The organism is Gordonia sp. L191 (assembly GCF_030077625.1).
Taxonomy (GTDB): domain Bacteria; phylum Actinomycetota; class Actinomycetes; order Mycobacteriales; family Mycobacteriaceae; genus Gordonia; species Gordonia polyisoprenivorans_A.
Genome location: NZ_CP125996.1, coordinates 2298887 through 2529572 on the forward strand (window position 1 = coordinate 2298887; position 230686 = coordinate 2529572).

176 protein-coding genes, 1 tRNA gene and 1 riboswitch (2 of these 178 cut by a window edge) are annotated in these 230686 nt (G+C 67.8%); of the genes, 74 read left to right on the plus strand and 103 right to left on the minus strand.

Annotation, left to right across the window (positions count from 1 at the left end; translation table 11 throughout):
• Positions 1 to 33 carry the start of a hypothetical protein gene (locus QNM97_RS10410; RefSeq protein WP_283822653.1) on the minus strand. It extends 354 nt beyond the left edge of the window, so the window shows 33 of its 387 coding nt (coding positions 1-33); it begins with the start codon at positions 31 to 33; its stop codon lies beyond the left edge, outside the window.
• A gap of 379 nt (positions 34 to 412) precedes the next feature.
• Between QNM97_RS10410 and QNM97_RS10415 the strand changes: the two genes are divergently transcribed.
• Complete coding sequence (locus tag QNM97_RS10415) at positions 413 to 610, plus strand: hypothetical protein (protein ID WP_283822654.1); 198 nt, start codon at positions 413 to 415, stop codon at positions 608 to 610.
• Between the two features lie 101 nt (positions 611 to 711).
• On the opposite strand, the gene QNM97_RS10420 is transcribed toward QNM97_RS10415, so the two are convergent.
• From QNM97_RS10420 to QNM97_RS10445, 6 genes are all read right to left on the minus strand, one after another.
• Complete coding sequence (locus QNM97_RS10420; protein WP_283823161.1) at positions 712 to 1329, minus strand: MspA family porin; 618 nt, start codon at positions 1327 to 1329, stop codon at positions 712 to 714.
• A gap of 1293 nt (positions 1330 to 2622) precedes the next feature.
• On the minus strand, positions 2623 to 3162 hold the full coding sequence (locus tag QNM97_RS10425) for a hypothetical protein (protein ID WP_283822655.1): 540 nt from the start codon (positions 3160 to 3162) through the stop codon (positions 2623 to 2625).
• A gap of 231 nt (positions 3163 to 3393) precedes the next feature.
• A complete protein-coding gene (locus tag QNM97_RS10430) occupies positions 3394 to 5874 on the minus strand; it encodes a hypothetical protein (RefSeq protein WP_283822656.1) in 2481 nt (826 codons plus the stop codon).
• A gap of 47 nt (positions 5875 to 5921) precedes the next feature.
• On the minus strand, positions 5922 to 6287 hold the full coding sequence (locus QNM97_RS10435; RefSeq protein ID WP_283822657.1) for a hypothetical protein: 366 nt from the start codon (positions 6285 to 6287) through the stop codon (positions 5922 to 5924).
• A 40-nt stretch (positions 6288 to 6327) separates the two neighbouring features.
• Positions 6328 to 7005: an MspA family porin gene (locus tag QNM97_RS10440; RefSeq protein ID WP_283822658.1), complete on the minus strand. Its 678-nt coding sequence runs from the start codon at positions 7003 to 7005 to the stop codon at positions 6328 to 6330.
• A 55-nt stretch (positions 7006 to 7060) separates the two neighbouring features.
• Positions 7061 to 7405, minus strand: coding sequence for a hypothetical protein (locus QNM97_RS10445; protein WP_283822659.1), 345 nt, complete (start codon positions 7403 to 7405; stop codon positions 7061 to 7063).
• A 702-nt stretch (positions 7406 to 8107) separates the two neighbouring features.
• Between QNM97_RS10445 and QNM97_RS10450 the strand changes: the two genes are divergently transcribed.
• Positions 8108 to 8689, plus strand: coding sequence for a hypothetical protein (locus tag QNM97_RS10450; protein WP_283822660.1), 582 nt, complete (start codon positions 8108 to 8110; stop codon positions 8687 to 8689).
• A 72-nt stretch (positions 8690 to 8761) separates the two neighbouring features.
• Positions 8762 to 9592, plus strand: a complete 831-nt coding sequence (locus QNM97_RS10455; RefSeq protein WP_283822661.1) for a class I SAM-dependent methyltransferase — start codon at positions 8762 to 8764, stop codon at positions 9590 to 9592.
• 78 nt (positions 9593 to 9670) lie between these two features.
• Here QNM97_RS10455 and QNM97_RS10460 read toward each other — a convergent pair whose 3' ends face one another.
• Positions 9671 to 10558 carry a fructose bisphosphate aldolase gene (locus QNM97_RS10460; protein WP_283822662.1) on the minus strand — a complete coding sequence of 296 codons (888 nt, stop codon included), beginning with the start codon at positions 10556 to 10558 and terminating at the stop codon, positions 9671 to 9673.
• A 216-nt stretch (positions 10559 to 10774) separates the two neighbouring features.
• Between QNM97_RS10460 and QNM97_RS10465 the strand changes: the two genes are divergently transcribed.
• The 3 genes from QNM97_RS10465 (at position 10775) to QNM97_RS10475 (ending at position 13777) form a co-directional block, all read left to right on the plus strand.
• Positions 10775 to 11365: a magnesium chelatase ATPase subunit I gene (locus tag QNM97_RS10465; protein ID WP_283822663.1), complete on the plus strand. Its 591-nt coding sequence runs from the start codon at positions 10775 to 10777 to the stop codon at positions 11363 to 11365.
• Positions 11366 to 12766 (plus strand): VWA domain-containing protein, encoded by a 1401-nt coding sequence (locus tag QNM97_RS10470; protein WP_283822664.1) that lies wholly within the window; start codon positions 11366 to 11368, stop codon positions 12764 to 12766.
• A 393-nt stretch (positions 12767 to 13159) separates the two neighbouring features.
• The gene (locus QNM97_RS10475) at positions 13160 to 13777 is read left to right on the plus strand and encodes a GyrI-like domain-containing protein (protein WP_283822665.1); all 618 of its coding nucleotides are present in this window, start codon (positions 13160 to 13162) and stop codon (positions 13775 to 13777) included.
• A gap of 180 nt (positions 13778 to 13957) precedes the next feature.
• Here the strand turns inward: QNM97_RS10475 and QNM97_RS10480 are convergent, their stop codons facing one another.
• Positions 13958 to 14623 carry an HAD family hydrolase gene (locus QNM97_RS10480; RefSeq protein ID WP_283822666.1) on the minus strand — a complete coding sequence of 222 codons (666 nt, stop codon included), beginning with the start codon at positions 14621 to 14623 and terminating at the stop codon, positions 13958 to 13960.
• Between the two features lie 249 nt (positions 14624 to 14872).
• Positions 14873 to 15313, minus strand: a complete 441-nt coding sequence (locus QNM97_RS10485) for an anthrone oxygenase family protein (protein WP_283822667.1) — start codon at positions 15311 to 15313, stop codon at positions 14873 to 14875.
• Between the two features lie 81 nt (positions 15314 to 15394).
• Between QNM97_RS10485 and QNM97_RS10490 the strand changes: the two genes are divergently transcribed.
• Complete coding sequence (locus tag QNM97_RS10490) at positions 15395 to 16315, plus strand: AraC family transcriptional regulator (RefSeq protein WP_283822668.1); 921 nt, start codon at positions 15395 to 15397, stop codon at positions 16313 to 16315.
• Positions 16316 to 16373: 58 nt separating this feature from the next.
• Here QNM97_RS10490 and QNM97_RS10495 read toward each other — a convergent pair whose 3' ends face one another.
• The gene (locus tag QNM97_RS10495; RefSeq protein WP_283822669.1) at positions 16374 to 17885 is read right to left on the minus strand and encodes a class I adenylate-forming enzyme family protein; all 1512 of its coding nucleotides are present in this window, start codon (positions 17883 to 17885) and stop codon (positions 16374 to 16376) included.
• Between the two features lie 332 nt (positions 17886 to 18217).
• Between QNM97_RS10495 and QNM97_RS10500 the strand changes: the two genes are divergently transcribed.
• Complete coding sequence (locus tag QNM97_RS10500) at positions 18218 to 18991, plus strand: acyl-CoA thioesterase (RefSeq protein WP_502875024.1); 774 nt, start codon at positions 18218 to 18220, stop codon at positions 18989 to 18991.
• Here the strand turns inward: QNM97_RS10500 and QNM97_RS10505 are convergent.
• Positions 18925 to 19422 carry a hypothetical protein gene (locus tag QNM97_RS10505; protein WP_283822670.1) on the minus strand — a complete coding sequence of 166 codons (498 nt, stop codon included), beginning with the start codon at positions 19420 to 19422 and terminating at the stop codon, positions 18925 to 18927. The genes QNM97_RS10500 and QNM97_RS10505 overlap by 67 nt on opposite strands.
• Positions 19423 to 19585: 163 nt before the next feature.
• Between QNM97_RS10505 and QNM97_RS10510 the strand changes: the two genes are divergently transcribed.
• Together QNM97_RS10510 and QNM97_RS10515 are read left to right on the plus strand one after the other, a co-directional pair.
• Positions 19586 to 20416: an SDR family NAD(P)-dependent oxidoreductase gene (locus QNM97_RS10510; protein WP_283822671.1), complete on the plus strand. Its 831-nt coding sequence runs from the start codon at positions 19586 to 19588 to the stop codon at positions 20414 to 20416.
• Positions 20417 to 20428: 12 nt separating this feature from the next.
• Positions 20429 to 20968 (plus strand): tetratricopeptide repeat protein, encoded by a 540-nt coding sequence (locus QNM97_RS10515; RefSeq protein ID WP_283822672.1) that lies wholly within the window; start codon positions 20429 to 20431, stop codon positions 20966 to 20968.
• 6 nt (positions 20969 to 20974) lie between these two features.
• On the opposite strand, the gene QNM97_RS10520 is transcribed toward QNM97_RS10515, so the two are convergent.
• Positions 20975 to 21748 carry a DUF6319 family protein gene (locus QNM97_RS10520; protein WP_283822673.1) on the minus strand — a complete coding sequence of 258 codons (774 nt, stop codon included), beginning with the start codon at positions 21746 to 21748 and terminating at the stop codon, positions 20975 to 20977.
• Positions 21749 to 21864: 116 nt separating this feature from the next.
• On the opposite strand from QNM97_RS10520, the gene QNM97_RS10525 reads away from it, so the two are divergent.
• From QNM97_RS10525 to QNM97_RS10545, 5 genes are all read left to right on the plus strand, one after another.
• Positions 21865 to 22203: an ArsR/SmtB family transcription factor gene (locus QNM97_RS10525; RefSeq protein WP_283822674.1), complete on the plus strand. Its 339-nt coding sequence runs from the start codon at positions 21865 to 21867 to the stop codon at positions 22201 to 22203.
• 1 nt (position 22204) lies between these two features.
• Positions 22205 to 22852, plus strand: a complete 648-nt coding sequence (locus QNM97_RS10530) for a dihydrofolate reductase family protein (RefSeq protein ID WP_283822675.1) — start codon at positions 22205 to 22207, stop codon at positions 22850 to 22852.
• A gap of 7 nt (positions 22853 to 22859) precedes the next feature.
• Complete coding sequence (locus QNM97_RS10535; RefSeq protein WP_283822676.1) at positions 22860 to 23321, plus strand: SRPBCC domain-containing protein; 462 nt, start codon at positions 22860 to 22862, stop codon at positions 23319 to 23321.
• 81 nt (positions 23322 to 23402) lie between these two features.
• Positions 23403 to 24020, plus strand: a complete 618-nt coding sequence (locus tag QNM97_RS10540) for a dihydrofolate reductase family protein (protein ID WP_283822677.1) — start codon at positions 23403 to 23405, stop codon at positions 24018 to 24020.
• A 154-nt stretch (positions 24021 to 24174) separates the two neighbouring features.
• Positions 24175 to 26556 (plus strand): lysylphosphatidylglycerol synthase transmembrane domain-containing protein, encoded by a 2382-nt coding sequence (locus QNM97_RS10545; RefSeq protein WP_283822678.1) that lies wholly within the window; start codon positions 24175 to 24177, stop codon positions 26554 to 26556.
• 59 nt (positions 26557 to 26615) lie between these two features.
• Here QNM97_RS10545 and QNM97_RS10550 read toward each other — a convergent pair whose 3' ends face one another.
• Positions 26616 to 28070 carry an MFS transporter gene (locus QNM97_RS10550; RefSeq protein WP_283822679.1) on the minus strand — a complete coding sequence of 485 codons (1455 nt, stop codon included), beginning with the start codon at positions 28068 to 28070 and terminating at the stop codon, positions 26616 to 26618.
• Positions 28071 to 28267: 197 nt separating this feature from the next.
• Here QNM97_RS10550 and QNM97_RS10555 point away from each other — a divergent pair, with 197 nt between their 5' ends.
• Together QNM97_RS10555 and QNM97_RS10560 are read left to right on the plus strand one after the other, a co-directional pair.
• Positions 28268 to 28579: a hypothetical protein gene (locus QNM97_RS10555; protein ID WP_283823162.1), complete on the plus strand. Its 312-nt coding sequence runs from the start codon at positions 28268 to 28270 to the stop codon at positions 28577 to 28579.
• Between the two features lie 68 nt (positions 28580 to 28647).
• On the plus strand, positions 28648 to 29112 hold the full coding sequence (locus QNM97_RS10560; RefSeq protein WP_283822680.1) for an SRPBCC family protein: 465 nt from the start codon (positions 28648 to 28650) through the stop codon (positions 29110 to 29112).
• Between the two features lie 26 nt (positions 29113 to 29138).
• Here the strand turns inward: QNM97_RS10560 and QNM97_RS10565 are convergent, their stop codons facing one another.
• Positions 29139 to 29528 carry a hypothetical protein gene (locus QNM97_RS10565; protein ID WP_283822681.1) on the minus strand — a complete coding sequence of 130 codons (390 nt, stop codon included), beginning with the start codon at positions 29526 to 29528 and terminating at the stop codon, positions 29139 to 29141.
• Between the two features lie 19 nt (positions 29529 to 29547).
• Between QNM97_RS10565 and ilvD the strand changes: the two genes are divergently transcribed.
• From ilvD to QNM97_RS10580, 3 genes are all read left to right on the plus strand, one after another.
• Positions 29548 to 31263, plus strand: a complete 1716-nt coding sequence (gene ilvD, locus QNM97_RS10570; RefSeq protein ID WP_283822682.1) for a dihydroxy-acid dehydratase — start codon at positions 29548 to 29550, stop codon at positions 31261 to 31263.
• A 63-nt stretch (positions 31264 to 31326) separates the two neighbouring features.
• Positions 31327 to 33009: an ABC-F family ATP-binding cassette domain-containing protein gene (locus QNM97_RS10575; RefSeq protein ID WP_283822683.1), complete on the plus strand. Its 1683-nt coding sequence runs from the start codon at positions 31327 to 31329 to the stop codon at positions 33007 to 33009.
• A 110-nt stretch (positions 33010 to 33119) separates the two neighbouring features.
• Positions 33120 to 34421, plus strand: a complete 1302-nt coding sequence (locus QNM97_RS10580) for an ammonium transporter (RefSeq protein WP_208791297.1) — start codon at positions 33120 to 33122, stop codon at positions 34419 to 34421.
• Positions 34422 to 34430: 9 nt separating this feature from the next.
• Here QNM97_RS10580 and QNM97_RS10585 read toward each other — a convergent pair whose 3' ends face one another.
• A complete protein-coding gene (locus QNM97_RS10585; protein ID WP_283822684.1) occupies positions 34431 to 35471 on the minus strand; it encodes a DUF8017 domain-containing protein in 1041 nt (346 codons plus the stop codon).
• Between the two features lie 53 nt (positions 35472 to 35524).
• Entirely contained in the window at positions 35525 to 36169 is a 645-nt protein-coding gene (locus tag QNM97_RS10590) for a pentapeptide repeat-containing protein (RefSeq protein ID WP_283822685.1), read from the minus strand.
• Between the two features lie 216 nt (positions 36170 to 36385).
• Between QNM97_RS10590 and QNM97_RS10595 the strand changes: the two genes are divergently transcribed.
• From QNM97_RS10595 to QNM97_RS10605, 3 genes are all read left to right on the plus strand, one after another.
• Positions 36386 to 37009 (plus strand): LGFP repeat-containing protein, encoded by a 624-nt coding sequence (locus QNM97_RS10595; protein ID WP_283822686.1) that lies wholly within the window; start codon positions 36386 to 36388, stop codon positions 37007 to 37009.
• Between the two features lie 125 nt (positions 37010 to 37134).
• Entirely contained in the window at positions 37135 to 38007 is an 873-nt protein-coding gene (locus QNM97_RS10600; RefSeq protein WP_283822687.1) for a Cof-type HAD-IIB family hydrolase, read from the plus strand.
• A gap of 88 nt (positions 38008 to 38095) precedes the next feature.
• Complete coding sequence (locus QNM97_RS10605; protein WP_283822688.1) at positions 38096 to 38788, plus strand: phosphoribosyltransferase; 693 nt, start codon at positions 38096 to 38098, stop codon at positions 38786 to 38788.
• Here the strand turns inward: QNM97_RS10605 and QNM97_RS10610 are convergent.
• Together QNM97_RS10610 and QNM97_RS10615 are read right to left on the minus strand one after the other, a co-directional pair.
• The gene (locus QNM97_RS10610) at positions 38754 to 39242 is read right to left on the minus strand and encodes an SRPBCC family protein (protein ID WP_208791292.1); all 489 of its coding nucleotides are present in this window, start codon (positions 39240 to 39242) and stop codon (positions 38754 to 38756) included. The two genes, QNM97_RS10605 and QNM97_RS10610, sit on opposite strands and share 35 nt — an antisense overlap.
• A gap of 3 nt (positions 39243 to 39245) precedes the next feature.
• Entirely contained in the window at positions 39246 to 39626 is a 381-nt protein-coding gene (locus QNM97_RS10615) for an ArsR/SmtB family transcription factor (RefSeq protein ID WP_283822689.1), read from the minus strand.
• Positions 39627 to 39802: 176 nt separating this feature from the next.
• Here QNM97_RS10615 and QNM97_RS10620 point away from each other — a divergent pair, with 176 nt between their 5' ends.
• Entirely contained in the window at positions 39803 to 40855 is a 1053-nt protein-coding gene (locus QNM97_RS10620) for a YihY/virulence factor BrkB family protein (RefSeq protein WP_208791290.1), read from the plus strand.
• 74 nt (positions 40856 to 40929) lie between these two features.
• Here QNM97_RS10620 and QNM97_RS10625 read toward each other — a convergent pair whose 3' ends face one another.
• Together QNM97_RS10625 and QNM97_RS10630 are read right to left on the minus strand one after the other, a co-directional pair.
• Positions 40930 to 42294 carry a hydroxysqualene dehydroxylase gene (locus tag QNM97_RS10625; protein ID WP_283822690.1) on the minus strand — a complete coding sequence of 455 codons (1365 nt, stop codon included), beginning with the start codon at positions 42292 to 42294 and terminating at the stop codon, positions 40930 to 40932.
• A 68-nt stretch (positions 42295 to 42362) separates the two neighbouring features.
• Complete coding sequence (locus QNM97_RS10630; RefSeq protein ID WP_283822691.1) at positions 42363 to 43154, minus strand: PfkB family carbohydrate kinase; 792 nt, start codon at positions 43152 to 43154, stop codon at positions 42363 to 42365.
• Between the two features lie 152 nt (positions 43155 to 43306).
• Here QNM97_RS10630 and QNM97_RS10635 point away from each other — a divergent pair, with 152 nt between their 5' ends.
• Positions 43307 to 44158: a 3-hydroxybutyryl-CoA dehydrogenase gene (locus tag QNM97_RS10635; protein ID WP_283822692.1), complete on the plus strand. Its 852-nt coding sequence runs from the start codon at positions 43307 to 43309 to the stop codon at positions 44156 to 44158.
• 55 nt (positions 44159 to 44213) lie between these two features.
• On the opposite strand, the gene fadD5 is transcribed toward QNM97_RS10635, so the two are convergent.
• On the minus strand, positions 44214 to 45818 hold the full coding sequence (fadD5, locus tag QNM97_RS10640) for a fatty-acid--CoA ligase FadD5 (protein WP_283822693.1): 1605 nt from the start codon (positions 45816 to 45818) through the stop codon (positions 44214 to 44216).
• A 280-nt stretch (positions 45819 to 46098) separates the two neighbouring features.
• Here fadD5 and QNM97_RS10645 point away from each other — a divergent pair, with 280 nt between their 5' ends.
• Positions 46099 to 47292, plus strand: coding sequence for a methyltransferase domain-containing protein (locus QNM97_RS10645; protein WP_283822694.1), 1194 nt, complete (start codon positions 46099 to 46101; stop codon positions 47290 to 47292).
• Positions 47279 to 48310 carry a polysaccharide deacetylase family protein gene (locus QNM97_RS10650; protein WP_283822695.1) on the plus strand — a complete coding sequence of 344 codons (1032 nt, stop codon included), beginning with the start codon at positions 47279 to 47281 and terminating at the stop codon, positions 48308 to 48310. The genes QNM97_RS10645 and QNM97_RS10650 overlap by 14 nt, the downstream gene beginning before the upstream one ends.
• A 21-nt stretch (positions 48311 to 48331) precedes the next feature.
• Here the strand turns inward: QNM97_RS10650 and QNM97_RS10655 are convergent, their stop codons facing one another.
• Positions 48332 to 49411, minus strand: a complete 1080-nt coding sequence (locus QNM97_RS10655; protein ID WP_283822696.1) for an NADH:flavin oxidoreductase — start codon at positions 49409 to 49411, stop codon at positions 48332 to 48334.
• 115 nt (positions 49412 to 49526) lie between these two features.
• Between QNM97_RS10655 and QNM97_RS10660 the strand changes: the two genes are divergently transcribed.
• Both QNM97_RS10660 and QNM97_RS10665 read left to right on the plus strand, forming a co-directional pair.
• Positions 49527 to 49742, plus strand: a complete 216-nt coding sequence (locus QNM97_RS10660; protein WP_208791284.1) for a dodecin — start codon at positions 49527 to 49529, stop codon at positions 49740 to 49742.
• Between the two features lie 16 nt (positions 49743 to 49758).
• Entirely contained in the window at positions 49759 to 50859 is a 1101-nt protein-coding gene (locus QNM97_RS10665) for an NAD(P)/FAD-dependent oxidoreductase (RefSeq protein ID WP_283822697.1), read from the plus strand.
• Positions 50860 to 50906: 47 nt separating this feature from the next.
• Here QNM97_RS10665 and QNM97_RS10670 read toward each other — a convergent pair whose 3' ends face one another.
• Positions 50907 to 51719 carry a methyltransferase domain-containing protein gene (locus QNM97_RS10670; RefSeq protein ID WP_283822698.1) on the minus strand — a complete coding sequence of 271 codons (813 nt, stop codon included), beginning with the start codon at positions 51717 to 51719 and terminating at the stop codon, positions 50907 to 50909.
• 246 nt (positions 51720 to 51965) lie between these two features.
• On the opposite strand from QNM97_RS10670, the gene QNM97_RS10675 reads away from it, so the two are divergent.
• Positions 51966 to 54203 (plus strand): NADP-dependent isocitrate dehydrogenase, encoded by a 2238-nt coding sequence (locus QNM97_RS10675; protein WP_208791281.1) that lies wholly within the window; start codon positions 51966 to 51968, stop codon positions 54201 to 54203.
• Positions 54204 to 54349: 146 nt separating this feature from the next.
• On the opposite strand, the gene QNM97_RS10680 is transcribed toward QNM97_RS10675, so the two are convergent.
• Both QNM97_RS10680 and QNM97_RS10685 read right to left on the minus strand, forming a co-directional pair.
• Entirely contained in the window at positions 54350 to 54904 is a 555-nt protein-coding gene (locus QNM97_RS10680; RefSeq protein WP_006372752.1) for a hypothetical protein, read from the minus strand.
• A 44-nt stretch (positions 54905 to 54948) separates the two neighbouring features.
• On the minus strand, positions 54949 to 55395 hold the full coding sequence (locus QNM97_RS10685) for a M15 family metallopeptidase (protein ID WP_283823163.1): 447 nt from the start codon (positions 55393 to 55395) through the stop codon (positions 54949 to 54951).
• A gap of 165 nt (positions 55396 to 55560) precedes the next feature.
• Between QNM97_RS10685 and QNM97_RS10690 the strand changes: the two genes are divergently transcribed.
• The 5 genes from QNM97_RS10690 (at position 55561) to QNM97_RS10710 (ending at position 58635) form a co-directional block, all read left to right on the plus strand.
• Entirely contained in the window at positions 55561 to 56796 is a 1236-nt protein-coding gene (locus tag QNM97_RS10690) for a multidrug effflux MFS transporter (protein WP_283822700.1), read from the plus strand.
• A 46-nt stretch (positions 56797 to 56842) separates the two neighbouring features.
• Positions 56843 to 56907, plus strand: a riboswitch (guanidine-III (ykkC-III) riboswitch).
• Between the two features lie 17 nt (positions 56908 to 56924).
• Entirely contained in the window at positions 56925 to 57239 is a 315-nt protein-coding gene (locus QNM97_RS10695; protein WP_283822701.1) for a DMT family transporter, read from the plus strand.
• Between the two features lies 1 nt (position 57240).
• Positions 57241 to 57600: a DMT family transporter gene (locus tag QNM97_RS10700; protein WP_208791277.1), complete on the plus strand. Its 360-nt coding sequence runs from the start codon at positions 57241 to 57243 to the stop codon at positions 57598 to 57600.
• Positions 57601 to 57627: 27 nt separating this feature from the next.
• Complete coding sequence (locus QNM97_RS10705; RefSeq protein WP_208791276.1) at positions 57628 to 57981, plus strand: VOC family protein; 354 nt, start codon at positions 57628 to 57630, stop codon at positions 57979 to 57981.
• Between the two features lie 198 nt (positions 57982 to 58179).
• A complete protein-coding gene (locus tag QNM97_RS10710) occupies positions 58180 to 58635 on the plus strand; it encodes a DUF5313 domain-containing protein (RefSeq protein ID WP_283822702.1) in 456 nt (151 codons plus the stop codon).
• Positions 58636 to 58866: 231 nt separating this feature from the next.
• On the opposite strand, the gene QNM97_RS10715 is transcribed toward QNM97_RS10710, so the two are convergent.
• Genes QNM97_RS10715 through QNM97_RS10725 form a run of 3 tightly spaced genes read right to left on the minus strand, consistent with a single transcriptional unit; the run spans position 58867 to position 64525 of the window.
• Positions 58867 to 62211: an ATP-binding protein gene (locus tag QNM97_RS10715; protein WP_283822703.1), complete on the minus strand. Its 3345-nt coding sequence runs from the start codon at positions 62209 to 62211 to the stop codon at positions 58867 to 58869.
• Positions 62208 to 63065 carry a DUF4194 domain-containing protein gene (locus QNM97_RS10720; protein WP_283822704.1) on the minus strand — a complete coding sequence of 286 codons (858 nt, stop codon included), beginning with the start codon at positions 63063 to 63065 and terminating at the stop codon, positions 62208 to 62210. Before QNM97_RS10720 ends, QNM97_RS10715 begins: the two co-directional genes overlap by 4 nt.
• Entirely contained in the window at positions 63062 to 64525 is a 1464-nt protein-coding gene (locus QNM97_RS10725) for a DUF3375 domain-containing protein (protein ID WP_283822705.1), read from the minus strand. Before QNM97_RS10725 ends, QNM97_RS10720 begins: the two co-directional genes overlap by 4 nt.
• Positions 64526 to 64791: 266 nt before the next feature.
• Between QNM97_RS10725 and QNM97_RS10730 the strand changes: the two genes are divergently transcribed.
• A complete protein-coding gene (locus tag QNM97_RS10730; protein ID WP_283822706.1) occupies positions 64792 to 66264 on the plus strand; it encodes a cryptochrome/photolyase family protein in 1473 nt (490 codons plus the stop codon).
• A gap of 58 nt (positions 66265 to 66322) precedes the next feature.
• Positions 66323 to 67315, plus strand: coding sequence for an isopenicillin N synthase family dioxygenase (locus tag QNM97_RS10735; RefSeq protein ID WP_283822707.1), 993 nt, complete (start codon positions 66323 to 66325; stop codon positions 67313 to 67315).
• 14 nt (positions 67316 to 67329) lie between these two features.
• Here QNM97_RS10735 and QNM97_RS10740 read toward each other — a convergent pair whose 3' ends face one another.
• Positions 67330 to 68832 carry a CoA transferase gene (locus tag QNM97_RS10740; RefSeq protein WP_283822708.1) on the minus strand — a complete coding sequence of 501 codons (1503 nt, stop codon included), beginning with the start codon at positions 68830 to 68832 and terminating at the stop codon, positions 67330 to 67332.
• Entirely contained in the window at positions 68829 to 70646 is a 1818-nt protein-coding gene (locus tag QNM97_RS10745) for an acyclic terpene utilization AtuA family protein (RefSeq protein ID WP_283822709.1), read from the minus strand. The genes QNM97_RS10740 and QNM97_RS10745 overlap by 4 nt, the downstream gene beginning before the upstream one ends.
• Before the next feature lie 193 nt (positions 70647 to 70839).
• Between QNM97_RS10745 and QNM97_RS10750 the strand changes: the two genes are divergently transcribed.
• Positions 70840 to 71736, plus strand: coding sequence for a LysR family transcriptional regulator (locus QNM97_RS10750; RefSeq protein WP_283822710.1), 897 nt, complete (start codon positions 70840 to 70842; stop codon positions 71734 to 71736).
• A gap of 22 nt (positions 71737 to 71758) precedes the next feature.
• On the opposite strand, the gene QNM97_RS10755 is transcribed toward QNM97_RS10750, so the two are convergent.
• Positions 71759 to 72427, minus strand: a complete 669-nt coding sequence (locus QNM97_RS10755) for a response regulator (protein WP_283822711.1) — start codon at positions 72425 to 72427, stop codon at positions 71759 to 71761.
• Positions 72424 to 73566: a sensor histidine kinase gene (locus QNM97_RS10760; RefSeq protein WP_283822713.1), complete on the minus strand. Its 1143-nt coding sequence runs from the start codon at positions 73564 to 73566 to the stop codon at positions 72424 to 72426. Before QNM97_RS10760 ends, QNM97_RS10755 begins: the two co-directional genes overlap by 4 nt.
• Before the next feature lie 153 nt (positions 73567 to 73719).
• On the opposite strand from QNM97_RS10760, the gene QNM97_RS10765 reads away from it, so the two are divergent.
• Genes QNM97_RS10765 through QNM97_RS10775 form a run of 3 tightly spaced genes read left to right on the plus strand, consistent with a single transcriptional unit; the run spans position 73720 to position 76001 of the window.
• Positions 73720 to 74760, plus strand: coding sequence for an ABC transporter permease (locus QNM97_RS10765; protein ID WP_283823164.1), 1041 nt, complete (start codon positions 73720 to 73722; stop codon positions 74758 to 74760).
• Positions 74757 to 75560, plus strand: coding sequence for an ABC transporter ATP-binding protein (locus QNM97_RS10770; protein ID WP_283822714.1), 804 nt, complete (start codon positions 74757 to 74759; stop codon positions 75558 to 75560). The genes QNM97_RS10765 and QNM97_RS10770 overlap by 4 nt, the downstream gene beginning before the upstream one ends.
• A 30-nt stretch (positions 75561 to 75590) precedes the next feature.
• On the plus strand, positions 75591 to 76001 hold the full coding sequence (locus tag QNM97_RS10775) for a nuclear transport factor 2 family protein (protein ID WP_283822715.1): 411 nt from the start codon (positions 75591 to 75593) through the stop codon (positions 75999 to 76001).
• Between the two features lie 11 nt (positions 76002 to 76012).
• Here QNM97_RS10775 and QNM97_RS10780 read toward each other — a convergent pair whose 3' ends face one another.
• A complete protein-coding gene (locus QNM97_RS10780) occupies positions 76013 to 76585 on the minus strand; it encodes a PadR family transcriptional regulator (RefSeq protein ID WP_283822716.1) in 573 nt (190 codons plus the stop codon).
• Between the two features lie 124 nt (positions 76586 to 76709).
• On the opposite strand from QNM97_RS10780, the gene QNM97_RS10785 reads away from it, so the two are divergent.
• Together QNM97_RS10785 and QNM97_RS10790 are read left to right on the plus strand one after the other, a co-directional pair.
• Positions 76710 to 77753: an LLM class F420-dependent oxidoreductase gene (locus QNM97_RS10785; protein ID WP_283822717.1), complete on the plus strand. Its 1044-nt coding sequence runs from the start codon at positions 76710 to 76712 to the stop codon at positions 77751 to 77753.
• A gap of 18 nt (positions 77754 to 77771) precedes the next feature.
• On the plus strand, positions 77772 to 78287 hold the full coding sequence (locus QNM97_RS10790; RefSeq protein WP_502875025.1) for an FKBP-type peptidyl-prolyl cis-trans isomerase: 516 nt from the start codon (positions 77772 to 77774) through the stop codon (positions 78285 to 78287).
• A 4-nt stretch (positions 78288 to 78291) separates the two neighbouring features.
• On the opposite strand, the gene QNM97_RS10795 is transcribed toward QNM97_RS10790, so the two are convergent.
• From QNM97_RS10795 to QNM97_RS10810, 4 genes are all read right to left on the minus strand, one after another.
• Entirely contained in the window at positions 78292 to 80679 is a 2388-nt protein-coding gene (locus QNM97_RS10795; protein ID WP_283822718.1) for an ATP-binding cassette domain-containing protein, read from the minus strand.
• Positions 80680 to 80750: 71 nt separating this feature from the next.
• Complete coding sequence (locus QNM97_RS10800) at positions 80751 to 81164, minus strand: VOC family protein (protein ID WP_208791258.1); 414 nt, start codon at positions 81162 to 81164, stop codon at positions 80751 to 80753.
• Positions 81165 to 81174: 10 nt separating this feature from the next.
• Complete coding sequence (locus tag QNM97_RS10805; protein WP_283822719.1) at positions 81175 to 81618, minus strand: helix-turn-helix transcriptional regulator; 444 nt, start codon at positions 81616 to 81618, stop codon at positions 81175 to 81177.
• Between the two features lie 37 nt (positions 81619 to 81655).
• Complete coding sequence (locus tag QNM97_RS10810) at positions 81656 to 82204, minus strand: MaoC/PaaZ C-terminal domain-containing protein (protein WP_502875053.1); 549 nt, start codon at positions 82202 to 82204, stop codon at positions 81656 to 81658.
• Positions 82205 to 82409: 205 nt separating this feature from the next.
• Here QNM97_RS10810 and QNM97_RS10815 point away from each other — a divergent pair, with 205 nt between their 5' ends.
• The 5 genes from QNM97_RS10815 to QNM97_RS10835 all read left to right on the plus strand — a co-directional run bounded on the left by QNM97_RS10815 (position 82410) and on the right by QNM97_RS10835 (position 89422).
• A complete protein-coding gene (locus tag QNM97_RS10815) occupies positions 82410 to 83117 on the plus strand; it encodes an acetoacetate decarboxylase family protein (RefSeq protein WP_283822721.1) in 708 nt (235 codons plus the stop codon).
• Between the two features lie 162 nt (positions 83118 to 83279).
• Positions 83280 to 84752: a class I adenylate-forming enzyme family protein gene (locus tag QNM97_RS10820; RefSeq protein WP_283822722.1), complete on the plus strand. Its 1473-nt coding sequence runs from the start codon at positions 83280 to 83282 to the stop codon at positions 84750 to 84752.
• Positions 84753 to 84870: 118 nt separating this feature from the next.
• Positions 84871 to 86709: a DUF3556 domain-containing protein gene (locus tag QNM97_RS10825; protein WP_283822723.1), complete on the plus strand. Its 1839-nt coding sequence runs from the start codon at positions 84871 to 84873 to the stop codon at positions 86707 to 86709.
• A complete protein-coding gene (locus tag QNM97_RS10830) occupies positions 86706 to 88127 on the plus strand; it encodes a phytoene desaturase family protein (RefSeq protein WP_283822724.1) in 1422 nt (473 codons plus the stop codon). The genes QNM97_RS10825 and QNM97_RS10830 overlap by 4 nt, the downstream gene beginning before the upstream one ends.
• Complete coding sequence (locus tag QNM97_RS10835; protein WP_283822725.1) at positions 88124 to 89422, plus strand: PucR family transcriptional regulator; 1299 nt, start codon at positions 88124 to 88126, stop codon at positions 89420 to 89422. The genes QNM97_RS10830 and QNM97_RS10835 overlap by 4 nt, the downstream gene beginning before the upstream one ends.
• On the opposite strand, the gene QNM97_RS10840 is transcribed toward QNM97_RS10835, so the two are convergent.
• Positions 89403 to 89729, minus strand: coding sequence for a hypothetical protein (locus QNM97_RS10840; protein ID WP_283823167.1), 327 nt, complete (start codon positions 89727 to 89729; stop codon positions 89403 to 89405). The two genes, QNM97_RS10835 and QNM97_RS10840, sit on opposite strands and share 20 nt — an antisense overlap.
• 108 nt (positions 89730 to 89837) lie before the next feature.
• On the opposite strand from QNM97_RS10840, the gene QNM97_RS10845 reads away from it, so the two are divergent.
• From QNM97_RS10845 to QNM97_RS10855, 3 genes are all read left to right on the plus strand, one after another.
• Positions 89838 to 91082, plus strand: a complete 1245-nt coding sequence (locus QNM97_RS10845) for an esterase/lipase family protein (RefSeq protein ID WP_502875026.1) — start codon at positions 89838 to 89840, stop codon at positions 91080 to 91082.
• Positions 91083 to 91214: 132 nt separating this feature from the next.
• Positions 91215 to 92357, plus strand: coding sequence for an HNH endonuclease signature motif containing protein (locus tag QNM97_RS10850; protein ID WP_283822727.1), 1143 nt, complete (start codon positions 91215 to 91217; stop codon positions 92355 to 92357).
• Positions 92358 to 92521: 164 nt separating this feature from the next.
• Positions 92522 to 93643 (plus strand): DNA polymerase III subunit beta family protein, encoded by a 1122-nt coding sequence (locus QNM97_RS10855; protein WP_283822728.1) that lies wholly within the window; start codon positions 92522 to 92524, stop codon positions 93641 to 93643.
• A gap of 34 nt (positions 93644 to 93677) precedes the next feature.
• Here QNM97_RS10855 and QNM97_RS10860 read toward each other — a convergent pair whose 3' ends face one another.
• The 6 genes from QNM97_RS10860 to QNM97_RS10885 form a co-directional block, all read right to left on the minus strand.
• Entirely contained in the window at positions 93678 to 94052 is a 375-nt protein-coding gene (locus QNM97_RS10860) for a hypothetical protein (protein WP_283822729.1), read from the minus strand.
• On the minus strand, positions 94049 to 94885 hold the full coding sequence (locus QNM97_RS10865; RefSeq protein ID WP_283822730.1) for a VOC family protein: 837 nt from the start codon (positions 94883 to 94885) through the stop codon (positions 94049 to 94051). The genes QNM97_RS10860 and QNM97_RS10865 overlap by 4 nt, the downstream gene beginning before the upstream one ends.
• Positions 94886 to 94899: 14 nt before the next feature.
• Positions 94900 to 95208, minus strand: a complete 309-nt coding sequence (locus QNM97_RS10870; protein ID WP_283822731.1) for a hypothetical protein — start codon at positions 95206 to 95208, stop codon at positions 94900 to 94902.
• A 155-nt stretch (positions 95209 to 95363) separates the two neighbouring features.
• Positions 95364 to 95585: a DUF3263 domain-containing protein gene (locus QNM97_RS10875; RefSeq protein WP_026920127.1), complete on the minus strand. Its 222-nt coding sequence runs from the start codon at positions 95583 to 95585 to the stop codon at positions 95364 to 95366.
• 324 nt (positions 95586 to 95909) lie between these two features.
• Positions 95910 to 96707 carry an adenylate/guanylate cyclase domain-containing protein gene (locus tag QNM97_RS10880; RefSeq protein ID WP_283822732.1) on the minus strand — a complete coding sequence of 266 codons (798 nt, stop codon included), beginning with the start codon at positions 96705 to 96707 and terminating at the stop codon, positions 95910 to 95912.
• Complete coding sequence (locus tag QNM97_RS10885) at positions 96704 to 97069, minus strand: hypothetical protein (protein ID WP_208791244.1); 366 nt, start codon at positions 97067 to 97069, stop codon at positions 96704 to 96706. The genes QNM97_RS10880 and QNM97_RS10885 overlap by 4 nt, the downstream gene beginning before the upstream one ends.
• A 119-nt stretch (positions 97070 to 97188) precedes the next feature.
• Here QNM97_RS10885 and QNM97_RS10890 point away from each other — a divergent pair, with 119 nt between their 5' ends.
• The gene (locus QNM97_RS10890) at positions 97189 to 97533 is read left to right on the plus strand and encodes an RNA polymerase-binding protein RbpA (protein ID WP_006372801.1); all 345 of its coding nucleotides are present in this window, start codon (positions 97189 to 97191) and stop codon (positions 97531 to 97533) included.
• A gap of 143 nt (positions 97534 to 97676) precedes the next feature.
• Here QNM97_RS10890 and QNM97_RS10895 read toward each other — a convergent pair whose 3' ends face one another.
• From QNM97_RS10895 to cobN, 5 genes are all read right to left on the minus strand, one after another.
• On the minus strand, positions 97677 to 98477 hold the full coding sequence (locus QNM97_RS10895; protein ID WP_208791243.1) for a polyprenol monophosphomannose synthase: 801 nt from the start codon (positions 98475 to 98477) through the stop codon (positions 97677 to 97679).
• Positions 98464 to 100239 (minus strand): apolipoprotein N-acyltransferase, encoded by a 1776-nt coding sequence (lnt, locus tag QNM97_RS10900; protein ID WP_283822733.1) that lies wholly within the window; start codon positions 100237 to 100239, stop codon positions 98464 to 98466. The genes QNM97_RS10895 and lnt overlap by 14 nt, the downstream gene beginning before the upstream one ends.
• On the minus strand, positions 100236 to 101864 hold the full coding sequence (locus QNM97_RS10905) for an amidohydrolase (protein WP_283822734.1): 1629 nt from the start codon (positions 101862 to 101864) through the stop codon (positions 100236 to 100238). Before QNM97_RS10905 ends, lnt begins: the two co-directional genes overlap by 4 nt.
• An 88-nt stretch (positions 101865 to 101952) precedes the next feature.
• Complete coding sequence (locus tag QNM97_RS10910) at positions 101953 to 102459, minus strand: FxsA family protein (RefSeq protein ID WP_283822735.1); 507 nt, start codon at positions 102457 to 102459, stop codon at positions 101953 to 101955.
• A gap of 104 nt (positions 102460 to 102563) precedes the next feature.
• Positions 102564 to 106211 carry a cobaltochelatase subunit CobN gene (gene cobN / locus QNM97_RS10915; RefSeq protein WP_283822736.1) on the minus strand — a complete coding sequence of 1216 codons (3648 nt, stop codon included), beginning with the start codon at positions 106209 to 106211 and terminating at the stop codon, positions 102564 to 102566.
• Between the two features lie 203 nt (positions 106212 to 106414).
• Between cobN and cobG the strand changes: the two genes are divergently transcribed.
• Complete coding sequence (cobG, locus tag QNM97_RS10920; protein ID WP_283822737.1) at positions 106415 to 107608, plus strand: precorrin-3B synthase; 1194 nt, start codon at positions 106415 to 106417, stop codon at positions 107606 to 107608.
• Here cobG and QNM97_RS10925 read toward each other — a convergent pair.
• Positions 107593 to 109125: a flavin-containing monooxygenase gene (locus QNM97_RS10925; RefSeq protein ID WP_283822738.1), complete on the minus strand. Its 1533-nt coding sequence runs from the start codon at positions 109123 to 109125 to the stop codon at positions 107593 to 107595. The genes cobG and QNM97_RS10925 overlap by 16 nt on opposite strands.
• A gap of 57 nt (positions 109126 to 109182) precedes the next feature.
• Between QNM97_RS10925 and QNM97_RS10930 the strand changes: the two genes are divergently transcribed.
• Positions 109183 to 109971, plus strand: a complete 789-nt coding sequence (locus QNM97_RS10930) for an SDR family oxidoreductase (RefSeq protein WP_283822739.1) — start codon at positions 109183 to 109185, stop codon at positions 109969 to 109971.
• 4 nt (positions 109972 to 109975) lie between these two features.
• Here the strand turns inward: QNM97_RS10930 and QNM97_RS10935 are convergent, their stop codons facing one another.
• From QNM97_RS10935 to QNM97_RS10950, 4 genes are all read right to left on the minus strand, one after another.
• The gene (locus QNM97_RS10935) at positions 109976 to 111733 is read right to left on the minus strand and encodes a hypothetical protein (protein WP_283822740.1); all 1758 of its coding nucleotides are present in this window, start codon (positions 111731 to 111733) and stop codon (positions 109976 to 109978) included.
• A 426-nt stretch (positions 111734 to 112159) separates the two neighbouring features.
• A complete protein-coding gene (locus QNM97_RS10940) occupies positions 112160 to 112951 on the minus strand; it encodes a nitroreductase family protein (protein WP_283822741.1) in 792 nt (263 codons plus the stop codon).
• On the minus strand, positions 112944 to 113456 hold the full coding sequence (locus QNM97_RS10945; RefSeq protein ID WP_283822742.1) for a DUF2505 domain-containing protein: 513 nt from the start codon (positions 113454 to 113456) through the stop codon (positions 112944 to 112946). Before QNM97_RS10945 ends, QNM97_RS10940 begins: the two co-directional genes overlap by 8 nt.
• A complete protein-coding gene (locus tag QNM97_RS10950) occupies positions 113456 to 114148 on the minus strand; it encodes a flavodoxin family protein (protein WP_283822743.1) in 693 nt (230 codons plus the stop codon). The genes QNM97_RS10945 and QNM97_RS10950 overlap by 1 nt, the downstream gene beginning before the upstream one ends.
• An 82-nt stretch (positions 114149 to 114230) precedes the next feature.
• Between QNM97_RS10950 and QNM97_RS10955 the strand changes: the two genes are divergently transcribed.
• Positions 114231 to 115049, plus strand: a complete 819-nt coding sequence (locus tag QNM97_RS10955; RefSeq protein ID WP_283822744.1) for a class I SAM-dependent methyltransferase — start codon at positions 114231 to 114233, stop codon at positions 115047 to 115049.
• Positions 115050 to 115057: 8 nt separating this feature from the next.
• On the opposite strand, the gene QNM97_RS10960 is transcribed toward QNM97_RS10955, so the two are convergent.
• The 11 genes from QNM97_RS10960 to QNM97_RS11010 all read right to left on the minus strand — a co-directional run bounded on the left by QNM97_RS10960 (position 115058) and on the right by QNM97_RS11010 (position 147995).
• Complete coding sequence (locus QNM97_RS10960) at positions 115058 to 116329, minus strand: phthiocerol/phthiodiolone dimycocerosyl transferase family protein (protein ID WP_283822745.1); 1272 nt, start codon at positions 116327 to 116329, stop codon at positions 115058 to 115060.
• 45 nt (positions 116330 to 116374) lie between these two features.
• Positions 116375 to 117223: an ABC transporter permease gene (locus QNM97_RS10965; protein ID WP_283822746.1), complete on the minus strand. Its 849-nt coding sequence runs from the start codon at positions 117221 to 117223 to the stop codon at positions 116375 to 116377.
• Positions 117224 to 117227: 4 nt separating this feature from the next.
• The gene (locus QNM97_RS10970; RefSeq protein WP_283822747.1) at positions 117228 to 118070 is read right to left on the minus strand and encodes an ABC transporter permease; all 843 of its coding nucleotides are present in this window, start codon (positions 118068 to 118070) and stop codon (positions 117228 to 117230) included.
• Entirely contained in the window at positions 118067 to 119110 is a 1044-nt protein-coding gene (locus tag QNM97_RS10975) for an ATP-binding cassette domain-containing protein (protein ID WP_283822748.1), read from the minus strand. Before QNM97_RS10975 ends, QNM97_RS10970 begins: the two co-directional genes overlap by 4 nt.
• Positions 119097 to 123494, minus strand: coding sequence for a type I polyketide synthase (locus QNM97_RS10980; RefSeq protein ID WP_283822749.1), 4398 nt, complete (start codon positions 123492 to 123494; stop codon positions 119097 to 119099). The genes QNM97_RS10975 and QNM97_RS10980 overlap by 14 nt, the downstream gene beginning before the upstream one ends.
• Positions 123495 to 123505: 11 nt before the next feature.
• On the minus strand, positions 123506 to 128974 hold the full coding sequence (locus QNM97_RS10985; RefSeq protein ID WP_283822750.1) for a type I polyketide synthase: 5469 nt from the start codon (positions 128972 to 128974) through the stop codon (positions 123506 to 123508).
• The gene (locus QNM97_RS10990) at positions 128971 to 134520 is read right to left on the minus strand and encodes an SDR family NAD(P)-dependent oxidoreductase (protein ID WP_283822751.1); all 5550 of its coding nucleotides are present in this window, start codon (positions 134518 to 134520) and stop codon (positions 128971 to 128973) included. The genes QNM97_RS10985 and QNM97_RS10990 overlap by 4 nt, the downstream gene beginning before the upstream one ends.
• A 4-nt stretch (positions 134521 to 134524) precedes the next feature.
• Positions 134525 to 139348, minus strand: coding sequence for an SDR family NAD(P)-dependent oxidoreductase (locus QNM97_RS10995; RefSeq protein WP_283822752.1), 4824 nt, complete (start codon positions 139346 to 139348; stop codon positions 134525 to 134527).
• Positions 139345 to 145005 (minus strand): type I polyketide synthase, encoded by a 5661-nt coding sequence (locus tag QNM97_RS11000; protein ID WP_283822753.1) that lies wholly within the window; start codon positions 145003 to 145005, stop codon positions 139345 to 139347. The genes QNM97_RS10995 and QNM97_RS11000 overlap by 4 nt, the downstream gene beginning before the upstream one ends.
• On the minus strand, positions 145002 to 146762 hold the full coding sequence (locus QNM97_RS11005; protein ID WP_283822754.1) for a fatty-acid--AMP ligase: 1761 nt from the start codon (positions 146760 to 146762) through the stop codon (positions 145002 to 145004). Before QNM97_RS11005 ends, QNM97_RS11000 begins: the two co-directional genes overlap by 4 nt.
• A gap of 534 nt (positions 146763 to 147296) precedes the next feature.
• Positions 147297 to 147995, minus strand: a complete 699-nt coding sequence (locus QNM97_RS11010) for a thioesterase II family protein (RefSeq protein ID WP_283822755.1) — start codon at positions 147993 to 147995, stop codon at positions 147297 to 147299.
• Positions 147996 to 148115: 120 nt separating this feature from the next.
• On the opposite strand from QNM97_RS11010, the gene QNM97_RS11015 reads away from it, so the two are divergent.
• The gene (locus QNM97_RS11015) at positions 148116 to 148739 is read left to right on the plus strand and encodes a precorrin-8X methylmutase (RefSeq protein WP_283822756.1); all 624 of its coding nucleotides are present in this window, start codon (positions 148116 to 148118) and stop codon (positions 148737 to 148739) included.
• Between the two features lie 10 nt (positions 148740 to 148749).
• Entirely contained in the window at positions 148750 to 150303 is a 1554-nt protein-coding gene (gene cobJ / locus QNM97_RS11020) for a precorrin-3B C(17)-methyltransferase (protein WP_283822757.1), read from the plus strand.
• A 52-nt stretch (positions 150304 to 150355) separates the two neighbouring features.
• Here the strand turns inward: cobJ and QNM97_RS11025 are convergent, their stop codons facing one another.
• From QNM97_RS11025 to dprE2, 4 genes are read right to left on the minus strand one after another with little or no spacing between them, the layout of a single operon-like run.
• Entirely contained in the window at positions 150356 to 151123 is a 768-nt protein-coding gene (locus QNM97_RS11025) for a cobalt-precorrin-6A reductase (RefSeq protein ID WP_502875027.1), read from the minus strand.
• Entirely contained in the window at positions 151113 to 151910 is a 798-nt protein-coding gene (locus QNM97_RS11030; protein ID WP_283822759.1) for a cobalt-precorrin-4/precorrin-4 C(11)-methyltransferase, read from the minus strand. The genes QNM97_RS11025 and QNM97_RS11030 overlap by 11 nt, the downstream gene beginning before the upstream one ends.
• Entirely contained in the window at positions 151907 to 153190 is a 1284-nt protein-coding gene (gene cbiE, locus QNM97_RS11035; protein WP_283822760.1) for a precorrin-6y C5,15-methyltransferase (decarboxylating) subunit CbiE, read from the minus strand. The genes QNM97_RS11030 and cbiE overlap by 4 nt, the downstream gene beginning before the upstream one ends.
• The gene (gene dprE2, locus QNM97_RS11040) at positions 153187 to 153963 is read right to left on the minus strand and encodes a decaprenylphospho-beta-D-erythro-pentofuranosid-2-ulose 2-reductase (RefSeq protein WP_283822761.1); all 777 of its coding nucleotides are present in this window, start codon (positions 153961 to 153963) and stop codon (positions 153187 to 153189) included. Before dprE2 ends, cbiE begins: the two co-directional genes overlap by 4 nt.
• 85 nt (positions 153964 to 154048) lie before the next feature.
• On the opposite strand from dprE2, the gene QNM97_RS11045 reads away from it, so the two are divergent.
• Entirely contained in the window at positions 154049 to 154465 is a 417-nt protein-coding gene (locus tag QNM97_RS11045) for a pyridoxamine 5'-phosphate oxidase family protein (protein WP_283822762.1), read from the plus strand.
• 16 nt (positions 154466 to 154481) lie between these two features.
• Here the strand turns inward: QNM97_RS11045 and QNM97_RS11050 are convergent, their stop codons facing one another.
• Positions 154482 to 155600 carry a M24 family metallopeptidase gene (locus QNM97_RS11050; RefSeq protein WP_283822763.1) on the minus strand — a complete coding sequence of 373 codons (1119 nt, stop codon included), beginning with the start codon at positions 155598 to 155600 and terminating at the stop codon, positions 154482 to 154484.
• 134 nt (positions 155601 to 155734) lie between these two features.
• On the opposite strand from QNM97_RS11050, the gene QNM97_RS11055 reads away from it, so the two are divergent.
• A complete protein-coding gene (locus tag QNM97_RS11055) occupies positions 155735 to 156700 on the plus strand; it encodes a 5'-3' exonuclease (protein ID WP_283823168.1) in 966 nt (321 codons plus the stop codon).
• Between the two features lie 46 nt (positions 156701 to 156746).
• Here QNM97_RS11055 and QNM97_RS11060 read toward each other — a convergent pair whose 3' ends face one another.
• The 11 genes from QNM97_RS11060 to dop form a co-directional block, all read right to left on the minus strand.
• Positions 156747 to 157721 carry a DUF4333 domain-containing protein gene (locus tag QNM97_RS11060; RefSeq protein ID WP_283822764.1) on the minus strand — a complete coding sequence of 325 codons (975 nt, stop codon included), beginning with the start codon at positions 157719 to 157721 and terminating at the stop codon, positions 156747 to 156749.
• Between the two features lie 233 nt (positions 157722 to 157954).
• Positions 157955 to 160795 carry a DEAD/DEAH box helicase gene (locus tag QNM97_RS11065; protein WP_283822765.1) on the minus strand — a complete coding sequence of 947 codons (2841 nt, stop codon included), beginning with the start codon at positions 160793 to 160795 and terminating at the stop codon, positions 157955 to 157957.
• Between the two features lie 91 nt (positions 160796 to 160886).
• On the minus strand, positions 160887 to 161882 hold the full coding sequence (gene tatC / locus QNM97_RS11070; protein ID WP_283822766.1) for a twin-arginine translocase subunit TatC: 996 nt from the start codon (positions 161880 to 161882) through the stop codon (positions 160887 to 160889).
• Between the two features lie 11 nt (positions 161883 to 161893).
• The gene (gene tatA, locus QNM97_RS11075; RefSeq protein ID WP_208791227.1) at positions 161894 to 162166 is read right to left on the minus strand and encodes a Sec-independent protein translocase subunit TatA; all 273 of its coding nucleotides are present in this window, start codon (positions 162164 to 162166) and stop codon (positions 161894 to 161896) included.
• A gap of 90 nt (positions 162167 to 162256) precedes the next feature.
• Entirely contained in the window at positions 162257 to 163264 is a 1008-nt protein-coding gene (locus QNM97_RS11080; RefSeq protein WP_283822768.1) for a helix-turn-helix transcriptional regulator, read from the minus strand.
• Positions 163264 to 164265 (minus strand): helix-turn-helix transcriptional regulator, encoded by a 1002-nt coding sequence (locus QNM97_RS11085; RefSeq protein ID WP_283822769.1) that lies wholly within the window; start codon positions 164263 to 164265, stop codon positions 163264 to 163266. Before QNM97_RS11085 ends, QNM97_RS11080 begins: the two co-directional genes overlap by 1 nt.
• A gap of 16 nt (positions 164266 to 164281) precedes the next feature.
• Positions 164282 to 165640 carry a Pup--protein ligase gene (gene pafA, locus QNM97_RS11090; protein WP_014360026.1) on the minus strand — a complete coding sequence of 453 codons (1359 nt, stop codon included), beginning with the start codon at positions 165638 to 165640 and terminating at the stop codon, positions 164282 to 164284.
• An 84-nt stretch (positions 165641 to 165724) separates the two neighbouring features.
• Entirely contained in the window at positions 165725 to 166540 is an 816-nt protein-coding gene (gene prcA / locus QNM97_RS11095; protein ID WP_283822770.1) for a proteasome subunit alpha, read from the minus strand.
• A complete protein-coding gene (gene prcB / locus QNM97_RS11100; protein ID WP_208791223.1) occupies positions 166537 to 167406 on the minus strand; it encodes a proteasome subunit beta in 870 nt (289 codons plus the stop codon). The genes prcA and prcB overlap by 4 nt, the downstream gene beginning before the upstream one ends.
• Complete coding sequence (locus QNM97_RS11105; RefSeq protein WP_006370159.1) at positions 167403 to 167594, minus strand: ubiquitin-like protein Pup; 192 nt, start codon at positions 167592 to 167594, stop codon at positions 167403 to 167405. The genes prcB and QNM97_RS11105 overlap by 4 nt, the downstream gene beginning before the upstream one ends.
• Positions 167595 to 167852: 258 nt before the next feature.
• Positions 167853 to 169352, minus strand: coding sequence for a depupylase/deamidase Dop (gene dop, locus QNM97_RS11110; RefSeq protein WP_283822771.1), 1500 nt, complete (start codon positions 169350 to 169352; stop codon positions 167853 to 167855).
• 158 nt (positions 169353 to 169510) lie between these two features.
• On the opposite strand from dop, the gene glgP reads away from it, so the two are divergent.
• Positions 169511 to 172066, plus strand: coding sequence for an alpha-glucan family phosphorylase (gene glgP, locus QNM97_RS11115; protein WP_283823169.1), 2556 nt, complete (start codon positions 169511 to 169513; stop codon positions 172064 to 172066).
• A gap of 33 nt (positions 172067 to 172099) precedes the next feature.
• Here the strand turns inward: glgP and QNM97_RS11120 are convergent, their stop codons facing one another.
• From QNM97_RS11120 to QNM97_RS11130, 3 genes are all read right to left on the minus strand, one after another.
• On the minus strand, positions 172100 to 174649 hold the full coding sequence (locus tag QNM97_RS11120; protein WP_283823170.1) for an FHA domain-containing protein: 2550 nt from the start codon (positions 174647 to 174649) through the stop codon (positions 172100 to 172102).
• 192 nt (positions 174650 to 174841) lie between these two features.
• A complete protein-coding gene (gene arc, locus QNM97_RS11125; RefSeq protein WP_283822772.1) occupies positions 174842 to 176659 on the minus strand; it encodes a proteasome ATPase in 1818 nt (605 codons plus the stop codon).
• 173 nt (positions 176660 to 176832) lie between these two features.
• Complete coding sequence (locus tag QNM97_RS11130; protein ID WP_283822773.1) at positions 176833 to 177663, minus strand: tRNA (adenine-N1)-methyltransferase; 831 nt, start codon at positions 177661 to 177663, stop codon at positions 176833 to 176835.
• 193 nt (positions 177664 to 177856) lie between these two features.
• On the opposite strand from QNM97_RS11130, the gene QNM97_RS11135 reads away from it, so the two are divergent.
• Positions 177857 to 178771, plus strand: a complete 915-nt coding sequence (locus QNM97_RS11135; RefSeq protein WP_283822774.1) for a RecB family exonuclease — start codon at positions 177857 to 177859, stop codon at positions 178769 to 178771.
• Positions 178772 to 178799: 28 nt separating this feature from the next.
• Here the strand turns inward: QNM97_RS11135 and QNM97_RS11140 are convergent, their stop codons facing one another.
• Positions 178800 to 180425: an alpha/beta hydrolase family protein gene (locus QNM97_RS11140; RefSeq protein ID WP_283822775.1), complete on the minus strand. Its 1626-nt coding sequence runs from the start codon at positions 180423 to 180425 to the stop codon at positions 178800 to 178802.
• Between the two features lie 264 nt (positions 180426 to 180689).
• On the opposite strand from QNM97_RS11140, the gene QNM97_RS11145 reads away from it, so the two are divergent.
• Positions 180690 to 181523 (plus strand): thioesterase family protein, encoded by an 834-nt coding sequence (locus QNM97_RS11145; RefSeq protein WP_283823171.1) that lies wholly within the window; start codon positions 180690 to 180692, stop codon positions 181521 to 181523.
• 48 nt (positions 181524 to 181571) lie between these two features.
• Here the strand turns inward: QNM97_RS11145 and hisG are convergent, their stop codons facing one another.
• The 4 genes from hisG to QNM97_RS11165 form a co-directional block, all read right to left on the minus strand.
• On the minus strand, positions 181572 to 182417 hold the full coding sequence (hisG, locus tag QNM97_RS11150; protein WP_283822776.1) for an ATP phosphoribosyltransferase: 846 nt from the start codon (positions 182415 to 182417) through the stop codon (positions 181572 to 181574).
• Positions 182418 to 182486: 69 nt separating this feature from the next.
• Positions 182487 to 182750 (minus strand): phosphoribosyl-ATP diphosphatase, encoded by a 264-nt coding sequence (locus QNM97_RS11155; protein ID WP_006370149.1) that lies wholly within the window; start codon positions 182748 to 182750, stop codon positions 182487 to 182489.
• A gap of 6 nt (positions 182751 to 182756) precedes the next feature.
• Positions 182757 to 183440 carry an HAD family hydrolase gene (locus QNM97_RS11160; protein WP_208791218.1) on the minus strand — a complete coding sequence of 228 codons (684 nt, stop codon included), beginning with the start codon at positions 183438 to 183440 and terminating at the stop codon, positions 182757 to 182759.
• A gap of 51 nt (positions 183441 to 183491) precedes the next feature.
• Positions 183492 to 184994, minus strand: a complete 1503-nt coding sequence (locus tag QNM97_RS11165; RefSeq protein ID WP_283822777.1) for a putative hexosyltransferase — start codon at positions 184992 to 184994, stop codon at positions 183492 to 183494.
• A 130-nt stretch (positions 184995 to 185124) separates the two neighbouring features.
• On the opposite strand from QNM97_RS11165, the gene QNM97_RS11170 reads away from it, so the two are divergent.
• Positions 185125 to 186048 carry a manganese-dependent inorganic pyrophosphatase gene (locus tag QNM97_RS11170; RefSeq protein WP_208791217.1) on the plus strand — a complete coding sequence of 308 codons (924 nt, stop codon included), beginning with the start codon at positions 185125 to 185127 and terminating at the stop codon, positions 186046 to 186048.
• Between the two features lie 29 nt (positions 186049 to 186077).
• Here the strand turns inward: QNM97_RS11170 and metH are convergent, their stop codons facing one another.
• Complete coding sequence (gene metH / locus QNM97_RS11175; protein WP_283822778.1) at positions 186078 to 189689, minus strand: methionine synthase; 3612 nt, start codon at positions 189687 to 189689, stop codon at positions 186078 to 186080.
• A gap of 50 nt (positions 189690 to 189739) precedes the next feature.
• Between metH and QNM97_RS11180 the strand changes: the two genes are divergently transcribed.
• Positions 189740 to 190621 (plus strand): PAC2 family protein, encoded by an 882-nt coding sequence (locus tag QNM97_RS11180; RefSeq protein WP_208791215.1) that lies wholly within the window; start codon positions 189740 to 189742, stop codon positions 190619 to 190621.
• Positions 190622 to 190624: 3 nt separating this feature from the next.
• On the opposite strand, the gene QNM97_RS11185 is transcribed toward QNM97_RS11180, so the two are convergent.
• The 6 genes from QNM97_RS11185 to QNM97_RS11210 form a co-directional block, all read right to left on the minus strand.
• Positions 190625 to 190933 carry a hypothetical protein gene (locus tag QNM97_RS11185; protein ID WP_006370142.1) on the minus strand — a complete coding sequence of 103 codons (309 nt, stop codon included), beginning with the start codon at positions 190931 to 190933 and terminating at the stop codon, positions 190625 to 190627.
• A 70-nt stretch (positions 190934 to 191003) separates the two neighbouring features.
• On the minus strand, positions 191004 to 192245 hold the full coding sequence (mshC, locus tag QNM97_RS11190; RefSeq protein WP_208791214.1) for a cysteine--1-D-myo-inosityl 2-amino-2-deoxy-alpha-D-glucopyranoside ligase: 1242 nt from the start codon (positions 192243 to 192245) through the stop codon (positions 191004 to 191006).
• A gap of 109 nt (positions 192246 to 192354) precedes the next feature.
• Entirely contained in the window at positions 192355 to 193248 is an 894-nt protein-coding gene (locus tag QNM97_RS11195) for an SCO1664 family protein (RefSeq protein WP_283822779.1), read from the minus strand.
• A 57-nt stretch (positions 193249 to 193305) separates the two neighbouring features.
• Positions 193306 to 194019: a DUF3090 domain-containing protein gene (locus tag QNM97_RS11200; RefSeq protein WP_208791212.1), complete on the minus strand. Its 714-nt coding sequence runs from the start codon at positions 194017 to 194019 to the stop codon at positions 193306 to 193308.
• Between the two features lie 27 nt (positions 194020 to 194046).
• The gene (locus tag QNM97_RS11205) at positions 194047 to 194799 is read right to left on the minus strand and encodes an MSMEG_4193 family putative phosphomutase (protein ID WP_283822780.1); all 753 of its coding nucleotides are present in this window, start codon (positions 194797 to 194799) and stop codon (positions 194047 to 194049) included.
• 68 nt (positions 194800 to 194867) lie between these two features.
• Entirely contained in the window at positions 194868 to 195710 is an 843-nt protein-coding gene (locus tag QNM97_RS11210; RefSeq protein WP_283822781.1) for an undecaprenyl-diphosphate phosphatase, read from the minus strand.
• Positions 195711 to 195821: 111 nt separating this feature from the next.
• Between QNM97_RS11210 and QNM97_RS11215 the strand changes: the two genes are divergently transcribed.
• The 3 genes from QNM97_RS11215 to QNM97_RS11225 are packed head-to-tail and all read left to right on the plus strand — an operon-like array spanning position 195822 to position 198438.
• Positions 195822 to 196982, plus strand: coding sequence for a YncE family protein (locus QNM97_RS11215; protein WP_283822782.1), 1161 nt, complete (start codon positions 195822 to 195824; stop codon positions 196980 to 196982).
• Positions 196979 to 197341 carry a DUF5703 family protein gene (locus QNM97_RS11220; RefSeq protein WP_283822783.1) on the plus strand — a complete coding sequence of 121 codons (363 nt, stop codon included), beginning with the start codon at positions 196979 to 196981 and terminating at the stop codon, positions 197339 to 197341. Before QNM97_RS11215 ends, QNM97_RS11220 begins: the two co-directional genes overlap by 4 nt.
• Positions 197335 to 198438 (plus strand): quinone-dependent dihydroorotate dehydrogenase, encoded by a 1104-nt coding sequence (locus QNM97_RS11225; protein ID WP_283822784.1) that lies wholly within the window; start codon positions 197335 to 197337, stop codon positions 198436 to 198438. The genes QNM97_RS11220 and QNM97_RS11225 overlap by 7 nt, the downstream gene beginning before the upstream one ends.
• Positions 198439 to 198459: 21 nt before the next feature.
• Here QNM97_RS11225 and QNM97_RS11230 read toward each other — a convergent pair whose 3' ends face one another.
• On the minus strand, positions 198460 to 199005 hold the full coding sequence (locus QNM97_RS11230; protein WP_283822785.1) for a YbhB/YbcL family Raf kinase inhibitor-like protein: 546 nt from the start codon (positions 199003 to 199005) through the stop codon (positions 198460 to 198462).
• Positions 199006 to 199061: 56 nt separating this feature from the next.
• The gene (locus QNM97_RS11235; RefSeq protein WP_006370132.1) at positions 199062 to 200408 is read right to left on the minus strand and encodes a M20/M25/M40 family metallo-hydrolase; all 1347 of its coding nucleotides are present in this window, start codon (positions 200406 to 200408) and stop codon (positions 199062 to 199064) included.
• 97 nt (positions 200409 to 200505) lie between these two features.
• On the opposite strand from QNM97_RS11235, the gene QNM97_RS11240 reads away from it, so the two are divergent.
• Positions 200506 to 200591, plus strand: a tRNA-Leu gene (locus QNM97_RS11240).
• Between the two features lie 63 nt (positions 200592 to 200654).
• Here the strand turns inward: QNM97_RS11240 and QNM97_RS11245 are convergent.
• On the minus strand, positions 200655 to 201635 hold the full coding sequence (locus QNM97_RS11245; RefSeq protein ID WP_283822786.1) for a mechanosensitive ion channel family protein: 981 nt from the start codon (positions 201633 to 201635) through the stop codon (positions 200655 to 200657).
• Positions 201636 to 201739: 104 nt separating this feature from the next.
• Between QNM97_RS11245 and QNM97_RS11250 the strand changes: the two genes are divergently transcribed.
• On the plus strand, positions 201740 to 202783 hold the full coding sequence (locus QNM97_RS11250) for a nucleoside hydrolase (RefSeq protein WP_283822787.1): 1044 nt from the start codon (positions 201740 to 201742) through the stop codon (positions 202781 to 202783).
• A 10-nt stretch (positions 202784 to 202793) separates the two neighbouring features.
• Positions 202794 to 203747, plus strand: a complete 954-nt coding sequence (locus QNM97_RS11255) for an LLM class F420-dependent oxidoreductase (protein WP_283822788.1) — start codon at positions 202794 to 202796, stop codon at positions 203745 to 203747.
• Between the two features lie 27 nt (positions 203748 to 203774).
• Here the strand turns inward: QNM97_RS11255 and QNM97_RS11260 are convergent, their stop codons facing one another.
• Entirely contained in the window at positions 203775 to 205061 is a 1287-nt protein-coding gene (locus QNM97_RS11260; protein ID WP_283822789.1) for a lysine N(6)-hydroxylase/L-ornithine N(5)-oxygenase family protein, read from the minus strand.
• A gap of 210 nt (positions 205062 to 205271) precedes the next feature.
• Here QNM97_RS11260 and QNM97_RS11265 point away from each other — a divergent pair, with 210 nt between their 5' ends.
• Positions 205272 to 206468, plus strand: coding sequence for an isochorismate synthase (locus QNM97_RS11265; RefSeq protein WP_283822790.1), 1197 nt, complete (start codon positions 205272 to 205274; stop codon positions 206466 to 206468).
• A gap of 25 nt (positions 206469 to 206493) precedes the next feature.
• Here QNM97_RS11265 and QNM97_RS11270 read toward each other — a convergent pair whose 3' ends face one another.
• Both QNM97_RS11270 and QNM97_RS11275 read right to left on the minus strand, forming a co-directional pair.
• Positions 206494 to 208005, minus strand: a complete 1512-nt coding sequence (locus QNM97_RS11270) for a tryptophan 7-halogenase (protein WP_283822791.1) — start codon at positions 208003 to 208005, stop codon at positions 206494 to 206496.
• Complete coding sequence (locus QNM97_RS11275; protein WP_283822792.1) at positions 208002 to 208253, minus strand: phosphopantetheine-binding protein; 252 nt, start codon at positions 208251 to 208253, stop codon at positions 208002 to 208004. The genes QNM97_RS11270 and QNM97_RS11275 overlap by 4 nt, the downstream gene beginning before the upstream one ends.
• Positions 208254 to 208429: 176 nt before the next feature.
• On the opposite strand from QNM97_RS11275, the gene QNM97_RS11280 reads away from it, so the two are divergent.
• The 3 genes in view from QNM97_RS11280 to QNM97_RS11290 are tightly spaced (each overlapping or abutting the next) and all read left to right on the plus strand, a layout consistent with a single transcriptional unit that may run on beyond the window.
• Positions 208430 to 211645 carry a non-ribosomal peptide synthetase gene (locus tag QNM97_RS11280; protein WP_283822793.1) on the plus strand — a complete coding sequence of 1072 codons (3216 nt, stop codon included), beginning with the start codon at positions 208430 to 208432 and terminating at the stop codon, positions 211643 to 211645.
• Positions 211642 to 219333: a non-ribosomal peptide synthetase gene (locus QNM97_RS11285; protein ID WP_283822794.1), complete on the plus strand. Its 7692-nt coding sequence runs from the start codon at positions 211642 to 211644 to the stop codon at positions 219331 to 219333. The genes QNM97_RS11280 and QNM97_RS11285 overlap by 4 nt, the downstream gene beginning before the upstream one ends.
• On the plus strand, positions 219330 to 230686 hold the 5' portion of the coding sequence (locus tag QNM97_RS11290) for a non-ribosomal peptide synthetase (protein ID WP_283822795.1). The gene runs 2110 nt beyond the window's last position; only the first 11357 of its 13467 coding nucleotides appear in the window; its start codon is at positions 219330 to 219332; its stop codon lies beyond the right edge, outside the window. The genes QNM97_RS11285 and QNM97_RS11290 overlap by 4 nt, the downstream gene beginning before the upstream one ends.

Sequence of the window (230686 nt, forward strand, 5' to 3'; positions counted from 1 at the left end):
AGGGTTGGGATTCTTCTCGATCTTCTCGATCATGTCGGCGATCCGATGTGCCCAACCTGGCTTCAGTCTGGCAATTTGTTCTAGAATTTTCGGTATCCGAGCCACCTTGAGGAACGGGACGATAAGTGAAGCAATGGAAGCAACACACACAGTGCCCTGCCACAAGTTCCCCCAGAACCCAACGGGGATAGCTGATGCTGCTGCCTCGTTATATGGATACTGGATCGAGGGGTCCGGGAAAAGGTTCTGAGGGGATTGTGGAGCGGTTTCGGGGCCGATTGATGGCACGGGGGTATTGGAGGGTGACTGCGCTGCCTGATTAGTAGGTATTGACGGGACTCCTCCGATAGGTGTTGACGGAGAAGGCGTCTTCCCTGGAATGGGAACGATGGGGCTGTCGCCTGGTGCAGGAATGTCGGTGGCCCCGTGGGCGCTCATGTTCGGCCCGCCACTACTGCCGGATGTGGTGGTCGTCGGTATCGACGGCGCGGTCACCGACGGTGGGGTGGTGGTCGTTGGCGTTTGCGTGGTCGGATCCTGGCAGACATCGGATGGCCTTGTCTGGGGCGTCGATTCGAACATGCGGGCGCTCGGCCCGCGGTTGATGTGATAAGAGCGATCATGGTGAGTAGCTTGACGGTGTGTCGGTCACGCATTTCTGGCCAGGCAGAGGGTGGGATCATTTGAATTCTTTCCTCGCCGCAGGGTGGATCACAGCCAGGTGCGGGCGCTGTACACGTTGAGTGTGTCGTCGGCGGTGGGGGTGGATACCGAGAAGCGGGCGATCACCCGGACGGTGGTGGGTCCGAGGCAGCCGTCGACGGAGACGTGGGCGCGTTTGATGCGGATGGACGCGTGGTCGGTGGTGAGTGTCTTTTTCCCCAACGAGATTTCGGTGATTTTGCCGGGCGCGATCTTCGCCGAGATCGACGGCGACACCGATGCTGAGGCACCAATATTCGCGCTGGGAACTCCGCTGATGGTGACGCCGACGTTGGGGCCGGCGGAGAACCCGAGTCCCAGGGTGGCGCCGTCGGAGACGTCGACTTGGCAGCCGACGACCAGGAATTGTTCGAGGACACCAGAAGTCACGGGTTGGTTCCCGGTGCCGGAGATCTTCGCACCGACCCGCGCCGAGATCCAGCCTTCCCGGCTGGTGGCGGCGTTGGCGATGTTGCTCATCGGGTTCACCACCAACTGGTTGGCCCGCAACTCGAGGTTCCAGCCGTCATCAGTGGTGGTGTGATCGTAGGTCGAGGCCAACGGCGTCGGTGTCGCGTGCGCTGCACCACCACCACCAACGCACAGTGCTGATACCACTGCGCACACCGCGGCGCCCTGAAACAGGCTGCGCGACAAGCGGTGACGCGACCGACGGCGAACCAACAAACCTTGACCACCCATGATGACCCCCAAGTCACTGTGTGTCGACGAGCACGAGAGCCACTCCACGTATTGGTGAACGTGATCCCCGACTTCACTACCGCAAGGATTAAAACAGAGAACCAGACACGTGACAACCTGAACACCGGTGGTTGGTGACACGTCGCGCCAAGATTCCCCAGAAACGGGGACACCCAGCCGGGCGGGCACCACCCGGCAAACATCAAGGGAAGTCGCCGTCATCCGACCCACGTCGAGGCCGGGCCGCGGGCTTGCGGCCAGTCTCAGCAGCACGATGTGACAGTTACGTGGGAGTGCCTGACCTGCGATTATCTATACGCTGACGAACCGGTTGGTCCCCGTGATTGTGTTGGTCCCAGTGATTGTGAGATGCTCAGGCGATCTGGGCGACGCGCCGAGCCGACGGGGAACCCACGGCCCGCAGTCGCGATCTAGCTTTGCGTAATATTGGTTATCGGCCAAATAGATTGGCGCGCAATCCGTTTCGTCACCAGTGACGAAACGTTGCCGGTCTCACACGGTGCGCAGGCCGGAGCTTCTGGCGGTACGTCCCGTCAGTGTGCGTCGCCGCGGGCTGTCCAGGTCCAGCTAATGTCGATGCATGGCAAGTGCTAATCGTGGTCGACGACGGATTCAGCCAGACTCGACCTATGCCGTCCCCGGAGTGACGCTGCTGGTTGGTTCTGCTATCGCGAGTTATGAATCGATCCCCCGCGCGCCGCGTTTGCTGGCAGCAGCAGGAGTTGAGCCATATGAAAGTCTGCGGCGCGGATGTTCGGCAACTCTTCTCTGAGGCGGAGAACCCTCGCTATTTTCTGATGGCCTGGTACGAACGCCCCGACGAGTACGAACCGCCCGGCGGGTTAGCTGCCGGGATTGCCCTCGCAGGCTTCGAGCGAACGTGGTCTGTTGAGGACGCCGCAGACGTGTGGGAAGTGCTGAACTGGATGAGTGACAACCCTCCACCGCAACGTGAAGGATGGGTAGTCCAGTGCAGAAAACTCTTCGTACTGAAGCCGAGGCTTCCTTTGGAAAAGGGCGAATCAGACGCCGTCCTTTTGTGGAAACAATCGTTCGAGCGTCGGTAAGTAGGCAACACCAAACACCGTGGTGGCGCTAGATCTGCACTATCAGAGAAACAGCACTCCGATCAATAGGCCGCCAACGAAACCAAGGGCCGGGTAGACGATTAGCCAGCCTATCCATCCAGTGAGGGCTCTACGGAGTGGTGACACTACCCCAGCGTCCTTTGCGGGACAGCACATTCAATTCGATCGTGCTGATATCTGGTTCAAGCGCCTTCCATTCCTTTATCGGGGCTGTTGAAGTGATTACAGTCAACCCCGATCTGCTCGCGCTTTGCAGGGGATACGTATGATGGACCCTGCGGACTGCCAGTGTGAGGCCTTCGTGATTGAATGCCCCTTCATCGACGCTGAGTAGGCCGTCGTCAGATACATGGTGGCCAAAGACAACGCTGCGATACAGTGACGCAATATCTTTGTCGGTCGCAATTGACGACAAGCTCAGGGTTTCATGCGAATCGAAGTCAAAGTACTGGATAACTATATTCGGAACAAACTCACCCTTCGGCGCGGGGTGAAGAAATATCGTACTCGCCATCACAGAATGCGCCTCAGAGGAGCCCGCTTCACGCCACTCTGTAGGAACGGCAACCTTGGCCGTCTCGGACGGAGCGCGAAGCCTAGCTACACTTCGCGACCCGCGAATCACCTGCTCTACGGCTATAAGGCTCATACGAACTCCTGTGACAATGACCTAGTGAAGAGAACTACCGATAATGAGACCAGCCATAACGGCGGCAACGGTAGGGGCTGAGTACAGCTGAAGTACCCAAACATTAGTGGATGGCCGAAAGAATTCTGAGAACGTGTACAGCGGCTGCACGGATGACCGATGTGACGTGGGCTTTTTCCTATTTCGTTGCCGGTGTCGAATCATCCGATGCACTAGGTTCTCCTCTTACTGTTAGTCAAACAGTCCCTTGATCCACCGGGCAGCGTCCGCGCCGGCCTGACTTCCGACCGCAGCACCGATACCTGCACCAACAGCTGTGCCGATGGGGCCAGCGAAGGTTCCGATCGCCGCTCCGGCCGCCGCGCCGCCCAGCGTACCCCCGACAACCGCGCCTACTGCACCGGCTGCTGCGTCACCGCCGTCTTCCTCGCCGCGGGAGTATTTGCCCCACTCATCAGCGACGGTGAGCGCGGTTCCCAGTACGAAGGAACCTCGGCCAAGCACCTTACCAGCGGCCCCGATACGCGCGATATCGTCGCCGCCGAGTCCCGCTGTGTTAATGGAATGCGACCGCCCCGGCTGCCGGAATGCGTCCGCAAGATCGTTGCCCCGTTGCTGGGCGGCGCCAATGGCTGCGGTGACTGCTGGGCCGTTGAGATCCAGTGGTTCTCCGGTGGCCGGATTGGTGAACAATGACGAAGCGCCGCCCTCGTCACCGGTGGCGGATTGTTCGGTCCCTGCGATGTTGATGGTGTAGGTGGTGCCGTCGGGGTTGGTGCCGGTGTATTGGGTTTGTCCGGTGAGGGGGTTGGTGATGGTGGTGGCGGGTTGTCCGGTGACGGGGTCGGTGCCGGTGTTGACGATGAGTCCTTGTTCGCGCAGTCCGGTACGGGTTTGCGCGCCTTGTGCGGTTTGTTGCGCTTCGGGGCTGGTGTAGGGACCCATGCTGGTGGCGGCAGTGAGTTGATCGGTGAACGCCTGGGCTGGATCGTTACCGGTGGCCCGCACACTGAACTGAGCACCGGTGGTGGGGTCGGTGTAGACGTTGATCGGATTGCCGTCATCATCGACGGTGGCCGTGACCGCATAGCCCTGCTCGCGTGCACTGATGCGTTGCTGAGCGCCAGCGACGACTGGATTGGTGGTGGCATCGGCCGATCCCTGACTGGCAACGATCTGCCGGTCGGCGGCGTCTTGGCCTTGCGAGTCCGACACCGCCTGCTGGGTGGCTGGCGACATCCCGGTCGGTACCTGTGCGGTATCTCCGGTGGCGGGGTCGGTGACGTTGGCGACCGGGGTGCCGTCATCGGTGACGCCTGAGGTGACCGCCAACCCTTGGTCGCGGAGGGCTTGGCGTTGCTGGGCGGCGTCGCGACCGGAGACTTCGGGGCCTTGGGTGTTGGCGGTCATCTGGTCCCACTGGCTCTGCGAGTTCGACGCCGCCACCGCTTGCTGGGTTTGCGGGGATTGACCGGTGGCGACCTGCCCACTTTCTCCGGTAACCGGATCAGTGACGTTGGCGACCGGGGTTCCGTTCGAGGAGGTCCCCGAGGTCACATCCAAGCCTTCTTGCCGCAATGCTTGGCGTTGCTGGGCGTCGTCACGTCCTTGTACCGCGGGGCCTTGGGTGTTGGCGGTGAGCGCGTCGAAACCTGCCTGGGCTTCCGACTGCTCGTGAGTCGGGTCAGCGATGATCGGGTACACCGCATCCGGTGAGGGCTGGACGTGTTGGACGAGGTTCCCGTTCTCGTCGACGGTGTACCACGTTTTCTGTGGTCGCCCGAGGGCGTCGTAGGCCCATGGTCTCGCGATCTGACGCACGGGGTTACCACTGGCGTCGTAGATGGTGGCTGATCCGTCTGGGTTCACCCCGATACGTCCACCGGGCGGGACGTCCTCGTCGAAGACGTAGGAGCGTGGGCTGGTCGGATCGTTGATCAGCACCAGTTGCGAGGGACCTATTGTCGCGCGTTCGGATCCGCCGCGTGGCAGCAACGACCAGCCGCGCGAACCACCACTCGTGGATCGGGTGCCCAGGGCTGCGCGTCGTACCCGCGGGTTCGCGGCGGCGAAAGCTGCCGCACCGGCGACGACCCACGCGGCCAGGGGGATCTCCGGCTGTGTGGAGTTCGAGCCCGTGTCCAGTGCGTGGGGCGAGTCACCGGCTGGTGCGTTCGTGATGCTCGCTCCCGGTGCCGTTGTCGCCGCAGGGGCAGCGGTGGACGGTGCTACCGGTATCTGCCCAGTGGGCTCGCCCGACGGTGCCGGTTGCGGTGCTGTCGGCCTGGCGCCGCCAGTGTTCGGGTTGGCCGGTCCGGCACCGCCGTTACCGTCGCCACCCGCGGCAGGTTGCGGGGCAGCCTGTCCGGGGACGGTGACGATCGGTGTGCCGTTGCCTTCTCCTGGGCCGGGCCCGATGTTGGAACCGACTTGCGGGCCACCCGATCCCGCACCATTGCCCCCGGTCGTGGGTGCCGGGGTGTTTGTGGTGGGTTGGAAGGTGTTGGTAGGAAACGAGATACACGGCCAGTTCGACCCGTATTGGGCGCGCATCTGATCACACAACGCATCCGCGTGCGCGGGCGCCGGCTCACTACCGAACGCGGCTACGGTGACACCACCGCCGATCGCGAGGACAGATGCGGCCAGCAGTCCGGCGCCGATCCGGCGGCGCGGGAGCCGGTGACGCCCCCGACGAGGGTGCGACGTCACCGACTCTTCCTTCGAGTGATCTGCGTGTTGCCGGATACTGCTGCGGGTCATCTGGTTTTGCCCCACATCAGGGCACCCAGGATGGCGTCCGCGCCGGTCCAGAACCAGCGTCCGGCGATCGACATCACCAGGAAGAACGCGAGGAACACCGGGATCACTCCCCACCGGTCCGACCACTGACCGAGATTCGACAGGTTCGCTGCCGCCAGCACCAGCAACACACACCCGACGAGGAACAACACCACCTTCACCACCGGCACCCCACCACTGGGGGTGTCCTCCGACAGGTCAGGGTCCCTGCTGACCGGCGCGCTCGTCGTTGCCGTCGACGACGTGGAGTGTTCGGCGGTCACCGCGTCAGCGTCGCTGCGGTGCGCCCCGCCCGCGGTGGCAGAAATCGTTGGAGCGGTCATCAGAACTCACGGTCCTTTCCGGTCACAGATAGAGGAGTGGTCACAGGTAGTGCGGTTGTCCGTAGACGTTGATGGTGTTGTCGTTGAGTGCGGTGGAGATGGCGACGGTGACGTAGGCGCGCACCGCGACCGGTCCCAGGCAGCCGTCGACTTTGACGTGCACGCCGTCGGCGGTGATGCCGGCTTTCCCGGTCTGCAACTTTTTGGACCCGAACGGGATGTCGGCGATCGTGCCCGGCCGCAGGGTGGTCGCGATGTTCGGGGTGACCGTCGCCCCGATCGTGACTGCCGGCGGGTAGGACACGTTGAGGTTGGCTGACGGGCCACCGGAGACTCCGATGGTGGCTCCGGAGGTGACGTCGGTGTTGCAGCCGATCTGAAACCCGGTCGCAAGGGTCCCGGACTGGATCGGCACAGAACCGGTACCGGCGATCACCGCTTCGCCCTTCAAGGACAGGAATCCCTCACGCGTCCAGCTGGATTGATTGAGCGGCGGAACGCTGCGCACCTGTTCCTGCGATTTGATCGCGGTCACCCGCCAGCCGTCATCGGTGACCTTGGAGACCTGTCGATCAGCAAAAGTGGCCGCGTGCGACGATCCCGCCCCGAGCATGCTGGCCGAAAGCGCCATCACTGCGGCGAGCACAGCCAGCACCCCGGGCGCCAGGTCGGTACGCCGGCGTGCTGTCCTGGCCAGTGCCGTCGACCTGATCATCATCTTCGCTACTCCCCCTGCAACTCTCGGCTCTTACGGTTCGTGTTCCGGGTGCCCTCTAGCGGTTGGCGGTGTAGATCATGCTGTTGCCGCCCGGCAGGGTGCGGTAGCTGATGTAGAGCGACTGGTTGTTCTGCGCGGCGATCCCGGACCGGTACTCGATGGCCTGGCCGACCGTGCGTCCGTACTGGCTTCGCCCGTACTGCGGCAATGCCGCATCGACCACCCCGCCGATGTGCGCGTCATGAACCACCCGCGCCTCACCGGAATTCAACTCCACCGCCCCACCACCGGGTACCGGGCTGACAGTGAACGCCGAGGCCGCCGGGGCCACCGCAACCGCGCCCGCAGCCGACAACAGCAGACCAGCACCCACAACCACCAACCGACGCTTCGCATTCACCACAACAGCACTCCTCTGAGATAGACGCTCGACCCGCAACCCCGGGACGATCTGATGCGACGCAAACTATCACATCATGCGCTACATGCAACCCGAGATGTGGTGAGCTAAACACAAGAGATGGGGATGCAGCCACCCCGCGCCTCACCGCAACCCCACCCCGCGACGACGAGCCCCGGAGTCCGACCTACGGGGGCGCCGAACACCCAAATAGGTGTCATCAAGTCCCAGTTACGTTGTCATCCGACGCTGCGTCGAGTCGACTGGGAACGACGGCGCGTAGTCGCCGTGCTTTAGCTTTGCGTAATATTAGTTTTCGGCGAAATACATTGGTGCGCAATATATTTCGACGAAACGTCACGGGTGTCACAGTCGGCACCGTGGGTCAGCCGAGGCCCGGGTGTTGGGTGACAGTAGACCTGCGACAAGTGACAGGCAGATGAGACTTCTGACCAGGCACAATCCTCGGGTGACAGTCACGGCCTGATCACAAGGCGCCGGTCTAAATCTTGAATAAACGCGATGGCGCTCTCAACGAATCTTTCGAGAGTTGCTGTTTCTAGAACTAGCCGATTGCCCTGAAATCTAACGCCGAATTCCCCCATTTTTCGCCTAGTTTTCGCGTTCTGCTGTCGTGGCGCAGGTGGCCGAGGCCGTGAGCTATACTATTTCGTCGTGTCTCTTCTCGCTGCTGGTGCTCTCATGACCGACCTCGCTGTGTCCCGATGTGTGTGGTGCTCGTCCCTTGAAGATGTTGCGGTGTATCGCCATGAACCGCGGTGCGGGCGGTGCCGCGCCGCGGAACAAACTGTTGCCGAGGCCCGCCACTTCATCCGCGTGTACGGTCTGCGCCCCCTGGGTGCGTCCCTGGAGTCCGAGGACGACGAAGAGCGGGAGCATCGGGTCGCTTTCCGCGAGGCGTCCGCAGAGCTGAGGCGGAGCCGGACAGAGACTCCGAACACGCGTAAACCTTCCGTGGTGCGGCGAGCCGGCGGCACCACGTCCCCGCCCGTCGCCGTGAAAGCGAATGGTAAGGCCACCAGCACAGCGCGGAAGGTCGGTTCCGGGGACGACTCGACCGGCATTTCCCGGCCTGGCGCCACTGAACTCATGAGTCGGGCCGAGGGCCTCTTGGCGCAGCTCGCCGAGATCGAGGGCCGTCTCGAGGTCGCGCTGGAAGACACCGGTCTGAGCGGTAAGGCCAAGGCATCTGACCTGACAGCAAAGCGGGATTCTGTGCTGCGTATGCTCGCCGCGTTGGAGAAGGCCAAGCGTGCGATGTAGGACTCGGAGCCTTGGGCATTCGCCATACTCTCGCTATCGATAACGGTTGCCATCCCGGTTAGGCTGGGTGTCATGACAGGGCCCTCCATCGCGCAGATCTTCAACTCGGCCAGTGCGGATTTCGATCTGGTGACTCCCCTTGTCTGGGGCCCGGCGGGGGAAGCCCTGGTGGCAAGGGCGGGAATGTCGCTGGGCGACAAGGTGCTCGACATCTGCTCGGGCACCGGGGCGAGCGCGCTGGCCGCCGCTCGGGCCGTCGGGCCCGACGGGCACGTCACCGCGGTCGACTTCGCGACCGACCTGGTCGACCGCGCCCGGGCCAACGCCGACGCGGCGGGCTTGCGCAACATCGACTTCCGCGTCGACGACGTCACTACTCTCCCTGGCCGTTTGTCGCCCGAATACGACGTCCTCACTTGCGGTTTCGGTGTCTTCTTTCTGCCGAATATGGACGACTCCGTGCGGCAACTCCTGACCCTGCTGCGCCCGGGCGGCCGACTCGCCGTCGCGGTCTGGCACGACGACGCGCTGCGCGACTTCACCAATGCTTACTTTGCCGAGGTCGCGCGGGTCAAAGGTGACCCACCGCCTCCCGGCCCTCGTGCCCCGTCCGATGGACCGCCGCACCCCATCACCCGGATCGACACCCAGGAGAAGATCGTGGGATGGCTCGAATCGCTTGGTGCGGTGGATGGTTCGGCGTCAGTACTCGAACTGCGAGTCCCACGCACGGACGAGTTCTCCTGGTCGATGGTTTTGGGTAGCGGACTGCGGGGCGCTCTGTCGGGGATGGACGCCGAAACCGTCGCCGCCGTCCGGGCAGGTTTCCTGCGGCGACTGGCAGGCGATGGGATCACCGAAGTCGACTGCGACACCTTGATTGCTGTCGCTCGGACACCATGATCGCTGTTGCGGACTGGCCCCAGCGCCAGCGCTTCCTCGGGTCGCCCAGGAGCTGCAGTGGAGCCGATTGCCGATCCCCTACACGATCGAGGCGCGGTAGATGATCTCGATGGAATCGCCAAGAGCGCGATCGAACTCGGCGTCGTCCTGCTGATCGGTCAGCCCGTCGAGCAGAGCCCGGCTGAAGCTTGCGATGAGGCCAGGGTTTCGCTTCAGTCTCGCGCACGCGTCATCCCGTGTGTACCCGCCCGACAGCGCCACAACCCGAGCGACCCTCGGATGCGAGATGAGATCGGAGTAGAAGCCGTCGTCGGTGGGGATCGTCACCTTGATCGCCACCTGCGCATCGCCGATGCCCTCCAGGCCTTTCACGAGCTCGTCCTTCAGCATGACCTCGGCGTCGCGCTTGTCCGGGGCATCGATGCTGACCTCCGGTTCGAGGATGGGGACGAGATCGGCGGCGAGCACCTCGGCGGCGACCTCGAACTGCTGTGCCACGACTCGCCGGATCCCCTCGGCGTCGGCTTCGTGGATGACCGACCGCTCCTTTGTTCCGAAAACCCCACGCGCCCGGGCATCGTCAAGTGTGCGAGCGAGGTCCGGGATGTCTTTCATCAGCTGGACGCCGTGCTTGGGGTCCTGAAGACCCTTGTCGATCTTGAGCAAAGGCACGATGCCCTTGGTGGACCAGAGGTAGTGGGCGAACTCCGTGCCGTCGACCAGTCGATCCAGCGTCCCCTGGAACAAGATGGCGCCCAGGACGCGGGCGCTGTCGAAGGCCGGACTGACGACGATGCGGGCACGTGCGGCGTTGATCAGATCGAACATTTCCGCGTCTGTCGAGTAGCGATCGTCGGGTATGCCGTACATACGCAGGGCCTTTGGTGTGCTGCCACCGCTCTGGTCGAGCGCCGCGATGAAGCCCTCCCCAGTGGTGAAACGGGCGAGCTGTTCGGCAACGGGCATGGTTGTCTCCTGTCGGGCGAAGGTGGAAAGTCGCGGTCCCCGTCCAATGGTAAATGACAACCGTTATCGTTAGATCATGAGCCAGAAAGATCAGGTCCACGATCAGGGAGGGCCGCTGGTGGCGCTGTGCGCGGGTCACCGGTGCAGCGCTCTGTGGCATCTCGGCGACGAATCGGCCCCGGCCGGAGACCCTAGGTTAACCTGCTCGACGACTTCGTGGTGGACCTGTTGCTCGACGTCGCGGCGAGCGGGATCAACATCGTCGAACGGGACGGGCTGAGTCATCGGCATCCGGCGCGATTCGTGCTCGTCGGGTCCGGCAACCCCGAGGAGGGCCAGTTGCGTCCTCAGCTGGAGGACCGGTTCGGTCTGTCCACGCACGTGCAGACCATCACCGATGTCGGCTTGCGGACCCAGATCGTCCGTCAGCGTCTCGACTACGATTCCGATCCCGACGTTTTCGCGGAACGCCTCTCGGTTCGCCAGCATCACCTGGCGCAACGCCTTGCCGCCGCGCGCGTCGACCTCGAGGGTGTCGAGGTCGACGATCAGATCCTGTCGGATGCCGTCCGGCTGTGCGTCGAGGTGGATGCTGTGGGGCATCGCGGTGAGGTGATGCTGATCCGAGCCGCGCGCGCACTGGCCGCGTTGCGTCGACACTCGACCGTGACGCGGGCGGACCTGGCCGATGCGGCAATCCCGGTGCTGCGCCATCGGATTCCGCGTGAGCCCTTCGAACGCCCGACGGTGGCGACCGCGCGGGTACGCAACGCGGTCGTATCAGTCGTCGGGCACTTCGCGGCGTAGATGCCCACGCTGCCCTGGCATCGCCCGCCGGAGTCGTTCCTCGACTCCGAACAACTGCGTCTCTGCAGGGCCTGGCAGACCGACGGCGGCTTCGGCCTGCTGTTGGTGGGCGACGCGGGCCGTCGGGAGGCGGTGGTGGCATTTCTTCGCCCCGACTCCGCGATGACGATCACCGCCGCCATGACCGACGCCGACGTCACCGCCGATGAAACCGCCACCGGTTCACCGATGCTCTCCGTGCTCGACCGGGCCGCGACATCCGCCGGTGTCGTCATTCCCGCCGCCGACCTGATCGACCCGGCGGTCGCCGCACTCCTGGACTGCGACCGGATTCTCGCGTCGGCGCCGGACGTCGAGAGCGTGCCACCGGTACTCCTCTCCCGCGTTCCGGTCGTCGTCGGGCTGGGCGTGACTCCAACCACCCGATCCCGGCGATTGCCTGCGCAGGACGGCGTGTCGCGCCTCGACTGGGCGGTGCGCACGCTGGCCGCCAACGGAATCGACGATCACCGTCTCGACATCGGCACCGTGCGTTGCCTGGACGCGGTGTCCGCGGCGGGCGGTTCACCCTCGACGGTGCTGGCCCGCAACGTCATCGAACCGCGGCTCGGACCATTGGTCGAGGCCGCGACCCTCGTACCGTCGGCCGCCGATCCGGCTCGGGTGGACGCACCTGCCGCGGGAGACGCCGTGGAAGAGCTCGGCGCCGACGAGGCCGAGGTGGCGCGGCTGGTCGACCTCGGTGCAGCCTGCGCGTCAACGCCGGAATGGGCGTCGATGTCGGTCGCGCGGCGCTACCTGCAGCAGCGCCGCCCCGGACGCCGAGGTGCGATGGGGCGCACGAGACGAGGTCGGGTCAGACGTGTCATCGAGTACGATGCGGCGCTCGGTCTTGACATGCATTCGACGCTGACCGCAGCCGGCCGACGGGGCCGCCTCGATCGGGATGCGTTGCGAAGCAGCATCCACGTGCGTCGAGGAGGTCGCCTGACGATCGTCATCGTCGACCGGTCCGACTCCATGAGCGGCGTCGGTGGACGCGTGGCGGCCGGCAGGGCGATCGGCGCGATCGAACAATCCATCGCCAACCGGTCGAAAGTGGCGGTCATCGTGGCCCGCGGTGCTACAGCGCAACTCGTGGTCGAACCCACCCGCGACCTCCGGGACGCGTACGAGGTCATCGCGGCGCTGCCGTCCGGTGGCGGCACGCCATTGGCGTCGGCCTTCCTGCTCGCCGTCGGGGTGATCGACGACGAACCGGAGTCCGCTGCCCGCGTCCTGGTGGTGTCTGACGGCGGGTCGAACGTCCGCCTCGAGAGGAGGTTGCCGACCGTGCGGAAAGTGCTGTGGCACAGGCGGAGAACGCACTCGGACTCCTCGTGGCCCGGTGCGAGCAGGTAGTGGTGGTGCCGACGGCCAATCCCGGCGTGCGAATCCGACCCGATGACCTCGCATGGCTGCGCCGCGCCGGCGCGGTGGTGCGGCCCGGATGACGGGAAGCACCCACCGGTGAGGTGCGGACCGGATCGATTGTCTCTCCTGAGATCGGTTCCCGCGGGAACGTCGGACGATCTGGTGTACAGGAACGAGCCCCGTCGCGCGCCCGGACGGACCTGCCCTGGACTACCGTGGCGAAAGACTCTCGAATTTCGTGGTTCTCGACCGAGCCGGTGGATGCGGGCTTGAACAGCGCGAGCTGGTTGCGTGCGGACCAGGGAGCAAATAGGAAGGCGCGACGGGTATTCCGCCGACGATCTTGGGTATTCCGCGGCCAAGGATGCAGGTAGCACAACAATGACGAAGACAGACTTCAAGAAAGAGCTGGCCGCCTACCGTGCCAGCTCCAAGGCGTTTGAGATCGTGGACGTCCCACCACTGCAGTACCTCATGGTCGACGGCCACGGCGACCCCAACACCGGCCAGGAATACACCGACGCCGTTGCCGCACTGTACTCCGTCGCCTACAAACTCAAGTTCGCGAGCAAGAAAGAGCTCGGCAAGGATTACGTCGTCATGCCCCTCGAATCGCTCTGGTCGGCCGAGGACATGGACACCTTCACCGACAGGCGCGACAAATCCCAATGGGACTGGACAGCCATGATCATGGTCCCCGACTGGATCACCTCCGAGATGTTCGACGCTGCGATCGTCAAGGCCGCCAACAAGAACCCGCCCGCGAGCCTCGACAGGGTGCGATTGGAGACGCTCCACGAGGGACTCTCCGTTCAACGGCTTCACATCGGCTCCTACGACGACGAGGCCGACACGCTGGCCGAGATGCATCACACCTTCATCCCGACTGCGGGGCTGAAGCCAACGGGAAAACACCACGAGATCTACTTCAACGATTTCCGCAAGGTCGAGCCCGCGAAGCTGCGCACCATCCTCAGGCAGCCCGTGGAACGAGTGTGAAGAGGAGCCTTCTGCCCCGGCGCGCTCGGCCTACTGACGATCCGAGGTGTCGCGCCTGGGAAACTCTCGGCTACTCCCCTGCAGTGGTGCTCTGAGTCGCGTAATGGACTGCTGCGCAACTATTTACCTCTGAAAACGAAGGTAAACGTGCCATAATCCCACGTCCCGCGAGGCACGCAGTCAGAGCGGGACGACAGTTCGCGCCCATTCGACGATGCGAGGATCGTCGAGAGCCGCGGCGACGAGGTCACCGTCGAGCAATTTGCCGGCCTGGGACGGAATGGTGATCAGGTAGGCGCCCGCACCGCGCGCGGCGGCGACACCCGTGGACGAGTCCTCCAGTGCGACGCCGGATTGTGGGGACGCGGACAGCAGCTCGAATGCACGCAGGTACAGTTCTGGGTTCGGTTTGGGCTCGTCGACCTCGTCGGCGGCTACCGACGCGTCGAAGAACTCCGCGATCGATGCCGAGCCGAGAGCGGTTTCGAGCATGCCTCGTTGGCTGTTGGTCGCCACTCCCAACGGGACGCGTCCGGCCAGCATCTCCAGCAGATCAACGGCCCCTTGCATGGGTTCGACACCGGCGGCGAGCTCTGCGTGGACACGCGGCAACAAAGTCGCCTCCAATTCGGGTCCGGTGCCGGGCCGACCGATGTAGTCGGCCATGTTGGCGCAGGCGGCTTCGAGTGTGCGGCCGATCAGGAGGTCCTTCTCGGTGGGGCCGAACCCGAAGCCATAGTCGGCGAACAACGACGCTTCGGCCCTTGACCAGCACGTCTCGGTGTCCAGCAACAGTCCATCGCAGTCGAAGACGATCGCGCTCGCGTGTGTCGGCAAGTTCACCATTCACACAGAATAGGTGCGGCCGGCGGAGAGCCGGCCGTCCGACACTCTCACGTAGTTCCGACGGTCTGACTACTGCTGATCCACACGAGCATGAAAGCCCTCATGCCCACGAAACCAGTTGACTCCCAACCGGTTCTGAATAGCACCGCCCGCGAGGTCGGATTCGCCGATCTGGTCCTGCACCGACAACGATGAGCGTCGGAGCGGCTTGTGGCGGCGTCGACCATTCGCCAGGCGGTGTACGCGCGGTCAGCGGAGCGCGGCCACTCCCATCCCGATCGCGCCGAGCAACGACAACCACAGGCGTAGCACGTTCCACGTTCCCCACGTGCGGGTGAACGTGGCCCATTCCACCGAGCCGGCGGCCAGTCGCTGATTGAGGGGTACGTTGATCGCCACCGTCGTCACGCAAGCGGCAATCGCGCACACTGCACCGAACACCGCGGCGAGCCCACGAGCGTCCCGCGGGCCGGCGACGACGATCCAGACCGCCGTGGCCACCGCGAGCAGCGGGGCGAGGCAGAAGAGCGCGAGAAACGGCGGACGCTCGACAGCCGAGTTCATCCTGCGCATCGCGTCCGTGCCGTCGACTCCGCCCTGAGCGGTGATCACTGTGGCGTAAGCAAAGTAGAAGCCTGCCAGAGTCGCGCTGAGGATCGAGGCTGATCCGATCACTGTCTTCATAATCATGGGACCAAGCATCGGTCGAACGTCTGGCGTTCTCCATGCCGAGACGTCCACCATTCATACGCAGACGTCTAATCTGAGGTCGTGGACCCGTTGTTTCGGATGCTGTCCAGTCTGCGCGCGCAGGGCCTGTTCGCGCTGCGCCTGTCGATGACCGCGCCGTGGTCGGTCGACATCGATGACGGCGCCCCGCTCACGGTGATCGCTGTGGATCGCGGAGCGGTATGGCTCGCTGGTTCAGGACGGCCGGTGCGGCTGGTGGCAGGCCAGGTGGCGTTGGTCGCACACGGCCCGCGCTACGTTGTCGCCGATGCACCACAACGCCCTCCGACGGTGCGCATCATCGAAGGCGGAGTGTGTACTCCGCTGTCCGAGACGATGCGGTCCACTGCGCACCGAGGTCTGCTCACATGGGGAAATGACGACGACGGAACCGACCAGTTGCTGGTGGGCACCTATGCCCGCGCGTCGCAGGTCGGCCACCACCTGACCGAGCAGTTGCGGGACATCACGGTCCCACCACCAGGGAGCGTCGACGAAACACTACTTGCCCTGCTGCGTAGCGAACTCGCCGATCCGAAACCCGGGCACAGCTTTGTCATCGATCGTCTCCTCGACGTCGTCGTGGCCTCGGTGATCCGCGCCGCAGCGCCACTGGCCGGGCCGGGATGGCTGTCGGGCGCCGTCGACCCGACCGTCGCCGGCGCACTGGACCTGATGCACGAATCACCCGAGAAGCCGTGGTCCGTGGTCTCTTTGGCCGCCGCGATGCACGTATCCAGGTCCGGACTGGCCGCCAAATTCCGTGATGGCGTAGGCGAAACCCCGGCGCGATACCTCACGCGCTGGCGGATGACGCTGGCGGCCGACGCCCTCATCGCCACGGACGACGGGCTCGAGACGATCGCTCGCCAAGTCGGATACCGGTCAGCGTACTCGTTCAGTAATGCGTTCAAATCGGTACACGGACTGAGTCCAGCGCACTACCGTCACGCCCACCTGTGATGGGTGGTGCCGTCGCCGGTGGGCGCCGCGCTGATGAGACGGCCCACGGTGACCCGATCTAGGTGGACGGGAACACGATCGAGCTGATCACCGCGCGATCCGGCTTGCCCTGTTCGGTCGTCGGGACGTGATCGACGATAGCGATCGGGGTTCCCGCGAACTCCGGCGCCCTGGCGACGAGGTGGGCATTCAGGTCGGTGAGCACGTCCTCCCACGCGCCCGCGTCGAGGACGATCGCGGCACCGAAAGGCTGGTCGGTGCCGGCAGGTGCGGGGATCGCGACGGCATACCGCACAGCGGGATTCGAGCAGAGGATCTGCTGGAGGTCGACAGGAAACCGATCTCCTCGTGCTGTGCGCCGGCGATCCCCAGCGCGTCCGCGGATCTGCAGATAACCCTCATGGATGAGGCCGACGTCGCCGGTGTGGAACCAAGCATCGGGTAGAAAGCCGGAATTGGCGGGGCTGACACTGCAGGCGTACGCCTGCTCCGGTGTGTGTACCTCGATGAACCCGGACTGGTCGTCACCCACCGGTGTGCCGGTGTCGTCGACGACGCGCAGGCCGATGCCAGGGCGGGGTCGTCCGACGGTCGCCAGATGTGGCGAGCCCAGGGTGTAGTCGGGGCCGGCGAGAATGCTGGCGAGACCGAACTCGCTGGCGCCGTAGGTGTTTGCGAGGACCGGAGAGCCAAGCCGCATCAGCAGTTTCATGCGCAAGGCCGGTGCGGCGTCGGCGCCGACGTGGGTCAGCATGATCAGCGACGACAGGTCGGCGTCGGAAAGAGCGTCGTCGTAAGCGAATTCGACGAGTTGCGGTTCGACGAGCGTCAGGTGCGTGATGTGGCGCCGCTGCACGGTATCGATGATGACGCCGGGATCGGCGCTGCGGCGCAGCACAACAGTGCCGCCGCCGAGCAGCGTGGCGTCGACCATGGTTTGCGCGATATAGGCGAGCGGCGTGCACACCAGCTGGCGACGTCCAGGGTTGGAACCGAGATCGACCAACCTGCGGTACTCACCGACGGAGCGGATGCTCGCCTTGGAAACCCCTGTCGTCCCGCCCGAGGCAACCATCACGCAGTCATCGTCGGCGTCGACGGTCACGGCAGGATGGACGCCGTCGACGCCCGGCTGAACGGCCAGGAGGTTGACCGCACCGTCCACCGCCCCGACCGAGAGCGCCGTCGAGGCGCCGGCCGCGGCCACCGCGTCGACGGTCTCCGGAAACACGATGACGTGGCTGGGCGCGATGCGGGACAGAAACACGGCAAGCTGTTCGGGAGTGCCGGCACCTGGGCAGAACACCGTGACCGCGCCGATCTGCGATGCGGCGTACCGCGCAGCGATCGCAGTGGCGGTGACCGGGGCGATCAACGCGACCCGGTCGCCGGGGCGCACACCCTGTGACCACAGTGCGCGATCGAGGTGATCGAGCATGTCCTGCAGCGCTTTTCCCGGGTAGGTCCGGTCGTCGTCTTCGAGGACGACGGTGTCTCGGTTCTCGTCGAGACGCGCGGCAATCGCCGCGATGTAGGAGCCGTCGAACCCGGTCTCGTGGCTGGTGGTCATGGTGCGCTCTTTCCGAAGGGTGTCGTCGGAACCGGCAACACATGTGAGTGTGCTCGGGACTGTGATGCTCTGGGGACCGCCGATCGGCTGATCGGCCGGCGGAGTGTGCCCTCCCCCGATCGGCGGAGGTCTGAGACCCTGCGTGAAGTAAGTTGCGTGACGAAACTCAGTGTGATTACCTCGGTTGCGTGAAACAACTCGGTAGGCAGGCGCTGGTTGATGAGTTCTCGGCCAAGCCGATTGGTGAGGGCACGTAGTCGGCCGACATCGATCGCTCATGGTGGGGGTGGTCCGGTCCGCATGGCGGGGTGATCGCGGCTCTGGCTGTCCACGTGGCAGTGGCGGCCGTACCGGATCGATCGGTGCGAGCGCTCGACCTCCGATTCGTTGGACGACCTGCCGACGGTGAACTCGTCCTGACTCCCCACGAGAAGAAGATCGGCGGCAGCACGCGTATCGTCGATGTCGGCATCATTCAGAGCGGTCGCGATGTCGCGGCCGCCACGGTGACCCTGGGCCGGGAGGGGCCGGCGTCCCCAGCCGACATCGTGGATGTGTCGGCGGATGTCGTCGCGCGTCCCGAGGACTGCGAACCATTCATGATCCCGCCCGAGATCGTTCCGATGGGTGGACATCTCGACCTTCGTCCCACCGATGGCGCGCTCCCGCTGACCGGTTCGGAGGATGCCTGGATGCGGGCGTGGATCTCGACGAGAACACCGATGTCGGTGGATTTCGCCTATCTCGCGCTTCTCGCCGATTGCCTTCCGCCCGGGGTCTTTCCGACGCTCTCGGCTTCCCTGGCCGTCCCGACCGCCGCGCTCGACGACCCGTCGCCCGCGCCCGCCCTCGTCCATACGCGGAATGTGTCGACATCGGGAGGGTGGTCGGTCGATGACACGCCCTTGCGAGATGAGTCGGGACGGTTGCCGGCCACGGCACGCCAGAGTCGGCGGGTCCTCGGCTGGCCTGCGGGGAGGATCGCCGCGGTGTCCACCAACGGTTGTGGCGCGTCGGGCACTTCGTGCCACCGAGTCCCTCAGGGAATCTCGACTGTCTGCGCGCGGCGTAGCTCCTCGACGGCACGAGTCACATACGGGCCGTGATCGACAGCGGTCGCCGACGCCAGATCGGCGGCCACCAGAAGCGCCGCGACGACGACGTCGGACGGTGTGGGCGCCGACGTCGTTCCGTCATCGGGCCGCTCTGCCACGCCGAGCGCGCCGGTGAGCACCACCGCGACGGCGGTGGGGTCCACCTCGGCGTGCCAGCGTCCGGTGGCACTCACGGTGCGGTTGAGGACTTCGGCAACGTCGTCGCCGTCGAGCCCGTCCTGGTAGGACGTTTCCAGCAGCTCGCGGACCAAGTGGCCGTGTACGTCACGGGCGGCGTCGGCGTGGATCGCGAGTTCCTCGACAGCGTCGCGTAACTCTTCGAGCTCGTGAGTGCGTGCCGCGCCGATCCCCCGGTCGGTGGCCTCGGCGATGACTCGTGCCACCGCAGTCCAGTCGGCTGATGATCGGTAACCACTGGCCATTGACTGTTTCCTCCTGGTCGGCCGACGGATGTGTGGGGCGTGCTCGCCGCAGACACTAGTCGCCACCGCCGACAACCAACGCGGACGAGACATCATCGCCGTGCAACGCTGCGGCCGACGCAATGCCATCCGGACCCGACACCGCCACGATTACGGTGTGGTGATGACACAAGTAGCACTCATCACCGGCACCTCCTCCGGCATGGGAATGTACGCGGCGGTCGAGCTCGCCCGACGCGGCGTGCGGGTCGTCGCCACCATGCGCGACACCGGTCGATCCGGTCGATTGCGTGACGCTGCGGCCGACGCCGGTGTAGATCTCGACATCCGTGCTCTCGACGTGGTCGACCACACTGCCGCCGCCCGCCTGGTCGACGAGGTAATCAGCGACCACGGCGCGATCGATGTTTTGGTCAACAACGCGGGTCAGGGCTGTGTGGCGACCGCCGAGCAGTTGTCGATGTCGGACATCCAGGCGCAGCTGGATGTGAATTACCTTGCCCCGGTGAATCTCACGAAGCTCGTCCTGCCAGGTATGCGGGAACGCCGCAGCGGCAGCATCCTGACGGTCACGAGTGTGGGTGGCGTCGTCGGACAACCATTCGCCGACGCTTACTGCGGCGCGAAGTTCGCCGTCGAAGGATTCATGCAGTCCCTGGCGGTGGTCGCCGAGAACTTCAACGTGCATGTCGCGGTGATCGAACCTGCCGCCGTGGCGAGCGACTTCGTCTCCAACGCTGAGCGTCCCGAAGGTGCCGACGCCTACGGTCCGCTGCTCGACGCCTATCTCAGCCGAACCGCCGGTGCGTTCGCCAACGCGCAGACTGCTCAGAGCGCGGCGCTCGCCATCGCTGACGCCGCGATGGCCGAGAGTTTCCGGTTCCGGTGGCAGAGTTCGGACGCCGCAACGACTTTCGCCGGTATCTCGCTGGCCGATCTCGATGGCGAGCGCGTCCTGGGAGTCACCCGTACCTGGCTCACCGCCGAACAGTAGGAGATCGAAATCGTGAATACCGACGGTGACGCACTCGACGATCACGCACTCGAAGCAGCCATTGCCCACGGATTCGACCAGCGGGACCGCGCGAACATGCAGCCGACGATTACGTACTTCGAGGACTTGCTCGCGCGTCACCCCGGACACGCTGCCGTCTTGTACGAGTTGGCGGGCTCCTACGACACGGCCGGCGATGGGGTCCGGGCGGAGGCGTTGTATCGAGAAGCCTTGGCGGCCGGGCTATCCGGTGACCGTCTGACGCGCTGCCTACTCCAATATGGAAGCACCCTGCGCAATCTCGGGCGGCTTGACGAGTCCCTTGCCGTTTTCGCTGACGCGTGCCAACGCTTTCCGAGATCGCACGCGTTGCGCGTCTTCCACGCCCTCAGTGTCCATGCCGACGGCCGGGCCGCGACTTCCCTCGCGATGGTGCTCGAGCTCGTGGCCGACGAGATGAGGGACGGAGACATCCCACGCTACGAGGCGGCGATCAGAGGTAACGCGCAGTACTTACGAGATCTCGACGGCGGCGGCACCGACAGCGCGTAGTACCGCTCAGCTATCCGCCGCCTGATCCTCGAGATGTGCCAATGCCGCACGCGCGGTTTCGAGTTCGTGACTGAGTTCGTCGATCCTGCGTTGCGCCGCCTCGCGCGCTGCGCTGATGACCTCGTCGACGGCGGCGATGGCGGCGTCGTTGCCGAGTTCGCGCATCGCCCGCGCCACGCGATCAGCGGTCACCTCGGTCGCCTTGACGGTTTTCTTGCTGCCCTGCGACACCGAGACGGCCCAGCTTCCTGCGGGGGTTGAGGTGAGTGTGAGGCTCACGGCGGTTGTCGTGGTCTTCGCTCGCCGTGGCGGCTTCGGAGCAGCGCTCGAACTCTGCGGACTCGTGTTCACGGTTCGTGGCGTCGGGGCTGCGGTGCCTGCTCCCCCGGGCCTGGATTCGGATTTCCGGGTTGTCGAGTTCGACGTGACCGGCGGCGAAGACGGGACGGATGGCGGTGCAGCGACCTTCGCAGGTGCAGGCCTCGCGGCAGGACGCTTCTGTGCCGGAGATGCGGACCCCGTTGCGGCCTGCGACCTTTGCAGTTCATTCGCCTCGAAGGGCAACTGATCGTCGACGCCTTTCGGGCGCACCGTCACGACCGATCCCTCGATGGACACCACGCGAGCCGAGGTCCCGGCGTCGAGGTTGAGGGAGGGCATGGGGTCGCGCAGATAGACCGTGACTCTCTTACCCGCGGCGAGTCCGGCGGACAGCGCTGTCAGGTCGTCGGACGTCAGACCGTCCCCTTTGCGTGCACTCACGGAACCATACTCGCACATGTGTGCGAGTCGACGGTAGTGGGCTTCGACAATCCGGCCGATGAACCTCGCCGACGTCCGGCGCGAACGTTGATGCGCCCTTGACTCCGACCTGCGCGTCGGCAACACTTAGGTATGTGCCTAAGTATCACGACGATCTCGACACGGTGCTCCGCGCTCTCGCGGACCCGACTCGTCGCGCCGTCGTTGAACGGTTGGCAACCTCGCCGGCCGTCGTATCCGAACTCGCGGCACCGTTCCCGATGGCATTGCCGTCGTTCATGCAACATCTGCGGGTACTCGAAGATGCCGGGATCATCTTGTCGCACAAGGTTGGACGGGTTCGCACCGTCAGCCTGCGCCCCGGTTCACTCGATGTGTTGCATGTCTGGCTCGGCGAGCGGCGCACTCCTGCAGAACACCAGGCCGATCGGCTCGGCATCCATCTGACCCGCACGACTCGCAAGGAGACCTGACATGACCCGCGTTCGCATCGACATGTTTGTTTCACTCGACGGATACACCTCCATGGGCGGCGAATCCCCCGACAACCCGATGGGCGAGGACTGGGGGCGGCTCACCGCGTCCTACGCGGCCACCCGCACCTTTCACGAGCGAGTCTTCGGCGACACCAGCGGCGCAGGCACCACCGGCGTCGACGACACCTATGCCGCAGCACATTTCGAGGGAATCGGCGCCGAGATCATCGGAGCCTCGATGTTCGGACTGCACGCTTACCCCGACGACCCGGACTGGAAGGGCTGGTGGGGCGACGAACCACCGTTCGGTACGCCCGTCTACGTCCTGAGCCACACCGCACCACGTCCCCCGATCGAGATGCAGGGCGGGACCACCTTCCACTTCCGCAGCGGCGCAGTCGACGACGTGCTCGCCGAAGCGTCCGCCGCGGCGGGTGAACTCGACGTGCGCGTCGGAGGTGGGGTGCGCACCGCCCGCGAGTTCCTGCGCGCGGGACTCGTCGACCATCTGCACCTCATGGTCGCCCCGATCATCCTCGGCCGAGGAATGCGGCTGTGGGACGACCTGCCCGCCCTCGACCGCACCCACACGGTGACCACCGAGGTCGCCGAAAGCGGCACCATCCACGTCACCTTCACCCGATAGGACACAGATGAGCATCGAACGTCGGCTCGCGCGCGCCGAATTCACCCTGACCCGCGACTATCCCGCGCCGGTGCACCGCGTCTGGGATGCCTTTGCCGATGAACAGGAGAAGCTCGCCTGGTGGGGCGGCGGCGACGCGGTGGATCCCATCGAGTGGGCTTTCGACTTCCGGGTCGGCGGTCGTGACGTCGCCGAGGGCAGATTCCACGACGGCCCGGTCTCGCGATATGTGGCCACCTACACCGACATCGTCGAGCACAACCGCATCGTCACGACATACGACATGTGGATCGACGGCCTTCACATGTCGACGTCGGTGGCATCGCTGGAGTTCGAATCGGTGGATGCGGGAACGCGATTCACACACGCCGAACACGGGGTGTTCTTCGACCGGTTCTGGGCCGACGGACCCAACCGGGAGAAGGGCACGCGTGGCCTACTCGACGCGCTGGGTGCTTATCTCGGCTGAGACCCTTCCGGGGCGATGAGTTCCGCGCGGCCGGCGTGTCGATATCTCCGACACTGCACGCCACACTCCCGGAGGTCTGTCATGGGCATCATCCAGATCGAACTGTTCTCCACGCTGGATCTCGTCGGCCAATCACCCGGTGGCCCGGATGAGGATCCCGACGGCTTCCCGTACGGCGGGTGGCAGGTACCGCTGCTCAACGAGGTCAGCGGAGCGCAGGTCGTCGCCTACGAGCACACCGATGCTCTGCTCCTCGGTCGTCGGACGTACGACATCTTCGCCGGGTACTGGCCGAATCAGGACCCCGAATCGTCGCCGTTCGCCACGCTTTTCAACAGCATTCCCAAGTATGTTGCGTCAACCGGTGATCCGGAGTTGACCTGGTCGGGTTCACATCTTCTCGGACCCGACATGGTGTCCGCCGTCGGTGAACTTCGGGACCTGCACGAGCACGTGACCGTGGTCGGCAGCCTGAACCTCGTACAGACGCTCGTGCGAGAGAAGCTGTTCGATCGACTCGATCTGTGGGTGCACCCGATCGTGCTGGGCGTCGGTAAGAAGGTGTTCGATCGGGGCGCGCTGCCCACCGTCCTGACTCTTCTCGAGCAGCCGACGGCCTCGCCGGGTGGAACGATCTACCTGCGGTACGCGCGAGCCGACGGCACACCGGGAGTCGGTCACATAGACGCCCAGTCGTGAAGACCGCGTCGCCGGCGGTCGCAGTCCTGCCCCACCACGCCGGACCGCCGCGACCCTCCGACGCTGCGGCGCCGACTATGTTTATGGGAAGCTCGACGGCCCCGGCGCGTACCGGAGCACGGGGCGGCACATAGTCAGCGGAGATTCGGGGCAGATGGACGTCGACGGTCGGCAGATCACCGTAACGGGGAGCCTGCTGCAACCGCTGTGGCGTCGCACCACCGACATCCTGCGGGTGGTGGCCGCGACGCTGATGCTCGTGGTGGTCGTGGTCGGCTCGCTCATCACCCGCAACAATTGGGTCGATCTCGAGCAGTCCATCTCCCGCATCATCGGGGTCCTGTCGCCCACCCAGGCCGATCTGGTCTACCTCGCCTACGGTCTGGCAATTCTTGCGCTGCCGTTCGTGATCCTGCTGGAACTGCTCGCCGCGCGTCAGTGGCGCATGTTGTGGGCCTACGGCGCCGCAGCGGCGATCACTTTCCTGTCGTTGTCCATCAGCGAGAACGGTGTCAGCGCACCCAATTGGCACTTCGACCGACACCAGCGATTCAATTCGCTTGTCTCGCAATTCCTCGACGACCCGCGGTGGATCGCGATGCTCGCCGCGGTGTTGACCGTGTCCGGGCCATGGTTGCCGGCCCGTTGGCGGCGCTGGTGGTGGACGCTGTTGCTGGCCTTCATCCCCATCCATCTCGTGGTCAGCTCCGTCGTTCCGGCCGGTGCGGTCTTCGGGTTGTCGACCGGCTGGTTGGTCGGGTCGATCGTCGTCTGGGTGGTCGGCACGCCCGCTCTGGTGGTACCGCTGGAGGGCGCGGTTCGGGTGCTGGGGCAACGGGGAATCGAGGTGACGGCGCTGTCGATCGTCACCCCTGCCGGTACCGGGCCTCTCGGGCTGGAGGCGACCTCGACGTCGGACTCGGACGACTGCGGTCGCGTGGCCATCGACCTCTACGGCCCGAATCAGCACAGTGCCGGACTGCTCCGGCAGTTCGTCCGCAAGATCCGACTGCGAACCCAGGAGACCGGGCCGCTGCAGCTTTCGGTCAGCCGGATGGTCGAGCATCGCGGACTGATGGCGATCGCCGTCGGCGACGTCGGGCTCGCCGACTCCGCTCCCCTCGCTGTCGCCTCCCTTGACCGGGGATGGACGATGTATGCCCACCGCACGCGTCGCGGCCGCGACCTCGACGCCGCGATCACCGACACCACGCCACGGGCGCTGTGGGAGGCCCTGCAGGAACTGCATTCACACGGGATCGCGCACGGTGATCTCCGGGCAAGTCGGATCACCGTTCTCGACGGGACCGTCCTGTTCGGTGGGTTCACCCACGCCGAGTACGGCGCCAACGAGAATCGGATGGAGTCCGACATCGCTCAGATGCTCGCGAGCACCACCGAGTTGTACGGCGCCGAGGCCGCGGTCACCGCGGCCATCGATGTGCTCGGTGAGGATCGGGTTCTGGTCGCCTCCCGACGCCTCACCAAAACCGCTCTGCCCTCCCGTATCCGGGATGGTCTCGCCGACGCGAAATCTACGCTGTCGCAGGCGCGGGAGGAGATCGTCTCGCAAACCGGCGGCGAGATCCAGGCCGCCCCGATCACCCGGTTCACCCGCAGCCAGGTCATCCAACTCGTACTACTTGTCGCGCTTGTGTACGTGGCCTACCCGTTCATCAGCACCGTCCCGACCTTCTTCGGTGAACTGCGCAGCCTCGACTGGTGGTGGGCGCTGATGGGTTTGGTCGTGTCGATGCTCACCTATGTCGGCGCTGCCGCGGCGTTGTGGGCGTGCGCCGATGGCGTGGTCAGCTTCCGCAACCTCGTGATCATGCAGTTCGGCAACACCTTTGCCGCCACCACCACCCCGGCGGGTGTCGGCGGGCTCGCCCTGAGTACCCGGTTCCTGCAGAAGGGCGGTCTCGGCGGGGTCCGCGCGACGACGGCGGTCGCCCTGCAACAAAGTGTGCAGGTGATCGTCCACGTCGCGCTGTTGATCGTGTTCACCACGTTGGCCGGCACGTCGACCAACCTCGAACATTTCGTTCCCTCGACCACGGTGCTCTACCTGGTCGCCGGCGCTCTGCTCGGCGTCGTCGGTGTGTTCCTCCTCGTTCCCAAGCTTCGGCATTGGTTGGGAACGTCGTTGCGGCCCAAGGTGATCGAGTTGCTGACCGATATCCTCGACGTGGCACGTGAGCCCAAGCGGCTCGGCACCATCGTCCTGGGTTGTGCCACCACGACTCTCGGCGGAGCGCTGGCACTGTGGGCCAGCGTGTACGCCTTCGGTGGGCAGACGTCGTTCGTCACCGTCACCGTGGTGACGATGATCGGCGGAACCCTGGCATCTGCCGCACCGACGCCCGGCGGAGTCGGCGCCGTCGAGGCCGCGCTGATCGGTGGACTCGCCGCCTTCGGCCTTTCCTCGGCGGTGGCGGTACCCGCGGTGCTGCTCTATCGCGTCCTGACGTGTTGGTTACCGGTCTTCATCGGGTGGCCGGTGATGCACTGGATGACCCGCAAGAACATGATCTGAACACACCGCATGCCCGGCCTGGTGGCCGGGCATGCGGTGTGTTCGGAGGCGGCGAGCGGTCACTCCTGGGTGCTGCGTGAGTTGGTCAGCGCCATCGCGCCAACCGCGGTGACGACCCCGACGACGACCGCGAGGATGCCGTAGGTCAGCCGCTCTCCGTGGAAGAACGACTCGACGAGATCGGCGCCCCAGGTGCCCGCCGGGAGCTGGGTGGTGACCACCGCGGCGATGATGGTGCCGATGACGGCAGTCCCCAGGCTCGTGCCGACCTCCTGGGCGGTGTCGTTGAGCGCGGTGCCGATGGACGTGCGGTTGGCCGGCATCGCCTCGACGAGGGCGATGGCACAGATGGTCATCACCGTGCGCAGACCGATGGTCATCACGACCATCGAGAGCGCGATGACGAGATAGCCGTGCTCGACACCCCATGCCAGGCCGCCGAGCGATCCGGCCAGGCAGGCTGCGCCGACGAGGCAGGCGATGCGGTGTCCGAACCGGCCGGCCAACCACTCCGAGATCGGTGTGGCGACGAGCATGGTGACGATGATCGGCAGGTTGGCCAGACCGGCCTTGACCGGGCTCCAGCCGTAGGCGTACTGGAAGTGCAGGATCAGTCCGAACATCACGCTGGCCATCGCGATCGACGTGCCGATCTGGGCGATGGTGGCACCGCGGATCGTCCCGACCTTGAACAGCCGGACGTCGAGCATCGGAGCGGCCGAACGAAGTTCGTGCCAGATGAAGGCCGCTGCGGCGAGCACCGCGCCGCCGATGGAGGCGATGGTGGGCCACGACACCCAACCGTGCTCGACGCCGCTGGTCAACGACCAGCACGCGAGGCCGATCGTGACGATGCTCAACAGTGCGCCCGGCAGGTCGAGTCGATCTTTGGTCAGACCGTCGGAGCGGTCGGCGGCGACGCCGAGCCGGACACCGATGCCGGCGATCAGCGCGATCGGTGCGTTGACGACGAGCAGCCATTCCCAGCGGACGTGTGCCAGGGCGGTGCCGCCGAGGACCGGACCGAGGACGAACCCGGCCATGCCGACCACGATCATGACGGTCATCGCACGCATCCGCAGGGTCTCGTCGTCGAAGAGGCGGAACACGAGCGAATTGGTGATCGGTGCCATCGCGGCGGCAGCGATACCGAGCGCGGCGCGCAAGGCGATGAGTTCGCCTGTCGTGGAGACGAACACGACGAGCAGGCTCAGCAGACCGAAGGCGGTGAGGCCAATGAGCAACACTCGCCGTCGGCCGAATCTGTCGGCGATGGAGCCCGCGGTCAGCAGCAGGCCGCCGAAGGTCAGGGAGTAGGCGCCGGTGACCCATTGCAGCGCGACGGTGTCGCTGCCGAGGTCCCGGCCGATGGTGGGCAGAGCGATCGACAACAGAGTGTTGTCGACCATCTCGACGAAGAACGCGAGACAGAGTGCGGCGAGCGGTATCCATGCCGCTCCGAGCGAGGTGTAGGTGCGCGACGTGGTCGTCGGCGCGGTGGTGACGCTGGTCATGAGGTCCTCCTAGCGGACAGCCGGGGTTCGATTACCGACAACGCTAGGTAGCGGTTCTGTCGTGGCTCTGTCGTGACCTGTCGCCTGCTGTCGCACACTGTCGTGCAAGATGCGTGCCTGCGTCACTGCTGGTCACCTACGCTCACCGGGTGGATGCCATCGCCTCGAAGCGCCGTTCTCAGCCGGCGCCGCCCTGGGTGATCTTCGACGATCTCGTTGACCCCGATCGTCAGCCACGTCGCCCGTGGCTACACCTCGAGGACGACGAGATCGCGCCGGCGGTGCTCGAATCCGAGCGGCCCTCCCACGTCGTTTGGTCGTCGCTGTGGCTCAAGCGCCCCGACGCCCGGATCGCCTTCGACCTCACGGCCCGCGCCGATGGGGGCACCGATCTGCGCTGGACCCTGCTGGTGGAACCGCCTGCACCCGACGACCGGCAGTTCCGACACCTGTGCCAGCGCATCGGCACCCTGATCAACGCGAACCTGCGCCACACCTACGGGCAGTAGCCGATGATCCGACGGCTGTCCCCCGATGGCTGGTTGCCAAGTCGACGCCCCTTGGGCACGGTGGAGTGATGAGTGAACAAACGAGTGTCACAGTGGACCGGGTCATCGATGCGCCGGTGGATACCGTCTTCGACGTCCTGAGCAACCCGCAGCGTCATCAGAAACTCGACGGCTCCGGCTTCATTCGCGGTGTCGAGCACGCCGACCGTATCCAGAAGGTCGGCGACGTGTTCACCATGAACATGGACGGCCCGCACATGGGTGGTGAGTACAAGACCGACAACCACGTCACCGGCTACGCCAAGGACAAACTCCTGGCCTGGCAGACCGCACCCGCCGGCACCGAGCCTCCCGGATGGGAATGGGTGTGGGAGTTGGAATCCCAGGGTCCCGACGCCACTCTCGTGCGCCACACCTACGACTGGTCCAAGGTCACCGACAAAGACCTGCTGCAGCAGGTGAAGTTCCCGCTTGTGTCGGCCGATCAACTCGAGGACACCCTGGCCCGGCTGGCCGCCGAGACCACTGGTTAGACGCTGTTGCGAAACGCGTTCGGCGACTACCGGTTCGGCGGCGCGGAACCCGCTCGCAGCACCTGCCTCCCGAGAACGACGATGACCACACCCGGAACGACGATCCAGATCAGGTTCGGCAGTACCGCCACCATCAGGAAGCCGCCGAGATCGCCGCGCTCCAGTGATTGTCGGGTCATGTCGAGTCCGCTGCAGATCTCCACCAGGAAATAGAGCACGGTCTTCCAGAAGGTGGCGACGCTGACCACGAGCCCGACCACGACGGCCGAGAATCGTCGCCGATGTGTCAGCACCCAGACCAGAGCGATCACCTCGAGGAGATTGGCCCAGCTCTGCGCGCTGCCGAATGCGTCGAACCCGGCATAGCGATGGTCGAAGGTCGAGTAGTCGACCAACGGCCCGCGTTGGGACGCCAACGGTTCTAGGGTGGGCACCATGAGTCCCGAGACCGAGTCCACACCCGAGGTGGACATCAAGCCCCGCAGCCGCGATGTCACCGACGGTTTGGAGAGAACCGCAGCCCGCGGGATGTTGCGTGCGGTCGGGATGGGCGACGACGACTGGGTCAAACCACAGATCGGCGTCGGCTCGTCGTGGAACGAGATCACCCCCTGCAATCTGTCGCTGGACCGCCTGGCCACCGCGGTGAAGGAGGGGGTGTTCGAGGCCGGTGGCTATCCCCTGCAGTTCGGCACCATCTCGGTCTCCGACGGCATCTCGATGGGCCACGAGGGCATGCACTTCTCCCTGGTGTCGCGCGAGGTGATCGCCGACAGCGTAGAGACCGTGATGAGCGCCGAGCGCCTCGACGGTTCGGTGCTGCTCGCCGGCTGTGACAAGTCGCTGCCCGGCATGCTGATGGCGGCAGCGCGACTCGACCTCGCCAACGTGTTCCTCTACGCCGGTTCGACCCTGCCCGGCTACGCGACACTGGCCGACGGCTCCGAACATCAGGTGACGATCATCGACGCCTTCGAGGCGGTCGGCGCGTGTGCACGCGGTCTGATGAGTCGCGCCGATGTCGACACCATCGAACGTGCCATCTGCCCCGGTGAGGGCGCCTGCGGCGGGATGTACACCGCCAACACCATGGCTGCGGTCGCCGAAGCTCTCGGGATGTCGTTGCCGGGCAGTGCCGCACCACCGGCACCGGATCGTCGGCGAGACGAGTTCGCGCGCAAGAGCGGCGCGGCGGTCGTCGAACTCCTGCGCCGCGGGATCACCGCGCGCGACATCATGACCCGCGAGGCATTCGAGAACGCGATCGCCGTGGTGATGGCATTGGGCGGGTCGACCAACGCCGTCCTGCATCTGCTCGCAATCGCACACGAGGCCGACGTCGAACTCTCTCTCGAGGATTTCGCCCGGATCGGTTCGCGCGTACCGCATCTCGCCGACGTGAAACCGTTCGGCCGCCACGTCATGACCGACGTGGACCGCATCGGTGGCCTCCCGGTCGTGATGAAGGCACTCCTCGACGCCGGATTGATGCACGGCGACTGTCTCACCGTCACCGGGGCCACCATGGCCGAGAACCTCGCCCACATCGCACCGCCGGATCCGGACGGAAAAGTGTTGCGCGCCCTGGATTCTCCGATCCATCCCACGGGCGGGATCACCATCCTCAACGGATCTCTGGCGCCGGGCGGGGCGGTGGTGAAATCCGCAGGATTCGATTCCGACGTGTTCGAGGGGGTGGCACGCGTCTTCGATCGGGAGCGCGCGGCGATGGATGCCCTCGAGGACGGCACCATCACCGCGGGCGATGTTGTCGTCATCCGCTACGAGGGCCCCAAGGGCGGCCCGGGTATGCGCGAGATGTTGGCCATCACCGGTGCGATCAAGGGCGCCGGCCTCGGCAAGGACGTGCTGCTGATGACCGACGGCCGCTTCTCCGGGGGCACGACCGGACTCTGCGTCGGGCACGTGGCCCCCGAGGCCGTCGACGGCGGACCGATCGCCCTGGTGCGCGACGGGGACCGGATCCGCCTCGACGTCGGATCGGGCACCCTCGACCTGCTCGTCGACGCCGACGAATTGGCTTCGCGTGCAGAAACATTCATCCCATTGCCGCCGCGCTACACCCGCGGCGTCCTCGCGAAGTACGCCAAGCTGGTCACCTCGGCGTCACGAGGCGCGATCTGTGAATGAGTGCGTACCGACATCCCGGATACCGGCAGACCGCGGACCGGCAGGGTGCGGAATCATGAGGGCATGACCGCAACTCTCGTCGCCAAGGACCTCGCCGGTGGCCACGGCCACCGCACCCTGTTCGAGGGACTCGATCTCACCGTGGCGCCCGGCGACGTGGTGGGTGTGGTCGGCGCCAACGGCGCCGGAAAGACGACGCTCCTGCGGATCCTTGCCGGCGATCTCGACCCCATCGAGGGTGAAGTGTCACTGGCGCCGGCCGATGGCTTCGTCGGATGGCTGCCGCAGGAGCATGCACGTGTTCCGGGCGAAACCATCGCGCAGTACGTGGCGCGCCGCATGGGATGTGCGCAGGCAACCGAGGCGATGAATACTGCCGCCGAGATGTTGTCGTCGACCCCGCCTCCCGGTGGACCCGATCCCGCCGACACTTACGCTGCGGCACTGGATCATTGGTTGGCCACCGGTGCCGCCGACCTCGACGAGCGACTACCGGCGATCCTCGCCGACCTGGGTCTGCGCGGCGCCGGGCACACCGGTGACCTCGACCCGGGGTCGACGCTGATGACCTCACTGTCCGGCGGACAGGCGGCGCGGGTCGGACTCGCCGCCCTGCTGGCGTCACGCTTTGACATCGTGCTTCTCGACGAACCGACCAACGATCTCGACCTCGACGGAATCCAACGTCTGGAGACCTTCGTCGACGGCCTGCGCGCGGCGGTGGTCCTCGTCAGTCATGACCGAGAATTCTTGGCGCGCACGGTGACCCGCGTACTCGAGCTCGACCTCGCCCAACACACCACCACGATCTACGGTGGCGGCTACGACGCCTACCTCGAGGAACGCGAGGTACTGCGTCGCCACAAGCGCGAGGCCTATGACGAATTCGCCGACAAGAAGGCCGACCTCGTCGCCCGCGCACGTGTTCAGCGGGAGTGGTCGAGTCACGGTGTGCGCAACGCGATCAAGAAGGCGCCCGACAACGACAAGCTGCGCCGCAAGGCAGCCGCCGATTCCAGCGAGAAACAAGCCCAGAAGGTACGGCAGATGGAGAGCCGCATCGCACGCCTCGAGGAGGTCGCCGAGCCGCGCAAGGAGTGGGTTCTCGACTTCTCCATCGGGTCGGCACCTCGGTCGAGTTCAGTGGTCGCCACCCTGGACGAAGTCGTGGTCCGGCAGGGTGATTTCGTCCTCGGCCCGGTCTCGCTGCAGGTCGACGCCGGCGAGCGGATCGGCATCGTCGGCCCCAACGGGGCGGGCAAATCCACCCTGCTGCGCGCTCTGCTCGGCCGCGTCGAACCCGATTCCGGGCGAGCGTCGCTGGGCGCGAGTGTGGCGATCGGTGAGATCGACCAGGCGCGTTCCCAGCTCGGTGGGGGCGGCAGTGCGCTCGTCGAGCGCTTCGAAGAGCTGTTGCCGGACTTCTCGGTGGCCGAGATCCGAACTCTGGTGGCGAAGTTCGGGTTACGGGCCGGCCACGTCGAACGCCCGGCCGCCGAGCTCTCCCCCGGTGAACGAACCCGTGCCGCGATGGCGCTCCTGCAAGCCCGCGGCACCAACGTGCTGGTGCTCGACGAACCGACCAACCACCTCGATCTGCCCGCGATCGAGCAGTTGGAGAAGGCGCTCGACGCCTATGACGGGGCGTTGCTGCTGGTGACCCATGACCGGCGGATGATCGCGACCGTCCGCCTCGATCGCCGGTGGCGGGTGGAGTCCGGCCGCGTCGTCGACGACGTGTTGTGACGGCGCCCCGAAAGCCCGAAATGCCGGTTTGGCTCGATAGTCTAATCCCCTGCAGCCGAAGAATATTGAGCCGATAGACTTTCGTCGCCCGGACGCAACGGAAGGCGGCGATGTTCCCCAAGTACGGTATTCCCGACGGTGCCGACACGGCGTGGATGCTGGTGGCATTCGCGCTCGTCCTGCTCATGACACCCGCTCTCGCACTGTTCTACGGCGGCATGGTCCGCTCCAAGAGCGTCCTGAACATGATGATGATGTGTCTGTCGGCGATCCCCATCGTGTGGATCCTGTGGGTCGTCGTCGGATATTCGCTGGCCTTCGGTGACGATCACGCGGGACTGATCGGGAGTTTCGGCTCGTTCCCGGGCCTCGAGCACACCTTCGGTCACGATGCCGCGCATCCGACGACGATCCCGCTCGTCGGCACGATTCCCGCGATCCTGTTCGTCGCCTTCCAGGCCGGGTTCGCGATGGTCACCGTGGCGTTGATCGCCGGTGCGGTCGCCGACCGGATGCGGTTCCTGTCGTGGGTGGTGTTCGCAACCATCTGGTCGCTGCTGGTGTACATCCCGGTCGCACACTGGGTGTTCAGCGCACCCGGATTGACCGAAGAGCACGGCGGCTGGATCGTCGCTCACCTCAAGGCCATCGACTTCGCCGGTGGTACCGCGGTCGAGATCAATTCGGGTGCGTCGGCGCTGGTGCTCGCCATCCTCCTGGGACGGCGGCGGGGATGGCCCAAGGATCCGATGCGCCCGCACAACCTGCCGTTCGTCATGCTCGGTGCCGGTCTCTTGTGGTTCGGCTGGTTCGGGTTCAATGCCGGATCGGCGTTGGCGGCCAACGGGTCCGCGGCGATCATCGCGGTCAACACCCTCGGGGCGGGCGCGGCGTCGATGGTGTCGTGGCTCGTCGTCGAATACGCCCGGCACGGTCGGCCCACCTCCTTCGGGGCGGCCTCGGGTGTGATCGCCGGCCTCGTCGCCATCACGCCCTCGTGTTCGGCGGTGACGCCACTCGGAGCGCTGGCGATCGGCGCTGTCGCCGGTGCGCTCAGCTCGTACGCCATCGAACTGAAATTCCGCTGGCGCTATGATGATTCGCTCGACGTGGTCGGGGTGCATTTCGTCAGTGGTGTCGTCGGCACCCTGATGATCGGCCTGGTCGCCTCGAGCTCTGCACCGGCCGGCGTGGACGGGCTGTTCTACGGGGGCGGATTCGATCAGCTGTGGCGCCAGGCGGTGGCTGTGGTGGCGGTACTGTCCTACGCCGTCGTCGTCACCGGGATCATCGGTCTTGCACTCAAGTACACGATGGGTCTACGTGCCGATCGCCAGCACGAGGTCGACGGCATCGACGACGCACAACATGCCGAGTCGGCCTACGACTTCCACACCGCCGGTGGTCGGTGAACACACCGCTCAGCTCGCCCGGCGCAGCGTCGAGACCATCTCGGCGACGACGGCGGGACTGACCGCGTCGGGAACGCCCTGCGGAGCCGAGATGACGAAGAGCACGCACCCCTGCTGTCCGGGCACCGTCGTGGCCACCATGGAATGAATGGCGGTGGCGCCGACACAGTTCGAGGTCGCGATATCGCTCACCGATGCGACGATCTGTACCGCGGGAGCCCCGCCGACGGTGAGTTGTCGGGGTGGGCCGAGCTGCACCGTCGGGACGTGTCCGGAGTCCGAGGTATAGATGTCGGCAACCAGCGCCGCCTCCGCACGAACCGCCTTGTCGATGTCGGTGGTGTTCGATGCACCCGGCAGCCCGGAGACCGCGACCGAGTTGTCACCACAGCCGGGTGCGTCGAGGGTGGCCGCACCGGTCATGGTTCGGATCGCGCAGTAGCCGAAAGGGCCGTCGTTGCACCGCTTCTCCCAGCCGACGAGTGTGCCGCAGCTCGCCACCTTCCAGTTGGACGGGACGTCATAGGCCAGACCGCGTTTGCCTGCGACGGTGTGCCATCCGGCCGGGGTATCGGGGGCGGCGGTGGCCGGTGGACATTGCGCGGCTGCCGGAGCCGATGCCGAAGGTGAACTGGACGGCGTGGGAGTGGTGGTGCTCGGGAGTGCCGACGACGACTGCGCAGCGTTGGCGGAGGTGTCGTGATCGTCATGCGTGGAGCGCACCACCAGTACCACCGCAGCGACGGCCACGACGACGATCAGGATCACTCCCGCGGCGATGACCGCGAGTGCCTTGCCGCTGCCCCCACCGCGCGGCGGCCCGCCGGGGCCGCCCGGTGTTCCGGCGTCCCAGGCTGGTGGTTGCTGCGCCATGGGGTGGCCCGGATACGCAGCCCCCGGGTACCAATGAGGTTCGGTCGGATACCCGGGTGGTTGGTGGCCCGGCTGTTGGGAGCCCGGCTGCTGGTAGCCGGGCGGCACGAAGCCGTAGTGTCGATGATCAGGCTGCTGATTTGGGTCCGGCTGGTTGCCCGGTGTCGGATGGCTCACTGATCTCCCCCGAGGTCGCCGTGCACGGGCAGCCACGGTATCACCCGACTGAGTCAGTCGACGGCGATGCCGAGGTGCGCCGCGAAGTGCCCGGTGAGCCCGAGCGCCTGCTCGCTGTCGATGGTGCATCCCCGCAATCCGTCGAGGTGATGGATCGTGCCGATGTCGAGTCCACGTAGGTCGACGTCGGACAGTGTCGCCTGATGGACATCGAGTGTCGTCACCGTGCAGTCCTCGAAGGCCATACGTGTGACGGTGGCGTCGACGAGATCGAGGTCACCGATGATGCACCCCCGGAACAGCACGTCGCGGACGTCGCTGCCGCGGAAGTTGGCCAGCTCGATCTTCGACGAGTCGACCACCAGTGACCGAATCCGGGATTCGAAGAGATCGAGTGCGCCGATGCGGCTCGCGCCGATCTCGACCTGGCGTACAAAGCTGCGCGGCATCGACATCCGTGGCGCGTTGAGCCCCTCGAGCCGGGTCTCGACGAGTCGGGCGCCGGTCAGATCGGTGTCGTCCAGCGACACCGAGGTCAGCCGGCACCCGGACAGTTCCAACCCGCTCAGGTCACGTCCGGAGAGGTCGACGTCGGTGAGCCGGACGAGTTCGACAGTCGCATACGGTTCGAGGAGGTCGGCATCGCCCACCTCTGCGGAGGTCAGGGTCAGGGTCTCGATCTGTGGTCGTTTCGCCACGTGTGCGACGTCCTTTCCTCGGGTGGTGCAGACGAGCGTAATGCGTCCGGACGCCACCGCTTCGAGCACCGGGGCTGGATGATCGCCCGTCGACACGCCGGATTCTGTTCTTCGCGAACCCTGGATTCATGATGACAACTTCGTTAGCCTGCCGAATGGGTCGTTTTCGATGGGCCCATCCGCTTGGCCGAGAACAGTGAGAACCGAAGGGAAATCATGAAGAAGACCATGCGAATGGCAGTCGGTGTCGCCGCGGTGTCCGTGGCTGTGTTGACCGCAGCGGGCTGTGGTGACGACAACAGCGATTCGGCGACATCGTCCTCGTCGGCCGCATCATCGATGATGAGCGAGAGCAGCGCGTCCTCCTCCAGTGGTGCCCAGGCGCAGGGCGCGTCGGTCGCACTGACCGCAGCCGACAGCACGACTGTCACCCTGACCGGACCCATCGCGACGAAGTACGAGGCCGCGACCGCCAAACAGAAGACCGACCTGGGTAAGCCGAGGACAGGGGCGGACGCGTCCGGAACGGGCGCCAACGGCGTGGTGTACCAGCAGTTCGACGGAGGGGTCATCACCGCCAAGAACGCCGAGTCCGGTACGCCGGCGTACATCACGTGGGGCAAGATCCGCGACGCGTGGAATGTGCCGCGCGACGCTGCCGGTCAGCCGGCCACCGACGGGAAGGGTGGCTCGCAGGGGCCACTCGGTACCGCAACGAGCGATGAGACCGAGTCCGGCACGCTTCGGACCTCCACCTTCGAACACGGCAAGATCACCTGGGACTCCGCGACCGACAAGGTCGAGGTCACGGTGAACGGCAAGGTCGTTCCGGCCGCGTAGACCGAGCGTGGACGCTGCGCCCCGATCGGTCGAACCGATTGGGGCGCAGTCCTGTCCGCCCCGACCGTGCAAGGCTCACCCACTGGCGCCTTGGCCCGCCGGCCGGGCGCGGGTTACCGTATCGCGTGACCGGAGACGACATGGCCTCGCCGGAGCGAGCGACAACGCACCTTCCGCCGGTACCCACCGACCTACGGCTGGTGGTCACCGACATGGACGGCACACTTCTCGACGAGCACAAGCGCATCCCGGAGTCGCTGTGGCCGTTGCTCACCGAACTCGATCGCCGCGGTATCGTCTTCAGCCCGGCGAGCGGACGGCAGGCGGCAACGCTGCTCGATCAACTCGGCCACGCCCTACCCGAGATGGTGGTGATCGCGGAGAACGGTGCTGTGGTCGCGCGAGGGTCCGAAAAGCTCAGTGTCACAACACTGGACGCGGCCGCGGTACGCGATGTCCTCGATGCGGCGCAAGAACTCGCGACGGCGGGCGTCGACGTGGGTGTGGTGTTGTGCGGCCCCGAAACCGCGTTCGTCGAGCGATCCGACGAGCCCTTTCTCGCCCAGGTGCGTCCCTACTATCACTCGCATCAGATCGTTGAGGATCTCCGCGGCATCGACGGTCCCTTCGTCAAGGTCGCGATCTACGACTTCGACGACGTCGAGAAGGACACCGCGCCACGGATGACCACCATCGAGGGTGCGATGCAGGTGGTCGTCTCGGGACGCAACTGGCTCGACGTGATGGCGCCCGGGGTGGACAAGGCGGTGGCGGTGCGCGCCGTGCAGCAACGCCTCGGGATCACCCCCGCGCAGACCATGGTGTTCGGCGACTATCTCAACGATCTGGCCATGCTCGGCACCGCCGAGTATTCCTACGCCATGGCCAATGCCCATCCCGAGATCCTCTCGGCCGCAGCCCACCTCGCTCCGTCAAACGCGGAGAACGGAGTGGTCCGCACGGTGCGAGCCGCGCTCGGCCTACCCGACCTGCGGTGACACGAGCAGGTCCATCGGCATCGTCGCGTCCTGCGCTGCCGGCGGTTTTTTCACCCGGTTCGACGGACGCCGGGAGCGCTGCGGGTGGATGCTGGAAACGATGAGATCCGACCGCCCGTACCGTGACCGTGCCGACGCCGGTCGCCGATTGTGCGCGTCGTTGTCACACCTGCGCGGGCGCGCCGGTCTCGTGGTGCTGGCGTTGCCGCGCGGCGGCATCCTCGTCGGGCTACCGGTCGCCGCCGACCTCGGGTGTCCTTTCGACATCTGCCTGGTCCGCAAACTGGGGGTCCCCGGACAACCCGAGCTGGCCGCCGGTGCGATCGCCGCCGATGGGACGATCGTCACCAACGGCGAGATCATCGCGCGCACCCACACCACCGAACGCGATCTCGATGCGGTGATCGCCACGGAGACAGAAGAACTCAACCGTCGAGAGCGCGTCTATCGCGGCGGTGCGCCGATGCTGGACGTGGCGGGCGGGACGGTCGTGCTCGTCGACGACGGCGTCGCCACCGGCGCCACGATGCGTGCTGCCCTGAGCACGCTGCGGCGCCAGGGCGCGGCCGAGTTGATCGTCGCGGTCCCGGTCGGCCCCGAAGGTGTCGACCGCGACTTTCCCGAGGCCGATGTCGTGATCTGTCCGATGACCCCACAGCACTTTCGCGGCGTGGGCGGCGCGTACGACGATTTCGCCCAACTCACCGACGAGCAGGTCTGCGCGATGCTCGACGCGACGCGGCCCACTATCCGGCGGCGAGGAAATCGTCGATCTGATTGATTGCCCCCGAAGCCCCTTCGACGACGCCCATGTCCAAGACCTTCTGCAAGGCCTCGGCGGTCTCGTATCTGCTCAGGTAGGTCGCCACGGTACGTCCGCCCTTGTCGGCGAAGCTGTACTCGTTGACCGAGACCGGCAGCGAGTCCACCGGGGTGAAATCCTCGTCGGCGAATCCGTCACGGAAGGTGAATCCATGCGGCTCGTCGAGGGAATCGATGATCCAGTAACCGGCGTACTTCTCCCCCTCCGGCCCGGTCATGAAATACGTGACCCGTCCGCCTGGCGTGAAATCGTGGTCGACGAAGGTGGCCGGGTGACTCGGCGGACCCCAGATACGTTCCAGCTGACGGGGATCGGCGTAAATCTGCCAGATCCGTGACGGTGGGGCCGCGAACTCCGCGGTGATGGTCAGTGTTCGGGAATCGATGTCGTGGGTGACGTCGGTGACGGGCATGGGTCAATCCTCCTGGTGTCTGACAACTTCGGTGTCGTGTGTGTGTATTTCCCGGTCCACGGTGTCGGCGATGAGGTCGTCGATCCGCCCGATCCGGCCGCGCCAGATCTGCTCGAGGTCGGTCAGCATCGTCGCCACCGAACGCACCGCGTGCACGTCACCGGTGGCCAATTGCTCGCGACCCTGACGCCGCTTGGTCAACAGCCCTGATCGTTCGAGCACGGCAACGTGCTTTTGCACTGCGGCGAAACTCATGTCGTAGTTCGCCGCGAGCGCCGAGACCGAGTGTTCGCCGGCCAGTACCCGCCGCATGATGTCGCGGCGGGTGCGGTCGGCCAACGCGTGGAACATCGCATCGGCGCGATCCTCGTCGTCCTCGATCACGAGTCCAACATACAACCAAGTGGTTGTATGTTGTCAAGCCTTCGCGACAACTGATCGAGGTGGGACCGGACCAACACGCCGTCGTTGCGCTGTCCTCCGTCACCAGGACGGCGCCGTCGGTGATGATCGTGGACGAAGTGATCGAGAGCTGGAACCGTCGAGCGAGGTGGAGTGCGATGTCGTTGAGCGCTGGTGTCGACCGTTTCCAGCGTCGCCATCCGCTGAGCGGCTATCCCCTCGCGGTGGCGTACAAGTTCTTCGACGACCAGGGTGGTTACCTCGCGGCACTGCTCGCCTACTACGGGTTCATCTCATTGTTTCCGCTGCTGTTGCTGTTGACCACGGTCCTGGAGTTCGTTCTGCGCGACAACCCCGAACTGCGGGAGCGAATCGTGGACTCGGCGATGTCGCAGATCCCGGTGATCGGTTCCGAGCTGGGACAGCCCGGGCAGCTCAGCGGAGGAACGGTGGCGGTGACGATCGGTGTCGTCGGCGCCCTCTACGGTGGGCTCGGCGTCGCCGTGGCCATCCAGAACGCGATGAACGTCGTCTGGGCGGTGCCACGCAACGACCGACCCGATCCGATTCGCGTGCGTCTGCGCGGGATGCTGCTGCTGTCGACAGTGGGCACCGCGATCATCGGGTTGACCGTGGTCAACGGCGCAATCGCGGCCGTCGACCTCGGCACCACGGGGAAATGGCTGTCGATCGCGGGATCACTGGTGTTGACCGCGGTCCTGTTCGTGGTGGCTTTCCGCATCGGTACGGTGCGTGAGCTCGGCGTCCGAGACGTGCTGCCGGGCGCGATCGCCGCCGCGATCGGATGGCAGGCCCTGCAGAGCTTCGGCAGCATCTACGTCCAGCATGTCATCGCCAACGCGAGTGCGACGACAGGTGTGTTCGCCGTGGTGCTGGGTCTGCTCGCGTTTCTCTACATCGCGGCGATTCTCGTCGTGTTCTGCCTCGAGGCCAATGCCGTGCGGGTCGACAAGCTCTACCCACGCTCGATGCTCACCCCCTTCACCGACAACGTGGTGCTCACCTCCGGCGACAAGGCGGCCTACGCGGCCCAAGCCAAGGCGCAGCGCCACAAGGGCTTTCAGGAGATCCAGGTGAGTTTCGACAAACGTTCCGCCGACAAACGCCCCGCCGACAACCGATCCGGTGACGAGGGATCCGGAGACAACGTATCCGGCAGCCAACCATCGGGCAGCGACCCGGAAAGCTGAACGCGCACCGGCCGATCCATTCGGGCGGGTCGGCGTGACTCGGGTTGGTGTGAATCGGGTCAGCGTGACTCCGGTCAGCGTGACTCGGGATGGGGCGATTCGGCGAATTCGAGAATCACCTCCACCGCGCGGGCGGCGCTCTGACATGCGCCCTCCATGGTGGTGGTCCAATCGGTACGGGTCCAATCCCCGGCCAGCGCCAGACCGCGCACCGACGTGCGTTGCTCGGGCCGGATGTCGGCAGTCCCGGGCCGTTGGGCGAAGGTCGATTTCGGCATCCGCACCACGTGACCGTGGATCAGTTCCGCGCGCCGGGCGCCCGGGTAGTAGCGCCGCAGCATCTGCATCTGGAGGTCGGTGATGTCGGCATTGGATTTGCCGATGAGATCGTAGGCCGCCGAGACGGTGGTCGAATACAGATATCCGCGTGCCGCATCCCGGCCGTGCATCCGTTGGCGATCCCACACCTGTTCCAGGACACCCTCGCCACCGTGCAGGATCTCACCCCAATCGTCCATGGCGATCGGGCGGTCCAGGTAGAGGTTGACGCTGACGATGGGTACGGGCGTCAAATGTTGGCTCGCCGAATAGATCTCGTCGTGACCGGGTACCTGATCGAGCAGTCCGCCGATGCTCCACACCGGGACCGCGCAGATGACCGCGTCGGCCGAGAGGAACTCGCCGTCGGTGACCGTGACCCCGGTGACGGCCCCGTCGACGACCTCGACCGCCCGGACCACCGCCCGATGGCGGACCTCGACGCCGGCATCGGCGAAGACCTTCTGTGCACCGGTGACGAACAGCGTGTCGAGATCCACCGTCGGATAACCGATGGAGATCGGCGTCCGGGTCTGCCGCGCCCTGCGGATACCGGTCACCAGGAGGTCGGCGGGAACCTTGGCCGAGGAGATGTCCGGCTTGTCGCCGGTCAGCCCGATGACGATGCCGTCCCACAACGCCTCTCGCGCAGACGTGGGCATCCGGAGCCGGCGGAACCACTCGTCGGCGGTGATCTGATCGAGCCACTCGGGTTGACGCAGCGCCTGCCGGATCAGCAGCGCTTGCGCACGCGCGGTCCGGAGCCGGTCGAGTCCGCGCACACCCGGCAGATCACCAAGTGCCGCACGCAGCCCAGCGATCCCGCCGAAGGCCGAGCGGCGCGTCGCGCCACCGGGCATCCGGATCGTCATGTGGCCGGGAAAGGCCACGTGCTGACGGGTGCCGACGCTGTCGAGGTAGCGCATCAGATGCTCATAGCCACTGGCGAAGACGTGCTGACCGTTGTCCGGGACGTCATCGACCGCGGCGACCGGCATCGAGATCGTTCGTCCGCCCAGCGATCCCCGGCGTTCGAGCAGGGTCACCCGGTGTCCGGCCTCACTCAGCCACACCGACGACGCCAGTCCCGCCAATCCGCCACCGATCACCACACAATGCATGCGATGAGACTAATCGGCCGATCCGTTCCATGGGAGGAATCGGAGATTCGGGGTCACCGGCCGGCCGACTAGAGCCGGGGACAGACCGCGTCGAACGGAGCGGTCGAGGAGATCCGGGTTTCGATCCCGGCGTGGGTGAACTCCTTGGCGGTGTGAACCGCATCGAGAACGTCTGCGCCCTTGGCCAATTCGGCCGTGGTCGCCGCAGCGAAGACGCAGCCGGCACCCGACACCCGCTCCTCGCCGACCTTGGGTGCGCGCAACACGGTGACCTCCGAACCGTCATAGACCACGTCGACGGCATCGTCGCCGGGTAGGCCAACGCCGCCTTTGACGACCACCACGGCCGGACCCTGATCGGCGATCCGCCGGGCCGCTTCGGCGAGAGCGTCGATGTCGGTCAGTTCGTCCATTCCGGCCAGTGTCGCGGCCTCGAACAGGTTGGGGGTCACGACGGTGGCCAGCGGCAGGATGTGTTCGCGCAGGGCGTTGTCGGTGTCGAGCGCGGCTCCGGGTTCCTGACCCTTGCAGATCAGGACCGGGTCGACGACGACGTGTCGCCAGGGTCGGGCGCGCAAACCCTCGGCGACGGTCGTGATCGTCTCGGGAGTGCCTAACATCCCGATCTTGACGACCTCGGGTTCATGGGCAACGGTCGCCGCCTCGATCTGATCGGCGATGACCGGCGCGGCGATCGGCACGAATCGGTGTCCCCATCCGGCTTTCGGATCGAAGGAGACGATGCACGTGATGGTCCCTATTCCGTAAGTGCCCAGCTGGGCGAATGTGCGCAGATCAGCCTGCAGACCGGCGCCTCCGGTTGCCTCGGAACCTGCGATGACGTACGACACGGTGGCCACGGTGCACTCTCCCTCTGCTCGATCTCCTCCGGCGGTGCCTCCCCCAGCTTGCCAGCGCCCGCCTCCCGACGCGTGAACCAGGGTGTCGGTTGCGTCGGCGCGCATCGCACTACGCTTGGCGTCGGTTCACTACTGCCTACGTGGAGGTTTTCATGACACAGCTCGGAGTGGTCGGCGGCGGCACCATGGGTGCCGGTATCGCGGAGATCGCGATTCGCGCCGGCGATGACGTACTCGTACTCGAGCGCGACGACACCGCCGCCGATGCGGCTCGTGCCCGCATCGAGAAGTCTCTGGGCCGTGGCGTCAGCAAGGGCAAGATCTCCGAGGACGACGCCACCGCGGCACTGTCGCGGCTGACCCTGACGACCTCCGTCGGCGATTTCGCAGATCGTGAGTTGGTGATCGAAGCGCTTCCCGAAGTCGAGTCGCTCAAGGTCGGCTTCTTCGCCGAACTCGACAAGGTCACCGCGCCCGAGGCGATCCTGGCCACCAATACCTCGTCGATCCCCATCATCCGGATCGCCAAGGACGTCGCCGACCCGTCGCGCGTGGTGGGGGTCCACTTCTTCAACCCGGTTCCGGTGATGCCCCTGGTCGAGATCATCTCGAGTCTCGCGAGCTCGCCGCAGGCCATCGAGACGGTCACCGTCTACGCGCGGGATCACCTGGGAAAGCGCACGATCGCGGCGGGCGATCGCGGCGGCTTCGTCGTCAACGCACTGCTGGTCCCGTACCTGGTGAGCGCCATCCGCATGTACGAGAGCGGCTACGCCTCCAAGGAGGACATCGACGCCGGCATGGTCAACGGCTGCGCTCACCCGATGGGCCCGCTGACGTTGAGCGACACCGTCGGTCTCGACGTCATCCTCGACGTGGCCGAATCGCTCTATCAGGAGTTCCGCGAGCCGCACTTCGCGCCGCCGCCGCTGCTCTCGCGCATGGTCGAAGCCGGCTACCTCGGCAAGAAGAGCGGCAAGGGCTTCTACGACTACGCCGGCTGACCGCCTGGCTCCCCGGTGGCCAACGTCTGCGCGGTCACCGGGGGCGGTCCGGTTGTCAGTGAAGGCCGGTGTCCTTGCTGCCGTAGGCCTCACGTAAGCGCGGTTTGACGACCTTGCCGCCGGCATTGCGCGGTAGTTCGTCGACGATGACGAGATCCTTGGGCTGTTTGAAGCGGGCCAGGTTCTCGTTCAGATAGGGCTCGAGGTCGTCGAGCGTGAGGTCGTCGGCGCCCTCGGCGAGCACGACGACCGCCACCGGGACCTCGCCCCACTTCTCGTGGGCACGTCCGATGACGGCGGCCTCGGCGATCTTCTCGTGGCCGTAGAGCACGTTCTCCACCTCGGCGCAGTACACGTTCTCACCGCCCGAGATGATCATGTCCTTGGCTCGGTCGACGACGAAGAGGAAGCCGTCCTCGTCCTGACGGACGAGGTCTCCGGAGTGAAACCAGCCGCCGCGGAAGGCATCCGCGGTTGCCTGCGGGTTCTGCCAGTAGCCCTTCATCAGATTGGGTCCGCGATAGACAATCTCGCCGACCTCGCCGGGTGCCACGTCGTTCATCATCGGATCGACGATCCGGGCGGTGACCGCGGGCACCACCTTGCCGATCGACCCGATCTTGCGCAGCGCGTCCTTCCCCTCGAGGATGCACGTGACCGGCGACATCTCGGTCTGCCCGAAAGCCGTCATGTTGAGCGCCTGCGGGAACGACTCGTTCATCGCGTTGAGCACCGTGTCCGACGCGGGTGCAGCACCCCAACTAATGGTGCGCAATTTGAGGTTTCGCGGCCGGACCCGTTGAGCGGCGCACACCGCCTGCCACTGGGCGGGCACCATGAACACCGACGTCGTGCCCTCCCGTTCGAGGGTGTCGAGCATGTCGTCGGGGTCGAACGCGCCGAGCGGGTGGATCACGGCGGGCACTCCCCGGTAGAACACCGGCGCGAACGCGGCGATGCCCGCGATGTGGAAGATGGGCGGGACCACCGAGGCCACGTCGGCGTCGTAGTGGTCCTGGGCCGCGGCGATCGTCGTCACCGCCTGCGCCTGCAGGTTCTGATGGGTCAGCATGGCGCCCTTGGGTTTTCCGGTGGTACCTGAGGTGTACATGATCAACGCCACGGTGTCCTCGGGCACATCGATCTCGGGGAGATCGGCAGAGTCCTCGGCGATCAGATCGGCGTAGTCGAGGTGGTCGGGGACCTCACTGCCGCCGACGACGATCGTGTGGTCGATGCCGCCGGTGGAGGCGGCGGCCGCCTGGGTCAGGGGTGCGAGCAGGGTTTCGGTGACGATGACCCGTGCACCGCTGTCGGTGATGAGGTAGCCCACCTCGGCCGGGCTCATCCGGATGTTGACCGGCACCGGGATCGCACCGATCAGGTTGGCGCCCAACACCGCCTCGACATACTCGGCGCGGTTGAGCAGCGCCATCAGTACGCGGTCGCCGAATCCGACGCCCCGCCGGGCCAGCGCCGCACCGAAGGCCCGGGAACGCTCATCGAGTTGCTGCCAGGTGGTGGTCTGGCCCAGGAACCGCAACGCCGGTCGGTTGGGGGTCATGAAGGCATGCCTGCGGACCTGGTTGTTCCAGTGATTGCGTCGCGAACGCAGCGGTTCGGTGGTCAGGTCGGCGGTCGATTCGGTGGTCGCGGTCATACGCACTCTCCCTGTGATCATGGGTGCGCACGTTCACGCCAACTCCGCGTGCGCCCCGGTCGCGCTTGGTGTTCCTCATCACAGTAGAGCGCGGCACGGATGCTGCGGGAGCGTTCGCCCGGCTTGGTCCGACGATGGGCGTTTCGTCCGTTCCGGGGGGCGGCACCACCCTCGGAAAGTTCACAGGTTACCCTAACCTAACTCAGAGGACGGGTGGCTCGGCGTGGCATGTCCGCCACGACGCGACACCGCCACGACATCACATGGAACGGATGCGGAGATGGTGCAGCAGACCACCAGGACGTCGATGGCACGTGCGGTACTCGGGGAGGACAACTACCGCCGCGCCATTCGGGTGCTCAACGAGCGCCGGCAACGCCCGCGGGTGGGCCGGGTCCGCTTCGGTGATCTGCGCCGGACCCAACCGATCTGCCGCGAATACGGCTCGGCGCGTGGACGTCCCGTCGACAGGTACTACATCGAGAACTTCCTCGCCGAACACGGGCGACTGATCACCGGATCGGTGCTCGAGATCGGCGAGCGCACCTATACCGAGCGCTTCGGCCAGGGCGTCACCCGGTCGGACATGCTCCACGTGTCCGACGGCGCCGGCGCCACCTACGTTACCGACCTCACCGACGCGCCCGAGGTACCGAGCAACACCTACGACTGCATCATCCTCACCCAGACGCTGCAGATGATCTTCGATCTGCGCGCAACGGTGCGCACCCTGTACCGCCTCCTCGCACCGGGCGGAGTGCTGCTGTGCACGGCACCGGGCATCAGTCAGGTCGCCGACCCGGTGTGGAATTCGACGTGGTACTGGTCGTTCACCCGATTGTCGATGCAACGACTGTTCGACACGACGTTCCCGCCCGGCAACGTCGACGCGCGGGCGTTCGGAAATGTCCTGTCGGCCACCGCATTCCTCCACGGAATGGCACAGGACGAGCTGCGTCGCTCCGAGCTCGATGTGGTCGACCCGGAGTATCCGGTGATCCTCACCGTCGCCGCCCGCAAGGGAGATCTCGATCAGCGCCACCGGCCGGCAGCCGACACACCGGTCGGGCCGGCGCTGGACCTGACCGACCCGCGATACGGCTCGATCGCCGAGTTCCTCGGCGCCACCGACGCGACCTCACCCGTCGCCGACTGGGGCGCACTGACCGTGCGTGAGCTCGAGGACCGCACCACCCAGGCCCGCTCGATCGTGCTCCCCCATGTGCTCGAACACACCTGGGCGTGGCGTCGCATCCTTCGCAACGCCGTTGCCTGCACCGGCGGCCGGTTGACGGTGATGCTGTCGGTGCCACTGGGCGACAGCGAGTTACGACTCGACAACGAACAACCGATACCCACCCTGCAACTCCCGCGAGAGGAATTCCTCGCCCACTTCGACGGCATGACGGTCCGCACCGAGACCGTCGAGACCGACACCGGTGGCAGCGAGACCTGGTTCCATGTCGAGAAGTAGGGCCGCGCTCGGGGTGCTGCGCTCCCGGGTCCGACGGCATCGTCGGCGGGGTGGCATCCTGATGTACCACTGCGTCTGCGTGCAGCGGTGCGATCCGTGGGCGATCTGTGTCTCCCCCAAGGCCTTTGCCGAACACATGGAGGTCTTGGCGGCTGCGCGCGCGCCGGTCGGGCTCGACGCCTTTGCCGACGACCGCGCCTACACTTCCGACGGCGCACGCCTCGCGGTGACCTTCGACGACGGATACGCCGACAACCTCACCGCGGCCCTGCCGATCCTCGAGCGGTTCGAGATCCCGGCGACGATCTTCGTGGTCGGCAACGCCGTGGGTCGTACGCGCGAATTCTGGTGGGACGCACTGCAGCGCGCCATCCTCGATCCACCCGCGCTACCCGAACAATTGCGGTGGACCTTCGGCGGCGCACCCCGGTGCTTCGTCGTGAACGAGAGTCCGGACGACGCAGCACGACTCGAGGGGTGGCGGGCCGACGCCGCCCCACCGGTGACCGCGCGGCAAAAGCTGTTCCGCACGCTGTGGGACGCGATCGTGCTTCTCGAGCCCGCAGCACAGGGCGATGCGGTCGACGCCCTTCTGCAGTGGTCCGGGGCGCCGGTGCAGCCACCGGTCGCCGCACGTCTGCCGGTCACCGCCGAACAACTCGCCGAACTCGCCGCCCATCCCCTGATCGGCCTCGGTAGCCATACCCTCGACCACGTCTCGCTCACCGACGCCGACCCGTCCCGTCAGCACGCACAGATCACCGGCGGTCATCGGATGGTGGAAGAACTCCGTGGCGGTCCGGCGGCCCACTTCGCCTATCCGTTCGGCCGACTCGACGCGAGCGCGCGGGATATCGTGCGCGACAGTGGGATCGCCGTCGGCTGCACGAGCGTGTCGATGCCCGCGACCGACGGCGACAACCGTCACGCGCTCCCCCGTCTGCACGCCACCGAGATGGACGGCGACGGATTCGCCCGATGGCTTCGCGACGATCACCATCTGCTCAGGACTCGGTAGCCCGCGGCTACCGGATGACGGCTACCGGATGACGAAGTCGTCCCAGCGATCGGCGAGGTAGTCGACGAATCGCGGACCGACCGATTCCGCCGTCAGATGGTCGACGTGCACCGGCGTCGACACCGCGCGGTAGTCGGCGTCGGCGATGGCCTGGCGTGCGAAATCGTGATGCAGGATCGCGCCGGTACCGATCAGGACGAAATCGGCTCCACGGGAGAGGCATTCGCTCGCGCCGGCGGCATCGAGGATCTTCCCGGCCACCCCGAGTCGGGTGGAGCCGCGGTCGAGGTCGGTGAAGTAGTCGATCAGTCGGCGATCCTGATGATGAGGCTCGTAGGGGTGTTTGAATGCGTCCCAGAGCGACATGTCGAGGTAGTCGAGCGCGCCATCGGCGAGGACCTCACCGGCCAGCGCCCGCGCCTCGTCGAGAACGATGCCGTAGCGCTCGGGCGAGAGCCGCAGTCCGAGTTGGAAATCCGGCCCGGTGGCCGCGCGGATGCCGTCGATGATCTCGTGGATGATCCGGAAACGGTTCGACGCGCCGCCGCCGTAGCGATCGGTCCGCTCGTTGTGGCGGGAGTCGAGGAACTGCGCGAGGAGATAGCCGTGTGCGCCATGGATTTCGGCGCCGTGGAATCCGGCGCGCTCGGCGCGGACCGCTGCGGAGACGAAGTCACCGACGATCCGTTCGACACCGTCGGTCGACAGCGAGGAGGCGCCCTTCTCGGAGTCGTCCCACGGCGCGACGGCCGGTAGTCCCGACAGCGCCGGGTCCGCGCGGCGCCCACCGTGCTGCAACTGAATCGATGCCACCGCGCCGGCGTCGGAGATCGCCGCGGCCAGCCGCGTCAGCCCGGGCAGGTGGGCGTCGTCGGAGACCCCGAGCTGGCCGGGAAACGATTGCCCGTCACCGCTGACGTAGGCGGCGCACGTCATGACCATCCCGAATCCGCCGTCGGCACGCCGCACCAGCCAACGGAATTCGTCGTCGGACAGGGTTCCGTCGTCGTTGCTCTGCAGATTGGTCAGTGGCGCCAGCGCGAGCCGGTTCTTCCACGATGGGCCGTGGGAAAAGCTCAGCGGGCTGCCGAGGTCGGTCATCACTACATCCTTTGCGGGCGTCGGCACGGTCAGCAGAACCCTACCCGGCACACCGGATCGCCCCGGATCGGCCGAGTCCGATCACCGCGACACCCAGCCGTGCCAGAATCGGGCCATGAGTGAGCACACATATCGCGTCGTCGAAGTTGTCGGTTCCTCGTCGGAGGGTTCGGACGCGGCGATCGCCAACGCCATCGCCCGGGTGTCGCAGACGACCCGCAACGTCGAATGGTTCGAGGTCGTCGACACCCGTGGACATGTCGTCGACGGTGCGGTCGCGCACACGCAGGTGACGCTGAAGGTCGGCTTCCGCATCGACGACGCCGACTGAGTTCGGCTGCGGATCGGTGACCGAACGGATCGACTGCGCGGTCATCGGCGCCGGGGTGGTGGGACTGGCGGTGGCCCGCCGCCTCGCCCTCGCAGGTCGCGACGTGGTGGTCTTCGAGGCCGAGGATTCGATTGGGACACAGACCAGTTCGCGCAACTCCGAGGTCATCCACGCCGGCATCTACTACCCCACCGGAACCCGCAAGGCCCGCTGGTGCGTGGCCGGTCGCGATGCGCTCTACCGATACTGCCGGGATCGGGGCGTGGCACATGAGCGGCTCGGCAAGCTGATCGTGGCGACCACTGCGGACCAGGAGCCGGAGCTGCAACGGATCGCCGCACAGGCATACGCCAACGGTGTCACCGACCTGCGTCGCGTCGACGGCTCCGAACTCGCCGATCTCGAGCCCGCCCTCCATGCGTGCGCCGGTCTCCTCTCTCCGTCCACCGGGATCGTCGACGCCCACGGACTCATGCGGGCGTTGCGCATCGACGCCGAGCAGGCCGGTGCGGCGGTGGTGGTCCACAGCCCGGTGCTCGCCGGATCGATCGGCGCCGACGGCTCGCTGTCGCTGGACATCGACGGATCCGGCGACGTGCGCTGCGATGCGGTCGTGAATTGCGCGGGGCTGCGCGCGTGGGACGTCGCCGCATCACTGACCGGTTTCGCGCAGGAGTTCGTGCCGGCGAGGTATCTCGCGAAGGGCAACTACTACTCACTGGCACACGGGTCGGTGCCGTTCGGCAGACTCATCTACCCGGTTCCGGTGGACGGCGGTCTCGGCGTACATCTCACGCTCGATCTCGGTGGCCGGGCCCGGTTCGGGCCCGACGTCGAATGGATCGACGAGGTCGACTACGGCGTCGATGCGACGCGGGTCGGTGAGTTCGAGAGCGCGATACGTCGGTACTGGCCCGAACTCGCCGACGGTGCACTTCAACCGGACTACTGCGGTATCCGACCCAAGGTCACCGGGCCCGCCCACGCTGCCGGGGATTTCGTGTTCCAGTCCGCAGCCGACCACGGTGTGCCCGGCCTGATCAACCTGTTCGGAATCGAATCACCCGGCCTGACCTCGTGCCTGGCGATCGCCGACGAGGTCGCCGCGATGCTCTGACGCCCGGAGCCGGCGCAGTCGCGGTGTCCGGGAGCTTGTCCGGGAGTTCAGGCGCGGGCGAGGATCTCCCCGTGCGGGATGACGAGCCAACCGTCGGGGTGCGCCGCCCACTGCAGCCAGGCCGCGGCGATCTCGTCGAGGTCCGACGGGGTGGCCAACCCACGCTCGACGGCCATCCGCCCGACATCGGAGTGGATTCGCTGCGCCCACATCTCGCCCCAGCTCGCCCGTTCGGCAGGAGTGGCATAGCACCACACCGACGCCGACGGCGTGACCTCGGTGAAACCCGCTTCGTGGACCCACGCGAGCAGGTGTCGACCGGCGTCGGGCTCGGCGCCGTTGCCGTGGGCCACGGCGCGGTAGAGATCGAGCCAGGCATCGAGGCGCTCGTCGGCCGGCCACCAGTGAAACCCCGCGTAGTCGGCGTCGCGGACGGCCACCACCCCGCCCGGCCGGGTGACCCGACGCATCTCCCGCAGCACTGCGACCGGATCGGACACATGCTGCAGAACCTGGTGGGCGTGCGTGACGTCGACGCTGTCGTCGGCGTCGGAGAGCCGGTACGCGTCGTCCACCGCGAACTCGACCGCCACGCCGCGCTCGGCCGCGAGCTCGCGTGCCCGACCCAGCGGCGCGTCGGTGATCTCGACGCCGCGAACACGTCCGGGGGCCACGAGTTCGGCCAGATCGACGGTGATGCTGCCCGGTCCGCACCCGACGTCGAGCAGGTCGAGCCCGGGCCGCAGGAGCGGTATCAGGTAGGCGGCCGAACTCGCCACGGTGCGGGCCGCGTGGCTGGACACCACCACCGACGCGTGCCCATGGGTGTAGACGTCGCGGGGCCGATCGGCGTCGGTCATCGGTTTCACTCCTCCGTGAAGTCAGCAGGTCGTGTGATTCTCGTCGCATGATGCGTTCGCCTGTGACGTGACGGTAACCCGGACCGGGGTCGTAAGCTCGGAACTGGCCCGGACCCGAGGGCCGTGGGCACCGTGGCTGCACCGAACGCGTCAACACGCGCCGATGTCGCCCGCCCGCGATACTGGTACCGCCCGGACAACACGAATCCGGGCGCTGCGTGACCACGACTGGAGAGTAAGGCAGATATGAGCGCGGAGAAACCGACCATCATCTACACGCTGACCGATGAAGCGCCCATGCTGGCGACGCACGCTTTTCTCCCGATCATCAGGACATTCGCCGACGCCGCCGACATCAACGTCGAGACCTCCGACATCTCCGTTGCTGCCCGCGTGCTGGCCGAGTTCTCCGATTACCTGACCGACGAACAGAAGGTTCCCGACAACCTCGCCGAACTCGGCAAGCTGACCCAGGATCCCGACACCAACATCATCAAGCTCCCCAACATCAGCGCGTCGGTGCCGCAGCTGACCGCCGCCATCAAGGAACTGCAGGACAAGGGCTACAAGATCCCCGACTTCCCGGGGAACCCGAAGACCGACGAAGAGCACGCGATCCGGGACCGCTACACCAAGTGCCTCGGCAGTGCGGTCAATCCCGTTCTGCGCGAAGGTAACTCGGACCGCCGGGCACCGAAGGCGGTCAAGGAGTACGCGCGCAAGCATCCGCACAGCATGGGCGAGTGGTCGATGGCCTCGCGCACGCACGTGGCGCACATGCGTCACGGCGACTTCTATCACGGCGAGAAGTCGATGACCCTCGACGCCGACCGCGACGTGAAGATGGAGCTGATCACCGCAGCCGGCGAGACGATCGTGCTCAAGCCGAAGGTGCATCTCGATGCCGGTGACGTCATCGACAGCATGTTCATGAGCAAGAAGGCGCTCATCGAGTTCTACGAGGAGCAGATGGAGGACGCCTACAAGACCGGCGTCATGTTCTCCCTGCACGTCAAGGCCACCATGATGCGAGTCAGTCACCCGATCGTGTTCGGTCACGCGGTCCGCACGTTCTACAAGGAGGCGTTCGCCAAGCACGGCGAGCTCTTCGACGAGCTGGGTGTCAACGTCAACAACGGCCTCTCCGATCTGTATTCGAAGATCGAGTCGTTGCCGGCGTCGAAGAAGGAAGAGATCATCGACGATCTGCATGCATGCCACGAGCATCGCCCGGAGCTCGCGATGGTCGACTCGGCACGCGGCATCTCCAACTTCCACTCCCCCAGCGACGTCATCGTCGATGCGTCCATGCCGGCCATGATCCGCGCCGGCGGCAAGATGTACGGCGCCGACGGCCGGCCCAAGGACACCAAGGCCGTCAATCCCGAGTCGACCTTCTCCCGCATCTATCAGGAGATGATCAACTTCTGTAAGACCAACGGGCAGTTCGATCCCACCACCATGGGCACCGTGCCCAACGTCGGTCTGATGGCGCAGAAGGCCGAGGAGTACGGGTCGCACGACAAGACCTTCGAGATCCCGACCGACGGCGTCGCCAACATCACCGATCTCGCAACCGGCGAGGTGCTGCTGTCGCAGGACGTCGAAGAGGGCGACATCTTCCGCATGTGCATCGTCAAGGACGCGCCGATCCGCGACTGGGTCAAGCTCGCCGTCACCCGTTGCCGGGAATCCGGTATGCCGGTGGTCTTCTGGCTCGATCCCTACCGTCCGCACGAGAACGAACTGATCACCAAGGTGCACACCTACCTGAAGGATCACGACACCGAGGGCCTCGACATCCAGATCATGTCGCAGGTGCGGGCCATCCGATACACGATGGAACGTCTGATCCGCGGCCTCGACACCATCTCCGCGACCGGCAACATCCTGCGCGACTACCTCACCGACCTCTTCCCGATCCTGGAGCTCGGTACGAGCGCCAAGATGCTCTCGATCGTGCCGTTGATGGCCGGCGGCGGGCTCTACGAGACCGGTGCGGGTGGCTCGGCGCCCAAGCACGTCAAGCAGCTGATCGAGGAGAACCACCTGCGGTGGGATTCGCTCGGCGAGTTCCTGGCGCTTGCGGTGAGTCTCGAGGATCTCGGCCGCAAGAACGACAACCCGAAGGCGGAGGTGCTGGCCAAGGCGCTCGACGCCGCGACCGGCAAGTTGTTGGAGAACAACAAGGGTCCCTCCCGCAGCACCGGTGAACTCGACAACCGCGGTAGCCAGTTCTACCTCGCGCTGTACTGGGCGAAGGCACTGGCGGAGCAGACCGACGACGCGGAGCTGGCGAAATACTTTGCGCCGCTTGCCAAGACGCTCGAGGAGAACGAGCAGACCATCGTCACCGAGCTCAATGACGCCCAGGGCACCGCGGTCGACATCGGCGGTTACTACGCCCCTGACAACGACCTCACCGACAAGGTGATGCGCCCGAGCGCCACACTGAACTCGGCTCTGGAGTCCGTGCGCGGCTGAGGCCTCACGACCGGTCACGACCTGACGAGCCCCGCTTCCCGGTATCGCACCGGGGAACGGGGCTCGGGTCGTTCACCACCGGTGCATGTTCCCGGTCTCGGACACCGATTGCGCCCAGATGGCTTGCACGCCAGATGGATTGCACCTCACATGGATTCGAACGCCCGGCCGAGTTCGGCCTCCACGTCGATGATCCGAGCGCTGGTGACCTCCGGATCCTCGATCCGGGCGGCCACATCTCGGGCGATGAAGCGCTTGATCTCGTCGTCGACCTGCGCGACGAGCCGGATGATCTCGCCCCGCAGATTGCGGGAGGCGACGCCCACGGTCACATCCGCGGGGCGTGGCGGGGTGACGTCGATGTGGAGCTGCAGGGGTTCGACCGCTCGGGCGGTGAGTGCGAGCCGCACCGACCCGTCGACGTCGTAGCGGATGCGATCGACCTTGAGATCGACCAGAAGCCGGATCGACAGCGGAATACGCACGGTGAAGGTTATCAGCTCGGAGATGTCGCGGATGATCTGTGGCTCGTCGATGCTGACGCGGGCTTGGACCTTGGCGATCCCGCCGGGCCCCGACGGGATCGGCCCCACGTCGAACGAGTCGCCGGTGATCGCCGAGAAGGCGCTCCCCACCCGTTTCTCGGTGACGGCCACCTCGAAGAAGCGGCGGCCGAACTCCTCATACGTCAGCTCTGACATCTGTCCATCGTCGCAAACCCCGGGCGGTGACGAGGCCGCCATGATCATGCACCCCGATGCGCGTCGACCCGTGCGGCCGCATCCGGCCACATGGGTGGGCACGGTGCGCCCGGAATGGTCGCGACCTCGAAGTGCCACCACTCGTTGTCGAAGGTGCGGCACAGGCCCCACCGGAAACCGTTGACCTGCAGCCACCGGGCGCCGGCCTGCGGCCCGACGTCGATGGCGTGACCCCCGACATGCGTCGACTCCGACGGTGGCAACACCCACCGGCGAGCCTGCGCCGGGCTGCCGTAGGTGGCGATCGCCTCATCCCACAGTTGTTGCTGCTGGGCCGGTGTCCGCGCACCGGAGGTGATGTGTAGTGGGACGCCGTCGGCGCGTGCTGCCGCCGACGCCTGCGCGTATGCGGTGCCGAGGACGGGATCGAGGCCTTCTGTTCCCGCGTCGGCGAGGGCATGCGGTGCGGCGATCGACCAGGCGATGACCATCGCTGCCGCGATCGTCACCAGAACCGTCGTCCGACGCGGGTTTCCGGGAGTCCGGAGAGCAAGAGTCACCACACCAGTAAAGCGGGTATTGACGTTGGCGTCGATGACTCGGGGTCGGAGGCACTCGGTTTCCGGGTGATCTGCTTCGCTCCTACAGTGAGTTCCATGGCAGGCACCGGGAGGTCGACGGCGGGAACCGACGGAATCCCGGACACCTCGGGTGTTCGTGGCCGTCTGCTCGTGGTCCTGGGCGCATTGTCGGCGTTCGGACCGATCTCCACCGATCTCTATCTGCCCGCCCTGCCCGAGGCGGCCACGGATCTGTCGACGACACCGGCCGGGGTGCAGGCCACCCTGGTGGTGTCGATGATCGGACTCGGTCTCGGTCAGCTCGTCATGGGCCCGCTCTCGGACCGGTTCGGTCGTCGCCGACCTCTGCTCGTCGGTCTGGTGCTGTTCACCGCAGCCTCGGTCGCGTGCGCCTTTGCGCCCACCGTGGCGATACTCGTCGTCTGTCGGCTGCTGCAGGCGCTGGGTGGCTCGGCGGGTGTGGTGATCGCCCGCGCAGTGGTGCGCGATCGCTGTAGTGGTCCGCGGTTGGTGTCGGTCTTCGCCGTCCTGACCGTGGTCGTCGGCCTCGGTCCGGTCGTCGCCCCTCTGCTGGGCAGCGCGATCCTCGTGGTCGGCACGTGGCGGACGGTCTTCGCCGTGCTGGCAGTGATCGGCGCGCTGCTCGTGATGTCGACGGCGGCCTGGGTCGGCGAGTCCCTACCCGCGGATCGCCGAACCGGCGGTGGCCTGGGTGGCGCCTTCGCCTCCTACCGGGTCTTGTTCGGTGACCTACGATTCCTTCTCGTGATCGGCACGGGCGCAGCGGGATTCGGGGCGCTGTTCGCTTACATCACCGGCTCGCCGTTCGCGCTGCAGGTCGTGCACGGGTGCCCGCCCGCGGTGTTCTCCGCGGTGTTCGCGATCAACGGGCTGTGCCTGATGGCGTGTGCACGGTGGGTGCGGTTCGCCGATCCCGTCCGTCAGATCGCCTGCGGTGCGGGAGTATTGATCGTCGCCTCGGTGGCGATGATCGTCGCCGGCGCCAGCGGCTCACTGATCCCGCTCCTGCTCGGATTCGCCCTGATCGCCTCGTCCTGGGGCATCATCGGCCCCAGTGTCACCGCGCTGGCACTGCAACGACATCCCGAACGGGCCGGCGCGGCAGCCGCACTGCTGGGTGCGCTGCAATTCGTCGTCGGTGCCGTTGCCGGTTCGCTCGTGGGACACGGCGCCGACGCCGGCATCACGGCGCTCGTCGCCGTGGTGGCGGGCGCCACGATCTGTTTCGTCACGCTGGTCGTCGCGGTTTGGAGGGGTGAACACGGCACTCGCCGCACTGTCGGCGCCTGAAATCCCGGGCGCGAGCCATGATGCGCCGTCTTTGCTAGCGTGGGCATCGGAGTCCATTCATGGACCGCGGACGAGGGAGCAGTACCCGCCGAGCGACAAGACTGCCACGAAAGTGGAGGTCGGTCGCCATGGCCTGGCTCATTCTCATCATCTCCGGCGTACTCGAGGCCGTGTGGGCGGCCGCGTTGTCGGCATCACGGAGGTTTCGTGAACCACTCCCCGTGGTGGTCTTCGTGGTTGCCCTGGCGCTCAGCATGCTCGGACTCGCCCTCGCGCTGACGTCGTTGCCGCTGGGCACCGCGTACACGGTGTGGGTCGCAATCGGTGTCGTCTTGACGGTCGTCTGGGGTGTCATCACCGGACAGGAACGGCCGACCTTCGTGCGAGTCGGGCTGCTCGTGCTCCTCGTCGGCTGCGTCATCGGTCTCAAGGCGGTGAGCTGACATGGCCTGGCTGATCTTGCTGGCTTCGGCCGTGTGCGAGGCGGTGTGGGCGGTGGCTCTGGACCGGTCGGACGGATTCACCGAACCGGTGGCGGTCGCGGTGTTCCTGGTGGGGCTCGCGCTGAGTATGGCCGGACTCGGTTGGGCGGCCTCGTCGCTGCCGATCGGCACCGCCTATGCGGTGTGGGTCGGTGTCGGGGCGACGCTGACCGTGACGTATTCCATGGTCTCCGGCGGTGAGGAGGTGTCGATTGTCAAGCTGGTCTTCATCGCGGGCATCGTCGCGGCGGTCGCCGGCCTGAAGATGACCCGATCAGGGACCACCGACTCATCCCCGGCACCCTCGCCCGACCTACCCTGAGAGAACCCCGACGATGAGGAGTTCTCGATGAGTGACCACGAAGTGAAGATGATCATCCTGTCCACCGACGATCTCGACGAGTCGATCAAGTTCTACGGCGAAACCCTCGGTATGACACTGAAGTTCCGCGACGGCGCGCATTTCGCGGCCCTCGACGGCGGGCCGGTCACCCTGGCCCTGGCCACCGAGGTCGATCATCCGATTCCCGGACAGGTCGTGGTCGGGATCAAGACCGCCGACGTCGACGCGGCTGCCAAAGCCATCGAGGCCAGCGGTGGCGGCATCGTCAAGGGCCCCTACGACGACGCCCACGAACGGCGCGCGGTGGTGTACGACAACAAGGGCAACGGGCTCGTGTTCTACAGCCCGCTCAAGCGCTGAGTTCTCGCGCGCGGTGACGTCGTCGGCCGGACCGTCGTGGCGTCACGGCGCGTACGCGGCGTAGAATTCAGTCGTGCACTACTGATTAAGTGGTTCACCGATTATTCGATTTCATGAAGCCGTATACCGGCGTTACGTCCGGATCCGCGGTCTGGGAAACTCGAGTACGAAGACCGGTCACCGACAAGAGGAACACCCATGGTTGACACGAACCACCGTGCTGCGACATCGCGTGCATCGCAGGACGCCTCGACGAGGTCCGGCGCCGGTCGCGGCGGTGATCGACCGCACGGGCTGCAGTACATTAAGTACCACTACGGGGCGAAGCTCCCGGACTCGATGCGTGACTGGGTCTTCAACGATCTGACCGGCCCCTATGCCGCCCTGCGCATGGTCGCCTGGTGGGCCGTGCCCTGTGTGATCATCCTGGTGCCGATGTTGTTCGTCCCGGCCGACTGGCTGATCCGCGCGAACATGACCGTGCCCATCCTGATCCCCTACATCTTCTTCTCGGTCGCGCTCAATCGCGTGTACCGACGTTATCGGTTGTCGCAGCACGGCTTCGATCCCGATCTGGTGTCCCGCCGGGAGAAGGAGAAGAACGCCGACGTATACGCGGAGTACCACCGCAAATACCGCGGGGCCGGCCGCTAGCCTGTAACACCCGGGAGTCGAGACCCGGGAGTCGAGAACAGCACCGTGGCAGGAGATCTCGAGGCTCGGCGCACGCGCCTCGCACCTCGATCAGCGTTCATGAAGGACGCATGCGCCTGGTGAGGTGGTCGATCAGGAGGTGTGCGCCTGGTGAGGGGGATTCATCAGGGGGGGCGTGTGGCGGGTAAGGGTGGTCGATCGGAAAAGCCCGCTCCTGCCTGAGGATTCCGGTCAGATCAGCCGGTTCTTGCCCGACGCCCGCCGCAGGTCGGAGAACGCGCCGATCGACGTCGACGTCGCGGTCGCCACCGGGCGACCACCGGCCGCCTCGGACTTCGACACCATCACCACGTTGTCGATGTAGGGCTGGATGGTGCTGGTGTTCTGCACGGTCGCAACGATGATCAGCTGGAAGCCGAACTTGCGGAATGCCGAGAGCGCCTGCTGGGCGAACTGCGGGTCGGACTTCGAGAACGCCTCGTCGAGCATCAACTGCGCGAAGATCGGTCGGTTGTCGTCGCCACGCGGGCTGGCGAGGTTAAAGCTCAATGCGCCGGCCAGACAGAAGGCCATGAGCTTCTCCTGCTCGCCACCGGAATTGTCGCCGGCATTGCTGTAGGTGCGGATCGTCTCGCCGGTCTCGGCGTCGTGCTCCTCACAGTAGAAGTCGAAACGGTTGCGAACGTCGAGCGCGTCGCGCGTCCACTGCCGGTCCTCCGGGGTCGCCCCCGCCAGGCGTTCGCGCAGCAGGAGGATGTCGGCGTACTGCTCGAGGATGGCCTGCTCGTCGCCGAACGCGACGGCGGTCGACCGCCCAGCGATCTGACGCGCCTTCTCGGTGAGTTCGGCTGCGGCCCCGAGGTTCTTGCGTCCGGGCTGCAGGCGTAGTCGGGTGCCGCGATTGAACGCCACCGCACCCAGGCCCGTGTTGACCCGCTCGATCTGTTCGACGATCCGGCGCTCCTCGGCGTCGGCGGCCATGTGCAGGTTGAGGATCGCACCCGGCGCCTGCTCGGTGATGAGTCGGCGCATCCGCTCGTAGGCCGCGGGTAGCTCCCGCTCGTCGATCCGACGGCACAACGCGACGTAGTCATAGATGCGCTCGTCGAAATCGCTGCTGTCGTTGGGGATCTCGTCGGGGAACTCCTCGTCGTAGGTCGCGAGGATACGGGCCAGTTCGTCCCGGGAGCGGCGCGCATCGGCGCGCATCCGATCGCGATCGCGCCCGACGGCCTTGATCAGTTCCTGGCGGTAGGGATCCGGTGCGAGCACATCGAGGGTGGCCGCGGAATCCTCACGGAACGTGTCGAGGGCCGCCTGTGCGGGCCCGGAGATGTCCTCGGCCTTGAGGCGGTCGACGAGATCGAGCAACTGCGTCCGGCGCTCGTCCTGGGTGGCGATCCGATCACGCACGAGCGCGGCCTGGGAGATCGCCGCGCGGACCTGCTCCCAGATCTCCTCGGCCTTGCGTTGCAGTGCCTCGACGTCGGGATGCGCTTCCATCAACAGTTCGTACTGCTCCGAGAGTCGCTCGGCGCGATCGTCGGCGGACTCGACGTCGATCTCACTCCACTGCGTGAACTGTTCGCACACGGTGCGGTACAGGTCGCGGCGGCGTTGTTTGTCGGCCCGTTCGCGTTCGAGGACGGCGGTGGCCTCACGTGACGCGGCATGGATGCTGTCCTCGTGATCGAGTTCCTCACCGAGGGCGGCGACCTTGGCATCGACGTTGCCGACGAAGATGTACTGCGAGGGCCGCAACGCCTGCCGGTCGTCCTTGATCGCCAGCTTCGCGGAGTCCTTGCGCAGCCCGCGATCGGTGACCGCCTTGGCATGGTCGGCGAATTCGGCCGGATCGTCGACGCACACATAATTGCCCAGTCGGGCGAGCAGCGTCAGGGCCTCCGCCGAACTCGGGTGATCCGGATCGACCGGACGCAGGGTCGCGGCCAGGGTGCCCGGGTCGGGCAGTACCGCCGTGCGGCGCTCGACATGATGCAACTGGATCCGCCCACGCATGTCGTGGGTGTTCACGAACCGCAGGGCGGCATTGAAATGGCGATCCGGCACCAGCAGTCGCAGACCGGCGTTGCGCAGCACCTTCTCCACCGCCGGGCGCCACCGCTCCTGATCGGGGTCGAGTTCGACGAGTTCGGCGACATAGCGCAATTCGGAGTCGTCGAGCTGCAGCGCATCGGCGATCACCCGGCGCATTTCGTGCTCGGCGCGCGGCAGCGCCGATCCGGCCTCGCGCACCCGGGTCAGCTCGGCGGCGGCGGCGTCGCGGCGGCTCCGTGCGGCGACCTCCGCGGCCAGCAGCTCGGCGTAGTGCCCCTTGCCGGCCTCGAGTTGCCCGTCGAGGCGTGTCGCCTCCTCGATGAGCGATTCGCGTGTCTCCCAGAAGTCCTCGGCCGACTCGGGGATCTCCACATCGAGCGCCGACATCTTCGAATCGAACGACGCCCGCCGCATCGACACCTCGCTCGCCGCTTTGCCGGCTGCGGCGAGCTGCTCCTGCAGCGGGGCGAGATCGGCTGTGCTGGAGGAGATTCGCGAAAGCAGGTGGCTGTGATCCTGGCGCAGCTGGTCGTGCTGGGAGGTCAGCGCGGCGAGATCGCCGTCCAGACGGGCGATCTGGTCGTCGAGGTCGGCGATCTCGGGCTCGGCGTTGCGGATTCGCAGGTTGGTCACGTAGGCACGGATGGTCGCGCTGTCGATGGTGTCGAGCACCGAGAACTTCGCCGACTCGGTCGCATACCGTTCCTGAACGGTCTCGATGTTGCCGAGGATGGTGCGCTTGCGACGCGCGACATCCAGGAATTCACGGGCCTCGACGAGTGGATCGATCTGTTCGAGAGCGTCCTTGATACCCGCGATGCTGGTCGGTTCGTCGAGCATGAACTCGCGGACGAACTGGGCCAGACCGCCGACGCTCTTGAGCGACTTGGCCTTTCCCAACAACTGCTGGGCGGCCTCGGAGCCGCGGATGCCGATCAGCGAGTACAGCGACGCGAGATACTTGCCTTCGCCGGGACCGCCCCGCCATCCGCGCTCGCGGAGCCGGGCGGCGTTGTGCCCGTTGGCCGCCCACTCGTTGCAGGCGTCGACGATGTCGGCGTCGCCGTCGGCGAGATAGTAGGCGCTGTGGGCGTCGGTCATCTTGCCCGCGGCGAGCCACTTGAGGACGAGGCCCGTGATCGACACACCCGAGGTGGAGGTATAGGTGACGGCGATGGCCGCCCAGGCCGGCCCGGTGCCGCGCAGGTACATGATCTCGCGCGTCGAGTTCACGCCGTCGCGACGCTCGCCCCACGCTCCACGCACGTACTTGCCGACCGTACGCCGACCACTCGCCGATCCGGCCGCCGTGGCGTCACCGGAGGCATTGAAGTTGCGCCGATGGTCGGGCAGGAAGGCCAGGGAGATGGCGTCCAGGAGCGAGGACTTGCCGCTGCCCGATGACCCGGTCACCAGAGAACCGTTGGCGCTGAACGGAATCGAATGGTACCCGTCGAAGACGCCCCAGTTGATCAGCTGTAGCCGCGACAGGTGGAACTGGTCGACACGATCGCTCACCAGTCATCTCCTTCGTCGGTCTCGTCATCCTCGGTGTCGTCACCGTCGTCGGTGTCCCGGTCGCCCTTCGCGAGGTATCCCGAACCGTCGTCACCGGATTCGGGCGCGGAGCGATCGAGCGTCTGTGCCTCGACCTCCTCGCCGGCGCCGATGAACTGTTCGAACTGGTGCTGCAGATCGGTGATCACCGATGCCGTCATGATCGCGGTGATCGCCGGACTCACGGTGAAGGTGTCGGGGTCATCGCGATGGCGGCGTAGCAACTCGAGTTCTTCGAGCTTGTCGATCGCCTTGTCGATGCGTTTGTCGAACAGCGCGAGGTCTCGATCGATGGTGTTGGAGACGCCGGCGAACAATTCGTGGATCTCCTCATGGGTGATCAGTACCTGATCCTCGCGTGCGGCCCGCATGTGTTTGGCCAGGTGCAGTGCGAGGATCGCGTCATAGGCCTGGATCGTCTCGCGCTTGAGTAGTCTTCTGCCCCAACGGGAGTCGTAGCCCACCTGCTCGACGAAGGCCACCTCGAGTTCGGTGACCAGGCGCAGCCGAAGATCGAGTTCGGACAGCCGGATGCGCAGGGACTCCTGGTATTCGACGATCCAGGACCAGAGCTGAGGGGTGCGGTCGCCGCTGACGTAGCGGCGGGTGAGTAGATTCTGCAACGCCCAGCAAGCGCGGTCGGGCATCGCCGAGACGTCCCCGTCGAAGCGCGGGACCTTCGTTTCCTCGACGGCGGTCCGGCTCACCGCGGGCAGGTCGTCGTAGCCGTTGAACTCCTCGGTACTGAACCCCTTGGCGTTGAACTCCTCGGCGCTGAACCCCTTGGCGGGAAACCGTTCTGACTGATCGGTCACAGGACGTCGACCTCCGCGGTGGGGATGGGTTCGGTGAAGTGCAGGGCAGGAATCTCGATGAGACGGTCGTCGCCGTCGAGGGACCGGAATCGGATGGACTCGGTCGCCACGGGGTCGCCGGTGGCCGCCGATTGCCGTAACGCCCACGACCACAACACGATCACGTGGGCGAGGTAGGGGTCGTCGAGGGAATCGATGACCTCCGACAACGCCACCGGGCCGTCGACGACCGCGTTGTTGACCACCTCGGTGAGTTCGACGGTGTCGACCTGGCCGGCCAGCGACACGAACGAATCGAGATCGGTCTCCCCCGTTGCGGGCACCGCCGGCTGTGGGGGTTCGGGCGTGCGGATCTCGAACGCGAGACGCCCGTTGGACGTCAGCGCGGGAGTGGCCAGCGGTAGTTCGTAGCCCAGTCGCCGATCGGCGAGTGAGATCGTGAGGAGTTCGTTGGCGGTGGCCAGGGCATCGTTGAGTTGACGGGCGATACCGCGACTCTGCTCGAGGGTTCCCGAGGCGACGAACCGGCGGATGCGACGCGCGCAGCGACGACGGATCCGGCCGACCTCGTCGATCTGCTGGGTGACCAGTACGAAGAAGTTGTCCATCACCGACCGCAACCCCGGATCGATGGCGGGCAGATGCGCGGTGACGGTCTCGATGTCGGAGACCAGCCGGGCCCGCTGGGTCGGGTCGCCGATCATGTGCGTGAACGCGTGATAGGAGGCGCTCTGCGAGGACTCCAGCAAGGCCTCGTAGTCGTCGAACATCTGCCGCTGACGGTCCCGATAGGCCAGATCGGAGTCGTTCGGATCGTCGAGGAGCGCGGTGGTGATGCGATCGAGCATGCTGCCGTACTGCCCGATGTCGGAGATGATCTGCTCCATCTGGTAGGCGATGGCGCGGGCCTCGTCCTCGGCGGCCCGCAGATCCGGCCGGCGTCGGCGGCCTGCGTCGAGGTCGGCGAGTTCGGCGTCGAGTTCCTCGATCTGATGGGTGAGGTCCTCACGGATGTAGCTCGGGTCGTCGCTGACCTGGCCGGCCACCCGCCGCAAGCCCGCCGCGATGCCATTGATCGAGCCGGCGGTGGCCACCGAGTCCTCCCGGCGCAGCCGTCGCATGTAGTCGAGCACCGAGCGCGCCTCGGGGGTGAGATAACACAGGTTCTGGGTGGCCACGACCGGGTCGGCCATGCGATGCAGCCAGCCGTTCTTGGCCCACAGTTTGAGCAGATCCATGCCGTGGGGCTGGTCGCCGACGCCGAGTTCGGCCATGTCGCGTTCGAGCCGGATCGCCAGATCGGTCTCCGACCGGCGAGCCCCGAAGTCGAGGTGGCGCTCCATCAACGTCACGTAGAGCGCGGAGTTGGTCGCGGCGAACAACCGGACGGCCGCGGATCGTTGGATCGATCGGTTGGTCTCCCACGCCTGCATGAGCGTGGGCTCAGTCGCACTGTCCATCGCCGCCTCGTGGGTTCGTCTCGGGATCGGTTGCTCGTCGGGTTCGGTTGCGATCGGGGATCGGGTTGGTGGTCGGGCCGCCAGGTAGTCTCCCACGTCCACCGAACGTGGCCCGCGCCACGTCCGCGCCGCTGTGGACAACCTCGCCGACACGCCGAGGCGAGCGGGAAAGAGATCCGCATGTCGCGAGGCGCCGAACTCCAGGCAAGGACGTACGGGAACGACGGTTCTCGTCACGCCCGCTGCGAGAAGAGGGTGATCCACCGATGTCCGAGTTGCGCCTGGTCATGCCTCATCAGTTGTTCGAATCACATCTGAACGCCGAACCCGGCACCCGGTTCGTACTCGTCGAGCACGATCTGCTGTTCCGCCAGTACCGCTTCCACCGGCAGAAGCTGATCCTGCACCGGGTGTCGATGCGCCGGTTCGCGCAGCGGCTGCGACGCCACGGATTCGACGTCGAGGTCGTCGAGACCGACTCCGCAACCACCAGCCGAGAATCCCTGAGCGCTGTGGTGCGGCGGCTGCGCCCGTCGTCTGTGCATCTCTACGACGTCGTCGACGACTGGCTCGCCGCCGACGTGCGTGCTGCGCTGGCCGACGCCGGGATCGACCTCGACGACGAGGCCACTGCCGAGAGCCCCAACTTCCTCACCTCACGGCGCCAGATCGCCGAGTTCTTCGACGGCCCGACCGCTCGGATGAGCGAGTTCTACGCGTGGCAGCGCCGACGCCTCGGCGTTCTGGTGGACAGCGCAGGAGTGCCGGCGGGTAAACGCTGGAGCTTCGACGCCGAGAACCGCAAGCCGCTCCCCCGCGGGCTCGAGGTGCCGCTGCCGCGGTTTCCTGATCCGGACGAGCAGGTCGACGCTGCCATCGAATGGGTCGAGAAGGAGTTCCCCGACAACCCCGGCGATGCGCGGGCGTTTCGGTGGGCCACCGACCACCGCGGGGCACGCGAGATGTTCGAGGACTTTCTCGCCGAACGATTCGCCGGATTCGGCCCCTACGAGGACGTGATCAGCACCAGGAATCGGTATCTCTTCCACGCCGTGCTCACCCCCGCCCTCAACGTCGGCCTTCTGTCACCGCGGACGGTGCTGCGCCGCGCACTCGAGGTCGGCGGGCAGGGCGAGATCGGGCTCGCCGGGCTCGAGGGTTTCGTCCGTCAACTCATCGGGTGGCGCGAGTACATGCGGGCCACCTACGTGGCGCATGGTCGCGCGATGCGGACCGCCAATCGGCTGGGGCACCGTCGCGTCCTCGCGCCGGGCTGGTGGACCGCGCAGACCGGTCTCGAGCCGGTCGACGGCGTCGTGCGCCACGTCCTGCACTGCGGCTGGGCGCATCACATCGAGCGGCTGATGATCCTCGGTAATGCCATGTGCCTCTTGCGAACCCATCCCGACGAGGTCTACCGGTGGTTCATGGAGATGTTCGTCGACGCCTACGACTGGGTGATGGTGCCCAACGTCTACGGGATGAGCCAGTTCGCCGCGGGCACCGCCATCACCACCAAGCCGTACGTCTCAGGCAGCAACTACCTGCGCAAGATGTCCGACCTCGGCACGGGCCCGTGGTGCGCGGAGTGGGACGGCCTGTACTGGACGTTCGTCGCCGATCACCGCGACGTCCTCGACCACAACCGCCGGTCGTCGGTCGTGGTTGCGAATCTCGAGCGCATGGAGCCGTCGAGAAGGGCCGCCCACCTGCGCACGGGACGGCGGTGGCTCGACTGACGATCGCGGAGGTGTCTCTCGGACCGCGCGGCGCACGTGAGGGTGCCACCATGGAGTCATGTTGCCGACCCTCGACCTCACCGCAGCCGACGCTGACGGGCAGGCCTTCGCGACCGCGTTGCGCGAGGCCGCCCACCAGCACGGGTTCTTCTACCTCGTCGGACACGGCATCGCGCCGGCGCAGATCGACGGGGTCCTACGACTCGCCCGCGAGTTCTTCGGGTTGCCCGACGCGGAAAAGGCGCGGATCTCCCAGCTGGACAGTCCGGCGTTCCGGGGCTATTCACGTCTCGGCGGTGAGTTGACGAACGGACTCGTCGACTGGCGCGAACAGATCGACATCGGCCCGGACCGGCCCGTCGTCGACGGTGCCCACGGGTACTGGAATCTGCAGGGCCCCAATCTGTGGCCGCATCGCCCCACCGGATTCCGTGAGGCATTCGAGGCGTGGATCGCCGCCGTATCGGAGGTGGGCGTACGCCTGCTACGGCACTGGTCGGCCTCACTCGGAGCGCCGGCCGGGTACTTCGACGACGCGTTCGCCGACCGTCCGGCCACCCTGCTGAAGGTGGTGCGTTATCCGGGCAGCGACAACCGGGACCAGGGCGTCGGAGCACACAAGGATTCCGGTGTCCTCACGCTGCTGCTGGTGGAGCCGGATTCCGAAGGGCTGCAAGTGGAAACGCTGGACGGTACCTGGGTCGACGTGCCGCCGAAGCCGGGCGCGTTCATCGTCAACATCGGCGAACTGCTCGAGGTGGCCACCGGCGGTTACCTGCGCGCGACCCGGCATCGGGTGCGCGCGCCGCGCCCCGGGACCGATCGCGTCTCGATCCCGTTCTTCCTGAATCCGGCGCTGGACGCCACGATCCCGATCATCGAGCTGCCGCCGGAGCTGGCGGCGTTGTCACGTGGTGTCGAGGCGGACCCGGACAATCCCATCTTCAGTACCTACGGCGAGAACGCCTGGAAGTCCCGGGTTCGTGCGCATCCCGATGTGGCACAACGACATCACGGGATCACTCCGCTCGGCCCGGCATCCGCCTACTGATCAGTCCGGTCTGATCAGTCCGGCCGCGCAAGCCATTCCGGCCGACACGAGCCGCGCGGAACCAGCACCGTGCGGTAGCGACCCGGCGTCTGGCTCATCCGAACCTGGTCGGTGACACCCTGATACGCCCCGAGCGGTGTGTCGGCGGTGAAGGTCTCGGGATCGAGATAGTGATGTGCGCCGTCGCCGACATCGGTGCCGGCGATCTCGTGGGCGTAACCACGATCGAACACACCCATCCCGATGATCCAGAGTGCAGCCCGGGTCAACGACACATGCACCCGGTAGCTGCCGCCGTCGCGGGCGCGGCGGGTGAGGGCTTCGACGATTCCCGCGGTCAGCAACCACGACACGATGTAGTCGTTGACGACGAGAATCGGTGGGAGCTTGGGTTTGTCGCCCTCGCCCTCGAGCAGCATCATCCCGGTCAGGCTGCCCGCGGTCTGATCGAATCCGACCTGCGACGACCACGGGCCGTGCTCACCGTTGAGAGAGGCGGTGGCGTAGATGATCCCGCGGTGTCCGTCGGCAGCGGCATCGGCGGACAGGCCGATCTTGTCGAGGTAGCCGGGCCGGCGGTTCGCGTAGAACACGTCGGCGTCGCCGAGCAGCCCACGAATCCGGGCGGCACCGTCGGCGTCGTAGGGATTGATCGTCGACGACCGTACGCCGACGTTGGCGGTGGCATAGGTCGCGTCGTGCTCGAGTTCGTCGGGGCGCCATACGTTGAGCACGTCGGCGCCGTGCAGGGCCAGTGCCCGGCCGACCCCGGCACCGGCGATCACATGCCCCATGCCCAGCGCCCGGATGCCGTCGAGGGGCTGGTCGACCCCTCCGGTGAGTGGAACCGGGTCGCCGTCGGCGATACGGGTGATCTCGATGAGCGGCATGTCGGCGAGAACGTCGCGGTAGTGCGTTTCGTCGAGGAGTTCGGCCGTCGTACGCAGCATCGGCAGGACGACACCCGCCTCGGTGGCCGCGGCCTCGAGTTCGGCGCCCTTCCAACTCGCGATGGCCGCCGCGACGGCGTCGTTGTCGTCGGGTACCCCCAGGAGCCGCTGCGCGCCGACCTTGATCTTCGGATACGGGTTCAGCGGCATCATCCACCGATCGTCACCGGTCCGGTAGAAGCGGAATCCCAGCGCGTTCGACGGATTCGACGGGGTAGCCGGCGGATAGCCGTTGAGCATCTCCCACCGGCGGTCGTAGAACGGGCACAACCGATGTGGTGCGCTCCGCAGGTCCACGGCGATGTCCTGGCCGACGCCGCCGCGGACCTGCCACAGCTTGGCGACGGCGGCGGACTTGGCGGCGAGCGCGATGGCCGACGCACCGCCGAGACGCAGGGTGCTCGGCACCACCGGGTCGGCGCCGTCGAAGGTGACCGTGCCGCCGGTGTCCTCGGCCGACATGCCGATGCCGCCCAGGACATCGGCGAGTTCTGTTGCGGGATGGAAGGAGTCGTCGGTGGCCGGCGCGGCGATGGCCGCGCGCAGTCGGTCGGTCAGGGTGGTCACACCAGCTCCTCGTGGTCGGCGGTGGTGAGGTCGGGGACGGTCGCGTCGGCGGTCAGCAGGTCGTCGGGGATCAGCACCTGACGCGAGCGCAGATACTCCCCGATCGCCTTGCCCACCTGGTCGATTCGCAGGTTCGACGATCCGCCGGTGCCGAGCAGGCCCTTGAACACGAAGTGAATCGCCCGCAGATCGGGGAATTCGTGGCGCACCACGTCGATGTCCTTGGTCTCGGGGATCAGGCGACGGATCTCGTCGGTGGACAGGAATCGCCGCAGCCACGGCCACACCCGCGGATCCGAGGTCCACACACCGACATTGGAGTTGCCGCCCTTGTCGCCGCTGCGCGCGTGGACGACGGTGCCCAGCGGGGCGCGGGTCACCCGCTCGGGTAGCGGTGCCTCACCCGGTTCGGGATGCACGGGTTGGGGGGTCGTCTCGGTCGCGAGTGGCACGGTTGCGTCGATGACGGTGCCGTCGTCGAGGATCGCCCGGTGGTGCAGTGCACTCTGTGGGAGGAGGCCCGGCCAGTAGTCGACCCGGGGTTGCGGACGCGAATGCAGTCCGGCGGCACCGTCGTGGAAGTAGCCGGGGATGCCCTGCAGGTACAGGCTGCCCAGGCGTGACCCCATCTCCGCCCGCGTCAGCGTTTCGGCATCGCCGGCGACCGCCATGACACGCAACGCCACCGTTGCCGCCCACTGGGATTCGGGGTCGTCGGCAGGCTCTCCGACCTGGGTGAGGTCGATCTGCACCCCGTCGGGAAGATCCCGGTTCAGTTGGTCGCGGATGAGGGCGATCTTCTCCTCGACATGTGGTGAGGTGACGAACACCGTGTTGACCACGCTCGCGCCGACCGCGCCGAAGAGGGCGACCTTGGTGGTCGGTGGCGGCGGCGTTCCGGCCGCGCCGGACACGGTGACCCGATCGGGGCCGGTCTGATCGACCCGTACGTGGTCGAGGTGGACGGTGACATCGGGGTTGAGATAGATCGGGCCCTGGATCTCGTAGACGAGTTGAGCGGTGACGGTGTCGGCGGTGACCGCTCCCCCGTCACGGGCGTGTTTGGTGATGACGCAGGTGCCGTCGGCGGCGACCTCGCCGATCGGGAAACCCGGTGTCGTGCGGTTGGGGATATCGAGGAAGCCGGAGAAGTTCCCACCGACCGCATGAGCACCGCATTCGATGATGTGGCCGGCGACCACGGCGCCGGCCAACGCGTCCCAGTCGTCGGCGGACCAGTCATGCCACCAGGCCGCCGGACCGACGGTCAGTGACGCATCGGTGACGCGGCCGCAGACCACGATGTCGGCCCCGGCGCTCAACGCACCGGCGATTCCCCAGCCGCCGAGGTAGGCGTTGGCCGCGATCGGCTTGGCTGCCCAGGTGTCGAGCGGCGCACCCGAATCCAGGTTGTCGAAGCGATGACCGGCGGTCTGCAGATCGGCGAGGTCGGCGAGGATGTTGTCGCCCTCGATGTGCGCGACGCTCACTGTGACCCCGGCGTCGGCGAGTTCGGTCCGTAATGCCTCGGCGAGCCGGTCGGGCGCGAACCCGCCTGCATTGGTCACGACCTTGATGCCGCGCTCGGCGATCGTGGCCAGGTGCGGGCGCAGTTGACGTACGAAGTACTCGACGTATCCGCGGGAGGGGTCACGGTGGTGCACCGCCGACAGTGAGGCGAGGGTGATCTCGGCGAGATAGTCGCCCATCAGGACGTCGACGGGATCGCCCGCGATGGCCTCGTCGATGGCGGTCCGGCGGTCGCCGAGGTAGCCGGAGAAATTGGCGATGCGGATGGGTCGTCGCGCGGTCATCGATACGCTCCTTCGCGTTGTCTGCCTGGCATCGATCGGCCGTAGGCGGCCGATATCGGTGTTTCGCGTCGCCACCGACGCTATCGACATCGTCCGACGCCCACCACGACCGATTCGCGAACGGCGAGATGATCGTGGCGGTCATCGGCGCACCCGGCGGATGGCGATGGTTCGGTGTCCTATCGTGAAGGTCGTGGACCTGCCCCATCTGCGCTACTTCGTCGCCGTCGCCGAGGAGCGCAGCTTCACCCGAGCCGCCGCCCGGCTGCACATGGCGGCCTCGCCACTGAGCCAGCGCATCAAGGACCTCGAACGCGAGTTGGGTGCACCGCTGTTCATCCGCGCGCACCATCGGATCGACCTCACCGATGCCGGTGAGGCGCTGCTGCCCCGCGCCCGCGACATCCTCCACCGGGTGGACTCCTTGCCCGTGGTCGTGGCCGACGCGCAGCGGCACATCCTGCGGCCGGCGGTGATCGGCATCGCGCCGGAGGTCTCGCCCACCGTGCGGGACAATGTTCTCGACACGCTCGCCGACCGCCACCCGGACATTGCCGCACAACTGCTGCCCGCGAGCACCGCACCGTTGCTGCGGGATCTGCGTGCCGGAGCGGTGGATGTCGCACTCGTCCACGGTCCCGTCGCCGGCGAGGGAATCGACAGCCTGCTCCTCGAACGCAGCCCGGTCGGTGTGGCTGTCGGCACCAAGATCTTTGGGGAACAACGGGATTCGATCGCTCTCGGCGAACTGTCGCACGTGCCGTTCGCCTCGATCAACCACGAGGCCGCACCCGAGATCTATCGCAACCTCGACCGGCTGCTCGACCGACACGGCGTCCGCAAGCGAATCACGTTGCCCGACGACAACTTCGCGGGCCTTGCGCATCTGGTTGCCAGTGGCCAGGCCTTCACCCTCATCTCACTCGGCGAGGGTATCGGTGGCCGGATGTTCGCCGGTGAGGCCGTGCAGGTCATCCCGCTGCGTGACACCCGCGCGCACATCAGCACGGTCGCGGCGTGGTCACACCGTCGTGCCGAGACCGAACCGCTGATCGCCGACCTCGTGGGCGTGGTCAGCGCGCTGGGCTAGCCGGGGCGACCGTCGAGCGTGCTCAGCCGATGAGGCCGTCGCGTCGGGCCCGGTCGACCGCAGCGGTTCGTGAACGCACACCGAGTTTGGAAAAGACATGCACGAGATGGGATTTGACGGTCATCTCGCTCAGCAGCAGGCGTCTCGCGATCTCCCGGTTGCTGTGTCCGGCGGCGACCTCGACGAGCACGTCGATCTCGCGCGCGGTGAGTACCGCGTCGGCCGGTGCCCGCATCCGTGACATCAGGCGTGTGGCCACCATCGGTGACAACGCGCTGTCGCCGGCAGCTGCGGCGTGCACCGCGGCGATGAGTTCGGTGGGTGGGGTGTCCTTGAGCAGATAGCCCGACGCGCCGGCTTCGATGGCCGCAAGGATGTCGGCGTCGGTGTCGTGATTGGTGACCACCAGCACCCGGGGCGCCGGTCGCTGCGTCAGCAGTCGTCGGGTGGTCTCCACCCCGGACAATCCCGGCCCGAGCCGCAGATCCATCAGCACCACGTCGGGTAAGGGAGCGGGCGGCGTGCACCGGGCGATCGCCTCCTCACCGGTGGCGGCTTCCCCGACGACCCGGATGCCGTCTGACTCGGTGAGCAGCGCACGCAGACCGGCTCGCACGATCGCGTGGTCGTCGGTGATCAGGACGCAGATCGGAGGTACCGAGGACGAGGCCCGGTCGGTCGGTGCGGTCATCGGAGCCCGGCCTCGACCCGGAAGCCGACCGCAACGGAGGTGTGGCCGGGTTCGGAGACGACGTCGAGGTCGCCGCCGAGCTCGCGCACGCGTCGGCGCATCGTCGTCAGACCGAAGCCCGGCGTGGCCTCGGGGTCGAAACCCACTCCGTCGTCGACGATGTCGAGATGGACCTCGTCGGTGCTGTAGGTGAGGGTGACCCGCAGGACCCTTGCCCGCGCATGCTGCACGACGTTGCCGACGGCGCTCTGTGCCACCCGGACGAGCGCCGCCTCGATCGGCATCGGCAGTCCGAACGGCTCACCGTCGACGACGAACCGGGTACGCAGGCCGTGACCGCCCGCGTCATCGGTCACCCGTTGTAGTGCCGCACCCAACGAGCGTCCGTCCAGCGGTGCCGGGGTGAGTGCGTCGATGAGTCGCCGGGTCTCGGAAAGGGCGTCGGCGGCCGCGGTCCGCGCGGTCTGCAGCTCCGGCGAGCATTCGCCCGCCCGGCGTTCGGCCGCGTAGATGAGCATCTGGATGCTCGAGAGACTCTGTGACACGGTGTCGTGGATCTCGCCGGCGAGTCGCTCCCGTTCCCGCGCCCGGCCCACCTCCTGCTGCTCGGCGGCGAGCTCGGCGCGGGTGGCGAGCAGTTCGTCGATGAGGCGTTGTCGGCTGCGTACCTCGTCGAAGAGTCGACGGTAACCGGCCGAGATCACCACCGCCACCGCCGCTCCGAGGACCGGCCCGATCGCCGCGGCCACCGACCAGCCGCCGTGCAGTCCGAACCCCACCACGGCGGCCGCCGTGGACACCGCGACACATGCGGTACCCCAACGCATCCCGGCCAGATGCAAGTAGAGGAAGAACATCACGAACACCAGGTAGACGGCGTCGGCGCTGACGGATAGGCATCCCAGCCACACGAGGCTGAGCGCGGCGAGCCACCACCACCCGGCAGGGCTCGAGCGCACCAGCACCATCCCGGAGGCGTAGATCGCGAGCCACAGCGCCGCCAGTGTCACCGCCGTCACCGACGTCGTGCCCTCGCTGCTCACCGCGCGGACCGCGACCACCACCGCGAGCACGGCGGCCATGGCGTGCAGGGCCAGGCGCAGGGCGGTGAAGACCGGGGCCAACGGTGAGGAGTGCATGTCGATCCAGTTTATCGACGGTGCACCGCCGCGCATCCATCGAAAGTGCGAGTCACCGGCGACGAACGATGCACCCCGTGACCCTCCAACTCTCGACGCGCGGTGCCCCCGATGCCCGCCACACTGGCAACCGACCACCTGAAAGGACTTTCCATGTTCGTCGCCATTCGTGATCTCCGAAGAGCGAGAGGACGATTCGCGCTCATCACCCTGGTCGTGGTGCTCGTGTCGGTGCTCGTCACCTTCCTCGGTGGACTCACCGCGGGGCTGCGCCACCAGAACATCTCGGCCCTGCAATCCCTGCCCGGTTCGATGATCGTGTTCGCCGACACCGGGTCCGCGCCCTCCTTCGATCAGTCGGTGCTGACCGCCGCGCAGACCACCATCTGGCAGCACAACTCCGAAGACGCAGTGCCCGTGGGTATCTCGCGGGACAGCGCGACCTCCACCACGCATACCGATCCGATGCCGGCGGCGCTCTTCGGCCTCGGCGGAAACGACCGCCCGATCGCCGGCACGGCCGACGTCGCGGCGCCCATCGCCTCGTCTCTCGGCCTCCACCCCGGCCAGACGATGCAGGTCGGCGGGCGGACGATGACCGTCGGACGAATCGTCGGCGACCAGTGGTACGCGCACAGCCCGGTCATCTACCTACCCATCGACGCGTGGCACGACCTGGCACCACAGTCGGGCGCGGCGACCGTGCTCGCGGTGACACCACGTGCCGGCACCGATGCACAGTCCGTGGCCACCTCGAGCGGCACCATCACCCGCTCCGGCTCCGATGCGCTGTCGGCGCTGGCGTCCTACCGCGCCGAGAACTCGTCGCTGACGCTGATGACGGTGATGCTGCTGCTGATCTCGGCACTGGTCATCGGTGCGTTCTTCACCGTGTGGACCGTGCAACGTGTCCCCGACATCGCGGTACTCAAGGCGCTCGGGGCGTCCACCGCGTCGCTGGTGCGAGACGCCCTCGGCCAGGCCGTGCTCATCCTGATAGTGGGATGCGGCCTCGGGGTGGCGCTCGCCGTCGGTGGCGGCACACTGCTGGGCTCGATCCCGTTCGTCGTGACCACCTCCACCACGCTGGTGCCCGCGCTGGCCACGATCGGGCTCGGCGTCCTCGGCGCCGGCGCGGCACTGCGCTTCCTCATCACCACCGATCCCCTCACCGCACTCGGGAGCAACCGATGACCACGCCACGACGCACTCCGATCCTGACACTGCAGCACGTGACGATGACCTATCCCGACGGCACTGGCCACCTCACCGCCCTCGACGACGTCGGGGCAACCTTCGACGCCGGAACGATCAGTGCCGTCACCGGCCCATCGGGATCCGGGAAATCCAGCCTGCTTGCCGTGGCCGGAGCGCTACGCCAGCCCGACAGTGGAGGCGTTCTGCTGGCCGGCAGAGGCCGTCCGGCCAGTGATGGCGGGACGGTCGATCTGGCACAGGTGGTCGATCTGGCACAGTTGAGCGCGTCGGCGGCCACCAGGGTGCGCCGCGAGCGCATCGGTCTGGTCTTCCAGCAGCCCAATCTGCTTGCCTCGCTGACCGTTCTCGAGCAACTGCAGGTGACCGCGCACCTCGGACAACCCCGGATGGTCGGCGCAGCACGGCGCCGCGCCACCACGGCTCGGGCCCGCGACCTACTGGTCGCTGTCGGTCTGGACGGAATGATGCACCGGCTCCCTGCCCACCTCTCCGGCGGACAGCGTCAACGGGTCAACATCGCGCGGGCATTGATGAACGAACCCGACCTGCTGCTCGTCGATGAGCCCACCTCGGCGCTCGACACCGAGCGCGGGGCACAGGTGCTCTCGATGCTGATCGATCTCACCGCCGCCGCGGATACCGCAACGATTCTGGTCACCCACGATCGGACGCACCTCGCGCGCATGGACGCCGTGTACCGGATGGTCGACGGCGCCTTGTCCCCCAGCGATGCTGGACACACCGACACGGGGCGGTCTACTGTCGGCGCCAGATAGTCAATTAATTGAGTAAGGAGTCGTGATCGAATGCACCCGTTCCGCGAAGCGGTGGAAAACCGGGACATGGTAGCCGTCGACGAGCTTCTCGCCGAGGACGTGACCTTCATCAGTCCGGTCGCCTTTGCGCCCTATCAGGGCAAACCGATCACCGCAGCCATCCTGCGCGGCGTGCTCCGGGTGTTCGAGGACTTCCGGTACGTCAAGGAGTTCGGTGCGCCCGGAGCGCCCGACCATGCCCTGATGTTCGAGACGACAGTGAACGGTAAGGCGCTCACCGGCTGCGACTTCCTTCATCTCGACGCCGACGGCAAGATCGACGAGTTGATGGTGATGGTCCGACCGTTGTCCGGGGCCACCGCACTCGCCGAGGCGATGGGTGCACAGTTCGACCGGATACGCGCCGAGGCCGAACGCGGAACCGGGACCGAAAGCGGATAGGCGCGCCGTGCTCAGTGCGGCGGCTCGGTCCGGTCGAGGCGCGCGGACAGGACGTCGGCCGCACGGCGACACCACGCCGCGTTCTCCCGCTCGAAGGCGATGCCGCGTAAACCCGTGAGATAGGGTCCCACGCGCGGACTCTCGGCCAGATACCGGTCCTCGGACATCTCCCCGCGCATCTTGGCGAGCAGCGATTCGATCAGTTCTGCCTTGGCCAACGCGTGCGCCCGGCGAGCATGCAGGGTGTCGATCAGGGTGGCCCCCTCGCCGACATCGCACGCCCGCACCTTCACCAACAGGTCGTCGCGCACGAAGGTGGGTTTGGACGCGGCCGAGACGAAGTCGACGAGTGCGGCACGCCCGGCGTCGCTCAGGGTGAAGACCCGCTTGTTGGGTCGTCCCTGCTGGGTCACCTCACGCCCGCGGATCAGGCCGTCGGCCTCCAGACGCGACAGTTCGGCATACAACTGCTGCGGCGTCGCGAACCAGAAGCTCGCGACCGCCACGTCGAAGGTCTTGGCCAGCTGGTATCCACTGGCTCCGTCGTCGAGGAGTTCGGCGAGGATCGCGTGACGCAACGACATGCACCCAGGGTAGTCAACTAATTGCCCATATTGGGTATTGAGCCGGGCTCCGTCGCGGGATACCGTCGAGGAACGCGTCGCTCGCCCATGCCGGGCGGCGCCTCACGCGCCGCGAAGGAGAATGATGAAACTCGGACTGCAACTGGGATATTGGGGTGCGCAGCCGGCACCGAACCACCACGAACTCGTGCTCGCGGCCGAGGAAGCCGGATTCGACGCGGTCTTCACCGCCGAGGCGTGGGGCTCGGACGCCTACACCCCGCTGGCCTGGTGGGGCGCCTCGACGCAGCGGATGCGGTTGGGCACCTCGGTGTTGCAGCTCTCGGCGCGCACGCCCACCGCCTGTGCGATGGCCGCCCTCACCCTCGACCATCTGTCCGGCGGTCGCCACATCGTCGGTCTCGGTGTGTCGGGTCCGCAGGTCGTCGAGGGGTGGTACGGGCAGAGGTTCGAGAAGCCGCTGGGACGCACCCGCGAATACGTCGACATCATGCGGCAGGTGTGGGCGAGACAGGCGCCGGTGGTCAGTGCCGGTCCGCACTACCCGCTGCCCTACACCGGGCCCGGTGCGACCGGACTGGGCAAGCCGCTCAAGCCGATCGTTCACCCGCTGCGGGCCGACATCCCGGTGATGCTCGGCGCCGAGGGCCCCAAGAACATCGCTCTCGCCGCGGAGATCGCCGACGGCTGGCTACCGCTGTTCTACACGCCGCGGATGGCCGACACCTACAACGCGTGGCTCGACGAGGGATTCGCCCGGCCCGGTGCCCGCCGCAGTCGTGAGGATTTCGAGATCTGCGCGACCGCCCAGATCGTCATCACCGACGACCGCGACGCCTCCTGCGCCGCGATCAAACCGTTCCTGGCTCTCTACATGGGCGGAATGGGCAGCGAGGACACCAATTTCCACGCCGAGGTCTATCGGCGGATGGGCTACGGCGAGGTCGTCGACGAGGTCACCTCGCTGTTCCGGTCCGGACGCAAGGACGATGCGGCGGCGATCATCCCCGACGAGGTGGTCGACGATTCGGCGATCGTCGGCGATGTCGATCATGTCCGGGAGCAGATCGCCATCTGGGAGAAGGCGGGTGTCACCACGATGCTCGTGTCCCCCGGCAGCGTCGAGGAGGTGCGCCGTCTGGCGTCATTGGTTGCCGAGACCGGGTAGGTAGTAGCGTTGCGCGGCATGCGCATGCTTCGAGGGGTCCTCGCGTCGATCGCCCTTCTCACCGTGGTGATGGTGGCCGGATGTAGCTCCTCGTCCGACGACGGGCCGCCGAGTTGGTCGCTGAACGGATCGACCGGACGGGTCACGGTGACCGGGGCGAAGAACGACACCTCAGCCCCGCAGGTGTCGGTGACCACCCCGTTCGCGGTCACCGAGACGCAGGTGCACACGCTGAGCGGTGGTGACGGCCAGGCCGTTGGTGACGGTGCCAAGGTCACCGTCAACTACGTCGGCGTCGACGGACGCACCGGACTGCAGTTCGACAGCAGCTACACCCGCGGCCAGCCCGCGCAATTCTCACTGGCCGAGGTAGTTCCGGGATTCAGCAAGGCGATCGCCGGCCAGCGCGTCGGCTCCACCGTCGCGGTGGCGATCGCCCCCGCCGACGGCTACCCCGACGGCAATCCCTCGGCCGGGATCAACGCCGGGGACACCCTGGTCTTCGCGATCGTCATCGTTTCTGCCGACGGCTGAGCCGTCAGGCGCCGACGTAGTCGGCGAGGTGACGGCCGGTGAGTGTGGTTCGCTCCGAGACCAATTGGGCCGGGGTGCCGGTGAACACCACCTGACCGCCGTCGTGTCCGGCTCCCGGTCCCAGGTCGATGATCCAGTCGGCGTGGGCCATCACGGCCTGATGGTGTTCGATGACGATCACCGATTTCCCGCCGTCGACCAGGCGATCGAGTAGCCCGAGCAGCTGCTCGACATCTGCCAGATGAAGGCCCGAGGTGGGTTCATCGAGAATGTAGACCTCACCCTTGTCCCCCATCTGTGCGGCGAGTTTGAGTCGCTGACGTTCCCCGCCGGACAGTGTGGTCAACGGTTGCCCGATCCGCAGGTAGCCCAGCCCGACGTCGGACAGCCGCTGCAGGATCTTGTGTGCAGCGGGGATTTTCGCGTCACCGTCGGAGAAGAACCGCTCGGCCTGGGCCACCGACATCCCGAGTACCTCGTCGATGTCGGCGCCACCGAAGGTGTAGCCGAGCACCTCGGCCTGGAATCGCTTGCCCTCGCAGACCTCGCAGATCGTCGAGACCCCACCCATCATCGCCAGGTCCGAGTAGACGACGCCCGCGCCTTTGCAGTTGGGGCACGCGCCCTCCGAATTGGCGCTGAACAGAGCCGGTTTGACGCCGTTGGCCTTCGCGAACGCTTTCCGGATGGGCTCCAGCAGGCCGGTGTAGGTGGCGGGGTTGCTACGTCGCGAGCCCTTGATCGCACCCTGATCGATGCTGACGACGCCGTCGCGCCCGGCCACGGACCCGCCGATGAGCGAGCTCTTCCCCGATCCGGCGACGCCGGTCAGCACCACGAGCACACCGAGTGGGATGTCGACGTCGACGTCCCGGAGATTGTGGGTGTCGGCGCCACGCACCTCGAGTGCTCCGGTCGCCTCGCGCAGGGTGGTCTTGAGTGTCGCGCGATCGTCGAGGTGGCGGCCGGTGAGGGTGTCGGCGCCGCGCAGTCCCTCGACGCTGCCCTCGAAGACGATCTGACCGCCCTCGGTGCCCGCGCCCGGACCGATGTCGACGACGTGGTCGGCGATCGCGATGGCCTCCGGTTTGTGTTCGACGACGAGCACGGTGTTGCCCTTGTCGCGTAGTTGCCGCAGGAGGTCGTTCATCCGCTCGATATCGTGTGGATGCAGCCCGATCGTGGGTTCGTCGAACACGTAGGTGACATCGGTCAGTGATGAGCCCAGATGGCGGATCAGTTTGGTGCGCTGTGCTTCTCCGCCCGACAGCGTGCCCGCCGGTCGATCCAGGGAGAGGTAGCCGAGACCGATGTCGACGAAGGAGTCCAGCAGTTCCGACAGCGCGGTCAACACCGGGGTCACCGATGCGGTCGACGATCCCTGCAGGCCGCGGACCCAGTCGGCGAGGTCGGTGATCTGCAGGGCGCAGACGTCGGCGATGCTGCGGCCGTCGATCTTCGATGACCGGGCGAGTTCGGACAGCCGCGTGCCGTCGCAGTCGGGACACACGGTGAAGGTGATCGCACGGTCGACGAACGCTCGGATGTGCGGTTGCATCGCCTCCCGGTCCTTGGCGAGCATCGATTTCTGGATCTTGGGGATCAGACCCTCGAACGTGACGTTGATGCCTTCGACCTTGATCCGCTTGGGCTCGGAATGGAGCAGGATGTCGAGTTGTCGTTTGGTGAACTTGGCGATGGGCTTGTCCGGGTCGAAGAATCCGCACTCGCGATAGATGCGCCCGTACCAGCCGTCCATCGAGTAGCCGGGAATCGTCAGTGCGCCCTCGTTGAGGGATTTGGTGTCGTCGAAGAGTGCGCTCAGGTCGAAGTCGGAGACCTCGCCCCGCCCTTCGCATCGCGGGCACATCCCGCCGGTGATGCTGAACTCCCTGCGTTCCTTGACTTTCCGTCCACCACGTTCGATCTCGACGGCTCCGGCGCCCGACACCGAGGCGACGTTGAACGAGAACGCCTGCGGCGAGCCGATGGTGGGCTCACCGAGACGGCTGAACAGGATGCGCAACATGGCGTTGGCATCGGTGGCGGTGCCGACCGTCGACCGCGGGTTGGCGCCCATGCGTTCCTGGTCGACGATGATCGCCGTGGTCAGGCCCTCGAGCACGTCGACGTCGGGCCGGGCCAGGCTCGGCATGAAGCCCTGGACGAAAGCACTATAGGTTTCGTTGATCATCCGCTGCGATTCCGCGGCGATCGTCGCGAACACCAGCGAGCTCTTCCCCGATCCAGACACCCCGGTGAACACCGTCAGGCGCCGCTTGGGGATCTCGACGTCGACGTTGCGCAGGTTGTTCGCCCGGGCTCCGTGGACCCGGATGATGTCGTGGGTGTCGGCGGGGTGGGGCGTCGATCTCGTCGGCGTCCGGCTCATCGATTCTCCGTTGCGGTCGGGCTTCTCGGGTGGGGTGGCAAGGTGGTCTCGGGCGTCACGTGGCCCGGGTGTCAGGGCGTCTGGTTGATGCGCAGCAGGTTGCCCGTCGGGTCCCGAAATGCGCAGTCGCGCACACCGTACGGCTGATCCATCGGTTCCTGGATGACCTCGGTACCGGCAGCCTGGAGTTTGTCGAACAGTCCCTGGAGGTCGTCGGTGGCCAACGTCAGTGCCGCGCCATAGGTGCCCTTGGCGATGAGATCGAGGATCGTCTCACGCTCCTGTTCGGTGATGCCGGGATCGACGGCGGGTGGGTGGAGCACGACGGCGGTCTGTGGCTGGTTCGGGGGTCCCACGGTGAGCCAGCGCATGCCGGAGTAGCCGACGTCGTTGCGCACCTCGAATCCGAGGGTGTCGCGATAGAACCCGAGCGCCGCGTCGGGGTCGGTCTGCGGGAGAAAGGTGTAGTGAATCGTGATGTCCATGCCGACAACGCTAGCCGCGCCCGGCCGGCGAGACTTCTCGATTCCTGACCGGTCTGGTGATCTGTGTGGCCAGACACGTCGGAATGCCCAGGGTCTCGTCCGCGGCGCGACGGCGATACTCGGTGGGCGACATACCGACGAGCTCGGTGAAGCGGGTGCTGAAGGTCCCCAGAGACGAACAGCCCACGGCGAAACAGATGTCGGTGACCGACAGATCGCCTCGCCGCAGCAAGGTCATCGCGCGTTCGATACGTCGCGTCATCAGGTAGGAGTACGGCGATTCACCGTATGCGCGCTTGAATTCGCGACTCAGATGTCCCGCCGACATCGCGATGCCGCTCGCGAGCGCCTCCACATCGAGAGGGTAGGCGTAGTCGCGGTCGATCCGGTCGCGCACCTGTCGCAGGCGGCGCAGGTCTGCCCGGCGCCGGTCGCGGTCTGGTTTCGCGGTCACATGGACGATCCTCGCATAGTTGACAGCACGTATTCGTTCAGTGCGCGCCCCGGGATCGAAGGTAGACATCGGCGTCGAAGCGCAGGACCGCCACCCCGGTCTGATTCACCAGTTCGGTCGTATACGTCACCAGGCCACGGCCGCGCGCGTCGAGGTCGACCGATTCGATCCGCATGGATCCGGCCAATGTGTCCCCGGGCCGTACCGGCGCCAGGAACTCCACCTCCCGGAGCCGACGTCCGGCGATCACGCTCCATGACCGCAGGACCGAGCTGACCGCGAGTCGCTGCGCGATCGCCAGACTGTGGATTCCGCTGGCGATCAGGCCACCGAATGCCCCCGACTCGGCGGCTGCGCGCTCGACGTGGAACGACTGCGGATCCCATTGCGACGCGAAGTCGACGAGCTCGGGCTCGGAGACCGTATGAACGCCGAGATCATGGCGCTGACCAGGCTGGAGATCATCGGCGTACACGGTGGGATCGGTCATCGCTGGGTGTGCTCCTCGGGTGTTGGGCGGTGTGATGTCGAGCCGGCTCGGCGTCTGGTGAAAATTGTTTCCGACGATGTGTAACGCACTCGCCACCCCCGACGATCTCACCTATGACTCCGATCGAGAGTGCCAGACCCCCGACCCGGCATTCTCGATCGGAGTCTCTTGTTGTGGTGGCTCTCCCTGTTGTGGTGGGCCTCCCGGCGTGCACATGGCTGAGACGCATCGGTAGGTTCGTTCCATCAGGGGTGTTGCGTTGCGGCGTGACCCGACCATCGGCCACGGGGGTAAACAACTGATGACGACCACCAGGATTCCGGTCAACATCGATCGGGCGTGGCACGTCGGCGCCGACGGGGTGAGTTACCCGCCCGAACCGTGGTATCTCGGTGGCGACGCTCTCATGTCGGCGTTCGTCGTCCCGCGCGCCGACCTACCGGCCGAGGCGTTCGGGGTCATACCCTCCGGAGCCCGCCTGCTGACGGTGGCGGGCAAGGTTCTCGTCGTCGCCGCCGTCCTGCACTACACCGAGGGCGGGGTCCTGCAATACGAAGAACTGCTCACGGCCTATCCGGTGGTGTCGGTGCGCCACGGTGTCCGGGTCAGCATTCCCGACATCTGGGTGACCAGCCCGAACTCACGCACCGGTGGACGTGAGCTCTGGGGAATCCCCAAGCACCTCGGCGAATTCACCCGTGAACGATCCGGGCGCCGGATCACCACCGCGATGACCGCGGACGGCCGCTATGTCGCCAGCCTCGAGGCGCAGCTCGGGCCGCGCCTGCTTCCCGGATCGCATCAGATCCCGTTACCCACCGCTCAGGTGCTCGAGGGTCGTACCTCGTGGTCGACCAACCGGATCGTCGCCCGGCTGCGCACCGCGCGGACGCGGTGGACCTTTGCCCCCGACGGACCGCTCGGGTATCTCGCGGGTCGTCGCCCGCTGGTCAGCGTCGCCACCACCGACGCCGCGGTCTTGTTCGGTACCAAGGTTTCTCACAACTGACCTGCTCCTCGCGCAACCACGAGCGTTCTTCCGGGAGCCGTCCCCTCGAGGTTGTCCTCCGCGCACAAAGGCATCGCCGAACTCTGGCTTGCGGGACCGTTTCACATCACATCGTCCCTTTCTAGTGTCATAAGTCACAGACACGCGAAAGGGTATGCACCAGTGACCAGCTCCTCGTTCTTCGCCTGGGATCTCCGAGATCGCGGCGACGCCCCGTGCGTCGCCGATGACACCGTCGACCTCAGTTATCGCGACTTCGCCGACCGGGTCGACGCGTGCGCACAGGCGCTGCAGCGACTCGGCGTCACGGGTGGTGACGTCGTGGCGACCGTCCTGCCGAACCGTGCCGAACTGCTCGTCGTCCTGATGGCCGCGTGGCGCCTGCGCGCGGTGGCGACCCCGGTCAACCCGACCTTCACCGCCGACGAGATGCGCTATCAGCTCGACGATTCCGACGCGGTGGTCGTCGTGTCCGACGTCGCGGATCTGCGGGCCGACCGGAGAGTGCTCCACGTCGACGACCTGCCTCCGGCTCCCACCACGGGGTGGCGGGCACCGAACGAGCCCGCCGACGCCGACGATGCCCTGCTGATCTACACCTCCGGATCGACGGGACGTCCCAAGGGGGTTCGGCTGTCCCACGCGAACCTGCACTACATGGCGACGGCGATGGCACACCATCTCGAGCTCGGCGCCGACGATCACGCACTACTGATCCTGCCCCTGTTCCACGTGAATGCGATCTGTGTGAGCTTCTTGGCGCCGATCCTGGCCGGCGGACGACTCAGCATCACCGGACGGTTCTCGGTCTCGAGGTTCTTCGACGACGTCGAACGTCTACGACCCACCTACTTCTCGGCCGTGCCGACCATCTATGCCCTGCTGGTCTCCCACCCCGACCTCGAGCGCCGGGCGCAGGCGCTCGACTCCCTGCGCTTCGCGATCTGTGGCGCCGCACCGATTTCCGCCGAACTCCTCGATCGCGTCGAGAACAGCCTGCGGATCCCGATTCTCGAAGGCTACGGACTCACCGAGGGCACATGCGCGTCGACGTGCAACCCGCGTCACGGGATTCGCAAGCTCGGCACCGTGGGGCCGGCCATCGAGGGCCAGCGCATCCATGTGGTCGGACCCGACGGTGCCGACCTACCCACCGGTGCCGTCGGTGAGGTGGTCATCACCGGACCCAACGTGATGCGCGGCTATCTCCATCGTCCCGAGGCCACCACGAACACCGTCATCGACGGCCGGCTGCACACCGGCGACGTCGGCCGTCTCGATGCCGACGGCTACCTGACACTCGTCGACCGCATCAAGGACATGATCATTCGCGGCGGAGAAAACCTGTATCCCAAGGAAATCGAGAACGCCCTCGCCACCCATCCGGGAGTCCTCGAGAGTGCTGTCGTCGGTGCACCCCATCCGGTGTACGGAGAGATCCCGATCGCGTTCGTCGTCCCCTACCCCGATCACCCCGCCGACGCCGACGCCCTCACCCAGCACCTCGGGTCACTGCTGACCAAGGCCAAGATCCCCGAGTCGATCCACGTCGTCGAGGCCCTCCCCCGAAACCCGGTGGGCAAGATCGACAAACCCGCTCTCCGCCGACAATTCGCAACGCCGACGCCGCTGTAGAACCGCCCCCGATCGCCTTCTCCCTCCCCGAACCGGCCGCACGACGGCGTCGGGTCGGCCGAACGCGTCCGCACCCCGAAACCACCCACCAATTCCGCCTCACCCCGAAGGAGTACCCATGGGATTCACCACCCCGGATTTCCCGCCCGTGGAACCGGAGACCTTTCTGGACAGACCGTTTCTCGACCGGCTGCGCGTTCTCGGCGCGCACTGGGCCGAATACGGCTTCGGCACGCCCAAGATGGTGCACACGATCTACCTGCTCAAGGTCGGCGTGCTGTATATCGTTGCGGGACTGTGTATCGCAACGTTCAGTTCAGGATTCAACGTTGTCGACGTCGGGTCCTGGTGGAACGAACTGATCGTGTATCAAAAGGTGGTCCTGTGGACCGTCCTGCTCGAAACCCTCGGGTTCGGCGGGTCGTGGGGTCCGCTGGCCGGCCATTTCAAGCCGATGACCGGCGGGTTTCTGTTCTGGTTACGGCCGGAGACGATCCGCCTGCCACCGTGGCCGGGACGCGTACCGTTCACCAGAGGTGATTCCCGAACTGTCGCCGATGTCGTGATCTACGCGGCAATCCTGATCAACATCGTTGTCGCACTGGCGCTCCCGGGCGTTTCGTCATCGTCGATGAACTCGGTCGTCGCCGGTGATCACGGCGTGGTGAATCCGGTGGTCCTCTACCCGCTGATCGCGCTCTTCGTGGTCATCGGGTTGCGCGACAAGGTGATCTTCATCGCGGCACGGTCCGAGCAGTACCTGCCGGCACTGGTGTTCTTCGCCTTCCTGCCCTACGTGGACATGATCCTGGCGCTCAAGCTCCTGATCGTCTCCGTCTGGGTCGGCGCCGGCATTTCCAAACTGGGACATCACTTCTCGATGGTCATTCCGCCGATGCTGTCCAACACCCCCTGGCTGCCGTTCCGGTCGATCAAACGCGCCCACTACCGCGACTTCCCGCACGACATGCGACCGTCGCGACTCGCCTCGGGGGTCGGGCACGTCCTGGGCACCATCGTCGAGATCGTGACCCCGTTGGTGCTGCTGTTCTCCACCAACAAGTGGCTCACGCTGGCGGGCGTGGTGCTGATGGTCTGCTTCCACCTGTTCATCTTCTCCACCTTCCCCCTCGCGGTCCCACTGGAATGGAACATCCTGTTCGCCTACGCGTCGATCTTCTTGTTCTGGGCACACCCCACGTGGGACGGCTTCGCGCTGACCGACACCACCATGCCGTGGGTGCTCGCCCTGATCGCCGCAGCGCTGTGCTTCTTCCCGGTGCTGGGCAATCTCCGTCCGGACCTCGTGTCGTTCCTGCCGTCGATGCGCCAGTACGCCGGGAACTGGGCGTCGGCCACCTGGGCCTTCGCCCCGGGCGCCGAGGACAAACTCGACCGGTGCGTGGTCCGCTCGTCGAAGAACACCAGAACCCAGCTGCTCGCGTCGTATCCGCCGGAGGTCGCCGACGTCGTCATGCATCAGATGATGGCGTGGCGTTCACTGCACAGTCAGGGGCGGGCGCTGTTCTCGCTCATGATGCGTTACCTCGGCGACGACATCGACACCTACACTCTGCGAGAGGCCGAGTTCTCGTGTAATTCGCTGGTGGCCTTCAACTTCGGTGACGGACACCTGCACGACGAGAAGATGATCGCGGCCCTGCAGCGCCGGTGTGACTTCGCGCCCGGTGAGTTCACGATCGCCTGGATCGAGTCGCAGCCCATCCACAAGGGCACCCAGCGCTACAAGGTGATCGACGCTGCACTCGGCGTCATCGAGACGGGCACCTACCGGGTCGCCGACGCGGTCGCCGAGCAGCCGTGGTTGCCCAATGGGCCGATCCCGGTACAGGTCGACTGGACGCTCGACATTGACGCCCGCCGCGCGCTCACCGATCCTGAGATCGTGACCGAACCCCGGATGCGCTCGACACCCTCGCCGCAGGTGCAACCGTGACGACTGCCGTCGTCGTCGGCGGCGGGCCCAACGGGCTCGCCGCCGCCCTGCATCTCGCCCGCAACGGCGTCGAGGTCACCGTTCTCGAGGCCGCCGACGAGGTCGGCGGGGGTAGTCGGTCGGGCGAGCTGACCGAACCCGGCCTCATCCACGATCACTGTGCGGCCTTTCACCCACTGGCCATGGGCTCGCCGTTCTGGCGCAGCGTCGGCCTGGAGTCCTACGGCTTGACCTGGTGCCTCCCGGAGATCGACTGCGCCCATCCGCTCGACGACGGGACCGCGGGACTCCTGTATCGCAGCATCGATCAGACCGCCGACGGACTCGGCCCCGACGGTCGGCGTTGGCGTCTGGCCCTCGGTGACCTCGCGCGCGGCTTCGACGAGCTGGGCGAGGACCTCCTTCGTCCGATCGTGCATCTGCCACGGCATCCGTTGCGGCTGGCGGCATTCGGGCCACGTGCGGTACTGCCCGCGACCGTGATGGCCCGCTGGTTTCGTACCGATCGTGGTCGTGCATTGTTCGCCGGTATCGCCGCGCATGCATTCACCCGGCTCGACCGGCCGCTCACCGCATCGCTGGGCATGATGATCGCGGCGAGCGGACATCGTCACGGTTGGCCGGTCGCCCGCGGGGGGTCCGGTGCGATCGCCGCCGCCGCGGCCACCGCGATCGGTGACCACGGTGGCAAGATCGAGACCGGCACACTGGTCTCGGCGCGCTCCGACATCCCGCCGGCCGATCTGGTCTTGCTGGATCTCTCACCCGCGCAGGCACTCTCGATCTATGGTGACCACATGCCGGGCCGGGTGAGACGCGCGCTGGCGCGCTACCGCGCGGGGTCGTCGGCATTCAAGGTCGACTACGCCATCGACGGCGACATCCCCTGGACCACTGCCGACTGCGGACGCGCGGGCACCGTTCATCTCGGTGGTGGTGCCTCCGAGGTGTGGCACACCGAGCGGCAGCGGGCCGCCGGGATCATGGCGGACAGGCCGTTCGTCCTGCTCGGGCAGCAGTATCTCGCCGATCGATCGCGTAGCCGCGGCGGACTCAATCCGATCTACGCCTACGCCCACGTACCCCGCGGATACGACGGCGACGCCACCGACGCGGTGACCGCCCAGATCGAACGTTTCGCCCCCGGATTCCGCGATCGGATCGTCACTGTGCGTAGTACCGGTACCCGTCAATTGCAGTCCTACAACCCCAATTTCGCTCTCGGGGACATCATCGGCGGAGCCAATGACGGACTGCAGATGCTGGCGCGCCCACGACTGTCGGCCAACCCGTATGCGCTCGGCGTCGATGGCGTCTATCTGTGTTCCCAGTCGACGCCGCCCGGTGCGGGCGTGCACGGATTGTGCGGTTATCACGCGGCGTCGGCGGCCCTGGCATCGTTGCGGGGGCGCCGGTGACCGAGGCCGATGGTGATCGAGGGGCGCGGGCGCGCGCCCGGCTGGCCCGCATGCCCGCGACCGCCGATGCCGAACTGCAGGAGGTGGTCACGGCGATCGCTCGCCGGCTTCGTGCGCAGGAGGCGACCATCGTCGCGGACCTGAGCGTCAAGATGGCCCGCGAGATCGACCATCTCGATGCGGATCCGAAGCTCGTCGAGATGCTCGAGGCGAGTGTGCACGGCAACGTCTCGACGATCATCCACGTTCTCGCCAACGACATCCCGGTCGATCACCTGCAGCCGACGACCGCCGCGGTCGAGTACGCACTGCGCCTCGCCCAACGCGACGTTCCGTCGAATTCTCTTGTGCGCGCCTATCACCTGGGTCAGAACGAGGTGATGTTGTTGTGCTATCAGATGATCGGCGAGCTGGGGCTGGACGCGGACCGGGCAATGGCGGTCACCCGACACATCTCCGGGGTCATGTTCGGGTACATCGACTGGATCACCCTCTATGTGTTCCAGGCGTACGAGGACGAACGCCGTCGCTGGCTCGGCGCCGACGCCACGCTGTCCTCGACCGCGATTCGTCGGGTGCTCGACGGCACCGACACCGACGGCCGCACATTCACCGAGCAGACCAGATACCGGTTGGACTGTCCGCACCTCGCCGCGATCATCTGGTCCGACGACGACGGTGTGGACCTGCGGCGCCTGCACCGCGGCGCCGAGGAACTCGCGGTTCGCCTGCGTGCCGACGGGCCACCGATTCTCACGGCCGTCGACCGTTCGACGATCTGGGCCTGGATACCGCTACGCACGGCGTCGGCTGAGCGTACGGTCGGTGAGATCGACCTGCCGCCCGGACTGCGGGGCGCATTCGGTCTGGTCGGTGAGGGCGTCGACGGATTCCGTCGCAGTCATGAGCAGGCTCGCGGGGCCTATGCGGTGGCGATCATGCCCGGTAGCGGCACCGGATCGGTCGTGGGGTTCGCCGATCGCGGGGTCGCCATCGCCTCGCTGCTCGCGCAGGATCTCCCCGCCGCCGCGGCCTGGGTGCGGGAGGTGCTCGGTGGTCTCGCCGACGACTCACCCACGGCGGCGACGCTGCGCGAGACACTCTCGGTGTTCTACGCGACCCGAGAGAGTCATCTGCACACCGCGACTCGCCTCAACCTGCATCGCAACACGGTCAAGTACCGCGTCGGCAAAGCGCTGGCCGCGGTACCAGGACATCGCGATCGGCTCGATCTCGCCCTGGCGCTGACGGTCTGTGAACTGTTGGGGCCCAGCATCATCTCCGGTCCGGCCTGACCCGACCGGGGCCATCGGCGGGACGCAGGGCCCACGCCGGCACCCAGTGGGTGACCGACTCCTGCCGGTCGCGTGCGCTCAGGGTGTAGGTCACCTTGCCGTACCACTCGCCCCATTCCGACAGCCCCCACTCGGTGAGGACACCGGTGGCGACCTTGCGAATCTGCAATCCGTCGGGGTGGTAGGTGCCGCTGTGGTGCGGCGTCTGCGGATAGAGCGCGTTGAGATCGATCAACACCGCCCGATGACCGACGCGCACGAACGCGGGCCGGTGGGGTCGCCCGCTGTCGCCATCGATTCGAGCCATGCCCACGCGTCCGATCATATGTTCGATTGTCGCGGTTTATCCAACCGGCGACGCGTGTATCGCGCCATCACGGAGATGATTCGAGTGAACGAACGTACACTGAGATCCATGAGCGGCAGGCAGTTGGTCGGTGACCAGGGCGAAGTCCGTGCGCTGGCACGACTGGGACTGAGTGAACTGGGTAAGGCCACCGTCGGAATCGCGCGGGTACACCGCGCGACCTCGGCGGCGGTGTTCGGCACACTCGATCTCGCGATCGGCAGGTCCGTCGCACCGGTGCGCACCGTGCACGACGCGGTCAGCGAAGCGGTGTACACCTCGATCACCGGAGTGCTCGACTCGGCCACGATCGTCGCCGACGCGTTGCCCGAGACCGGGCATCAGCCGACCACGACGGTCCGCGGTGCGGCCATGATTGGCATCCTCGACGGACTCATCGGTGACGCCCTCGACGACGAACACTCGCCGCTGGCGCCACAGATGGCGCCGCGCGTCGGCGGCTCACCGGTCACCGTGACCACCGACGGACTGGCAGCCGCGTATCCGCGCGCCACCGGACACCTCGTGGTGTTCCTACACGGGCTGATGGAGACCGAACATGCCTGGCGGCTCGGTGGACGTCCGACCTACGGAGCGCGGCTCGCCGACGATATCGGCGCCACCGCGGTGCAGATCCGCTACAACACCGGCCGCCACATCAGCGACAACGGTGCGACCCTCGCCCGATTGTTGAGCGAGATGGTCTTGCTGTGGCCGGTGCCGGTCACCCGGATCTCGCTCGTGGGGCATTCGATGGGTGGCCTCGTCGTCCGCAGCGCATGTCACCTCGGCGCGAAGAGCCGCGCGCCGTGGGTGCCCTTAGTGACCGAGACGGTCAGTCTGGGCTCCCCGCACCTCGGTGCACCCCTGGCCCGGGGCGTGCATGCCGCGTCGTCGGCGTTGCGCGTGCTGTCGGTGACCCGACCGTTCGGCGAATTGTTGCGTCGGCGCAGCGCAGGCGTCCGAGATCTGTTCCACGGCAACGTCATCGCCGAGGATGGACCATCGGCGGATCCGGACGGTTGGTGGCAGGCGCCCGGCGCGGACGTCCCACTACTCGCCGGCGCCCGCCATCTGTTCGTGACGGCTTCCCTCTTCGGCAATCCGCGCCACCCGCTCGGCCGCTTCATCGGCGACGGTCTGGTTCTGACGCCGAGCGGTCGAGGATTCCATCGCTCCCGGCGGATCGGATTCCGCGACGAGGACGGCATGCACCTGGGCCGCGCCAACCATTTCACGCTGCTCAACCACGACGAGATCTACCTGTGGCTCCGTGACGGACTCCGTCCGCTGCGAGCGCTCACCGCCGGCTAGTCGAACAGATCAATCGAACGAACCAGTCGAACGAATTGTCGGAATTCTCTTGCGGTGAGGGGTATCGCCAAGTAATATCGAACGTATCTTCACGGGCGGATACGTTCGAGTACGTGGTAGGGGGTGATCGCGGTGGCCGACGTTGATGGTGGAAAGGATCCGTCGGCTGCTGCGTACATGCTGGGCATGTACGCGCAGCCGCATGGTGTGCTCGACCGCATTGCTGCCGCATCCCTACACGTGTTGTCCGATACCGACCTGGTGACGGTCACCGAGGAACACGAACGCGCCGCTCGGCGGATGGAATCGGTGAGTCAACCCGCACTGATCGAGGTCGAGAACCGCGGGGTCTACCGCAAGCTGGGTTTGGCCCAACGCGATACACGCACCACCGCACAACGCCAGCATGATGCGTTCCGTGCCCTGCTCCACGCCGCCCTCGACGGCGGGTTACTGGGCAAAAGTCATCGGGGTCTGCCGCCGCAGTTGATCGTGTCGATCACCTCCCAGGAATTTCGCGAGCAGGCCGGTCTCGGACGTACCGCCACCGGTACGACACTGCCGATCGGTGACGTGCTCGAGGTGGCGGCACGGGCGCAACAGTATTTGGCGGTGTACGCCGATCATTCATCGGAGATCTTGTATTTCGGGCAAGCCCGTCGGTTCGCCTCACGGGGCCAGCGGCTGGTCCTGGCCGATTCCTACGGGGGTTGTTCACATCCGGACTGCTCCGCGCCGATGGTGCACGTCGAAATCCACCACGCCGCCCGTGATTACGCGCGGGGCGGGAACACCGACATCCACGATCTCGCCCCGGCATGCGGCGTGCACAACCGGATGGTCGGCCCCGACGCCGGCCAGTACACCACCGAACTGATCCGCAGTGGCCCCGACGCCGGACGCTTCGGCTGGCGACTCAACACCGAACCCGGCCAGCCACAGAACCCGTTGCGGGTCAACCAATTCTTTCGGATCGACCGGACGTTTCGGGCCGCGGTCGAACACATCCGAGACACGGCCGGCGTACCGGCCGACCCGCCACCACCACCGGTGTCGAGGTGCGAAGCCCGCCTCGATGCCGGGGTGCAGCGAGTCGTGCACCGCGAAGCCAACAGCCGCCACGGCCACCGACGGACCGGGCCGGACGATCACCCACCACCCGGACCGAATCCACCAGGACTGAGTCCACCCGGGCTGGTCCCACCCGACCGTCATCGACCACAGGCACCACGAGGCGACATCAACTACTTCCTCGCCCGCCCCGACGCAGCCTGACCACAACCCGACCACCCGACAACCACACACACGCGAGGTCACCGGCACACCACAACGGATGCCGGTGACCTCGCCGTGCGTTGATGACGGGCCACCTCTGCGCCATCCTCGAATCCGGCGGAGCGGCTTGACCTTCAGGTAGGTCGAGGTCCGATGATGTCCCGGTGACCAATTCGGAGATGATGTCGATCGGGGCGTTCGCCGACGCGTGCGGCCTGACGACGAGCGCCCTACGTTTCTACGACGACGCCGGGCTTCTGCGACCAGATCGCGTCGATCCAGGCTCGGGCTACCGCTGGTACACCCCGGGCCAATGTGACCGTGCGGTCCTGGTTCGACGTCTACGAGAGATCGGCATGCCCATCGTGGGGGTGCGGAAGATGCTCGACTCCGCACCGCTCGATGCGAAGCGTTGTCTCGACGATTACCTCGCGGAGATCATCGGCGCGGCCGAAGCCGCACGGTCGACTGCCTCGCTCATCAAGGCACAGTGGGACATTCAGCCGGAACCCGGTGTGACGACGATCAGTGGACCGATGTTTGCCGCCGCAACCGACCAGGTTCTCACCACCACGGCATGCGACGCGGAGTTCGCTGTCCTCGGCGGGGTTCGCGTGGAGATCGACAACGGGGCTCTCACGATGACCGCCACCGATCGCTATCGGCTCACGACCCGATCGCTCGTCGCCGGGCAAACGGGCGCGACGTGGGCGGGCACGGTCAGCGCAGACGACCTGCGCCGGTGCCTGGCCGATCTCCGACACTCCCCTGTCGTTGAGCTGACCGTCGCCGACGATGACCTCACGATCACGCTTCCCGGCGGACGCCGGCGTCACTGCCGACTGATCGACGACACCTTCCCGGATCATCGTGCGCTGCTCGGGGCATTGCCGACTCCGACAACAACGATGCTGACGTCGCGGACCGGACTGCTCGACGCACTCGAGCGCGGCCCCGCAGAATTCGTCGAGATGCAGATCGATGAGGGGCGGTTCGCCCTTCGCCCGTACCCGCGCCCGTCCGACGCCGACTCCGGCTCCCCCGGCACCACGGATCTCGGTGACGAGATGCGCGTGGTGGCCGAGGTGACGGGTGCACCACTGACCCTGTGGTTCGAGATGACGACGCTCCATCCGGCGATCAGCACCGCGATCGGTGCGGACCTACTCGTCGAGCTCCGTGGTGGAGATCAGCCCGCCACGATCCGCTCGGCCGATCGTGGCGAACTGACCACACTGGTGATGCCGGTCAGGTCCCCGGCGTCTATCGACCGAGTCGCGTCCTGACCTGTACAGCCCCGGGCAGGGCGAGTGACCGCGTTCAGACGACCGGGTCGAGAACCACCCGAACCGACACCGAACCCTTCTCGTCACGAGTCGCGACGGCGTGACCTGTCCGGTCCGCGCCGTCGAGCAGTAGCGACAGCGGTCCACCGCTCCCGGTGAAGTTGCGCCACCAGTTCTTCTTGTCCGGCAGCGTCACTCCGATCAGGACGGTCTCACGGTCCGCCCCGCTCTCGGAGGCCGGCGTGCCGCGTCGAAATGCGACCGGCAGCCGGAACGTGGTGCCCGAACGCCGGCCGGTGTAGGTCACCACGGTCATCGACCTGCCCAGCGCGGCACCGATGACCGGTAGTCCGAACAGCGGGATGACCGCCTTGTTGGTCATGGCCGCCGCGGAGGTGAACAGGCTCATCGGGCTCCTTCGTCGTGGAGTGATCCGGCAGGGCGCGTGTGGTCGCTGCCGATGATGATCGAACGCGTGGCGAGAGCATCGTCGTCGATGGTGGCCACCCGGGTACCCGGTTTGCGGCCGTCGCGGATCTCGGAGATGCCGACCCCGGCGTCGGTCAGGCGACGATGGGTGGCCGCGATGTCGGTGCTGCCCCACGCGATACCCCACAGACGGACGGGCTCGTCGGCGGGCGCGCTGTCGGGGACGACGACTTCCACGACGAGATCGCCTCGGCGGAAGAACAACTGTCGCAGACCGTCGACGACTCGGCGGTCGAGGCGGAAATCCAGTCCGAGCGTGGCACCGAACAGAGCGACCGCGTGATTGCGATCGGGGCTGGAGAACACCAGATGATCGATACCGGCGATGTCGGCGGCAACCTCGGGCGCCGACACGGTGCGCCCGCGATCGGCCACCGGATCGGCCGGGGTGACACCGAAGGGCAAGGTGTCGACATGCCACTCCCCGCGCACGTCGTCTCCCGTCGGTGCCGTCAGCTCCAGACCGCGCCGCCGGAGCAGGCGCACATGACCGTCGGCGTCGGGGACTCCGAAGAGCACCCGGTGCTGATCACCGGATGTACTGGGCCGCAATCGGATTCGAGCAGCGAACACGCCGATGTCGTCGGTGGGCTGCGGCAGGCCCAGTAGTCTCGCGTACCCCGCGGCCGATGCGTCGACGTCGGGCGTGCCGAGATCGACAACGGCGACCGGGTCGTGCGGTCCGGTCGGCGCCGTGTCGGTGGGTCCGGTCTCGATCCCGCTCGGGACGTCCGCGTCGGCATGCTGTGCCATCGGAGAAGTGCTCCTCATCGTCTGCGTCGGCCACGACGGCCGCTCGGGGGTCGGGGTGGCTCCTCGCGCGGCGGACTGCTGGTGATGTGCCACGACCCGCAGTCACAGCGATAACACCGCAGCGTGGGCGCACGCCGACCGACCTGCCGAATCCGGCCGATCCCCTCGATCGCCGCGGCCTCCGAGCCGAAGGCGTCCTTGTATGGCGTCGGACAGTCCCGATACACCGGCGCCGGGCGCCGACGACGCCGCGGGGTCAGGTCGGTCCGCGCCTCCACACCCCGATAGAACTGCTCGAGGTCGTCGTCGGAGAAAGGCCTCATCACTGCAACACCACCGATCCGCGACAGCGCGTCGACCTCTTCTGTCGGTGGCAAGCATCCGGGTGGTTGCCTGATCGGGTGGGCACATACCCAGCCTGCCATCCTCCTCGGCGCGACGTCGCGTCAGTGCGCCGAGCGCTCGACGTGTTATCGGCTCAGCGCGCCATCCACAACCGTCGGCGGATCACCTGGCGCATCCGCCGCAATTCGGAGTTGCTCAGTCCGCTCGGCGGTGCCTCGTCGACGAGCTGATCGACCTGCGCGAAGAAGTCACGATCGGTCAGCCCGAACTGCTCGGTGATCTCACGGGACGAGCCACCGCCCAACGTGTACCAACTCGTCTCGAAGTCGATCATCTGCTGCTGCTTGTTGTTGATCACTGTCATGGTGCCGCCCAACCATCGTGGTGTATCCGTGCGCACAGGACACTCTCGGTCTTGGCTCGGCCGAGAATGTTGCAGGAGTGCGGTTGACGTCCTTTGTACACCGCGACGGTGACCGAGGGCAGTCATTTGTGCACCGACGAGGTTAATCCTCTCGACCTCTTTCCAGGGGGATCGAAACACCGTGTCGCAGTAGAGGACTACACCAGCGCGCCGCACCGCGGTGGGCATGCCGGAAATGTCGCGACAGCCCGATCTCTCATCGTGCGGTCAAGGGTCGCGATGTGGCCGGCGGGGTGGGTCCCGGCTCGGGCGGCGCTACGGGTCGTACCGGGGAACCACCGCGTACACGGTCAGTTCCCGGGGAACGCCCTTGGCCTTGAAACGACGGCGTCGGCGACGGGCATAGCGCTGCGGATCGACGCTCTCGAGGGTCGCGTCGCTGATGAGCAGTTCACCCGCCCCGGCGGCACCGGCAACGCGCGCCGCGATGTTGACGTCGACACCGACGAAGTCGTCGCCGACCGCGCGAGGTGTACCGGTGTGCAGGCCGGCCCGCAGCTGAGGGCGGTAACCGTCGATCGTGAGCGAGCTGACCGCACCGATCGCCTCGTAGGCGGCCGCGATCGCCTCGTCCGGATCGGTGAACATCGCCATCACCCCGTCCCCGAGGTTCTTGACGATCCGGCCGCCGTGACGTCGGACCACCTGCTCGGTCGCGGTGTTCACCTCTCGGAGAAGTCGCAACACCTGATCATCACCGGCTGCGAGAGCCCAGGTGGAGAATGCCACGAGGTCGGTGAACAGGATGGTGACGTCGACGGGAGTGTCTGTGGTGTGTCCGCGCCGGGTCACCGATTGCCACGCCTGCACCGCAGCGAGCCCCAACTCCCTGGTTGCACTTGGCTTTTCAGGTCTCGCGTCGGCGATCAACCGGGCCAGCCGGTCCGACGGCCGGGAGTCGGTGATCGATGGTGGTGCGTCCGGCAGCAGCCTGCGGACCGCTCGGATCGCCCGGATGCCGGTGGAGTTGGCGTCGGCCCGGGCGAGGGCATCGGCGGCGCGGGCACCCAGCGGTGGTGATTCGGGTGTGTCGGGTGCGTCGTCGGCATTCACCGCAGCCGCTCCGCGTCTCGGGCCAAGGACAGCAGGTCGTCGGCGAGCCCGGCCAACGTGCCGTGGTCGGCGTCTTCGCCCACCGCGGTGGCGAGGTCCTCGGCGGCACATCGAAGCGCGAACATCCGGTCCCCGAACTCCGCGACCTCGGCCGAGGACAAGATCACCGCATCGTCGGGAATAGAAGTACCCGCCACGAGCGCTCTCTGTTCGTACGCCCGCTGTCGACATGACCGTTTGCAGTACTTGCGTCGCCGACCCATCTCGGAATCGGCCATGGTCGAGCCGCACCACGCGCACGCGTAGGTTCGCCGGGAACGGGTCGCATCCACGGCACAGACCGTACCGTGCGCGGTGCTCATCGCGACACAAGCCGCGCGCGGTGTCGCGTGCGTCGGGCGTCACGGATCAAGAAGAGTAGAATGGTTCTGTTCAGCAGCTGGTTTGGTCAGCGAGCAAGCCGAGAGGAAAGCAGTAGCAAATGGCAGATCGAGTACTTCGGGGTAGCCGCCTCGGTGCGGTGAGCTACGAAACCGATCGTGATCACGATCTCGCGCCGCGGCGGATTGTCCAATACCGCACCGACAACGGGGAGATTTTCGACGTCCCGTTCGCCGACGACGCCGAGGTGCCGTCGAAGTGGCCGTGTAAGAACGGCATGGAGGGCACCATCCTCGAGGGCGCCGAGCCCGAGGAGAAGAAGGGCAAGCCACCGCGCACCCACTGGGACATGTTGCTCGAGCGGCGCAGCGAGGAAGAGCTCGAGGTCCTGCTCAACGAGCGCCTCGACCTGCTCAAGCAGCGCCGTCGCGGAGCGACGAACTGATCAAGCTCGGCGGAGCGACCAACTGATCAAGCTCCGTGGAGCGACGAACTGATCATCTGATCGTCGCCGACTCAGGCAAACAGACGGGCGGCCCGGGAGGTTTTCTCCCGGGCCGCCCGTCTCGTTGTCTGGCCGGTGCGTCGTCAGCGCCGTATGCCGAGTTGGGCGAGCCGACTCTGCACACCCCAGCGGAACACCTTGACGAATGCCTCCGACATGACGCCACCGCTCATCTTCGACTGACCGATCTCGCGTTCGGTGAAGGTGATCGGAACCTCACGGACGTCGAAGCCCGCCTGGATCGACCGCCATGCCAGATCGATCTGGAAGCAGTACCCGGCGGATTCGACGGTATCGAGGCTGATCTTTTCCAGCACCGCGCGGCGATACGCGCGGTAACCGGCCGTGATGTCGTGGATTCCGGCGCCCAGCGCGACACGCGCATAGGTGTTGGCGCCGCGGGACAGGATCTCGCGTCGCCGCGGCCAGTTGACCAATTCACCGCCCTTGACGTAGCGCGAGCCGATGACCAGGTCGGCGCCGTCGTTGATCGCCGCGAGCAGGGCGGGCAGTTGTTCGGGAGCGTGGCTGCCGTCGGCATCCATCTCGATGATGACCTCGTAGTCGCGCGCGAGACCCCAGGCGAATCCGGCCAGATAGGCCTTGCCGAGTCCGTCCTTGTCGACCCGGTGCAGGACGTGGATGCGGCCTGCGGCATCGGCGGCGGCCAACTCGTCGGCGACCTCACCGGTGCCGTCGGGGCTGGAGTCGTCGACGACGAGCACGTGGATGGCGCTCAGCGCGGTCTGCAGGCGGCCGATGATGAGTGGCAGGTTCTCGCGCTCGTTGAAGGTCGGGATGACGACCAGCGCTTTCTCGCCGTCGGGCCCGACCACGGTGGGTCGCTCGACACCACCGGCAGGCGATCGGTCACTGTTCGTCACCGGTGTACTCCTCCGACTTCTCCGGGGCGGCGCCGGCACCCATGTGAGGCCGCACCGCCGTGAATCTCTGAGTGAACCTAGTACGCATTGCCACCGCGACCAAAAGCGCCACCACCGCGAGGAGCATCGCGACGCGTTCCGGCCATGCTCCCAGACGGGTGGCGATGGTCGTGGCGGAACTCAACGGAAGCCGGTCGGCGAGAATCGCCGGGGTGAATATGTCCGATTCCGACGTCATCGATCCGTCCGGTTCGATGAGTGCGCTGACTCCGCTGGTCGCGGCCACGATCACGGCCCGACCGTGCTCGACCGCCCGGAATTGCGACATCGCGAGTTGCTGGTAGGTCATGTTCGTGCGACCGAACGTGGCGTTGTTGGTGGGTACGTACAGGATCTGGGCGCCCTGATCGACCGCGTCGCGTGCCGCCCGGTCGAAGGCGACCTCCCAACACGTGGTGACCCCGACGGTGACGTCGCCGGAATGTCCGGGCACGGTCAACACCGACGGGCCGGTGCCCGGACGGAAGTTGCCTGCCATGTCGGCGTAGGACGAGAACATCCGGAAGAACGGACGCCACGGCAGGTATTCGCCGAAGGGCTGGATGATGTGCTTGTCGTAGCGGGCGATGGGTCCGCGGCTGCCGTCCCAGACCAGCACGGTGTTGGTCGGACGGCCGTCGGGTTCGACGATCAGCGTGCCCACCAGGATCGGCGCGCCAACGGCGTCGGAGGCCGCGGTGATTTCCGCGGCGGCGTCGGGATTGGCCAGTGGATCGATGTCGGAGGCGTTCTCGGGCCAGGCGACGAACGAGGGTTGCTCGATGTGGCCGGCGTTGATCTCGTCGGCGAGCGCCATGGTTTCGCGGACGTGGTTGTCGAGCACGGCGCGCCGCTGGGCGTTGAACTCGAGCCCGAGTCGCGGCACGTTGCCCTGAACTGCCGCGACCTGCGCCGAGGCGCTTGCGACGTTGCGGTCGACGGTGTCGGGCAGCAACGCGATCGCCGAGACCGGCGCGAGCAGGGCCAGGACGATGCCCAGTGCGGCGCTACGGACGACAGAGGATCGTGGGCCCATGCCGACGGCGGTGTCTCGGCGGGCGGCGAGCTGGATCACCCAGACCACGGACGCGCCGAACAGTGCGACCGCCCCGGAGACACCGGGCGCCCCCAGGACCGACGCCAGCGGCAGCAGCGGACCGTCGACCTGACTGAATGCGGTTCGACCCCAAGGAAATCCGCCGAAGGGAAAGGACGACCGTAGTCCTTCGATCAGCACCCACGAGAGCGCGAACCAGATCGGTGGCACGGGCAGACGCATCGTCAGCGTCGCACACACCCCGAACAGGGCGAGGTAGGCGGCGAGCGCGGCGGCCAGCGCCAGCCACGGCAGGGGCCCGACGTACACACCGATCCAGGGCAGCAGGGGGACGAAGAATCCGAGGCCGAAGACGAAACCGATCCAGGCTCCGGTACGGGCCCGGGGACGGCCTTCGCCCAGCAGTCCGTAGAGCAGTCCGAGTGACACCACCGCCATGAACCACCAGTTGCGCGGCGGAAAGGCCGAGAACATGGCCAGACCGGCCAGGGCGGCGAGGACGGTGCGCGCCGCCCACAGTGTTCGGCGGTGGGTGGCGGGCGCGGCCGCGGCCCACCGGTCCCGCAGCCGATCCCACGTCCGCGGTGGGGACTGCTCGGTGCCGACGGATCGATCGGCATCGGCGTCGGTTCCGGGGACGGCGTCGGTTCCCGGTGCCGGCGTCACCAATCGCCCCCGTCGACGTCGTGGATGATCGAGCCGGCGCGGACGGTCCGCACGCATCGTGGCAGGCGGGCATCGGGTGAGACGTCGGGCAGTGCGGGTACTCGCGACCGCGGATCGGTCGACCACCGCTGCACCCCGGCGTGCGAGCCGGCGACCACGAGGTCGTCGACCTCCCACACCGCATAGTCGGCCCGAGCACCGGGTTCCAGCGTGCCGGTCAGACCGTCGTGTACTCCACCGGCACGCCACGCGCCGCGTGTGCACGCGCCGAACGCCGCGCGCGCAGAGATCGCCGACGACGCCCGATGCGGGTGCACCGCGGCGCGGATGGTCGCCCACGGATCGATCGCGGTCACCGGTGAGTCGGAGGAAAACGACAGTGCCACACCGGCTTTGGCGAGCATTGCGAAATCGTTGAGGCTGTCGGCGCGGGGCCCGAGCCGCTGGGCATACAGCCGTTCACGTCCGCCCCATTCGGCGTCGAACAGTGGCTGCATACTCGCAATCACCCCGCAACGGGCCAGGACGGCGGCGTCGGTGGCATCGGTCATCTCGACGTGTTCGAGCCGATGTGCGCAGCGTGCCAGAGCCGGTGTGCCGAGTTCGTCGGCGACCGAGGCGAACGCGGCGACGACCGCCTTGGTCGCGGCGTCGCCGATCACATGGAAACCCGCCTGCGCGCCGGCCAGCGTGCAGGCGTGGATGTGGGTGCGGATCGTCTCGGGCTCGAGATAGTTGATGCCGCTGGTGTCCGGATCGTCGGTGTAGGGCTCGCGCAGCCACGCAGTGTGTGAGCCGAGAGCCCCATCGACGAACAGATCGCCGGCCAGGCCGTCGGCGCGGGTGATGGAGAGTAGCTCGGCGGCATGCTCGGCATCCTCGGCCGCCTGCCCCCAGTAGCGGCGCACCTCGACCGGGTGGTCGAGGTCGGCCAGGGCGAGGAAATCGTCGAGTCCGGCGATCTCGGGTCCGCTGTTCTCGTGCACCGCCACCACTCCGGCGGCGGCTGCGGCGTCTAGTGCGCGGCGCTGCCACCGGGCGCGGGTCGCAGGGGTCACCAGTGTCCGGGCGGCGGCACGCACGAGGTGGTGTGCATGGGCGACAAGCGGTGCATCGGGGTCGTACCCCTCGGCGGCGTCGAGGTCGGTGACCAGCCGGCGCAGCGCGGTGGAGGCAACCGCCGAGTGCTCGTCCACGCGCGCGAGATAGACCGGACGGTGACCGACGACCTCGTCGATCTCGGCAGTGGTGGGAAACCTGCGGTCATCCGGATCGACGCCCTCCCAGGTGGAATCGTCCCACCCGAGCCCCCAGATCAGTTCGTTCTCGTCGGCACCGGCCGTCGCGGCGGCAAGGCGGGCGAGACAGTCGGTACGACTGGTGGCCTCATCCAGCGTCAATCCGTCCAGGGCGAGTCCGGTCGACGTCAGATGCACATGGGAATCGACGAAGGCGGGCGCGACGAATCGGCCGGCCAGATCGGTGATCCGGGCGTCGGGGTGCAGGGCTCGCCCCACGGCGTCGGTGCCGACCCACGTCACGACGCCGTCGGTGACGGCGAGCGCGGTCGCGTCGAGAACGCTCGATGAATAGACCAGTCCGCCGAGCATGAGTTCGGTAGCCACGATCGTCCAGTGTGCCCTGAGTGGGGTCGGCAGGTGCCGGTGGGTTTGAGGTCGGGGGGTTTGGGTGCGGTGGGGCTCGGGTCGGTGATCAGTGCCCGGGCGGCAGCTGCCGGTCGCCGGCCGGGGTGGCACCCGCGTGCGCCGGGTCGCCGGGAGCAGGCGAATCGACGACAGTGCCGTCGATCACGGTGCCACGACGGAAACCCGAGGTCGCGTAGATCCCGGCGCGATCCATCGCCACCACGAGGCGGCGAGCGCCGAACGCGGTCACCGCGGGCCGGACCAGGCGCCGGGTGGGCGGTGCGAGCAGCACGATGCCGGCCAGCGTCGAGACAACCCCGGGAACGATCAGCAGGATCGAGGATCCGGCCATGATCGCGGTGTCGGCCAGGGGCGCCCGGGCGTCGACCTCGTTGCGGGAGGCGCGTCGGAGCTCGCCGAAGACCTTCGCACCCTGCCAGCGCAGCATGAGGAAGCCGACGACGGCCGCGGCGATGGTGATGAGCACCGCCCACCCGAAGCCGAGGGTCATGGTCATCGCCACGAACACGCCGATCTCGACGGCGAGATAGAGGAGGGCATACGCGAGTCGCATGGGTCGGCCTTTCGTTGCGTGTCTATACCGCTCAACGAACGAGACGCCGGTTTTGCTCCGCAACCCGGGCCCACCGGTTCTGGGAAAACGCTGAGAAACCCGCGCTACTGCTCGTCGCGGCCCTCGATGTCACCCTCGGTCTGCAGATACACCGCTCGGAGGTCGTCGAGCATCTGCGCCGGGGGCTCGTGCCACATGTCGCGCTCGACGGCCTCGAGGAGACGTTCTGCGATGCCGTGCAGCGCCCACGGGTTCGACTCCGCCATGAACTTCTGATTGTGCTCGTCGAGGACGTAGGACTCGGTGAGCTTCTCATACATCCAGTCGGCGACGACGTCGGTGGTGGCGTCGTAGCCGAAGAGATAGTCGACGGTGGCCGCCATCTCGAAGGCGCCCTTGTACCCGTGGCGCTGCATCGCCGAGATCCACCGCGGGTTCACCACGCGCGCCCGGAACACGCGGCTCGTCTCCTCGGAGAGCGTGCGCGTGCGCACGGCGTCCGGGCGGGTGGAGTCGCCGATGTAGGCCTCCGGAGAGCGTCCCGTCAACGCGCGCACCGTCGCGACCATGCCGCCGTGATACTGGAAGTAGTCGTCGGAGTCGGCGATGTCGTGCTCACGGGTGTCGGTGTTCTTGGCGGCCACCGAGATCCGGCGATACGCGCTGCGCATGTCGTCGACCGCCGGGATACCCGACAGGTCGCGCCCATAGGCGTACCCACCCCATTCGGTGTAGACCCGTGCCAGATCGTCGTCGGTGCGCCAGTCGCGCGAATCGATCAGTTGGAGCAGACCCGCACCGTAGGTCCCCGGTTTGGACCCGAAGATACGGGTGGTGGCCCGACGCCGGTCGCCATGCTCGGCCAGTGCGGCACGAGCATGGGCCGCAACGAAATTGGAGTCATCGGGCTCGTCGGCGTCGGCGGCGAGGGCGACGGCGTCGTCGAGCATGGTGACCACGTGGGGGAACGCGTCGCGGAAGAAGCCGGAGATACGGACGGTCACGTCGATCCGGGGCCGGCCGAGTTCGGACAGGCCGATCAGTTCGAGCGCCGACACCCGGCGCGACGCCTCGTCCCAGACGGGCATGACGCCGAGGAGTGCGAGCACCTCGGCGATGTCGTCGCCCGAGGTGCGCATCGCGCTGGTGCCCCACACCGACAGCCCGACCGACGCCGGGTACTCGCCGTGGTCGCCGAGATAGCGCTCGAGCAGGGAATCGGCCATCGCCCGGCCGGTCTCCCACGCCAGACGCGACGGTACGGCCTTGGGGTCGACCGAATAGAAATTGCGGCCGGTGGGCAACACATTGATCAGACCACGCAGCGGCGATCCGCTGGGTCCGGCCGGGATGAAGCCACCGTCGAGGGCGTGCAGCACGCGCGGGATCTCCCCGGAGGTCTGCCGCAGCCGCGGGACGACCTCGGTGGCCGCGAATCGCAGGATGTCGGCGACCGCGGGGGGATGCCCGACGGCCACCTGCGCGACGGTCTGTTCCGACCAGTCCCCCGCCGCACACGACTGCACGAGTTCGCGGGCGAGCTGTTCGACGGCGTCGACCTCGATACGCGCGGCTTCGCCGCTGCCCTCGGTCAGGCCCAGCGCCTCACGCAGTCCCGGGAGGGCAGCGGTCCCGCCCCACAACTGTCTGGCCCGCAGCATCGCGAGCACGAGGTCGACCTCGTGCTCGTCGGCGGGAGCCTGCCCCAGCACGTGCAGTCCGTCGCGGATCTGCACGTCCTTGATCTCACAGAGCCAGCCGTCGACATGCAGGAGCATGTCGTCGAAGACCTCTTCGTCGGGGCGTTCGGTCAGCCCGAGATCCTGATGCATCTGCGCCGCGGTGAGCAACGTCCAGATCTGCTGGCGGATGGCCGGCAGCTTCGCCGGATCCAGCGTGGAGATGTTGGCGTGCTCGTCGAGGAGTTGCTCGAGGCGGGCGATGTCGCCGTAGGACTCGGCGCGCGCCATCGGCGGGATCAGGTGATCGACGAGCACCGCGTGGGCGCGCCGCTTGGCCTGGGTGCCCTCACCGGGATCGTTGACGAGGAAGGGGTACACCAGCGGCAGGTCGCCGAGGGCGGCGTCGGTCCCGCAGTCCGAGGACATGCCGAGTGTCTTGCCGGGCAACCATTCCAGGTTGCCGTGTTTGCCGATGTGCACCACCGCGTCGGCACCGAAGCCGGGGATGTCGCCCGCCCGCCCCGCCCGCCCGGCGACCCAGCGGTAGGACGCCAGATAATGGTGCGACGGTGGCAGATCCGGGTCGTGATAGATCGCGACCGGATTCTCCCCGAATCCGCGCGGTGGCTGCACCATGATCGCCGTGTTGCCGAAAACCAGTGCGGCGATGACGATGTCACCCTCGGGATTGGTCGAGCGGTCGACGAACAACTCCCCCGGCGGCGGCCCCCAGTGGGTGGTCACGGCCTCACGCAACGCGGTGGGCAGTGTCGCGAACCAGCGGGTGTAGTCCGCCGCGGACACCCGAATCGGGTTGGCGGCCAACGACTCCTCGGTCAGCCAGTCCGCGTCCTGACCGCCCGCGGCGATGATGGCATGGATCAGTGCATCGGAATCGTCTTCGGCGAGACCGGGAATGGCGTCCGGGCCGGATTCCGGGCCGATGTCGTATCCCGCGTCGCGCAGCGCCCGCAGCAACGACACCAGACTGCGCGGGGTGTCGAGGCCCACGGCGTTGCCGATGCGGGCGTGCTTGGTCGGATACGCCGAGAGCATCAACGCGATACGACGTCGGGCCGCGGGGGTGTGGCGCAGCCGGGCATGGGCCGCGGCGATGCCGGCGACCCGTGCGCATCGCTCCGGATCGGGACGATAGGTGGGCAGCCCGTTGTCGTCGAACTCCTTGAACGAGAACGGCACCGTGATGATCCGACCGTCGAACTCGGGCACCGCGACCTGGGTGGCCACATCGAGTGGCGAGAGCCCGTCGTCGTTGGCGTCCCAGTCGGCCCGCGAGGACGTCAGGCACAAGCCCTGCAGAATCGGGATATCGAGGGCGGCAAGGCGTTCGATGTTCCAGGCGTCGTCGTCACCGCCCGCCGACGCGGTGGCCGGGGTGGCGCCGCCGGCCGCGAGGACGGTGGCGACGAGCGTGTCGGCGGTACCGAGCAGCTCGATGAGGTCGTCGGGAGCGGTGCGCAGCGACGCGCAGAACACCGGCAGTGCGCGGGCGCCGGTGTCCTCGATGGCGCGGCACAAGGAGTCGATGTAGGCGGTGTTACCGGCCAGATGCTGGGCCCGGTAGTAGAGCACAGCGATCGTCGGAGACGAGTCGTCGTGTGTAGGGTCGGCCTGCCCGGTGCCGGCGCGATCGAGGATTCCCCACGCGGGGGTCTGCGCGGGCGGATCGAAACCGAGTCCGGTGAGCAGCAGCGTGTCGGAGAGGAAGTTGTGCAGATTCTCCAGATTGGCCACACCTCCCGCCGCGAGGTAGTTGTGGGCCTGCTGGGCGACTCCGGCGGGCACGGTGGAGCACGCCATCAGATCGGGGTCGGGCTGCTGCTCGCCGGACAGGACGACGACCGGGCGACCGGCGTCCAGAACCGCCTCCAGCCCGTCCTCCCATGCGCGGCGCCCACCGAGGATTCGTACGACGACGATGTCCGCCGGTGCAACGAGATCGGCGATGTCATCGACCAGCAGCCGCGACGGATTGGCGATCGCGTAGTCGGCGGTACCGGCATGGGCGGTGATGAGGTCGGTGTCGGAGGTCGACAGCAACAGGATCATGAGAACTCCTCACCGGGGTGGCGCGCCCGGTCGTGTGGTCGGGGTGCCCAGCGACAGGTCTGACTCCGGGCGTATCCGTGGACACCCCCGACACAGTGGCGCGACCGCGCCGGAATCGCACCGGCTTCTGACGCACTGGACGTGTGGTTGGAGCCTAGTGCAGGCGCCGTGGGCGGCCCACACCCGCGTCTACGCTGGATCCCGTGACCGAACCCCGCGAGCGCAGCGCCGACGACCGGTGTCCCGGTGTGTTCACTCCGCACCCGGCCGCCGACGGTGCGCTCGCGAGGATCCGACTGCCCGGCGGAGTGCTCACCTCCGCACAGCTGCAGACCCTGGCCGAGGTCAGTGCCGAACACGGTGACGGCTACCTCGAGCTGACGGCGCGCGCCAACATCCAGTTACGCGGGATCAGCGACGTCGAGGCCGTCGCGGACGCACTGACCGCGGCCGGTCTGGTACCCGACGGGGTCGGGGGTGACGACATCGGCGGCCGGGAGAAGATCCGCAACATCGTGGTGAGCCCCCTGACCGGCCGGATCGGGGGCCACGCCGATGCGTCGCCGATCGCCGCGGCGCTCGATGCCGAACTGCGTCGTGCCGATGGTCTCGACGGTCTCTCGGGCAGGTTCCTGTTCGGGGTGGACGACGGACGCGGTGATGTGGTCCGTCACCGGCCCGATGTGTGTGCCGTCCTGCGGCATCCGGCGGAGACCGGGGCGGCCGACATCGTGGTCGACGGTGAGGTGGCCGGTTCGGTCGATACGATCGCGGCTGTCGCGCCTGCGCTGCTCGACGTCGCGCGTGCCATGGCGGCGGTGACGGCACCGCGCCGCTGGCGCATCCGTGACCTCGACGCCGCCACGCGCGTGTCGGTGATCGATGCGGCACGGCGTCGCCTCGGACCACCCGGCGACCAGACGTGGGCAAATGCCCCGGCGCCGGAGCCGGTCGTCGGATGGTTCGAGCAGGACGACGGCCGGGTACTGCTCGGTGCCGTCGTCGAGCTTGGTCGTCTCCCGTCGCGGCTCGCCGAGTTCCTGGCTGTCGTCGGGGCTCCGATCACGATCACCACCGATCGGGAAATCCTCCTCTGCGATCTGACCGAGCCGATCGCCGAAACCGTCGTCCGCGTCCTCGCGCCGATGGGCCTGATCTTCGACGCCGCCTCACCATGGGTGCGGGTCAGCTCGTGTGCCGGGGCCCCGGGATGCGCCAATTCACACGCGCCGGTGCGTACCGATCTCGCGAACCGGGTCGCGGTCGGTGAGCCGGTGACCAACCGCGAGCACTGGGTCGGGTGCGAGCGCGGATGCGGCTCCCCCACCGAGTCACATCTACGAGTCCAGGCGGGCCCCGACGGATATCACACGCACCGGGTTCAGGAGAACAGGTAGTCCTCGAGCGGAAACGTGTCCTGCGCACGCACCGCCTCGGCGACAGAGGTCGGCCGAAACAACGGGGTCTCCCCCTTGGCGTTGAACCAGTACGAGCGTGACCGCGTGCAGTTGCCAAGGGCGAACACCGAATCGGCGATCCGGGTGGTCATGTCGTCGAGGAACTTCTCGTTGGCCTCTTCACGGACCTCGAAGGACACCGCATCCCGGCGTCGGACCTCCCCGAAGAGCCGCGCGATGTGCCGCATCTGGCATTCGACCGTGGTGAACCAGGACAAACCCACCCACGAGTACGGGCCGGCGGAGTTCAGGAAGTTCGGGAAGAACGGCATCGTCAGACCCTCGTATGCGGCGAATGCGGTTTCCCGCCACCACTTTCCGAGATTGCGGCCGTCGCGTCCGATCACCTCGATCGCCGGGAGGTTCTTCTCCCACACGTCGAAACCGGTGGCGAGGATCAGGACGTCGATCTCACGGGTACGGCCGTCGGCGGTGACGATACCGTTGGGCACGATGTGGTCGATGCCGGTGGTGTCGAGGTTCACGTCCTCGCGTGCGAGCGTGCGGTAGTAGTCGTTGGATACCGTCGGGCGCTTGCAGCCGTAGTCGTAGGCGGGTGTGAGGTCGCGACGCATCTGTGGATCGCGCACCTGCAGATACCGGAAGAGCGCGGCTATCCGTTTGACGGCGTCGTTGACGCGACGGAATCGCCGGAACCGCCACATCGCGATCAGCATGGCCATCTCCTGGGTCACATCGGTGACCCATCGCACCGCCCGTTGACTGGCCGGGAGCCGCCGGAACAGAGCGCGCACCGGCGCGGGAATGGGGGCGTCGAGTTTGGGCATCACCCACATCGGTGTGCGCTGATAGACCGTCAGCTCCTCGGTGAGATCGGCGATCTCCGGGATCAGTTGTACCGCAGTCGATCCGGTCCCGATGACCGCGGCCCTCTTGCCGGCGAAATCGTAGTCGGTATCCCACCGTGACGCATACACCACCCGCCCGGTGAAGGTGTCGATACCGGGGATGTCGGGGGTGGCGGGCTGGGACAGGAAACCAGTGGCACACATCAGGAATCGCGTCGTCATCGAGTCCCCGCCGGCAAGGGCGACACGCCAGGTGTTGGTCTCGGCATCCCACCGCGCGCCGTCCACCGAAACACCGAATCGCATGTGCCGGCGGACGTCGTACTTCTCGGCGACGTCGACCGCGTACTGCTTGAGTTCTGTTCCCGGCGCGTACAACCGTGACCAGTTGGGGTTCGGCTCGAACCAGAACGAGAACGTGGGCGACGGAACATCCACGGCCAGACCGGGATATCGATTCACATGCCAGGTGCCGCCGAGGTCGTCCTCGCGTTCGAGGATCACGAAGTTCTCGTAACCGAGGCGTTTGAGGGCGATCGCGGCACCGATGCCGCCGAATCCTGCACCGACGATGATCACGTCGTGGAGTTGGTGTCCCGGCTCCGGTGAATACCCCTGCTCTGGTGACTGTTGGTCCGCGGAATTCATGGCTACCTTCCTGTGGGAGTTGACGGCTCGCGTATCGGGCTGCCTACTCTGGTCGACATGGACGTCTCGAATGCGCACGTACTCCTCACCGGCGCCTCCGGCGGGATCGGCGAATTCCTGGCGATCGCTCTGGCCCGCCGCGGGGCCCGGCTGACCCTCACGGGCCGGCGCTCCGATGCGCTCGCCGAGCTCGCAGATCGACTGGGCGGCAGGGTGATCACCGCCGACCTGTCCGAACCGGAAGCTCCCGCCGAGGTGGTTACACAAGCCGGTCGCGTCGACATCCTGGTGGCCAACGCAGGACTGCCGGCGTCGGGGCCCGTCCTGGAATACGCGACGGCCGAGATCGATCGCGCTCTCGAGGTCAACCTCAGGGCGCCGATTCTCATGGCCAAAGCTGCTGCAATGCAAATGATTCCGCGTGGACGCGGCCACCTCGTGTTCATGTCGTCGCTTTCGGGGAAATCGGCATCGTCGAACACGTCTCTCTACAACGCGACGAAATTCGGTCTTCGCGGGTTCGCGTTGGCGTTGCGGGAGGATCTGCGGCCCCACGGGATCGGCGTGTCATCGATCTATCCCGGACCGGTGCGTGACGCCGGCATGATCGCCGATTCCCGGGTGCGACTGCCGCGGGCGGGCACGGTCACCGCTGCCGCCGTGGGCGCCGCCACGATCCGTGCCATCGAACGCGACCGGCTCGAGACCACGGTGGCGCCCCTGCCGCTGCGGCTGGCCACGACGCTCGGTGGACTCGCACCGGCCACCTCCGCGGTGTTCGCCCGCCTCACCCACGGCGACCGGCTGGTCGCCGCCATCAGCGACGGCCAGCGCAGCAAGCGCTGACCGGCTAGTCGGCGGCACGATGCTTGCCGACATACGGGGATGGCGCCGAGCCGGTGCTCGACGACGATCCGCTGGATGAGGACGTGCTGGACGGGGACCCGGTTGTTGGGCCGGCGGTTGACGGGGATGTGTTCGACGACGTCGATTCCGCGGTCGACGAGCCTGCCGTGTCGGAGCCGCCGGTCCCGGACTCTGTCGTGCCCGAACTTGCTGTGCTCGAACTTGCTGTGCTCGAACTTGCTGTGCTCGAACTTGCTGTGCTCGAACCGGAATCGGAACCCGAGGAGCTCGGCGCACCGGAGCTCGTGGTTGTCGACGGGATCGAAGGTGTGGAGGTCGTTGCCGTGGGAGTCGACACGGGGGTGGTTGTGCCGGTTGTGGACGGGGAACTCGTGGCAGGCGCGGCACTCGGGGCTGTCGACGCCGACGTACCGCGCAGTGCCTGCTCCGAGGTCAGCGTGACCGAACTCTTGACTGCCGTCGTCGGCGATGTCGCTGCGAGAGCAGGCGTGGCGGTACCGGTGTTGGCGGTGGCGAAGCTGGGGACGGCGTTCAGGATCGATTCACGGATCATCGTGGCCAGCTGCTCGGCCGAGGTGCCGGTCATCCCGGCTGCCTGGCCGAGCCCGTTGATGTTGGTGACCACGTTGGCGGCCAACAGTTTCGCGAATGCATCGACCTGTGTGCCGAAGGCCTCGAGGTTCTGCGGGATCAGGGTGGGCAGTTGCGGAATCATCGCGAGTGACTGATCCACCGAGGTGACGGCGTCGGCATAGATCTGTTGCCATGCCTGCGCGGTCCACAGGTTGGTGACCTGGACGTAGTCGGGGCGATCCGGATCGTCGTAACCGGGTGCGGGGTTTTCCACCCAGTTGCCGTCGGTCAGTTGCTGGCCGAGGTCGAAGGCCGTGTAGTACTTGCCGAACAGCCCGAACTTCGGCAACGACCCGGGTGCGCCCTGCGCGCCGAACAGTTGGCACGGTAGGCAGAACGTGCCCGGCACAAACGGATTGAGCCCGTTCCACACCGCTTCGGCGAAGTCGCCGTAGGCGCTGGCCCACTGTGCGGTGGTCGGCCCTTGCTGCACGCCGGTCGGGTCCTGGGTGAGCGTTTCCCATACTGCCTTGAGTGGGCCGAGCAGATCGAGGTGGACCGTCTCACCCGACCAGATGGGCTGGATGTTCACCACCGTTCCGTCGGCGGTGGTGTAGGTCGCGTCGTTGGGATCGATCGTGTTGCTGATCTCTGGGAAGGTGTAGCCCGTCACCAGTTTCCAGGCCGGAACCTGTCCGTACTGGAGGAAGTAGAGCGGATCGCTGCACGGCCCCGGGACACCGGTGCAGTTGGGCGTCATCGGGGCGAACGAGGCCAGCGTCATCCAGAGTTGGTCGGACTGCGCATTCGCGACCAATGGCACCGGCATCAGCAGCAGGCTGATCGCCTTGACCTTCTCGTAGTCCTGCTGATCGAAGCCGACCACATTGGTGGGGATGTACACCCACCAGTTACCGGAGTCGTTGAACGCCTTGGTGGTCTGCTGCAGTGCCTGATACTGCACGGCGGGAATGTTGGCCAGGGTCTGGTAGATGTTCGCCGGGATGTTGGCGATGGAGGCCTCGGCGTGCGCCTGCGCGCCGGGCGCGGCCACCTGCGCGCCGATCGCCGCGGCCACTCCCGCGCCGGCCATGGCGGCGACCACCGATCGTGAACCCCGGTGCGGTGAGCGCTGTCTCGCTGTCTTCGTCACCGCTGTCGTCGTCATCGCTGTTTTCCTCGTCACTGTGTGTTCCCTCCCGTTGCCGCGTGTGGATCGCGGTTGGACAATTCGATGCGTTGATTGGGCCGCGCGTTTTCTTCGGTGGTCGAGGTATCCGAGCCCGCTGGGGCGAGGGCCTCGAGACCTGGTGCGTCGATGAGTGTCGTCATCACCGCGGGGGTGGCGGAACCAGCGTCGGCGCAGGTGGTCTCGAGGCTCGCCGCACGCGGCTCGCACCTCGACCAGCGGGGTAAAGGCTGGGTGGCTCGTCCGAATTCCGTTGCTGGGATTGCGGAACCAGCGTCGGCGCGGGTGGTCTCGAGGCTCGCCGCACGCGGCTCGCACCTCGACCAGCGGGAGAAGAGCCGGGTGGCTCTCCCGAAATCCGTTGCCCGGCTCGACCAGCGGGGTAAGGGCTGGGCACCGGCGTGGTCACGGGTCGTCATGGTGCGCTTCCTCCTCGAGTCGCCCGAGCCAGATTCGGCCTCCGTAACTATCGAGATGGGTGACCTCGCCGACGGGTCTGCGCGCCGATGGGCCGTATCGACCCTGCGGCCAGCCCAGGGGCACGATGCACACCGGGGTGACGTTGACCGGCAGCTCGAGGGTTCGGCGCACCGAGGTGAGGTTCCACAACGGCATCGTGGTCAGCGACGCGCCGAGACCCATCGCCCGAGCGGCCAGTAGTAGGTTCTGCACGCTGGGATAAATCGATCCCCAATACCCGGATTCGGCCGGATGCGGCATCCGCACACCGGTGAGGCGCCCCTCACGCACACCGAGGCGCAGGCAGGCAACCACCAGCACGGGGATCTCGGCGAAGTGGTCGACCTGCCACCGAACGGCCTTGACCGTGCGCCGCGTGGCATCGTCGGAACGTACGAGATAGCGGAGTGCGAAGCGTGAGTACAGATTCCACGCCTGCCGGTACCGGCGTGCCAGCTTCTCCTTCACCGCGCGGTCCTTGACGACGATGAACTCCCACTGCTGGCCGTTGTTGCCGGTCGGCGCATGCTGCGCGAGTTCGATGCAGGCAAGGACGATCTCGTCGTCGACCGGATCGGGACGGACCCGCCGGATCGCGCGCTGGGTCATCATCGCTTCCTGCAGCGGCATCTGCAGCCGCTGCAAGGCCTCATCGACGGTCGGTATCGGCGCGGGTTCGCGTGTCGGCGTCGGCGGCGGTGTCGATGGCGAGGGTGATGGCGAGGCGATCTCAGTCATGGTTGTCGATCCATTCGGTGGTGAACCGGCCGACATCGGGTATGTGGCGCCGGAATTCGGCGCCGATGGCACTCTCGACGCGCCCTCCGACCAGCGGAAGGCGTACCTCGACGGTGCCGTCGACGACCATGTGCGACCCGCCGGATGCGGGTTCGATACGCGCACGCCCGAGCCCGGAACCGGGCGCCCCGAGCACAGCGATCTCGATCGTGCCGTGCACACGGTCGTCGGCGCTGACCTGCCAGTGCTCGGTCGTGCGCACCTTGAGCTCACCGGGATAGACCCGTGCGATCAAGGACGGGAGGCGATCCGCGCGAAGGTCTTCGGTCATGACCAGCCGTACCGACTCACCGTCGGGCGTCGATGTCCGGTCGAGTTCGTCGAGCGTCGTCGACGACTCGAAGGCGGCATAGCGGTCGTGCCAGTACGCGGCCGCGGCGAATGCGTCGAAGACCTGTCGGGTGCTGTGCGGAGAGGTGACGGCAACCTCGAACGTGCGCGGCATCAGGCAGTTCCCGCGCTGGTGAATTGATCGCAGAGGTTCTCGGCGAAGTCGCGTGCCCGGATCAGGTCGTCGGGTCCGATGTTGGTCATCGGGATCGGTACCCCCAGATAGCTTTTCCGGTACTCCCCGGAGCCGAGATAGCTGGTCAGCGAGAGCATCGAGCGCAGCTGACCGCCCGGATAGGTCGTGACGAGGGCGCCGAGGTAACGCCCGCCCTGCCAGCGGCCCCGTGCGCGGACCTCTTTCAGATTCCCCCGCCAGCTGTCGCGGCAGACGACGACGACGGCAAAGGCGCTGCCCGCCAGCACCTGCCGGGCCGCGGGTGAGGTCAGGAACGAGCGAATCGGCATCGCCGGTGCGCTCCACCAGGTCGGCGATCCGATGCAGACCAGGTCGTAGCGGCGCTCGGTCACGAAATCCGGCACCCGGATCGATCCGGTCTTCTTACGCACCTGGGCCGCCAGGACACTGAGCATGTCAGGCCACACGCGGGCCATCGGAAACCGCGAGAATCGGCGCGCGTACCGGTCGTCGGTGAACTCGATCGCTGCCTCGTCGACCGCATAGCCGTGCGCGGCGAAGACATCCCCGGCGGCCGTCAGCATGCTCCGGGTCTGCCCCGTGTAGCTGTAATACAGCAACAGAACCCGGGGCTGCGGCCCGCCGACCGCGTCGGGATCAGCGTGCGTCATCTCCGGCCTCCCTTGTCATCTCGCCCAGGGGATCGCTCAATAGTGTTGGTGCACAGGCGTATTCGGTACTAGAGTGAGGTCTATGACGACCAAGGTTGCCGTTGACCTGCATGGCGCGGCCAAGACCATGCTCACCACTCTGTATCTGAAGTCGCTCGATGCGGGTCTGGCGCGCCCGGTGCTCGGAGATCGCTTCGCGCCGCAGGCGGTGGAACGACTCGACGTCGACTGGAGCGAACTGGGTGTGACGGCGCGATGGGCGCCGATCGTGACCGTGCGCACCGCACAGTACGACCTCTGGGCACGCGAGTTCCTTGCGGCACACGACCAGGCGACCGTCGTGCATATCGGGTGCGGACTGGATTCGCGTGTGTTCCGCCTCGACCCTGGCCCCGGCATCGAGTGGATCGACGCGGACTTCCCGGAGGTGATCGCGCTGCGCGAGAAGGTGTATCCCAGTCGGGCGAACTATCGATTGATGGCGACCTCGGCAACCGATCCGTCGTGGCTCGACGCCATTCCCGTCGATCGGCCGGTGCTGTTCCTGGCCGAAGGCATCAGCATGTACCTGACCCGCGACGAGGGGCTCGCCCTGCTCTCCGGGGTGGTCGAGCGTTTCCCGGCCGGCGAGATCCAGATCGACTTCTACAACTGGCTGGCGATCGCCACCCAGCGGGTACACATGCTCAACCGGCGATCCGGTTCGCGACTGCACTGGGCGGTCAACTCCCCCAACGACATCGTCGATGAGATCCCGGCCCTGCGTGTCGTGGACTCGGCCAACCTCTTCTCTGCGGAGACCTTCGCCCGGGTGAGCGGCCCGTTCGCCGGGGCCGGGGTGCTGTCCCGGGCGATCCCTGCGGGCCGAAAGGCATTGCAGTACCACCGATACGCGTTCTGAGTGCCGCGTCATCGGAGCGCCCCCGCTCCGATGGCGGGATCGGCTGACGCCGCGATCTCGGCGAGCAACGCCGCGATGGCGTCGATCGATCGCTGCGGATCCGGTCCGTGCGTGTGATATTCGACCATCAGGCGGCCGTCGAAGATCTTGCTCGTGTACATCTCGATGCCGCCACCGACCTGGAAGTGCAGTTCGCCGTGCACCGCGGTCAGTCGCACACCCGGTGGGGTGCGCATCGGTGGCACCACGCCGTTGTCGGTCATCATGACGACGTCGGGCAGGCCGGGCGGATTGCCTTCGTAGCTCGGCGTGAAATGCAGCAGGGACTGGGCAATGACACCCTCGGCGAGATCGGCGCGATACGCCTCGGCGATCCGGGTGGCGAGATCGAGAGCATCGGTGCCGTGATCGATGTCGGCCAGGAAGGTGCCCACCCCGACGGGGTTGGTCGCGGCCGTCGCGGTCACCGGTGGGCTGAGCACATAGCGCAGATCGACCGGATAGATGTAGGGCACGGGGATGCGTCTGCGTCCCCGAACCTGCCATTCGGCGATCAGGATGACCGCCGCCAGTACGCCGTTGAGTCCCACGCCGTTGCTGCGCGCATAGTCGACGATCGCGCGGGTCTGGTGTTCGTCGAGCCCACACCATGCCATCGGTACCTGCTGGGGAGCCGAGGGCCGCGCGTTCGACGTGGTACGCCGCGACGGCGGCAACTCGTAGGCGAACAACGCGGGCATGAAGCGTTCCAGACCGGATCGGTGGAGCTTGGTGATACCGCGCTGGGCCAGCACGCTCTCGAGTGGGTCCGGCGCCGGCTCCACGGGTCCGGGCCGCAGGTCTCCGGTGATCACCAGATCGGTGTAGTAGGAGAACAATTCCTCGATCAGGGCGAACTGGTGATGTCCGTCGGCGAGGCTGTGGTGGACGTACAGGGTCGGCTGGGCTCCGCCGTCGAGCACCACCACGCGCAGGTGTACCAGCGTCTCGGTCTGGTCGAAATGCGGCGGTACGATCTCGGCGCTGCCGTCACGGTTGTCCACCACCATGATTCCCGGGTGCATCAGGTCGTCGACCACGATCTGCCAGCGTTGATCGGCGTCGCGTTCGAGATGGCCGCCCAGGACGGGATGCACCTCGAGCAGCGTGTCGAAGGCCTCGGCGAGCGCGTCGGTGTCGACGGGGCCGTCGAGGTGGGCGCCGAGTCCGACGAAATTGTGTGTCTCGGCGAACATCTCCTCGCTCTTGGCGAGGTGGCGGATGACTGCTGAGGCGCTCACGGGTCCTCCTGGTGATCGATGACGGTCGGTGCGGGCTGGTCCGGATCAGCTGTGCATGCTGGCCTTTCGGTAGCCGATGGCCAGAGGGATCGCGCAGACCACGATGATGCTCACCGACCACACGAGCAGTCCCGTCAGCGGAGCGGCGACCGGACCGCCCACCGACAGGCCCTTCATGGTGTCGACGGTGTAGCTGAGTGGTTGGTGCGACACCGCGGGCTGGATCCACTCGGGATACTGGTGCAGTGGCACGAATCCGGTGCTGAAGAACATGAACACCCCGGACACGAGAGCCGTCGCCTCGACGACGATCGTCTTGGCCGAGTACAACGCGAGTGTGGCGACACCGACGGCGAACGCGAGCCCGAACAGACACGGCACGAACACCCAGCCGATCGCGGCGGCCACACCCTCGTGGAATCGGAATCCCATGGCGTAGCCCGCGATCAACAGCGCGAGGGTGGCCACGACCATGCGGATGGTCTCGGCGAGCAATCGCGAGATCACCCCCGCCGCGCGGTTGATGGGCAACACCCACAGCCGCGCCAGCAGCCCGCTGTCACGCTCGTGCATCAGCGACAACCCGCCGACCGTGGCGCCCTGGGTCGCGGCGACCATTGCCACCAGGGGCACGCTGCCGTACAGCGCGTCGATGCCGGTGACCCGGGTGATGCCGTCGCCGAGCACGATGTTCAGTGCGACCAGGAACGCCACCGGAACCAGGATGGTCTCCGAGGTGCTCGCCGGATCACGCAGCCAACGACGCATGGTGCGCGCGGTGAGCGTCACGGTGTGCGAGAGCAGAGCGCGTGGCGACCATTCCGCGGGCCTGCGCGGCGCGGCCGGAATCGATTGTGCGGGAGCGGAGGTCATCTCGCCGGTGAGTGGCGTCATCGGTTCAGCCCTTCCGCCGTGCCAGCACCGCGTAGACGGGCATCAGAACAACCACGAGCGCCGCGATCCATGCCAGCGACGGCCCGATGGTCTGCCAGGTGATGGCGCCGGCCGCGCCGGGCACCCGGTCACCGGCCAGTGCCCGCAACGCGTAGACGAACTGTGAGATGGGTTGATTGCGCACGAAGCCCTGGATCCAGTGCGGAAACGCCGACGCCGGCTGAACCCCGACCGAGAGAAGCCCGAAGATCAACTGCGGCAACATCATCAAGTGAGTGGTGGCGTCGGGATTGTGCGACGCCGTGCCCACCACCTCCCCCAGGAACGACAGGGTGAGGCCGATGGCGAGCACCAGTCCGCAGAACGCGACGGTGTAGACGGTCCCGGCGTAGAATCGGAATCCGATGACGTGTCCGCAGATCAGCGAGATCACCAGCGCGACCGTGCAGCGGTACATGCTGGCGGTCATACGGGACGCCAACGGGGTGACACGGGAGATCGGCAGTGCCCGGAAGCGCCGGTTGATCCCCTCGACTGCATCCGAGGCCGAACGGAAGGCGCCGGAGATGGCCGCGAAACTGATCGCCTGAAGTGCGATGAGCGGCATCAGATACTGTGCGTAGCTGCTCATCTCGGCGGCGTAGAGCCCCATGAAGTTCTTCAGCGGGATGTAGAAGCCCGCCGTGAACATGATCGACGCCGCGACCTGGGTGAGGAGTTCGCCGTTGCGCAGCGTCGGCACGATGCTGCGGGTGGTCAGCACCCACCACTGCTGCACCCCGGAGGGGTGGGTCTCCCGACTGCCGGCGCCGGTGACCCGCTCGGGTGACCACGACGTCGGGGTCATGACGCCACCTCGGCCCGGTCCGGCCGGGCGGTCTCGGCGGTGAGGGCGAAGAACACCTCGTCGAGGGACGGTCGGCGCAGGGCGACGTCGGCGAGTTCGATTCCGGTGCCGTGCAAACGACGGAACACCTCGACCATCGTGTCGGCGCCGTGCGGTGCGGGCATGGAGACGCGATCGGGATGCGCGGTCACCGTTGCGCGACGGGACCGCGGCATCATCGGGGTCAGAGCCTCGACGATCGCCGGGATCGCGGAGGTGTGGCGGGGTACGATCTCGCAGTAGGTCGCCCCGGTGCGTTCCTTGAGCTGATCGGCCGTGCCCTCGGCGATCACCGTGCCCCGGTTGATGACGACGATCCGGTCGGCGAGGGTGTCGGCCTCCTCGAGGTACTGCGTGGTGAGGACGGTGGCGATGCCGTCGGCCTTGAACCGTTCGACGAGATCCCACACCGCCTGCCTGCTTCGCGGATCGAGCCCGGTGGTCGGTTCGTCGAGGAACACGACCTCCGGACGGACGACGAGACCGCACGCGATGTCGATACGTCGACGCATGCCTCCCGAGTACGTTCCCAGCGGCCGGTTCGACGCGTACTGCAGGTCGAACTGTTCGAGCAGTTCGTCAGCCCGGCGTCGCGCCGCCGACTTCCGCCATCCCTGCAGCCGGCCGAACATCACGAGGTTCTCCCGGCCGGTGAGCATGTCGTCGAGGGCCACCTGCTGCCCGGTCAACATGATCGAACGCCGCACCGCGGCCGGGTCCCGCGCGACGTCGTGTCCGGCGACCAGCGCGGTTCCGGAATCGGGAGAACTCAAGGTGCACAGGATGTCCACCGTGGTGGTCTTTCCCGCCCCGTTGGGGCCGAGGAGGCCGAGGACCTCGCCGCGTCCCACGGTGAAACTGATACCGCGCAACGCCTGGAAGTCCCCGAAGTTCTTGCGCAGATCCCGTACGACGACCGCGGCATGCGAGTCATCGGGGCGTCGATGCCGACCGCCACGGTCGGTGTCGCGGGTGTGGCCGCGAGTGTCAGTGAAGGGCACCGGATTCCCCCAGATCGACGTCGGCGGTCAGGTCGATCAGTTCCAGCTCTCCGTCGGCGGAATCCGCCTCGTCCTCGACGATGGCCTCGCGCGCGAGATCGGCGAGCGACGCGATGCAGGCGTCGGCGAGCCGGGACACGACGTCGGCACCGATGCGGGCCGGGTCGTACCACCAGTCGACGTGCAGGATTCCACCGCTGCGCTGGGCACGGATCTCGAGTGCGTGCCCGAACCCGGGTGCCGATGCCCGAAGTGCCTCCGCCATCGTCGGATCGATCGAGACGGGTTGGTCGTCGGCGGTCGGCAGATCGGGTATGGGGCTGCCGACGACCAGCGCGATATCCGGCGCCGCAGTGGCCTCGAGAGCACGCGCGCTCGGCGCGTGCAGGTGACGCAGGACGCCGTGGCCGACGCCGTGATGCGGTACCTCCAGCAGGATCCGGTGGACGGCCTCGATCCGCGTGGCAGCCGGTTCCCCACTGAGCGCGGTGCAGCCGAGTGCCACGGGGTACAGGGCGGTGAAGGATCCCAGGGTCCGACGCGGGTCGAGGTCGGGCCGCAGGACCCGTCGGCCGCGCCCGGCGAGGTCGACGTCGATGACGCCGTCGCCGAAGGTCTGCGCCAGCGCGCGACCCAGTGCGGTGAGCAGGAAGCGATCCACCGGAAAGGTGAGTCGTCGACGCGCGTCGTCGAGCTCGATCGTCTGGGTGGTCGTCAATGCGGTCGACATGCGCTGCAGCGCAGTGGAGTGCGGCCGCAGTGCTTCACCGGTGATCGGTCTGCGGGTGGCCTGTCCGCGCCCGGTCAGCCAATACCTGCGTGAGTCCAGGACCGCCGGATGGGCGGCCAGCTCGGAGGACAGCTGTGCCCACTGGCGCCACGCAACGGGCACGGGCGCAAGCGAGATGTCCTCGCCGGCGAGTACCTGACCGAAGGCGGTGAACAGATCGGTCACCAGGATGTCGCGGGCTTCCTCGTCGGCCACCAACCCGTGCACACTCATCGCGAGATACGACTGTCCGTCGGCCTGCACATGCGCGGCGAGGTACGGGGTGAGCTCTCCGTCACCGGTGAGGGTGCGGAGGAACTCGGGGATCTCCTGCGCCCCGGACACCGCCGCGACCGCGAGGTCGGCGGCCTCGACAAGCGCCGCGACACGGACCTCGCGGATGCCGTCCTCCTCGACGATTCGTATCCGCAGTGCATCGTGGCGATTGACCACCGCGGTGAGGACGTCGCGAATACGGCCGGTGTCGACGTCGTCGCGGACACGCAGGATCAGCGGTACGCGCCACCGGTTGCCGTCGGTGACACCGGAGTCCAGGAACCGGATCATGGTGGGCGTCAAGGGAAGATGATCCGGATCAGCCGTGACCGTGCGGCCCAATCCGCCCGCGGCGTAGCGCTGGGTCAGCGTCGCGGCGAGGGTGGCGACGGTCTGGTTCTCGTAGAGATCCTGCGGTGTGATCTCCAACCCCTCGTTCGCCGCGCCCATCGCGATGCTGATCGCGATGAGCGAATCCCCGCCGATCTCGAAGAAATTGGCGGTGCGCTCGACCGACCCCACTCCGAGACACTGCGCCCAGATCCGGCCCAGCGTGGTCTCCATCGGCGTGCGACCGCCCGTCACCGATGACCCCGTCGTCGCGGCCCCCCCGGCGGTGTCACCCGCGGCGTCGGGCTCACCCGTGTGCGTCATCCGTGCCGACCGATCGTGGTCGACCCAATGACGTTGGCGGGCAAACGGATATCCGGGAAGTGTGACGAGCGGTCGATCACGGTCGTCGTCGAGGTCTACCGGAACTCCGGCCGACCACAGTTGACCGAGGCCCAACAGGAAGGTGGTGCGGTCGTCCCGATTCTGGGCGGGGTGACGCATCAGGCGCACCGCTCGGTGCCCGTCGGCCCATCGGGGGTGGCGGGCGGCGGCACCGGATAGCGTTCCGCCGGGCCCGACCTCGACCAGGACGCGGGCGGGGCTCTCGAGCAACGTCCCCATCTCGTCGGCGAACCGCACCGTTGCCCGGATCTGCCGTGCCCAGGTGGCCGGGTTGGTGGCCTCGGCTGCCGACATCACGGTGCCGGTGACGTTCGACAACAGCGGGATCTGCGGCTCGCGCAATGTTATTCGCGACAAGAAGGCCGTGTACTCGGCCACTACGCCGTCCATCAGCCGCGAGTGGAACGCATGGGAGGTGCGGACCCGCCGTGCGGTGATCCCCGCCTGCGCCAGCCGTGCCGTGAACGCGGCGATCGCGGTATCGGTGCCGGCGACCACGCATCCACCCGGATCGTTGATCGTGGCGATGTCGACCTCACCGGCCAGATACGGTGTGACCACGGCGGGTTCGGCCGGCACGGCGACCATCACGCCACGTGGCGCCGCATTCATCAGCCGGGCGCGCATCGCGACCGCCGATGCCGCGGTCGGCAGATCGAACACCCCGGCAAGGGTGCCTGCGACGTATTCGCCGATGCTGTGCCCGGCCAGCACCGCGGGATGCACCCCGCGTGATTGTGCGAGACGCGCGAGTGCGTATTCGACGGCGAACAACGCGGGTTGGGTTCGGTCGGTGCGTTCGAGTGACCGTGCACTGCCCTCGAAGATCTCCGCGCGCAGGTCGATTCCGAGCTCGGCGTCGAACGCCGCGACGCACTGCGCGAAGTGTTCGGCGAAGACCGGCTCGGCTTCCAGCAGACCTCGCGCCATGCCGACGTGTTGCGCGCCTTGGCCGGGAAAGAGGAACGCGACGCGATCGGTCGCCGTGTCGGCGCCTGCGACCTCGTCGGTGATCATCACGTTGTCGTGCTCGTCGGTGCGCAGGACCTCGACGGCGTGGGCGGCGTCGTCGACGACGGCGACGAGGCGATGTCGGTACCGGTGCCGCCGGTTCAGGGTGTGCGCGAGAACGCCTACGTCGAGGTCGGGGCGCGCCTGCAGGTCGTCGGCGAGTGCGGTGCGCGCCTGCGTGAGCGAATCGGGTTGCTGCGCCGACAGTGTCACGATCACCGGGCCGCGCGTCGCCGGAGGCAGTGGGGCCGGTGGTGCTTCCTCGAGTACCACGTGGACGTTGGTTCCGCCGACACCGAACGAACTCACCCCGGCGCGGCGCGGACCGTCGCTCTTCCAGTCGGTGGTCTGTGCACGGACCTCGAACGGTGTGCGCTCGAGGTGCAGTTCGGGGTTGGGCTGGGTGTAGTGCAAGGTGCCCGGAAGCGACCGATTCTGCAGGCACAGCACGGTTTTGATGAGACCCGCGATACCCGAGGCCGTCTCGAGATGACCGATGTTGGCCTTGACCGATCCCAGGACGCACGGCCCGCGACGCTCCTGCTCGGCGAGTTCGAAGGCTTGTCGCAGCCCCTCGACCTCGATCGGATCACCCAGTGGTGTGGCCGTGCCGTGTGTTTCGACGTAGCTGATGGTGGCCGCGTCGACCTCGGCGACGGCGTGCGCCTCGGCGATGACCTCCGCCTGTCCGGCCGCGGTGGGCGCCGCATAGTTCATCTTGGTCGCACCGTCGTTGTTGATCGCCGACCCGCGGATCACCGCATGGATGCGATCACCCTGTGCCAGTGCGTCGTCGAGATGTTTGAGGACAACGATTCCCACGCCGGAACCGAACAGGGTGCCGTCGGCCCGCGAGTCGAAGGGCCGGCAGTATCCACTCGGTGAGGCCATCGACCCGGGCTCGTACCAGTAGCCCACCCGGTTGGGCACCCGGATCGAGGATCCGCCGGCCAACGCCATCTCGCATTCGCCGTTGAGGATGCTCGCGGCGGCCAGATGCACCGCGAGCAGCGACGACGAGCAGGCCGTCTGGACGGCCAGCGCGGGACCGCGCAGGTTGAACTGGTGGGCGACGCGGGTGGCCAGGTGGTCCTTGTCGTTCTCCAGCGAGAGGTTGATCATCTCGAAGCTCGCACCCTCGCCGATGATGCGGTGGGGATCGAGGTGGGACATCAGGTTGTGCAGCAGATATCCACTGGCCGAACTTGTTCCGAATACACCGACGGTTGCCTCGATGTCGTGCGGATCGAGTCCGGCGTCCTCGAGAGCGTGATACGCGGTCTGCAGGAACAGTCGGTGTTGCGGGTCCATCATCCGGGCGGCGCGAGGGGTGAACCCGAAGAACTCGGCATCGAATTCCTCGATGCCCGTCAGCAGCGGTGCGCGCCGCACGTAGGCCGGATTGTCGAGGGTCTTGCCGCTCACCCCGTGCGCGGTGAGATCCTCGGCGGCGAGGGTCTCGATCCCTTCTCGCCCGGCCTCCAGGTTGCGCCAGTACTCGGTGAGAGACGCCGATCCCGGGAAGCGGCCGGCCATGCCGACGATCGCGATCGCGTTGCCCCCGAACGCTTCTGAAGTTCCTGCTTGTGTCATGCCCGCTTCTGTCATGCCCGCTGTCCTGTTCTGCGCCGGCCGGCCCGTTGGCGTGCGGCGGCGCGCAGTTGTGCTCGTTCCCGGAGACCGCCCGAGGCGTCGGTGTCGTCGGCGACGGCGAGATCGAGCTGACGGATGAGATCGGCGGCGAGCGCACGCAGACTCGCACCCTGAAGTAGCAGTGCCACCGGTGGTTCGGCCCCGAAATCGCCGCGTACCGCGTTGCGGATGCGTACGGCCATCAGCGAATCCATGCCCAGGTCGGTCAACGGCTTGTCGACGTCGACGGCCCGACTGTCGGCGAAGCCCATGATGGCCGCGATCCGGGTGCGCAGACGGTCGGTGACGGTGTCGAGTGCCGTGGTGGCATCGAGGGCGCGCAATGCTTCCACCCCGCCCCAGGTGTCGTCGGTGAGATCGTGGAGTTCGGCGACGAGTGGGGCGAAGTAGCCCAGCTGATCGAGTTCGGGGAATGCGACGGCCGCGCGGTCGAGCCGGAGGCGGATGACGCCGGCCCGGGTGGCGTCGGCGGCCACCAGCGCGTCGAACGCCTCGATGCCTTCCGCCGGGCTGATCGGGTCGAGAGCGTCCATCGTCAGGGCGGCTGCCACACCCACCTGGGCCCACTGGCCCCAGTTGATCGCGGTGGCCGGCAATCCCTGGTGGCGGCGCCAGAGCGCGAAGGCGTCGGCCCACGCGTTGGCGGCCGCGTATGCGCCCTGCCCGGGCGAGCCGAGCAACGACGCCGCCGAGGAGAACACCACCCACCAGTCCAGGCGCAGATGTGCGCTCGCCTCGTGCAGGGCGAGCGCACCGGCGACCTTGGGTGCCCACACCCGGCTCAGGCTGTCCGGCTCGAGTGAGGTGAGCAGTGCGTCGTCGATGACGGCGGCGGCATGCAGCACACCGCGAACCTCTCGGCCGGTCGCTCCCGCGGCGTCGACCAGTGCGGCGGCGACGCCGGGTTCGGCGATGTCACCGGCGATGTAGGCCACCTCGCCACCGTTCGAGAGGTCGTCGATGAGCGTCTGTTGATCGGGTGTGATCGCTCGACGACCGTTGAGGACCACTCGTCCGGCGCCTGCGTCGAGGAGGTGACGTGCCATCAGGGTGCCGAGGCCTCCGAGACCACCGGTGACGATATAGGCCGCGCCCGCCGCGACCGGGGTGACCGACGGGGCGGCGAGCGGAACACGACGCAGACGGCGGGCATGGCGCGCACCGGCCCGCCAGGCGACGATGTCGTCACGGGAATCGGCGGCCAATTCGGCGACGAGCGGCGCGTCCTCGGCACCATCGAGGTCGACCAGGGTGACGCGCAGCGCGGGATACTCGTAGGCCATCACACGCACGAGCCCTTCCAGCGCCCCCACGGTCGGATTGCCCGGTTCGTCTGCGCCGACCCCGATTCCGTTGCGCGTGATTAACCAGACACGAGGCGCGCGACCCGGTCGGGCGGCGATCGCCCGTACCGCGGAGGTGACCGACCAGACGAGTTCGCGGGCGTGGTCGGACGCCGAGTCGCGGGGGTCGAAGGTCTCGGTGTCGAGCAGGGCGACCACACCGGCCGCCGGAGCCGCCGAATCCGCATCGAGATCGGTGAGAGCAGTGAGAGCGGCCCCGGATCCGGTCATGCCGGATCCGGCCGCCCCCGCCGGCAGCGTCTGGCGCAGCACCCGGCGCGACGGTGAGCGACCCAGCAGCTCGGCAAGGTCGTCGGCCGAGGAACCGCTGGTGGATGAGTGTGCCGTGAGGATCAGCCAGCTGCCGTCGGCGAGTTGTCCCGATGCGTCGCCGGGAAGATCGGCGGGTACCCATTCGGTGTCGAACAGCTTCTGCTCGAGGGGCAGCGGCACCGAGTGGCGTTCGACCTTACGCAGGTAGACACCGGATGCGACGGCGACGGTTGCCCCGGAGTCGTCGGTCAGGATGAACGAACCGAGCTTGTCCGCGGTGCCGGGGATCTCGGTCACCTGCGCCGAACACGTTGCGCGACGCCCGATCACACCGGTGACGCGCAGGGAGTCGATGGCCACCGGGAGGTAGGTTGCGGCGTCGGCGCCACCGGTCGCGGTGCCCGGGATCGACTCCCCCGGCATGGCGGCCGCCACGCCCTGCAGGGCGGCGTCGAGCAGCACCGGATGCAGCCGGAACCCGCGGTCGACACCGGCCGCGGCCGGGAGTTCGATCTCCGATTCCGATGCCCCGGTACGTGGGCCGGCATCATCGGTGGAACCGACCCGCACGATGTGGGTGAGGGCGGCGAACGCCTCACCGTGGGCGGCGCCGGTGCTCCGCAACGCGCGGTAGAAGTCCGCGGGCGCCACCGTCGTCCCGCCGATCAACGCGATCGGGGCGGGGATGTCCGGCGATGTCGACGTGACCACCCGTCCGGTGGCGTGCTTGCGCCACGCACCTTCGGTGGTGCGGGAATGGATCTCGACGCGCACCTCTCCGTCGGTCGCGCGGCACAGGCGCGTGGTCACCGCCACGGTGGTGTCCACGGCGAGCATCTCCTCGACCTCGAGGCGATGCACCTCGAGCCCGGTCGCCGACACCCCCAGCGCCTCCGAGCCCGCGGCGAGCACCATCTCGGCGAATCCGGCGGCCGGGAGGACGGCACGGTCGTGCACCTGGTGATCACCGAGCCACGCGAGATGGTCGGTGCCGATCTCGCCCTGCCAAATATGTTCTCCCCCGGGAACTTCGACATGGGTGCCGAGCAGTGGGTGCTCACCGGAACGGGTGGGTGCGGCCCGAACCGTCGGCCAGTACCGCGTGTGCTGCCAGCTCGTCGGGGCGAGTGTCACCGGCGGTGGGGCCGTGACGGCGGAGTCGGCGGTCCCGGTCTTCTCGGGGCCGGGTTCCGGCGTGACGGACTCGACGACGGCGAGCGCTCCGTGGAAGGTCAGGGTCTCGTCGTCATCGCGCACGAGGGTGCCCAGCACCTCCACGTCACCGTCGGGACGTGCGGCGGCCAGTGTGTCGCCGATCGAATGGGTGAGCAGCGGGTGCGGGCTGATCTCGATGAAGGTCGAGTAGTCGGCGGCGGCATGGGTGATCGCCTCGCCGAAGCGCACCGGATGACGCAGGTTGCGGACCCAGTAGTCGGCATCGGTCACCGGAGCGGTCTGCGAGTCCTCGACGGTCGAGATCATCGGGATCGTCGGTCGCCGGGGGGCGAGGTCGGCCAGTGCTGCCCGCAGGTCGTCGAGGATGGGATCGACGGTCCGATGGTGTGAGGCCACGTCGACCTCGACGCGGCGGGCGAGCAGATTGCGGGCGGTGACCTCGGCGATCACCGCGTCGATCTGCTCGGGCGGGCCCGCCACCACGCATTGCCGTGGGGAGGCGTACACGGCCGTCGAGAGCCCCGGGTGTGCGCGGACGAGTGCGTCTGCGGTCGCCGCGTCGGCTTCGAGGAGCGCCATCGCGCCGTGGCCCGAGAGTGCCTTCATCAACCGCGACCGCGTCGCGATCACCGACAACCCCTCAGCCACCGACAGCGCCCCCGACACCACCGCCGCCGCAACCTCACCCATCGAATGACCGATCACCGCATCCGGACACACCCCATAGGACCGCCACAACGACACCAACGCCAACTGCACACCCACCAACACCGGCTGAATCCGATCAATACCCACCACCGGCTCCCCCGACGCCAACACCTCCCGCAACGAAAAACCCACCACCGCACCAAACACCGGCTCCAACTCCGCCACCGCAGCAGCAAACGCCGGCTCCGCCACCAACAACCGACGACCCATCCCCGCCCACTGCGACCCCTGCCCCGAAAACACGAACACCGTGCCGGGCCGGGACGGATATCGGCGGGGGGCGAGCACACCGGGACGTGGGCTGCCGTCGGCGAGCGCACGCAAACCGGCCACTGCCTCGTCGGTGTCCCGGGCACATACGGTGCCGACGGGATCGGTGGTGGTGCGCAACCGATCCAGGGTCGCCGCGACGTCGGGCAGTGCGACCGACGGGCCGGCCTCGAGCCACTGCGCGAGTGCACGAGCACGGTCGCGGACACGATCCTCGGATCGACCGGTCACCGACAGTCGCGACACGGTCGGCATCGCCGACGCGCCCCTCGACGCGGCGAGCGCGGGCCCCTGCTCAATGACGATGTGCGCGTTCGTACCGCCGAGGCCGAAGGAGGAGACCCCGGCACGACGGGGTGTGTCGGTCTGCGGCCACGGCATCGTCTCGGTCGGCACGATGATGCGCGAGGACCGGGCGTCGATGGCCGGATTCCATTGGGTGAAGTGCAGATTCGGCGGAATCTGCCCGTGCTCCACCGTCAGTACCGCTTTGATGAAGCCGGCGATACCGGCGGCCGCCTCGAGGTGCCCGAAGTTGGACTTGACCGCCCCGAGCGCGCACGACGACTCGCGGCCGTACACCGCGGACAAGGCGTCGAACTCGATGGGGTCACCCAGAGATGTTCCGGTGCCATGGGTTTCGACGAAGTTGACCGAGGCGGCGGGCACGTCACCGGCAGCGAGTGCGCGGGTGATCACCTCGCGTTGGGCCGGCGCATTCGGTGCGGTGAGGCCGTTGGACCGTCCGTCGGAGTTGACCGCCGAACCGCGGATGACCGCGTGCACCCGGTCACCGTCGCGGACCGCGTCGGCAAGGCGTTTGAGGACCACTACGCCCGCACCTTCGCCGCGGACGAAACCGTCGGCCGCCACGTCGAAGGCATTGCATCGTCCGCGAGGCGAGAGCATTCCCCATTTGCCCAGTGCCAATTGCGTTTCCGGCCGAAGGATCACGCTCACACCGCCGGCCAACCCCAGATCGGACTCCCGGGAACGCAGGCTCTGACACGCCAGATGGAGGGCGACCAGCGACGACGAGCACGCCGTGTCGACGGCGACGGCCGGGCCCCGCAGGCCCAACAGGTAGGCGATGCGTCCCACGGTGATGCTGTGCGCGTTACCGGTTGCCGAGTACGCGTCGATCGACTCCGGATGCGATGCCGAGGTGCTCTGGTACTCGTTGTAGTAGACACCCAGGGTGACCGCCGCACGCACCCCGGTCAGCGCGTCGGATCGGTATCCGGCATCCTCGAGCGCCTCGACCGCCACCTCGAGCGCAATGCGCTGCTGGGGATCCATCGCCTCCGCCTCGCGCGGGGTGATCCCGAAGTAGTCGGCGTCGAAACCTGCGATGTCGTCGAGGAATCCGCCCCACTTGGACGGCATCCGCCCGGGCACCATCGGATCCGGGTCGTAGTACTCCTCGGCATCCCATCGCTGCGGCGGAACCTCCACCACCCCGTCGCGGCCCTGGGTCAACAGCTCCCAGAACGATTCCGGCCCACGGACGCCGCCCGGGAAGCGGCAACCCATGCCGACGACGGCGATGGGTTCGGCACCGGTGATGCGTGCGGCCTTGTCGAACTGCTCGACCAACGCGGTGCGTTGTGCCGGCGTCATCGCCGACACGCGATCGAAGGTGGTCTTCATCGTTGCCCACTCTCGGGGACGGCCGACACGGGCTGCGTGTCGGACAGGGACTCGGATCCGGCCAACGGATCCGAGAGGGACTCGACGCTGTCGAAGAGACTGTCGAGCACGCTGACCTCGGCCTGCTGCTCGCCGGCCGCCTCCGCCGCGGCGGCCTGGGTCGCCTCACGTCGAGGGGCGAGAAGATCGGTGAGCATCTCGCTCAGGGCGTCGATGGTGGGATGGTTCCAGAGCATGGTCGCCGACAGGTCGAGGCCGACCAGGTGACGGGCATCGCGCAGCACCGTCATCGCCATCATCGAGTCGAGGCCGAGCTCCGGGAACGGCTGATCCGAGCGCACGGCGTCGGTCGGCATCCCCAGTTCCCGTGCCAGGATCACCCGCATCCGGCTCACCAGTTCGGAGCGGGTTTCCTGCTCGGACAACAGCTTCCAGTCGGGCGCGTCGGTGGCCGGGTCGGGCGCTCCGCCGATCGCCGGCCCGGCCGCCGGCGCCGCGGGAACGAAGCACAGGCCCCGGAGATCGACGGTGAACGGTGCGCCCGCCCCGGCGGTCACGTCCGCGGCGAAGCCACCGCGGCGTGCCTCGCGATACCGGACCTCGACGGTCGCCTCACCGTGCGTTGTGCCGGCCGCCCGGGCCGGGGACACGGTCATCGTCTCCGCCGCTGCCGGGAACATCAGGCCGTCGTGCGACGCGTCGACCAGCCGTGCCAGATGTACCGCGGCGTCGAGAAGCGCCGCGGTCCCCGAGGCGGACACGCCGGCCTGCAGAGTGCCGGGCGCGGAACGGTTCTCGAGGGCCGTCCACGAGTAGGGGCGGCCGGACAGACCCCAGCGCTGCTCGAGGTCCGCGGCCTGCTCGGACGAGAAGCCGGTCGCCGCGCGGGCGGCCTCGATGGGTGCCACCTCGGAGTCGAGCAGAGCTGCGCTGAGATGCTCGACCCACTCGTGCATGCCGGCGCCCACCGAGGTGGCCGAGGCGATCGTGATCGCACCGGTGTGATCGAGTCGCACCCGGACGGCGCGGGGACGATCGAGGACCAGCGGCTGGGTGAACGCGATGTGCTGCGCGCCGGACGCGCCGGCCTGTGCCACCACGGTGGCCACGGTGTGCAGCAGCACCGACGCCGGGACGACCTCCACCCCGTGCACCAGATGTGAACCGGGATAGGGCAGTTCGTCGCCGGCGATACGGGCGAACCAGGTCTGTGACGGGTCGTCGGCACCGGTGCCCGAATCTCCCGCGCTCGTCTCGAGCGTGCCTGTCTCGACCGTGCCAATCCCGATCGCGTCGGTCTCACCCAGAACGGTGTCGGGCCGGGCCGGCGGCAGACCAGACAAGTCGCGGTCGGCATCGCCGAGCAGGTCGTCGACGATGTGGAACGAGGTCCGCATCCGGTAGGCCTCGGCCAGCCGTGCCCACTGTGCGCCGACCACGATCGGCCGGACCGGCGCATCCGCGCCGAGCAGGGTGGGCAGGGTCGCGATCGCGGTCGCATTGGGCATCGGGGTCAGTCCGGCGGAGGCGGTCTCGGGCTGGGCATCGGCCCAGGACTTCCACAACCCCCAGTCGATGACGGTGGCGGGTAGTCCGACGGCGCGACGGGCGAACGCGAAGGCATCGGCGAAGGCGTTCGCGGCGGTGTAGTGCCCGAGCCAGCGTGAGCCGAACAGTCCGGTGATCGAGGAGAACAACACGAAGCGACGGACCGGGGTGGTCACCGTCAGGTCGTGCAAGACCGAGATGGCGTCGACCTTGGGGCGGAACATCGCGTCGACGTCGGCATCGTCGAGGTCGATCAGTGAACCGGCGCCACCGGCCAGGGCGGCGACGTAGACGCCGTCCAAGGGTGGGAGGTCGTTTCCGAAGCGCGCGAACAGTTCTCGCATCGCGGCCGGGTCGGCGGCATCGGCGGACCAGTGCACCAGCGTCGTCGAGTTCGCGGCGAGCTCTGCGGTCACCCGGGCCGGCAGGTCGGCACCGCTGCGGGAGAGGGCGACGATGGTGTCGGCGCCCATCCGCGACAACTCGACGACGAGGTCGGGCCCCACATTTCCGGTCGCACCGACGACGAGCGCGGTGGTGCCGCCGGGTAATCCGGTCAGCGGGGTCGGCGGTAGCGCGGGCCGCAGCCGCGGCAGTAGCCGTCGGCCCGCACGCAGCACGACCTGATCCTCACCGTCGGAGCTGTCGAGTTCGGCGCGAACGTGCCGCGCCACCAATGCGGCGGGCAGCGCGGCATCGACGTCGAGGATCCGTCCGAAGATCTCGGGGTTCTCCAGTGCGAGTGTCCGGGCGAATCCCCAGAGCACCGCCTGCGCCGGGTCGGCGGGTTCGCCGTCGGCGACGGGTTGCGCGTTGCGGGTGAGGATCGTCAGATGTGCGCGCCCGGGCGCCGCGGCGAGCGCCGCCGCGACCCGTCGGACGTCACCGAACACCTCGTGGGCCCGGAGCGCACCGAAGTCCGTCGTGGTGGCCGCCGGGGCGAACACCACGTGTGTTGCGCCGCTCAGTGCGGCTCCCTCGGCCGCGTCGGCGACGGACACCGCGCGCGCCGCCGGTCCGAAAGCTGCGGCCAGCGCATCCGGCTCCTCGGAGACGACAATCCAGCCGTCACCGTCGGCATCGGCGCCGACGACAGGTGATGCGCCGACGGCGGGTGATGCGAGGTCGACGGGCAGGGCGCGCTCGATCCAGGCGAGTTCGTGGTACCACTCGTCGAGAACGCCTCCGGAGCGCGGCGAACCGCTCTCGGTCGGCAGTGATGAGCCGGCGTGATGTGAGCCGGCGTGGTGTGGGGCGGCGGGTACCTCCACCCAGTACCGCGAATGCATCCAGGGGGATTTCGGTAGCCGCGTGAACGCCGCGGTATCGGGCACCGCGGGTGCGCGCAGCGTCTGTGTCGCAGCGAGATTCGTGAAGAAGGTCTCCACGTCGTCGGTATCGCGAGCCAGGCTGCCGATGGTGTGGTGATGCCGATCGGCCAGCGTTGCATCGATGGCGTGGGCCAACAGCGGATGCGGGCTCATCTCGATGAACGTCGCGTGCGTGGCACCGGCCTGCGCGACACGCTCGGTGAACCGGACCGGGTTGCGCAGGTTGGCGCACCAGTAGTCGGCGTCGACGACCGGCGACGTCGCACCGTCCGGGTCGGCGGTCGACAACATCGGGATCGTCGGTTCGGTCGGCGTCAGGCCGGACAATGCGGCCCGCAGTTCCGGCAGCACCGGGTCGATGATCGGATGATGCGACGCCACGTCGACCTCGACGCGCCGGGCGAGCAGATCACGGGCGGCGACCTCGGCGATCGCCGCGTCGATCTGCTCGGGCGGACCGGCCAGCACCGTCTGATCGGGTGCGGCGTGCACCGCGATGGTCAGATCCGGGTACCGACTACAGATCTGGTCCGCGGCGTCGGCGTCCAGTCCGACCAACGCCATGGCGCCGTGGCCCGAGAGTGCCTTCATCAACCGCGACCGCGTCGCGATCACCGACAACCCCTCAGCCACCGACAGCGCCCCCGACACCACCGCCGCCGCAACCTCACCCATCGAATGACCGATCACCGCATCCGGACACACCCCATAGGACCGCCACAACGACACCAACGCCAACTGCACACCCACCAACACCGGCTGAATCCGATCGATACCCACCACCGGCTCCCCCGACGCCAACACCTCCCGCAACGAAAAACCCACCACCGCAACAAACACCGGCTCCAACTCCGCCACCGCAGCAGCAAACGCCGGCTCCGCCACCAACAACCGACGACCCATCCCCGCCCACTGCGACCCCTGCCCCGAAAACACGAACACCGTGCCCCCTGGGCAGGTTCCCTCATGTGCGGGAACGACTCCCGGCGCGCGGTACCCACCGGCGAGGGCGCGCAGGCCCGCCTCGGCCCGTGCATGCTCGCGTGCGGTGACCGTCGCGACCACACCGAACCGTGAGCGGTGGTGGGCCAGAGTGTGAGCGATCGCCGACAGGTCGACGTCGGCGCCATCACCGGCTATCCAGTCCGCGAGGGTCTGAGCCTGTGCGGCAACGCGTTCGGGGGTCTTGCCCGAGATCATCAGCGTGCGGACCCCGGGTTGCGCAGTGGCCGAGACCGGGGTGACTGCGACAGGGGTCGGTTCCGCCGGCACCTCGGGGGCCTGCTCGAGTACGACGTGCGCGTTGGTGCCGCTGACACCGAAGGACGACACCCCGGCGCGGCGTGGTCGCCCGGATTGCGGCCACTGCTGTGGTTCGGCGGCGATGGCGAAACGCGAGGCGCCTTCGCACGCATGCGGATTCAGCGCCGAGAAGTGGAGCTGACGAGGGATGTGCGCATGCTCGATCGCCAGCACCGTCTTGATGAGGCCGGCGATACCGGAGGCGGATTCGAGGTGCCCGAGGTTGGTCTTGACCGATCCCAGAACCAACGGTGCACTCTCGCCGCGCTCGGCGAACACCCCGTGCAGGGCGTCGAGCTCGATCGGATCGCCCAGAGGGGTTCCGGTGCCGTGGGCCTCGACGTAGTCGATCTCCGCCGGTGTCAGCTGGGAGGCGGCCAGCACCGAGCGGATCAACGCCTGCTGGGCGGGACCGTTCGGTACGGTCTGGCCGCTACTCGCGCCGTCCTGATTCACCCCGGTACCGCGGATGACCGCACGGATGCGGTCGCCGTCGCGTACCGCGTCGGAGAGGCGTTTGAGCACCACCACGCCGCACCCCTCGCTGCGCACATAGCCGTTGGCGTCCGCGTCGAAGGTCTTGCAGGTGCCGTCGGGGGCCAACATGCCCCACCGGGAACAGGCGATGCTGTTCTCCGGGCTCAGGTTCAGATTCACCCCACCGGCCAGCGCACTGTCGATCTCGCGGCGCCGCAGCCCCTGACAGGCGAGATGGATCGACACCAGCGACGAGGAGCATGCGGTGTCCGAGACGATCGCCGGGCCGTTGAGGCCGAGGAAATACGACAGGCGGCCCGCGGCGAAGTTGGCGGCGTTGCCGAACGGGATGTACGGATCGAGTCCCGTCCGCGGGATCGCACCCGCGAACGTCAACGTGTAGTCGTTGGTGGTCATCCCCACGTACACGCCGGTGGCCGTGCCGCGCAGCCGTTCACGCGTGAGGCCCGCGTCCTCGATGCACTCCCAGGCGACCTCCATCAGCAGTCGCTGCTGGGGGTCCATCCCGATCGCCTCGCGCGGGGTGAGTCCGAAGAATTCGGCATCGAACTCGTCCGGGTCCCAGTGGGTGAGGAAGCCGCCCACCCGGTTCACGATGGTGCCCGGGATCGTGTGGTCCTCGGCGTAGAACTCGTCGGCATCCCAACGGTTCTCGGGCACCCGCACCACGCCGCTGCGGCCCTCGGTCAGCAGATCCCAGTAGTCGCCCGGGTCGTCGACGTCGCCGGGTAACCGGCAACCCATGCCGATGATCGCGATCGGCTCACGGTCGCCCTGCTCGGCGATGGCGAGCTTTCGGGACAGGTCGTCGATCTTGCGCAGTGCGTCGGTGATGATCGCCCGGCGATCCGAGGTTTCGGGAGGCACCAGGTCAGCCCAGCCTTTCGGAGAGTGCTTGCAGGAGTTCGTCTTCGGAGAGTTCGTCGAATCCGTCGTCGGGTTCGTTCGTGTCGAGGTCGGCGGTCTCCGGGAGGGTGGCCGCGAGGTGGTCGGTCAGGGCGTCGACGGTGGGGTGATCGAAGACCACCGATGTCGGCAACAGTTCGCCGAGGGATTCCGAGAGCGCTCGCTGCAGGGTGACGCTCATCAGGGAATCCATCCCGAACTGGAAGAACCCGGCGCTGCGGTCGAGTTCGGCGGGTGAGGTGAATCCCATGACCTTGGCGACGAGATCGGCCACCCGGTCGGCGAGCAGTGCCAGCCGTACCGACGGGTCGGCGTCTCGCAGTTCCCGGCGGAATGCGGTGTCGCCCTCGGTGATGTCACCCCCGTCGGTGCCGTCGCCGGCGGCGGGCATCACCTCGTCGATGATGTGCAGTGCGGCGCGGGTGCGGTAGGCGGCGCCCAGCAGCGCCCAGTCGGCGTCGACCACGATTGCCCGCGCCGGGGTTCGGGGTCCGGTGACCGACGTCAGGGCGTCGATGGCGATGCGATCGTCCATCGGTATCAATCCGGACTCCGCGGTGACCTGTCGTTCGGCCGAATCCTGGTGATCGGCAAGTGATTTCCACAGCCCCCAGTTGACGGTGGTTGCCGGCAGACCCGCGGTCCGGCGGGCGTGCACGAAGGCGTCGAGGAATGTGGTGGTGGCGGCGTAGTGGGCGAGCCACCGGGACCCGAGCAGGCCCGAGATCGACGAGAACACCACGAATCGGGACACCGGGGAGGTCAGCGTCATTCGGTGCAGGACGGCCAGGGCGTCGAGTTTCGGACCGAACATGGCTGCCACGTCTTCGTCGGTCATGTCGGTGAGGGTCACCGGACCACCACCGAAGGCGGCGAGGTGGACTCCGTCCAGCGCAGGGAGATCGGTGCCGAATCGGGCGAACAACGCTGCCATGGCGGCCTCGTCGGTTGCGTCCGCGGCGACCACCACCACCCGACACCCGCGGTCGCCGAGGTCGGCGACGAGCGAATCGAGACGTGTCCCCGGAGTGCGTGAGACGGCGATGACGGTGTGCGCCCCGCGGTCGGCGAGGTGAGCGATCAGGTGGGGGCCGATGTGCCCGGTGGCGCCGACAACCAGATGTGTTTGTCCGGTGATCGGTTCTCCCCCGACGTCGTCAGGCGATCTCACGCCCGCACGCAGTCGCGGGACGTGACGCGTGCCGGCCCGGTAGACCACTTGATCCTCGTGGTCGTCGGCGCCGATCTCGTCGAGCAGATAGCGTGCGACCACGCCACCGGGGACCGAGGAGTCCACATCGATGACCCCACCCCAGATCTCCGGATGTTCCAGCGCCAGAGTGCGTCCCAGTCCCCACAGTGCGGCGTGTGCGGGGACGGCATGATCGCCGTCGGCCAGTGGTGCACCGTTGCGGGTGATCATGTGCAGTCGCGGTCGGGTGCCACCCGCCACGGCAGCGGCGACGAGGCGACGCGCCACCGAGAACAGCCGATACGCCGGTTGCGCGGCAAACGGATCCGCCTGAGCGGCCGGGGCGAACACCACACGGTCGGCACCGGAGATGTTCCGACTCAGCATGTGAGAATCGTCGGTATCGGGGGCGATGGCGTCGAGGGCCAACTCGGTGATCTGCGAGCCAGCGGGCAGCGCGGCGCGCAGGACGGCGAACGACCCCGAATCGAGACCGTCGCCCACGATGACCCAGTGCTGCGGGTCCTCGATGGTCGAGGTGTGGGTGCCCGGCGCGGGCATCGCCGGCCAGGCGAGGTGATGCCACCATGCTCCGGGGACGCGTCCCTCGACCGGAAACGACGGCGACCCGGCCGCGGGTCCCGACGACACGTCCGCTCGGGTGGGTGTGGGCAGCCAGAACGGGGTGTGCCGCCACGGCATGCGTGGTAGTACCGGATGCGGTTCGGCCGGATGCGGCGTCGACGGAACACCTTGGGCGGCTGCGTGATACGCGCGGTGGAACGACACGGTGTCGTCGCGGTCGCGGTGCAGTGTCGCGAGGACCTCGGCGTGCTCGACCCCCACCTCCTCCAGGCATTCGACGAGCGCCTGGCCCAGGATCGGGTGCGGGCTGATCTCGACGAAGGTCGCATGCTCGGCGGCACCACGGGCGACCGCCTGCGCCAGCTGAACCGGCATCCGTAGGTTGTCGGCCCAGTAGTCGGCGTCGACCACCGGAGCGGCGGAATCCGCGGAAGCCGGGTGCACGGTGGACAGGAACGGTATCCGAGCGGGCCGCGGAGTCAGGTCGGCCAATGCCGAACGCAGCGGTCCCAGAAGCGGATCCATCAGTGCGGTGTGTGAGGCGACCGTCATGGCGACCCTGCGGGCGAACACGCCGTCGGCGAGGACCTCGGCGAGGACTGCGTCGACGGCCTCGGGCGGACCGGCCACCACCGTCTGCCGAGGCGCGAGGCGACCGGCGATCTCGACGCCCGGATGGGCGGCCAACCGGGCGGTGACCTCGTCACCGGACAGGCGCAGGACCGCGACACCGCCGGCCGGGGCCGCCGACATCAACCGCGAGCGGATACCGATCACCGCGAGTCCCTCGGCGACGGTGAGCATTCCGGCGACGACCGCGGCGCTCACCTCCCCCATCGATTGCCCGATCACCGCGTCGGGATGCATACCGTGATGTGCCCAGAGCCTGGTCAGCGCCACCTGCAGGCCCATCAGGACCGGTTGCACCTCGGCATCACCGCGTAGATCACGGCGCTCGGTCACAGCGTTGCGCAGTGAGAAGCCGACGTGGTCGAGGAAGTCGCCCTCCATCTCGTTGACAGCGTCGGCGAAGGCGGGTTCGTCGGCCAGCAGCACGGCGGCCATCCCGGCCCATTGCGATCCCTGGCCGGAATAGACGAACACGGTTCCCGGTGTGCGCGCGGCGTTCTCCCGTGGCGGGGTCACCCCGAGGGCGCCGTCCGCATCCGCCGTGCCGGCGCCGGCGAGGGCATGCAGGCCGGCGATCGCGCCCGCCCGATCGCGGGCGGTGACGGTGGCGGTCACCGGCAACACGGCCCGGTGATGATTCAGGGTGTGGGCGATGTCGGGCACCGGGATCCCGGCACCGTCGGCGGTCATCCAGTCCGCGATCGTCCCCGCGAGGTCGGCCACCCGCTCGGTACTGCGGCCGGAGAGGACCAGGGTGCTCACCGCCGGGGTGAACGTGTCCGCGGGCGCCGGATCGCGGTGAACAACGGGTGCCTGTTCGACGACGATGTGGGCATTGGTGCCGCCGAAACCGAAGGACGATACGCCCGCTCGTCGTGGTCGTCCGGTGGCCGGCCATGCTCGCTTCGAGTCGACGACCTGCAGCCGCAGCTGCTCGAACGGTATGTGGGGATTGGGCTCTCGCTGATGCAGGGTGGCCGGTATGGTGCCGCGCGAACACGCCAGGACCGTCTTGATGAAACCTGCGATCCCGGCCGCTGCCTCGAGGTGGCCCAGATTGGTCTTGACCGCGCCGAGCAGCAGCGGTGCGTCGGCCGGGCGACCACGGCCGAGCACCGTGCCCAGCGCGCGCGCCTCGATCGGGTCACCGAGCAGGGTGCCCGTCCCGTGGGTCTCGACGTAGTCGATCTCGCGCACGCCGATCCCCGCGCGGGTGTAGGCGGTGCGCAGCACTTCCATCTGCGCGGCGGGATTCGGGGCGAACAGTCCGTTGGAATGGCCGTCCTGGTTCACCGCGGTACCGCGGATGACGGCAAGGACCCGGTCACCGGCGGTGAGCGCGTCGTCGAGACGTTTGAGGATGACCGCGCCTGCGCCCTCACCGCGCACGAAGCCGTCGGCGGCGGCGTCGAAGGCATGACACGCACCGGTCGGCGACAGTGCACCCGACTGATCGAAACCGGCGAACACCGCCGGCGTCAGCAGCAGGTTCACCCCGCCCGCGATGGCAACGTCGGCTTCACCGGACCGCAGGCTCTGGGTCGCCAGGTGAATCGCCACCAACGACGACGAACACGCCGTGTCGATGGTCAGCGACGGGCCACGCACGTCGAGGACATAGGACAGCCGGTTGGCGATGATGCTCAGTGCCGCACCGAGATTGCTCCACGCGTCGATCGTCGGCAGGTCGGTGGACGCGAGGTACCCGTATTCGCCGGCGCACGCGCCGACGAAGACCCCGGTCGGCGACCGGCGCAGGGATTCGGGTCGAATCCCGGCGTGTTCGAGGGCTTCCCAGACGACCTCGAGCATCAGACGCTGCTGCGGATCCATCTTGGCTGCCTCGCGGGCGGTGATCTCGAAGAAGTCGGCGTCGAAGCCCTCGACGTCGTCGAGGAAGGAGCCGTGGCGGGTGGTCGAGGCGAGTGCGGTGGCGACCTCGGGACGACCGTCGTCGAAACGGTCCCACCGGCCCTGCGGGACGGTGGTGACGGCATCACCGTCGGTGCAGAGGAACTGCCAGTACTCGTCCGCACTGTTGATCCCGCCGGGGAATCGGCATCCGATGCCGACCACCGCGATCGGGCCGTCGTCGGCCGACGAGCGTCCCGCCGACGCCGCCTGCGGCTCGACGTGATCCCCGAGACACAGGTGGGTCACCAGCGCGTCGATCGTCGGATGCTCCCAGAACTCGACGGGCGAGACCTGCCTGCCGAGGAACTCGGTGAGTTCACCGGAGATCATCACCGAGTCCCGGGAACCGAGCCCGAGATCGGCCAGCGCCACCGTGGGATCGATGTCGGTCGCCGGGCGATCGACGAGGGCGGCCAGCCGCGTGGTCAACCATTCGCGCAGAACGGGTTCGAGGTCGTCGGCGCTCATTGGAGACCGTGCTCCGCACCCAGCGGGGACGGCGTGGACTCGGCGTCGGCGAAGAGATCGTCGAGCAGGCCGCCGGAATCGTCGGCGGGCAGTTGCGCGGCGGGCTCGTCGTCACCGGCGATCCGGGTGGCGAGGTAGTCGGCCAGCGCGTCGATGGTCGGGTGATTCCACAGCATCGTCGCCGAGAGTTCGAGTCCGGCCAGTTTCTCGGCATCCCGGCGGATCGACATGGCCATCAGCGAGTTGAGGCCGAACTCGGCGAAGGGGACGTCGGTGAGCAGGTCGGCCTCCGACATCCGCAGTTCCCGGGCCAGGATCGTTCGCAAGCCGTCGCGCAATCCGGCGAGGAGGTCGGGCCTGGCCATCTGCGACCACGCCGGCCGGCCGGTGCTGCCGGCGCCGGAGTCCTCGGCGTTCGGTGCGGACGGTGGTGGCGGGAGGACGACTGCATGCGCCACACCGGATTCGGAGATCAGGTCCCAGGCGTGCAGTGCCTCGGCCGGGGTGACCGGTCGGGAGCCGCGGCGGGCGAGTTCGGCGGCGACGATGTCGGCGTCGACCGCGAAACCCAGTCCCTGCCAGGCGACCCAGTCGATCGTCAGCGCCGGGGTACCGGTATGGCGGCGCAGGCGGGCCAACGCGTCGAGGTAGGCGTTGGCCGCGGCGTAGCCACCCTGACCGGCGATGCCGAAATGCACACCGGCGCTACCGGTCATCTCGAAGAAGTCCAGGGTGTCACCGAAGGTCTCGTGGAGGACCTGCGCCCCGGCGATCTTGGGTCGCATGACGGTGGTCAGTGCGACGTCGTCGGTCTCGGCGAGCAACCTGTTCTCGGTGACCCCGGCCGCGTGTACGACACCGCGGACGGGTGCGGCGCCCTCGTCGTCGCGACGGGTGAGGAAGGCCTGCACAGCTGCCCGGTCGGCGACGTCGAGCGCGACGACCGCCACGGTGACGCCCCGACTCTCGAGGTCGCGCACGGTGTCGATGCGATCGCGGAGGATCGGGTCGAGATCGGCTCGGTCCCAGTCGCGTCGGGACGGCAGACCGGTGCGGCCGACCAGGATGAGGCGGCGCGCACCGTGATCGACGAGCCGTCCGGCGATCACGCGGCCGAGTGCCCCGAGCCCCCCGGTGACGAGGTAGGCGGCGTCCGGGCGGCAGCGTAGCGCAGCCCCGCCGCGCGACGGCGAATCCGCTGTGTCGTCACGGGTCTCGGTGTTCTCGGTGTTCTTGGGAGTCTCGGTGTCCTCGAGGGGCTCGAGGCTCGGGCGGAGCAGCCGCCCGTCGCGCAGGGCGGCGATACCGGCCGGCGGCCGGCCGAGCCGTTCGGCGATCAACGGTGCCACGGTCGCCGGATCGGCACCTGAGGCCAGATCGATCAGTCCGCCCCAGGCGTCGGGATGTTCCTCGGCCATCACCGTGGCCAACCCCCACAGCGCGCTCTGCGGCAGATCTGCGGGCGAGTTCGGTTCGCGCACACCGCGGGTCACGATCCACAGGGTCTGCGGGGTCGCGGTCCGTGCCATCCGCGCGATGAGGGCGGTGACCTCCGAGCTCATCGCCGCCGCGGCCGCGGCATGATCGAGACCGGCCGTGGTGGCGGGAGCGACGTAGATGACGTGGCGGGCATCCTCGGCCCGATCCCGGCACACCACTCCCGCACCCATGAGGGCCGTCGCGAGGGCGTGCGCGTCGCCGAGCACCGTCACTGCGTCGTTCGGTGTGTTCGTCACCGCCGGGGCCGCGTCGGTCCCGGTGTCCTCGCGCCACACCACGGTGCGGATCAGCGACCGCGGATCGGCCTCGGCCACAGGGGCTTCGGCCACACCGGGTTCGGCGTCGACCGGGGTGAAGCGCAGGCCGCGGACCAGGAGGGCGTCGTCGGCGTCCTCTGTGGATCCGACGATGTCGACGACGAGGTCGGCGTCGTCGGAGACCACCCGGATGTCGAGGACGGCGCGGTTGCCGCGCAGGGTCGCCGGCAGGAGCACCGAATCGATCCGGGCGGGAACCATCAGGTCGCGGGTCGACTCATCGACGAGACGGGCGACGTGGGCCGCCGCGTCGAGCATCGAGGCAGGCGAGGGATCGGGTAACCCGATATCGGCGAGCATCCGGCCGCTGCCACGCGCGATGCGTGCGACCTCCCAGTCGAAGGGCTGCCCCTGCACACCCCATTCGGCGAGGAGATCGGCGGTCGAGGAGGTCGGCGTCATCGCCACCAGATCGGCGGTGTCGATCGTCCGGGAACCGTTGTCGGGGTGGGGGCTTGGGCGCCGGCCCGGCAGGACCGAGGAGGTCGGTCGCGCGGTGACGTGGCGGACCCAGCGCGAGGTGTCGTCGTCGGTGATCGCCGAGGACGCGATGGACACCGAGCCGGCGTCGGCGACAACGTGGATGCGCCGTGGCCGGTCCACGGCGATCGGATAGGTGAAGTCGATGTCGGTCAGCGCGTCGGCGCCGAGGTGCGCGGCGGCGCCGCCGAGGGTGGCCACCAGAACCGAGACGGGGACCACCTCAAGACCGTGCAGCAGGTGATGTCCCGGGTACGGCATGGCGTCGGGGGTGAGGTCGGCGCGCCAGAGGTGGGTGGTGTCGGCGACCGCGATGTGCTCGCCGAGCAGGGTGCCCGGTCGTGGCGCGAATCCGGCGCTCGCCACAGGTGACCGCCGGCCGTGGGCCCGGGTGGCGAACCAGTGCCGGCAGTGATGCCACGGCGTCGTCGGCAGTTGCGGATGCGGTCCGGACGGATGTGCCGGGATGTGACGGCGATCGGTGCGTGCGAGGTTCAGATGGGTGTGGAAGGTCGTGAGCTCATCCGCATCACGCAGAAGCGTGGGGACGGCGTGATGATGGATGTCGGAGAGGGTCTCATCGATCGCGTGGGTCAGCAACGGGTGCGGGCTGACCTCCACGAACACTCCGTGGTCGGCGCCCGCCCGGGCCACCGCCGGTGCGAACCGGACCGGATTGCGCAGATTCGCACACCAGTAGTCGGCGTCGAAGGTGGGTTCTCCGGTCTCGAGCGTGGTGCTGAGCAGTGGGAGATGCGGACGACGTGGGCTCAGATCGGCCAGTGCCGCACGCAGATCGGGCAGCACGGGGTCGATGATCGGGTGGTGGGAGGCGACGTCGACCTCGACGCGCCGGGCGAGACGATCCTGCGCCGCGACCCGTGCGACGACGGCGTCGACCTGTTCCGGCGGGCCGGCGATGACGCATTGCCTCGGTGAGGCCAGCACGGCGACCGTCACGCCGGCGAAACCCGCGACCAGTTCGTGGGCGGAGGTGGCGTCGAGTTCGATGAGTGCCATGGCGCCCTGTCCGGCGAGCCGCCGCATGAGGCGCGATCGCGTGGCGATGACCTTCAGGCCGTCGGCCACGCTGAGCGCACCGGCGACGACGGCCGCTGCCGCCTCACCCATTGAGTGGCCGATGACGGCGTCGGGAACGATGCCGTGAGCACGCCACAACCGTGTCAGGGCGAGTTGGAGGCCGGTGAGGACCGGCTGGATGCGGTCGATCCCGGTGACCGGCGCACCGGAGCGGATGACGTCAATGAGAGAGAAGCCGACCTGCTCGCGGAAGTCCGGTTCGATCTCCTCGAGCGCGTCGGCGAAGGCCGGGTCACGGGCGAGCAGACCACGCGCCATCCCGACCCACTGGGATCCCTGACCGGAATAGACGAACACCGTTCCGGGACGACACGGCTGCTCGTGGGCGGCGACGACGCCGGGCGCGCTCGCGCCGTCGGCCAGTGCCCGCAATCCGGTGATCGCCGCAGCATGATCGGTCGCGACGACGGTTGCGAAGGTGCGCGCGCGGTCACGGTGGTGATCGAGACCGTGGGCGACCTCGGCGAGCGACATCGCGGCACCGTCCGCGTCGAGCCAGTCGGCGAGAGCGCCGGCCGTGGTCGCGATGCGCTCGCGAGATCTGCCGGCCACGACCAGGGTCGCGACCGTGGGCTTCGGCGATCGGCCGGCACCGTCCACGCTCGCGGCCACCGGTCGGGTGAGGGTTTCGGGCTCCGGCGCCTGCTCGAGGACGAGATGGGCATTGGTACCGCCGAAACCGAAGGCCGACACCCCGCCGCGACGGGGTCTGCCCGTCGCGGGCCACGGCGTCGTCTCGGCCACCACCTGAAGGCGCAGGTTGTCGAAGTCGATATGCGGATTCGGATCTGAGAAGCCCGGAGTCGCCGGGAGGCAACCCTTCTCGAGGGCCAAGGCGACCTTCACGAAACCGGCGATGCCGGCCGCGGCCTCGAGGTGACCGAGATTCGATTTCACCGCGCCGATCAACAGGGGGTCGTCGGCGGGACGTCCGCGACCGGCGACCGCGCCGAGAGCCCGCGCCTCGATGGGATCTCCGAGCAGGGTGCCGGTGCCGTGCGCCTCGACGTAATCCACCTCGCGCGCCGCGATGGCCGCGGAGGTGTAGGCGGCCCGCAGCACGGCCATCTGCGCCGACGGATTGGGCGCCATCAGCCCGTTGGAGTGACCGTCGGAGTTGATCGCACTCCCCCGCACCACCGCGAGGACGTGGTCGCCGTCGCGGCGGGCGTCGGCAAGACGTTTGAGTACCACGACGCCGCATCCCTCGGAGCGGACGTAGCCGTCGGCGGCGGCGTCGAACGAGTGGCACCGCCCGCTCGGCGACATGGCGTCGTTGCGGTCGAAGCTGCGCGTGATCGCCGGGGAGAGCATGACATTCACACCCGCGGCGAGCGCCGTCGACGACTCACCCGATCGCAGACTCGCCACCGCGAGGTGGATCGCGACCAGCGACGACGAACATGCGGTGTCGACGGTGATCGACGGACCACGCAGGTCGTAGTGATAGGACACGCGATTGGCGATGACCGACAGGGCACCGCCGGTTCCCGACCAGTTGTCGACGTCGGCGAGGTCGGCGGTGGCCAGGAAGCCGTACTCCCCCGCGCATGCCCCGACGAACACCCCGGTCTGACTGTGCCGCAACGATTCCGCGGGGATTCCGGCGTCCTCCAGCGCCTCGTGCGAGACCTCCAGCAGCAGTCGCTGCTGCGGATCCATCTTGTCGGCCTCGCTCGGCGAGATGTCGAAGAACTCCGCGTCGAAGGCATCGATGTCGTCGAGGTAGCCGCCCCAGGTGGTGGTGCGAGCCAGGGCCGCTTCGGTCTCGGCGGTGCCGTCGGCAAACGACTCCCATCGTTGCGGATCGACGTGGCCGATCGCATCGCCCTCGGCGAGCAGGAAGTCCCAATACCGTTGCGGGCCACTGATGCCGCCGGGAAACCGGCAGCCCACGCCGACGACCGCGATCAGGTCATCGGCGCCGGTGCGCGTGTCGGTATCGGGGTTCGGTCCTGCCGAGACGGATTCGGTGGCCGCCGACCCGGCCTCGGGGTCGAGCGCGAAGCGCGCCAGCGCCGCGACGCTCGGATGTTCCCAGAGGTCGACCGGGGACACCGGCCGGCCGAGGTGTTCGGCGAGTTCGCCGGCGAGGACCACCGCGTCGCGGGACCCGACGCCGAGATCGTGGAAGGGGGTGTCGACGTCGATCCCTTCGGGATCGCAGCCCATCAGGACGAGCCGGTCGACGAGCCAGTCACGCAGTTGCCCCTCGGCACGATCCCCGGGGATCCGATCGGGACGATACTCTGACGTCACCGGTGGCCGTCCAGGCGGGCGAATCCGCCGGTCCGGTAGGTCTCGCCGGCGGTGGCACGCCGGGTCTTGCCGCTGGTGGTGATCGGAATCGAGCCGGGCGCGACGAAGACCACGTCGGCCACACGCACTCCGTGTCGACCGGAGATCGTCGCGGTCACCGTGGCTCGCAACTCGTCGAGGTCGACCGGCTCTCCGCGGTCCTTCACCTCGGCGATCACGACCAGTTCCTCGGCGTGCGCACCGGGTACCGACACCGCAGCCACCCGACCCCGGGTCAGCTCGGTGACCGTGCCCTCGATGTCGTCGGGATAATGATTGCGGCCGTCGATGATGAGCAGATCCTTGATACGACCGGTGATGAACAGCTCGCCTTCCGAGATGACACCGAGATCGCCGGTGCGCAACCATGGTCCGGCCGGGGTGTCCGAATGCGGATTCTCGATCCAGCCGCCGAACGTCGCCTCGGTGCGTTCGGGGTTGCGCCAGTACCCCGCGGGCACGTTCTCGCCGTGTACCCAGATCTCGCCGACGCGATCGGCGGGATTCTCCTCGCGGGTGTCGGGGTCGACGATGCGGTAGGTCACCGAACGCTGGGGCCCGTGACTCATCAACACCGCGCCGTCCTGCCCCTCGCCGCAGCGCATCGCGTAGCCCTTCGCCAGCTTCTCGAAGTCGAACCGCACGCCGACCGCCGGAGTGCCCGGAACCAGCGCGGAGACGTACAGCGTTGCCTCGGCCAAGCCGTATGCGGGCCGGACGATGTTCTCCGGCAGGCCATCCGGGGTGAAACGATCGACGAATCGACGCACCGTGGCATCGTGGACGCGCTCGGCGCCGCACATGAATCCGGTCACCTGGGTGAGGTCGAGACCGGCCAGGTCGTCGGCGGAAGTCCGGCGTGCGGCGAGTTCGTAGGCGAAGTTCGGTGCCGAGGTGAACGACTTGGGATGACTAGCCATCACCTGAATCCAGCGGGACGGCTTCTGCAGGAACGCCATCGGACTGATGTCGACGGTGTGCAGGCCGGCCATCACGCCGCCGCAGATCCCCAGGAGCAATCCCATGTCGTGGTAGAACGGCAGCCAGGACACGAGCGTCGAGTCACGATCGGGCCAGCCGCCGTGATGGGCGAACATGTCGGAGATGAGCTGGTCGAGGTTGATGACCACGTTCTTGTGCGAAACCATCACGCCCCGTGGCGAACTCGTCGATCCCGAGGTGTACTGCAATACGGCGGTTCGATCCCGGCCGACGCGACCGCCGCTCTCGGCCACAGGTGAGTGATAGTCGAGGGCGTCGATCTCCACGACCGCAGGCGTGGCACCGGGCACACTCTGGGTGTAGGGCAGGATCTCGTCGATGACCGTCGTGGTCGCGAAGACCACCGAGGGAGTGCAGTCGGCCAACGCCGAGCTGATGCGCTCGTCATGGTGGGCTCCGAACATCGGAACCGACAGCGGCACAACGATGAAACCCGCTTCCAGCGCGCCGAGGAAGGCGACGATGTAGTCGAGGCTCTGCGGACTCAGGATTGCTGCCCGGTCTCCGGGTGCGCCGTGCCGGCCGAGCTCGGCGGCGACCACGCGCACGCGGTCGTAGAGCTCCGCCCAGTTCAGTGTCTCGGAAAAACCCGCCGGATCGACGTCGTAATCGATGAAGGTGAATGCTGCAGCATCGGGCTGGTCAGCTGCGCGTGCGCGCAGAATCCCAGGGATGGTGTCCTGCAGCGAGGGTCGTGCTCTCCCTCGGCTGTTCACTGCTGTCCGTCACTTTCCCCCCCGACGGCGAAATGTGTGTCCGTATGCGCGATGTGGCGGCCACAAACCACCGCAGGGTGCATCGCAACGATGTCTGTCGAGCCTCCCCTCCCAAGGAAGCGTTTCGAGCGAGTGCTCGCGTCGAACAGACGGTTTCACACGACGCGTGAAGTGTTCACGCTGTCGTGATCGTCGTTCAATCACAGCAACTCTCTCGTGTGCCGACGATACATGCACAGTCTGTGAAGAACGGTGTCCAACGGCCTCCCACACGACTTTACTGCCAGGTGTCACAGTGGGATTGAGGGAAACCCAGCCGAATCCGACGTCGCCGGTCCGATTCATACCTTTGCGCCGAATTCACGCCGGGAATTGGCCGGATCCGCGAAATTCACGGAAAGTCGACAGCGATTCTCCAGGAATGAATTCGCATTGTTTCTGAATTCAAATGGTCATGAAATTCGGCGAGGAATGTCGAGGTGAATTCGTGACGCAATGACGGGTGCGGGTCACCCGGTCGTGCAGGGGGCGGCTTCAGCCCTTGGTGACCGACAGGCGGTGCTCGATGTCGGCGACCACGTCGGCGAGGTGCTCGGACAGATAGAAGTGGTGGCCGGGAAACTCACGCATGGTGAATTCGGCCGAGGTCCGCTGCGCCCACGGAGCAACCTTCTCCGCGGTGGCGACCTCGTCGTTGTCGGCGTGATAGGCATGAATGGGACACGCGAGCGTCACCTCCGGCGGGCACTCGTAGGCCGTGATCGCCTTGAATCCGCGCAGGGTCGGCAGAATCCGCGAAGAGAATGCCTCGTCCTGCAGCATTGCGGGGTCGAGTCCGGTCATCTGTGCGACCGCGTCGAGGAGACCACGATCGGACTCCGGGATGTACTCGTACCCACTGCGACCGGGTGCCGCGCAGGCGGAGACGAACAGCGCCTCGATCTGCACCCCGCGCTGTTCGAGGCGGCGAGCGGTCTCGAAGGCGACCAGGGCACCCATGGAATGGCCGAAGAATGCCACACGCGCGTCCGAGCCGAACGCCGGCAGTTTGCTCAGCACGGTGTCGGCGAGGGCGTCGATACCGGTGAACGCGGCCAGATCCTGGCTTCCGTTCTTGCCGGGGTACTGGACCGCCACCCGACCCATGTCGGAAGTGAAGGTCCGCGCGAAGGGCACGTAGAAGGCCGCGGAGCCACCTGCGTGCGGGAAGATGTACAGCGTTGGCGCGGTCACGCCGCATACGATAGCGCCCCGGACGGCATGCGGGTCCGAGGCGATCATCGCCTCCGGGACGCCAGTGGGACCGAGCGGATGATCGGTCCCGCCGGGGCTGCCGATAGGCTGACGGACATCATGACCGAGTACCTGCGTGATGGCGCCTCCATCTATCGTCGATCGTTCGCGATCATCCGTGCCGAGTCCGACCTGTCCGCATTCGCGCCCGACGTCGCCGGTGTCGTCGTGCGGATGATCCATGCGTGCGGACAGACCGATCTGACGCGCGATGTGGTGGCCACCGAGGGCGTGGTGCGCGCCGCACGGAACGCGCTGGCCGGTGGGGCGCCGATTCTCTGCGATGCCACGATGGTCGCGAGCGGGATCACCCGCCGTCGTCTTCCCACGGACAACGAGATCCGATGCCATCTCCACGATCCCGCGGTGCCGGAGTTGGCTGAACGCATAGGTACCACCAGAACCGCTGCGGCACTGGAGCTCTGGCGACCGGTCCTCGACGGCGCCGTCGTCGCGATCGGAAACGCCCCGACCGCACTGTTCGCGTTGTTGGAGATGATCGACGCCGGGGCACCGCGGCCGGCCGCGATCGTCGGTGCGCCGGTCGGCTTCGTCGGGGCCGCCGAATCGTGCGCCGAACTGGCCGCCCGGGCCGACCTCGAGTTCATCACGGTCACCGGCAGGCGGGGCGGTTCGGCGATCACCGCTGCCGCCGTCAACGCACTGGCCAGTCCGGAGGAATGAGGCGTCGACCATGAGTGCAGAGCAATCGGTGTCATCACAGTCGGTGTCATCACAGTCGGCGCCGACGCGGCGCCTCGGCACCCTGTGGGGAGTCGGACTCGGGCCCGGTGACAGCGAACTGATGACGGTCAAGGCCGCTCGGGTGATCGGTTCCGCCGAGGTCGTGGCCTACCACTGCGCACGCCACGGACGCAGTATCGCCCGCGGGGTCGCCGAGCCGTTTCTGCGTCCGGGGACGATCGAGGAGAGGTTGATGTACCCGGTGACCACCGAGGCCGCCGACCATCCCGGCGGCTACCGCGGTGCGCTCGACGACTTCTACACCGACAGTGCCGAACTCCTCGCCACCCACCTGCGTGCGGGCCGCGACGTGGCCCTGCTCGCCGAGGGCGACCCGCTGTTCTTCAGTTCCTACATGCACATGCACAAGCGCCTGGCCGCCGAGTTCCCGACCGAGATCATCCCGGGGGTGACATCGGTGAGTGCGGCGTCGGCGGCGATCGAGGTGCCGCTGGTGGAGGCCGAGGAGACGCTGACCGTCGTACCGGGCACTCTCCCGGTGCCCCGGATGCGGGAATTGTTCGCGCACGCAGACGCTTTCGCGGTCATCAAGCTCGGCCGAACCTTCACCGGGGTGCGTGAGGCGCTGCGCGCGGCGGGCCGGCTCGACGAGGCGTGGTACGTCGAACGCGCATCGACCGCCGCCCAGAAGGTGGCCCCGGTCGCCGAGGTCGATCCCGCACAGGTGCCGTACTTCTCGATGGTGGTGGTGCCCGGGCGCATGAACAACCCGCGCGCGGATCGTCCCGCCCCGCCGCGGGCGGAGGTCGTCGTCGTCGGTCTCGGGCCGGGTGCCGACGACTGGACCACCCCGCAGGTGGAGCGTGAACTGGCGGCGGCCACCGATCTGGTCGGCTACAAGACCTATCTGGCGCGTGTGTCGCCGCGGCCGGGACAGCACATCCACGCCAGCGACAACCGGGTCGAGGCCGAACGTGCCGAGTTCGCCCTGGATCTCGCGGCCCGCGGTGCCCGAGTCGTGGTGGTCTCCTCCGGCGATCCCGGGGTGTTCGCGATGGCCTCGGCGGTGGCCGAGGTGGCCGCCGAGCCTCGGTGGGCCGATGTGCCCGTGCGGGTCGTCCCCGGTATGACCGCGGCGACTGCCGTCGCGGCGGCGGTGGGTGCGCCGCTCGGCCACGACTTCGCGGTGATCTCGCTGTCGGATCGGCTCAAACCATGGGAGGTGATCGCCGATCGGATCCGCCGCGCGGTGGCCGCCGATCTGGTGATCGCCGTCTACAACCCGGGGTCGCGCAGTCGTACCTGGCAGGTGTCGGCGCTGAAAGAGATTCTGACCGAATCGGTCTCGGCGGACCGAGTGCTCGTCCTCGGACGTGACGTCGGCGGCGCCGAGCAGTCGCTGACGGTGACCACCGTCGGTGACTTCGATCCGGCTGTCGTCGACATGCGCACGCTGATCATCATCGGGTCGTCGGCGACCCGAATCGTGCGACGTGGCGGCGGCGATCTCGTCTACACCCCGCGCAGCCACCCGAGTCGCTGAACGCCGGCGGCAGATCGGGCACTCGGCGCACCAGGTGCCGAACCGGCCGATGTCACCCGTCGGTCAGCGTCCGGACCCATGCTGCTGCCGACTCGACGTCGCCGACGGCAGTGACACCCATCGGTTCAGGTGGTCTTTCGACCATGATCACCCGAACGCCCAGTTCGGCGGCGGCGTCGAGTTTCGGGTGGGTCAACGCTCCCCCGCTGTTCTTGGTCACCAGCGTGTCGATCCGATTCTCCTGCAGCAGTGTCCGTTCGGCATCGAGGTGATAGGGACCGCGCGAACGCAGGATCGTGTGATGGGCCGGGAGCCGGCCGGTCGGCGGGTCGACCACCCGGATCAGGAACCACGCGCCGGTGACCCCGGCGAAGGCGTCGGCGTCCTGGCGTCCGGTGGTGAGCAGGATGCGGCCGTCGTGACCGGTGAGCGCCGCGGCCGCGGCGCCGATGTCGGGCACCCGCGTCCAGTGCTCACCCGGGCGTGCGACCCACGGGGCACGCCGAAGCCTCAGCAACGCTGTGTCGGTCACGGCACACGCCGTGACGGCGTGCGCGGTGATCGTGGCCGCGAACGGGTGGGTCGCGTCGACCACGGCGCGAACGTGGTTGTCGTGCAACCACCTCGACAACCCGTCGACGCCGCCGAAGCCGCCGATGCGGACCGCGCCGACGGGCAGGCGGGGCCGGGCGACCCGCCCGGCGAGCGAACTCACGATCTCGATACCGTCGTGGTGCAGGTCTGCCGCGAGGCCGCGAGCCTCCGCCGTACCGCCGAGGATCAGCACACGGCCGACGCCCGCCGGTCGGCTACCGGCCATCGGATTCTCCCCGATATCCATGGGAGTCGTTGCGCAACTTGGTCATCCGGGCCTGGGAGTACAGATAACTCTCGAGACGGTCGGGATGATCGGCGGCGTCGAGAACACGACCGACGAAGATCACCGCGGTGCGGGTGATGCCCGCGTCGGCCAGGGCGGTGGCGAGGTCGGCAAGCCGACTGCGAATGATCACCTGATCTGATCGAGAAGCGAAAGCGACGGTGGCAGTCGGGCAATCGTTGCCGTACACGGGGCTCAGCGTCTCCACGATCTGCGTGGCGCGATGGGCGGCGAGATGCAGCGCGAGTGTCACGCCCGCAGCGGCGAGGTCGGCGAGATCCTCACCGGGCGGCATGTCGGTCGACAGCGTCGACACCCGGGTGACGAGCAGACTCTGACCGATCCCGGGAACGGTCAACTCGTTCTGCAGCGCCGACGCCGCGGCGGCGAAGGCCGGAACGCCGGGCACCCATTCGACGTCGATACCCTCGGCCCGGACCCGGGTGACCTGCTCGGTCACCGCCGAGTACAGCGAGAGATCGCCCGAGTGCAGACGCGCCACATCGTGGCCGGCGCGATGCGCGTCGACGATGTGGGAGACGATCTGCTCCAACGGCATTCGCGCGGTGTCGATGATCGTGGCGTCGTCCGGGCACATCTCGAGGATCTCCGCGGGCACCAGCGATCCGGCCACCAGGGTGGTTCGGCAGCGACCGAGGATCCGGGCGCCGCGCACGGTGATGAGGTCGGCGGCACCGGGGCCCGCGCCGATCAGGAACAGGGTCACCGCGCCACCGGCCCGTCGCCGGCTTTGGTGCCCGCCCAGGTGACGATCGGCAGTGCCGGGCGCCAGGTGAGGTAGCCGCCGAGTGGTGCCGCGGTCTCCACCGCGATCCGGCGCAGCGTCGATTCGCCTGAGTCGCCGCGCATCCGATGCCACTCGGCGAGGATCGCCTGTGTCTCGATGGTCACCGCGTTGGCGACGAGCCGCCCACCGGGTCGCAACGCCGCCCACGCGGTGTCGAGCACGACCGGGGAGAGACCGCCGCCGATGAACACCGCATCGGGAATGGGCGCGTGCGCCAACGCATCCGGCGCGGCGCCACAGACCGTGACGTGTTGGGACACGCCGTGCCGGTGGGCGTTGGAGCGGAGTCGCTCTGCCCGAGCGGTATCGCGTTCGAAGGCGATGACCGCCCCGCCGGGCTGAGCGCGCAACCATTCGATCGCCACGCTGCCGGAGCCGGAACCGATGTCCCACAACGTTTGTCGGTAGGACGGTGTCAACGCGCACACGGTGAGGGCGCGGATGACGGATTTGGTGATCTGTCCGTCGTGGTCGAATTCACTCTCATCGCGACCGGGCAGTGGCGAGCGCCGCGGGCCGATGCAGTCGACGGCGATGATGTTCAGTGGGTCGACGATGGTCGCCGGATCCCAGCTGTCGGCGCTCGCGTCGGTCACCTGCTCGCGGGGTCCGGCCAGTTGTTCCAACACGGTGAACGGCGAATTGCCGAAGCCGTGGGCCACGAGAAGTTCGGCGATGCGGGCGGGGGTGGTCGCGTCGCGTGCCAGTACGAGCACCCGCCGTGCGTCGGTGATCTCGGTGAGCACGATCTCCGGGTCGGCGGTCACCGTACTGACGACCGCGACGTCGGCGAGATCCCAGCCGAGGCGGGCGCACGCGAGCGAGGCACTCGAGACCGTCGGGATCACCCGCACGCGGCGCGGTCCGACCGCCGCCACGATGGTGGCACCGAGCCCGTGGAACATCGGATCCCCGCTGGCCAGGAGATGGATCCGCAGACCGCCGGGACCGCCGTACCGGGCGAGCTCGGCGGACGACCCGGTGAGGACGGCGTCGAGATGCTCCGACATCGGCGAGCGCCAGGCAATGGTGGTGACGCCGAGATCGGGCAGCAGATCGAGTTGCCGGGCCGACCCGATGATCACTTGCGCCGAGGTGAGCTCGGACTGCGCGATGGGCGTCAGGCCGTCCCAGCCGTCGGCACCGATACCGACGACGACGAAGGTCGAGTCGTCGTGAGCGGGAACGGAATCGCTCATCGGGGCAGCCGCCGCCAGATTGCTCGCGGAAGCAGTCGCATGCCGACGAACAGCGGACGCAGGAGTGCCGGTATCCACACCTCTGATCGTCGTCTGCGGTAGGCGCGTGCGACCGCGTCGGCGACCTCGTCGGCCGTCACCGACAGCGGTGCGGGTCGGGTGCCCTGCGCCATCAACTCCGCCGTCATGTTGCCGATGACAAAGCCCGGTCGGGCCAACAACAGCCGAACACCACTGCCGTGCAACGCATCCGCAAGTCCACTGGCGAAGCCGTCGAGTCCGGCCTTGGTGGATCCGTAGACGTAATTGGCGCGGCGCACCCGAACACCCGCGACCGAGGAGAAGACGATGATGGTCCCGTTGCGTTCGGCGCGCATGGCCGTTGCGAGCGGGGTCAGCACACTGATCTGGGCGAGATAGTCGGTGTGCGCGATCTGCAGGGCATGGGCCACATCGGATTCGGCGCGCGCCTGATCGCCGAGAATGCCGAACGCCACGATCGCGATCCCGATCGGACCGTGCTCGCCGGTGAGGGTGTCGATCACCGCGGGGTGGGTCGCGGTGTCGTCGGCGTCGAAGCCCATGGCGACGACGTCGGTGGCTCCCGCCGCCAGCAAGGTCTGTCGCTGGGGCTCGAGATCGTCGGGACGGCGGGCGGCGAGGACGACGACCCGGCCGGCACACAGCCGCTCGGCCAACGCCACCCCGATCTCGCTGCGGCCACCGAAGACGACCACGGTCCCGCGATCGGACTCCACACCCTCGTCTGCCACGGGATGCAGTATCGCATCGCGCGCGCACACGCGAGGCGCCGGGCATCCGGCGCGATCACCCGCCCGCGGTCGCTACCGTGAACCCATGCCACGAACCCGCGCCGACCTCGGCTCCGACGCCCTGTCCTTTCTCGCCGAGCGCCACCTCGCGACCATCGCGACCCTGCGCGCCGACGGCACCCCGCACGTCGCGGCCGTCGGTTTCACCTACGACGAGGCGGCGGGTCTGGCGCGGGTGATCACCAGCGAGGGCAACCAGAAGGTGCGCAACGTCGAACGCGGCGGATATGCGGCGCTCACCCACGTCGACGGGCCGCGCTGGCTGACCCTGGAAGGGCCGGCCCGCATCCGTCGCGAGCCCGAGCGGGTCACCGACGCAGAACAGCGATACGCGCGGCGCTACCGCGAACCCCGGCCGAATCCGCGGCGGGTGGTCATCGAGGTCACCGTGGACCGGGTGATGGGGTCGCGCACGCTGCTCGGGGAACCACCACAGGGGTGAGAGCCCGGCCAGAGCTCTACAGCACCACGAGGTCGTGCGGCCGGACGTTGAGAGCGTCGTGGCCGTCCTCGGTGACCACCACGATGTCCTCGATCCGCGCACCCCAGTGGCCCGCGAAGTACACACCCGGTTCGACGCTGAAAGCCATTCCCGGGCGCAGGATGAGATCGTTTCCGCCCACGATGTAGGGCTCTTCGTGGACCGACAGGCCGATGCCGTGCCCGGTGCGGTGGATGAAGTTCTCGGCCAGCCCGCGCTCACTCAGCAGATCGCGGGCGGCGGCGTCGATCGACTCGGCGGTGACGCCCGGCCGCACCGACTCCACCGCACGCGCCTGCGCTTCCTGAAGGGCGGCGTAGGCGTCGGCGATCTCGACCGGCGGGGGTGCGAAGCAGTAGGTGCGGGTGGAATCGGAGTTGTATCCGGGCTCGACCGGACCGCCGATATCGATGACCACGATGTCGTCGGGCTCGATCACCCGGTCGGAGAACTCGTGGTGCGGGTCGGCGCCGTGTGGTCCGGAGCCGACGATGACGAACTCCGCCCCGGTGTGGCCCTCGGCGACGATCGCCGCGGCGATGTCGTCGGCGACGTCCTTCTCGGTGCGTCCCGGCCGCAGCCACTCACTCATGCGCGCATGCACCCGATCGATCGCCGCACCGGCCCGGCGCAGTGCCTCGATCTCCGCGTCGTCCTTGATCATTCGGAGTTCGCGCAGCACGGCGGTGGCCAGGGCCGGGGTGGCGTCGACCCGCTGCGCGATCGGCACGAGGTGCAAGGCGGGCATCGCGTCGGACACGGCGAGCCGTGGATGGTCGGGTAGGCCGGTCAAAGCCAGTCCGTGGGCGTCCTGACCGTCGACCCAGTCCACGATCTCGATACCGAGATCCGCGGCCGCCGACTCACGCACCGAGGCCAGTTCCAGACGCGCGACGACCAGGCGTGCGGTGCCGTCGGCGCCGATCACCAACGCCGTCAACCGCTCGAAGGTCTCCGCGCGCGAACCGATCAGATACCGCAGGTCCGGGCCGGGCGAGACGATCAGGGCGTCGAGTCCGGCGCCGGCGGTCAGTTCGGCCGCGCGGGCCACCCTCGTGCGGTACACATCGGAGTCGAATCGCGAAGCACTACCCATGCGGGCAGCCTACGCGGATGGCGGTGGTGGGTCGGATTCGACGCCACGGCGTCGGAGCCTCGCGCGTGATGTCGGCGCGGGATGACAGAGTTGTGGGCGTGACCGACACCGGACGATCCACCCACGGCACCCTGATGCTGCTCGACGGCGCCAGCCTGTGGTTCCGCTCCTTCTTCGCGCTGCCGGAGAAGATGACCGCACCCGACGGTCGGCCCGTGAACGCCGTCCGCGGCTTTCTCGACACCATCGCCACCCTGGTGACACGCGAGGGACCGACGCGACTGGTGGTCTGCCTCGATCTCGACTGGCGACCGTCGTTCCGTACCGACCTCATCCCCTCCTACAAGGCGCATCGGGTGGCCCAGCCGGCCGGCGACACCCACGGGGGTGGCGCTACAACCGTCGATATCGAGGAAGTTCCGGACACCCTCACCCCGCAGGTTGACATGATCCTCGAGGTGCTCGCCGCGGCCGGAGTCGCCACCTCGGGTGCAGCAGGCTGCGAGGCCGACGATGTGATCGGCACGTTGGCGTTCGCCGAGTCCACCGACGACGTGATCGTGGTGAGCGGCGACCGGGATCTGCTGCAGGTCGTCGCCGACGACCCGGTCCGCGTGCGGGTTCTCTATGTCGGTCGTGGGCTGGCGAAGGCGGAGATGATGGGTCCGGTGGAGGTCGGCGAGAAGTACGGCGTGCCCACCGAGCGTGCCGGTGCGGGGTACGCGGAGATGTCGATCCTGCGCGGTGACCCGTCCGACGGTCTGCCCGGGGTGAGCGGGATCGGCGAGAAGACCGCGGCCAAGCTCATCACCGAATACGGCGGACTCGACGAACTCGAAGCCGCGGCCGCCGATCCGTCGTCATCGCTGACGCCGCGAAACCGCAAGGCGCTCATCGCTTCCGCCGACTATCTGAGCGCCGCGCGCACGGTGGTCTTCGTCCGTACGGACGCCGAGACCGTGGAGAGCACCGACGACCGCTTACCCGCGGCACCGGCGGATCCGGGGCGTCTGGTCGAACTCGCGGCCGAACTGGGGATCGGGACGTCGGTCGGCCGCCTGTCCAAGGCTCTGGGGTGGGATCTCGACGTGCCGCGCTGATCGCGTCCGGCGTCCGGCCGCGTGTCGTGGTGTGGCCCCGGTCGGCTCAGCTGGTCGGTCGCGCCACCTGGTACTTGCCGTCGTCGTCGAGGAAGGTGACCTTGACGTTCTGCTTCTGGCCGCCGACGGTCGCCGTGCACGTGAAGGAGTTGCCCTTCTTGACCTTCTGGCCGGACGGGCAGCTCACATCCGAGACGTCGCTGGCCTGGTACTGCTCGGTGAGAACCTGTTTGACACCGTTCTGCGCGGCCGTCTGATCCAGTTCACGCGGCCACCACCACAGCCATCCGGTGACGACGATCGCGATCGCCGCGACGATCAGGACCGCGCCCACGGCGATCAGTCCCCTCCAGAGACCCTTCTTCTGCGTGGGCGCGGCCATGCCGGCGAACTGGTCGCCGGGTGCTCCGTACGCACCGTAGGGGCCGGGCTGTCCCGGTTGCGGCTGGTTGAACTGGCCGAAACCGGCGGTACCCGGCTGACTCTGGGCACCGTAGGGCGTGGTCCCGGGCTGCTGACCATACGGAGCCCCCGGCTGCTGGGCCGGGCCGCCGTACGGCGCTTGGGCTTCAGCGCCGTACGGCGCGCTCGCCTGGCCGGGCTGCTGACCGTATGGCTGGGGCTGGCCGAACTGCTGGGGCGGGCCGTAAGCCTGGCCCTGAGTGAATTGCGGGGTCTGACCGAACTGCTGGGGCTGGCTGGTGGGCGCCATCTGGGTCGGGTTGTACTGCTGACCGCTCGTCGCGCCGAATCCCGATGGCGCCGAAGGGGTTCCGTAACCCGGTGCAGGGTATCCGGGTTGCTGGGGAGGGCCAGGCTGGGCGGGATAACCGGCCGGGGTGGCGGTGGTCGGCGGCGCCTGCGGTGGCTGCTGCACGTGCCCGGGAATCTGCACGACCTCGGTCTTGCCGTCGGTTCCGGCTTCCGTCGGGTTCGCGGGTGCGGCAGGGCCGCCCGGAGCCGCGTCGCCGCCAGCCGGAGTGCCGGGAACCTTGTTGCTGGGGTCTTCCGGATTGCTCATCTGTGGTCTCCCGCCTTCGCTGCGCCGCCTGGCGTGCGCGTGTCGCCGATTCGCCCGACTCCATGGTCGGTGAACGTCCCCCGAGGTGTGTTCGGCCTGTCTCCGCCGACGTCAGCGCGGGAGGTCGCCCACCGGCCCGATCAGCAAGAAACGTTACCCCAGCGACCGCCCTCGATCACTCAATGCGCCCGACGGCGACCACTGGTGTCGATCGGACGACCGAATATCGACGGTCAGCTCAGTTCGGCGGCGACCACACCCCGGCGAATGGCCCCCACCGCCACGCGCGCGGGGCGCGCCAACGGCGAATCCTCACCCACGCACAATCGGATCTGTTCGAGCAGGTCGACGACCTGTCGATTCCAGCGGACGAAGTCTCCCGGCGAGAGCAGATGTCCGCGCTCACCGGCCGCGGCGAGCGCCTCGGTCAACGACCGTCCCGACACCCACATCGAGACCGCGATGGAGAAGCCGGTGTCGGGTTCCCGAGTCGGCGAGACGTGGTGGCGTGTCTCGACGGCGGTCACCGACCGCCAGATCGCGACGGTCTCGGAGACCGCCGCGCGCAGTGCCGGATTGCCGCTCATCGCGTCGGCACCGGAATAGCTCTCGCGACGCGACTCGAAGACCATCGCGGCGACGACGGCCGCCAGATCCGGCGGTGAGAGCTTGTCCCAGATCCCCGCCCGGATGCACTCGGTCACCACCAGGTCGCTCTCGCTGTAGATCCGGCCGAGCACCTCGCCCGTCGGGGTGACGCGCACGGTCTCGTCGACGTACTCCAGATAACCGAGTTCGCTGAGCACCCCGACGATGTGATCGAAGGTGACACCGAGCGTCGAGGTGCGCGCACCGATCCGCGCCTGCGCGTCGACGATGTCGCGCAACAGCCGGTTGCGTCGTTCGGCCAGTCGGAACAGATCGTCGGAGGCGTCGATGCCGTGGGCGGGATGAGCCTTCAGCACGTGTCGGAGCCGCTTCAACTCGGCGTCATCGGCGGCCTCGGCGCGCTTCTTGCTGCGCCGGCCCCGGGGCATCTCGATGCCCGTGGCGCGCAGCGCCGACGCAAGGTCGCGACGACCCCGCCCGGAACGACGATCAGCATTGCGCGGCAGGCGCATTCCGCCGAGGACCTCCGGAGGATTGACGAAATCGGCCACCCCTACCCGGCCGCACCAGGCGTCCTCGGTGAGGACGAGGGGTTTCGGGTCGACCGGCGCCCCGGCCGTCTCCAGCACGACCGCGATCCCGCGATGGCGCCCCGTCGGCACACCGATGACCGCACCACGTTTGAGCGCGGCGAGTTCGTCGGCGATCGCGTCACGGCCCTCGACGCGACGCCGGAACCGCAGATCCCGCTCGCGCCGCCGGATGTCCTCACGCAGGGTGATGTATCCGAGGAATCCGGCGTAGGGTTCGTCCGTGCCGTGCACGTCGTCTGACGCGTCCGGCACGCCGCCGGAGTCCCCGTCGATGCCGATCGGTCCCGGATCGATCCCCCGCCGCCGTGCGGCACCGGCGAGTTCGACGTCGAGACGCCGCAACTGACGGCTCATCTCGTCGACCTTGCGCGCCTGACCGACCACCGAACGGTCCGCCTGGAACTGCGCGAAGGAGCGGTTGAGCAGATCGCGCGACCCGGCGAGGCCGAGTCGGCCGATCAGGTTCACCGCCATGTTGTATTCCGGCGCAAAGGAACTCCGCAGCGGGAAGGTGCGGGCACCGGCCAGCCCGGCGACCTGCTCCGGGATCAGTTCCGGCGACCACACGATCACCGCGTGTCCCTCGACGTCGATGCCGCGCCGGCCCGCGCGGCCGGTCAGCTGGGTGAACTCGCCGGGGCTCAGGTCCACGTGCGCCTCGCCGTTGAACTTGACGAGCCGTTCGAGGACCACCGACCGGGCGGGCATGTTGATGCCCAGCGCCAGGGTCTCGGTGGCGAACACCATGCGGACCAGGCCGCGGACGAAGAGCTCCTCGACCGTGTGCCGGAAGGTCGGCAACAACCCGGCGTGGTGGGCGGCGAACCCGCGTCGCAGACCCGCCCGCCACTCGTCGACACCCAGGACGTCGGCGTCGGCGGGTGAGAGTTCGGTCAGATGCCGATCCACCACCTGGTCCACCGCCGCCACCTGATCGGGCGTCAGCAGGTTCAGACCCGACCGCAGGCACTGCGCGAGCGCGCCGTCACAGCCGGCGCGGGAGAAGATGAATCCGATCGCCGGGAGCAGACCCTCCTTCTCCAATCGTGCGACGACCTGCGGCCGGGGCGGGCCCGGCTTACGTCGGGGACGGCCACGCCCGCGTCGCCCGCGCTGATCGTCGTCGTCCTCGAGGAGCATCCGGTGGCGGATGAAACGCTTCAGCTCGGGATTGACCTTCGGCCGATGATCACCTGCCGCACCGTGGGAGTCGAACAGGTCGAACAGTCTGCTGCCGACCAGCATGTGTTGGGTCAGGGGCACCGGCCGGTGATCGTCGACGATAACCGTGGTGTCGCCACGAACGGTCTGGATCCACTCGCCGAACTCCTCGGCGTTGCTCACCGTCGCCGACAGGCTGACCACCCGAACCGAGGGTTCGAGATGCAGGATGACCTCTTCCCACACCGCGCCGCGGAAGCGGTCGGCGAGGAAGTGCACCTCGTCCATCACCACATGCGACAAGCCGTTCAGCGCCGGGGAGTTCGCGTAGATCATGTTGCGCACGACCTCGGTGGTCATCACCACCACCGGCGCGTCGGAGTTGATCGAGGTGTCACCGGTGAGCAGACCGACCGACGCGGCACCGTGCACCGCGACCAGATCGGCGTACTTCTGGTTGCTCAGTGCCTTGATCGGCGTGGTGTAGAAGCATTTGCTGCCCGAGGCGAGCGCCAGGTGAACGGCGAACTCGCCGACGATGGTCTTGCCCGCACCGGTGGGGGCACAGACGAGGACGCCGTGGCCGCTCTCCAGAGCGTGGCAGGCGCGGATCTGGAAATCGTCGAGACGGAAGTCCAGGCGGGCGACGAAGGTGTCGAACGCCGATCCCGCGGTGGCGGAGGGGGCGTCGAGCCGGTCGAAGGAAGTCATCGACTCCAGCATGTCACCTTCGAGGCCATCGGTGCTCTCCGTGCAGCTCCGTCGTGACCCGGTGACACATGGCCGGTGAGAGGTCGGTGGGTCAGAGGATGTCGTCGAAGGTGGATGCGTCGCGCACCCGGGCACGCGGCGTGCCCTGCTCGGCGGGGCGACTGCCGGTGCTCACCCCGCCGGCCGGCTCCAGCCGGGAGGCCACCGGTGGTGCGGACGGAGCGGGGATGGGGCCGGCCTGGTCGTCGGCCAAGGCGTCCCACTCCTGGGTGCGGCGGGTCTTGCGGCGGTCGTTGACGCGGGCGATCTGGATGGCGACCTCGAGCAGCACCGTCAGCGCCAGGGACAATGACAGCATCGTGAACGGGTCCTGGCCGGGCGTGACGATCGCCGCGAAGACGAACATGGTGAAGATGAGCCCGCGGCGCCACGCCTTGAGCTTCTGATAGCTGACGACCCCGACGAGGTTGAGCGCGACGATGAGCAGCGGTAGCTCGAAGCTCACGCCGAAGATGATCAGCAGGTGGATCATGAATCCGAAGTACTGGTCACCGGCCAGAGCGGTGACCTGTACGTCGTTACCCACGGTCAGCAGGAAGTGAAAAGCCTTGGCCACCACCAGGTACGCCATCACGGCGCCACCGACGAACAGCACCGCGGCCGCGGAGACGAAACTCATCGCGTACTTGCGTTCGTTGGCGTGCAGGCCCGGGGTCACGAACTGCCAGACCTGATACAGCCAGACGGGGCACGCCAGCACCATGCCGGCGGTCAGCGCGACCTTCAGCCGCAACATGAACTGGTCGAAGGGGCCGGTCGCGAGGAGCCGACAGCTACCGTCGGCGGTCAGTGTCGCCCGGGTCGACGGTGGTAGCGAACAGTAGGGTTCGCGCAGCAGATCGCCCAGGGACGAGACGCCGGGGATGCCGCGTGAGTACCAGATGAAGCCGACGATCGTGGTGACGACGATGGCCGCCATCGCCACGAGGAGTCGGTACCGAAGCTCCTGCAGATGCTCGACCAACGGCATGGTGCCGTCGGGATTGAGCTTGCGTTGTCGCTTACGCGGGTCGAGTGGGATCCGCACGCCGTACGCGCCTAGGCGGACTTCTTCGTATTGTCGGCCGGCGCGTTCGGAGCTGCCGCGTTGTGCGCCGGCGTCTCCGGGGAGGTCGGCAGTTCACGCGGCGGGGCGGGCTCGGCGGCGGTCGGTCGGGTCTCCCCGTCCTTCTGCATCTCCTGGACCTCGCTCTTGAAGATCCGCAGTGACTGACCCAGTCCGCGTGCGGCGTCGGGCAGCTTCTTCGATCCGAACAGCAGCACCAGAACCACCAGCACGATGACCCAGTGCCACCATGACATTGCACCCATTGAACTACCTTTCCCCGTCATTTCTCGGCCCGAGGGCCATCGTACCCCGCACCCCGGAACACCCGTCACCGCAAGTGTGACGACTCATGGTCACGCCCCCGCGGGGCCGGTGGTGTAGCGAGCCCGGGCGCGTGTGGCCTCGGCGTCGATCGCCGTCGCGATGTCGGCGTCGTCGACGACGCGCACTCGCCCGCCGAACCCGAGGAGGAAGCGGGTCAACCAGTCCGCCGAGCCATAGACCAGGCGAGCCCGGACCGGCGCGGACGAATCGGGTCGATCCTCGATCGGTTCGAGTGGCTCGACGGTGTAGTAGTCGAGAATCCACAACTCCGAGGAATCGACCTCGATGTCCACCGACGGAAGGTCGGGGTTCTCGGTGAGAATCGGCGACTGCACGGTGTGGCGCGCCTGATCGGGCGGCGCTGCCGGTTCGTCGAGCATCACCGCCTCGTCGATCCGGTCGAAGCGGAACAGCCGGACGCCCTCGCTCTCGCGGCACCACGCCTGCAGATAGGTGTGACCGTCGACGGCCTGCAGCGAGATCGGGTCGACGATCCGCCGGGTCACCACGTCGCGGCTCGCCGAGTAGTAGTTCAACGCCAGGGCACGGCTCGACCGCACCGCCTCCCGGACGATGCGATAACGGGGTGACTCGGTGAGGTCGTCGCCCGAGGCCGAGGTGAGAGGTGCGAGTCCGGAACCGCCCGCGGCACCGGGTACCGGGGCGCCGACCGCCTGCTCGATCTTGGCGATGGCCCGCCCGGCCGCTTCGCGGTCGAGGACCCCCGGGGTGTCGACGAGCGCGCGCAATGCCACCAGCAGGATGCTGGCCTCGGTCGGGGTCAGCCGCAGCGGCCGGTCCATGCCCGCGGTGAACCCGACGTGCACGTGTCCCTCGCTGAACTCGACCTCGATGAGATCGTCCGGGTAGTAGCCCGGCAGGCCGCACACGAACAGTTGCTCGAGGTCCTTGGTCAGCTGGCGCTCGGTCACCCCGAGATCGGCCGCCGCCTGATCGATCGAGATGCCGTCGTGGGCAAGGAAATACGGGACGAGCGCGAGCAGGCGGCTCAATCGGGACGGTGCAGCCTGGGCCATCAGGCACCCACCTGCGTCAGGGTGTCGAGACCATCGATGACGATCTGCCTCAGCTCCGGTGGCGACAGCACCACCGCGTCGGCGCCCGCGCCGAGCACCATCCGCGCGAGACCGGTCAGCGAGCCGATCTCGATGTCAAGGACATCGCCAGGTTCGCCGTCGTACTCCTGCGCGGTCCGGCCGGCCGCATGACGCCGCAAGCCCGCGGCGCGCCCGTCCGCCACCCACACCCGTGCAGTGCGGCCGTCGGACCCGGCTGCGGATTCCACCGCCGAGGCGACGATCGCCTGGAGATCGGTGCCATCGGGGACGGTCACCGAGCCCGGCTCGTCGACCGCCGTCACATCGGTGAGCCGGCTCAGCCGGAAGGTGCGGGTGTCGGCGCGGTCGCGATCGTGGCCGACGACATACCAGCGGCCGCGATTGGTGACCACCCCCCACGGTTCGAGAGTTCGTGACATTCCCGCCGATCCCGATCCGGCCCGATAGGTGAAGGTCACCGCGCGTTGCGCCTCGATGGCCGGCAGCAACGCTCCGAGGGTCGCCTCGCTACCCATCGACCGCGCCGAATCACCTGCGGAGATCCCGATCTCGTCGTCGGCGCGGACGTCGAATCCGGCCGCGCGCAACTTCAGGACCGCGGTCTGCGAGATGGCCGAGATCTCCGGGGTGTCCCACAGGGTGGCCGCCATCGCGATCGCGGCGGCCTCGTCCCGGTCGAACGAGATGTCGGGCAGCTCATAGCTGTCGCGATTGATGCGATAACCGTCGAGCCCCTGCCCCATCGCCGACGGCCCGGTCACCAGCGGGATGCCGAGCTCGCGCAGCTCGGTCTTGTCGCGCTCGAACATCCGGTTGAACGCCTCGGCCGACTGACCGTCGTCGTGGTACCCGACCACGTTGCGGCGGATGTACTCGGCGGTGACGAACTGCTTGGTCGCCAGCAGGCAGATCACCAGATTGAGGAGTCGCTCGACCTTCGAGACCTTGGATGATGCCACCCGTCGAGCCTACGACTCACATGGACGCGATCAGGCGATCGACGCGCTCGTCGACCGACCGGAACGGGTCCTTGCACAGCACCGTTCGTTGCGCCTGATCATTCAGCTTGAGGTGAACCCAGTCGACGGTGAAATCACGTCCGGCCTTCTGTGCTGCGGAGATGAAGTCACCGCGCAGCTTGGCCCGGGTGGTTTGCGGCGGTTCGTTCACCGCGGTCTTGATCGCCTCGTCGGTGGTGATCCGCCGCACCAGGCCCTTACGGGACAGGACGTCGAAGACGCCGCGACCGCGTTTGATGTCGTGGAACGCCAGATCGAGTTGCGCGATCTTCGGGTCGGACAGATCCATGGAGTACCGGTCCTGATAGCGCTCGAACAGCTTGCGCTTGATCACCCAGTCGATCTCGGTGTCCACACCGGAGAAGTCGCCGCTCTCCACCGCGTCGAGCATCCGGCCCCACAGATCGACCACCATGTCCATCTCCGGATCCGGGCGTCGGTTCACCAGGTGCTCGACCGCACGCGCGTGGTACTCGCGCTGGATGTCCAGGGCGCTGGCCTGGCGACCACCGGCGAGCCGGACCGGGCGACGCCCCGTGGGGTCGTGGCTGACCTCCCGGATGGCGCGAATCGGGTTGTCCAGCGCGAAATCCCGGAAGACCACACCGGCCTCGATCATCTCCAGCACCAACGCCGCCGAGCCGACCTTGAGCAGCGTCGTCATCTCCGCCATGTTGGAGTCGCCGACGATGACGTGCAGACGCCGGTACTTCTCGGCGTCGGCGTGCGGCTCGTCGCGGGTGTTGATGATCGGACGGGAACGCGTGGTCGCCGACGACACACCCTCCCAGATGTGTTCGGCACGCTGCGACAGACAGAAGGTCGCCGCCTTCGGCGTGGCAAGGACCTTCCCTGCGCCGCAGATCAGCTGCCGGGTCACCAGGAACGGCAACAGCACGTCGGAGATGCGGGAGAACTCGCCCGCGCGCACCACCAGGTAGTTCTCGTGGCACCCGTAGGAGTTGCCGGCCGAGTCGGTGTTGTTCTTGAACAGGTAGATGTCACCACCGATGCCCTCGTCGGCCAGGCGCTGCTCGGCGTCGATCAGCAGGTCCTCGAGGACGAGCTCACCCGCGCGGTCGTGATTGATCAGCTGGACCAGACCATCGCATTCGGCGGTCGCGTACTCCGGATGCGACCCGACATCGAGGTAGAGCCGCGCGCCGTTCTGCAGGAACACATTCGACGACCGGCCCCACGAGACGACCCGACGGAACAGATAGCGGGCCACCTCGTCGGGACTGAGTCGGCGATGACCGTGAAAGGTGCACGTGACACCGAATTCCGTCTCGATGCCCATGATTCGACGCTGCACGTGATCAACCCTACCCGCGCGCCGCCACGGCGACCTGCCGGACGCGCGAGCCGACCACGCCGTCCGCGGGCGGGACGAACGTGCTCACTGTGCCGCGGGATCGGCGGAACCCGCGGTGGACTCACCCGGCTCGTCCGGGGCGTCGGCACCGGCGACGGTGCCCTCGGCGTCACCGCCCTGGTCGACGCTCGAGAGCAACTCCGCCACGCGCGCGGCGGTCAGCCGCTTGAACGCCCGACGGGGCCGATTGCGGTCGAGGACCGCGACCTCGAGATCACCCGGGGTGAGTTCCCGTGGCGTGGCCGCGGCACCGTTGCCGGTGTCGGTGGGAGTGGCCAGTGCGGCGACCGCCACCGAGAGCGCATGCGCGAGATCGAGATCCGGGGTGTAGCTGTCCTTGAGGGCGGCCGCGATGGATTCGGTGGCACCACCCATCACCAGAAACCGCGTCTCGTCGGAGATCGAGCCGTCGTAACCGATGCGGTAGAGCTGGGAGGGCTTCGGCTTGCCCGGACGGGCCACCTCGGCGACGCACAGCTCGACCTCGTAGGGCTTGGCCTGCTCGGTGAACACCGATCCGAGTGCGTTGGCATAGGTATTGGCCAGACTCAGCGCCGACACGTCGTTGCGGTCATAGCTGTACCCGCGCATGTCCGCGAGCTGGATTCCGGCCTTGCGTAGACTCTCGAACTCGTTGTACTTGCCCACCGCGGCAAACCCGATGCGATCGTAGATCTCACTGGTCTTGCGCAGCGTGTTCGACGGGTTCTCCGCGACGAACAGCACACCGTCGGCGTAGGTCAGGATGACCACGCTGCGACCGCGGGCAATACCCTTGCGCGCCAACTCCGAGCGGTCGCGCATGATCTGCTCGGCACTGGCGTAATACGGAAACGTCACCGCGGATCTCCTTCGTGCTCGGCGGCGCGGCGATCGATGATCGCGCGTGCGGCCGCCTCGATCGCCTCCGAGTCGACCTCGTGGGCACCCTGCGCACCCACCACGACCGCCAACGGGAAGATCTTGCGGACCAGGTCGGGACCACCGGTGGCGGTGTCGTCATCGGCAGCGTCGTAGAGGGCCTCCACGGCCACCGCCAGCGCGCCGTCGGCGTCGAGATCGCGACGGTAGAGCTTCTTCATCGATGACTTGGCGAACACCGAACCGGAACCGATCGCGGTGTACCCGCCGAACTCCTCGTGACGGTCACCGGCGACGTCGAAGGAGAAGATCCGACCGCGCTCGGTGGGGTCGTCGTGATCGATGTCGTAACCGACCAGCAGCGGGATCGCCGCCAGACCCTGAAGCGCCGCACCGAGATTGCCGCGCACCATCGAGGCCAGCCGGCTCACCTTGCCGTCCAGCGTGAGCGGCACACCCTCGATCTTCTCGTAATGCTCGAGCTCGACGGTGAACAAGCGGACCATCTCGATCGCGATACCCGCGGTGCCGGCGATACCGGCCGCTGAGTACTCGTCGGTGATGTAGACCTTCTGCACATCCCGAGTGGCGATGAGGTTGCCCATCGTCGCGCGCCGGTCACCGGCGAGCACCACCCCGCCGGGATAGCTCACCGCCACGATGGTGGTGCCGTGCGGGATCTCGGAGGTGTCGGTCGCGGCGCTCATGTGCTGTGCACGAGCACCCGGTAACTGCTCCGGAGCGTGCACCCGGAGGTAATCACTGAACGAGGAGATGTCCGCGCCAAGGGAAAGTGCCGGTCGCCGAACGGGATTGGGGAACAGTGAATCGAACCCGTCGCTCACTGGCCGCCCTTCTGCACATAGGCACGCACGAAGTCCTCGGCGTTCTCCTCGAGCACGTCGTCGATCTCGTCGAGCAGATCGTCGGTGTCCTCGGTCAGCTTCTCGCGTCGTTCCTGACCCGCACCACCGTCCGAGCCGAGGTCGTCGTCGTCTCCGCCGCCGCCGCGCTTGGTCTGTTCCTGCGCCATCTGCACTCCTTAGTGTTGGCGAAGCCTCCGGCTTCGCGTGTGTTCACGCCCGAGAGCACCACTCTTCGTCGTCGGAGACGTCGCTCGCTGCGCTCACTGGTCTCCTCCTCCTGCATCGCGGTGCGGCGCGAACACGCCGTGCCACCATCACCCGAGTCGTATACGGGTTGTCGTCGTACCCGCTCGCTGGTGTATGACCACACTACCGGCGCAGACCCGTTCTGGGCGGTCGTAACACGACGACGTCTGCGAGGTCGATCAGGTCGTCAGCTGCTCGACGAGGTCGGCTGCGGAGTCCACGGAGTCGAGCAGCTTGCCGACGTGGGCTCGGCTGCCGCGCAACGGCTCCAGCGTCGGTATGCGCACCAGCGAGTCGCCGCCGAGATCGAAGATCACCGAATCCCAGCTCGCCGCGGCCACGTCGGCGCCGAAGCGTCGCAGGCACTCACCACGGAAGTAGGCGCGGGTGTTGGTCGGTGGTTCGGTGATCGCCCGCGTCACCTGCGCCTCGTCGACCAGACGTTTCATCGATCCGCGCGCCACGAGCCGGTTGTAGAGACCCTTCTCCAGGCGCACATCGGAGTACTGCAGATCGATCAACTGCAGGCGGGGCGCCGACCACCCGAGGCCCTCGCGCTGCCGGAAGCCCTCCAGAATCCGCAGCTTCGCCGGCCAGTCGAGGATGTCGGCACACTCGAGCGGATCCCGTTCGAGACGGTCGAGGACGTCGGCCCACGTGGCCAGGACGTGCATGGCCCGCTCGTCGTCGGAGTGCTCCCGCTCGTGGAACCGGACGCAGCGGTCGAGATACTCACGCTGCAGCGCCAGGCCGGTGAGTTCGCGCCCGTCGGTCAGCGCGACGGTCGCGGCCAGGCTCGGATCGTGACTGATCGTGTGCACCGCCTGCACGGGGCGTGCGAGTTCGAGGTCGGAGAAATCGACTCCGGCCTCGATGAGATCGAGCACCAGCGAGGTGGTGCCGACCTTGAGGTAGGTGGCGGTCTCGGCGAGGTTCGCGTCGCCGATGATCACGTGCAGACGCCGATAGCGTTCCGGGTCGGCGTGCGGCTCGTCGCGGGTGTTGATGATCCCGCGCTTGAGGGTGGTCTCCAGCCCCACCTCAACCTCGACGTAGTCGGAGCGCTGGGAGAGTTGGTATCCCGCCTCGTCGCCGGACTGCCCGATGCCGACGCGGCCGGAGCCGGTAATCACCTGACGCGAGGCGAAGAACGTCGTGAGACCGCCGATGACCGCGGTGAACGGGGTCTCCCGGTTCATCAGATAGTTCTCGTGGGTGCCGTACGAGGCACCCTTGCCGTCGATGTTGTTCTTGTAGAGCTGCAGACGCGGGGCGCCCGGCACACTCGCGACATGGCGTGCGGCGGCCTCCATGACCCGCTCCCCCGCCTTGTCCCAGATCACCGCATCCATCGGGTCGGTGACCTCGGGCGCGGAGTACTCGGGATGGGCGTGATCGACGTAGAGCCGCGCGCCGTTGGTGAGGATCATGTTCGCGGCGCCGATCTCGTCGGCGTCGATGATCGGTGCCGGACCCGAGCCGCGGCCGAGATCGAACCCGCGCGCGTCGCGCAGCGGCGACTCCACCTCGTAATCCCACCGCGTGCGCTTGGCGCGAGGCACGCCGGCCGCCGCCGCATAGGCCAACACCGCCTGGGTGGAGGTCATGATCGGATTCGCGGTCGGGTCCCCCGGAGCCGAGATGCCGTACTCGACCTCGGTACCGATGATTCGCTGCATACACCGAGCCTAGAGGTCGCTCGCCGACACCACCGATCCCACCCACCGGGGCGCCGACGGGTGAGAGGCCCGGGCGCCGTGGTCGGGATGGGTACGCGTCGATGAACACCACCCCGCTTGCGGTGCGCACGGTCGCCGTCGTCGGTAGCGTCTACGCCGTGAAAGCCTTCCGCCGGTTCACCGTCCGCGTGCCGCTCCCGGCCCCCCTCGCCGACCTCGACGTCCTGGCCCGCAATCTGCGCTGGGTGTGGCACAGCGACACCCAGGATCTGTTCGCCACGATCGACCCTGATCTGTGGCACTCCTTCGCCGATCCGCTACGCCTGCTCGCCGAGGTCGATCCGGCGCGACTGGCCGAACTCGCCGACGACGACGGCTTCCGCGGCCGGCTCGAAGCGCTGCGCGCGGAGCTCGACACCTATCGGGCCGAGCCACAGTGGTTCGGTCGGCAGGAACGCGACGGTGTGCCGATGCCCCCGGGTATCGCCTACTTCTCGATGGAATTCGGGATCTCCGAGGTGCTACCGATCTACTCCGGCGGCCTGGGCATCCTGGCCGGCGACCATCTCAAGGCGGCCTCGGATCTGGGCCTGCCGCTCATCGGGGTCGGCCTGTTCTACCGCTCGGGCTACTTTCGGCAGAGCCTCTCGCACGACGGCTGGCAGATCGAGCGATACCCCGTCAACGATCCGGGGCTGCTGCCGCTGGACCTGCTGACCGACGGCGAGCATGCGGTCGACATCACCGTGTCGATGCCCGGCGGACGCACCCTGCACGCCCAGGTCTGGGTCGCCACCGTGGGCCGGATCCCGTTGCTGCTGCTCGACACCGACATCCCGGCCAACGACGACGAGCTGCGATCGGTGACCGACCGGCTCTACGGCGGCGACCAGGACCATCGGATCAAGCAGGAGATCCTCCTCGGTATCGGCGGGGTGCGCGCACTGCGTGCCTTCATCGCGGCCACCGGCCGCCCCGAGCCCACGGTGTTCCACATGAACGAGGGACATGCGGGCTTCCTCGGCGCCGAACGCGTCCGCGAACTCGTCGAGTCGGGGCTCGATGTTGGCTCCGCGGAGTCGGTGGTACGCGCGTCCAACATCTTCACCACCCACACCCCGGTCCCCGCGGGCATCGACCGCTTCGGCAAGGATCTGGTCTCGTTCTATCTCGACGCCGACCCCGGTGGCGGGTCCCGGTTGCTGCCCGGGCTGTCCGCGGCGACGGTCCTCGAACTCGGCAACGAGGGCGATCCCGGAATATTCAACATGGCGCACATGGGTTTTCGGCTCGGCCAGCGGTCGAACGGAGTGTCGCAGCTGCACGGCGAGGTCAGCCGGGAGATGTTCGCCGGGCTCTGGCCGGGCTTCGACGCCGACGAGGTGCCGATCGGGGCGATCACCAATGGCGTACACGGGTTCACCTGGGTCGCGCGCCCCTGGCGCGAACTCGTCGGCGTCGACGAGGACTCGGCGGCATCCCGGTACGCCGACTTGTCGTCGGCCGATCTGTGGAAAACCCGGCAGACGCTTCGCGGCGGACTGGTCGACGAGGTGCGCCGACGCGCACATGCCAGCGGCCGTGATCGCGGTTTCAGCGAGGTCGAATTGTCCTGGACCGCAGATCTCTTCGACCCCGAGGTGCTGACCATCGGCTTCGCGCGGCGCGCCGCGACGTACAAGCGGCTGACGCTCATGTTGCGCGACCCCGAACGTCTCAAGCGCATCCTCACCGACCCGCAGCGTCCGGTGCAACTGGTCATCGCGGGCAAGGCGCACCCGGCCGACGACGGCGGCAAGGCGCTCATCCAGCAGGTGGTCCGCTTCACCGAGGACCCGGCGATCCGCGATCGCATCGTGTTCCTGCCCGACTACGACATCTCGATGGCACGGCACATCTACGCCGGCTGCGACGTCTGGCTCAACAACCCGGTGCGGCCGATGGAGGCCTGCGGTACCTCGGGAATGAAGTCGGCGCTCAACGGCGGCCTGAATCTGTCCATCCTCGACGGATGGTGGGACGAGATGGCCGACGGCGAGAACGGCTGGGCCATCCCGTCGGCCGAGGGCGTCACCGATGAGAACCGGCGCGACGACCTCGAGGCCGAGGCCCTGTACTCGCTGCTGGAGAACTCGGTCATCCCGTTGTTCTATGCGCGTGAGACCAGCGGCCTGCCTGAGCGCTGGGTCGAGATGGTCCGGCACACGCTGTCGGTCCTCGGTCCGAAGGTGCTCGCCTCCCGGATGGTCCGCGACTACACCACCGAGCTGTATGCGCCCGCGGCGCAGTCGTTCACGGCCGCGGTCGCCGACGACTACGCGGCGGCCCGGGACCTCGCCGTCTACCGCAGGCGGGTCGAGGCGGCGTGGCCGTCGGTGATGATCGCGGGGCTCGACGAGTCCGGCGACCCGGGTGCCCGGCAACTGCAGCTGACCGCCCAGGTCGGTCTCGGGGGGATGGCCGCCGACGAGGTGACGGTCGAAGCGGTTCTCGGGCGGGTCGACGACGCCGGCGACATCGTCGAACCGACCGTGTCGCCGATGAGTCCCGCCGGTGGTCCCGACGCCTCGGGGCGGGTGGCCTTCACCACGACGGTCACCCCGCACCGTTCCGGTGTACTCGGCTACACCGCGCGCGTGCTGCCGCGCCAGCGGCTGCTCGCCGACGACGCCGAACTCGGACTGGTGCGCTACCCGGCGCCGGCCGGCGGCTGAGCGACGGGCTCGGAGGCCGCGCGCGTCTGCGGCTCAGCGCTTCTTGAGCCGCAGACGCGAGTAGGTGAACAGGTAGAGGATCACCGCGATCACCAGCAGCACCCCGAATGCCAATCCGGCGTGCGCGGGTGAGGTCTGCCAGAGGGAGACCTTCTGGGTCGCATCGGGATTGATGGTGGGCAGATCGACTGCGCCCGCCGACGCCACGTAGCCCCAGTAGGACGGGAAGATCCACGAGAGCTGTTGCAGGCCAGGCTTGTCCAGTGCGAACAGGCCACCGCAGAACACCAACTGCACCATGATGATGATCACCAGCGGGGGCATCGCCTGCTCCTGCGAGCGAACCGCCGCCGAGATCGCCAGGCCGACCAGGGTGGACACGCATGCCAGCGCGGCGATCGCGACGAACAACGCCACCGGTGGCGGCACCAGCGGACCACCGAGCTGTGGCAATCCCCGGCCGGCGAAGGTGATCGCGACCATCACCGCGCTCTGCAGGATCGCGGTGATGAAGAACACCACCACCTTTGCCCACAGGTAGGCGCCGGGTCGCAGCCCGACCGCCCGCTCACGTTCGAAGATGTCGCGCTCACCGACCAGATCGCGCATCGTCAATGCCGCACCCATGAACGCCGCCCCCACCACCAGCACGACGAGGATCTGCACCGCCTCGACCGGGTCCTTCGCTGCCGGACGCGGCGGGATCAGGTTGGGGTCGGCGGCCATCTTGGCGTTGAATCCGTCGCTGCCCGGGATGACCAGCGTCAGCAATCCCAGCACCACCGGGAGCAGGATGAGGAACGCCAGATAGCCGACGTCGGCGAAGATCAGGCGTACCTGCCGGCGACCGATCGTGCTCGACTGTCGCGTGAAGCTGGTCTGCGGCACCGGTATCGGCGGGCCCGGCGGCCGCGGCGGGGGCGGTGGTGTGGGCGCGCGCCTGCCCTGCAGATACCGCACGTGTGCGGTGTCGGGGGCATCGGCGACGAAGGCGAAGATCTCCGCCCAGTCCGAGGTGCCCATCGCGGCCCCGACCTGTGTGGGCGGTCCGCAGTAGGCGGTCTTGCCGCCCGGCGCGAGCAGCAGCACCTGATCGCACATCGACAGGTAGGTCAGCGAGTGGGTGACCACGAGGACCACGCGGCCGGCGTCGGCGAGGCGTCGCAGCGTCGACATCACCTGGCGGTCGAGGGCCGGATCGAGGCCGGAGGTCGGCTCGTCGAGGATGAGCAGCGAGGGCCCGGTGAGCAACTCCATCGCCACCGATGCGCGTTTCTGCTGGCCACCGGAGAGCTTCTCGACGCGTGTGTCGACATGCTCGGTGAGTTGCAACTCGGCGAGCACACCGTTGATCACGTTGTCGCGGTCGGCTTTCGACAGATCCGGTGGCAGACGCAGCTCGGCGGCATAGCGCAGGGCCTGGCGCAGGGTGAGCTTGTGGTGCAGGACGTCCTTCTGCGGCACCATGCCGATGCGGGTGCGCAGCGAGTCGTATTCCTCGTGGACGCTGCGGTTCTCGAAGGTGACCCGCCCGCTGGTCGGCGAATTCAGCCCGGCGACGATGCGCGAGACGGTCGACTTGCCCGCACCCGAGGGCCCGATCACCGCGGTCAGTGATCCGGGTCGGGCCGAGAACTCGACGTCCTGCAGGAGTTTCTTACCCCCGTCGACGACGAGGCTCACACCGTTGACCTGGAGGCCACCGGCGACCACATCCTGGGCCTGGCCGCGCATCAGGCTGCCGGCGGACACCACGAAGTCGCTGTTGCCGATGGTGACGACGTTGCCGTCGGTCAGCCGAACCCGTTGCACGCGTTGACCGTTGACATAGGTGCCGTTGACGCTTCCGAGGTCTTCGATGTAGAGACCGTCGGGTCGGGACAACACCCGGGCGTGGTGACGCGAGGCGAGTACGTCGCTGACGACGATGTCGTTGTCGGGGGTGCGGCCGATCGACTGCGAGCCCGCCAACGAGATCGTCTCGCGGCCCGGACGTTCGGCGCGTCCGGGCAGTTGATAGATCGCCGAGACATTCTGCTTGAGTGCCTGGAGGTGCGGCGCATCGGCGAGTTCGGCGGGCATCGGTGCGACCGCGCCGGGTTCATAGGATCCTGGCGCCGGTACGCGCATCGGCATCCGGGAAGAGCCCGCAGCGGCCGGACGTGGACCGGACCCCACCGGGCCCGGCGGCGCCGCCGGAGGGCGTCGCGGGGGTTGCGGCGGTGGCGGTGGCGAACCCGGACGCGCTGCGGTGCCATACTGCTGCCCGGCGGTGCCCGCCGCCGGTGGGGCATCGAGCGCCACCTCGACGAGCGGGCCGGTGGTCGCGTCACCGAGCCGGAAGCCTGCGCCCGCGGTGAGCGGTAGCTCGGACACCCGCTGCGGACCGTGGAAGAAGCCGTTGGTACTACCGGCGTCGACCGCCCACCAGCCGGTCCCCCGCCACTCGATCGACAGGTGATGCCGAGATACCAGCGGGTGGTTCACGACGACGTCGTTGTCGGGGGTACGGCCGATACGAACCCGTGGCGAATCGCCGAGTCGGTGCGTGATCCCGGCAACCGTCAGCCGGCCGGGGATCATCGAGACGCTGCTGTTCATCACCGACAGACTCTAGTGCGTCCGAGGCCACCCGTCCCCGCCTCGTCGTGTGCATGACGGACAAATCGGGACGCCGACGGACGGTACCGACGACACGGACAGGGGTGAAACGGCAGCTGCCCACTCCCGAATCGGGAGTGGGCAGCGCCGCACCGGACTCGGGCCGGAGTCGACCTACAGGTACTGGCCGGTATTGGTCTCGGTGTCGATGGCGCGGCTCGCACCCGAACTCTTGCCGGTGACCAGCGTGCGGATGTAGACGATCCGCTCGCCCTTCTTGCCCGAGATGCGGGCCCAGTCGTCGGGGTTGGTGGTGTTGGGCAGATCCTCGTTCTCGGCGAACTCGTCGAGGATCGAGTCGAACAGGTGCTGCACTCGCAGACCCGGTGCGCCGGTGTCCAATTGCGACTTGATGGCGTACTTCTTCGCGCGGTCGACGACGTTCTGGATCATCGCGCCGGAGTTGAAGTCCTTGAAGTACATGACCTCCTTGTCGCCGTTGGCGTAGGTCACCTCCAGGAAGCGGTTCTCGTCGCTCTCTGCGTACATACGCTCGACGACCTTCTCGATCATCGCGTCGAGGCATGCGGTCCGGTCGCCCCCGAACTCACCGAGGTCGTCGGCGTGCACCGGCAGTGACTCGGTGAGGTACTTGGAGAAGATGTCGATCGCCGACTCTGCATCGGGGCGTTCGATCTTGATCTTCACGTCGAGTCGACCCGGTCGCAGGATGGCGGGATCGATCATGTCCTCACGGTTGGAGGCACCGATGACGATGACGTTCTCGAGGCCTTCGACACCGTCGATCTCGCTGAGGAGCTGCGGGACCACGGTGGTCTCCACGTCCGAGGAGACACCCGAGCCACGGGTCCGGAAGATCGAATCCATCTCGTCGAAGAACACGATGACCGGTGTGCCCTCCGATGCCTTCTCCCGGGCCCGCTGGAAGATCAGGCGGATGTGCCGCTCGGTCTCGCCGACGAACTTGTTGAGCAGTTCGGGGCCCTTGATGTTGAGGAAATAGGACTTGGCCTCCTTGGCGTCGTCACCACGCACCTGGGCGATCTTCTTGGCGAGCGAATTGGCCACCGCCTTGGCGATCAGCGTCTTACCGCAGCCGGGAGGACCGTAGAGCAGCACACCCTTGGGCGGACGCAGCGCGTAGTCGCGGAAGAGATCCTTGTGCAGGAACGGCAGCTCGACGGCGTCGCGGATCTGCTCGATCTGGCGGCCGAGGCCACCGATGTCCTCGTAGCCGACGTCGGGCACCTCCTCGAGCACGAGATCCTCGACCTCGGCCTTCGGAACGCGCTCGAAGGCGAAGCCCGCCTTGGTGTCGATGAGCAGGGAGTCGCCCGGGCGCAGCTTGCGACGCTTGCCGTCCTCGCCGTCGACTTCGCCGCGCAGCGGTTCGGCCAGCCACACCACACGCTCCTCGTCGGCGTGCCCGACGACGAGTGCGCGCTTGCCGTCACCGAGAACCTCACGCAGCGTGCTGATCTCGCCGACCGAATCGAAGTCGCAGGCCTCGACGATCGTCAGCGCCTCGTTGAGGCGCAGTGTCTGCCCCTTGTGCAGCACCTCGGTGTCGATGTTCGGCGAGCACGTCAGGCGCATCTTTCGGCCCGAGGTGAACACGTCGACGGTCTGATCGGGATGGATCTCGAGCAGCACGCCGTAGCCACTGGGGGGCTGACCGAGCCGGTCGACCTCTTCGCGCAGGGCGACGAGTTGCTGACGCGCCTCTTTCAGGGTCTCGAGGAGCTTGGCGTTGCGGGCGGTGAGGTTGTCGACGCGATCCTGGAGATCCCTCGGATCCGAGGCGCGGGTGAATGCCGAGCGCTCCCGTTCCGCGCGGGCCGCGGCCAGAGGTGGGGTGTAGGCAGGGGTGAAGGTCTCCCCCGCCTCGACGTCGCGCGCATGCGCGGACTCGCTCGGGTCATTGCTGCCCGTGTTCTCCACCGAGGCTTCGTGGCGATCAGATTCGGTCATTACTGACTCCTCTCCCCGGCAATCGCTCCCAATGGAGCACTTGCGCCGTAACACCACGCTACCGGCAGGAGAGAAGAATCGCCGTGCACTGCGCGAGGAGAGATGTTGATGGTGTGTTAAATGTGCGTCTTCGCAACGTATTAGCGATGTTTCCGGCTCGGCCGTGCGCGGATTCAGCCGCGTGTGGGTCGCCGTTGCGGCCGGAGCGTGGTGGTGCCCTCGGCGAGTCGTCGCGCGGTGATCAGAAACGCGGTGTGTCCTTGCATTTTGTGTTCGGGGCGGACCGCGAGGCCCACCGCGCTCCAATCACGTACCAGCGACTCCCAGGCCCGTGGCTCGGTCCAGCACTCCTGATCGCGCAGCGCCTCGATGACACGCGACAATTGCGTGACCGTCGCCACATAAACCGTCAAGACCCCGCCTGGTTTCAAGATCGAACGCACCACGTCGAGCGGCTCCCACGGCGCGAGCATGTCGAGGATGACGCGATCGAATTGCTCGGTGACGGCGATATTCGCCAGATCATCGATCACCAGTGACCAATTCGGCGGGTGACCGCCGAAGAATGTCTCGACATTGCGCTGGGCGTGCTCGGCGTGATCGTCGCGGATCTCGTACGAGGTCACCTCGCCACGCTCGCCGACGGCGCGCAACAACGAGCAGGTCAGCGCACCGGAACCGGCACCGGCCTCCAGGACGCGGGCGCCGGGGAAGATGTCGCCTTCGGTGACGATCTGTGCGGCATCCTTGGGGTAGATGACCTGTGCACCTCGGGGCATCGACAGGACGTAGTCGACGAGTAGTGGACGCAGCGCCAGGTATTCGGTTCCGCTGGTCGCCGCGACGATGCTGCCCTCGGGTGCGCCGATCAGGTCGTCGTGCGCGATCGCGCCGCGGTGGGTGTGGAACTGTTTTCCGGTTTCCAGGATCACCGTGAACTTGCGCCCCTTGGCGTCGGTGAGCTGGACCCGGTCCCCGACGACGAACACGCCACTCGACGCCATCAGGTGGTGCTCTCGCGCAGCATGGTGGGGTGGTCCTCTCGGGGCTGGTGTTACACGTGTTGTCTACTGTGGCAGGACGTTTCCGATGCTGACGGTGTCTCCACCGACGTTCGCTGGCGTTTGTCACCGACGTTTGCGGCGTTTGTCACCGATGTGCGCGGGTTTGTCACAGCCGCGCCCTACCCTGCCAAATGTGACGACCACAGTTTCTCCCGGGTCCACCCAGGCCACCGCTGCACCCGTTCCGGCCGCAAGCGCCCCGGCCCTGGACGAGGTGTCCGCGCCGGGTTCGGGGCGCGGTCTCGTCGGTCGGCCGTTGGCGTTGTCGCCCTCACGTGCCGCCGACTTCAAACAATGCCCGCTGCTCTATCGCTATCGTGCGATCGACAGGTTCCCCGAGACTCCCACGAAGGCTCAGACCCGCGGAACGGTCGTCCACGCCGCGCTCGAGAACCTCTTCGACATGCCGGCGTCTCTGCGCACACAGGAGTCCGCGGACTTTCTGGTGGAGGGTGCCTGGGCGGCGTTGTGCGAGGCCGATCCGTCGCTGGCCGAGCTGATCGGACCGGGTGATCACGAGGCCTTCCTCGCCGAGGCGCACGGACTCATAGAGAACTACTACCGGATGGAGAATCCGACGGCCTTCGATGCGGCCGCCGTGGAGGAACACGTCGAGATCGAGGCCGACGACGTGCTCATGCGCGGTTTCATCGATCGCATCGACATCGCACCCACCGGGGAGATCCGGGTGGTCGACTACAAGACCGGCCGCGCGCCCGGTGAGGCCTACGAGGCCAAGGCACTGTTCCAGATGAAGTTCTACGCGCTGGCGATCCTGCGGATTCGGGGTGTGGTCCCCGCCCGTCTGCAACTGATGTATCTCTCCGACGGGCAGGTGCTCACCTACACCCCCGATCGCGACGAACTCGAGCGTTTCGGTCGCACCTTGTCGGCGATCTGGCGGGCGATCCGGGCGGCCGTCGCCTCCGGCGACTTCCGGCCCCGTCGATCACGTCTGTGCCGCTACTGCGAACATCACGAGCGGTGCCCCGAGTTCGGTGGCCAGATTCCCGAATATCCCGGTCCGCCGGCGGGTTTCACGGTCTGAGCGGCGCCCGCCCGGGTGCTGCGCAGGATCACCCCGCGGTGGTGCCGCCCGAGGTCCCGCCGGTTGAGCCCTCGTCGCTCGAGCCCTGATCACCCGAGCCGTCGCCTGCGTCGGCAGTGCCTGTTGCCGTCGTGCCGGTCGCACCCGAGGTCGCCGTGCCGGTCGCACCCGAGGTCGCCGTGCCGGTCGCACCCGAGGTCGCCGTGCCGGTGTCGGCGTGCCGACCGCTGCCCTGCAGGCGGTGCCGGCCCCCGCCCTGTGCGGGCTGATCGGCCGGGGACTGAGCCCCCGTCCCCGTCTCGGTGCTCCCCGTCTCGGTGGTCCCGGTCTGGGTGGTCCCGGTCTGGGTGGTCCCGGTCTGGGTGGCGGATGTCTGGTCGTCGCCGGGCGCTTCGGGTGCTCGATGCCGCCCCGGGATCGCCGGTGTCGTGGATGCCGAATCCTGTTGGGGCGCCACGGTTTCACCCGGCGCCGCGGTACCGGCGGTGTCGGGTGTGGCTGCCATCCGGGCTTGTGGCGACGGTGTCGGGCGTTGGTCCGGGCCGGTCACGACCGGTACGGCCGCGTTGTCGACGGCGGGGCCCTGCAGCGGATAGAAGGCGTTGTTGACCTTGTCCCAGCGCGCGAGGTCGGCGGTGTCGTAGCCGATCCCGAGTTCGTCGTTGACCAGCATCGCCAGCATCGTCAGCGGATGGTGATCGGGCTGATAGACGAGGTAGGTGGTGTTGCCGTCCTGGCTGTACAGCGTGGTCGGTTCCTGGCTGTAGTCGATCAGGTCGCCGTAGTTGTCGGCGCCCATGCCGGAGTGGATGGTGATGAAGCCTGCCGCGTCGACGAGAAGCGAACTCACCGGCCGATACCAGACCCACTGGAAATTGGCGACCGGATCACCCACCACGATCACCGAGGTCACCGCCTGTTGGTTGCCCGTCGCACCCGGATCGCGGGCACCGTTGGATTCCGCACCGAACGCCTCGAAGAACGCCCCGACCAGCGGTTGCTCGGCGGCCCAGGCCTTCAACCCCCACGGGGAGCGCGGATCGGAGATGAGGATGATGTGCGAGTTGGCCGTGTCGATGGAGCCCGACGCGACGGCCTGTTCGGCGGCGTTGCCCAGCGCTTCGGCGCCCTGCGAGTAGCCGGTGTAGACGACGTGGGTGCCGAGTCCGGAATTCAGGAAGGCCTTCATCACGGCGACGTTGCCCTCGACGGCGACGTCACGGGACTGGTCATAGGGCGGGGCGAAAATGGGCAGGATCGCGCCGGATTGTCCTGACGTGAGGGGCGCCAGCGACTGCGGGTAGTTGACCACGACGGTTTCCCGTCCGGCGCGCATCCCCTTGATCCGCGGATACAACGTGCCGTCGTCGGTACCCGGGGTCACCACGATGATGGTGCTGCGATCCGCATGCGGATCGTGCGTGCCCAGCCAGTCCGGACAGTCCGGGTTGATCGACGTGTCATCGGCATCGGGCGGGACCGGGCAGTCGTCGGCGAAGGCATAACTCACCACCTCGGAGTCGACCAGGCCCCTGACAACCGAATCCACGCCGGCGTGGGCAACCGTCGCCGACAGGGTCATCGGGACGACCGCACCGAGACACAGCGCGCATCCGGCGGCCGTACTCGCGACCGCCTTTCGTACTCCGTACAAGACGTCTTCCCCTCGATCGATCACCGCGTGGACGTCGCGGATCCACCAGGGCTCCCATCGATGAGTCGTGTTGCCCGCTGTTCATGATCAACATGATCGGATCGATGGTGGTGAACGAAGTTCATCCTGGACGTTTGATCGGCCGATCCTGGTGCGAGTCCGTGAATGTTCACCCGATCGGACGAACAGTTGCGATCGTTCAACCGACACCGATTCGCGGCCCGTACCCCACCCCGGAGCGGACTATGCCGACTCGCATAGGCTCTGGCTGTGGAGACCAGTTACTACGTTCCGGAGGGTTCGGGTGCGGACGGGTTCGAGTACTTTCGACCGACGTCGGCGACCATCAGTCCGTGGTCGTCGGATATCCAGCACGGCGGTCCTCCCACCGGGCTGTTGATGCGGGCGCTCGAGCACGCGGCGCCGGAGGAGTCGATGCACTTCACCCGGGTGACCACCGAGATCCTGGGTGCGGTCGGGCTCGAGCGGAATCGGGTTCGGGCGCAGGTGATCCGGCCGGGCCGACGCATCAGCATGGTCGCCGCCGACCTCGAGGTCGCCCGACCCGACGGTTCCTATCGTCGGGTGGCCCGGGCAGTGGCGTGGCGATTGCGCGCCCACGACACCTCGACGATCGCGGTGCGTCCCCAGTCGCCGCTGCGGCCGACGCCCGAGGACATCGGTGTGAAGGTCGGCGTCACCGCGGACAGCTCACTCGGGGTCGACTGGGGCACCGAGGGATTCATCGGCTCGACGGAGTCGGCGGTCACCACGGGCAGGCTCGGCGCCACACCGGCGGTCTGGCTACGGCCGGCGGTCGAACTCGTCGCCGGGGAGAAGATCTCCGATCTGCAATCGATCATGACCGTCGTCGACGTCGCCAACGGCCTCGGCACCCGATTGCGTCCGGACGAATGGACGTGGATGAACACCGACACCACCGTGCATTTCTCGGCGGTGCCGTCCGGGCAATGGCTCGGCATCGACGCTGAGCTGGCCGCGGGCTCCGATGGATTCGGCGCGACCTTCGCCGACCTCTACGACGCGGACGGATTCATCGGACGGTCCGCGCAGACGGTACTGCTCGACGGCCGCTGAGCGACTCACCGGCTCCGCTGCGGCGCCCGGCCGAACAGTGTCGACTGCTCAGAACCGGCAGGACCGGATGTCGGAGGCCAGGATCGCCCGCACACCGAGTTCGGAGAGTTCGTCCATCAGGTTCTGGTGGCTCTTGCGCGGGACCATCGCGCGCACCGCGACCCAGTCCGGGTCGGCCATCGGTGAGACGGTCGGCGACTCGAGGCCCGGGGTCAGCGCGATGGCCTGATCGAAGATGCCGCGGGGGCAGTCGTAGTCGATCATCACGTACTGCTGACCGAACACCACGCCCTGCACACGCTTGACGAATTGCCGTGCGCGTTTGTCGGTGTCGGTACCGGCGCGGCTGATCAGCACGCCCTCGGAGTCGCACAGCGACTCTCCGAATGCGGCCAGTCCGTGCTGACGCAGCGTCCGTCCGGATCCGACGACGTCGGCGATCGCATCGGCCACGCCGAGCTGGATCGAGATCTCGACCGCGCCGTCGAGGCGGATGATCTCGGCCTCGAGTCCGCGCGAGGCCAGGTCGGCGCGGACCAGATTCGGATACGACGTCGCGATCCGTTTGCCTGCGAGGTCGGCGACGGTCCACTCCTGATCGCCGGGTGCCGCATAGCGAAAGGTGGAGCTGCCGAACCCCATGGCGAGTTCCTCGTCGACCTCGGCGCCCGAGTCGCGAGCGAGGTCGCGGCCGGTGATCCCCAAGTCGAGGGTCCCGGCACCGACATAGATGGCGATGTCCTTGGGGCGCAGAAAGAAGAATTCGACGTCGTTGGCGATGTCGAGGACGTTCAGGTCCTTGCTGTCGGTCCGCTTGCGGTAGCCGGCCTCGGCCAGGACGGCGGCCGCCGACTCCGACAACGCGCCTTTGTTGGGTACTGCGACTCGCAGCATGATCACTCCAGGGGTAGCTGGTGAGCTGAGGGGATGACGGGCGATGGGCCGCGCCGGATCGGGCGCGACCTACAGATGGCGGTAGACGTCGGCCGGCGAGAGACCGCGCTTGATCATCATCACCTGCAACCAGTAGATGAGCTGGGAGATCTCCTCACCGAGCGACTCATCGGACTCGTGCTCGGCGGCGAGCCACACCTCGCCGGCCTCCTCGATGATCTTCTTGCCGAGGGTGTGCACGCCCGCGTCGAGGGCGGCGACGGTTCCGCTGCCGGCCGGCCGGGTCTGCGCCTTGTCGGTCAGCTCGGCGAACAGCTCGTCGAAGGTTTTCACGAGTTCCTATCCTCGCACGTGGACTGTTCGGAGTTCGGTGAGGGTGACCCCGACGAGCGAGGTCCGGAACTCCCGCAGCGGACCCGGCGGGACTGGTGCCGTCGAGGGCACCACGAGCGTCGTACACCCGGCTGCGGTCGCCGAGGAGGTCCCGGTCGGCGAATCCTCGACCGCTCGGCATCGGCGGGCATCGACGCCGAGGAGGTCCGCGGCCCGCAGATACGGATCCGGTGCCGGCTTGCCCGCGGCAACCTCGTCGCCGCACACCGTGACGGCGAAGAACCGCCGGTCGAGGGTGTCGAGGGCGAGTTCGGTCAGTTCGCGGACGGTGTTGGTGACCAGTGCCATCGGGATACCGGCCGCGGCGACGAGTTCGAGCGTCTCGCGGGCGCCCGGTCGCCACGGCAGGTCGTCGGCGAACAGTTCGGCAACCCGGTCGAGCAGCCAGCGTTCGTCGCGGGCGTGATCACGCCCGGCCGCCGAGAGTCCGGCGGCGTCGTAGACCTTGTCGAGTGCGTCGTCCATGGAGTTGCCCAGCGTCGACTCCCGCAGTTCCGGGGTCATCGGATAGCCGTGTCGGAGTGAGAGTTCGGCGACGGCGATGTCCCACAGGCGTTCCGAGTCGAGCAGGGTGCCGTCCATGTCCCAGAGGACGGCGTCGGGAGTACGACGGTCGGCGGTTGTCGGCACGAGAGAATCATCGCCGACGAGCGGTGATCACACCCAATCCGGTGATCCCCGTCACCGGCCGATGACCGCGCCGCGAGCTCGCCGCAGGGTGTCGGCCACCGCCCAGACAAGACCGAGCGCGGCCAGACCCATCATCGACGCGTCGATGCCGAGTGCGGTGTCGCCTCGCCCGGAGGTGTAACCGCCGGAGCCGCCGTGTCCGCCGGGCGCACCTCCTCCGGTGCCGCCCGGGGCACCGGCTCCGGGGCGGCCACCGGTATCGCCGTGCCATCCGCCGCCCGGTCCGCTGCCGAAGCCGTGCTCTCGACCGGCGCCCTGGCCACCGCCGAAGTCCTGGCCACCCCCGAAGCCTCGACCCCCGCCGGAACCCTGACCACCGAAACCGTGTCCGGCACCGAAGCCCTGCCCCTGGTCCCCGCTCAGTGAGGAGTGGTACACACCGATCGCGGCGGCCTGGATGAGAATCGGGATGATCACGAAGCGCAATGGCAGGTAGAACGCCATGATGACGCTGAGCACTTCTGCCATGTAGAAGTACCGGTCGTGCATCGCCGGCAGCAGGAACGGCACGATCACCGCCGACGCCGAGGCCACCACGAGGATTGACGCGGGCGTCACCGGCGGCTTCTTCCACACCGACCACCCCAGGAACGCCACGATGATCGCCGCGGCGAGTCCGATGCCCAGATGCGCCAGCCAGGTGGCGTCGCCGGAAATCGGGATCAGTTGGTACAGGTTGGCCGCCCCGAGGGTGAGTTGTTTGTAGGAGTCGGTCTGATTCAGATACACCGACAGTGCATCCGACCACGGGGCGCCCACCGCCACGGCGGGAAGCACCGCGGCGACGAATACCGCGGGAATCGCGGCCAGGGTGTACCACGGCAACCTGCCGCGCAACAACATCCACGCCAAAATCGGCAGCACGAAGACGGCCTGCAGCTTGAACGACAGCGACAGTCCGAAGAAGGTGCACGCCCACAACGAGTTCAGGACATACGCCCGGTGGGTGATGCCCTCGCGCTGTGCGCGCAGCAAGAAGTAGATACCGCCCACCGCGAATGCCGAATAGATGGCGTCGGCCTGACCCCACCACGCGCTGTTGGCGATCACCGACGGTAAGAACAAGATCAGGCCAAAAGCCAAGGCACGCAGGGTGAATCGATCGGTGCGCAGGGCGACGATCCGGTAGGCGAAGAAGGCCAGGACCAGATCGAAGGTCACCGAGAGTGCCTTGATGCCGATCAGCGTCGGAGCGTGGACGACGGTGAGCAACCAGATCAGGTAGAGATAGGGGTAGTTGTAGTCGGCGAACTGCTCCTTGAACGCCCCGAAGCCCTGTGTGTCGAGCGTCTCGTACCAGCGCGACAGAAACGCCCGGTAATCCATCGTCTCCATCGAGTGGAAGTGCCACCGTACGGCGAGCGCGACGGCCACGAGGGCGCCCAGCACGAGCCAGCGTGCCCACGTCGGCGCGGTGCGAGAAGGTCCGATGTCGGTCGTCGGCTCATCTCCGGCATCGGACACCTCGGTGTCCGGAAGGGTCGCAGAGGTCATGACATCAAGGGTGGACACCGAAGCTGGGAGGCCGGTGGATGCACGCTGGGAATCGAGTGGCCCCGCCCCCGCGCGCGGCGATCAGCGTATCGTTCGCCTCGCACACCCCGGCAACCGTGAGGACGGCCGCATGACGGTTCTCGTGTTCGGACATCGCAATCCCGATACCGACGCCATCGCGGCGGCGCTGGCTCTCGCCGGGCTCGAGGTGGCTCTCGGCACCGACGCCCGGGCGGTCGCGCTCGGGCGGCCGAATCCCGAAACCGCCCATGCGCTGGCCTGTTTCGGCCTCGACGTGCCCCCCGTCATCGAACTCGCCCGGCCGGAGACCGATCAGGTGATGCTCGTCGACCACAACGAACGGCAGCAGAGTGTCGCCGACATCGACGAGGTGACCGTTTTGCGCGTGGTCGATCACCACCGCGTGGCCAACTTCACCTCGGTCCTCCCGCTGTATTTCCGGGTCGAACCCGTCGGATGCACCTGCACGATCCTGGCCCGCATGTACGCGGAGAACGAGGTGCCGATCCCCCGGGCGATCGCCGGGATGATGGTGTCGGCCATCATCTCCGACACCCTGCTGCTGCGCTCTCCCACCACCACCGACGACGACCGCCGCGTTGCGGCCGAGCTCGCCGGCGTCGCCGGGATCGACCTCGACACCTACGGCGACGCACTGCTGCGGGCCGGCGCCGCGCTCGGCGATCTCGGAGCCGCCGAACTCATCGACCGGGACGCGAAGAGCTACACGCTGGGCGCCACGCAGGTACGTCTGTCGCAGATCTCGAGCACCGATCCCACCGAGGTCCTCGACCGGCGCGACGAGTTCCTCGCGGCTATGGAGGCCGAGCGCGTCCGGGCGGGTGAGGATCTGTTGCTGCTGTTCGTCACCGACGTGCTCCGCGGGGATTCCGAACTCCTCGTGGTCGGCGAACCCGTTGCCGCGGTCGAGAAGTCCTTCTCGGTCACCGTCGTCGACGGCCACGCACACCTGCCGGGAGTGGTCTCCCGCAAGAAGCAGGTGGTGCCGCCGCTGACCGCGGCCCTGCGCTGAACCCGCGCCGTGCTCAGGTGGTGACGTACTCAGGTGTTGAAGTACTTGGCCTCCGGGTGGTGCAGCACGAAGGCATCGGTCGACTGCTCGGGATGCAGCTGCAGTTCCTCCGACAGATGCACACCGATGCGTTCGGGCTCGAGGAGCTCCATCATCTTGACGCGGTCCTCGAGGTCGGGGCATGCCCCGTACCCGAATGAGAAACGCGCGCCACGGTATTCGAGGTCGAAGAAGCCCTGCGCGTTGTCGGGATCCTCGGCGTCGACGGCGCGGTCGGCGAACGCCAGTTCCCCACGGACCCGCTGATGCCAGTACTCGGCCAGCGCCTCGGTGAGTTGCACGCTGATCCCGTGCACCTCGAGATAGTCGCGGTAGGCGTCACGTGCGAACAACTCGTTGGCGAAGTCGGCGATCGGCTGTCCCATCGTCACCAGCTGGAACGGCAACACGTCGACGCGCCCGTCGGCCACGGCCGCCTCGCGGGAGCGGACGAAGTCGGCGATGCACAGGAATCGTGACCGCTGCTGCCGCGGGAAGGTGAACGAGAACCGGGTCGGCGCATCGGGTGTCGGCTCGGTGAGTATGTGCACCACATCGCCGTCACTGACCGCCGGGAAGTAGCCGTAGACCACCGCGGCGTGCGCGAGGATGCCCTCGGTTGAGAGACGATCGATCCATTCCCGCAGACGGGGTCGGCCCTCGGTCTCGACGAGTTCTTCGTAGGTGGGGCCGTTGCCCCCGCGCGCGCCGCGTAATCCCCACTGCCCCAGGAACAGTGCGCGCTCGTCGAGTAGCTGGAGATAGTCCGCGACCGAGATTCCCTTGATGATCCGGGTGCCCCAGAACGGCGGGGTCGGGATCTCGTTGTCGGCGATGACATCCGAGCGTGCTGGCACCTCCACGGGCGTCTCGGCGGCCTTGCGTTTGGCCGCGATCCGTTGCGAGCGTTCGTGTCGCGCCTTGCGTTCGGCCGCCTTCTTCGCCGCGGCGAGCGAATCGGCGCTCTCGGGGACCGACCCACCGCCCCGCTTGAGTGCCATGATCTCGTCCATCAACCGCAAGCCCTCGAAGGCATCCCGCGCGTAATGCACCTGCCCCTCGTAGGTGTCGGAGAGGTCGTTCTCGACGTAGGCGCGGGTCAGCGCGGCACCGCCGAGGAGCACCGGGTAGTTGTCGGCGAGCCCGCGGGCGTTGATCTCCTCGAGGTTCTCCTTCATCACCACCGTCGACTTGACCAGCAGGCCCGACATGCCGATCACGTCGGCGCGCTTGTCCTCGGCGACCTCGAGGATCGTCGAGATCGGTTGTTTGATACCGATGTTGACGACCTCGTACCCGTTGTTGGACAGGATGATGTCGACGAGATTCTTGCCGATGTCGTGCACATCGCCCTTCACGGTGGCCAGCACGATGCGGCCCTTGCCGTCCTCGCCGGTGGCCTCCATGTGCGGTTCCAGATGTGCCACCGAGGTTTTCATCACCTCGGCGGACTGCAACACGAACGGCAGCTGCATCTGACCGGAGCCGAACAACTCACCGACGGTCTTCATCCCGGACAGCAGGGTCTCGTTGATGATCTCCAGCGGCGGCTTCTGGGTCATCGCCTCGTCGAGATCGGCCTCGAGGCCGTTGCGTTCACCGTCGACGATGCGTCGCTCGAGTCGTTCGAACAGTGGCAGGCGTGCGAGTTCCTGCGCGCGCGATTCGCGGGCCGAGGCCGCCGAGACGCCCTCGAACAACTCCATCAGCTTCTGCAGCGGGTCGTAGTCCTCGCGGCCCTCGCTGCGTGTGCCCGCCGGGCCGCGACGGTCGTAGACCAGATCGAGCGCGACATCGCGCTGCTCGTCGGGAATCTTGTTCATCGGCAGGATCTTCGACGCGTGCACGATCGCCGTGTCGAGTCCGGCCTGCACACATTCGTGCAGGAACACCGAGTTGAGCACCTGCCGCGCCGCCGGGTTCAAGCCGAAGGAGATGTTCGAAATCCCCAGGGTGAAGTGCACGTCGGGGTGCGCCTCGTGCAGCCGGCGGATCGCCTCGATGGTCTCGATGCCGTCGCGGCGGACCTCCTCCTGCCCGGTCGAGATCGGGAAGGTGAGGGTGTCGAGGATGATGTCCTCCTCGGCGAGGCCCCAGTTACCGGTGATGTCGGCGATCAGGCGTTGCGCGACGCGGATCTTCCAGTCCGCGGTGCGCGCCTGACCCTCCTCGTCGATGGTCAGTGCGACCACCGCAGCACCGTGTTCGACGACCAGCGCCATGATGCGCGAGAACCGCGACTCCGGACCGTCGCCGTCCTCGTAGTTCACCGAGTTGACCGCGCATCGGCCGCCGAGCGCTTCGAGTCCGGCGCGGATGACCTCCGGTTCGGTCGAATCCAGCATGATGGGCAGCGTCGACGACGTCGCGAAACGACTCGCCAGGGCGGTCATGTCCGCCGCACCGTCACGGCCCACGTAGTCGACGTTGAGGTCGAGCATGTGGGCGCCGTCGCGGGTCTGCTCCTTGGCGATGTCGAGGCAGCGCTGATAGTCCTCGGCGAGCATCGCCTCACGAAATGCCTTGGAGCCATTGGAGTTCGTGCGCTCGCCGATCACCAGGAAGCTGGCGTCCTGGTCGAACGGGACCGCGGAGTAGAGCGAGGACGTCTCCGAGATGTGCGCCGGGGCGCGATCGGCCTTGGTGGTCTCGGCGACCGCGGCGGCCACCTGCCGGATGTGTTCGGGTGTGGTCCCGCAGCATCCACCGACGAAGGCCAGTCCGAACTCACCGACGAAAGTGCTCAGCGCCGAGGCCAATTCGTCGGGCTGCAGCGGATACTCGGCACCGTTGGGCCCCAGTTGTGGCAGCCCCGCATTGGGCATCACCGACACCGGGATCCGGGCGTGGCGGGACAGGTAGCGCAGATGCTCGCTCATCTCCGCGGGCCCGGTCGCACAGTTGAGGCCGATCATGTCGACGCCGAGCGGCTCGATGGCGGCGAGCGCAGCGCCGATCTCGGAGCCGAGCAGCATCGTTCCGGTGGTTTCCACGGTGACGTGGGAGATGATCGGGATTCGTCGGCCGAGCTCGTCCATCGCCGCACGCGCGGCGACCACCGCGGCCTTGACCTGCAGCAGATCCTGCGAGGTCTCGATGAGGACGGCGTCGGCGCCCCCGTCGAGCATGCCGGCGACGCATTCGAAGTAGGCGTCGCGGATCACACCGAAGGTGGTGTGCCCGAGACTGGGGAGTTTGGTTCCCGGACCGATGGATCCGAGGACGAATCGGGCGGTTCCGTCGGACGAGGGTCCCATCTCGTCGGCGACGCCACGCGCGATCGCCGTCCCCTTGTAGGACAGCTCACGAATGCGGTCGGCGATGTCGTAATCACCGAGGTTGGACAGGTTGCAGCCGAAGGTGTTGGTTTCCACCGCATCGGCGCCGGCCTCGAAGTAGGCACGATGGATCTGCTCGAGGACGTCGGGACGGGTGTCGTTGAGGATCTCGTTGCAGCCTTCGAGACCTGCGAAATCGTCGAGTGTGAGGTCGGCTGCCTGCAGCATGGTCCCCATCGCGCCGTCGCCGACCAACACGCGGCGCGCCATGGCCGACAGGAAGGTGGTGTCGTGGTTTCCCGGGTTCGGCGTGTGCGACGACATGGTGTTCAGAGTAGTTCGCTCTCTCTTGGGTTCGGTCGTAGGCTGGATCAGTGAACGCCGAGCAGATGTCGAACCTTCCCCGCTTGCGCAAACCCATCCTGCTGGCCGCATTCGAGGGCTGGAACGATGCCGGCGATGCCGCGAGCAGCGCCGTGGAGCATCTCGCGCTCATGTGGGACGCGCGTCCGCTGGCGGAGATCGATTCCGACGACTACTACGACTTCCAGGTGAATCGTCCGACGATCAAACAGATCGACGGGGTGACCCGCCGAATCGACTGGCCGACCACGTCCATTTCCTACTGCAGCCCGCAAGGGGCCGACCGGGACATCGTACTCGTGCGCGGTATCGAACCCAACATGCGGTGGCGTGGTTTCTGCGCCGAGATCGTCTCCTGCGCCGAGGCCCTCGACGTCGAGACCACGGTCATGCTCGGCGCCCTGCTCGCCGACACCCCGCACACCCGACCGGTGCCGGTCACCGGCAGTGCCTACAGCAGTGAGGCGGCCGCCCGGTACAACCTCGCCGAAAGCCGCTACGAGGGACCCACCGGCATCACCGGGGTGCTGCAGGACCTGTTCGTGCAGGCCGGACTGCCCGCGGTGGCGTTCTGGGCGGCGGTCCCCCATTACGTCTCGACCCCGCCGAATCCGAAGGCGACGGTCGCCCTCCTCAACCGTGTCGAAGAGGTACTCGACATCGAGGTGCCGCTGGGCACGCTGCCCGAGCAGGCCGAGGAGTGGGAGCAGGCGGTCACCGAGATGACCGAGGACGACGAGGAGATCGCCGACTACGTCCGCGGGCTCGAGGAGCGCGGCGACGCCGAGATCGACACCGACGAGGTGATGGCCAAGATCGACGGGGACGCCCTGGCCGCGGAATTCGAGCGCTACCTCAAGAGGCGTGGCGGGCCGGGATCGTTCGGCGGCTGAGCCTCAGCCGATCCGTTCGATCGACACGACCGGAGTGGTGATCCGCCACGTACGGACGTCGGGGTCGTCGGCGGCGCGCACCCAGAACTGGGCGGACTCCCCGACCCGGCAGGACTTCACCCCGAGCAGCGGGATGTCCTCGGAGTCGCGGCGCAACGTGCTCACCGCCCACTCCTCGCTGTCGGTGCTGCCCACACCGGGTGCGCGCAGCAGCGTCATCTCGTCGAAGTCGATGAGGTAGGTCGACGTCCGGGTCTGCACGGTCCACACGCCGGTTGCGGTGTCGGGATTGATCTCCTGCACGCGAGCCACGCGCAAACCTTACTCACCCGGCCGCCCCGAGAACCAGCCGAGGTCGCCTTCGACGGGCCGGGCCGAGCAGTCAGGCCAGGCTCACACCGAGCAGCGCGTCGACCGCGGTGGCGAGCGCATCCGGCGCCACGGTGTCCCCGCCGATCCCCTGCTCCACGTCACGGCACCAGCCGTCGATCGCGTCGAGGGCCTTCGGGGTGTCGAGGTCGTCGGCGAGGTGTACCCGAATCCGTTCGATCACCGGCGTCGCATCCGGACCCCGGCCGCCGGCTACGGCACGTCGCCAGCGCGCGAGCCGCTCGGTGCCGGTCGTCAGGACGGCATCGGTCCACATCCGGTCGCCGCGGTAGTGATCGGCGAGCAGCGCGAGCCGAATCGCGGCCGGGTCGACACCCTGCGCGCGCAGCCGCGAGACGAAGACGAGGTTCCCGCGGCTCTTGGACATCTTCTCGCCGTCGAGCCCGACCATGCCGGTGTGGACGTAATGCCGTGCGAAACGCCGGGAACCGGTCAACGCCTCGCCGTGTGCGGCGGAGAACTCGTGATGCGGGAAGATCAGGTCGTTGCCGCCCCCCTGGATGTCGAACTCGACGCCGAGCCGGTTCAGTGCGATCGCCGAACACTCGATGTGCCAGCCGGGCCGTCCACGCCCGAACGGCGCATCCCAGGCGGGTTCGCCGGGTCGTTCGGCACGCCAGAGCACCGCGTCGAGCCGGTCCCGTTTGCCCGCGCGATCCGGGTCCCCGCCGCGCTCGGCGAAGAACCGCAGCATCGTCTCCCGGTCGTATCCCGACTCGTAGCCGAACTGTTCGGTGGCATCGATCCGGAAGTAGACGTCGGGGTATTCGGGATCGTCGACGACGTAGGCCGCCCCCGAGGCCAGGAGTTTGCCGACCATCTCCACGACCTCGCCGACCGATTCCATCGCGCCGATGTAGTCGCGAGGTGGGAGCACCCGTAGCGCGGTCATGTCGTCGCGGAACAGCTGTATCTGCTCGCTGCCGAGATCGCGCCAGTCCACCCCGTCGCGTTCGGCGCGCTCGAAGAGCGGGTCGTCGACGTCGGTGATGTTCTGCACGTAGTGCACGTCGTGACCCTGATCGCGCAGGACGCGATTGACCATGTCGAAGGTCAGATACGTTGCGGCATGCCCCAGATGGGTGGCGTCGTACGGGGTGATCCCGCACACGTACATGGTGGCCGTGGGGCCCGGGGCGACGGGGCGGACCGCAGCGCCGGCGGTGTCGAAGAGTCGGAGCGCGGGTCCGGCGCCGGGAACGGCGGGAACCGCGGGATCGGGCCACGAATGCATGAGTCCACTGTATGGCGGGCACGCGAGGGACCACGGACGGGGGCCACGGGCCATCGAGGCGGGTGTGCGCTGCACCGTCTCACCGCAGGCACCTGCGGTGAGCCACCGATCAGAACGGGGGCCAGGGAATGGGCCGGTGGCCCGGAGGTAGCGGCATGGTCTCGGTCTCGGCGAGTACCAACACGCGGATGGTCAGCGCGTCGATCTCGTCGACGGTGATGTGCCGGACCAGGTCGGCGCGCAATGCCGATGACTCGGTTTCCAGTGCCTCGGCGAGCTCGACGACATCGGCGAGCAGATGCGCCGGAACCGCTTCGCCCGCCCAACCCCACAGCACCGTGCGCAGCTTGTCCTCTCTGTGCAGACAGATGCCGTGATCGACGCCGTAGACCCCGCCATCGAGCCCTTCGAGCACGTGACCGCCCTTGCGGTCGGCATTGTTGAGGAGCACGTCGAGCACGGCCATACGCAGCAGACGCGGATCGTCGGCATGCACCAATTCGACCGGTTCTCCCCGCCCGTCCAGGGCACGCAGGATGGACCGATATCCGTCGGGCACCGCATCGACCGGACAGAGATCCACCAGATCGATTCTCGGAGCGGGCAACCCGGGATCATCGGGGTCCGGGGTGTCGATCCACCGCTGCACCATCCCCACCCCGAGCGGTCCATCGCGCAGCACGGTCGTCGGAATCGAGTCCCAGTGCAGCGCCTGCGAGATAAGATAGGACGCGACCTCTCGTCCGGCCAGGGTTCCGTCGGGGAAGTCCCACAGCGGGATCTCGCCGCGCACCGGTTTGTAGACACATCGAACCGCGCGATCCCCGACGACGGCGTCGCACACCAGGGTCGCATTGCTGGCCGTCGGGATGCGGCCGATGATCGTGAGTTCACCGTCGCGCAGCACGCCATCATCGGCGACATCGGTGTCGTGGGCCGCGTCGCTCCCCGGCTCCGGGTGCGAATCGGGTTGCGGCACACCGGAAGCGCCCCCGACGCTCATGGCGCGGCCGCGCTCTGGTGCTCGGTCCGGCGCTCGGTCACGGCGCCGTCGCCGGGGTCATCGGGAGCCACCCTCCGGGCCTGTGTCGGGATCGTCGCCGCTACCGCCGCCCGGATCCTCCGACGACGGATCCTCATCGTCACCGAGCAGCGGCGGACCGTCGGTGAGCCCGTTGAACACCTCCGGATCGATGAAATCCAGCGACTTGCTCAGTTCGGCATCCCGCTTGTAGCCGTTGGTCCGGACACAAAGGTGTCCCTGGTCGTCGAGCGGTTCGCCACAGAGCGGACACGGGGGCCGGCCCGCCGAGATCACCCGGGTGGATCGGGCGGCGAACTCGCGTGCGGCGCGTGTGGTGAGGAACACGCGCACCGCGTCCGGGCCCTCGTCGGTGTCGTCGAGCACCACACTCTCGTCGAACTCGCCCTCGGTGATGGCGAGCAACTCCACGACGACCGCCTCGGACTCGGCATCCCACCCCAATCCCATCGTGCCGACCCGGAACTCGGCATCGACGGGCATGACGAGCGGGCTGAGGTCGCTGACCTGCTCGGCCTCCGGCGGAATCGGGGTCCCGAACCGCCGATGGATCTCCTCGAGCAGGGCGCCGATCCGTTCGGCGAGAATCTGGACCTGCTGCTTCTCCAGAACGACGCTGATGATGCGCGCCTCATGCACGGCCTGGAGGTAGAACGTGCGGTCACCGGGCTGCCCGACGGTACCCGCGACGAATCGGTCAGGACTGCGGAACACGTGTATCGCTCGTGACATCACCCACCTCCTTACGCTGTGTGGTCATTATCCGTCCCGGCCGGTCCCCGCGGCCACCGGCGCCTCCGGCTGCGCATCGGTGGACGCGTCGTCGGAGCCGGTGTCGCCGCCGACCACCGCATCGTTGGACGCCGGTGGCCGGATCGGCACCGACAAGGTCTTCGTCGAGTTCACCGTGTGGACGTAGGGCCGGGTGTTGCCGTAGCGGATGATGCTCACCGATGCGGGCTCGACGACGATGCGCTGGAACGAATCGAGATGCATCCCCATGGCGTCGGCGACGATCGCCTTGATCACGTCGCCGTGCGAGCAGGCCACCCACACCCCGGTCCCGTCCGACCCGCCGTACTCGCGGTCGAGCGCACGAACCGCGGCCACCGCACGTGCCTGCACGCCGGCGAGGCCCTCACCGTCGGGAAAGACCGCCGCGGACGGATGCTGCTGGACGGTCTTCCACAGCGGTTCCTTCAGCAACTCGCCGATCGTGCGGTTCGTCCACGCGCCGTAGTCGACCTCGGCGAGATCGTCGACGACGATCTCCGGCACCTCGTGACCCGCCTCGGCGAGGGCGGCCAGCAGCGGGCTCATCGTCTCGGCGCACCGCTGCAGCGGAGACCGGGCCACCGCGGTGATCGCGGTCAGGCACGGCTGGAGGCGATCGACGAGTTCGGCAGCCTGCCCCCGGCCCTTGTCGTCGAGGGCCACGCCGGGAGTGCGTCCCGCGAGCACCCCGGAGGTGTTGGCCGTGGAACGTCCGTGGCGCACGAGGATCACGGTCATCCCCCAACCTTATGCATCCGCAGGAAACACAGCACATCGGTACCGGTGGGCGAGCCGACACCGCCAGGTCACGTGGCGTCGATGACACCGCCAGCCAACAGACCCATCACGACGAGACCCAGGATGACCCGGTAACCGCCGAACCAGTTCATCGAGTGGTCGCTGACGAAGCGCAGCAGCCACGCGATCGAGATGTAGCCCAGCACGAATGCGACGAGGGTGGCCACCACCAGTTGAATCCCGGTGGCCTCCATGCCGCCACCGGTCGGATGGATCGCATCGGGGATGCTGAACAGCCCCGACGCCAGCACCGCCGGGATGGCGAGTAGGAACGAGAAGCGGAACGCGGCCTCGCGTTCGAGCCCGAGGAACAGGCCTGCGCTGGCCGTCGCTCCCGACCGGGAGACCCCCGGGACCAGCGCCAGACACTGCGCCAGACCCATGACGATCCCGTCACGCAGGGTCAGCTGCTCCATCGAGCGGCGTTGGGTCGAGAGACGTTCGGCCAGCCAGAACACCCCCGAGAACAGGACCAGCACCGTCGCGACGAGCCACAGGTTGCGGGCCGCCGACCGGATCTCGTCCTTGAGCAGGAAACCGATCAGACCGATCGGGATGGTCGCCAGGATGACGTACCACCCGATGCGGTAATCGAGCCCACGCTCGTCGCGGGCGACCAACCCGCGGAACCAGGCGAGCACGATCCGGGCTATGTCACGGGCGAAGAAGACGAGCACCGCGGCCTCGGTGCCCAACTGGGTCACCGCGGTGAACGAGGCCCCGGCATCCTCCCCGAACATCAATTCCGAGGCGATGCGCAGATGTCCCGAGGACGAGATCGGCAAGAATTCGGTGAGGCCCTGGATGGCGCCGAGGACGATCGACTGGGCCCACGTCATGGTGTCGGTCACGGCGGTCGATGCTACGCGGGAATTGTCCGATCCCCCCGGTACCGGGGGGCGCCGCGGCTCCCGAGCCACTGTCGACCCGCGCCGACCGGACCCCGCGGGGGTGTGTGCAAGATGGGTGGCATGTCTGCCAGTCGATCCCGCGCCACGGCCCGTACCAGCACTCGCCGCACCGTCGGTCTGCTCGTCCCACTCGCCGCGGCCGTGCTCGTCGTCGCGGGGTGCAACTCCTCCGGAGGCTCGCAGACCCCCACGGATGTGGCCACCGTCACCCCGGCGTCCGCGAGTCCCGCGCCACCGGGTGCGCCACGGGCGCCCGCGGGCGTGACCATCCCCACTCCCGCCGGATCGGCGTCGCCGGCACTGTCGGACGGGCGTGTGGCGGTCATCGGCCCCGGCGGGACCGCGGTCCTGCGCTTCGACGAATCGGCCATCACCGCAGCCGCGTCGGCGGCTCCCGGGAACCTCCCCACGGCGACTTCCCTCGCGACCCCCGCACTCACCCACCTCGTGGGCACCGGTGACGGCGGCTTCATCGGCGTCGGTCCGGGCCACGTCGTACGGATCGGCCCCGACGGTCAGGTGCGCAGCGACGTCCTGCGCACCGAGAACCCCAGCGCCCTGGCCCGCACCGCCGACGGCCGCACCCTGGTCGGCACCGACAACGGCCACGTGCTCGTCCTCGATCGCGATCTGGCCCAGCAGCGCGACATCACCGGGTTCGTCCGGGTCGACGACATCACCGTCTCGCCACCGGGCGCCGACCTGCCCGGCGAGCAGGTCGTGGTGCTCGATCGCGCACAGTCGTCGGTGACCCCCGTCGACCTGGGCAACGGTGATCTGGGGCCGGCGCTGCGGGCCGGAAACGGTGCCACCAACTCCGCCGTCGACCACTACGGTCGCGTGCTCGTGGCCAATACCCGGGACGACGAGATCGTCGGATTCTTCGGATCACCGCTGGTGATGCGGTTCCGCTATCCGGTCTCCGACGGCCCCTACGCCGTAGACTACGACGACGCCCGCAATCTCCTGTGGGTCTCGACGACGGGCAACAACGAGGTGGTGGCCTATGACCTCGCCACCGGCGAACCGACCGAGAAGCATCGTTTCGCCGCGGTCGCCCAACCGGACTCGATCGTCGTCGACGACTCGAGCGGCACGGTGTTCGTGCTCTCGGCCCGGGACGGAGGAATCCAGGTGGTCACGACGGCTGCACAAACCGGTGGCGCGCCGGTGACGCCCACCGCTCCGGCGACCACCGGGGCCGCCCGATGACGACGAGGCGACCGGGGCAGGTGTCCATCGGATCGGGACGGGCGGGCGTGCGCAACGGCGCACGCTACCCGCGCGGCTGGGAGGTCACCTCCGAGGACTACGAGTGTCTGCTGGTACGACTACCCCCGGACGTCACCCGCGTCACCGCGTCGATGCGGTTGTCGTTGGAGGCCGAATTCGGCGGGTGGGAGCTGTCGCGGGTGCGGCTGTATTCCGACGGCACCCGCAAGGTGCTGCTGAAGCGCCGGCGTGCGCCGCGCGGCCCCGACGTCGGCACCGAGGCCACACGCAACAGCCTCGCCCCCAACGATTCTCAGTCAGACCATGCCCACCCCGAGCGCGGCGCCCGAGCATGCTGACCCGCCTCAACCGGGCGCTGTATCCGGTGCTGCTGCGCCTGATGTTCCTGCTCCCGCCCGAACGTATCCATCGCATCATCTCCGCCACCATCGTCGCGACCATGCGCGTACCCGCCCTGCGCGCGCTGGCGGCGCGTGTACTCGCGCGCCACGACCCGATCCTTCGGCAACAGGTGTTCGGCGTCGACTTCCCCGCCCCGCTGGGCCTGGCCGCCGGCTTCGACAAGTCGGCCACGGCCGTGAACGCCTGGGGGCAGCTGGGTTTCGGCTTCGCCGAGATCGGCACCATCACCGGCCGGGCGCAACCGGGCAATCCCGCCCCACGGCTGTTCCGACTGCCACGCGATCGGGCGCTGATCAACCGGATGGGCTTCAACAATCCCGGTGCCGAGGTCGCCGCCGACCACCTACGAGCGTCCCGCCCCGGCCCGGTGCGCGTCCCGATCGGCGCCAACATCGGCAAGACCAAGGTCGTGCCCGTCGACGAGGCCGTCGACGACTATCGGCTCTCCGCACGGCTTCTCGGACCCCACGCCGATTTCGTGGTGGTCAACGTCAGCTCCCCGAACACACCCGGACTCCGCGATCTCCAAGCCGTCGACTCACTGCGCCCGATCCTCGCAGCGGTACTCGAGGAGGTCACGGTGCCGGTGCTGGTGAAGATCGCCCCCGACCTCGCCGACACCGATATCGACGCCGTCGCCGACCTGGCCGTCGAACTCGGGCTCGCCGGGATCGTCGCCACCAACACCACCATCGGGCGTGCGGGTCTGCGCACCCCGGCCGCCGAGGTCGAGGCGATGGGCGCGGGCGGGTTGTCCGGGGCACCACTGACCGCACGGTCCCTCGAGGTGCTCCGCCGTCTGTACGGCCGTGTGGGAGGCCGCATCTCGCTGATCAGCGTCGGCGGCATCGAAACCGTCGACCAAGCATGGGAACGCATCCTGGCCGGCGCCGACCTCCTGCAGGCCTACACCCCGTTCATCTACGGGGGCCCGGTGTGGGTCGCCGGGATCAACGCCGGGATCGCCGACCGACTGCGGGCGGGCGAATACCCCGACCTCGCCGCGGCGGTCGGGGCCGGCGCCCGTCACTGAGCGCCGGCACCGACCGCGGTGTCACATATCTTCTGCGGGCTGCTCGTACGTACCGACGAGAGTGGCCCGAGCGATGGCGTGCGAGAACAGATTGAACCCGAGGTAGGCCGGTGTGGCGCCATCGGGCAGGCCGAGGGACTCGACGTCGACGGCGTGCACGACTACGAAGTAGCGGTGCGGGCCGTGGCCGGGAGGCGGTGCGGCACCGACGAATCGGCGCAACGACGCGTCGTTGGCCAGCGTCACCGCGCCGGCGGGCAGCCCCGACCCCTCGTCGTCACCGGCACCCTCGGGCAGGCTCGTCACCGAGACCGGGATGTCGGCGACCGCCCAGTGCCAGAATCCCGACGCCGTCGGCGCATCGGGGTCGTAGACGGTGACCGCGAAACTCTTGGTGTCGCTGGGGAATCCGGACCAGCTCAACTGTGGTGACGAGTCCTGACCACCGGCTCCCATCAGACCGCTCACCTGCGGATTGGCCAGCGGCGCACCATCTTCGACGCTGGTGGAGCTCACCTCGAAACCCGGCAGGGCGGGTAACGACTCGTACGGATCGACGTTCGACATCGGATCACCTTTCTCGTGGTCGGCGCGCTACCCGACCCACTGTATGCGCGCGCAGATCAGCTGTGCAGCAAGAAGTGTTCGAGCACCTTGGTGCCGAAGACGACCGAATCGACCGGCACCCGCTCGTCGACGCCGTGGAACAGGGCCGCGAAATCCAGTTCGCGCGGCAACTGCAGTGGAGCGAAGCCGAAGCACCGGACGCCGAGTTTCGCGAACGCCTTGGCGTCGGTGCCGCCGGACATCATGTACGGCACGGTCCGCGCGCCCGGATCGTGGGCGAGGATCGCCGCGTTCATCGCGTCGACGAGGTCGCCGTCGAAGGTGGTCTCGTAGGAGTCGAGGTGGGTGATCCACTCCCGGGTGACATTCGGCCCGATGAGCCGATCGATCTCGGCCTCGAACTCTTTCTGCCGTCCGGGCAGGATGCGGCAGTCGACGACCGCCTCGGCCTTCTGCGGGATCACGTTGGCCTTGTAGCCGGCCCGCAGCATCGTCGGGTTGGCCGTGTCCCGCAATGTCGCGCCGAGAATCCGGGCCAGGCTGCCGAGTTTGAACAGCGAGGTCTCGAGATCGGGTGCGTCCGGACGAAGATCCAGACCGGTCTCCTCGGACACCGCGGCGAGGAACTCGGCGACCGATTCACTCATCACGAGCGGAAAGGTGTGCCTGCCGATGCGGGCGACCGCCTCGGCCACCTCGGTGACGGCGTTGTCGGCATGCAAGAAGGACCCGTGGCCGGCGGTGGCATCGGCGGTCAGCCGCATCCACGCCAGCCCCTTCTCGGCGGTCTCCACCAGATACAGCCGCCGTTCGGTGCCGTCGGGCCGGTCCACCGTCAGCGAGTAGCCACCGACCTCGCCGACGGCCTCGGTGATGCCCTCGAACAGATCGGGCCGGTGCTCGACGAGCCAGTGCGCTCCCCAGGTCCCGCCCGCCTCCTCGTCGGCGAGGAAGGCGAAGACCAGTTCCCGTGGCGGCGTCGTGCCCTCACGCCGGAACTGCCGCGCGAGCGCCAGCGCCATGCCGACCATGTCCTTCATGTCGACCGCACCGCGGCCCCAGATGTAGCCGTCCTTGACGGTGCCGGCGAAGGGATGCACGCTCCAGTCGGCCGGTTCGGCGGGCACCACGTCGAGGTGGCCGTGGATCAGCAGGGCCCCGCGATCGGAGTCCGGGGGTCCGGGCAGGCGGGCGAAGACGTTGCCGCGACCGGGCTGACCCGATTCCACGTACTGGGTGGTGTAGCCCACCTCCTCCAGCATCGACGCCACCCATTTGGCGCACTCCTCCTCACCGCGGGTGGTCTCCAGCTCTCCGGTGTTGCTGGTGTCGAAACGGATCAATGTGCTGACGAGGTCGACGACCTCGTCGACGGCGCGCGGGGTGTTCGACTCTTCGGTCACACCCTCACTCCTACGGGATTTGGGATACCGGGGCAACCTCGGTTAGTGTTATCGCCGCCGGTGTGAGAGCTCGCCTCGCACGCCGGTTGACAATCAAGTCCGAGTGGCGGAATGGCAGACGCGCTAGCTTGAGGTGCTAGTGCCCTATTAACGGGCGTGGGGGTTCAAGTCCCCCCTCGGACACGCAGCAGACGAGGTCCCCGGGAATCCTCCCGGGGACCTCGTCTCGTTTCGCGCGGTTTCGGCTCAACCGTCGGCGTCGACGCCGACGAGTGTCCGGCCCCGGACATAGGGCAGATCGATGTCGTGTTCGTCATAGGCCCGCAGGATCTCCCGACGCAGCCGGCGCTGCACCGCCCACTGCGCGTTCGGTCGGGTCGTCACGGTCAGGCGCAGCACCACCCGATCCGACGCGACCTCCTGGACCCCGAGCATCCGCGGCTCGTCGACCACATCGGCGGCCAGTGTCTCGTCGTCGGCGACGGCCCTCATTGCGGCGTCGAGGGCGACCTCCTGCGCACGGTCGAGGTCGGCGCGCAGTGACACCGGGACCTCGACCCGGGCCACCGCATACTCCTGGCTCATGTTGCCCACGCGGGCGATCTCACCGTTGCGGACGTACCAGAGGGTGCCGTCCACGTCTCGGACCGTGGTGATGCGCAATCCGACGCTTTCCACCGTGCCGACCGCCTCACCGAGATCGACGGTGTCGCCGACACCGTACTGGTCCTCGAGGAGCATGAACACACCGGTCACGAAGTCGCGCACCAGGTTCTGCGCCCCGAACCCGACCGCCAGACCGATCACCCCGGCCGAGGCGATGAACGGTGCGATGTTGACGCCGAGCACCGACAGGATCGCCAGTGCGGCCCAGGTCAGCACGATGATCGACACCGTCGACTTGAGCACCGACCCGATGGTGCGGGCCCGCTGATAACGACGCTGCGCCACAGCCGCTTTGGCCGCCGCGGGGGTCTTCGTCCCGGTCGGCGAACGTTCGCGCAGATGCCGGATCAGGGCCGGCGCCCTGCGGTCGGCGGCGTCGGGGTTCCCGCGGGTCGCCCGATCGATGAGGCGGTGGGCGACCCACCGCACGATCAGCGCCCCGACGATGTAGCACACGATACGAATGGGCCGTTCCACCAACCACATTCGGTTGGTGTCGGTCCATTCGAAGGCGAGCTGCGCGATGGAGCCATGGGCCGTGCCGAGAGTCGAAAGGTCCATGCCCCGACGGTACGGAAATCCCGCGATCCGTCGAACCCGCTGCGCAGCGGGGGTGGACGCACCGGGGTGGGCCGGTGACCACCGGCAGGTGGGAGACTGGTGCGGTGACCCACCGTGTGTTCTTCGACTGCGATACCGGGATCGACGACTCGCTCGCACTGCTGTATCTGCTCGCCCGCGACGACGTCGATCTCGTCGGGATCGCCAGTACGGCCGGCAATGTGCCCGCCGATGTGGTCGCCACCAACAATCTCGCCTGGCTTGCGCTCTGCGGCCGCGAGGACATCGCGGTCCATCAGGGTGCGCCCGGCCCTCTGGTTGCCGACCTGATGACCACCGAGGACACCCATGGGCCGCTCGGGGTGGGCTATGCCGAGCTCCCCACCCCCACGCAGACCGTCGCCGGTCTCGACGCCGCGGACGCGTGGGTGCAGGCGGCCGCGGCACATGACGGGGAGCTCGTCGGACTCGTGACGGGTCCGATGACCTCGCTGGCCACCGCGATCCGCCGCGACCCCGACCTTCCGGTGCGGCTGCGACGCCTGGTGATCATGGGCGGTGCGTTCCATGTGCACGGCAACACCACCCCGACCTCGGAATGGAATGTGGCCGTGGATCCGGAGGCCGCCGCCGAGGTGTTCGCGGCGTTCGGCACCGATGGGGCGCCGGAACCGATCGTGTGCCCGCTCGATCTCACCGAATCCATCGCCCTGACCCCCGATCACACGGTGCGGCTGGCCGCCGCGGCCGGGAGTACCCCGCTGGAGTGCCCGGATCCCGCCGACGAACCGGGCACGCGGTCGGTGGCGACCAACGTGATCATCCGGCACGTGATGGACGCGCTGCGTTTCTATCTGGAGTTCCACCATGCTCACGACGAGGGCTACATCGCCCACCTGCACGACCCGTTCGCGGCGATGGTCGCGCTGGATCCGTCGTGGGTGCGGACCCGGCCGGCCCGGGTCGCGGTGGAACTCGCGGGCACGCTGACACGCGGCACCACGGTCGCCGACGAACGCGGGATGTGGGGTGGCGCACCGAATGCGCGGGTCGCCTCGACGACCGACGTCGATCGCGTCTTCGACGACCTCATCGAGACGGTTGCGACGCTCGCCCGGCGCGTGGGCAACCAGTCCACGGGAGCGTAGCGTTGGCGCGGTGACCCGCCTCGGCTACCAGATCCCGAACTTCAGCTATCCCGACACCGCACCCGATCAGCTGTTCCCCACGATCACCGCGCAGGCCGTCGAGGCGGAGGAATCCGGCTTCGACACCGTGCTCGTGATGGACCACTTCTACCAACTCCCGATGCTCGGCGAACCCGACGAACCGATGATCGAGTGCTACACCCTGCTCGCCGCGCTGGCCCAGCACACCTCGCGGGTGCGGTTGTCGGCGCTGGTCACCGGCAACACCTACCGCAATCCCACGCTTCTCGCCAAGATCGTCACCGCCCTCGATCTGGTGTCGGCGGGGCGCGCCCAACTCGGCATCGGCGCGGGCTGGTTCGAACTCGAACACGACTGTCTCGGGTACGAGTTCGGTACGTTCACCGATCGGTTCGAGAAGCTCGAGGAGGCACTGCAGATCATCCTGCCCATGCTGCGTGGGGAGCGACCGAGCTTGGCGGGCAAGTGGTATCAGGTCAGCGACGCCGCGAACTCCCCCGCCCCGCTCGGTCGGATCCCGGTGATGATCGGCGGCGGTGGTGAGCGCAAGACGCTGCGCATGGTCGCCCAGTACGCCGACGAATCCAACCTCATCTGCGGGGTCGACGAGATCGGTCGCAAACTCGATGCCCTGGCGCAGCACTGCGAGCGCCTCGGCCGCGATCGCTCCGAGATCGTCGTGACCCTGCAGACCTCGGCGTGCGTGGCCCCGACCCACGAGCAGGCGCAGCAGGAGTTCGACGCCTATGTCGCCCGCAACCCGCGTGCGGAGGCACGCCGCGGCGGCGCGATCATCGGCTCTCCGGAGGAGGTCGCCCAGCGTTACTCGGCCCTGCTGGCCACGGGCATCGACGGGGTCACGGTCAACGCGCCCGCCAACGGCCACCTTCCCGGCCGTGTCGACCTGCTGGGTCGGACCCTCGCGCCGCTGATCAACCGATAGGCAGGAACCGCCGATACGCGTAGCCCGCTACAGAACCGCGGCCCGGCGCCCGGTTCCGTTGCGCGCACTCACGTGTGCCGACAGCGATTCGACGATCTCCCCGGAGCGGACCGCGACGTTGGACAACAGCGTCGCGGTCAGCCCGTGGGTGTGCTCGGAGTTGCCCTGCACGTAGATGGCGCCGGTCACCTCGGGATCGGTGCGCAGCCGATAGTGTCGGTCGAGCACCGGTCGCCCATGGACATCGGAGTGACAGAAGCGGCCGAGGTCGCCGAGCATGGCACCGACCGGCGTGGGCTCGAAGCCGGTGGCGAAGACGACGGCGTCACAAAGGATCTCGAGTTCCTCGCCGTTCATGCGGTTCACCACCCGCAGGCGGGCCGCCTCGTCGGTCTCGATGATGTCGAGGACCTCGGTGGAGCCGTGGACGAACAGCCGCCGGTGCCCGTCGACCCGTTCGGTGTATTCACGCCGATACAGGGCGTTGATCAGTTCCGGATCGACCGCCGAGTAGTTGGTGCCGCGATGATAGGTGAGAATGCGTTCACGCCAGGCGGGTTGCGCCACGAAGTACTCGTCCACGGCACCGGGGTCGAAGATCCGATTGGCGTAGGGACTGTCGTCGGCCGGGGTGTAGCCGTATTTGGCGAACACTGCGTGCACCTGCGCGTCGGTCTGCTCGTGCAGGAATGCCGTTACCTCGGCGGCGCTCTGGCCGGCACCGATCACCGCGAACGCTCCGTGAGTGCTCTCGGGTAGCTCGGCGAAGCGATCGAGTACGTCGTGATTGTGGAAAACCCGTCGACCGGCGACCACACCAGCAGGCAGCTTGGCGCGGATTCCGCCGCCGAGCACCAGATGTCGGGCGCGACACGCGCCCGTCGGGGTCGTCACCTCGAAGGCGCCGTCGTGCCAGCGCACCGAGGTGACCTCGGTCGAATACTGCACGGGTATCGACACGCGCGCCGCCGCCCACTGCAGATAGTCGTGGAACTCCGAGCGCAGCGGGAAGAAGGTCTGCAGGTTGATGAAGTCGGTCAGCCGGTCCCGTTCGGCGAGATACCTCAAGAATGTGTAGTCGCTGGCCGTGTTCCGTTGTGTGGCGAGGTCTTTGAGGAACGACACCTGCATGGTGGCGCCGGGCAGCAACATTCCGGGATGCCATTGGAACCGATCGCGTCGCTCGAAGAACTGCGCGGTGATCGGCGTTGCGGCGGTGCGGTTGTGCTCCTCGAGAGCGATGGCCAGCGCCAGATTCGACGGACCGAACCCGATACCGACGAGATCCACCGTGGAAAGGTGCTCACTGCACACGCGCTACTCCTCTGCTTGCTCGCCGGGGCTGTCGGACTCGGGCCCGGTCAGGCGAGCCGATCGGCGCCATCGGGCGACACCCTTACCGATGTTCAGAAGGTAAGTCTAACCTAATCTCCAACGCCCGCGAATCGGGCGCCCCGCTCCACGGTGACCGCCCGATCGCCACAGATCCACCGGTCACCCATCCCGATCGGAGAAACACGCGAGATGATCTCATCGCCGACGTCGGCCGAGCACACTCCCGATGCCCTTGGCGCCCTAACCGGCGCGACCGGCGCCGGTGTCGCACATTTCCTGTTGTGCCGCAACACCTATCACGTCATCGGGGTGGGTTGCAGCACCGTGTACCACGACACCGACCGGGCCGCCCGCGCACTGCGAGACGGTGCGCTGGCCGCGATCGTCGGAGCCCTGCCGTTCGATGCCCGTGAGCGGGCGTCACTCATCGCGCCCGATCGGCTCGACCTGCACCACGGCCGGTGGACTCCGCCGACCGCCGCCGGGCGCCCGGTGGCGCGCTCCCGCATCGTGGCCGCCGTACCGTCGCCGGCCGACCATCATCGCCGGGTAGCGGCGGCGATCGACCGGCTCGCCGACCCCGGCGACCCGCTGGCGAAGGTGGTGCTCGCACGCGCCCTGACGGTGCACTCCGAGTCGCCGGTCACCGGATGGGACGTGGCCGCGCGACTGCGTGCCATCGATCCGCGGGGATCGGTGTTCGTCACCGACCTGCCCGGTCCCACCTCGGGTTCGCTCCCCCAATTGGTCGGCGCCAGCCCGGAGGTCCTGATCCGCAAACGCGGCAACATCGTGTCGGCCTATCCGCTCGCGGGCTCGTCGGCGCGCCTGACCGATCCCCGACTCGACGCCGAACAGGGTCGGGCACTGGCGAATTCGACGAAGGATCGCACCGAACACCGATTCGTCGTCGATGCCTTGCGGGCGGCGCTCGCGCCGTTGTGCCGCACGCTCGACGTGCCCGACGAACCCGAGCTGATGACGACGCCGACGATGTGGCATCTGGGCACCCCGATCCGCGGTGAGATCGCCGACCCGTCGACCACGGCCCTGGATCTCGCCATAGCCGTTCATCCGACCCCGGCGATCTGTGGCACGCCCACCGACCTGGCCCGCGATCACATCGTCGCGACCGAGGCCCGGCGGGGCTTCTACGCCGGCGCGATCGGATGGGCGGGCGCCCCGACACGCGGTCGCGACGGCACCGTGATCGCCGGTGACGGCGAGTGGATGGTCGCGATCCGCTGTGCCGAGATCGCCCCCGGTGGCCGGGAGATCACCACCTGGGCCGGCGGCGGCATCGTCGCCGACTCCGACCCGGACACCGAACTCGCCGAGACCGACGCCAAATTCGCGACGATCCTCGCCGCCCTCGGTATCGGCTGAGCCGGACGGTCGGTGGGTCGACCGGTCAGACCGCGACCTGCGCCGGTTCCGCCCACGCCAAGCCGTCGGCCGAGGGCACCAGACCGCCCTCGAGCAAGGGCGGTTCGGTGGCGCGGTCGCCGACCGCGCCACGTGCCTGCAGGGCGTTCATCTCCTCCATCACCTCACGGACCACCGGCGCACCGAACATGTGCCCCATCCGCTGGCCGGAGTCGGTGTCCATACCGCCGGTGGCGCGGGCGGCCTCGGTCAGTGCGTCGGAGGATCGGCGGAACCGCGAGACGATCGACGACGGGTGGGTCAGTGCGTCCTCTCCCGAGTAGCCGCCGGCGACGAGGGAGACGAAGGCCGTCATGTCGTTGCGGTCGAAGTTGGTGACCTTGCGCGCCTTCCAGAAGTACGAGTCCTCGGATTGCTCCATGTCGTAGAACGCCGAGAGGAACTCGTGGAAGACGGCGTACTCGCGGCGATAGCGGCCCTCGAACTCACCGAAGGCACGTTCCTCGGACATCGTGCCGTCGAGCACGCTGTTGATCGAACGTGCCGCCAGCACACCGGAATACGTCGCGAGATGCACCCCGGTCGAGAACACCGGATCGATGAAGCACGCGGCGTCGCCGACGAGCACCATGCCGTTGCCCCAGAAGCGGGTGTTGGCATACGAATAGTCCTTGCGGATACGGATCTCGCCGTAGGTGCCCTCGGTCACCCGCGTGGCGTCGGTGAGCATGTCGCGCACGATCTCGCACCGATCGATGTAGTGCCGCAGGGTCTCTTCCTGCGCACTGAGCACATGCTGCGCCTTGTCCTTGGCGATGACCACGCCGACGCTGGTGAGCGTGTCCGACAGGGGGATGTACCAGATCCAGCCCTCGTCGAACGCCGCGCAGAGGATGTTGCCCGCGTCGGGCGCCGGGAATCGTTTGCCGCCTTCGAAATACCCGAAGACCGCGACGTTCTGGAAGAACTCGGAGTACACGCGTTCGCCGCCGGCGCGCGAGGACAGTCGGGTCGTGTTGCCGGAGGCATCGACGACGAACCGGGCCCGCACGTGGTGTTCGACGCGGTCGGCGTCGAGGTAGCGCACCCCGGTGACCCGGCCGGTCTCGTCGGTGTCGACGCCGTTCACGCGACAGTTCTGCCGGACATCGACGCCGTTGTCGGCCGAATTCGCCAGCAGGATCTGATCGAATTTCATCCGCTCGACCTGATAGGCGTAGGAGCCCTCGCCGGCGAATTCCGGGGAGATCGCGAACAGGAAGTTCCACGGCACGGGGTTGGTGCCCCACCGGAAGCTGCCGCCGCGCTTGTGCATGAAGCCGGCGTCGCGGACCTTCTCATAGCAGCCCAGCAGCTTGCACACCCCGTGAATCGTGGAGGGCAGCAACGACTCCCCGATCTGATACCGCGGGAAGGTCTCCTTCTCGATCTGGACCACGCGGCGGCCGCTCTTGGCCAGCAGCGTGGCGGTGGTCGACCCACCCGGACCGCCACCGACGACGACGACATCGACGTTCTCGATCGTGACCTCGCTCATCGGGCCTGCTCCATCGACAGTTCGCGCACCCAGGATCCGACCACCGGGTCGGCGGCCAACGCCACCAGATCGGCGCGCGTCGCACCTGCGGCGCGCCACCGCTCGATCAACGACATCAACCGCACCGAATCCAGGCCGATGTCGAGAACGTTGGTGTCGTCGGTGATCTCGGAGGCGGGAACGTCGAGGATCTCGGCGATGTCGCCGATGATCCGGTCGCGGGTCACAACTGCATCCACAGATGCCATGGGCAGATCCTCACTTCGTACGGCCACCGGATGCGGTGGGATCGTGGGTCGGTACGGTGAGCGAGGCACCGTCCGCGGTCGCTACAGTAGCTTAGCCTGGCCTAATTTCAGGGCGCGCGCCGAGTAGGATGTCCCGTGTGATGATCCTTGCCTAAGCAAGGGTAGGCTCTCCTATCATGCTTGAGCTCGATCTCGCCGCTCGCGAGCCTTCGTACCCCGCGTCCGCGGCCGCATTGGGGCTGTGGGCCGCGCAGTCGGTGGTCGGGACGTCTGCGGTGTTCACGATCGGTCAGCTCGTCGAATTCCGTTCCGCGCCCGACCTCGACAGGCTGACCGCCGCCGTCGCGGCGGCGGTCACGGAAGCGGATCTGCTCCGTGCCCGGTTCATCGAGCCCACCACCGCCACCGACCCCGAGACGGACTCGGGCCTGCGCTTCGTCCTCGGGGACCCAGTGCCGGTCACCCGCGTCGACCTCCGAGGCGGCGGCGACGCCGACGCGCCACTCGACTACGCGCGCAGCGTCGTCGCAGGGTCCATCGATCCGCGGACCGGCCCCTGTGCCCGCATCGAGATCGTGTGCGCCGGCGACCGGATCGCCCTGCTCATCGTGGCTCACCACCTGGTCCTCGACGCCTACGGGCTCGGCCTCCTGACCCGCCGCATCGGCCACCTCTACGACGATCCGGCCGATCCGCGCCGACTCCGATCGGTCACCGACCTGCCCGATGGACTCGACGCAGCAGGAGTCGACGCAGCAGGAGTCGACGACCGCACCTTCTGGGCCGACCAACTGGCCGGGATTACGGCGCCCTTGACACTGTCGGACCGCCCGCGCGGTCATCGGGTCGCCTCGCGAATCCTCACCCGCCGCATGGTGATTCCCGCGCTCGGAGCACTCACCCGGAATCCGTCGACCCTGACCGCCGTCATCGCCGCCTTCTGCGGCCGGCTCGCGGGCACCGACGACGTCGTGCTCGGCTTCCCGATGATGAACCGGCTCGGCTCCCCCGTGGCCAATTGCGCGTGCTCGACGGTCAACGTGATTCCGTTGCGTGTCCACACGCCCGCACACCGCTCGATCGCCGACATCGCTGCCGGGGTCACCGACCGCCTGCGTGCCGTCTCCCCCCACGCCCGATACCGTGGCGAGGACATCGTCCGGGACCTGCGGCGACGAGGCGTCGACGGCGCGACCGGTCCCACGCTCAACATCAAGCCGTTCTCGGCGACCGTCACCGTCGGCGGGCATGTCGCCGACGTGCGGTCGCTGGCCCGGGGTCCGCTCGTCGACATGGCGATCACCGCCGCCGATCTCGACGGCGATCTCGAATTGGTCCTCGACGCCGACGCCGACCTGTACCCACCACAGCGCGTCGACGAAATCGTCGGCAGCATAGCCGAATTCGCCGAGACGGCGGCCCGCACCATCGACGCTGTACGCCCCGATTCTGGGCCCACCGTGGGCATCGGCGCGGTCGCGCTGGACGGCGCTGCCGACGAGCGCCTCGCGGCCCGAATCCGTGATGAGGACGCCCGGACCAGCACGCCGATCGGTGTGACGTCTCTGCTCGATCGGATCGCCGCCCAACCCGAGGACGCGGTCGCGCTCATCTGCGGCACGCAACGGATCGACCATCATGAACTGCGCGCCCGTGTCGCCTCGGTGTCCGACGAGCTCGGCGCTCTCGATGCCGAGGACATCGTCGCCGTCGCCCTACCCCGCGGCGTGGATCTCGTCGTCGCGCTCCTCGCCGTCCATCGCAGCGGTGCGGCATTCCTGCCGCTCGATCCGGGTTTTCCCGCCGAGCGGATCTCGGCGACCCTCGCCGACGCCGACCCGATTGCCGTCGTCGAGCCGGGACCCGGCGGGGTGGTTGTCCGTCGGCTCCGGGAACACGCCGCACCGTCGACCCGGCGCGCCGGTCGCGTCGGCGGTCGGGACGGCGATCCCGCCTACGTCATCTACACCTCGGGCTCGACCGGAAACCCCAAGGGTGTCGTCGTCGACCACGGCGCACTACGCAACCTCACCGACGCGATGATCGACGAGATCGGTTACCGCCCGGGTCGATCGGTGCTGTCGGTCACGACCATCTCCTTCGACATCGCCCTCGTGGAAACCCTTGTCCCCCTTGCCGCGGGCGCGACGGTGGTGCTCGCCGACGCCGATGATGTCCACGATCCCGGACGGCTCGCGGCACTGCTGCGCACCCACCGTATCGATCACATGCAGGCCACCCCGTCGTTGTGGTCGGCGCTCCTGGATTCCGGACACGCCGACGCCCTCCACGGGGTGCACGTTCTCGTCGGCGGGGAGGCACTTCCCACCGACGTCGCCGTCGGCCTAATCGGTGCGGCGGCGTCGGTACGCAACATGTACGGGCCCACCGAGACCACGGTCTGGTCGACCACCGCGCCGGTGGTCGATGAACGCGCGATCGTGATCGGCTCCCCCATCGCCAATACCGGGGTCCGCATCCTCGACGCCACCCTGCGCCCGGTCCCCGACGACGCGATCGGCGAACTGTATCTCGCCGGTGCGGGTCTGGCCCGCGGATACCACCGGCGGGCCGGGCTCACCGCCACTCGTTTTCTCGCCGACCCGTTCGGGGCGCCCGGGTCACGCATGTACCGCACCGGCGATCTGGCTCGCCGCCGGACAGGGGAACACAGTCGGACAGCGCGACCCAGCCGGACAGCGGGACAGATCGAATGCCTCGGTCGCACCGACCACCAGGTCAAGATCCGTGGTTTCCGGATCGAGCTCGGTGACATCGAAACTGCACTGGCAGAGCACGATTCGATCGAGCGCGCCGTCGTGGTGGATCGACACGGTCGGCTGGTTGCCTACGCGACCCCCGCAACGGACTCCGGGCTCGACCCGTTGGCGCTGCGTTCACACCTGGCCCGGCGAGTGCCCGACTACATGATCCCGGCCACCGTACAGGTGCTCGATGCGATCCCGCTGACCCCCAACGGCAAGGTCGATCGCACTGCCCTGCCCGCACCGGACTTCGGGGCTCTGACCGGCCATGGTCGCGCCCCGGTCACCGACACCGAACGTCGCCTCGCCGGGATCGTCGGCGAGGTCCTCGGGGTCGGCGACGTCGGTGCCGATGACGACTTCTTCATGCTCGGCGGTGACAGCCTTACCGCCGTTCGTGTGGTCGTACGCGCGGCCGCCGCGGGTGTGCATTTCACGCCACTCGACGTGTTCGACCATCCGACCGTCGCGCGGCTCGCGGCAATCGCGTCGAGCGACTCCCGATCGGCGGGCGGCGATCGAAGAGACGATGCGGCGCCCGGTGAGCGTCTGCGGCCTCGCGCGCACACCACCGCGGGGATCGACGCCGACGAACTCGACGACCTGATCGGGGAGGACCTGCTGTGAACGCACCGGAGGCAACAGATGGCGCCGTCACCGAAAGCGTTGATGCGCAGGCCAAGCCGGCCCTCGAGGACGTGCTGCCGCTGACGCCGGTGCAGGAGGCGATCGTCTATCACTCCACACGCCCTCGCGAGCAGGACTCGCATGACCCGTATCTGATCATCGCCGATCTCGACCTGGCCGCCGTCACACCCGGCGTCATCGAGGACTCGGCGGTGAGGTCGGCACTGGAGACGGTGATCGCCCGGCACGCCATGCTGCGGGCCTCCTTCACACGCCGGCGCACCGGGGCGCCGGTCGCGCGCGTGCACACCGACGTCGAGGTCCGGATCGACACCGTCGACCCCGCCGAGTCGGGCGGACCCGACAGCCTCCGCGAATCCCTGCGCCGTCAAGGGATTCCCTTGACCACCGCACCTCCCCTGCGCGCGGTCGTCGCCCGCGACGCGCTCGCCGGTACCGCACACCTGCTGCTGGTGGTCCACCACGTGGCCCTCGACGGATGGTCCCTGCATCGCGTCGTCGACGAGATCGTGCACCTGCTGCGCGGCGAACCGCTCGACCCGGTCGTTCCCATCAGTGACTTCCACCGATGGCGGACGACGCTGCCGAACGGATTGGACTCGTGGCGTCGCGCGCTGACGGGCCTGCCGGCACCGACCCTCGTGCCGGTCGATCCCGGTGCCGCACATCGTTCCCGGGTGATCTCCCGATCCCTCGGTGTCGAGGCATCGCGGCGGCTGCGCACCATCGCACGATCCGTGGGCGCCTCGGCCAACACCCTCATCCAGGTCGCGTGGGCGCTGGTGCTCGCCGACCTCGACGACTCCGACGACGTCGTCTTCGGCGCGGTGGTCTCGGGCCGCGATCCCGCATTGCCCGGTGTCGACGAGATGGTCGGCATGCTGATCAACACGATCCCGGTGCGGGTCAGGCTCGACCCCACCGAGACCGTCGGCGAACTCATCACCCGACTCCAGCGCGAACAGCTCGCCCTGCTCCCCCATCACCACACCGCCCTCGGTGACATCGGCGCGGCAACCGGCCTCGGGGAGCTGTTCAACACGCTGCTCGTCTTCGAGAGCTTTCCCCGCGGCACGGTCCGACCCCACCTCGAGGACGAGAACACCTACGCCGCAACAGTCCTCGTGGAGGACGAACCCGACATCCGACTTCTGCTCGAGCACCGCGGCGCCGACCCGGACCTGCTCGACCGCCTTCTCGGCATGCTCGCGGCCCTCACCGCCGCGCCGGACACACCACGCGGCCGACTGCCGCGTTCGGATCGCGGTGACGCCTCCATCGTGAGCGGATCACCCGTCACCGCCGCCGAGCCGGCCGCCCAGCGCATCGCACGCCTCGCCGCCGAACAGGGTGACGCGGTCGCCCTCCTCGCCGGCGAGGTTGCCGTCTCGCGCCGCGACCTCGACCGCGCCGCCGCGCGTGCAGCCGCCGGGCTCCGGGAGCGCGGCATCGGGACCGAATCGATCGTCGCGATCCACGCGCATCGCACGCCGGAGCTGGTCGCCGTGCTGCTCGCCGTGCTCCGGGTCGGCGCCGCCTATCTGCCGATCGATCCCGCCTATCCGAGCGCGCGCGTGGACTTCATGCTCACCGACTCGCGCCCGGATCTCGTCGTCGACGACGCCCTCGTCGCCGCACTGACCCGCACCGCACCGACCCCTACCGCACCGACCCAGACCGAGCGCGCCGCCGGCACCGAACCGGTGTCGCCACATCCGGATTCGGCCGCGTACCTGGTCTACACCTCCGGCTCCACCGGTACGCCGAAGGCGGTCGTCGGCACCGCCGGTGCCCTGGCCCGTCGGCTCTCCTGGGCCGCCACCGACTGGGCCGCCCCGGTGATCCTGGCCAAGAGTTCGATCGCCTTCATCGACGGAACCACCGAGCTCCTCGGCGCATTGTCGGCCGGGGCCACCGTCGTTCTCGCCTCCGACGCCGATCTCCGCGACGCCGGGCGACTCGCCGAACTCGCTGCCGCCCACGGTGTCCGGCAGATCACCGCCGTGCCCTCACTCGCGCACACCGTCGTCGAGGACGGTCGCGCACCGGATCTCGATCGGTGGATCGTCTCCGGTGAACCGTTGACCGCGGCCGTTGCCGACGCGCTCACCCCTCATGCCGGTGAGGTCGTCAACTCCTACGGCTCCTCCGAGGTCGCCGGGGACGTGACGACGGGCGCGATCGCACGCGAGCACGGTGGGGCGATCCACGTCGGCACGCCGGTGCCAGGCACCCGGATCATCGTCCTCGATCACCTGCTGCGCCCGGTACCCGTGGGTACCGCGGGCGAGGTGTATGTGTCCGAGACACATTCCGGCGCAGGTCAACTCGGACGCGGCTATCGCGCGCACCCCGAGTGGACGGCCACCCACTTCGTCGCCGATGTCACCGGCGGTGCACGGATGTATCGGACCGGTGACCGGGGGCTCATCGACACCACCGGGCGTCTACGCCTTCTCGGACGCCGAGACACACAGGTCAAGATCCGTGGCGTGCGAGTCGAACTCGGCGAGGTCGAGGCCGCCCTGACCGCCGTGCACGGCGTGGCTCAGGCCGCGGTGATCACCAACCGAACTCGCGACGGCCACCACCGAATCCACGCGTTCGTCTCCGGGACCGCGGCACCGGAGTCGGTCACGGCGTCGTTGGATCGGGTCCTGCCCGCAGCGATGCTGCCGTCGACGATCACCGTGCTCGACGAGCTGCCGCTCACCCCCGGCGGCAAGGTGGATCGCCGGGCACTGACCGCCCCCGAGGACCACGCTCCGACCACCGGCGGACGCACGGCGCGGACCAACAACGAACGACTCGTGGTCACCGCGGCCGGGGACGTCCTCGGCATCGACGAACCGGCCGCCGATGCGAACTTCTTCGACCTCGGCGGCCACTCGCTCTCGGCAACAAGGTTGGTGACCCGGTTGCGCGTCGCCACCGGCCGGGCACTGCAGGTCGCCGACGTCTTCGACAACCCGGTGCTCGCTGACCTGGCGGGGTTGCTCCCCGTTGCCGACGGCACCGACGCCACGGATGCCGACGACGACACCAGCGGCGGGTCCGAGCCCACCGACGCGGAGCGCCCGGATCCGCTGCCGTTGTCCCCGGCGCAGCAACGGTTGCTGTTTCAGGCCGGGGTCGATGATTCCGCCTATACGGTGGCCTTCGCCGTTCGACTCGACGCCCACGCGGGCACCGCGATCGATGCTCAAGCACTGCGGGACTCCCTGCACGGCATCGTCACCCGCCACGAGGTGTTGCGAACCCGCATCGTCGACGGCCATCCCGTCATCGATGCCCCGGATACGGTGGCGACGACACTCGACGAGCATCGCCTCGAGCACGACCCAGCCGCACTCGACACCGTCATGGCCGCGCTCATCGCACGGCCCTTCGATCTCGCCCGCGACCGGGTCCTGCGCGCCGACCTGATCGCCCTGTCGGCGACAGCATCGGTGTTGCTGATCACGGTGCACCACATCGCCGCGGACGAGTGGTCGGCGGGACAACTGTTCGACGAACTCGCCTCCGGGTACAGCGCCGCCGTCGAGCACCGAGGTGATCGGGTTCCCGTCGCCCCGGTGATCCAATTCGTCGACCACACGATCCGGCAGCTGGCCCGGCTCGGTGACGAGTCCGATCCGCATTCGCTTGCCGCCGGGCAACTCTCGTACTGGCGGGAGGCGCTCGACGGGATACCCGACGAGATCGCACCACCACTGGATCGCGCCCGACAGGTCGAACCGTCCCATCGTGGCGCCGAGGTTCATCGCACGCTCCCGCTCGGTGTCTGCCATGCCCTCGACCGCCTCGGGGCAGCAACGGGTACCTCGCGTTTCATGATGGTCCACGCCGCGGTCGCGCTGAGCCTCGCCGCCTCCGGTGCCGGTGACGACATCGTGGTCGGCACCCCGATCGCCGGCCGCGGGGACGCCGCCGCCGAAGACCTGATCGGGATGTTCGTCAACACGCTCGCCCTACGCACCGATCTGCGCGGAGATCCCACTCTGGCACAGGTCCTCGCACGTGTCCGCAGCGCCGACCTCGACGCGTATGCGCACGCCGATCTGCCGTTCGAGCAGCTCGTCGCCGCGCTCGCGCCGACCCGATCGCTGGCCCGGCACCCGCTCTTCCAGACCATGGTGCAGTACCGCGATCCCATCGTGGCACCGGAGTTCCCCGGACTCGAGGCCACGCCGCTGTTTCCGCCCACCCGGACGGCCAAATTCGATCTCACCTACGAGTTCGTGGGGCTGCCCGACACCGGCGACGGCAGTGGACTGCGACTGCGACTGGAATACGCCACCGATCTGTTCGACGCCAACACCGCACACCGGCTCGCCGATCGCGCCGTCGCGGTGCTCGACGCGCTGGCCACCGACCCCGGCCGGAGGCTGTCCCGGCTGCTCATGCCCGATGCGGTGCATGCGCTTGCGTCGGTAAGGGTTCCGGACGAGAACCGGAGCGCACCCGAATCCTCCCCCGGCCCGTCCTCGCTGGTCGAGGTGTTCACCTCGACCGTGGCGACACACCCGAACCGGGTCGCGATCAGCGACGGCACGACCTCCCTGACCTACCGCGAGATCGACTCCCGTAGTGCGCAACTCGCGTCGCAGCTGGTCGCCGACGGCGTCACGGTGGGCGACCTGGTGGCACTGGTGCTGCCCCGCGGTGCCGATCAGGTGATCGCGGTTCTCGCCGTGCTGCGCGCCGGAGCAGCCTACGTACCCATCGATCCCGCCTACCCGGCCGAGCGGATCGAGACGATCCTCGACGACGCCCGGCCCACGCTCACCGTCGATGCCGAGTACCTGACCCGCCGCGCGTCGGACGGCCCACCGGCCGAGCGGTCCGAGATCACGATCGGCGCCCGGCATACGGCCTATGTCATCTTCACCTCCGGATCGACCGGGCGTCCCAAGGGCGTCCGGGTCACGCACGGCAACGCGTGCGCGCTGCTCGCGAGCACCCGCGGCCTGTTCGATGTCGGCGCCGACGACGTGTGGATGTTGTTCCACTCGTATGCTTTCGACTTCTCCGTGTGGGAGATGTGGGGGGCGTTGTCGACCGGCGCGCGGCTGGTGATCGCCGATCGGGACACCACCCGGTCCCCCGCCGATCTCGCCGCACTGATCGCCGCCGAGGGCGTCACCGTCCTCAATCAGACCCCGTCGGCGTTCGCGGCTCTCGACGCCACGGTCTCGTCGGCCGACGAGACCGGTGAACCGTTGTACGACAACGTGTCCGACCCCACCTCGTTGTCCTCGTTGCGCTACCTCGTGTTCGGTGGCGAAGCCCTCGACCCCCGACGGCTCACGGGCTTCCTGCGCCGTCACCCGAGCGTCCGCGCGGTGAACATGTACGGCATCACCGAGATCACCGTGCACGCCACCCACCGCGAGATCGACGCCGCCGCAGCCGCTCACGCCACCGGCAGCGACGTCGGCGCGTTGCTCCCCGGATTCACCGGGCGACTGCTCGACCGGCATCTGCGCCCGGTTCCCGTTGGCGTCGTCGGCGAGCTGTATCTGTCGGGCCCGCAGGTCACCACGGGCTATCTGCACCGTCCGGCACTGAGTGCCACCCGATTCGTCGCCGACCCGACCACCCCGGGCGGACTCGCTTATCGCACCGGAGACCTGTTCCGCCACACCGCGACCGGTGAGCTGCACTACGTCGGGCGCAGCGATCTGCAGGTCAAGATCCGTGGCTATCGCATCGAACCCGGCGAGGTGTCCGCGGCGATCAGCTCGCTGCCCGGCGTGGCCGACGTGGCCACCATCGCCCGTCCCGGCCCCGATGGCGATCACCGCCTGCTCGCCTACGTCGTTACCGCCGAACACCATCCGGCCGGCACCGACCTCACCGCCGACTCCGTCCGCTTCGCACTCGCGCAGCGGTTGCCCGATCACCTGGTGCCCGGCGCCATCACACTGATCGATCGAATCCCGTTGACCACCAACGGAAAGACCGATGCGTCGGCGCTACCCGATCCCGTACCCCCGGCGGAGTCGGGTGCGGGCCGGGAACCGGCCACCGAGACCGAACGGATGATGCAGGAGATCTTCGCCGAGACGCTGCGGATCGATCCGGCCTCGATCGGCGTCGACGACGACTTCTTCGCTCTCGGTGGTGACTCCATCACCTCCACCACGATGGTGAACCGGGCTCGACGCCGGGGCCTGCGGATCACGCCGCGCGACGTGTTCGCGCACCGTAGCGTCGCCGGCCTCGCCGGCGTTGCCGAACCGATCGTCGCGCCGAGCGGCGGTGCGGCGGAGGACACGGCCGCCCCGCACTCGGCCCCCACACCCGTCGCCCTGCTGCCGATCATGCACCGCCTGCGCGAGCTCGGCGGCACCGTGGATCGCGTGAACCAGTCGCTGGTGATCGACACGCCACCGGATGCCGGCACCGAATTCCTCGCCACCGCACTCCAGGCGCTGCTCGATCATCACGACGCGTTGCGTATGACCCTGTCCGCGACCGCCGGGGTGTGGGGATTGGCGGTGTCGCCGCCCGGATCGGTCCGCGCCACCGACCTCCTCGTCGAGATGCCGATCGACGCCCACGGAACGGTCGCCGACACCGTCACCGTCGCCTCCGACGCCGCGGCCGCACGCCTGGCACCGACACGGGGTCGGATGCTCGCCGTCACTCATCTGCGGCCCGCGAACGACGCGGACGCGGGTCGACTGATCCTGGTGATCCATCACCTCGCCGTCGACGGCGTGTCGCGGCGCATCCTCATCGACGACCTCGCGGCCTTCCACAGCGACGGCAGACTGCCCACAGGCCCCGATGCGTCCATCGCCGACCATGCCGCAGCGGTGGCGGTGCGCGCGGGCGCACCCGAGTTGCTCGGCGAGCTCGATCACTGGGTTCGGGTCCTCGCACCCGGCGGCGACCTGCTGCCCGGTGTGCCCGCGGCCGGCGGTGTGGTCGGCGACCAACGTCGTCATGTGGTCGTCCTCGACGTTGCGACCTCGCGGGTGCTGGTGACCGAGGCGCCTGCCGCATTCGGCGTCGGGGTGACGTCGATCTTCCTGGGTGCGTTGCGGATTGCCGCTTCGGCGGTGTTCGACACCGTCGACCTGATCGTCGACACCGAGCGTCACGGCCGCGACACCGAGGCGGCCGGCCTGGGGATCATGGATCTCTCGCACACCGTCGGGTGGTTCACCACCATGGCCCCGCTGCGTCTGTCGGGACCCGTCGATGACGCCGTGGACCCGCTCGGCGCGGTCCGAGACGCCGACCGCCAATGGCACGACACGCCCGGCGCCGGAGCCGGATACGGGATGCTGCGCCATCTCAATCCGCAGACCTCGGCGGCATTGGCGACGATGCCGAGGGCCTCGGTGTTGCTGAACTACCTGGGCCGTTTCACCGTGGGTGGCGGCGGGGCGTGGCAGCCGTCGGCCGAGTCGTCGTCGTTGCGGGCGCTGCCCGACCCCGATCTCGGCTGCGACCATCTTCTCGAGATCGACGTGGTGTGCCGGGACGAGTTGGACGGGCCCGTTCTCTCGGCGACATTCGGCTACCTGCACCGCTTTCTGAGCGACGACGCGGTGCGGCGACTGGGTGAGGCGTGGGCGGACGCGTTGTCCACCCTGGCCGCCCTGTCCGCACGTGACGAGTCCGCATTCGACGATTCTGGAGTTCCCACGTGACCTCGACGACCCAACCGTCCGTATCCGCGCCGGCCTCGGCGAGGGGGGCGGGCGAACAGGTGTTGCCCGTACTCGCCGGCCAACGCGACATCTACTTCGGGCTGCAGGTGGCCACCGATCCCGCGCTCTACAACACCGGGCTCTACATCGAGGCCACGGCGTCACTGGATCTCGAGCGCCTCCGCTCCGCGGTCCTGGCCACCATCGATCGTGCCGAGGCGATGCGCGCGGTGTTCACCGAACACGATGGCGATCTCGGTCAGGTCATCCTGCCGATCGACGACTTCGACGTGCCGATCGTCGACCTCCGCGGTCACGACGCCCAGCAGTGGATGACCGCGGACATGGCGCGGCCCATGGACATTCACGCCGGTCCCTTGACCGAGTGCTGTCTGCTGCAGGTGGGAGGGCGCGCCGCCGGTGAGCCGTCGACGGTGTACATCTATCTGAAGGTGCACCATCTCGTCTGCGACGGAATGGGTCTGGTCGCCTTCTGCGAGGCCGTCCGGTCGGCGTACGACGGCGCCACCCCGTCCGCGGCCTGGACACTACGCGAAATCATCGAGTCCGAGCAGACCTATCGCACCGGCGAGGGGTTCGAGACCGATCGCCGCCACTGGACCACGATGATGTCCGACCGGCCCGACCCGGTGCGGCTGCTCGATGGTGAGGTGGCACCGGGGGTCGGACGAGCACACGCGCGTTTCGAGATCGATGTCGAACGTCTGTCCGTGCTCCGGGACTGTGCCTCGCGCGCCGGGGTCCGGCCGACGATCATGTTGATCGCCGCGGTCGCGGCCTTCGCCCACACCCGCACCGGCAAGGACGATCTGGTGTTCGCGCTGCCGGTCAGTGGCCGGGTGGACCGCCGGATCCGGACGACCCCGTCGATGGTGACCAGCGTCCTGCCGCTGCGGGTGCAGGCATCCGATCGCGATCGTCTCACCGACCTCGCCCGACGGGTCGACCGTGCCCTGTTCTCGCTGTTGCCGCACAGCCGATTCCGCGGCGAGGATCTCGGTCGCGCACTCGCCGCCACTGCCGCCGAATCGACAGACCCCGCCACGTCGACAGACCCCACGGTATCGACCGACCCCACCGTATCGACCGGCCCCTATCGCATGTTCGGTCTGGGCGTGAACGTCATGTCGCACACCACGACCCAGACCATGGGCGGTGAGCCCATGGTTGTTCATGCCTTGGCATCCGGCCCGGTGTCCGACGTGGAGATCCAGATTCAGTTGCGCCGCAAGAGCCTTCCCGCCGAGGTGGTCGTTCGTGCGGTCGACGGCGCAGCCGAGCAGGCACGCTCGATCGCCGCGGCCTTCGACGAATTCCTCACCCGCCTCGCCGACCGTCCCGGAGAGCGTCTCGTCCACCTCGACGACGCCGCTCCCGTCCGCCAGGACGACTCCGCGCCGACGGCGGCGTTGACGCCGGCCCTGCTCCGGCTTCGCGCAGGTGGTGACGATCCGGAAGGGTTGCCGCCGAGTCGGATTCGCGTTCCACTGCCCCCGCAGACGGCCACCGAGACGATAGAGAATGTTCTCGGTCGCCTCTCGGCACGTCATGACGCGCTGCGCACCGACATCTCGCGTCCCCTGCCGATTCTCTGGACACTGACCACAGCACCGACCGACGACGCAACGATCGGGCTCGTCGAGCTTTCGGGTGAGGCCGGGTCGCGGCCGAGACCGCCGTACGCGATCCTCGGTGTGCACGCCGACACCCTCACGGTGGTCCTCGATTCCGCGATCATCGACCCGACGTCACGGTCGATCCTGCGGGCCGATCTGCTCGCCGGCCTCGCCGATGTCACCGCCGGTCGTGACCCCGACGTCGACCCGGTCCCGGTGTCCCTCGGTCGGGCCGCCGCCGAACTGACCGCGGCGGCCACCGACACCTCGGCCCTGCCCCGATGGATGGAGATCCTCGCACCGGGCGCAGCTCTCCCCGCGCCTCACGACGGGGCAGCGGCAACCGATGCCGCCATGCCCGAAACCATCTGTCGCCGTGCGGTTCCGGTTGCCGCGACGCCCAGCCCCCGACAACTGCTCTCGGCGATCGCCGAGGCAGTCCATGCGGTCTACGCCGGACGCATCGGCACTCACCTGCTCGTCGATGTCGTCTCCGACCTCCGGCCGGCCGGCGCCGAACGCACCACCGGCCCGTTCCAGGGGCTCACCCCCACCCGTATCGACCTCGCCGACGGCACCGCGATGCCGGTGCCCGGTCCGGCGCTCGATCTCCTGCGACATCTGTCTCCGCAGGTCGGCGCCGCGCTCACGGCCGCGGCGGCGACCGGCGAGATCGCCGAGCCCGCGGTGCTCGTCGGGGATTACGGTCTGCCGACCGATCACCCGGTCCGGGTCAGCGTCGTCGCAGAGGGGATCGTCGCAGAGGGGATCGTCTCAGCGGGAGACATCGCAGAGGAAGTCGAATCGGAGGGGGTGACGCTGCTCGTCGAGGTCGACCCACGGATGGTCGCCGACGCCGAGGCCTTCGCCGACGCCCTGATCGACGCCGCCGGCCGGGTGGCCTCGCACCATCTCGTGGTGGTCGACCCCGACGAACTGGCCGCATTGACCGCCGTACACGGCGAGATCGCCGACATCTGGCCGCTGACGCCGCTGCAGGAAGGCCTCTACTACCAGGCGCAGATGGATGCCGACGCCGACATCTACACGGCCCAGTTCTGGCTCGACTTCGGCCATCGCATCGACCTTGCGGCGCTCACCGACGCGGCACAGGCTCTCCTGCAAGGCAATCCGGAGCTGCGTGCCGCCTTCGTCGAACATGATGGTCGACCGGTGCAGATCATCGCCGCCGACGTTCGCCCCGACGTCGCCGAGATCGATCTGTCCGACGCCCCCAACTCCGACCTGAATGAGCGCGTCGAACGATTCCTTGCCGAGGACCGCGCGACGAGCTTTCGCCTCGACCACGCTCCCCTGTGGCGGATGCGTCTGATCCATCTGCCCGGGGGCCGCGATCGGCTGGTGGTGAACCGGCGATTCCTGTTGTGGGACGGCTGGTCCGGTGGACTGTTCGTCTCGCGCTTGCTCGCTCATCTTCATCACACCCCGGTGCCGCCACGAGAGGCATCACTGCGGGACTATCTGGAGTGGCTGGCGGCCAACGGATCCGACGATGCGTCGATCACGGCCTGGACCGACCACCTCTGCGGCTATGACGAACCCGCACTGGTCGCGCCCCGGGCGGCCGGCTCCACTCCCCGGGCGCCCCGTCGCCTCGACGTCGAGCTCGGTGCCGTGCTGTCGGCGCGGCTGCGCGACGATGCACGCTCGGCCGGTGTCACCCTCAACACGGTCCTCACGGCCGCACTGAATCTGACCCTCTCGCGGCAGCTCGGACGCAGCGATGTGGCCTTCGGTTCGACGGTCGCCGGTCGCCCCACCGAGGTCGACGGCATCGACACCGTGATCGGCCTGTTCCTCAACACGGTGCCGGTGCGCACCTGGTTGCGGCCCGAGGAGACCGTCGGTCAATTGTTGCGGCGGATGCAGGCCGAGCGGGTCGAGATGATGGCGCACGACCACATCGGTCTGGCGCGGCTGCAGCAGGAGACCGGGCATCCGGCGCTCTTCGACGTCCTCTACGTGCTGCAGAACTTCCGTACCGACGAGGAGGAACGCGAGCAGTCGGCGCTGCACGACGTGATCGGTGAGGGCAGCCTCGATCACACGCACTATCCGGTGGCCGTGGTGGTGACCCCCTCGGCGGACATCCGTTTCCGGCTCGAGTACCGCGACGATCTGGTCTCCGAGCAGACCGCGACGGCGCTGCTCACCCGGTTCCGGCGAGCACTGGCAGCCCTTGGCGATCACCTCACCGACCCGGTGGGCTCGGTCGATCTCGACCTTCCCGCGGACGCCGGCCTGGACGGCCCGACCCACCCGCTGCCCGATCTCACGGTTTCCAATCTGCTGGCCGAGCGGGCCGCGTCGATCCCCGACGCCGAGGCCCTCGTCTTCGGCGGGCTCCGGATGACCTACGCCGAGCTCGACACCCACATCGATCGGGTGGCGCACGTGTTGTACGACCACGGGATCGGTGCGGAGAGCATTGTCGCGCTTGCGGTTCCGCGCAGTATCGATACGGTGGTGGCGCTCTTCGCGATCCTGCGGGCCGGCGCCGCATATCTGCCGCTGGAACTCGATCATCCCGACGACCGGTTGCACGGCATCCTCGCCGACGCCGAACCGGAGATCATCCTGTCGCACAGCCGCGTCGTGGCGCGCTTTGCCGATGTGGCGGTACCGACGTTGGTGATCGACGACCTCCCCGAGACCGCAGGTCCCGCCTGGCCGGTTCCGCGGGTCGACCCGGACTGGCCGGCCTATGTGATCTACACGTCGGGGTCCACCGGACGCCCCAAGGGTGTGGTGACGCCCTACCGTGGCCTGACGAACATGCAGTTGAACCACCGGGAGAAGGTGTTCGAGCCGGCGATCGAGGTGGCCCGCGCCGCGGGTGTGCAGGGGCGGCTGCGGATCGCGCACACAGTTTCCTTCGCCTTCGACATGTCGTGGGAGGAGTTGCTCTGGCTCGTCGAGGGCCACGAGGTGCACGTCTGCGACGAGGATCTGCGTCGCGACTCCGCCGCGCTCGTCGCCTACTGCGCACGTCATCGGATCGACGTCATCAACGTGACCCCCACCTATGCGGCGCAGTTGTTCGCCGACGGCCTCCTCGACGAGGCCACGCATGTGCCTCCGCTGGTGCTGCTCGGTGGCGAGGCCGTCGGCGATCCGGTGTGGACGGCATTGCGTGAACACCCGAAGGCCTTCGGCTACAACCTGTACGGGCCGACCGAGTACACGATCAACACACTCGGTATCGGCACCGACGAGTCCGACACGTCGTCGGTGGGGACGCCGATCTGGAACACCCGTGCGCACTTGCTCGACGGGTGGCTGCGTCCCGTGCCGGCCGGGGTTGCCGGCGAGTTGTACATCAGTGGTGCCGGCCTGGCGCGTGGTTACCTGGGGCGGCCGGATCTGACGGCCGAGCGGTTCGTCGCCGACCCGTTCGCCACCGGCGGGCGGCTGTATCGCACCGGAGATCTGATGCGGATTCGCGCCGACGGCAACCTCGACTTCCTCGGTCGGACCGACGATCAGGTGAAGGTCCGCGGTCACCGCGTGGAGCTGGCCGAGATCGATGCCGCGCTCACCGCGCTCGACGACGTCGCCGGATCGGCGGTCGTCGCCGCCGAGGATCCCAGCGCACCGGGTGTCAAACGCCTTGTGGCCTATCTCATCCCGGAGGATCCGGAGCTCGGTGTCGACGTCGCCGACGTGCGCAGGCGTCTCGCTGCGACGTTGCCGGACTACATGGTGCCGACCCTGTTCGCGTCGGTGCCGCGGTTCCCGATGACGGTCAACGGCAAACTCGATGTGAGGGCGTTGCCCCAGCCGGCGCCGGCCTCCACCCGGCGGGCCCCGCGCACCGACCTCGAGCGTCGGCTGTGTGAGGTGTTCGCCGAGGTCCTCGGGCTCCGCGGCGGAGCCGCCGTCGACACAGTCGGAGCCGCCGTCGAAGCCGGCACGGTCACCGCCGATCCGGTGGTGGGTGCCGATGACGATTTCTTCGAACTCGGCGGACATTCGATGGCGGCGATGAAGCTCGTGTCGGCGTTGCGTGGCGAGCTCGGCGCCGAGATCACCATCCGTGATCTGTTCGAGGCTCGGACTCCCGCCGAGATCGCCACCCGGGTGCAGTTCACCGGGTCGCGTACCGACATCGTCGTCGGGCCCCGCCCGGATCGGATCCCGTTGTCCCCGGCGCAGGAACGGCTGTGGGTGCTCTATCGCCTCGATCCCGCCGACACCTCCTACCATTACGGTCACGTGATCCGCCTGCACCAGGCGATCGACCCCGACGCCCTACGGGCCGCGGTGGCCGACCTGCTGATCCGCCACGAGAGCCTGCGCACCGTCATCGTCGACGGAGGCGACGGTACCGACACCACCGGCAGCGCCACCGATCTCGCCGCGCACCAATCGATCCTGCCGGTCGAGCAGATCTCCGAGATGATCGGCGCGCACACGCTTGTCGAGGTGCACACCCTCGGAGATGTCGACGATCCGGAGGCGGTGTTCGGGGAACGGGCCCGCGAGACGCTGACCCGGCCGTTCGACCTGCGTACCGCTCCTCCGATCCGGTTCCGTCTGGATCTGCTGGAGAAGCCTTCCCCGACAGGCACTCTCGCCGGTGTGCTCACGATTGCCGCCCATCACATCGCGACCGACGAATGGTCGGACCGGCCGATGCTCACCGATCTGAGCACCGCATATCTCGCGCGGGCGGCGGGCACCGCACCCGACTTCGCACCGCTGCCGGTCCAGTACGCCGATTACGCGCTCTGGCAACGGGATCGGCTCATCGAACGCGGTGATGAGCAACTCGACTTCTGGGCCTCGTCACTCGCCGATCTACCCGACGAATTGCCGCTGCCGCGTGATCGTGCGCGACGACCCGGTGCGACCGGACCCGCGGCCACCGAGACCGCGACCGTGGACGCGGCGACCCGGGCCCGCCTGGCCGCCCTCGCCTCGGCGCACGGCGCCAGCATGTTCATGGTGGTGCAGGCCGCGGTCGCGGTTCTGTTGCATCGGGTGGGTGCCGGCGACGACATCCCGCTCGGCAGCCCCATTTCCGGGCGCAACGATCCGGCGCTCGACGATCTCGTCGGGTTCTTCGTCGACACGCAGGTGCTGCGCACCGACGTGAGTGGCCGCCCGCGATTCGGCGAACTCGTCGAGCGGGTGCGCACGGCCGATCTCGCGGCCTTCGACCATCAGGACGTGCCGTTCCAACGCATCGTCGAACGGCTGGCGCCGCGCCGCGAGTCGGGCCGTAATCCGCTGTTCCAGATCAGTGTCTCGTATCTGCCGCTCGACGCGGTTCCGGAGAGCTTCCTCGGCGTCGGGGCCACGTTCACGCCGCTGGTCGCCGAGGCCGCGAAGTTCGACCTCGGCTTCACCGTCGTCGATCTCATTCACTCCGGCGAACTGAGTGTCGCGCTCGAATATGCGACCGCACAGTTCGATCCGTCGACGGCACGTACCCTGCTGCGCGGTCTGATGCGGGTACTCGCCACGGTCGGTGAGGATCCCGATGTCCCGGTGAGTGACATCGTTCTGCTCGACGACGCCGAGATCGCGCGACTGCGCACCGAGGAACGGGGTCCGCGCGGCACGGCCGACGACTCCACGACCGTGGTCGATCTGCTCGACGAGTGCGCCGGGACCCACGGCGATGTCCTCGCCATCCGGGACGTGAGCGGCACCGCACTCACCTATGCCGTCACCCGCGCAGCCGCACTGCGGATCGCGGATCGGCTCGATGAGCACGTCGCAGGCATCGCCGAACCCGTGGTCGCCGTCCTCATGTCCCGCGGGGCTGCGCAGCTCGTCGCGCTGCAGGGCGTGTTGCGCAGTGGCGCAGCTTATCTGCCGATCGACGCGGATGTCCCCACCGAACGTGTCGCGGCAATCCTCGACGACGCCCGACCCGCTGCCGTACTCGCCGACGCCGTCACCGCATCCACCGCGCGGGCGGCGGCGCCCGCCATCGCGACGATCCTCCTCGACGCCGACGGATCGCCGAGCGACGCGGGCACCACGAGTGCGACCGGAGCCCGGCGTCGCACGGCGCGTCCCGACGATGCGGCGTACGTCATCTACACCTCGGGGTCGACCGGCACACCCAAGGGTGTCGTCGTCAGCCACCGCAACGTGGTCAACGTGTTGCGTTGGCGGCGCGACACCATCCCCGGCGGCCTTTACGCCGGCGATGTGGTCCTCGCCAAGACACCCGTCGGCTTCGACGGCGCGGTGTGGGAGTTGTTGTTGCCCTTCGTCACCGGTGCCACGGTGGTCGCTGCCGCGGACGGCGACCACCGGGATCCGCGTCGCCTGGCCCGACTCATCGACGAGTACGCCGTCACCACCACGGTTTTCGTGCCCTCGCTGCTCGAGTTGTTCGTGGACCACCTCACCGGACTACCGAGCCTGCGCCACATCATCGCCGGCGGTGAGGCCCTGCCGGCCGCATTGGCCCGACGGGTGGATGCCGCGGCTCCCGGGGTGTCGCTGATCAATGCCTACGGCCCGACCGAGACCACCGTCGTCGTCACCGACCGGCTCGCCGATCGCACCGTCACGGGTCCGACGGTGCCGATCGGCCGGCCCGTCGCCGGCACCGAGTTGCTCGTCCTCGACGGGTCGCTGCGGCGCGTCCCCGACGGCGTGACCGGGGAACTGTACGTCCGCGGAATCCCGGTGACCCGCGGCTATCTCAACCGGCCCGGCCTGACCGCGGCGGCCTACGTCGCCGATCCCACCGGCGACGTGCCCGGTGCCCGGGTCTATCGCACCGGCGACCTCGTCGTCCGCCGTGCCGGCGAACTCGAGTACCTCGGACGTGCCGACACTCAGGTCAAGGTCCGTGGCAACCGGGTCGAACTCGGCGAGATCGAAGCATGTCTGCGCGCCGTCGACGGGGTGTCGGCCGCGGCCGTTCGCGTCGACGGTGACCGCATCGTCGGGTGGATCGTGCCCACCGACCCGTCGGTCATCGACGCGTGCACCTCCGAATCCCCGGCCGATCACACCGCACTGGTCACAGCGGCCGAGCGGTCCGCGCGGCGACGTCTGCCGTCCTACATGGTCCCCACCCCGATCGTGGTGTGTGAGTCGTTCCCGTACAACCACACCGGCAAACTGGATCGGGCGGCGCTACCCGTACCGGCCACCGCCGCCGACGCCGGTGCCACCGCGCCGCGTTCGACGATCGAAACCGATCTGGCCGAGATCTTCGGTGCGGTGCTCGGCCACCCGGTCAACGATGTACACGCGGATTTCTTTGCCCTCGGCGGACATTCGCTGCTCGCGATCAGGGCCATCAACCTGATCCGCGACACGCTGGGCCACGATCTCGAGTTGCGGACGCTCTTCGATCACCCGACGGTCGCCGGGCTTGCCGCACACCTTCTCGCCCTGCCCGCCGACGCCGACCCCGACACCGCCACGCGCACAGCGGAACTGCGACGTCGCGCGGATGGACGCGCGGTGTTGTCCTACGGGCAGGAGCGGATGCTCACGCTGCACGGCGTCGCCGGACCCACGAGCACCTACAACGTGCCGATGCTGTGGCGACCCGGCGGACCGACGGGCCCGGCCGAGACCATCGATCCGACGGTGTTGCGCGCGGCGGTCGCCGATGTGGTGGCGCGTCACGAGATCCTGCGAACCCGCTACCCCGACCAGCGTCCCGAGGTCCTCGACGATCCCGAGATCGTCGTCGAGACGGTGACCGACCCGACCCATCTCGCCCGGGTGGCCGCGCATGCGTTCGACCTGGCGACCGAGATCCCGATTCGGGTGGCGGCCACCGACGACGTGGCGCTGGTGACGATCCACCACATCGCGACCGACGAATGGTCGGCTCCGCCGCTGCGCGCAGACCTGACCACGGCCTATCATGCGCGAGCGGCCGGGCACGCACCCCAGTGGCCGCCGCTGCCCCTTCAGTACTCGGATTTCGCTGCGTGGCAACGAGATCTGATCGAGGGTGGGCGTGGCGAGAGACAACTCGATTTCTGGCGCACGGCGCTGCACGGGCTACCCGAGGAACTCGCGCTGCCCTACGACTACACCCGGCCGCCACGACCGTCCGGGCGCGGCGACGGGGTCTTCCTCGCACTACGTCCCGCACTCGTCGGCGACCTGCGCCGCCTTGCCGCGGCCACCGGGACGTCGATGTTCATGCTGATGCGCACGGCGGTCGCGGTGTTGCTGTCGCGGCTCGGCGGCGGAGACGACATCGCACTCGGTACCCCGGTGACGGTGCGGTCGGACACGCGTCTGGAGTCTCTAGTCGGGTTCTTCCTCAACACCGTCGTCCTGCGCACCGACCTGTCGGGCGATCCGTCGGCCGCCGAACTGCTCGCGCGGGTGCGGGAGGCCGACCTCGCGGCTCTCGACAACCGTGATGTCCCGTTCGAACGGGTCGTGGAAGCCGTTGTGCCACGACGCTCGGCCGCGATGAACCCGCTGTTCCAGACGATGGTGGTCTACGTCGACGGTGTACTGCCCGGCGGTGATCCGGAGCAGAATCCCTCCGCCGCGCTGCCCGCACCGACGACCGCGAAGTTCGATCTGTCCTTCGACTTCACCGAGGACTCGACCTCGGGTGACGCGACCACAGCAGGATCGACCGGGGCACGTGTGGGCGGAGTCATCGAGTACAGCACCGACCTGTTCGACCGGCCGACCGTTGAGGCGATGGCGCAGCGACTGGTCACGATCCTCGAATTCATGGCCGAGCGGCCCGATACGTCGTTGCGGCAGTTGGACATCCGAGTGTCCCGGGAACGTCGGGAGCTCTACCGGCCCGGCCCCGAGCCGACCACGTTCGACGTGCTGCTCGACGCCGCCGTCGAACGTGACCCGTCGGCGCCGGCACTGCGCGGACCGGACGGCCGACGCACCTTCGGCGAGTTGCGTGACCGGGTCCACCTGATCGCCGCCCGGTTGATCCGCGCCGGGATCGGCGCCGAGGACGTCGTCGTCGTCCGTCTCCCGCGCGGGGTCACCGCGGTGGAGACGATCTTCGGTGTCCTCCATGCCGGCGCGGCATACCTGCCGATCGAGCCCGACACCCCAACGGAACGGGTGGCGGCGATGATCGAGGCCGCCCGTCCGCGACGCCTCATCGACTGCCTCGACGACGATCTCCTCGCACCCCGCGGCGACGAGGAGCCGTGGTCGCCGGAAATGCGGACCGCCCCGGTCCATCCCGACCATCCCGCCTATCTCATCTTCACCTCCGGATCGACCGGGACACCCAAGGGCGTGGTGATCACCCATCGCGGGTTGAGCAACCTGTTCGCCAGCCACCGCCGGATGCTGCACCGGCCTGCGGTGGCGCGCGCCGGCCGCGAGCGGCTGCGTGTCGGACACGCCTGGTCACTGGCCTTCGACGCCTCCTGGCAGCCGCAGTTGTGGTTGCTCGACGGGCACGAGGTCAGCATCGTCGACGCCGAGGTCCAGCGCGACGCGCAGGCTCTCGCGGCCACCCTCCTCGAGCAGCGGTGGGACTTCCTCGAACTCACCCCGTCACATCTTCGGCAGCTCGGCGGTGCCGAGAGATCGATGGCGGCAATCGGTTTCGGTGGTGAAGCGATCTCCGGCGAACAGTGGGAGGCGTTGCGGGCGTTACCGGACTCCGACGCCTACAACCTCTACGGTCCCACCGAGGGCACCGTCGATGCGCTCGTCGCGCGGGTGTCCGACACGCCCCGACCGGTGATCGGCCGTCCGGT

Bases quoted from the DNA above. Each gene is read 5' to 3' on its own strand.
- QNM97_RS10860 (WP_283822729.1), bottom strand. From the start codon at position 94,052: ATGAGCCTGTTCACCTCCGCGGCGGCCATGACCAACAAGGCGGTCATC.
- QNM97_RS10480 (WP_283822666.1), bottom strand. From the start codon at position 14,623: ATGGTGAACTTGCCGACACACGCGAGCGCGATCGTCTTCGACTGCGAT.
- QNM97_RS11200 (WP_208791212.1), bottom strand. From the start codon at position 194,019: ATGTCACGAGCGATACACGTGTTCCGCAGTCCTGACCGATTCGTCGCG.
- QNM97_RS10980 (WP_283822749.1), bottom strand. From the start codon at position 123,494: ATGACACAAGCAGGAACTTCAGAAGCGTTCGGGGGCAACGCGATCGCG.
- QNM97_RS10955 (WP_283822744.1), top strand. From the start codon at position 114,231: ATGACGACCAAGGTTGCCGTTGACCTGCATGGCGCGGCCAAGACCATG.
- QNM97_RS11220 (WP_283822783.1), top strand. From the start codon at position 196,979: ATGACGACGAGGCGACCGGGGCAGGTGTCCATCGGATCGGGACGGGCG.
- mshC (WP_208791214.1), bottom strand. From the start codon at position 192,245: ATGCATTCGTGGCCCGATCCCGCGGTTCCCGCCGTTCCCGGCGCCGGA.
- QNM97_RS10505 (WP_283822670.1), bottom strand. From the start codon at position 19,422: ATGGCCAGTGGTTACCGATCATCAGCCGACTGGACTGCGGTGGCACGA.
- QNM97_RS10730 (WP_283822706.1), top strand. From the start codon at position 64,792: ATGTCCGAGTTGCGCCTGGTCATGCCTCATCAGTTGTTCGAATCACAT.
- cobN (WP_283822736.1), bottom strand. From the start codon at position 106,211: ATGATCCTGTTGCTGTCGACCTCCGACACCGACCTCATCACCGCCCAT.
- QNM97_RS10985 (WP_283822750.1), bottom strand. From the start codon at position 128,974: ATGAAGACCACCTTCGATCGCGTGTCGGCGATGACGCCGGCACAACGC.
- cobJ (WP_283822757.1), top strand. From the start codon at position 148,750: ATGAGTGCAGAGCAATCGGTGTCATCACAGTCGGTGTCATCACAGTCG.
- QNM97_RS10965 (WP_283822746.1), bottom strand. From the start codon at position 117,223: ATGACGCCACTCACCGGCGAGATGACCTCCGCTCCCGCACAATCGATT.
- QNM97_RS11245 (WP_283822786.1), bottom strand. From the start codon at position 201,635: ATGGACCTTTCGACTCTCGGCACGGCCCATGGCTCCATCGCGCAGCTC.
- QNM97_RS10925 (WP_283822738.1), bottom strand. From the start codon at position 109,125: ATGAATTCCGCGGACCAACAGTCACCAGAGCAGGGGTATTCACCGGAG.
- QNM97_RS10580 (WP_208791297.1), top strand. From the start codon at position 33,120: ATGTTCCCCAAGTACGGTATTCCCGACGGTGCCGACACGGCGTGGATG.
- QNM97_RS10605 (WP_283822688.1), top strand. From the start codon at position 38,096: ATGCTGGAAACGATGAGATCCGACCGCCCGTACCGTGACCGTGCCGAC.
- QNM97_RS10510 (WP_283822671.1), top strand. From the start codon at position 19,586: ATGACACAAGTAGCACTCATCACCGGCACCTCCTCCGGCATGGGAATG.
- QNM97_RS10435 (WP_283822657.1), bottom strand. From the start codon at position 6,287: ATGACCGCTCCAACGATTTCTGCCACCGCGGGCGGGGCGCACCGCAGC.
- QNM97_RS10765 (WP_283823164.1), top strand. From the start codon at position 73,720: ATGTTCGTCGCCATTCGTGATCTCCGAAGAGCGAGAGGACGATTCGCG.
- QNM97_RS10775 (WP_283822715.1), top strand. From the start codon at position 75,591: ATGCACCCGTTCCGCGAAGCGGTGGAAAACCGGGACATGGTAGCCGTC.
- QNM97_RS10785 (WP_283822717.1), top strand. From the start codon at position 76,710: ATGAAACTCGGACTGCAACTGGGATATTGGGGTGCGCAGCCGGCACCG.
- QNM97_RS11165 (WP_283822777.1), bottom strand. From the start codon at position 184,994: ATGACCTCTGCGACCCTTCCGGACACCGAGGTGTCCGATGCCGGAGAT.
- QNM97_RS10685 (WP_283823163.1), bottom strand. From the start codon at position 55,395: ATGGTCATCGCCTGGTCGATCGCCGCACCGCATGCCCTCGCCGACGCG.
- QNM97_RS10710 (WP_283822702.1), top strand. From the start codon at position 58,180: ATGGTTGACACGAACCACCGTGCTGCGACATCGCGTGCATCGCAGGAC.
- QNM97_RS10770 (WP_283822714.1), top strand. From the start codon at position 74,757: ATGACCACGCCACGACGCACTCCGATCCTGACACTGCAGCACGTGACG.
- QNM97_RS10815 (WP_283822721.1), top strand. From the start codon at position 82,410: ATGACGACCACCAGGATTCCGGTCAACATCGATCGGGCGTGGCACGTC.
- cbiE (WP_283822760.1), bottom strand. From the start codon at position 153,190: ATGAGCGATTCCGTTCCCGCTCACGACGACTCGACCTTCGTCGTCGTC.
- QNM97_RS10645 (WP_283822694.1), top strand. From the start codon at position 46,099: ATGGTGCAGCAGACCACCAGGACGTCGATGGCACGTGCGGTACTCGGG.
- QNM97_RS11270 (WP_283822791.1), bottom strand. From the start codon at position 208,005: ATGAGCGAGGTCACGATCGAGAACGTCGATGTCGTCGTCGTCGGTGGC.
- QNM97_RS11025 (WP_502875027.1), bottom strand. From the start codon at position 151,123: ATGGCCGGTAGCCGACCGGCGGGCGTCGGCCGTGTGCTGATCCTCGGC.
- QNM97_RS10460 (WP_283822662.1), bottom strand. From the start codon at position 10,558: ATGCCCGTTGCCGAACAGCTCGCCCGTTTCACCACTGGGGAGGGCTTC.
- QNM97_RS11130 (WP_283822773.1), bottom strand. From the start codon at position 177,663: ATGGCGTCGAGTGGCGTGTTCGTCGTCGGGGACCGGGTCCAGCTCACC.
- QNM97_RS10890 (WP_006372801.1), top strand. From the start codon at position 97,189: ATGGCAGATCGAGTACTTCGGGGTAGCCGCCTCGGTGCGGTGAGCTAC.
- QNM97_RS10790 (WP_502875025.1), top strand. From the start codon at position 77,772: ATGCGCATGCTTCGAGGGGTCCTCGCGTCGATCGCCCTTCTCACCGTG.
- QNM97_RS10425 (WP_283822655.1), bottom strand. From the start codon at position 3,162: ATGAGCCTTATAGCCGTAGAGCAGGTGATTCGCGGGTCGCGAAGTGTA.
- QNM97_RS10680 (WP_006372752.1), bottom strand. From the start codon at position 54,904: ATGTCAGAGCTGACGTATGAGGAGTTCGGCCGCCGCTTCTTCGAGGTG.
- QNM97_RS11055 (WP_283823168.1), top strand. From the start codon at position 155,735: ATGCTGCTCGACGGCGCCAGCCTGTGGTTCCGCTCCTTCTTCGCGCTG.
- QNM97_RS10655 (WP_283822696.1), bottom strand. From the start codon at position 49,411: ATGACCGACCTCGGCAGCCCGCTGAGCTTTTCCCACGGCCCATCGTGG.
- QNM97_RS10935 (WP_283822740.1), bottom strand. From the start codon at position 111,733: ATGACGACGACAGCGGTGACGAAGACAGCGAGACAGCGCTCACCGCAC.
- QNM97_RS10545 (WP_283822678.1), top strand. From the start codon at position 24,175: ATGGACGTCGACGGTCGGCAGATCACCGTAACGGGGAGCCTGCTGCAA.
- QNM97_RS11265 (WP_283822790.1), top strand. From the start codon at position 205,272: ATGATCTCATCGCCGACGTCGGCCGAGCACACTCCCGATGCCCTTGGC.
- hisG (WP_283822776.1), bottom strand. From the start codon at position 182,417: ATGCTGCGAGTCGCAGTACCCAACAAAGGCGCGTTGTCGGAGTCGGCG.
- QNM97_RS10845 (WP_502875026.1), top strand. From the start codon at position 89,838: ATGAGCGGCAGGCAGTTGGTCGGTGACCAGGGCGAAGTCCGTGCGCTG.
- dop (WP_283822771.1), bottom strand. From the start codon at position 169,352: ATGCAGCGAATCATCGGTACCGAGGTCGAGTACGGCATCTCGGCTCCG.
- QNM97_RS10910 (WP_283822735.1), bottom strand. From the start codon at position 102,459: ATGCGACTCGCGTATGCCCTCCTCTATCTCGCCGTCGAGATCGGCGTG.
- QNM97_RS10660 (WP_208791284.1), top strand. From the start codon at position 49,527: ATGAGTGAGCACACATATCGCGTCGTCGAAGTTGTCGGTTCCTCGTCG.
- QNM97_RS10670 (WP_283822698.1), bottom strand. From the start codon at position 51,719: ATGACCGACGCCGATCGGCCCCGCGACGTCTACACCCATGGGCACGCG.
- QNM97_RS11225 (WP_283822784.1), top strand. From the start codon at position 197,335: ATGCTGACCCGCCTCAACCGGGCGCTGTATCCGGTGCTGCTGCGCCTG.
- QNM97_RS11015 (WP_283822756.1), top strand. From the start codon at position 148,116: ATGACCGAGTACCTGCGTGATGGCGCCTCCATCTATCGTCGATCGTTC.
- QNM97_RS10475 (WP_283822665.1), top strand. From the start codon at position 13,160: ATGACGAAGACAGACTTCAAGAAAGAGCTGGCCGCCTACCGTGCCAGC.
- QNM97_RS10885 (WP_208791244.1), bottom strand. From the start codon at position 97,069: ATGAGCACCGCGCACGGTACGGTCTGTGCCGTGGATGCGACCCGTTCC.
- QNM97_RS10780 (WP_283822716.1), bottom strand. From the start codon at position 76,585: ATGTCGTTGCGTCACGCGATCCTCGCCGAACTCCTCGACGACGGAGCC.
- QNM97_RS10455 (WP_283822661.1), top strand. From the start codon at position 8,762: ATGACAGGGCCCTCCATCGCGCAGATCTTCAACTCGGCCAGTGCGGAT.
- QNM97_RS10535 (WP_283822676.1), top strand. From the start codon at position 22,860: ATGAGCATCGAACGTCGGCTCGCGCGCGCCGAATTCACCCTGACCCGC.
- QNM97_RS10690 (WP_283822700.1), top strand. From the start codon at position 55,561: ATGGCAGGCACCGGGAGGTCGACGGCGGGAACCGACGGAATCCCGGAC.
- QNM97_RS10825 (WP_283822723.1), top strand. From the start codon at position 84,871: ATGGGATTCACCACCCCGGATTTCCCGCCCGTGGAACCGGAGACCTTT.
- QNM97_RS10625 (WP_283822690.1), bottom strand. From the start codon at position 42,294: ATGCATTGTGTGGTGATCGGTGGCGGATTGGCGGGACTGGCGTCGTCG.
- QNM97_RS10575 (WP_283822683.1), top strand. From the start codon at position 31,327: ATGACCGCAACTCTCGTCGCCAAGGACCTCGCCGGTGGCCACGGCCAC.
- arc (WP_283822772.1), bottom strand. From the start codon at position 176,659: ATGACCGAATCTGATCGCCACGAAGCCTCGGTGGAGAACACGGGCAGC.
- QNM97_RS10595 (WP_283822686.1), top strand. From the start codon at position 36,386: ATGAAGAAGACCATGCGAATGGCAGTCGGTGTCGCCGCGGTGTCCGTG.
- QNM97_RS10695 (WP_283822701.1), top strand. From the start codon at position 56,925: ATGGCCTGGCTCATTCTCATCATCTCCGGCGTACTCGAGGCCGTGTGG.
- QNM97_RS10650 (WP_283822695.1), top strand. From the start codon at position 47,279: ATGTCGAGAAGTAGGGCCGCGCTCGGGGTGCTGCGCTCCCGGGTCCGA.
- QNM97_RS10995 (WP_283822752.1), bottom strand. From the start codon at position 139,348: ATGAGCGCCGACGACCTCGAACCCGTTCTGCGCGAATGGTTGACCACG.
- QNM97_RS11060 (WP_283822764.1), bottom strand. From the start codon at position 157,721: ATGAGCAATCCGGAAGACCCCAGCAACAAGGTTCCCGGCACTCCGGCT.
- QNM97_RS10610 (WP_208791292.1), bottom strand. From the start codon at position 39,242: ATGCCCGTCACCGACGTCACCCACGACATCGATTCCCGAACACTGACC.
- QNM97_RS10745 (WP_283822709.1), bottom strand. From the start codon at position 70,646: ATGACCGCGCGACGACCCATCCGCATCGCCAATTTCTCCGGCTACCTC.
- QNM97_RS11230 (WP_283822785.1), bottom strand. From the start codon at position 199,005: ATGTCGAACGTCGATCCGTACGAGTCGTTACCCGCCCTGCCGGGTTTC.
- metH (WP_283822778.1), bottom strand. From the start codon at position 189,689: ATGTCGTCGCACACGCCGAACCCGGGAAACCACGACACCACCTTCCTG.
- QNM97_RS10870 (WP_283822731.1), bottom strand. From the start codon at position 95,208: ATGAGGCCTTTCTCCGACGACGACCTCGAGCAGTTCTATCGGGGTGTG.
- QNM97_RS10530 (WP_283822675.1), top strand. From the start codon at position 22,205: ATGACCCGCGTTCGCATCGACATGTTTGTTTCACTCGACGGATACACC.
- QNM97_RS10725 (WP_283822705.1), bottom strand. From the start codon at position 64,525: ATGGACAGTGCGACTGAGCCCACGCTCATGCAGGCGTGGGAGACCAAC.
- QNM97_RS10840 (WP_283823167.1), bottom strand. From the start codon at position 89,729: ATGGCTCGAATCGATGGCGACAGCGGGCGACCCCACCGGCCCGCGTTC.
- QNM97_RS10930 (WP_283822739.1), top strand. From the start codon at position 109,183: ATGGACGTCTCGAATGCGCACGTACTCCTCACCGGCGCCTCCGGCGGG.
- QNM97_RS10450 (WP_283822660.1), top strand. From the start codon at position 8,108: ATGACCGACCTCGCTGTGTCCCGATGTGTGTGGTGCTCGTCCCTTGAA.
- QNM97_RS10760 (WP_283822713.1), bottom strand. From the start codon at position 73,566: ATGCACTCCTCACCGTTGGCCCCGGTCTTCACCGCCCTGCGCCTGGCC.
- QNM97_RS11080 (WP_283822768.1), bottom strand. From the start codon at position 163,264: ATGGCCCAGGCTGCACCGTCCCGATTGAGCCGCCTGCTCGCGCTCGTC.
- QNM97_RS10470 (WP_283822664.1), top strand. From the start codon at position 11,366: ATGCCCACGCTGCCCTGGCATCGCCCGCCGGAGTCGTTCCTCGACTCC.
- tatA (WP_208791227.1), bottom strand. From the start codon at position 162,166: ATGGGTGCAATGTCATGGTGGCACTGGGTCATCGTGCTGGTGGTTCTG.
- ilvD (WP_283822682.1), top strand. From the start codon at position 29,548: ATGAGTCCCGAGACCGAGTCCACACCCGAGGTGGACATCAAGCCCCGC.
- QNM97_RS11205 (WP_283822780.1), bottom strand. From the start codon at position 194,799: ATGACCGTGATCCTCGTGCGCCACGGACGTTCCACGGCCAACACCTCC.
- QNM97_RS11275 (WP_283822792.1), bottom strand. From the start codon at position 208,253: ATGGCATCTGTGGATGCAGTTGTGACCCGCGACCGGATCATCGGCGAC.
- QNM97_RS10705 (WP_208791276.1), top strand. From the start codon at position 57,628: ATGAGTGACCACGAAGTGAAGATGATCATCCTGTCCACCGACGATCTC.
- QNM97_RS10540 (WP_283822677.1), top strand. From the start codon at position 23,403: ATGGGCATCATCCAGATCGAACTGTTCTCCACGCTGGATCTCGTCGGC.
- QNM97_RS11120 (WP_283823170.1), bottom strand. From the start codon at position 174,649: ATGATCCCCGGCCGGCTGACGGTTGCCGGGATCACGCACCGACTCGGC.
- QNM97_RS10495 (WP_283822669.1), bottom strand. From the start codon at position 17,885: ATGACCACCAGCCACGAGACCGGGTTCGACGGCTCCTACATCGCGGCG.
- QNM97_RS10970 (WP_283822747.1), bottom strand. From the start codon at position 118,070: ATGACCCCGACGTCGTGGTCACCCGAGCGGGTCACCGGCGCCGGCAGT.
- QNM97_RS10415 (WP_283822654.1), top strand. From the start codon at position 413: ATGTCGGTGGCCCCGTGGGCGCTCATGTTCGGCCCGCCACTACTGCCG.
- QNM97_RS10700 (WP_208791277.1), top strand. From the start codon at position 57,241: ATGGCCTGGCTGATCTTGCTGGCTTCGGCCGTGTGCGAGGCGGTGTGG.
- QNM97_RS11045 (WP_283822762.1), top strand. From the start codon at position 154,049: ATGCCACGAACCCGCGCCGACCTCGGCTCCGACGCCCTGTCCTTTCTC.
- QNM97_RS10800 (WP_208791258.1), bottom strand. From the start codon at position 81,164: ATGGACATCACGATTCACTACACCTTTCTCCCGCAGACCGACCCCGAC.
- QNM97_RS10635 (WP_283822692.1), top strand. From the start codon at position 43,307: ATGACACAGCTCGGAGTGGTCGGCGGCGGCACCATGGGTGCCGGTATC.
- fadD5 (WP_283822693.1), bottom strand. From the start codon at position 45,818: ATGACCGCGACCACCGAATCGACCGCCGACCTGACCACCGAACCGCTG.
- QNM97_RS10795 (WP_283822718.1), bottom strand. From the start codon at position 80,679: ATGAGCCGGACGCCGACGAGATCGACGCCCCACCCCGCCGACACCCAC.
- QNM97_RS10675 (WP_208791281.1), top strand. From the start codon at position 51,966: ATGAGCGCGGAGAAACCGACCATCATCTACACGCTGACCGATGAAGCG.
- QNM97_RS10560 (WP_283822680.1), top strand. From the start codon at position 28,648: ATGAGTGAACAAACGAGTGTCACAGTGGACCGGGTCATCGATGCGCCG.
- QNM97_RS10620 (WP_208791290.1), top strand. From the start codon at position 39,803: ATGTCGTTGAGCGCTGGTGTCGACCGTTTCCAGCGTCGCCATCCGCTG.
- QNM97_RS11105 (WP_006370159.1), bottom strand. From the start codon at position 167,594: ATGGCGCAGGAACAGACCAAGCGCGGCGGCGGCGGAGACGACGACGAC.
- QNM97_RS11050 (WP_283822763.1), bottom strand. From the start codon at position 155,600: ATGGGTAGTGCTTCGCGATTCGACTCCGATGTGTACCGCACGAGGGTG.
- QNM97_RS10520 (WP_283822673.1), bottom strand. From the start codon at position 21,748: ATGTGCGAGTATGGTTCCGTGAGTGCACGCAAAGGGGACGGTCTGACG.
- QNM97_RS10755 (WP_283822711.1), bottom strand. From the start codon at position 72,427: ATGACCGCACCGACCGACCGGGCCTCGTCCTCGGTACCTCCGATCTGC.
- QNM97_RS11215 (WP_283822782.1), top strand. From the start codon at position 195,822: ATGGGTGGCATGTCTGCCAGTCGATCCCGCGCCACGGCCCGTACCAGC.
- QNM97_RS11065 (WP_283822765.1), bottom strand. From the start codon at position 160,795: ATGACTTCCTTCGACCGGCTCGACGCCCCCTCCGCCACCGCGGGATCG.
- QNM97_RS10940 (WP_283822741.1), bottom strand. From the start codon at position 112,951: ATGACTGAGATCGCCTCGCCATCACCCTCGCCATCGACACCGCCGCCG.
- QNM97_RS10735 (WP_283822707.1), top strand. From the start codon at position 66,323: ATGTTGCCGACCCTCGACCTCACCGCAGCCGACGCTGACGGGCAGGCC.
- QNM97_RS10550 (WP_283822679.1), bottom strand. From the start codon at position 28,070: ATGACCAGCGTCACCACCGCGCCGACGACCACGTCGCGCACCTACACC.
- QNM97_RS10950 (WP_283822743.1), bottom strand. From the start codon at position 114,148: ATGACGCACGCTGATCCCGACGCGGTCGGCGGGCCGCAGCCCCGGGTT.
- QNM97_RS10865 (WP_283822730.1), bottom strand. From the start codon at position 94,885: ATGGCACAGCATGCCGACGCGGACGTCCCGAGCGGGATCGAGACCGGA.
- QNM97_RS11170 (WP_208791217.1), top strand. From the start codon at position 185,125: ATGACGGTTCTCGTGTTCGGACATCGCAATCCCGATACCGACGCCATC.
- QNM97_RS11280 (WP_283822793.1), top strand. From the start codon at position 208,430: ATGCTTGAGCTCGATCTCGCCGCTCGCGAGCCTTCGTACCCCGCGTCC.
- QNM97_RS10945 (WP_283822742.1), bottom strand. From the start codon at position 113,456: ATGCCGCGCACGTTCGAGGTTGCCGTCACCTCTCCGCACAGCACCCGA.
- QNM97_RS10485 (WP_283822667.1), bottom strand. From the start codon at position 15,313: ATGATTATGAAGACAGTGATCGGATCAGCCTCGATCCTCAGCGCGACT.
- QNM97_RS11195 (WP_283822779.1), bottom strand. From the start codon at position 193,248: ATGAGCGTCGGGGGCGCTTCCGGTGTGCCGCAACCCGATTCGCACCCG.
- QNM97_RS10440 (WP_283822658.1), bottom strand. From the start codon at position 7,005: ATGATGATCAGGTCGACGGCACTGGCCAGGACAGCACGCCGGCGTACC.